Annotated in this window: 203 protein-coding genes, 2 tRNA genes and 1 pseudogene; 71 read left to right on the forward strand and 135 right to left on the reverse strand. The window is 36.1% G+C overall.

Features of this window, described 5'->3' with window-relative positions; genetic code table 11:
- Positions 1-191: 191 nt before the first annotated feature.
- Together Q8S25_RS04375 and Q8S25_RS04380 are read left to right on the forward strand one after the other, a co-directional pair.
- Entirely contained in the window at positions 192-617 is a 426-nt protein-coding gene (locus Q8S25_RS04375) for a hypothetical protein (protein WP_305535218.1), read from the forward strand.
- A gap of 395 nt (positions 618-1,012) precedes the next feature.
- Positions 1,013-1,585 (forward strand): AraC family transcriptional regulator, encoded by a 573-nt coding sequence (locus Q8S25_RS04380; protein ID WP_305535220.1) that lies wholly within the window; start codon positions 1,013-1,015, stop codon positions 1,583-1,585.
- 23 nt (positions 1,586-1,608) lie between these two features.
- Here Q8S25_RS04380 and Q8S25_RS04385 read toward each other — a convergent pair whose 3' ends face one another.
- Entirely contained in the window at positions 1,609-1,968 is a 360-nt protein-coding gene (locus Q8S25_RS04385) for a helix-turn-helix domain-containing protein (RefSeq protein ID WP_305535222.1), read from the reverse strand.
- A gap of 358 nt (positions 1,969-2,326) precedes the next feature.
- Here Q8S25_RS04385 and Q8S25_RS04390 point away from each other — a divergent pair, with 358 nt between their 5' ends.
- The 3 genes from Q8S25_RS04390 to Q8S25_RS04400 all read left to right on the forward strand — a co-directional run bounded on the left by Q8S25_RS04390 (position 2,327) and on the right by Q8S25_RS04400 (position 8,003).
- Positions 2,327-5,548 carry a SusC/RagA family TonB-linked outer membrane protein gene (locus Q8S25_RS04390; RefSeq protein WP_305535224.1) on the forward strand — a complete coding sequence of 1,074 codons (3,222 nt, stop codon included), beginning with the start codon at positions 2,327-2,329 and terminating at the stop codon, positions 5,546-5,548.
- A 98-nt stretch (positions 5,549-5,646) separates the two neighbouring features.
- Positions 5,647-6,951 carry a RagB/SusD family nutrient uptake outer membrane protein gene (locus Q8S25_RS04395; protein WP_305535226.1) on the forward strand — a complete coding sequence of 435 codons (1,305 nt, stop codon included), beginning with the start codon at positions 5,647-5,649 and terminating at the stop codon, positions 6,949-6,951.
- Complete coding sequence (locus Q8S25_RS04400; RefSeq protein WP_305535228.1) at positions 6,948-8,003, forward strand: TlpA disulfide reductase family protein; 1,056 nt, start codon at positions 6,948-6,950, stop codon at positions 8,001-8,003. The genes Q8S25_RS04395 and Q8S25_RS04400 overlap by 4 nt, the downstream gene beginning before the upstream one ends.
- Before the next feature lie 34 nt (positions 8,004-8,037).
- On the opposite strand, the gene Q8S25_RS04405 is transcribed toward Q8S25_RS04400, so the two are convergent.
- The 13 genes from Q8S25_RS04405 to Q8S25_RS04465 form a co-directional block, all read right to left on the reverse strand.
- On the reverse strand, positions 8,038-8,301 hold the full coding sequence (locus tag Q8S25_RS04405) for a hypothetical protein (protein WP_305535230.1): 264 nt from the start codon (positions 8,299-8,301) through the stop codon (positions 8,038-8,040).
- An 80-nt stretch (positions 8,302-8,381) separates the two neighbouring features.
- Positions 8,382-8,792, reverse strand: a complete 411-nt coding sequence (locus tag Q8S25_RS04410; RefSeq protein ID WP_305535232.1) for a MauE/DoxX family redox-associated membrane protein — start codon at positions 8,790-8,792, stop codon at positions 8,382-8,384.
- A 362-nt stretch (positions 8,793-9,154) separates the two neighbouring features.
- A complete protein-coding gene (locus Q8S25_RS04415) occupies positions 9,155-9,727 on the reverse strand; it encodes a hypothetical protein (protein WP_305535234.1) in 573 nt (190 codons plus the stop codon).
- Between the two features lie 175 nt (positions 9,728-9,902).
- A complete protein-coding gene (locus Q8S25_RS04420) occupies positions 9,903-10,475 on the reverse strand; it encodes a Crp/Fnr family transcriptional regulator (RefSeq protein ID WP_305535236.1) in 573 nt (190 codons plus the stop codon).
- 39 nt (positions 10,476-10,514) lie between these two features.
- Positions 10,515-11,405 (reverse strand): S9 family peptidase, encoded by an 891-nt coding sequence (locus Q8S25_RS04425; RefSeq protein ID WP_305535238.1) that lies wholly within the window; start codon positions 11,403-11,405, stop codon positions 10,515-10,517.
- Between the two features lie 231 nt (positions 11,406-11,636).
- A complete protein-coding gene (locus Q8S25_RS04430; RefSeq protein ID WP_305535240.1) occupies positions 11,637-12,002 on the reverse strand; it encodes a VOC family protein in 366 nt (121 codons plus the stop codon).
- 273 nt (positions 12,003-12,275) lie between these two features.
- Positions 12,276-13,799: a glycosyltransferase family 39 protein gene (locus tag Q8S25_RS04435; RefSeq protein WP_305535242.1), complete on the reverse strand. Its 1,524-nt coding sequence runs from the start codon at positions 13,797-13,799 to the stop codon at positions 12,276-12,278.
- 129 nt (positions 13,800-13,928) lie between these two features.
- The gene (locus tag Q8S25_RS04440; protein ID WP_305535244.1) at positions 13,929-14,474 is read right to left on the reverse strand and encodes a GrpB family protein; all 546 of its coding nucleotides are present in this window, start codon (positions 14,472-14,474) and stop codon (positions 13,929-13,931) included.
- A gap of 211 nt (positions 14,475-14,685) precedes the next feature.
- Positions 14,686-14,970 (reverse strand): hypothetical protein, encoded by a 285-nt coding sequence (locus tag Q8S25_RS04445; protein WP_305535246.1) that lies wholly within the window; start codon positions 14,968-14,970, stop codon positions 14,686-14,688.
- A gap of 118 nt (positions 14,971-15,088) precedes the next feature.
- A complete protein-coding gene (nudK, locus tag Q8S25_RS04450) occupies positions 15,089-15,667 on the reverse strand; it encodes a GDP-mannose pyrophosphatase NudK (RefSeq protein ID WP_305535248.1) in 579 nt (192 codons plus the stop codon).
- A 60-nt stretch (positions 15,668-15,727) separates the two neighbouring features.
- On the reverse strand, positions 15,728-16,948 hold the full coding sequence (locus tag Q8S25_RS04455; protein ID WP_305535250.1) for an erythromycin esterase family protein: 1,221 nt from the start codon (positions 16,946-16,948) through the stop codon (positions 15,728-15,730).
- A gap of 140 nt (positions 16,949-17,088) precedes the next feature.
- Entirely contained in the window at positions 17,089-17,553 is a 465-nt protein-coding gene (locus Q8S25_RS04460; protein WP_305535252.1) for a hypothetical protein, read from the reverse strand.
- Between the two features lie 116 nt (positions 17,554-17,669).
- Entirely contained in the window at positions 17,670-18,242 is a 573-nt protein-coding gene (locus tag Q8S25_RS04465) for a DUF1572 family protein (protein WP_305535254.1), read from the reverse strand.
- A gap of 1,000 nt (positions 18,243-19,242) precedes the next feature.
- Between Q8S25_RS04465 and Q8S25_RS04470 the strand changes: the two genes are divergently transcribed.
- On the forward strand, positions 19,243-20,604 hold the full coding sequence (locus tag Q8S25_RS04470; protein WP_305535256.1) for an ATP-binding protein: 1,362 nt from the start codon (positions 19,243-19,245) through the stop codon (positions 20,602-20,604).
- A 617-nt stretch (positions 20,605-21,221) separates the two neighbouring features.
- On the opposite strand, the gene Q8S25_RS04475 is transcribed toward Q8S25_RS04470, so the two are convergent.
- From Q8S25_RS04475 to Q8S25_RS04580, 23 genes are all read right to left on the reverse strand, one after another.
- The gene (locus tag Q8S25_RS04475) at positions 21,222-21,566 is read right to left on the reverse strand and encodes a hypothetical protein (protein WP_305535258.1); all 345 of its coding nucleotides are present in this window, start codon (positions 21,564-21,566) and stop codon (positions 21,222-21,224) included.
- Positions 21,567-21,853: 287 nt separating this feature from the next.
- Positions 21,854-22,246, reverse strand: coding sequence for a DUF1801 domain-containing protein (locus tag Q8S25_RS04480; protein ID WP_305535260.1), 393 nt, complete (start codon positions 22,244-22,246; stop codon positions 21,854-21,856).
- A 204-nt stretch (positions 22,247-22,450) separates the two neighbouring features.
- Positions 22,451-22,750: a type II toxin-antitoxin system RelE/ParE family toxin gene (locus Q8S25_RS04485; RefSeq protein WP_305535262.1), complete on the reverse strand. Its 300-nt coding sequence runs from the start codon at positions 22,748-22,750 to the stop codon at positions 22,451-22,453.
- Entirely contained in the window at positions 22,743-22,994 is a 252-nt protein-coding gene (locus tag Q8S25_RS04490; protein WP_305535264.1) for a type II toxin-antitoxin system ParD family antitoxin, read from the reverse strand. The genes Q8S25_RS04485 and Q8S25_RS04490 overlap by 8 nt, the downstream gene beginning before the upstream one ends.
- A 244-nt stretch (positions 22,995-23,238) precedes the next feature.
- The gene (locus Q8S25_RS04495; protein ID WP_305535266.1) at positions 23,239-23,922 is read right to left on the reverse strand and encodes a nuclease-related domain-containing protein; all 684 of its coding nucleotides are present in this window, start codon (positions 23,920-23,922) and stop codon (positions 23,239-23,241) included.
- 229 nt (positions 23,923-24,151) lie between these two features.
- Entirely contained in the window at positions 24,152-25,096 is a 945-nt protein-coding gene (locus Q8S25_RS04500; protein ID WP_305535268.1) for a hypothetical protein, read from the reverse strand.
- 192 nt (positions 25,097-25,288) lie between these two features.
- A complete protein-coding gene (locus Q8S25_RS04505; RefSeq protein ID WP_305535270.1) occupies positions 25,289-25,588 on the reverse strand; it encodes a HigA family addiction module antitoxin in 300 nt (99 codons plus the stop codon).
- A gap of 10 nt (positions 25,589-25,598) precedes the next feature.
- A complete protein-coding gene (locus tag Q8S25_RS14705) occupies positions 25,599-25,880 on the reverse strand; it encodes a type II toxin-antitoxin system RelE/ParE family toxin (RefSeq protein WP_305548770.1) in 282 nt (93 codons plus the stop codon).
- A 211-nt stretch (positions 25,881-26,091) separates the two neighbouring features.
- A complete protein-coding gene (locus Q8S25_RS04510; RefSeq protein WP_305535272.1) occupies positions 26,092-26,598 on the reverse strand; it encodes a VOC family protein in 507 nt (168 codons plus the stop codon).
- A 165-nt stretch (positions 26,599-26,763) separates the two neighbouring features.
- The gene (locus Q8S25_RS04515; protein ID WP_305535274.1) at positions 26,764-27,306 is read right to left on the reverse strand and encodes a hypothetical protein; all 543 of its coding nucleotides are present in this window, start codon (positions 27,304-27,306) and stop codon (positions 26,764-26,766) included.
- A gap of 148 nt (positions 27,307-27,454) precedes the next feature.
- Positions 27,455-28,180 (reverse strand): hypothetical protein, encoded by a 726-nt coding sequence (locus Q8S25_RS04520; RefSeq protein ID WP_305535276.1) that lies wholly within the window; start codon positions 28,178-28,180, stop codon positions 27,455-27,457.
- A gap of 380 nt (positions 28,181-28,560) precedes the next feature.
- Positions 28,561-29,676, reverse strand: coding sequence for a porin (locus Q8S25_RS04525; protein WP_305535278.1), 1,116 nt, complete (start codon positions 29,674-29,676; stop codon positions 28,561-28,563).
- Between the two features lies 1 nt (position 29,677).
- The gene (locus Q8S25_RS04530; protein WP_305535282.1) at positions 29,678-29,971 is read right to left on the reverse strand and encodes a hypothetical protein; all 294 of its coding nucleotides are present in this window, start codon (positions 29,969-29,971) and stop codon (positions 29,678-29,680) included.
- Positions 29,972-29,974: 3 nt separating this feature from the next.
- Positions 29,975-31,945 (reverse strand): KUP/HAK/KT family potassium transporter, encoded by a 1,971-nt coding sequence (locus tag Q8S25_RS04535; protein ID WP_305535284.1) that lies wholly within the window; start codon positions 31,943-31,945, stop codon positions 29,975-29,977.
- Positions 31,946-32,047: 102 nt separating this feature from the next.
- Positions 32,048-32,725 (reverse strand): response regulator, encoded by a 678-nt coding sequence (locus Q8S25_RS04540; protein ID WP_305535286.1) that lies wholly within the window; start codon positions 32,723-32,725, stop codon positions 32,048-32,050.
- Complete coding sequence (locus tag Q8S25_RS04545) at positions 32,718-33,947, reverse strand: ATP-binding protein (RefSeq protein WP_371131581.1); 1,230 nt, start codon at positions 33,945-33,947, stop codon at positions 32,718-32,720. Before Q8S25_RS04545 ends, Q8S25_RS04540 begins: the two co-directional genes overlap by 8 nt.
- A gap of 328 nt (positions 33,948-34,275) precedes the next feature.
- Complete coding sequence (locus Q8S25_RS04550; protein ID WP_295187946.1) at positions 34,276-34,611, reverse strand: type II toxin-antitoxin system PemK/MazF family toxin; 336 nt, start codon at positions 34,609-34,611, stop codon at positions 34,276-34,278.
- Positions 34,601-34,831, reverse strand: a complete 231-nt coding sequence (locus Q8S25_RS04555; protein ID WP_295187944.1) for a hypothetical protein — start codon at positions 34,829-34,831, stop codon at positions 34,601-34,603. The genes Q8S25_RS04550 and Q8S25_RS04555 overlap by 11 nt, the downstream gene beginning before the upstream one ends.
- Before the next feature lie 228 nt (positions 34,832-35,059).
- Positions 35,060-36,118 (reverse strand): two-component regulator propeller domain-containing protein, encoded by a 1,059-nt coding sequence (locus tag Q8S25_RS04560; protein WP_305535292.1) that lies wholly within the window; start codon positions 36,116-36,118, stop codon positions 35,060-35,062.
- Between the two features lie 214 nt (positions 36,119-36,332).
- Positions 36,333-36,953, reverse strand: a complete 621-nt coding sequence (locus Q8S25_RS04565; RefSeq protein WP_305535294.1) for a hypothetical protein — start codon at positions 36,951-36,953, stop codon at positions 36,333-36,335.
- 933 nt (positions 36,954-37,886) lie between these two features.
- The gene (locus Q8S25_RS04570) at positions 37,887-38,648 is read right to left on the reverse strand and encodes a hypothetical protein (protein WP_305535296.1); all 762 of its coding nucleotides are present in this window, start codon (positions 38,646-38,648) and stop codon (positions 37,887-37,889) included.
- Positions 38,649-38,786: 138 nt separating this feature from the next.
- Positions 38,787-39,368 carry a hypothetical protein gene (locus tag Q8S25_RS04575; protein ID WP_305535298.1) on the reverse strand — a complete coding sequence of 194 codons (582 nt, stop codon included), beginning with the start codon at positions 39,366-39,368 and terminating at the stop codon, positions 38,787-38,789.
- Positions 39,369-39,560: 192 nt separating this feature from the next.
- A complete protein-coding gene (locus Q8S25_RS04580) occupies positions 39,561-40,523 on the reverse strand; it encodes a tyrosine-type recombinase/integrase (protein ID WP_305536118.1) in 963 nt (320 codons plus the stop codon).
- A 422-nt stretch (positions 40,524-40,945) separates the two neighbouring features.
- On the opposite strand from Q8S25_RS04580, the gene Q8S25_RS04585 reads away from it, so the two are divergent.
- The gene (locus tag Q8S25_RS04585) at positions 40,946-41,404 is read left to right on the forward strand and encodes a mobile mystery protein A (RefSeq protein ID WP_305535300.1); all 459 of its coding nucleotides are present in this window, start codon (positions 40,946-40,948) and stop codon (positions 41,402-41,404) included.
- Positions 41,395-41,991, forward strand: a complete 597-nt coding sequence (locus tag Q8S25_RS04590; RefSeq protein WP_305535302.1) for a mobile mystery protein B — start codon at positions 41,395-41,397, stop codon at positions 41,989-41,991. The genes Q8S25_RS04585 and Q8S25_RS04590 overlap by 10 nt, the downstream gene beginning before the upstream one ends.
- On the opposite strand, the gene Q8S25_RS04595 is transcribed toward Q8S25_RS04590, so the two are convergent.
- From Q8S25_RS04595 to pth, 42 genes are all read right to left on the reverse strand, one after another.
- Entirely contained in the window at positions 41,988-42,236 is a 249-nt protein-coding gene (locus tag Q8S25_RS04595; RefSeq protein ID WP_305535304.1) for a DUF2442 domain-containing protein, read from the reverse strand. The genes Q8S25_RS04590 and Q8S25_RS04595 overlap by 4 nt on opposite strands.
- A gap of 5 nt (positions 42,237-42,241) precedes the next feature.
- Positions 42,242-42,490: a DUF4160 domain-containing protein gene (locus Q8S25_RS04600; protein WP_305535306.1), complete on the reverse strand. Its 249-nt coding sequence runs from the start codon at positions 42,488-42,490 to the stop codon at positions 42,242-42,244.
- Positions 42,491-42,829: 339 nt separating this feature from the next.
- A complete protein-coding gene (locus Q8S25_RS04605; protein WP_305535308.1) occupies positions 42,830-46,921 on the reverse strand; it encodes a polysaccharide lyase family 8 super-sandwich domain-containing protein in 4,092 nt (1,363 codons plus the stop codon).
- A 276-nt stretch (positions 46,922-47,197) separates the two neighbouring features.
- Positions 47,198-47,875, reverse strand: coding sequence for a WG repeat-containing protein (locus tag Q8S25_RS04610; protein WP_305535310.1), 678 nt, complete (start codon positions 47,873-47,875; stop codon positions 47,198-47,200).
- The gene (locus Q8S25_RS04615) at positions 47,829-48,161 is read right to left on the reverse strand and encodes a PH domain-containing protein (RefSeq protein WP_305535312.1); all 333 of its coding nucleotides are present in this window, start codon (positions 48,159-48,161) and stop codon (positions 47,829-47,831) included. The genes Q8S25_RS04610 and Q8S25_RS04615 overlap by 47 nt, the downstream gene beginning before the upstream one ends.
- Before the next feature lie 232 nt (positions 48,162-48,393).
- Complete coding sequence (locus tag Q8S25_RS04620; protein WP_305535314.1) at positions 48,394-48,699, reverse strand: helix-turn-helix domain-containing protein; 306 nt, start codon at positions 48,697-48,699, stop codon at positions 48,394-48,396.
- Positions 48,686-49,033, reverse strand: a complete 348-nt coding sequence (locus tag Q8S25_RS04625) for a type II toxin-antitoxin system RelE/ParE family toxin (protein WP_305535316.1) — start codon at positions 49,031-49,033, stop codon at positions 48,686-48,688. The genes Q8S25_RS04620 and Q8S25_RS04625 overlap by 14 nt, the downstream gene beginning before the upstream one ends.
- Positions 49,034-49,469: 436 nt before the next feature.
- Positions 49,470-50,177: a hypothetical protein gene (locus Q8S25_RS04630; protein ID WP_305535318.1), complete on the reverse strand. Its 708-nt coding sequence runs from the start codon at positions 50,175-50,177 to the stop codon at positions 49,470-49,472.
- 84 nt (positions 50,178-50,261) lie between these two features.
- Complete coding sequence (locus Q8S25_RS04635) at positions 50,262-50,651, reverse strand: DUF2809 domain-containing protein (protein ID WP_305535320.1); 390 nt, start codon at positions 50,649-50,651, stop codon at positions 50,262-50,264.
- A 21-nt stretch (positions 50,652-50,672) separates the two neighbouring features.
- Positions 50,673-51,179: a VOC family protein gene (locus Q8S25_RS04640; protein WP_305535322.1), complete on the reverse strand. Its 507-nt coding sequence runs from the start codon at positions 51,177-51,179 to the stop codon at positions 50,673-50,675.
- A gap of 463 nt (positions 51,180-51,642) precedes the next feature.
- The gene (locus Q8S25_RS04645; protein WP_305535324.1) at positions 51,643-52,419 is read right to left on the reverse strand and encodes a GLPGLI family protein; all 777 of its coding nucleotides are present in this window, start codon (positions 52,417-52,419) and stop codon (positions 51,643-51,645) included.
- Positions 52,420-52,425: 6 nt separating this feature from the next.
- The gene (locus Q8S25_RS04650) at positions 52,426-55,077 is read right to left on the reverse strand and encodes an outer membrane beta-barrel protein (RefSeq protein WP_305535326.1); all 2,652 of its coding nucleotides are present in this window, start codon (positions 55,075-55,077) and stop codon (positions 52,426-52,428) included.
- A gap of 222 nt (positions 55,078-55,299) precedes the next feature.
- Positions 55,300-56,121 (reverse strand): hypothetical protein, encoded by an 822-nt coding sequence (locus Q8S25_RS04655; protein ID WP_305535328.1) that lies wholly within the window; start codon positions 56,119-56,121, stop codon positions 55,300-55,302.
- 3 nt (positions 56,122-56,124) lie between these two features.
- On the reverse strand, positions 56,125-57,009 hold the full coding sequence (locus Q8S25_RS04660; RefSeq protein ID WP_305535330.1) for a DUF488 family protein: 885 nt from the start codon (positions 57,007-57,009) through the stop codon (positions 56,125-56,127).
- Between the two features lie 272 nt (positions 57,010-57,281).
- On the reverse strand, positions 57,282-57,791 hold the full coding sequence (locus Q8S25_RS04665) for a hypothetical protein (protein ID WP_305535332.1): 510 nt from the start codon (positions 57,789-57,791) through the stop codon (positions 57,282-57,284).
- Positions 57,773-58,216: a hypothetical protein gene (locus Q8S25_RS04670; protein ID WP_305535334.1), complete on the reverse strand. Its 444-nt coding sequence runs from the start codon at positions 58,214-58,216 to the stop codon at positions 57,773-57,775. Before Q8S25_RS04670 ends, Q8S25_RS04665 begins: the two co-directional genes overlap by 19 nt.
- Complete coding sequence (locus tag Q8S25_RS04675) at positions 58,197-60,599, reverse strand: hypothetical protein (RefSeq protein ID WP_305535336.1); 2,403 nt, start codon at positions 60,597-60,599, stop codon at positions 58,197-58,199. Before Q8S25_RS04675 ends, Q8S25_RS04670 begins: the two co-directional genes overlap by 20 nt.
- Before the next feature lie 12 nt (positions 60,600-60,611).
- A complete protein-coding gene (locus Q8S25_RS04680) occupies positions 60,612-62,927 on the reverse strand; it encodes a dynamin family protein (RefSeq protein WP_305535338.1) in 2,316 nt (771 codons plus the stop codon).
- A 16-nt stretch (positions 62,928-62,943) separates the two neighbouring features.
- Positions 62,944-64,848, reverse strand: coding sequence for a UvrD-helicase domain-containing protein (locus tag Q8S25_RS04685; protein WP_305535340.1), 1,905 nt, complete (start codon positions 64,846-64,848; stop codon positions 62,944-62,946).
- Positions 64,841-66,727 (reverse strand): ATP-dependent endonuclease, encoded by a 1,887-nt coding sequence (locus Q8S25_RS04690; protein ID WP_305535342.1) that lies wholly within the window; start codon positions 66,725-66,727, stop codon positions 64,841-64,843. Before Q8S25_RS04690 ends, Q8S25_RS04685 begins: the two co-directional genes overlap by 8 nt.
- A gap of 500 nt (positions 66,728-67,227) precedes the next feature.
- On the reverse strand, positions 67,228-67,692 hold the full coding sequence (locus Q8S25_RS04695; protein ID WP_305535344.1) for a DUF4265 domain-containing protein: 465 nt from the start codon (positions 67,690-67,692) through the stop codon (positions 67,228-67,230).
- A gap of 2 nt (positions 67,693-67,694) precedes the next feature.
- Complete coding sequence (locus Q8S25_RS04700; protein ID WP_305535346.1) at positions 67,695-67,859, reverse strand: hypothetical protein; 165 nt, start codon at positions 67,857-67,859, stop codon at positions 67,695-67,697.
- A gap of 199 nt (positions 67,860-68,058) precedes the next feature.
- Entirely contained in the window at positions 68,059-68,610 is a 552-nt protein-coding gene (locus Q8S25_RS04705; RefSeq protein WP_305535348.1) for a DUF6438 domain-containing protein, read from the reverse strand.
- Between the two features lie 186 nt (positions 68,611-68,796).
- Entirely contained in the window at positions 68,797-69,261 is a 465-nt protein-coding gene (locus Q8S25_RS04710; protein ID WP_305535350.1) for a hypothetical protein, read from the reverse strand.
- A gap of 202 nt (positions 69,262-69,463) precedes the next feature.
- Entirely contained in the window at positions 69,464-70,090 is a 627-nt protein-coding gene (locus Q8S25_RS04715; protein ID WP_305535352.1) for a hypothetical protein, read from the reverse strand.
- A gap of 195 nt (positions 70,091-70,285) precedes the next feature.
- Complete coding sequence (locus Q8S25_RS04720; protein WP_305535354.1) at positions 70,286-70,900, reverse strand: DUF4304 domain-containing protein; 615 nt, start codon at positions 70,898-70,900, stop codon at positions 70,286-70,288.
- Positions 70,901-71,102: 202 nt separating this feature from the next.
- Positions 71,103-71,543 (reverse strand): hypothetical protein, encoded by a 441-nt coding sequence (locus tag Q8S25_RS04725; RefSeq protein ID WP_305535356.1) that lies wholly within the window; start codon positions 71,541-71,543, stop codon positions 71,103-71,105.
- A gap of 171 nt (positions 71,544-71,714) precedes the next feature.
- Entirely contained in the window at positions 71,715-72,101 is a 387-nt protein-coding gene (locus Q8S25_RS04730) for a hypothetical protein (protein WP_305535358.1), read from the reverse strand.
- 208 nt (positions 72,102-72,309) lie between these two features.
- Complete coding sequence (locus Q8S25_RS04735; protein ID WP_305535360.1) at positions 72,310-72,993, reverse strand: nuclease-related domain-containing protein; 684 nt, start codon at positions 72,991-72,993, stop codon at positions 72,310-72,312.
- Between the two features lie 186 nt (positions 72,994-73,179).
- Complete coding sequence (locus Q8S25_RS04740) at positions 73,180-73,881, reverse strand: hypothetical protein (protein ID WP_305535362.1); 702 nt, start codon at positions 73,879-73,881, stop codon at positions 73,180-73,182.
- Positions 73,882-73,903: 22 nt separating this feature from the next.
- Positions 73,904-74,080 (reverse strand): hypothetical protein, encoded by a 177-nt coding sequence (locus tag Q8S25_RS04745; protein ID WP_305535364.1) that lies wholly within the window; start codon positions 74,078-74,080, stop codon positions 73,904-73,906.
- A 309-nt stretch (positions 74,081-74,389) separates the two neighbouring features.
- Positions 74,390-75,070: a hypothetical protein gene (locus tag Q8S25_RS04750; protein ID WP_305535366.1), complete on the reverse strand. Its 681-nt coding sequence runs from the start codon at positions 75,068-75,070 to the stop codon at positions 74,390-74,392.
- Between the two features lie 247 nt (positions 75,071-75,317).
- Positions 75,318-76,367 carry a DUF4238 domain-containing protein gene (locus tag Q8S25_RS04755; RefSeq protein ID WP_305535368.1) on the reverse strand — a complete coding sequence of 350 codons (1,050 nt, stop codon included), beginning with the start codon at positions 76,365-76,367 and terminating at the stop codon, positions 75,318-75,320.
- A gap of 161 nt (positions 76,368-76,528) precedes the next feature.
- The gene (locus Q8S25_RS04760) at positions 76,529-77,428 is read right to left on the reverse strand and encodes a hypothetical protein (protein WP_305535370.1); all 900 of its coding nucleotides are present in this window, start codon (positions 77,426-77,428) and stop codon (positions 76,529-76,531) included.
- A 247-nt stretch (positions 77,429-77,675) separates the two neighbouring features.
- The gene (locus tag Q8S25_RS04765) at positions 77,676-78,833 is read right to left on the reverse strand and encodes a hypothetical protein (protein ID WP_305535372.1); all 1,158 of its coding nucleotides are present in this window, start codon (positions 78,831-78,833) and stop codon (positions 77,676-77,678) included.
- A gap of 223 nt (positions 78,834-79,056) precedes the next feature.
- A complete protein-coding gene (locus Q8S25_RS04770; protein ID WP_305535374.1) occupies positions 79,057-80,076 on the reverse strand; it encodes a hypothetical protein in 1,020 nt (339 codons plus the stop codon).
- A gap of 194 nt (positions 80,077-80,270) precedes the next feature.
- Positions 80,271-80,732 carry a hypothetical protein gene (locus tag Q8S25_RS04775; protein ID WP_305535376.1) on the reverse strand — a complete coding sequence of 154 codons (462 nt, stop codon included), beginning with the start codon at positions 80,730-80,732 and terminating at the stop codon, positions 80,271-80,273.
- A gap of 154 nt (positions 80,733-80,886) precedes the next feature.
- Complete coding sequence (locus Q8S25_RS04780; RefSeq protein WP_305535378.1) at positions 80,887-81,960, reverse strand: type I restriction endonuclease; 1,074 nt, start codon at positions 81,958-81,960, stop codon at positions 80,887-80,889.
- Between the two features lie 372 nt (positions 81,961-82,332).
- A tRNA-Met gene (locus tag Q8S25_RS04785) sits at positions 82,333-82,406 on the reverse strand.
- 52 nt (positions 82,407-82,458) lie between these two features.
- On the reverse strand, positions 82,459-84,525 hold the full coding sequence (locus Q8S25_RS04790) for a thiamine pyrophosphate-dependent enzyme (protein ID WP_305535380.1): 2,067 nt from the start codon (positions 84,523-84,525) through the stop codon (positions 82,459-82,461).
- The gene (locus tag Q8S25_RS04795) at positions 84,525-85,136 is read right to left on the reverse strand and encodes a fumarylacetoacetate hydrolase family protein (RefSeq protein WP_305535382.1); all 612 of its coding nucleotides are present in this window, start codon (positions 85,134-85,136) and stop codon (positions 84,525-84,527) included. The genes Q8S25_RS04790 and Q8S25_RS04795 overlap by 1 nt, the downstream gene beginning before the upstream one ends.
- 51 nt (positions 85,137-85,187) lie before the next feature.
- The gene (pth, locus tag Q8S25_RS04800) at positions 85,188-85,763 is read right to left on the reverse strand and encodes an aminoacyl-tRNA hydrolase (protein WP_305535384.1); all 576 of its coding nucleotides are present in this window, start codon (positions 85,761-85,763) and stop codon (positions 85,188-85,190) included.
- 97 nt (positions 85,764-85,860) lie between these two features.
- On the opposite strand from pth, the gene Q8S25_RS04805 reads away from it, so the two are divergent.
- On the forward strand, positions 85,861-87,138 hold the full coding sequence (locus Q8S25_RS04805) for a sensor histidine kinase KdpD (RefSeq protein WP_305535386.1): 1,278 nt from the start codon (positions 85,861-85,863) through the stop codon (positions 87,136-87,138).
- Positions 87,139-87,222: 84 nt separating this feature from the next.
- Here the strand turns inward: Q8S25_RS04805 and Q8S25_RS04810 are convergent, their stop codons facing one another.
- Entirely contained in the window at positions 87,223-87,813 is a 591-nt protein-coding gene (locus Q8S25_RS04810; protein ID WP_305535388.1) for a 50S ribosomal protein L25, read from the reverse strand.
- Positions 87,814-87,850: 37 nt separating this feature from the next.
- Positions 87,851-88,807, reverse strand: a complete 957-nt coding sequence (locus tag Q8S25_RS04815) for a ribose-phosphate pyrophosphokinase (RefSeq protein ID WP_295185059.1) — start codon at positions 88,805-88,807, stop codon at positions 87,851-87,853.
- A gap of 74 nt (positions 88,808-88,881) precedes the next feature.
- Here Q8S25_RS04815 and radC point away from each other — a divergent pair, with 74 nt between their 5' ends.
- Together radC and Q8S25_RS04825 are read left to right on the forward strand one after the other, a co-directional pair.
- Entirely contained in the window at positions 88,882-89,571 is a 690-nt protein-coding gene (gene radC, locus Q8S25_RS04820) for a DNA repair protein RadC (protein ID WP_305535392.1), read from the forward strand.
- Between the two features lie 440 nt (positions 89,572-90,011).
- Positions 90,012-90,767, forward strand: a complete 756-nt coding sequence (locus tag Q8S25_RS04825) for a hypothetical protein (protein ID WP_305535394.1) — start codon at positions 90,012-90,014, stop codon at positions 90,765-90,767.
- A gap of 313 nt (positions 90,768-91,080) precedes the next feature.
- Here the strand turns inward: Q8S25_RS04825 and Q8S25_RS04830 are convergent, their stop codons facing one another.
- From Q8S25_RS04830 to Q8S25_RS04840, 3 genes are all read right to left on the reverse strand, one after another.
- On the reverse strand, positions 91,081-91,389 hold the full coding sequence (locus Q8S25_RS04830) for a DUF3467 domain-containing protein (protein WP_295185054.1): 309 nt from the start codon (positions 91,387-91,389) through the stop codon (positions 91,081-91,083).
- A gap of 118 nt (positions 91,390-91,507) precedes the next feature.
- Entirely contained in the window at positions 91,508-92,950 is a 1,443-nt protein-coding gene (locus Q8S25_RS04835) for a SusD/RagB family nutrient-binding outer membrane lipoprotein (protein WP_305535397.1), read from the reverse strand.
- Positions 92,951-92,968: 18 nt separating this feature from the next.
- Entirely contained in the window at positions 92,969-96,190 is a 3,222-nt protein-coding gene (locus Q8S25_RS04840) for a SusC/RagA family TonB-linked outer membrane protein (protein WP_305535399.1), read from the reverse strand.
- A gap of 171 nt (positions 96,191-96,361) precedes the next feature.
- Here Q8S25_RS04840 and Q8S25_RS04845 point away from each other — a divergent pair, with 171 nt between their 5' ends.
- From Q8S25_RS04845 to dprA, 6 genes are all read left to right on the forward strand, one after another.
- A complete protein-coding gene (locus tag Q8S25_RS04845) occupies positions 96,362-97,240 on the forward strand; it encodes a bifunctional 5,10-methylenetetrahydrofolate dehydrogenase/5,10-methenyltetrahydrofolate cyclohydrolase (protein ID WP_305535401.1) in 879 nt (292 codons plus the stop codon).
- Entirely contained in the window at positions 97,240-97,860 is a 621-nt protein-coding gene (locus Q8S25_RS04850; RefSeq protein ID WP_305535403.1) for a 7-carboxy-7-deazaguanine synthase QueE, read from the forward strand. Before Q8S25_RS04845 ends, Q8S25_RS04850 begins: the two co-directional genes overlap by 1 nt.
- 116 nt (positions 97,861-97,976) lie before the next feature.
- Positions 97,977-100,061, forward strand: a complete 2,085-nt coding sequence (locus Q8S25_RS04855) for a TonB-dependent siderophore receptor (protein WP_305535405.1) — start codon at positions 97,977-97,979, stop codon at positions 100,059-100,061.
- A complete protein-coding gene (locus Q8S25_RS04860) occupies positions 100,061-100,720 on the forward strand; it encodes an HmuY family protein (RefSeq protein ID WP_305535407.1) in 660 nt (219 codons plus the stop codon). Before Q8S25_RS04855 ends, Q8S25_RS04860 begins: the two co-directional genes overlap by 1 nt.
- 104 nt (positions 100,721-100,824) lie before the next feature.
- Complete coding sequence (locus tag Q8S25_RS04865; RefSeq protein ID WP_305535409.1) at positions 100,825-102,741, forward strand: OmpA family protein; 1,917 nt, start codon at positions 100,825-100,827, stop codon at positions 102,739-102,741.
- A gap of 56 nt (positions 102,742-102,797) precedes the next feature.
- Complete coding sequence (gene dprA / locus Q8S25_RS04870; protein ID WP_305535411.1) at positions 102,798-103,880, forward strand: DNA-processing protein DprA; 1,083 nt, start codon at positions 102,798-102,800, stop codon at positions 103,878-103,880.
- Here dprA and Q8S25_RS04875 read toward each other — a convergent pair.
- Entirely contained in the window at positions 103,849-105,033 is a 1,185-nt protein-coding gene (locus tag Q8S25_RS04875; RefSeq protein WP_305535413.1) for an MFS transporter, read from the reverse strand. The genes dprA and Q8S25_RS04875 overlap by 32 nt on opposite strands.
- 80 nt (positions 105,034-105,113) lie before the next feature.
- Here Q8S25_RS04875 and guaB point away from each other — a divergent pair, with 80 nt between their 5' ends.
- From guaB to Q8S25_RS04910, 7 genes are all read left to right on the forward strand, one after another.
- A complete protein-coding gene (gene guaB, locus Q8S25_RS04880) occupies positions 105,114-106,613 on the forward strand; it encodes an IMP dehydrogenase (RefSeq protein WP_305535415.1) in 1,500 nt (499 codons plus the stop codon).
- 9 nt (positions 106,614-106,622) lie between these two features.
- Positions 106,623-108,215, forward strand: a complete 1,593-nt coding sequence (gene lnt / locus Q8S25_RS04885; RefSeq protein ID WP_305535417.1) for an apolipoprotein N-acyltransferase — start codon at positions 106,623-106,625, stop codon at positions 108,213-108,215.
- Positions 108,196-109,017 (forward strand): alpha/beta fold hydrolase, encoded by an 822-nt coding sequence (locus Q8S25_RS04890; protein WP_305535419.1) that lies wholly within the window; start codon positions 108,196-108,198, stop codon positions 109,015-109,017. The genes lnt and Q8S25_RS04890 overlap by 20 nt, the downstream gene beginning before the upstream one ends.
- 1 nt (position 109,018) lies before the next feature.
- A complete protein-coding gene (locus Q8S25_RS04895) occupies positions 109,019-111,616 on the forward strand; it encodes a PKD domain-containing protein (protein WP_305535421.1) in 2,598 nt (865 codons plus the stop codon).
- Positions 111,617-111,698: 82 nt separating this feature from the next.
- Positions 111,699-114,338 carry a PKD domain-containing protein gene (locus Q8S25_RS04900; protein WP_305535423.1) on the forward strand — a complete coding sequence of 880 codons (2,640 nt, stop codon included), beginning with the start codon at positions 111,699-111,701 and terminating at the stop codon, positions 114,336-114,338.
- Positions 114,339-114,353: 15 nt separating this feature from the next.
- Positions 114,354-115,109 (forward strand): SDR family NAD(P)-dependent oxidoreductase, encoded by a 756-nt coding sequence (locus tag Q8S25_RS04905; RefSeq protein ID WP_305535425.1) that lies wholly within the window; start codon positions 114,354-114,356, stop codon positions 115,107-115,109.
- 5 nt (positions 115,110-115,114) lie between these two features.
- Entirely contained in the window at positions 115,115-116,071 is a 957-nt protein-coding gene (locus Q8S25_RS04910) for a nitronate monooxygenase family protein (RefSeq protein ID WP_305535427.1), read from the forward strand.
- On the opposite strand, the gene Q8S25_RS04915 is transcribed toward Q8S25_RS04910, so the two are convergent.
- Positions 116,068-117,060, reverse strand: a complete 993-nt coding sequence (locus Q8S25_RS04915) for a sugar phosphate nucleotidyltransferase (RefSeq protein WP_305535429.1) — start codon at positions 117,058-117,060, stop codon at positions 116,068-116,070. The two genes, Q8S25_RS04910 and Q8S25_RS04915, sit on opposite strands and share 4 nt — an antisense overlap.
- 106 nt (positions 117,061-117,166) lie before the next feature.
- Between Q8S25_RS04915 and glyA the strand changes: the two genes are divergently transcribed.
- The 3 genes from glyA (at position 117,167) to Q8S25_RS04930 (ending at position 119,844) form a co-directional block, all read left to right on the forward strand.
- On the forward strand, positions 117,167-118,447 hold the full coding sequence (glyA, locus tag Q8S25_RS04920) for a serine hydroxymethyltransferase (RefSeq protein ID WP_305535431.1): 1,281 nt from the start codon (positions 117,167-117,169) through the stop codon (positions 118,445-118,447).
- A 15-nt stretch (positions 118,448-118,462) separates the two neighbouring features.
- Complete coding sequence (locus Q8S25_RS04925) at positions 118,463-118,885, forward strand: DUF4293 domain-containing protein (protein ID WP_305535433.1); 423 nt, start codon at positions 118,463-118,465, stop codon at positions 118,883-118,885.
- 218 nt (positions 118,886-119,103) lie between these two features.
- A complete protein-coding gene (locus tag Q8S25_RS04930) occupies positions 119,104-119,844 on the forward strand; it encodes a LytTR family DNA-binding domain-containing protein (protein ID WP_305535435.1) in 741 nt (246 codons plus the stop codon).
- On the opposite strand, the gene Q8S25_RS04935 is transcribed toward Q8S25_RS04930, so the two are convergent.
- Both Q8S25_RS04935 and uvrA read right to left on the reverse strand, forming a co-directional pair.
- Entirely contained in the window at positions 119,841-121,805 is a 1,965-nt protein-coding gene (locus Q8S25_RS04935) for an ATP-binding protein (protein WP_305535437.1), read from the reverse strand. The genes Q8S25_RS04930 and Q8S25_RS04935 overlap by 4 nt on opposite strands.
- A gap of 166 nt (positions 121,806-121,971) precedes the next feature.
- Complete coding sequence (gene uvrA, locus Q8S25_RS04940; RefSeq protein WP_305535439.1) at positions 121,972-124,785, reverse strand: excinuclease ABC subunit UvrA; 2,814 nt, start codon at positions 124,783-124,785, stop codon at positions 121,972-121,974.
- A 214-nt stretch (positions 124,786-124,999) separates the two neighbouring features.
- On the opposite strand from uvrA, the gene Q8S25_RS04945 reads away from it, so the two are divergent.
- Positions 125,000-125,581 (forward strand): RNA polymerase sigma factor, encoded by a 582-nt coding sequence (locus Q8S25_RS04945; protein WP_295184995.1) that lies wholly within the window; start codon positions 125,000-125,002, stop codon positions 125,579-125,581.
- Positions 125,582-125,608: 27 nt separating this feature from the next.
- On the opposite strand, the gene Q8S25_RS04950 is transcribed toward Q8S25_RS04945, so the two are convergent.
- The 8 genes and pseudogenes from Q8S25_RS04950 to Q8S25_RS04985 form a co-directional block, all read right to left on the reverse strand.
- The gene (locus Q8S25_RS04950; protein WP_305535441.1) at positions 125,609-126,268 is read right to left on the reverse strand and encodes an SCO family protein; all 660 of its coding nucleotides are present in this window, start codon (positions 126,266-126,268) and stop codon (positions 125,609-125,611) included.
- Positions 126,240-126,848, reverse strand: coding sequence for a toxin-antitoxin system YwqK family antitoxin (locus tag Q8S25_RS04955; RefSeq protein ID WP_305535443.1), 609 nt, complete (start codon positions 126,846-126,848; stop codon positions 126,240-126,242). The genes Q8S25_RS04950 and Q8S25_RS04955 overlap by 29 nt, the downstream gene beginning before the upstream one ends.
- Positions 126,820-127,578, reverse strand: a pseudogene (locus tag Q8S25_RS04960) (YHYH protein). Before Q8S25_RS04960 ends, Q8S25_RS04955 begins: the two are co-directional and overlap by 29 nt.
- 158 nt (positions 127,579-127,736) lie before the next feature.
- Complete coding sequence (locus Q8S25_RS04965; protein WP_305535445.1) at positions 127,737-129,686, reverse strand: protein-disulfide reductase DsbD; 1,950 nt, start codon at positions 129,684-129,686, stop codon at positions 127,737-127,739.
- A 1-nt stretch (position 129,687) separates the two neighbouring features.
- On the reverse strand, positions 129,688-130,140 hold the full coding sequence (locus Q8S25_RS04970; RefSeq protein WP_305535447.1) for a protein-disulfide reductase DsbD domain-containing protein: 453 nt from the start codon (positions 130,138-130,140) through the stop codon (positions 129,688-129,690).
- Positions 130,141-130,157: 17 nt separating this feature from the next.
- Positions 130,158-130,817: a phosphoribosylformylglycinamidine synthase subunit PurQ gene (gene purQ / locus Q8S25_RS04975; protein WP_305535449.1), complete on the reverse strand. Its 660-nt coding sequence runs from the start codon at positions 130,815-130,817 to the stop codon at positions 130,158-130,160.
- 51 nt (positions 130,818-130,868) lie between these two features.
- Entirely contained in the window at positions 130,869-131,852 is a 984-nt protein-coding gene (locus Q8S25_RS04980; RefSeq protein ID WP_305535451.1) for a DUF6427 family protein, read from the reverse strand.
- 11 nt (positions 131,853-131,863) lie between these two features.
- Positions 131,864-133,435, reverse strand: a complete 1,572-nt coding sequence (locus Q8S25_RS04985) for a hypothetical protein (RefSeq protein ID WP_305535453.1) — start codon at positions 133,433-133,435, stop codon at positions 131,864-131,866.
- 113 nt (positions 133,436-133,548) lie between these two features.
- Between Q8S25_RS04985 and Q8S25_RS04990 the strand changes: the two genes are divergently transcribed.
- Genes Q8S25_RS04990 through Q8S25_RS05000 form a run of 3 tightly spaced genes read left to right on the forward strand, consistent with a single transcriptional unit; the run spans position 133,549 to position 137,219 of the window.
- A complete protein-coding gene (locus tag Q8S25_RS04990; protein WP_305535455.1) occupies positions 133,549-135,537 on the forward strand; it encodes a KUP/HAK/KT family potassium transporter in 1,989 nt (662 codons plus the stop codon).
- 60 nt (positions 135,538-135,597) lie between these two features.
- Positions 135,598-136,386: an alpha/beta hydrolase gene (locus Q8S25_RS04995; RefSeq protein WP_305535457.1), complete on the forward strand. Its 789-nt coding sequence runs from the start codon at positions 135,598-135,600 to the stop codon at positions 136,384-136,386.
- Positions 136,387-136,412: 26 nt separating this feature from the next.
- On the forward strand, positions 136,413-137,219 hold the full coding sequence (locus tag Q8S25_RS05000; protein WP_305535459.1) for an alpha/beta hydrolase: 807 nt from the start codon (positions 136,413-136,415) through the stop codon (positions 137,217-137,219).
- 7 nt (positions 137,220-137,226) lie between these two features.
- On the opposite strand, the gene Q8S25_RS05005 is transcribed toward Q8S25_RS05000, so the two are convergent.
- Genes Q8S25_RS05005 through Q8S25_RS05020 form a run of 4 tightly spaced genes read right to left on the reverse strand, consistent with a single transcriptional unit; the run spans position 137,227 to position 140,239 of the window.
- On the reverse strand, positions 137,227-138,141 hold the full coding sequence (locus Q8S25_RS05005) for an LD-carboxypeptidase (protein WP_305535461.1): 915 nt from the start codon (positions 138,139-138,141) through the stop codon (positions 137,227-137,229).
- A gap of 2 nt (positions 138,142-138,143) precedes the next feature.
- A complete protein-coding gene (locus Q8S25_RS05010) occupies positions 138,144-139,160 on the reverse strand; it encodes an LD-carboxypeptidase (RefSeq protein WP_305535463.1) in 1,017 nt (338 codons plus the stop codon).
- The gene (locus Q8S25_RS05015) at positions 139,161-139,346 is read right to left on the reverse strand and encodes an Arc family DNA binding domain-containing protein (RefSeq protein WP_305535465.1); all 186 of its coding nucleotides are present in this window, start codon (positions 139,344-139,346) and stop codon (positions 139,161-139,163) included.
- A 14-nt stretch (positions 139,347-139,360) separates the two neighbouring features.
- Positions 139,361-140,239 carry an SPFH domain-containing protein gene (locus Q8S25_RS05020; RefSeq protein ID WP_305535467.1) on the reverse strand — a complete coding sequence of 293 codons (879 nt, stop codon included), beginning with the start codon at positions 140,237-140,239 and terminating at the stop codon, positions 139,361-139,363.
- A gap of 122 nt (positions 140,240-140,361) precedes the next feature.
- Here Q8S25_RS05020 and metG point away from each other — a divergent pair, with 122 nt between their 5' ends.
- Entirely contained in the window at positions 140,362-142,527 is a 2,166-nt protein-coding gene (gene metG / locus Q8S25_RS05025; RefSeq protein WP_305535469.1) for a methionine--tRNA ligase, read from the forward strand.
- Positions 142,528-142,530: 3 nt separating this feature from the next.
- On the opposite strand, the gene Q8S25_RS05030 is transcribed toward metG, so the two are convergent.
- From Q8S25_RS05030 to Q8S25_RS05055, 6 genes are all read right to left on the reverse strand, one after another.
- A complete protein-coding gene (locus tag Q8S25_RS05030) occupies positions 142,531-143,193 on the reverse strand; it encodes a hypothetical protein (protein ID WP_305535471.1) in 663 nt (220 codons plus the stop codon).
- 2 nt (positions 143,194-143,195) lie between these two features.
- Positions 143,196-145,334, reverse strand: a complete 2,139-nt coding sequence (locus Q8S25_RS05035) for an AHH domain-containing protein (protein WP_305535473.1) — start codon at positions 145,332-145,334, stop codon at positions 143,196-143,198.
- A gap of 116 nt (positions 145,335-145,450) precedes the next feature.
- Positions 145,451-146,113, reverse strand: a complete 663-nt coding sequence (locus Q8S25_RS05040; protein WP_305535475.1) for a gluconate 2-dehydrogenase subunit 3 family protein — start codon at positions 146,111-146,113, stop codon at positions 145,451-145,453.
- Position 146,114: 1 nt separating this feature from the next.
- Complete coding sequence (locus Q8S25_RS05045; protein ID WP_305535477.1) at positions 146,115-147,857, reverse strand: GMC oxidoreductase; 1,743 nt, start codon at positions 147,855-147,857, stop codon at positions 146,115-146,117.
- Positions 147,858-147,943: 86 nt separating this feature from the next.
- Complete coding sequence (locus Q8S25_RS05050) at positions 147,944-148,666, reverse strand: hypothetical protein (RefSeq protein ID WP_305535480.1); 723 nt, start codon at positions 148,664-148,666, stop codon at positions 147,944-147,946.
- A gap of 113 nt (positions 148,667-148,779) precedes the next feature.
- Complete coding sequence (locus Q8S25_RS05055; protein WP_305535482.1) at positions 148,780-152,154, reverse strand: vitamin B12-dependent ribonucleotide reductase; 3,375 nt, start codon at positions 152,152-152,154, stop codon at positions 148,780-148,782.
- A 346-nt stretch (positions 152,155-152,500) separates the two neighbouring features.
- Here Q8S25_RS05055 and Q8S25_RS05060 point away from each other — a divergent pair, with 346 nt between their 5' ends.
- From Q8S25_RS05060 to Q8S25_RS05095, 8 genes are read left to right on the forward strand one after another with little or no spacing between them, the layout of a single operon-like run.
- Complete coding sequence (locus Q8S25_RS05060; RefSeq protein ID WP_305535484.1) at positions 152,501-153,262, forward strand: geranylgeranylglyceryl/heptaprenylglyceryl phosphate synthase; 762 nt, start codon at positions 152,501-152,503, stop codon at positions 153,260-153,262.
- Positions 153,263-153,270: 8 nt separating this feature from the next.
- The gene (locus tag Q8S25_RS05065) at positions 153,271-153,879 is read left to right on the forward strand and encodes an alpha-ketoglutarate-dependent dioxygenase AlkB (protein WP_305535486.1); all 609 of its coding nucleotides are present in this window, start codon (positions 153,271-153,273) and stop codon (positions 153,877-153,879) included.
- Positions 153,876-155,132 carry an NRAMP family divalent metal transporter gene (locus Q8S25_RS05070; protein ID WP_305535488.1) on the forward strand — a complete coding sequence of 419 codons (1,257 nt, stop codon included), beginning with the start codon at positions 153,876-153,878 and terminating at the stop codon, positions 155,130-155,132. The genes Q8S25_RS05065 and Q8S25_RS05070 overlap by 4 nt, the downstream gene beginning before the upstream one ends.
- A 47-nt stretch (positions 155,133-155,179) precedes the next feature.
- The gene (locus Q8S25_RS05075) at positions 155,180-156,124 is read left to right on the forward strand and encodes a proline iminopeptidase-family hydrolase (protein WP_305535490.1); all 945 of its coding nucleotides are present in this window, start codon (positions 155,180-155,182) and stop codon (positions 156,122-156,124) included.
- Positions 156,125-156,132: 8 nt separating this feature from the next.
- Entirely contained in the window at positions 156,133-156,966 is an 834-nt protein-coding gene (locus Q8S25_RS05080; protein ID WP_305535492.1) for a universal stress protein, read from the forward strand.
- A gap of 8 nt (positions 156,967-156,974) precedes the next feature.
- Positions 156,975-158,111: a P1 family peptidase gene (locus tag Q8S25_RS05085; protein WP_305535493.1), complete on the forward strand. Its 1,137-nt coding sequence runs from the start codon at positions 156,975-156,977 to the stop codon at positions 158,109-158,111.
- Positions 158,108-158,932 (forward strand): aminotransferase class IV, encoded by an 825-nt coding sequence (locus tag Q8S25_RS05090; protein ID WP_305535495.1) that lies wholly within the window; start codon positions 158,108-158,110, stop codon positions 158,930-158,932. Before Q8S25_RS05085 ends, Q8S25_RS05090 begins: the two co-directional genes overlap by 4 nt.
- Before the next feature lie 30 nt (positions 158,933-158,962).
- A complete protein-coding gene (locus Q8S25_RS05095) occupies positions 158,963-160,012 on the forward strand; it encodes a proline iminopeptidase-family hydrolase (RefSeq protein WP_305535497.1) in 1,050 nt (349 codons plus the stop codon).
- Positions 160,013-160,018: 6 nt separating this feature from the next.
- On the opposite strand, the gene Q8S25_RS05100 is transcribed toward Q8S25_RS05095, so the two are convergent.
- From Q8S25_RS05100 to Q8S25_RS05120, 5 genes are read right to left on the reverse strand one after another with little or no spacing between them, the layout of a single operon-like run.
- Positions 160,019-160,594 (reverse strand): methyltransferase domain-containing protein, encoded by a 576-nt coding sequence (locus Q8S25_RS05100; protein WP_305535499.1) that lies wholly within the window; start codon positions 160,592-160,594, stop codon positions 160,019-160,021.
- 15 nt (positions 160,595-160,609) lie between these two features.
- Entirely contained in the window at positions 160,610-161,269 is a 660-nt protein-coding gene (locus Q8S25_RS05105) for a hypothetical protein (RefSeq protein ID WP_305535501.1), read from the reverse strand.
- Positions 161,269-162,099: an ABC transporter permease gene (locus Q8S25_RS05110; RefSeq protein ID WP_305535503.1), complete on the reverse strand. Its 831-nt coding sequence runs from the start codon at positions 162,097-162,099 to the stop codon at positions 161,269-161,271. Before Q8S25_RS05110 ends, Q8S25_RS05105 begins: the two co-directional genes overlap by 1 nt.
- A complete protein-coding gene (locus Q8S25_RS05115; protein ID WP_305535505.1) occupies positions 162,099-162,953 on the reverse strand; it encodes an ABC transporter ATP-binding protein in 855 nt (284 codons plus the stop codon). Before Q8S25_RS05115 ends, Q8S25_RS05110 begins: the two co-directional genes overlap by 1 nt.
- Complete coding sequence (locus Q8S25_RS05120) at positions 162,950-163,495, reverse strand: hypothetical protein (protein ID WP_305535507.1); 546 nt, start codon at positions 163,493-163,495, stop codon at positions 162,950-162,952. Before Q8S25_RS05120 ends, Q8S25_RS05115 begins: the two co-directional genes overlap by 4 nt.
- A gap of 218 nt (positions 163,496-163,713) precedes the next feature.
- On the opposite strand from Q8S25_RS05120, the gene Q8S25_RS05125 reads away from it, so the two are divergent.
- From Q8S25_RS05125 to Q8S25_RS05150, 6 genes are all read left to right on the forward strand, one after another.
- Positions 163,714-164,253, forward strand: coding sequence for an AraC family transcriptional regulator (locus tag Q8S25_RS05125; RefSeq protein WP_305535509.1), 540 nt, complete (start codon positions 163,714-163,716; stop codon positions 164,251-164,253).
- Between the two features lie 73 nt (positions 164,254-164,326).
- Positions 164,327-164,692, forward strand: a complete 366-nt coding sequence (locus Q8S25_RS05130) for a cupin domain-containing protein (RefSeq protein WP_305535511.1) — start codon at positions 164,327-164,329, stop codon at positions 164,690-164,692.
- Complete coding sequence (locus Q8S25_RS05135) at positions 164,689-165,720, forward strand: hypothetical protein (protein ID WP_305535513.1); 1,032 nt, start codon at positions 164,689-164,691, stop codon at positions 165,718-165,720. Before Q8S25_RS05130 ends, Q8S25_RS05135 begins: the two co-directional genes overlap by 4 nt.
- 1 nt (position 165,721) lies before the next feature.
- Positions 165,722-168,016 (forward strand): glycosyltransferase, encoded by a 2,295-nt coding sequence (locus Q8S25_RS05140; protein WP_305535515.1) that lies wholly within the window; start codon positions 165,722-165,724, stop codon positions 168,014-168,016.
- A gap of 10 nt (positions 168,017-168,026) precedes the next feature.
- The gene (locus Q8S25_RS05145) at positions 168,027-168,182 is read left to right on the forward strand and encodes a lmo0937 family membrane protein (RefSeq protein ID WP_305535517.1); all 156 of its coding nucleotides are present in this window, start codon (positions 168,027-168,029) and stop codon (positions 168,180-168,182) included.
- Positions 168,183-168,248: 66 nt separating this feature from the next.
- On the forward strand, positions 168,249-170,747 hold the full coding sequence (locus Q8S25_RS05150) for a cation-translocating P-type ATPase (RefSeq protein WP_305535519.1): 2,499 nt from the start codon (positions 168,249-168,251) through the stop codon (positions 170,745-170,747).
- Positions 170,748-170,810: 63 nt separating this feature from the next.
- Here the strand turns inward: Q8S25_RS05150 and Q8S25_RS05155 are convergent, their stop codons facing one another.
- Positions 170,811-172,796 carry an OmpA family protein gene (locus tag Q8S25_RS05155; protein ID WP_305535521.1) on the reverse strand — a complete coding sequence of 662 codons (1,986 nt, stop codon included), beginning with the start codon at positions 172,794-172,796 and terminating at the stop codon, positions 170,811-170,813.
- Between the two features lie 31 nt (positions 172,797-172,827).
- Positions 172,828-175,572: an Ig-like domain-containing protein gene (locus tag Q8S25_RS05160; RefSeq protein ID WP_305535523.1), complete on the reverse strand. Its 2,745-nt coding sequence runs from the start codon at positions 175,570-175,572 to the stop codon at positions 172,828-172,830.
- 175 nt (positions 175,573-175,747) lie between these two features.
- Here Q8S25_RS05160 and Q8S25_RS05165 point away from each other — a divergent pair, with 175 nt between their 5' ends.
- On the forward strand, positions 175,748-176,236 hold the full coding sequence (locus Q8S25_RS05165; RefSeq protein WP_305535525.1) for a hypothetical protein: 489 nt from the start codon (positions 175,748-175,750) through the stop codon (positions 176,234-176,236).
- A gap of 10 nt (positions 176,237-176,246) precedes the next feature.
- On the opposite strand, the gene Q8S25_RS05170 is transcribed toward Q8S25_RS05165, so the two are convergent.
- The 3 genes from Q8S25_RS05170 to Q8S25_RS05180 are packed head-to-tail and all read right to left on the reverse strand — an operon-like array spanning position 176,247 to position 179,367.
- Positions 176,247-177,539 carry a M28 family metallopeptidase gene (locus tag Q8S25_RS05170; RefSeq protein ID WP_305535527.1) on the reverse strand — a complete coding sequence of 431 codons (1,293 nt, stop codon included), beginning with the start codon at positions 177,537-177,539 and terminating at the stop codon, positions 176,247-176,249.
- 14 nt (positions 177,540-177,553) lie between these two features.
- A complete protein-coding gene (locus Q8S25_RS05175) occupies positions 177,554-178,285 on the reverse strand; it encodes a LytTR family DNA-binding domain-containing protein (RefSeq protein ID WP_295184894.1) in 732 nt (243 codons plus the stop codon).
- 23 nt (positions 178,286-178,308) lie between these two features.
- The gene (locus tag Q8S25_RS05180) at positions 178,309-179,367 is read right to left on the reverse strand and encodes a sensor histidine kinase (protein ID WP_305535529.1); all 1,059 of its coding nucleotides are present in this window, start codon (positions 179,365-179,367) and stop codon (positions 178,309-178,311) included.
- Positions 179,368-179,522: 155 nt separating this feature from the next.
- Here Q8S25_RS05180 and dxs point away from each other — a divergent pair, with 155 nt between their 5' ends.
- Positions 179,523-181,457: a 1-deoxy-D-xylulose-5-phosphate synthase gene (dxs, locus tag Q8S25_RS05185; protein WP_305535531.1), complete on the forward strand. Its 1,935-nt coding sequence runs from the start codon at positions 179,523-179,525 to the stop codon at positions 181,455-181,457.
- Positions 181,458-181,492: 35 nt separating this feature from the next.
- On the opposite strand, the gene Q8S25_RS05190 is transcribed toward dxs, so the two are convergent.
- From Q8S25_RS05190 to Q8S25_RS05200, 3 genes are all read right to left on the reverse strand, one after another.
- A complete protein-coding gene (locus Q8S25_RS05190) occupies positions 181,493-182,308 on the reverse strand; it encodes a ScpA family protein (RefSeq protein ID WP_305535533.1) in 816 nt (271 codons plus the stop codon).
- Between the two features lie 77 nt (positions 182,309-182,385).
- Positions 182,386-182,829, reverse strand: coding sequence for a large-conductance mechanosensitive channel protein MscL (gene mscL, locus Q8S25_RS05195; protein WP_305535535.1), 444 nt, complete (start codon positions 182,827-182,829; stop codon positions 182,386-182,388).
- A gap of 28 nt (positions 182,830-182,857) precedes the next feature.
- The gene (locus Q8S25_RS05200) at positions 182,858-183,604 is read right to left on the reverse strand and encodes a PPK2 family polyphosphate kinase (RefSeq protein ID WP_305535537.1); all 747 of its coding nucleotides are present in this window, start codon (positions 183,602-183,604) and stop codon (positions 182,858-182,860) included.
- A gap of 67 nt (positions 183,605-183,671) precedes the next feature.
- Between Q8S25_RS05200 and Q8S25_RS05205 the strand changes: the two genes are divergently transcribed.
- Positions 183,672-184,538, forward strand: coding sequence for a DMT family transporter (locus Q8S25_RS05205; RefSeq protein WP_305535539.1), 867 nt, complete (start codon positions 183,672-183,674; stop codon positions 184,536-184,538).
- On the opposite strand, the gene frr is transcribed toward Q8S25_RS05205, so the two are convergent.
- A complete protein-coding gene (gene frr / locus Q8S25_RS05210) occupies positions 184,539-185,102 on the reverse strand; it encodes a ribosome recycling factor (RefSeq protein WP_305535541.1) in 564 nt (187 codons plus the stop codon).
- Between the two features lie 90 nt (positions 185,103-185,192).
- Here frr and Q8S25_RS05215 point away from each other — a divergent pair, with 90 nt between their 5' ends.
- Positions 185,193-186,035, forward strand: coding sequence for a transketolase (locus tag Q8S25_RS05215; RefSeq protein ID WP_305535543.1), 843 nt, complete (start codon positions 185,193-185,195; stop codon positions 186,033-186,035).
- Between the two features lie 37 nt (positions 186,036-186,072).
- Here Q8S25_RS05215 and Q8S25_RS05220 read toward each other — a convergent pair whose 3' ends face one another.
- Positions 186,073-187,278, reverse strand: a complete 1,206-nt coding sequence (locus tag Q8S25_RS05220; RefSeq protein ID WP_305535545.1) for an FtsX-like permease family protein — start codon at positions 187,276-187,278, stop codon at positions 186,073-186,075.
- Positions 187,275-187,634, reverse strand: coding sequence for a 30S ribosome-binding factor RbfA (gene rbfA, locus Q8S25_RS05225; protein WP_305535547.1), 360 nt, complete (start codon positions 187,632-187,634; stop codon positions 187,275-187,277). Before rbfA ends, Q8S25_RS05220 begins: the two co-directional genes overlap by 4 nt.
- 13 nt (positions 187,635-187,647) lie before the next feature.
- Here rbfA and Q8S25_RS05230 point away from each other — a divergent pair, with 13 nt between their 5' ends.
- Entirely contained in the window at positions 187,648-189,525 is a 1,878-nt protein-coding gene (locus tag Q8S25_RS05230; protein ID WP_305535549.1) for an ABC transporter ATP-binding protein, read from the forward strand.
- Between the two features lie 54 nt (positions 189,526-189,579).
- Here Q8S25_RS05230 and Q8S25_RS05235 read toward each other — a convergent pair whose 3' ends face one another.
- Positions 189,580-190,662, reverse strand: coding sequence for a TraR/DksA C4-type zinc finger protein (locus tag Q8S25_RS05235; protein ID WP_305535551.1), 1,083 nt, complete (start codon positions 190,660-190,662; stop codon positions 189,580-189,582).
- 5 nt (positions 190,663-190,667) lie between these two features.
- Entirely contained in the window at positions 190,668-194,039 is a 3,372-nt protein-coding gene (gene ileS / locus Q8S25_RS05240; RefSeq protein WP_305535553.1) for an isoleucine--tRNA ligase, read from the reverse strand.
- 112 nt (positions 194,040-194,151) lie between these two features.
- On the opposite strand from ileS, the gene Q8S25_RS05245 reads away from it, so the two are divergent.
- Together Q8S25_RS05245 and Q8S25_RS05250 are read left to right on the forward strand one after the other, a co-directional pair.
- Complete coding sequence (locus tag Q8S25_RS05245) at positions 194,152-195,144, forward strand: 2-hydroxyacid dehydrogenase (RefSeq protein ID WP_305535555.1); 993 nt, start codon at positions 194,152-194,154, stop codon at positions 195,142-195,144.
- Between the two features lie 17 nt (positions 195,145-195,161).
- A complete protein-coding gene (locus tag Q8S25_RS05250; RefSeq protein WP_305535557.1) occupies positions 195,162-196,244 on the forward strand; it encodes a hypothetical protein in 1,083 nt (360 codons plus the stop codon).
- 7 nt (positions 196,245-196,251) lie between these two features.
- Here Q8S25_RS05250 and Q8S25_RS05255 read toward each other — a convergent pair whose 3' ends face one another.
- Positions 196,252-197,175 carry an AraC family transcriptional regulator gene (locus Q8S25_RS05255; RefSeq protein WP_305535559.1) on the reverse strand — a complete coding sequence of 308 codons (924 nt, stop codon included), beginning with the start codon at positions 197,173-197,175 and terminating at the stop codon, positions 196,252-196,254.
- 153 nt (positions 197,176-197,328) lie between these two features.
- On the opposite strand from Q8S25_RS05255, the gene gyrB reads away from it, so the two are divergent.
- Together gyrB and Q8S25_RS05265 are read left to right on the forward strand one after the other, a co-directional pair.
- Entirely contained in the window at positions 197,329-199,308 is a 1,980-nt protein-coding gene (gyrB, locus tag Q8S25_RS05260) for a DNA topoisomerase (ATP-hydrolyzing) subunit B (protein ID WP_305535561.1), read from the forward strand.
- 68 nt (positions 199,309-199,376) lie between these two features.
- Positions 199,377-199,583, forward strand: a complete 207-nt coding sequence (locus tag Q8S25_RS05265) for a hypothetical protein (protein ID WP_295184856.1) — start codon at positions 199,377-199,379, stop codon at positions 199,581-199,583.
- Positions 199,584-199,612: 29 nt separating this feature from the next.
- On the opposite strand, the gene mfd is transcribed toward Q8S25_RS05265, so the two are convergent.
- Both mfd and Q8S25_RS05275 read right to left on the reverse strand, forming a co-directional pair.
- Positions 199,613-203,035: a transcription-repair coupling factor gene (gene mfd / locus Q8S25_RS05270; protein ID WP_305535563.1), complete on the reverse strand. Its 3,423-nt coding sequence runs from the start codon at positions 203,033-203,035 to the stop codon at positions 199,613-199,615.
- Between the two features lie 41 nt (positions 203,036-203,076).
- A complete protein-coding gene (locus Q8S25_RS05275) occupies positions 203,077-203,541 on the reverse strand; it encodes a carboxypeptidase-like regulatory domain-containing protein (protein ID WP_305535565.1) in 465 nt (154 codons plus the stop codon).
- A gap of 82 nt (positions 203,542-203,623) precedes the next feature.
- Between Q8S25_RS05275 and Q8S25_RS05280 the strand changes: the two genes are divergently transcribed.
- Entirely contained in the window at positions 203,624-207,433 is a 3,810-nt protein-coding gene (locus tag Q8S25_RS05280) for a S8 family serine peptidase (RefSeq protein ID WP_305535567.1), read from the forward strand.
- An 86-nt stretch (positions 207,434-207,519) separates the two neighbouring features.
- Positions 207,520-208,266, forward strand: a complete 747-nt coding sequence (locus tag Q8S25_RS05285) for a ferredoxin--NADP reductase (protein WP_305535569.1) — start codon at positions 207,520-207,522, stop codon at positions 208,264-208,266.
- 19 nt (positions 208,267-208,285) lie between these two features.
- Here the strand turns inward: Q8S25_RS05285 and Q8S25_RS05290 are convergent, their stop codons facing one another.
- Positions 208,286-209,752: a glycine--tRNA ligase gene (locus tag Q8S25_RS05290; RefSeq protein ID WP_305535571.1), complete on the reverse strand. Its 1,467-nt coding sequence runs from the start codon at positions 209,750-209,752 to the stop codon at positions 208,286-208,288.
- Between the two features lie 96 nt (positions 209,753-209,848).
- On the opposite strand from Q8S25_RS05290, the gene Q8S25_RS05295 reads away from it, so the two are divergent.
- A complete protein-coding gene (locus tag Q8S25_RS05295; RefSeq protein WP_305535573.1) occupies positions 209,849-211,255 on the forward strand; it encodes an aminopeptidase P family protein in 1,407 nt (468 codons plus the stop codon).
- Between the two features lie 11 nt (positions 211,256-211,266).
- On the opposite strand, the gene Q8S25_RS05300 is transcribed toward Q8S25_RS05295, so the two are convergent.
- Positions 211,267-211,590, reverse strand: a complete 324-nt coding sequence (locus Q8S25_RS05300; protein WP_305535575.1) for a nucleotide pyrophosphohydrolase — start codon at positions 211,588-211,590, stop codon at positions 211,267-211,269.
- On the reverse strand, positions 211,590-212,042 hold the full coding sequence (gene dtd, locus Q8S25_RS05305) for a D-aminoacyl-tRNA deacylase (RefSeq protein ID WP_305535577.1): 453 nt from the start codon (positions 212,040-212,042) through the stop codon (positions 211,590-211,592). Before dtd ends, Q8S25_RS05300 begins: the two co-directional genes overlap by 1 nt.
- Before the next feature lie 80 nt (positions 212,043-212,122).
- Here dtd and Q8S25_RS05310 point away from each other — a divergent pair, with 80 nt between their 5' ends.
- The 9 genes from Q8S25_RS05310 (at position 212,123) to Q8S25_RS05350 (ending at position 221,021) form a co-directional block, all read left to right on the forward strand.
- A complete protein-coding gene (locus Q8S25_RS05310) occupies positions 212,123-212,815 on the forward strand; it encodes an MbnP family protein (RefSeq protein WP_305535579.1) in 693 nt (230 codons plus the stop codon).
- Positions 212,815-213,888 carry a cytochrome-c peroxidase gene (locus tag Q8S25_RS05315; protein ID WP_305535581.1) on the forward strand — a complete coding sequence of 358 codons (1,074 nt, stop codon included), beginning with the start codon at positions 212,815-212,817 and terminating at the stop codon, positions 213,886-213,888. Before Q8S25_RS05310 ends, Q8S25_RS05315 begins: the two co-directional genes overlap by 1 nt.
- Before the next feature lie 36 nt (positions 213,889-213,924).
- On the forward strand, positions 213,925-215,424 hold the full coding sequence (locus Q8S25_RS05320) for a lipopolysaccharide biosynthesis protein (protein WP_305535583.1): 1,500 nt from the start codon (positions 213,925-213,927) through the stop codon (positions 215,422-215,424).
- Between the two features lie 23 nt (positions 215,425-215,447).
- A complete protein-coding gene (locus Q8S25_RS05325; protein ID WP_305535585.1) occupies positions 215,448-215,921 on the forward strand; it encodes a GAF domain-containing protein in 474 nt (157 codons plus the stop codon).
- Positions 215,922-216,103: 182 nt separating this feature from the next.
- Complete coding sequence (locus Q8S25_RS05330) at positions 216,104-217,348, forward strand: DEAD/DEAH box helicase (protein ID WP_305535587.1); 1,245 nt, start codon at positions 216,104-216,106, stop codon at positions 217,346-217,348.
- Between the two features lie 37 nt (positions 217,349-217,385).
- Entirely contained in the window at positions 217,386-218,618 is a 1,233-nt protein-coding gene (locus Q8S25_RS05335) for a serine hydrolase (protein WP_305535589.1), read from the forward strand.
- 102 nt (positions 218,619-218,720) lie between these two features.
- On the forward strand, positions 218,721-219,464 hold the full coding sequence (locus tag Q8S25_RS05340; RefSeq protein WP_305535591.1) for an ATP-binding protein: 744 nt from the start codon (positions 218,721-218,723) through the stop codon (positions 219,462-219,464).
- A 30-nt stretch (positions 219,465-219,494) separates the two neighbouring features.
- Positions 219,495-219,576 (forward strand) — tRNA-Leu (locus Q8S25_RS05345).
- 80 nt (positions 219,577-219,656) lie between these two features.
- Positions 219,657-221,021, forward strand: coding sequence for a trigger factor (locus tag Q8S25_RS05350; protein WP_305535593.1), 1,365 nt, complete (start codon positions 219,657-219,659; stop codon positions 221,019-221,021).
- Between the two features lie 46 nt (positions 221,022-221,067).
- On the opposite strand, the gene Q8S25_RS05355 is transcribed toward Q8S25_RS05350, so the two are convergent.
- Positions 221,068-222,648, reverse strand: a complete 1,581-nt coding sequence (locus Q8S25_RS05355) for a patatin-like phospholipase family protein (RefSeq protein WP_305535594.1) — start codon at positions 222,646-222,648, stop codon at positions 221,068-221,070.
- 174 nt (positions 222,649-222,822) lie between these two features.
- On the opposite strand from Q8S25_RS05355, the gene Q8S25_RS05360 reads away from it, so the two are divergent.
- Genes Q8S25_RS05360 through Q8S25_RS05375 form a run of 4 tightly spaced genes read left to right on the forward strand, consistent with a single transcriptional unit; the run spans position 222,823 to position 225,615 of the window.
- Entirely contained in the window at positions 222,823-223,518 is a 696-nt protein-coding gene (locus tag Q8S25_RS05360) for a ClpP family protease (RefSeq protein ID WP_305535596.1), read from the forward strand.
- Between the two features lie 26 nt (positions 223,519-223,544).
- Positions 223,545-224,186 (forward strand): ClpP family protease, encoded by a 642-nt coding sequence (locus Q8S25_RS05365; protein ID WP_305535598.1) that lies wholly within the window; start codon positions 223,545-223,547, stop codon positions 224,184-224,186.
- Positions 224,187-224,190: 4 nt separating this feature from the next.
- The gene (gene clpX, locus Q8S25_RS05370; protein WP_305535600.1) at positions 224,191-225,432 is read left to right on the forward strand and encodes an ATP-dependent Clp protease ATP-binding subunit ClpX; all 1,242 of its coding nucleotides are present in this window, start codon (positions 224,191-224,193) and stop codon (positions 225,430-225,432) included.
- Between the two features lie 21 nt (positions 225,433-225,453).
- Positions 225,454-225,615 (forward strand): hypothetical protein, encoded by a 162-nt coding sequence (locus Q8S25_RS05375; protein WP_295236258.1) that lies wholly within the window; start codon positions 225,454-225,456, stop codon positions 225,613-225,615.
- Between the two features lie 2 nt (positions 225,616-225,617).
- On the opposite strand, the gene Q8S25_RS05380 is transcribed toward Q8S25_RS05375, so the two are convergent.
- The 4 genes from Q8S25_RS05380 to Q8S25_RS05395 form a co-directional block, all read right to left on the reverse strand.
- Positions 225,618-227,513, reverse strand: coding sequence for an ATP-binding protein (locus Q8S25_RS05380; RefSeq protein ID WP_305535602.1), 1,896 nt, complete (start codon positions 227,511-227,513; stop codon positions 225,618-225,620).
- Between the two features lie 129 nt (positions 227,514-227,642).
- A complete protein-coding gene (locus Q8S25_RS05385) occupies positions 227,643-228,782 on the reverse strand; it encodes an acyl-CoA dehydrogenase family protein (protein WP_305535604.1) in 1,140 nt (379 codons plus the stop codon).
- A gap of 168 nt (positions 228,783-228,950) precedes the next feature.
- The gene (locus Q8S25_RS05390) at positions 228,951-229,841 is read right to left on the reverse strand and encodes a helix-hairpin-helix domain-containing protein (protein WP_305535606.1); all 891 of its coding nucleotides are present in this window, start codon (positions 229,839-229,841) and stop codon (positions 228,951-228,953) included.
- Between the two features lie 20 nt (positions 229,842-229,861).
- Entirely contained in the window at positions 229,862-230,638 is a 777-nt protein-coding gene (locus Q8S25_RS05395) for an MBL fold metallo-hydrolase (RefSeq protein WP_305535608.1), read from the reverse strand.
- Between the last annotated feature and the right edge of the window lie 48 nt (positions 230,639-230,686).

Below are 230,686 nucleotides of genomic sequence, written 5' to 3' on the forward strand. Positions count from 1 at the left end.
TAAAGTGGTTAATTGAGTCTGTATTCGCAATTACTTTTTTTGAAAGTATAAATAGCAAAAGAAAGGGTACAATTTTATTCATAATAGTCTTACTACAGAATTAAAGCAGAATTCACAGTAATACTCCTCGAATTCACAATAAAGAATTTAAAGAAGAACTACTTCTAGGATTTTACAAGAAATAGTAAACCATGAACCAGAAAATAGTCTATCTGATAGTGATCAGTATGTTACTTGCATGTAACAAAAATGAATCTTCAAAACAAACTGATTCATTTTCTAATGCCGAGTTCTTTTTGAATAAATTAGACGCAAAACAGCAACTCACTAAAATTCTGAATAAAAGGAATCCAACAGAAAAAATAAGAGACATTCAAACTATATCCTATATAAAGTCTGATTCATCTACCCTTGCAATTATATTCTATACTACGAATACTGGCAACCACAATATACTGCTTGAAAAAAAACCTTCAACACAGCTTATAGATCAATATAGTATTACATTTTGCGAGGGGTATGAATGTACCTGTAAAGTGACTGTTTTAATAGATAATCAAGGAAAAGTTACCACCAATTGTAGTTGTGTTTATTGTGCATTAGTTACCACTCAATAATTCAAATGCTACTTATTACGAGTTCCAAATTTTCTGAAAACCTAATAGAAAACACTAAGTTTTCTAGAAAAAGGCCCGATTTTATTATAACAGGGTTTAAGAATGAAACAAAAAATTACAACACGCATACCCAACTTTGCCAGTATTACAACAGTCCAATTTTCGATATATATTATTATCAGCTCATTGTAAATAAGCAGGTAGACCTTTTCCTGAAATCCGTTTCATGTAAGTGGCTTCTTTTTTATTTAAGAAGCGGTAAAATAGATCAGGTACTAATAAGAGAAAAATTAATTGAACTGCCTGAAAAGTCGGCCCTATTTAGCAATAACCAAATAGGTAAAACCATAAATATTACGCTCAATAAAGATAAATATGCTTTTGTATGTTGCAATTTGAAAGAAGCAGCTGACACTATTTTGCTTAGCTACTTTTTACCGCTTTTTGAAAAAAGTACTATTTATCCAATAATAGTTAATTCAATAGACTTCAAAACCCAGGTTGAGTGGGATAAATTATTTGCGCCTTGCGAATTTTCAGATTTATTGTCTAGTCATTTGATGTCGCAACTTCAGGTTATTCTTTCGCGGTTTTGCTTTGACTATACCTCTCGAATTAATGAGCATACTATCCAAAGCCAATCGGAAAGAAAAATATTTGTGGTTAAAAATATTATAGACTGTTATCCTTTTAAGCAACATACTTTAATGAGCTTATCAATTCAAGCTAATTTAAATAGGCAATTTATAAAACTGAAATTTCAAGCAATATTCCAAAAAACAACTCACCAATATATTATTGAAAAACGAATGGAGTATAGCAGGTTACTAATGGAAACTCATTTAGATTATAGTGTGAAGCAAGTTTCAATTATTTGTGGCTTTAAAAAACCGCAACATTTTATTAGACAGTTTAAGAAGTTTCACCAGCTTACACCTGGACAGTTTAAAAAAAATCTAATAAAATAACAGTTTACCAGAAATTGGTCAATTTAAAGTGGTTTTTCGGGCAAGAAGTCTCTTGGAGAGCATTTAAAGATTTTTGCAATTTCGTTCAACTGTACCATGCTATATTTTGATACAAATTGAGGGCTTTCAATATGACCAATAAAGCCACGGCTTATACCTAGATTTACAGCGAGTTCTTCTTGGCTCATCCCTTGCTTAATTCGCAAATCTTTAACCTTGCTGATGATATACCAATCAATGGTATTTTTCTTTAAGGTTTTTGCCATAAATAAAAAACGAAAAATATTTTTTAATTTGCCTATATATTGTAGGCGTTTTCTTATATTTGGGAAAACAGTATTATTAAAAGGTAATTTTGCGATACTTCTAAAACATTGAAGCATTCGCTTTGAGTCTCGATTCTGAAACCTAGGAAATTTCAAGTGCACGAGACGATAAGTAGAATGCCCACGTTAAGGCGTGGGCTCTCTTATTCGTGCACAGGTTCTCCTAGGTACCTTGAATCGATAAGTTGAGTTCACGCTATTTTTTTGCCAAACTCAATTTATCCGACTCCGATTTACCCATAAATACGGAGTATGAAAAAAGGATTTAACCAATGTACGAACTGTCTTTCCCCCAAGTGGGCATTGCATCTATTGCTTACGCAGTTCGCTAAAAAACCTAAGAATCCGATATAACAGGAAGAATAAAACAAATGGTTCTTACCCCCATTATTTTTTTATTCTTAAACCCATTACTATGCGTAATCTTATACGTGTTTTAACTATTTTCTGTTTATGCAAACCAGTAGAAAATATAAAAGCACAGAATCAATATTTCAATGGCCAAATAATTAATGCACAAACAAAAGCACCTATTGGCTTTGTTTCTATTCAAATTAAATTGAGTAAAAATGGAACAACAAGCGACTCAACAGGAAGATTTAGCTTGAAGCAGATTAAAGCAACTGACACTTTATTATTTAGAGCAGAAGGATACCTTAATTTGTCTGTTCCGTATAATCCAAGAATTACTGTTTTTGAACTACTCCCAGCATACGGAGAATCGAATGTAACCGTTCAAACTGGCTTTCAATCTATTCCAAGAGAAAGAGCCACTGGTTCTTTTGCTGTACTAAATAATGAACTAATGAATAGAAGAGTATCTAGTAATATTCTAGACCGACTAGAAGGAGTAACGCCAGGTGTTCTCTTTGGTAAAAACTCCGGAGAAGATAAAATTAATATCCGAGGTAGAAGTACCCTTGAAGCATTGAACAACCAAGCTGCCCCACTAATTGTATTAGACAACTTTCCATATGAAGGAGATTTAAACAGCATTAATCCAAATGATGTAGAAACCATTACAGTTCTAAAAGACGCCGCAGCAGCTTCTATTTGGGGTTCTAGATCGGCAAACGGTGTAATAGTTATCACTACTAAAAAAGGAAAGTTTAATCAGCCGCTTCAAATAGAGTTCAATCAAAACTTTACTATTACGGATGCCCCCAATTTAAAGTACTCTAGAAACTATGTTTCATCTAAGGATTACATTGAAACAGAACAGTTCTTATTTAATAAAGGATACTATAATACCACTTTAAACAACAATACCACAAGAACAGCTGTAACTCCCGTAGTGGAACTGCTGAACCTACGTAGACTTAACCGTATCAACCAAGATGAATTAGACCAACAATTAGCAACCCTTAGTAGAAACGACTTAAGAGACGAATTCAGTAAACATATTTATCGAAAAGAGCAAAGACAACAATATTCATTACAGTTGAGAGGCGGTTCCGAAAAACATAGTTATATTTTTTCATTAGGCTATGATAAGAATATTGAACGCTTAATTGCGAATCAAAACAACCGATTCACTTTACAAACCCAACAAGTAATAAAAATTGCCCCTAAACTAGAGTTGAACACTTCAATTTATTTCCTTAATTCAATTAATGAACAACCTAATACCAGCATCTATCGGTCAACTACTTTAAACTACTTTGGATCGAACTTTCTTTACCCATATGCCAAATTAGCTGATGAATTTGGGAATCCATTGAATGTAGTGAAGGATTATAGGTCCTCCTACCTAGATAGTGTTGAAGCGATGGGATTTCAGCCCTGGAGATTTAATATTCTAAATGAAATAGCAAACACAGAACAAAAAACAGATATCAGAAACCTGATAGCCAGAATTGGACTAAAGTATAAAATAAATAACCAATTTAATCTCGATCTACAATATCAACAGGAATACCAAACCACACAAACTAGGCTTTTAAGAAATAGTCAAACCTATGCCGCAAGAAATTTAATCAATCGTTTTTCAGTTAGAAACAGCAACGGTTCATTTACTTATCCAGTCCCAATTGGCGGAATTCTTGACCAATCTCAGACTACTATGAATAGTCAGAATTTACGTGGACAAATCAACTACCAAGAAACCATCAACACAGATCATTCAATTAATGCTATAGCAGGTTTTGAAATTAGACAGAGAAAAACCGATGGCTTTTCAAGAACAGTACTGGGATATGATGAACTCTATGGAATTGGCAGAAGCAACTTGAACTACCAGAATTCTTTACCCATTCATCCTATTGGCAATTTTCTAATTCCTTCAAGCTCGAACTTAGAAACAGGACTGATCAATCGTTTTGTTTCATTTTATACCAATGCAGGTTATCAATACAAGAAGAAATATACATTTACCATTAGCGCTCGTACAGATGGTGCCAATTTATTCGGAGTAAGAACCAATGAAAAAATTGTACCGCTTTGGTCAACGGGTATTGGCTGGGATATTAGTAAAGAATCTTTCTATGAGGTTAACTGGATGCCATTTTTGAAACTAAGAGCAACTTATGGTTTTAATGGCAATGCAGTAAATGCAAATTCATTATTAACAGCAACCTATTTTACAAGCGGAACAACTGGACTTCCAACCGCCATTATATCTTCTCCCCCCAATCCATTTCTAAGATGGGAAAAAGTAAAAACCATCAATTTAGCCATTGACTTTTCAACTCATAACAATAGAATCAGCGGAACCATTGAATGGTATAATAAGCAAGGTCAAGATTTACTTCAAAACCAAGAATTGGCAACTTATACTGGATTTAGAACGCTACGTGCAAACGGTGCTGAAACAATTACCAAAGGAATTGAAGCACAAATAAATCTGAAAGTATTAACAAGAAAACTAAAGTGGAATATCAACTTTCTTGTAAATACCCTTCATGACAGAGTTGTAAAATTTGACAATAAGTTTTTACCAACACAATTGGTTATGGCAGGTGGTGGCAACTTAGTTGCACAACTTGGAAAGCCGTTATTTAGTGTTTGGAGCTATCGATTTGCAGGCATTGATCCATCTAATGGTGACCCAATGGGGATACTCAATGGCGAACCAAGTAAAAACTATACAGCTATCCTAGCAAATACCAATCCTGACAGCCTTCATTTTCATGGATCTGGCAGACCCACATTCTACGGAGCAATTCGGCAAGACTTTTCTTATAAAAACTTCAGCCTTTCTCTTAATATGACCTATAAAACGGGATACTTCTTCAGAACCAATTCCATCGGCCTCAATTACACGGATTTAATTACTAATAGACATCATGTTGATTTTCCCAATAGATGGCAGAAACCAGGTGATGAGAAAATATCCAACATACCTTCTGTAGTTTATCCTGTAAATGTACCAAGAGCAAACTTCTACAATGCCTCTTCGGAACTGGTAGAAAGAGGCGACCATATAAGATTACAAGATATTAGGGTTGCTTATAGACTTGATACCAGAAACAATAGAATAGCTCAACTTGAATTCTATGGATATATCAATAATGTTGGAATTCTATGGAAAGCCAATAAAAAAGGATTAGATCCAGATGCCAATGACAATTCTTTTGGATCCGACAATATACCACCTATGCGCTCCTATACAATTGGATTAAAACTTCATTTAAAATAAACTATATGAAACGAGCATATAAAAAAATATCAATTATAATTACCCAAACGATACTGGTTTGCACATTATTTATCAGTTGCAAAAAACAACAAGAATGGTTGGAAATTAAAGCCAACTTAAACAGTGTAACTCCAGAAAGGATTAATGAGTTCCAAGCCTTATTAGACTATGATGTAAACTTTATGGGAAAAGGCTTACTAACTGTTATAAGTGCCGCCCCCTACTATCTTACCAATGATCAATTCAATGCAATAACTGTGGGTATAGAAAGAAATACTTACACCTGGAACAAACAAATTTATGAAGGAAGATTTGCATCAGATTGGGAAGTTAATTACAAAACAATAGCAATAGCAAATATAACTTTAGAAGGAATATTGAAAACTGCGATTACACCATCCAATAAAAGTGCATACAACCAAGTTAAAGGCACTTCACATTATTTTAGGGCTGCTGGCTATTTGAATCTCATTCAAGCCTTTTCCAAACATTATGATGCCAATACCTATAATACAGATCTTGGTGTCATCTTACAACTAACCCCTGAATTTAACAAGCAGCCGAAAAGAGCAACAGTTAAACAATGCTATGACCAAATCATTGAGGACTTAACCATTGCAGCAACAATCCTACCAAATACAACGGATAACCAAATAAGACCATCGAGTACTGCCGCAAAAGCGCTTTTGGCAAACGTTTACTTACTAATGGAACGTTGGGACTTGGCAGAAAAATTTGCTTCTGAAGCCTTGAACAACTATGCTGTATTAATGGATTTTAATATTATACCCATAACTGCCAATATACCATTTGCTACTTTACAAAATAAGAATCCAGAAGTTATCTATTATGCAGAAATGAGTGGCAGTTCAAATTTTGTATCAAACGGCTCATTTATCGATTCTACCTTATATCAATCTTATCACAATAATGATCTTAGAAAATCGGCTTTATTCAGACTTTTTAATAACCGTCCAATTTTTAAAGGCTTTTATACCGGAAAGACAGCCACTCCATTTGGAGGCATTGCAACTAACGAAATTTACTTAATAAAAGCAGAATCACTAGCCAGATTAGGCGACCACTCAAGTGCAATGAATGTATTGAATAGCCTGCTGCAAAAAAGATGGAGAAATGGAACTTTTACACCTCTAACAGCAAGTAATGCAAACGAAGCTTTATCAAAAATCATAGAAGAACGGAGAAAAGAACTTCCTTTCACAGGCAACATTGCTTGGTGTGATTTAAGAAGACTAAACAAAGATGTTCGTTTTGCTAGGACACTCAAACGAGTCGTTCTGAATACTGTCTATGAATTGGCACCTAACAGCTCTAAATATATCTTACCCATCCCCGATGAAGAAATTAGATTAACAGGAATCCCTCAAAATATAAGAGAATGAAACTAATAACAATATTACTATTTAGTGCAGTTTGCTTAAATAATGTAGATGCACAAGAAAAGAAATTCAATATAACTGGCCAAGTAACTGATACAACATACTGGAATGGAAAAATCATTTTACAATACAAAGATCAAACTCAAAAGAATAGAAGAGATACCTCTGTTATGCAAAAAGGAAATTTTCAATTTGTAGGAACTGTACCCATTGTATCGAGAGCTATTCTTTACATCCAAACCAATACAGAAAAAGAATCAAGTATTTCTAATAGAGCATTTAGCTGTTATTTTATATTAGAGAATGAAAATATATCTCTAAAAATTAATGCTTCTAGAAAATTGATTGTTAGTGATTCAAAAATAAACGATGTGCATTTAGAATTTTTAACTGGTAATCGTGCAAAGGTTAAAGAATATAATGGCTTAGAACTCACACAACAGCTGAAAGCATTTACAGACTCTTTCATTCGGATAAACCCTCAATCAGCATATAGTCTTCTTTTATTTGGCGAAAAAGTAGGACAAGCCAAACAAGTAGAAAGTCTAAGAGAAGAATTTGATGTATTCTCAGCTGAATTCAAAAACAGCCCAATTGGCATTGAAATACAAAATAAATTAGAAAAAATAAGCAATGTTACTATAGGAAAACAAGCACCCCAATTTTCCTTACCCAACCTTACTGGCAAAACTATTCAACTATCCGATTACAAAGGGAAATACTTATTTCTTCACTTCTGGGCTAGTTGGTGTAGTCCGTGCAGAGAAGAGAATAGCTATTTGGTAAATGCTTATCAAAGTAAAAACAATGAAAATCTAATCTTTCTGGGTATCTCAGTAGACAATGTTAAAAAAGATTTAGAAAACGCAATACTAAAAGATAAAATCACTTGGCAGCAATTAGCTACTTTTATAGGATTTGATCAACCGATTATGCATGATTTTGGAATAAGGGGTGTTCCCAGAAACTTCTTATTGGATCCAGATGGAAAAATCATTGCAATGGATCTTAGAGGGCCAAATCTTTTAGAAAAACTAAAAGGGTTAGTACAATAAGTAAAGTGCCGGTAAAACCGGCACTTTTTAATTACTACTGGGCTGATGGAACAAAAACACTTTCAGATAGTCCCGTAGCTTGATAATTGCCTTCTTCTTGTGGGTCATTTGGATCTACTGCACCTGTCCATATATACTCACAATTATATTGGTTTGGATCGCAATTACCTGGCGTTGTTTTTTCTATAAACACACCAGAGGCGTTTCTATAATACACAGTAGTTGGCTGCTTTGTAGTAAAAGCACTGAATACTGCAGTCATAATAACTGCAGCAAATAAAAATTGAATCTTTTTCATTTTTGTAAAATTTAAGTTTTTGCTTACTTGTATTATGGAGGCATCAGCATTCCCCCAGCTTCCGTGGCCAGGAAATATTGTTACCATTTTTTATAATAGAAGTAAGTGAAAAAAGAAAGTACAGTTAATGCACTGTTTACATATAAATGTTGAATCCAATTTAAATTAGAAAATAGCCCACCACAAGGACAAGTTGTGGAATATAATCCACTTATATTAATATAAGCTACATAACCAGTAAAGGCAAACAACAGAAAGGTGGTTCCTAATAAACCAATGCTTCTTAAATCTTTATTATAAATACAGTATGCTAAAACTACTTCAGCAACTGGAATCAAATATGTTAAGGTAGTACTAACCCATTTTGAAATAGGTTGTGACTGCATCGAATTTACATAATGAGAAAAATTAAACAGCTTTGAAGAGGCGGTATAAATTAAAACAAAAATGAAAAGACTGCACAGAAAGAATAAAACCCACTGATTTTTCATTGATATAATTTTGAACTGTTAAGTTCTACATCAATATTTCAAAAAACAATAGGATTAATAACCAAAAAGGAAATAACGATAACCAAAAGAGAAATACCAGGGCTACTCTATCACAATTAAAAGAGAATCAATCTTAAGCTTTAAGGACAGAGATTTAGAGAAATCGCTTATTAATTATAAAACCATAAAAGCAATGCCACCTGACTCCCATGCATAGGTTTATAGGGTCAGTAATAAATTACAAACGAAACAATTGGGAAGGAATAAATTGGGGTAACTAAATTTATGAATAAAGTTTAATATAGAAAAAATATTCTTTTAATAACTATTGAAACCTTTTTGACAACATGGCGAACTTTTTTTCACCTCTGTTTTAGTAATCGCCTAATTGTAGCCAAGTGTGAAAGTAGAACCAAGGGAACTAAACAAGATGGCAACCAGTTAAAAGGAAAATATAATACTGCAATATTAGGTTGGTCAAAAGCAAACTGTTGAAATGGAATTGGGGCAGAAAGCATAGCATTAACAACAATGTTAAATAGTAGAATTAAACAAATAAAATTCCAGATTAAGATATATTTTCTGCTCATTTTTTTCTTTATATAGCCAAAGTAATATATAATTGGCGCTGTTAAGCCAGACAGGATATCATAGTTCCGACCTTCAAAAGTCATGAGTTCTGGAACAGACTTATTAACGAACAACCAATAAAGCGTTATTTCAACTGAAATTCTGACTGTATGCAAAATAGTCAAGTATTTTGCATCTAAACTGTCGAGGTATTGTCTACCTTTTGTAGTAATAAACAGTCCTGTTATGAAAATAAAGGGAGGTAAAATTAAAAGTAAGAATCTTGGCGGAATCGTGTCTGTTACGGTATAAAAGCCAGAAACCCCAATGATGGCTTGTACTGCTAGCCATGTTAATAAAATCAATATTGTTGTTTTGGAATAATTAGCGGATCTGTAGAATAGTCCAACCGCTAAAAATGTTGTTAGACCGAAAATTATGCTAATCTGTGCTGGTAAATTTTCCATAATTGTATTTATATGCAAAGATGGAAAACTAATAATTTAGTACACTTGACAAAAGGCAAGAAATTAACTTCAACTATAATTTGGCTCTAATACGACTTAAGGTACTATCTGTAATGCCTAAATAGGAAGCAATATGTTTTAAAGGCGCATATTTTAAAATTAGTGGTTTATTAACAAGTAAATTTTCATATCGCTCTTCTGCAGTTTGATTTATCATTGAATAGTTTCTTTTTTTTGTAGCAATAAATTCCCGCACTAGTATAGATCTTCCAAATTCACGAAAAGAAGGCTTATTATGAAACAACTGATTAAGTTGAGTGAAGTTTATTTTATAACCCATACAATCTGTTACTGCAAGCATAGTTGTTTCAGAAGGGTTACGATTAAAAAAAGAAGTTATTTCAAATGCAACATTGTTTTCAATAAAGAAATCGGTAGTAACTTCATTGCCTTCCAAATCATTCAGGTAAGAGCGTATCAACCCTTTCTCTAAAAAAAGGTAATCATCGCTTACTTTTCCTTTTTTTAGAATAATATCCCCTTTCTTAAATTCAAAATGTTGAAAATGGGTTGAAATAAATTCAGCATCTTCAAGTGGAATCTGAATGATGCTTAAAATGAAATTTATAAGTGTACGATTCTTCATTTGAAAGTTATTTGAGTCAGTTATAATCACAGCCATGTCTTACTCTTTCATTAAGAATTTGTTACTCTTTAACGTTTTCTCTTTTATCCATCGAATAGAAATGTCAAAAGGAGCTGTATCACTATCATCAGATGCAGTATTGTGACCTAGTGTTCGAAACAGCCTGTACTCGTAAGGCTTACCTTGAACTTTAAGTGCATTTAATTCCGCTATACACAACTTAACAGGAATTTGTATATCCTTCTCACCAAAAAGCCAAAGTCCAGGAATTGAAAGAGCATTCAAAGATTGTTTAGGGTCAGTTGCTACGAAATGATACTTGTCTGGGTCATTTTTAGTGTGTTCAAACGCATCAGCGTCAGTATGATTTTCCCAAAATGAATTGTTCCCATTAGTATAAAACTGAAATCGAAGTTGTTCTAAAGTTGTTATTGTGGGGCAACTAAATAAAACCATAAATTCACAAGTTGAATTTATGGTTGCTGTAATTGGAATGATCCATCCCGCTTGACTAAACCCAACTAATCCAATTGGTGTTTTTTTGTCGCTCAAATAAGTCCGAAATGTTTTTATAGCCTCATTTGCGTCATTAGCTAAAAGATTAATATTCGTTGTGTCAATATTATTAGTGCCAACCGTTGGTCCAACATATACACCACCAGATGCTCCAACCCCACGTTTGTCGTACGTAAATACCGAAATACCTTCTTTAGCAAGACGTTTTGCGAACTCCATTTCTCTTTTAACTGGGTCAGACCCGTGTACAATTATAACTGCTGCAAATGGATTTTTAGGTTGTATAATTGAACCAGCAAGTGTTACGCCCTTACTTTCAAACTTTACATCTTGAATGGTAAAGTTAGTCGATTGAGCTAATGTAATTACTGGTAAGGTTATCAATAATAACCAAAGTGATAAGTTAATATTCATTTTAATTTGTTAAGGAAATTATGAGCTCATTAATCATTGCTTTGATTATTGGGATTCTTGGGTTTAACGATTTGTTTTAATTCATTCCAATCAAAAGGAATTGTCATAAAGAAAGACATCCAAGTTGCATGGAAAACAAAATAGAGTCCACTTCTTCAAAGGGGGCAAGTTGCTATGCCATTCAGTATATTTATTAATCATCGAGCTACAAATTTTATTTCAGCTACTTAGTTAGTCTTTTAGTTGAAAGTGAGGATTGTAAATCAAGCCTATAACATTTCCAAATGGGTCTTTAACAGTCGCTGTCATTAAATCTCCACCAACGCTATATGGTTTTTCATTTTCAGTTGCTCCTAATTCAATTAGTCGGTCAAAAGTTGATTGAATGTTCTCAACTCCCCAATAAGAAACTACACTTTCAACTTTATCAAAAGTTGGGTTATCTTCTGGTTGAAGTCCAAGTTCGTAACCTTTAATGTTGAAACCAACATAATAAGGTTCGTTGTAATAAGGATTCGTTTCAAATGCGTTTGCATACCATTCAGTCGCTTTTTGAATGTCTGAAACTTTGTAAATTGTTGTTCTAAGTCCTAACATACTATTTTTTTTAATTGGATATTTTTTTGATTTGAGGAGAAATATTGCTGGGTAAGTTTTTAAATGGCTACTAAAGCTTAAATATACACAACTCCTAAAACAACTTTGGGGAATTACATAAGGTTGTTGTAATTAAGAGGGGTTTGGGAGGATTGGGAGAGAAATAGCAAATTCAATCAGATTATAACTATTCACAACTCTGATTTTTCCTTAAACTAATAAATTTTTTTTGAGCCATAATTGTATAACTGCTAACGTTTTGGCAAAACCTAGTTAGTGGTGGCTTTTCTTCTCTGCAATCTCATCTTTAATTCTTTTGTTAATTTCAATTTTTGAACCAATAAAGGCAAAAATTAAAGTTCCAAATTCTCTTGAATATTTGTTTGTAATAGAATCTGCAATTGATGAAGTTTCAAAAAAAGGTGAGGTTTCATTAAGTTCAACATATGATTCATTTGACTCCTTAATTCTTATTAAGTTCTCATAGTTTTTAGTGAGATCAAACCAATCTATATAATCAGCATTGAATGAAACTGCCTTTATATTTAGTTGTGTATAATAATTAATTGCTCCTGCTTGTCCGTAATTGTCGCAGAGAATAAGTGTCTTTTCTTTATTCGGCATTATAGAATAAATGCTATCAACTTTTAAAGCCAACTCTTTCCAACCTAACATATCAGCAAAATCTTGGGGCAATAAATGATCTTTACCATCTTCCCAACGAAGTAAACCAAAGTCTTTATAGGGCTTCGAATGTTGAATAATGTACTCGGGTGATTTGTTTGGAAACGCAACTTTGTAAATTGGTATAAATAATAATATAGGGATTGCAATCATTACTGGTTGCAAATATTTTTTCCAATTTTCTTTTAAAATATCTGCAAGATAAACAGAGCCAAAAGCAATATAAATAGGGTAAATTCCAATAGCATAATAGTCTTTTGCCTTAAAATAAATAAACGTTATTAAAGTCAAGAAGATAGAAAAAATGAAAAGTCTATATTTTTGGAATGGCTTATAAAATAGCAAAGCATAAAAGGATGAAAAGATTACTATTAGAGAGCCCATAAAAAAGAGCAATTGATTCTTCAAAAAGTTTAATCTATTTACATTTACTAATTGAGTTTCTGCCAATTCCTTTAAGTGGTGAAAGACCGGAAAATTGTTATTGTATTGCCAAATAAGATTTGGAAATACAATTGAAAGCCCAAGTAAAAGAGAAAAATAAAGTTCTTTTTTTACAAATATTATACGTTGTTCAGTTAATAAGATAGAAGGAAGTAATCCAATTAAAAGAAATACAATATTATACTTATTTAAAAAGGCAAAAGCAAAAACAATAGCACCAATGAAAAGCCATCTTATATTTTCTGTTTTAATATATTTGAGTACAATAAAATAAAAAGTCGTCCAACTCAACACGTCAAATGAGTTTGGCTGAAATAAGGTATTTAATCTTAACAGGGCCGAAAATAAAACACATGTTGATCCTAAGATTAGAGCAAATAAATTTCCATTCAATTCTTCTATTGCTTTCCAAACTATAAAAATTGTCATAGCTCCAAATAGTGCAGGAAAAAACTTAACCCAAAAAACGGATTTCCCAAGCAACAGAATTAAATAACCAATCCAAGAAGTAAATGGCGGAACAGACTGAAAACCCCAAGCCAAGTGTTGCCCTTGGTCAATGTGCAAATATTCATCTCGCTGTAAGTGGTAATCTGAACTTATCAAAAAGTATTGCAGCAAAAATTTAATTATAATAAATCCTACTAAAATTATTGTCTTCTTTATCATTTGATGAGGTATGTTGAAATTACCGCTGACTCTTAAATATACGCAACTCTTAAAACACATATATACACTGTGAAATCAAACCGGGATTGATCATAAGTCAGATTAATGCATAAATTTATTTTATAGTTTTTATTCACATTTCATTCTGTGTGTTCGTTTTTCTACTTCTATAATTGAGTCGATAAAATCATTAATATTAAGTTCTTTTAATTCAGCATATACTTTTTTATCTTGATTGGCTTGTTCAGCTAATTCGTATTTCATTTGCTGATATTTTATTCTTGCCCACTCATTTTTTCTTAAAAAGTTTCGAGTTAAAATATGTCTTTCTAATGCTAGGCTATCAATTGGGCAAACATAAAGGTGATGCTTTACTATGTCTAAAATTTTATTTGTCAATTTCCCATTCCTTTTGAACACGTCTCTGTCTTTAATACCTTGATTTCCATTATGATAATATCCTATTTTTTCCAGTCCTGATTTTATCTTTACAAAGTCCGTTTTCTTTGAATAGATAATGTCAATGTCTATAATTGGTTTTGAATGCAAATTTGGGACGGCAGTACTTCCAACATGTTCAATAATATAATCAAACCCATGAAGTCCATTTTCGATTTCACTTTTTATGTCCGTAAAATCTTTAATCCAATTTGATGTATATGTTTCTATTAGCATTCTGTTTTACAATATTATCAGTGAGGTTTGGATCGTCTTAAAATAACGTAAACTATTGGCGATATCAATTTTAGGGGCTGTCCTTCGTCACCGGGTTTTCAATGTACATTGTTGAGTTTCACATTTCTTAGTCTGTCTAAGCTACCGCTTTTTGAATTGAATTCGCCAATCCCTTATATGTTTTATCGTCTATATTTATTACAATTCCGACTTAGTTTGATTGCTCGTAAAACATATACGTAGCATTTTTATTTTTAAAGTTAACTGCTAAATTGGTTGTAGTACTGCCAAATTGAAAGTCTAGACTTTGATAAATTTCTTTTATAGGATATGACAATTCAACAGTACTATCTTTTTGTATAAGTGCATAATAAAGCATCCTGTTATTGATATTGTAGAAAATTATTTGTTTACCGTTTTTGGAAACTTTAAAAGAAAGAATTACTTCAATTCCTTCTTGGTCGGCATCTATTGTACGGACTGATTTTTTGTCCATTGACTTAATGTTTGCAAGTGCTTTGCCTTCATTAAGTGTCAAGGTTAATTAGTCTGATATTACTCTGATTTTGAGCCTGCCAAGTGCATTAAAGGTAAAAATAAGAATCATCATAGTTTTAAAGTATGTTGTTAAGTTTTATATATTGAAGTAACATTATTGTTTTACCGTCTTTTATTTCTCCACTTTCAATCATTCTCATTGCTTGCATAATATCAAGTTCCAAAACTTCAATATTTTCTTCTTCGTGTTCAACTCCACCACCATCGTTAATTTTCATTTCTTTGTTATACTCAGCAATAAAGAAATACAAAATTTCTGTCACAGATCCAGGCGACATATATGCTTCAAATATTTTTCGTACTTCAGTAATTTTATATCCTGTTTCTTCTTCAGTTTCGCGTCTTATACATTCTTCAGCATTGTCTTTGTCCAATAAACCTGCACAAGCTTCTATTAACATTCCTGTTTCATTTCCATTTATAAATGTTGGAAGTCGAAATTGTCTTGTAAGAATAACAGATTTTTGTTCTTTGTTGTAAAGCAATATTGTTGCACCATTACCCCTGTCATAAGCTTCCCTGCTTTGGGTCAATTTTGTTCCGTCCCTTTTTGAATATTCGTAAGTAATTTTTCTAAGTACATACCAATTATCGGAAAGAACTTTGGTGTCTAATATTTTTATGTTGTCTATCATTTATAGAATGTATGTTTAAATTGCCACTATGTATATGCTTGGCGATGTTAGCAAATCGTTTTATTTATCTTTTATTAGTTGAGGTATATTGCTATATTTTACGAATAGTATTCCATCAAATCGTTCTTTCGCAATAAACCTCGCAGTATTTCCTCCACTTTCCATTCCCAATAAAGATTCATTAATAAAATCATTTTGCTTATAATTCCTTAAGTTCAAAATAAATGCTTCTCTATTGAATCGATTTAAGTGATAAGCTAAGTAATTCTTATCATTATGTTCAAAGTCAAAACTTCTATTATAATCAAGATTCTTACCACTGTATACATCAACTCCCAATGAATAATATTTGTTAACGTAGGTTTCTTTTAAGCTGTGTCCCATCCAATTAACGCTGTTGTTTGGTTTGGGTTTATTCTCGATATGACTATTTTGTGCCCAAATTATGATTTTTGCTTCGGGATTATTTTCTTTGAACCATTTAATTGTTTCAAATAAAGATTTATCCCGAATATTGGCAGAAATAGGCCAGCCCATCATACTTCCAAATTCAATTTTTGAATAGGTCTCTTTAAAAATTTGATTAGATTTTTTAAGGGCTTCTATTTCATTTTGAGTTGTTCCTGATTTCAACAGCTTTTTTTCATTTTCTTTCATTATTTTAGTATACGTATCTAGAAATGAGACGAATTCATCTCTTTGCTTGTAAAAACGTATTGTGTCTTTGTCATTTTCATATTGATACAGTTTATTGAAATTTCTAAACTCTACTTTTACCGACTTTGCAAATACAGAATCAATTGGCATTACTATTTGAAACATTCGATTTATTAAAAAATTTTGTTGAGGCTGGCAATCAAAACCTTGAATCTTTAATTTTTTATCTTGAGATTTAACATACTCCATTAATTCTAAAATCTCCTTAGAATGATAGTAAAAGTTTGAAGTGAATGATAATGTTAAATCTTTAGTTGATAAAGAATCAAATTGTTCCCAAGCTAAAGCACCGTCACCAAAACCCGATTCGAAAAGAATTAAATTAAACCCTAATTCTTTATGCAAGAACTTGACCAAGTCTGATTTAACCCTGAAAACTTCTCCAAGCCCGTGAGTATTTTCACCTAGTGCAATTATCTCAACATCTTTTAATATTTCACGAAGTGCCGGTAAATTATTAAAATCTCTTAAATCTGATGTAAACTCTATTTTGTGGTTAATTAAAGTTTGTGCTTTACAAGTAGTAGAAAGAAATAGTAAAATTATTATCAAAATTTTGTTCATATAGATTCATTAAAATGTTTGCTAACGTTCCAGGTTTTGGGCAGTTTGGATAATCTGTGTTCCTACTGCTGGCTTGGCCACTACTGACGCGATTAGTTAAAGCCTAACTTGCGTAAGGCATTTTGTTGCCTGCTGCCTTCTTATTCTCCTGCTATCTTAGCTTTCTTAATTGTTCTGATAAAACTAATCATCAGTAAGACTTGTGCAAGAAAAAACATTACAAAGACTATAGGAATAAACTTTATCCTCAATTCAATTGAGTTAATCAAATCATTTTGATTCGAAGACGTAATTTCTAAAAAGATGTATGGTAATTTTAAATAAGTAACAGTTGACAAAGTCAAAAAGGCGTGAAAAGAAAATAAAATCCAGTTTATTTTGTCGGCCCTGTTAGAGAATAACCAATTCCCAATTATCATAAAACATATCAGTGTCAGTACAAATAACTTCCATGCAAATTGTGGTGGATTTAAAGTTGTATGCCAAGCCTGAATATCAGAAGTTACAAAGTCGATTATTAAAGGTAAAGTCAAAAATAAGAGACTTAGAAAAGCAAGAAAAGGAACATATGGTTTTTTCATAGCATAATAGGCTGCTTTAATCATTTATTAGATCAAAACTTATTACATTGTTTACTGGCAACGCTTTGCCGCATTTCGATGGCGGGGATTTTCAGCACTAAACTTCCACTTTTGCAAAACGGCTGTTAGTGGTTCGGTTTTTATTCTTTTTTGTCATTTAAAAATTCGTCTGTAAAGTGTCCTCTTTGTTTTGGTTTTGAAAATTTGTCATTGTTAAATAATTGAGAATTTCCTTTTGGAATTGAGAGCGAAGTCCATCCGTTTTCCGCAAGCATTTTTCCCAAAAATACAATTTGACCAATGTGATATGGATAATGTGCAAGTTGTCGGTTAATTGCTTCGGTTACAGTGTGTCCTTGATTGCGTATGTAAATAATTTTGTCAAGGTCGTTCGTTGTCAAAGAGTTGATTGATTTGAAAAGACAATTCCAACATTCGTTCCATTTGTCAAAAAGTTCTTCCCTGTTTTTAATGTCGTTTTCAAATTCAGCGTCCCTGTCACGAAATTCTTTTTCTCCGTCCGTAGTCAAAAAGTCTGTCCAACGTGAAAGCATATTTCCCCAAAGATGTTTTACAATTGTTGCAATACTGTTGCTGTCGTCATTGTATTTCCAAAATAACTTGTCGTCTTTCAATTGTGAAAATGTTTTGTCGCCAAGCATTTTGTAATACTCGAACTGTTTTTTTACGCTTTCTAAATAGTCGTTTGGCATAATTTCTTGTCTTATTGTGTGTCGTACTAAACGGACCGCTAATGTTCAGGCTTTACACAGGGTTGGGATTGGTTGTTCCTACTGCTGGCTTGGCCACTACTGACGCGATTAGTTAAAGCCCAACTTGCGTAAGGCATTTTGTTGTGCAACGTTTTGCTTCCGTTCCAAACGATTTCTATAAAATTTACAGTTTCGACTCCTTTCAATTAAAGTGCCTTCCAAAAATATCTTCATTTCAATCCATATTCCTTCATCTCTTTTATTGTCTGGAACATACATCTAACCTGCCAAAATAATTTAATGCAGGGCTAACTTATTAATTTCTCCCAGGAGTAAGAAGCAATTTTTGATTTTTTAAATATTGTGATATAGACATGTTCGATTGATACGTACTATCTGGAGTAATACATGGCATATTATCAATATTCATTGAATATAATTCTAACCCATTACCGAGGTTTCCTTTATAGATTGACCTGTTATCTGTAATCAAAACAGGCATCTTATTTTTATATAATGCATAGGGGTTATTAGTAAACGGATAAACACTTTTCAAAGTGTCAGTCAATGACTTTTTCTTCAACATTTGAAAATATTTGGGAACTTTAGGGCTAGGTAGTTGAGCAAAAATATAATTAGTTGCGAAAAACAGAAATATGGTTAGGAGAAACCGTCTCATAAAAGTATTTTATATGTTGTAAGTTAAATTATTTTCTTAATACTGTATGCTTCAGCTATAATTATTACAGTCTTCGGTCAAATTATAAAAATTATGTTGCACAACACATTAATATGCGATACTCAAATATTGAAAATAATAGTGTTAGCATTGTAAATGTGTAATATATTATTACAAACGAAACAATTTGAGGAAGAATAAATTGGGGTAATTCAATTTATGAATATTTAGTGATATTATATGCCACTTTGCTACAAAATACCTAAAATATTACCATAACTTTTATACATATATTTGTAATTTTTACCCTAACTTTATAACATGTTTAAAAGACAACTTTTACTGGAGCTTGAAAAATGGAGGCATAATAAGCCCCGCAAACCGCTTGTAATTAGAGGTGCAAGGCAAGTTGGGAAAACAACCCTTGTGAATCAATTTGCTGCACAATATGAACAATACATCTATTTAAATCTTGAGCTATCAGAGGATAAGGAACCCTTTGAAAATTTCACATCAATAGAGAACTTAATCAATACATTATTCTTTCTTAAAAGTAAAATACTAGCTAAAAAAAGTACCACACTGATATTTATTGATGAAATTCAAGCAGTGCCAAAGGCATTAAATACGCTAAGATATTTTTATGAACTAGCGCCTGAAATTTCAGTTATTGCTGCTGGAAGTATGCTTGAAACTTTGTTTGACAAGAATATAAGTTTCCCCATTGGTCGCGTAGAATATAAAGTGATCAGACCAGTTTCGTTTCCCGAATTCCTATCGGCAATTGGTGAGAACGCAGTATTAGAACAGTTAACACAAGTTCCAGTGGCTGCATTTGCTCAAACAAAATTATTACGCTTGTTTCATACTTATGCTTTAATAGGAGGCATGCCAGAAATTATTCAACATTACGCAACATATAAGGACCTCGTAGCATTAAGCCCTATTTATGATTCCTTAATAAGTGGATATATGGATGATGTTGAAAAATATGCAAAAAGCAATGCGCAAATTTTACACATCAGACATTGTATTCAAAGTTCATTTGCTCAAGCTGGAAAAAGAATAAAGTTTGAAGGTTTTGGAAATGCAGCATATAAGTCACGCGAAATGGGAGAATCGTTACGCACATTAGAAAAGGCATTACTATTACAACTGATTTATCCTTGCACAACTGCCACTGTACCAATGGTACCTAATATAAAAAAATCACCTAGACTTCAAATTTTGGATTCAGGACTATTAAATTACTATGTAGGGATTCAGAAAGAAATTATAGGCACGAATGATTTAAATAGTATTTATCAAGGAACTCTAATTGAACATCTTATTGGACAAGAATTATTAGCATTTCAATATAATGCATTAAGTGCACTTCAATTTTGGGTAAGAGAAAAAAAAGAGTCAACAGCTGAAGTTGATTATCTATTTCAATACGATGGATTAATCATACCCATTGAAGTTAAGTCTGGTAAAGAAGGCACCCTAAAATCATTACATAGTTACATGGACATAGCTCCACACAATATGGCTATTCGATTTTATGCAGGTGCATTAAATATTACAGATGCCATTACCCAAAAAGGAAAGCAATACAAAATACTCAACCTACCTTACTATCTAGGTTCTCAAATTGAGAACTATATTGCTTGGTTTATTGAAACAAAAAAGCCAGCACTTTAGAGATGACTTTCTGAATTTGTATCGCATGCCACCTTTATGAGTAGTGCATCGTAAATTTATGGTTTGGGGGGATTGGAATCGCAGTGTTACTTTTTACTCTCCGTGTATTTGGTCATGACATGACTTGCAGACGTATACAAGCCAATCGATTGAATCTGATCCGATATTATTTTTAATATATTAATCTTCAGGATGCTTCCACCCTAAATCGTTCATGATTTTTTCGAATGCAAAATATCCGTACGTATCTTGAGTAAAGCAGATGTAGTATTTAGATGTGTCAAGTTGTTTTATCATTATACTTTTTTCATCTACTAAACGATAGCTATCAACTAATGTATTTTCTTCATTATATACTACTTTAAATTTTTTCTGGGCACTAATGTTATATGCAAAAAAAAGAGAAATTAAAGTCAATATAATGTTTCGGATTGGAATAATAATGCTAATGCTAGAGGCTTTTAGAATGGTAGATGATCTTTGATATTCTACTAGTTTTGCCTTAGTAAAATCAATTAGTTAAAGCCAATTTACTAAAGTTGATTTGAAGCACCAAAGTTGATAGGCCATTGCTGAAAGCCCAACTTGCATAAAGCCTTTTGTTCTAGGCATGGATATCAGTCACTCCAACTATCAGATACGCCACTTATTTTCAATCTGCGTTTCGCTAAACTGTCCAGCCACTTACTAGTCAGTTTTTTCATGATAAATCCTAGTGGTCTTTTTCCATTGGCTCCTTCCGCCCTTTGGATGCCTTGAGTAGAGTCCACCTTTAGGTATTCATTATCGATTGTCGTTAGACTGTCAATTATGTGAAGGTCATTCGCTGTAAGAAATGGCTCAGTAAAACCACTATTGTCAATAACAATTATTTCTTGAACAGCATTTGAATTATTGTAGCTCTTTCTAAGCAGTTGCCTTAAGTAAGTTAATTTGAATTGATCCAAATAAATCTCTTTCAATTGTTTTTTTTGGGATGTAATTCTCCGTGTACTATCACATGAGGATGCGAACAATATCATCAAAAAAATTATAGAGCTTAATATTTGATTTTTATTCAACATAAATATTGTCTTACTAATTTTGATAATTCAGACTGATTGTTGAGCTTGCCTAGAACGGCCGAGGCTTTACGCAGTGGGGGATTTAGGAAAACTAAATTGTCAACCAGCACGAATATATAATAGAAGCAAAAAATTGCAATGAACGATGTCAGCCCCCATTGAGCCAAACGGGTGTTATTTGCATATTATTTAAGCCTTTCTAATTTTCCTTTTCTCTTAACTAAGTTTTTATAGTCCCATTGTATTTCTCTTGACTTTTTAAGCCAACGAATTAAATCATTTGTTTTTATTTCTATCTTGTTGTTATAAAAAGTAGAAGCGTCTTTAAACTTCTGTCCTTTAATGTTTAAATTTTCTTCGTTAAAGTCTGCACCGCTCCAAAACATTAGTCTTATTCCATTTTTCTGTTTAGAATATCCAACTGTCGGGTTGTTGTCTAAAAACCAAACCGGGTGAGCGTGCCAAATTTTACTTTCTGCTTCTGTCAATTCACTCCCAATTGTCGTTGCAAGTAAGTCGCAGATTTCTTTGTCTGTTTCCGTCTGTTGGTTGTTATATGATTTAATTTCTTTATTCATACTGATTTTCGTTGTGGTCGTCTAACATATAGCCCATAACGAGCAGGGCTTTGTGCAGGTTGGGAATGCTTGCTCCTGCTGCTGGCTTGGACACTAAAAACTCGATTAGCTAAAGCCAAATTACTGAAGTTGATTTTAAACTCCAAAGCTGATGGACCATTGCTGAAAACCCAACTTGCGTAAAGCCTTTTGTTACCTGTGGTTTTACTCTTGTATTTTGTTTTTCAAATCCATTTTTGCATGCAAGATCCTAGCTATTTCAACTTTACCCAGGCTCAGCTTTCTATAGAAAAGTATGTGCTGCCCAGCTTTAAATCCTAAAATTTCTACACTTATTTCGGGATAATTTTTGCCTATAACCTTACCAACTGCTATCTCTTGACAAGAATCTAAAAGCATGAAGTAGTATTTGTCAGCTTGTCTCTCTGACCAGGTATCAACTGTATATTCCCAAATCGATGATAAATCTTGAACTGCCTTATTTGTTAGAGAGTAACTACCCATTTATTCTTCTAGTAGCTTTTAACTTTTCAAGATGCTTTTTAGGGTCGAAACTTCTAGCCACACCACTTTCAATACCATCTGTAATGGCTTTCTTGAGTGCTTGAATTTTTGACTCCTCCTCTTCTAAAAGCCGAAGACCTGCCCTTATTACTTCGCTAGCATTCTTAAATCTTCCTGTTGAAACTTTGTCGTCAACGAAATCTTCAAAGTGATCCCCTAATGAAATGGAGGTATTGCGTCCCATTAATTAATATTTTAAGTAAATGTACCAAAAATTGGTAACTTTTCAAATTTCTGAGGTGTTAATAAATCACAAGTAACGTCTGGGGCTTTACGCAGGTTGGAAATAGTTGTTCCTGCTGCTGACTTGGCCACTAAAAAACCCGATTAGTTGAAAGCCAAATTACTGAAGTTGATTAGCACTACCAAAGCTGATGGGCCTTTACTGAAGCCCAAATTGCGCAAAGCCTTTTGTTAGAGGTATGCATTTAAAAATCTTGAGGATTCCACTTACTTCGAATATTCTCAACATGTTGAATTCTAACATCTCTATCCTCGCCATAATTAACAGATTCAAATAATATGGCCTCAATGTCAGCCAAATTAGTATATGTTGATTCCCTACTTGTTTGAATAAGATTGGTAATAGCTTCTAATGCTTCAGTAGATTTTACAATACTTATTTCGCTTGGGATTTGTGATAAATTCTTCAAAACACAGTCACCATAAAAGACGATTAAGGAATAAAATGGAATATCATCTAAGTTGGATAACCTACTCTTTAGAAACTTTATATGACTTTTATTTTGAAAAATTGGATTGTAAAAGGAATACTTCTTTTTACCATAAGCTAAAACTTGAACCCATTTTGTTTGATTTCCAGTCCCAAATATCCAACCTCTTAAATGCTTTACTTCTACTACAATAATCCCAACCTCTGTTATAATTACAACATCAACTTGAGAGAAACTCCCATCTGATTTTTGTACATATAAATCATGAAATATCCTTTCAGGAGAAAATCCGCTTTTAAGAAGTCGTAGTATTAAGTCCCTTTCTGACCATGTACCCCTTCCCTTATGAGTTACAGTTCTAAGTAATTTATCATTTTGAACATCTCGATAAATGAGAACAAGAACAATAGAAACCAAGATTAGAATGATAATCCACATAGTAAAATAAATAATTATGCACTTATTTTGTTTTGCTACTTACCGCTATCGTCCGAGGCTTAACGCAGGTTGGATGATTTGTGTTTCTACCGCTGGCTTGGACACTACTGACGCGATTAGCTAAAGCCAAATTACAGAAGTTGATTTGAAACTCCAAAGCTGATGGGCCATTGCTGAAAGTCCAACTTGCGCAAAGCCTTTTGTTGGCTGCTGCTTTTGTATCTTTATATTATAAAACGCCGAACTTGCTATTCTTGTAATCAATAATTACTATTTTGTCTGCAAACAAAACAGGACCAATTAAACCAATGATTTTTTCTTCCTTATTAAACTGAACATCACTGTCTTGGTCGGAAAATTGTACTTTTTTAATATTAAGTCTTTTGTTATTTAGGTAAACTTCTTTTTTCAAGTTTTTATTATAGTAAGTAACAGATTGTCCCCAAGTATTGCCATTTAAAAATTCTTGTGGGGCTTCATTCAAGTCTGTAAACTGCTTGATAGTTTCTTTATCAAATAGTAAATCTCCTAAACAATTTCCTGTGTCAAACATTACATATTGTATGCTATCGCCAATTAATATTGGAATTTTTATTCTTCCCTTTCTAATTACAACATTAACGAAGTTAGCTTTTGAATACTGTTTTGGTAATTCGTCAAATGTTTTTAGTCTGTTATTTACAAAGTCAATAACAAGAATTTTGCCTTGAAACAAATCTGGTGCAATTGTTCCGATTAATTTTTGAGTTTTAGTATTTATTGAGTCAATTAGTATTTCGTCGCCAAAGTCGGGAATAAGTGCGATGTTTCTATTTCGATAAGTTGTTTTGTCTAATTTCATATTTAGACCTTTTAGAAAATAGCTCTTTCGCCCGTTGAGATAATAGGGGTTAATTGTAGTGTCTAATTTTTGAATTACCAAAGGGTATTGTTGAGAGAATGGCTTAAAAGAATTCTCATAAATCATCGTTGTTGTTGCTCCAAGGTCTAATTGTCCACAAAGATTATAAGGAAGATTTTCAATTTTTACAGGAATTGATATAGCTACTTTTGGATAATATTTTCCAAAAATTGTTTCACCGTGCCAATCAAATTTTATCCATTTGTTTTGGGCTTGTCCCAATAATGTATTAGTGCAAATAAATAGTAAAAACAAAAGGTTTCTGTATTTCATATTTCTGTCTAAATATAAGGTTATTAAAGTTGCAGCCAACGTTCGGGACTTAACGCAGGTTGGGGAAGGTTAGTTCCTGCTGCTGGGTTGGCCACTAAAAACTCGATTAGCTAAAGCCAAATTACTGAAGTTGATTGAAACTCCAAAGCTGATGGGCCATTGCTGAAAGCCCAACTTGCGTAAAGCCTTTTGTTATGCGGCTGTATTACTGTATCTCGATATAGAAGCTAACTCGGATTTAAGCAAAAAATTCTCTTCTTCAATATCAAAATCATCCTGTAGTCCTAACCAGAATTTAGCTGATGTCCCGAAGTATTTTGAGAATCTCAGAGCGGTATCTGCTGTAATTCTACGATTACCTTTAATGATTGCAGAAATCCTTGTCTGTGGAATTCCTGTGTCCTTACAAAGCCTATATGCAGAAATTCTAAGTGGGATTAGAAATTCTTCTTGCAAAATCTCTCCAGGATGGACATTTTTTATACGTTTCATTTTTCCACTTTTAGTGATAATCTATGATTTCAACATCGGAAGAATTACCAGAATCCCATTTAAATATTATTCGCCACTGGTCATTTATCCGAATTGAGTAAAAGTCCTTTAGGTTACCCTTTAATTTCTCCAACTTATTAGATGGTGGTATCTGTAAATCCGTGAGATCTTGAGAGTTATTAAGCATTCTTAACTTACGCCTAGAAACCTCTTGAATCGTATTAGGTATTTTCTTAACCCTTTCCCCGTCCCAAATTTTTTGTGTGTCCTTAGAACCAAAAGAAAGAATCATACCAATGATTTTAGATACTTACGCCAAAGGTAAGTAAATTTATGAAGTCATGAAATTAATTTTATGCCGCATAACGGCCGAGGCTTTACGCAGGGTGGGGAATTAGTATTACGTCCAGCCCGGAACTGCCGCTTAGCTTTTAACTAAAGTTAAATGATTAGAACTAATGCTTGGATCTATTCGTCCAGCCCGACTATTGGCAATACCAATGTTAGCGGTTCGTGCTATTGTTTGCGGGCATTGCTTCAATAACGTGTATTTCGTTTCCATCAGGGTCTTTAATCTCAATAGTTTTTGCGCCGTAGGGCATTCTTTCAATAATAGGGTGCTTGTATTTGCCTGATTTGTAATCGCTGCTCACTTGCATAAGCCTCTTCAGAAAAGCATCCATAGAATTTACCATAAAACCTAAGTGTACAAAACCTACATGTCCTGGTACTGAGGGTATTTCACTGATAACCTTTGTGGTGTCGTTGAGCCACTGTGATAAATGGAGTTCAATGCCCTCACCAACTCTCAACCATTTTACAATGTATTGAGTGCTTGGAGGAAAGGGATACGGTATAGTGTCAACCTGAAAGACTTTGGTGTAAAAATCTACACTACTTTCCAAATTCTTTACATCCAATAAAGTATGGTTATACCAGGCAGTACTTTTTTGGGCAATCGCAAAGGATGCGTTAAAGAAAAGGAGTAGAAGGAGGAAAGACTTTATCATTAGTTTATATTTTTCTTACAAAGTGAAGACGATGCATGACCGCTAACGTTCGAGGCTTGTCGATGTGGCGGATTTGTAGCACTAAAGTTCAATAGAATTCCTGCTGTTGAGACTTGCACAACTGTTTCATAGAAGCACTTCGGCCGCCATATTGCCAAACCGATGTTAGTGGCTGGCTTTTCTTATCTCTTCTATTAATCTACTCATATTTTGCTTGTTTCGTCCCATTGAAACAACTGAGCTTCTTTTATCTGGGTCACAAATACTGTTCACTAAAATCCTATTTTTGTCAAACAATATTGTTATTTGTTCGCCCCAACTGCCTGAAAAGAAACTTGGATGTGTTTTAGCTATTATAACATTTTTGTTCATTACATGTGGAGTCCATTCAAGTTCTTTAGCAACTTTCTCAATTATTGGGTCGAACTCTTCTCTTGTCAAATGTGTGTCTATGGTTTGAAATTTCAGTCTGCTTCTTTGAAGTCTATAAAATAGCAGTCCAAGAATAAATGGGATAATCACAAACCAAATTTCGCTTTCTCGAAAAGGTTTAGGTATTCCTTGGAAATAGTCCTTTAAATGAAGAAAGATCAACACTGAAGGAATAAAGAATAGAAATCCTACTATTCCGTAATGGGTGAACTTGTCCCAATTTCCAAGTTTCATTTCTCCGGTTTCAATCGAATATTTTATTTGTTCTTTCGTCATTTTAGCTTGCCACTAACGTAAAAGCATTTGTGAAGGCACGGAATTCAGGGCTTGTCCGCCCAGAATCTGCACAAGTGCTAAATTTTTAACTTCTGCACAGCCGAGTTCCGTCTGCCGTGCTTGCACAAATGCAATGTTGGGCGCATTTTCATTTGACAACTCCTTTGAAAATTCCATAGTCTGAAAAGCTTTTTGAATTGAGCTTGGTTTTCGGTGTCAGGTGATAGGTAATATTGGATATTATTTCATTAGAAAGTCGGTCAATAATCAAATCTTCAATTACAATCTTATCTATGTTAGAGTTTTTGTCCTGACTGATTGCAATCACTGATTTCTTAAATTTCAAACTGTCAACATGTTTGTTATTTCCATGTTCAAATTCATTCAAATTGTAAAACCACAAGCTGTCTCGTGTTTCCTTAAATTTTTCAAATTGAAAACTTTCAAATCCACCATCTCTTTCAGCAAATCCTTTATACTGATAAACCAATTTTGTTATATTGAAATCCAGGCTTTTAATGTTTTCTTGTTTAATCGGGGTAAAAATTGGTGTTGCATTTTTGTAATCGTCGCCGCAGCTATTGGCACACTCTGTACTGACACCTTTCACAAATGCTTTATTTGGTATTTCTAACAAATAAGTAAATGGCAAGTTATTATTTATACTCACTTGAAATGTCTCGGTTGAGTCTAGGATTATGAAACCAGAAGTATGAGAATCTCTCCCCCCCCAAGCATCATATTTATACAAGAGTTTGGACGTCCCTTCAATTTTTTGAGCATAGAGTTCGTCTACTTCCCAGTCACCAAATCCACAGCCTGTTACGATGAGAACAAGTGCGCTCAAAAAAATTATGGAGATTAAACCTTTCATTATGTCATTGCGGGTTGTCTTCGAAAAATTGCAGCTAACGGTTTGCGGCTTGGCGAAGGTGGCGATTTTAACCACAAAACTTCCTACGAAGAACCGCACTACAATTATACGAAAAACTGTCCTACGAAGCACTGCACCGCCACTTTTGCCAAACCGCTGTTACCAGCTGACGTCCTGTCTTTTGTGTCGTGGAAGTCAAGCTTGATAAGGGTTTCGCTGTCTTTTTTGTGTCTGGTTGAGCGTTGGAGGTTTTAAAAATTTTAGAAGGGAAGGAAATTTAAAATAGTTTTTTTGTCGGGTAAGGTGGAAGCTCTTTTGCAAACTTTGGTCTGCGTATCGGCTTGTAGCGGTTTGCAAATGTGCTTACACCTGTGTGTCGGCTATTTCTTTACTGTCTCCGAAAATTTAATTGCTATTGATGTCCCAATGATAAAGTTATTGTTTGTTGGTGTGGTCTTAGTTTCAAAAATGTTGTCCTTACTATTTAACCAACGTCCTTCCAGTCGGCAAATGATGTTTTGTGTTGGTGAGTAGTCCAGATTTAGTGAAAGTCCTGTTGTGCGGAAACCGTTTATTGTTCCTGTCGGAATAATAATTCCAGTTTCATCTTGGTAATACTCTGCTCTAATTGCTGTTTCCCAGTTTTTGTTAATGGCAAATTGTCCAATGATTACTGGGCTAAACCAGAAGTCATAAGTTGAACCATTTTTCACTCTTTGTTGTGTTCCAATGTCAAAACCTGCTATTAAGCCAAACTTTTCTGTGAATTGAAATTGTCCGTAAAAATTATTGAAATATCGCATTCGTCTTGTTGTGTCGGGGTCGTCTGTGCCAACAAATGTGCTCCAGTTAAAAGTGATTTTTTCAGTCGGCATTACTTTGAGTTGCGTTCCAAATGATGGCAATGAATTTCCCTTTATTTTTTGAATGTGTTGCCAGCCGTTACAAACAAGGGCAATAAGTTCAATTTTTTTGTTTGGTGTATAAGTGAGTTTAGCCCCTGAAAGATAATATGGTGAGTTTTCAGCTAAAATTGAACGTGTTAGCGTCCAGTTGTCAAGTGAAATGGCACTTTCAAAACCAATATGAGAAGCGAAAATACCTGCATCTAGCCATATATTATTTTTTTTGTTCAGTGATATTCCTGCGTTGGCTTCAAAGATATTTTTTAAAAGCCCCGGCTCATAAGCGTAGTTGTCATTAGCATAAGTTCCAGTTTGCAATGCAATGTTTGCTCTGTATTTCTGATGTTGTGCTGAAATTTTAATAAAACCGAGATTGAGGTTAAACTCGTTATGTCGGTTATAGTTGTAAAGGAATGTTTGTCGGTAATCTGTTTTGGGTTGGTTAAAATCATAAACATAAAAAACATCAATAAAACCACTTAACTCAATTTTTGGTGATAAAGTTTTAGTTGTGTCCGATTGAGCTTTTGTTTCATATATTGAAAGAAACATGAAGATATAAATAAAGATTATGGCAATTGCTGTTCTCATACTATTCGAATTGCATTTGTAAATTGTCGTCTAAAAATTTAATGCTTATGATGTCTTTCTGATTGATTAGTTCTCCTATGCGAAAACCGAAACCATCAATACCTAGCGTCATTTTATATTTTTCTTCCACAATGTGCCATCTTCTGATATAAGGTTCGTTGGCATCTTGGTCGCCAAGAAAAAATGAAATGAATACTCCGTTTATTTTCCTTCCGTTTTTTAAAGTCACCTCAATTAATCTGTTACTTCGGCTAAAGTATTTTTCATAAAGCATCTTTGAAAAATCAGTTTCCATTTCCTAAGCTTTGGCTTCTTCATTTCCTTCACGCTTTAATTCAATCTTGCTTGCTGCTTGATACACTAATGGCACCTGCTCAACTATGACATCATTTTTTTCAAGACCAAAAGCTCTTTCATCGCTAAGACCCATGCGTTTGAGAAGGAAATATGAATTAAGTAGCACTCCTTCTTTTAATGCAAATTCATTTTCAACAGAAAGAAATTTTTCAAGCACCACAAATTTAAAATCAGGTTCGCTGTTGTATTTGGTTGAGCCGTCAGGTCTTGTATGAAGATTGAGTTCTTTATTAGCGACCAACTCTTGCATAATTTTTTTGAAATACAACTCGGTTCTTGGTTGAATGCGAAAACCAACATTCACGTTTATTTTAATTACTTTATCATCCACCAATTCCGAAACATTGTAATTGAGTGTGTAGGGTTCTTCTGTTCTGTGGATATGAACAAACCAATACACATCAGCCCGCTTAGGTTTACGAGCAAAGATTGACTTAATAATTTTTTCTTCTACCTCATGTCGGTTGTTTGCCTTTGTGAGATAAATAAGATGCGTTGAAAATTTAGGTATGGTTTCGTCCTGACTGAGTTCTTTTATTTCAGAAACATATTTTCCTAGGTCAACGAATTTGGTAAATCGGTTGTTGATTTTTCTTGCATAAAACCAAACATACATCACAAGAAAAATAAACAATTCAAAAAATAAAAACATCCAACGTTCTTTAATCTTGGCAACGTTGGCAATGAAAAATGATGTTTCAATTGTTCCGAAGAAAAGCACTAAAGCAATAACTAACCAACCATTCCAGCGTAGTTTGTAATACAGATAATGAGCCAACAAAATGGTAGTCATTAACATGGTAATGGTAATACTAAAGCCATAAGCCGCTTCCATGTGAGTTGAATTCTGGAAATACAAAATCATGAGTATGCAGCCAACCCAAAGTATGTTGTTGACACTTGGAATGTATATCTGACCTTTTAATTCTGTTGGTTGTCTTACTGCTACTCTTGGCCAAAAGTTTAAGTTCATTGCTTCGCTAATAAGCGTGTAGCTTCCGCTAATCATCGCTTGTGATGCGATAATTGCAGCTAAAGTTGCAATTGCAATTCCAAATGGTAAAAACCAATTAGGCATAATTTCATAGAACGGATTTTGTCCGTTCAATAAATTTCCTTCGCCTAAGTTCATTATCCATGCAGCTTGTCCCATGTAGTTAAGTAAAAGGCAAACTTTTACTGCCGCCCATGTAATACGGATATTTTTTCTACCGCAATGCCCAAGGTCTGAATACAATGCTTCTGCTCCTGTGGTAGCCAAAAAAACTGCACCCAAAAACCAAAATCCATGAGGATATTCTGTTAGAAATCGAATGGCATAAACAGGGTTAAGGGCTTTAAAAATAGCAGGGTGATAGAAAATTTGTATCAGACCTAAAGTTGAAAGCATAGTGAACCATACCAACATAGCTGGTCCGAAAGTGCTACCCACTTTATGTGTCCCAAATCGCTGAAAGAAAAAGAGTGCAGAAAGGATTAAAACAACAATAGGAACTGTTGGGATATTTTCAAGCCCTTTGAAATTAGTAATACCCTCAACGGCTGATGCAACTGAAATTGGTGGTGTTAAAATTCCATCAGCTAAAAGCGTTGTAGCTCCAATTATGGTGGGAATGGCTAACCAATTTCTGTATCTGCGAACAAGTGCATAAAGTGAAAAAATGCCTCCTTCACCGTGATTGTCGGCTTTGAGTGTAAGCCAAATGTATTTAATAGTAGTTTGAAAAGTGAGTGTCCAAAACACACAGGAAATGCCGCCATAAACAAGAATTTCAGTAATTGGTCTTTCACCAATAATTGCTTTTAATACATAAAGTGGACTTGTTCCTATGTCGCCATAAATAATTCCAAGTGCTACTAATAATGTGGCGGCTGTTACTTTACCGTTGATGCCATTTTTTACCTTTTCCATTCATCATAATTTAATGATGCAAAGGTGGCTTGAATGTTATCGGTAAAATGTAAAAGTGAATAGGCAATGTATAAAGATTTTATAAAGATGCCGTCTGGAAAATCAGTTGAAACGATAACCAACTCCGCTTTCGGTGATGATATGTTTAGGTTGGTTAGGGTTGTCTTCAATTTTTTTTCGAAGCGTTCCTACAAATACTCTTAGGTATTGGGTTTCGGCTTGATAACCAACACCCCAAATTTCTTTTAGTATGTATTGATGTGTCAAAACTCTGCCTTCATTTTTTGCGAATAGAGAAAGTAAATTATATTCTGTTGAAGTGAGTTTTAAAAGTTCGTTGTTTCGTTTTGCAGTCCTTGCAATTAAATCAATTTGCAAATTACCGCAAGTGAGTAAATTGTTTTTTTCGTCTGTATTGTTTCTCCGAATACAGGAACGAATACGAGCCAAGAGTTCACCTGTGCGAAATGGTTTTGTGAGATAGTCCGTTGCTCCATGGTCAAGTGCAATTACAATATCTGTTTCGCTACTTTGCACAGAAAGAATAATTATTACTTTATTGAACCATGTTCTCAATTCTTTCAAAACTTCGTGTCCGCTTTTGTCGGGCAAACCGATGTCCAGCAAAATCAATTCGGGCGGATGGTTGGCTGCCATAATTATTCCTTCTTTTCCTGTTGCAGCTTGTAACACTTTGTATCCATTGCTCTCCAAATTTATTTCAAGCAACTTTCGTATTTGCGGTTCATCGTCAATGATTAAAATTTCAGCTTTAGACATTTTTCAAATTGTTTATGAATGAAGTTTCAGCAGGAATTGTAATCGTAAACTTTGCACCACCTTCTTTGTTGTTTTCCAATTTTATTTTTCCGTTGTGTGCTTCTATAAAACCTTTTGAAATGCTTAACCCTAAACCACTTCCACCTGCAAAACTTTGAGGTAAACGGTAAAACTTATCAAAGACATTTTGCATTTCATTTACGGGAAAACCGTTTCCGTTGTCTGATATAGAGATAACACAATTATCGGATTGGTGCGAAGCACCAATCACTATTATTGAGTTTTCGGGTGTGTATTGAATTGCATTGTAAATGATATTGTGAAAAACTTGTTCTATTAACCCTCTGTCCAACTTCAACAGGGGTAAATTTTCATTAGCGTTGAAAACAATTTTGTGATTTCCGTTAGTTGGCGATAGCTTTTGCACCACCGAAAAAATAAGTTCGTTCAAATCGCACCAGTCCAAATTGAGTTTTAATATTCCGCTTTCAAGTCGGCTCATATTGAGCAGGTTTTCTACTTGTCTGTTTAGGCGAATGCTTGCAATGTCAATTTGTGAAAGCAGTTCAGTTTGGTTTGTCAGTGAAAGTTTATCCTTGCTTTCTTTAAGCGTGTCCACCGCTCCGATGATGGTTGAAACGGGTGTCCGCAGTTCGTGAGAAAGTGAATTTAGTAATGTATTGTAGAGTTTAATTGTTTTCAATTTTTCTTCTTCATCTCTTTCTTTTCTCTCTACTTCCCTGATTTTATATGTCAATACAGCATTGATTGAAGCGATTACAAAATACATTAAAAACATTAGTCCATCTTCGGGAGTGCCAATGTGAAAAGTCAGAATTGGAGGAATAAAAAAGAAATTCCAAATTATAGCACTCAATAATGCCGAAAGTAATACTGGGAAAATATCAAATAAAATAGCGTTGACCGATACCACCAATAAAAGTATCAGTGCAACCGCTCTGTAACCAATAAAATCAACCGAGAAAAAGCATAAAACAGCAGACAACACAATAAGGATTATGCTTATTAGGTATTGATTTTTCTTGCTGTATTTTCTTGTTCTAAGTAAGTCCAATTTTTTTATTACAAAGTTAGTAATTGAGATATAAAGAATTTGTAAAGATGTAAGTCCTTTTGAGCGTTGGCAAGATTGGCTCTTTTGGTTTTGCGAAGAGTCGGTTTGTGTGTCGGGCAAAACCAAATGTGCCAATGTGGGTGGCAAAAACTATTTTAAATGTGCGGTGGCAAAATTTTTAAAACCATTTGGGGTCGGCTTGCGTGTCGCCAAAAAGTCGGGTCAGAATGTGTCAAGGAACAGCGAAATTGCCTGTCGTTTTCAGGTCGTGTTTTGGTGGTCGTGTCGTTCTTTACGCTTGCTGGTAACGTTCGGGGCTTTACGCAGGATGGGGAAGCATAATTCCTGCTGCTGGCTTGGCCACTAAAAACTCGATTAGCTAAAGCCAAATTACTGAAGCTCATTTGAAATACCAAAGCTGATGGGCCATTGCTGAAAGCCCATCTTGGGTAAAGCCTTTTGTTAGCTGTAGCGCTTATAAATCTAAAACAATTGATATGTTTTTTCTTAGTTTGTTAATTTGCTCTTCGCTTAGCTTACCGAGTTTTTGAATAAGTCTTTTATTATCTATAGCTCTAATTTGATCTACAAGAATATCGCTTGGTTTGTCAAGTTGATTTTTCCTGAGTTGTACTCTTAGAATTTCAATTTCAGGTTGAACATTAGAAGTAATAGGGCAAATCAAGGTTGATAAATGATGAGAATTGAGTAAGTCTGTCTGAATAATTACAACTGGCCTTGTTTTGCCAGGCTCTGTCCCCTTACTTGGGTTTAAATCGGCAAGCCAGATGTCATACTGTTTAATTTTCATCAACGAACTTTTCAAATTCATGAAGAACCTTTAAGGAATCTTTCATTGTCAATTTGGATTCTTTCAAAAGTTTGTTTTTAAGAATTTTCCTTTTATTAAATTGATTGTAGAGACTTACAGCTTCATTTATATATCTGTTTCTTGCTTGGTTAAGCTGTGTAGTTATTTCTTCAGCTTCATCAAATGTTGTGTCATCAAGTTTTAATGAAAGCGTTTTCATATAAATATTAATTTATACAAAAGTATATACTAATTGTATATACTACAAAATCTTTTTTGAAATCAAGCTTAATCGCGTTACAGCTAACGGTTTCGGGCTTGGCGAAGGTGGCGATTTTCACCACAAGTGTTGATGCGGAGAACCAAACTTTGATTAACCACAAATGTGTCTGCGGAGCACTGAACCGCCACTTTTGCCAAACCCGTGTTATCGGCTGTTCTTCTTTCGTCAATATGGTTTAAACTTTTCAAATGTCTTTCCGTTAAATTTATACGCACCATTTTCGTGTGTCCCAAGCCATAGGTCGCCATTGTTGTCTTTGTAAATACTGAATAGCGTAATGTCTTTAGACTTTGCTTGAACTGTATAGTGTGTAATTTTTGTTCCATCATATTTCCAAACGCCATCTCGATAGGTTACGAACCACAAATTATTTTTATTATCTCTTACTGTTGATAAATATTCTTTTAAACCACTGGTGTTTTTCCCATCTAAACTACCTATACTTTCGTGTCTTGTATAAAACTTATTGCTTTTTAATGTTATGCTGTCGTAAACACTATATCGGTTTTCTGTATTAAACCAAAAGTCCCCATTTTTGTCTTCCGTAATTGAACGCACTCCATTTGCCCCTTCATTGCGAAATTCTGTCACATCTTCTTCGGTAATCCAGTCAAACGATTTTCCATCGTAACGACATACTCCAACAGGATTTGTGCCAAACCAAATGTTTCCTTTTACGTCTCTATAAATGCTATAAACTTCAAATGGATTGTTAAGTTTAGGTGGCTTTGGAAGTGTCAATTCATAAAAGGTATTTCCATCAAACCGGTAAACTTTTTGTTTGGCTTGATAAGCATCTATTAGCCACAAATCATTCGCTTCAAGTTTCCATTCATTACTTGGGGTTGCTATAATTTTAGTAAATGATTTTCCGTCAAACTTTGTTATTGTAGAATTTGGGTTCATACCTGCGAAATATATGTTGCCCGATTCATCTTCTTTTATATCATCAACTCTATTGTTATACAAACCGTGTTTTGTTGTGTAATTTATCAAAGTCTTACCGTCATATCTATACACTCCTGTTTCCCAACTACCAAACCAATATGTATTTTTCTTGTCTTGATAAATCACCATAATGCTGCTTCCAAGTTCTTTTACGGTGTCTCCCTTTACACATATTTCTTTTAAGAAGTCAGTATGGTTCTCTGAATTATAAGTCTGCCCATTGCACGAAGTCAAAATGGATAGTATGCTAAAAAATAAGAGAGTTGTTAACTTCATTTCTGTCTGTTTATTGTTTAGTACTGTCTGTCATAGAATAGCCGATAACGTCCCAGGCTTTGCGCAGTTTGGATAATCCGTGATCCTGCTGCTGGCTTGGCCACTAAAGACTCGATTAGCTAAAGCCAAATTACTGAAGCTGATTAGCACCACCAAAGCTGATGGGCCATTGCTGAAAGCACAACTTGCGTAAAGCCTTTTGTTGTACACTGCCTTAGTAACCCATTTCTTTTAATGCTTTTCGTATTGATGCAACGTCTTTATATTTAAACTTAAACTGTTTATTACCACTGTAACCTTCATATCCAGAAAATTTAGCACTAAGTTTTTCAAATTTTGTCAATCTATTTGGTGGTATTACTAAATTAGGATTGTCATAAAAGTAAGTGTTGTAGAAGTCACCATAAATATCAGCACCTCTATGCATTTGTGGTATCCTAACAAAAATTGCAATTTCTCTTTCTTTATCTTTATCTGTGTTTTCAAAAAATAAAGTCTCAATTCTTGGTTCTCCACCATCTTCATGGAAAGTGTCAATTAAAGCCCTATGATAGTTATTAGGGTTTATCTTAAAAAAGCAATACCCTAAAATAATTGATTCCTTGTTTTGGTCATATTGTCCATTTGATTGTGAATTTTCGGCTACAAAAGCAAAAATTACCCTTTTGGTACTATCCCATTCTTTGGTCTCAATTACAGGATGAGCTAGTTCGTCAACCTTGAATACTCGTTTTATAAATGAATCAGCACTTTCGTTTGGCAGTCTTGAAAATATCTGTCCAAAAGAAAACGAAGCAAAAAACATTAGTCCAAATATCAATGAGAGTTTTTTCATAAAGGTTGTGTACAACGTTCGGGCTTTACGCAGGGTGGGGAAGGATGCTTCCTGCTGCTGGCTTGGCCACTACTGACGCGATTAGCTAAAGCCAAATTACTGAAGTTGATTGAAACTCCAATGCTGATGGGCCATTGCTGAAAGCCCAACTTGCGTAAAGCCTTTTGTTGGCAGAAGTATTGGTCATTTAGCCATTAGTTCAGTTTAATTAAATATTAGGATTATAACTAGTCTTTTGATTTATTGAGTCGCTTTCCAAATATTAGATAAATGAAAAATAAGCATAGAGTTAGATAAATTATCACTATGTAGATATTCCCCCAAGTTTGTCGTGGGAAAATCATAAAAATAAAAATTGTTGGAAGGAAGAAGAATAGTCCCACCTTTCGTGCTATACTCTTGTTCATCATGTTGGGTGTTTTTCGTTTTCAAATTTCTTGTCGTGTGACTTACTTTTAAAAATCTGCTTCAATTCTTTCCAATTAAAAGGTATAGTCATAAAGAATGCCATCCAAGTTGCATGAAAGACATGGTATTTCAATGAACGTTTCTCGTCAAAAACAAACTGTTCAGCAATTAACCAAGCGATAAGCCAATAAAACCAATTTAAAATGAACGAAATAATTAACTTCTTCAAAGGTGTCAAGCTGTTATACCATTCGTTGTACTTCTTTATCATTTTTTTCGTAACTCGGTCTAATAAATGTTTTGGTCAATCTTGAATATTTTTCGAAAATAAAGCAGTATCAGCATATTTCTGCCAACGGCCGAGGCTTTACGCAGGGTGGTGAAGAATACTTCCTGCTGCTAGCTTGGCCACTAAAAACTCGATTAGCTAAAGCCAAATTACTGAAGTTGATTAGCACTACCAGAGCTGATGGGCTATTGCTGAAAACCCAACTTGCGTAAAGCCTATTGTTGTGTGTAGCCCTTTTAGTGTGTTTTAAGTAACTTAATAAAATCAGGTTCGACAAAGTCAAATTCCATTTGCTTTTGGTCTTTACAATAGTTCACAATAATTGGCTGCCGCCTTATTTTCGCAGCGTCTATCATAAGATAATACTGCCTGCCATTGTTATCGTACCATTCTTCAAATATTGCTATACCATTTGCTTTATCAACAATATGAATAGTTAGATATCTTTTGGGCCGCTCAACACCAGTCAAGGAAAACGAGAATTTGTTATCACTAATTTTTTTATATGACAATATTTTGTTAACCACAGGCCCTTCGCCACCATAGTCAATAAATGCGTTGTCTGTGATTGAAACTTTAAAATGATGATAAAAATCACATGGATAATAAAGATAGAATCTGTCCTTAAAATACTTTAGAATTATCCATTTTTTAGGCAAATCCTTAATTCTATATTTAGTCAACTTAATCCCACTATCCTTTAAATACTGTAAGGAATAATCATAGTTATCCTTATCAAACTTACCAAATCGAAAATCAGAAATACGATCGTAAAATTTGGCTGTCGGCGAATTGTCGATAAAAATTGAATGATTCGCTTTCTTAAACAAAAAAGCCGTGTCCTTGTGCAATTGTTGTCCACTCAACTTGTGAAAAATCGAAATATACAAAAGGACAATTAAAGAAGCAAAGTATCTTTTCATAAGGTTACACACAACGAGCAGGGCTTGCTGCTGTGCCGGTATTTGAAAAACGGTCAGCCTGGCAACTGAAGCCAATTAGAATTGTGATGATTAAATTTAGTACAAAATCCCATTATTAAACGGTCAAGCCGAAGCTGAAGATGATAGATAGTTGAAGCCGAAGTTTCTTACGTCAAGCCGGAATAGCAGCAAACCGCATGTTGTATGTCGTACTTATTCTTTATGGTCTGACCAACCTGCATAACTTAATATATTTCGATTAATATTATAAACCATAATTGTAAGTACGTCAGCAAAAGTTTCTCCAGCAATTGTATAGTGTCTTATTTTATGAGGGTCAAACCTGATAAGAATAAGTTTTTCATTGTCTGCGTTACGGTAGCCCCAAAAATAACGGTCGAAAGTTTGAATTTTATTTTTCTGATCTTTATGTTTTCGACGAATAATTTTTGGTCGCCTTTCTTGATAAATTTTAAAAGCTTTTTCCCATTCGGCTGTGTCAGCAAAAGTTGGGATATTATTATTTTGCTTATCCAATTGTCGTAGTGCCGCATTGGCATATTGTGTTTGAATTGCATTGTCAGCTGCAATGGCATCGGATTTTTCGGGAGTAAAACGGTCGTTTTGAGAGATTTGTTTTCCAATAAAATTTATATCAAAATCTTTTGAAACAATGAATCCTTTATACTTTTTAAATTCTATTGTATCTAAAAATGAAGTGTCAACACGAAACGTTTTTTGAGCAAAGCAGAATACTGAAATTAAGAATGTCAAAAAGGTTAGTAGAATTTTCATGGTTGGTAGTATGGCATACAACACATAAATATACGCTACTCAATCTTTGAAAGCAAAAATTAGTAGCATTATAAATGAGTGTTTTATTAATATAGTTTTGGAATTGTTGTTGCATAAATGCACTTATACATATTGAATTGTCGAGTGAGTAAACTTGATTTTGAAAAACTTATTACTACTAATTTTATAGTATTACCAATCAATTTGCCGTTTCTTAAATAAGTCATCCAATGGGCTTCCAATATTTACCAATTGTTTTTTACTTACATGCAAATATCGCTCTGTAGTCCTTATATCAAAGTGTCCAAGTAAATCTTTAATGTATCGAATATCAATGCCTTTATCTAAAAGATGTGTGGCGAAACTATGTCTTAAACTATGAATACCCACATCTTTCTGTATACCCGCTAAGCGTTTTGCATTACTAAATATTTGCTGTACTGTTCTAGTAGGATAAGCATTTCCCGTTTGTTCAGATTCAAATAGAAATACTTTAGGTCTTGGTGTATATTGCTTAAAATATTCTCTAAGAATATCAAGTAATACTGGACTTAAATTTACATATCGATCTTTCTTTCCTTTTGCATTTTCAATTAATATCTGCATTCTCTCACTATCTATATTTTTCATTTTTAATTGAACAATTTCGCTTACTCTCAAACCAGCACTATAAGCAGTAAATAACATGGCTTTGTGCTTTTTATTTGTGAGCGAATTGAACAATCTGCATAACTCTTCCTCATTTAACAACTTGGGAAGTTGTAATGGCTTTTTGGGTCTTGGTATTTCCCAGAAAAATCGATCCCTTCGTAAAACCTGCTCATAATAAAACTTCAAAGCATTGATTCTGCTATGTAAAGTATTCTCTGATAGATTCAGTTTTTCAAAACAATAAACTAAATACTTTTTTAGGTGTACTGGCTGTAAATCATCCGCAGGAATATTACCTAACCGATATAAAAATTGGTGCATCTCGTTTAGGTAAGTCTTCATAGTACTTTTACTATAAGCCTTTAGTATTAAATGATCTCTCATTAATTCAATTACATGTAAATTAATAGAGTCTACCCTTTGGTTACATTCAATACCATTTTTGAATTGCCCTATTTGATTATAGGGCTTTGAATTTATTTTTGCATAACAACAGTTGGTCATCTTCACGACCATTGATTTGTAGGGGTTACTATTGTATTTTAAATATAGCAATGCTACCTGACTCCCATGCATAAGTTTGCAGGGTCAGTAATGAATTACAAACAAAATACTTGGGGGAGGAATAAATTGGGGTAATTCAATTTATGAATAAAGTTTAATGTGACGAAAAATTGAAATGAATTTTTTCGTGCGCATCTAGAAGAGATTAGGAATTGCCGGCTTCGCTGGCGAGGAATTGTCGTCGCAACAAAGTTGCTCCGACTTTCTGGTGGGGGGCTTTAAGGGGGTTCTCCAAATTGAATAAAGTCATGTCTATGATTCTAAAGCATAATAAAGTCAAGTAATACTTTTACTATTTATTTGTTTATGTAAAGTAATAACTTTACTTTTACACAAGATTAGTCAAGTTAAAGATTTACTTTATGAAAAATGATACACTTCAATTCCAGCAATTGAATGAGAAATTGGAGAAATTAACTGGTTTACAGCATCTTATTGTACCACCCATTGGATGGATAAAAGCAATACGTAAAGGCATAGGTATGTCGATGGAACAATTAGGTAAAAAACTTTCCATCACCAAGCAAGCTGTGATGGATATGGAGAAACGTGAAAAGGAAGGCGCTATCACTATTAAGTCAATGCAAGAAATTGCAAAAGCCATGGATATGAGGTTTGTTTATGGCTTTGTACCTAACGCAGGTAGCTTGGAACAAATGATTGAAACGCGTGCTTTAGAAATTGCTACAAAAATTGTTCATCGTACTTCCACTACAATGAAATTAGAAAATCAGGCAAATTCAAATAAGCGCATTGAAAATGCCATAAAAGAAAGGGCTGCAGAAATTATAAACAAAACACCTAAAATTTTATGGGACTAAATTTAATATACAATGATGGCCAAACACCTCTTGACGAAGACGAGAAAGAAGGCCTATTAATTAAATCTATTTCTACAAGAGGCGAATTGGATGAATTTGAACAACAGAATATAGAAGATGCAATACAGTGGAGTTTAACAAGGAAATTTAAACAGGAGCAAATCCTATCCGAAACTTTTATACAAGATCTACATAAAAAAATGTATGGTAGGGTTTGGAGCTGGGCTGGCGAATACCGAAAAACTAATAAGAATATTGGGGTTGACAAATTAGAAATACCCACTGCGTTAAGGTCATTAATAGATGATGCTAAATATTGGCTTGAACATAATGTATATGAACCAGATGAATTTGCAATTCGATTTAAACACAGATTAGTTAGTATGCATTGTTTCCCAAATGGAAACGGAAGACATAGTAGAATGATGGCTGATATGATCATAGAAAAAATCTATCAGCAATCTGTTTTTTCATGGGGAGGTGCTAGTATTTCTGAAGACACGGATATAAGAGCCCAATACCTTAAAGCAATCAGAAAAGCAGACAAGGGTGACTTTGATTTACTATTGAAATTTGCAAGATCCTAAGAATTCTTCTTATAGGATAATGATTTATTGATGAATGCATCTACAGAAATATCCTCATCAATTAAAGGCCAATGGATGCCATATCCAGTAGGTGAAATTTTAAAACAAGACCTTTCAATATCGGTTGCCAAAGCTAATTTGGTAGAAATCTTTTCAATTGGATATTCAAATAAATGACCATCTATTATTACACGAATTACATTACTGTCAAAGATTACTGTTTCTATGTGATGTGTGATGAGCATATTATTTATTTATTAAAATGTTTATCCCAAGATTCTATAATCAAATCAAAATGAGAGTAGATAATCTTTTTAATTTCTCTACGTTCCGAAGGTGTCAAATTAAATGAAAATGTTTCTTTAATTTCTAAAGTTTCATTTATAATCCAATATTTACATTGCATATTTGCCTTTATAGCATGAATATGAATTGGTTCTAAACCTTCGTTTGAATAAAAAAATAATCTCCACCCATCAACAAATAATATTGTTGGCATAAAGTCTCGACTTTATAAAGTTAAGTAAATTATTAAATTGATTATCCATTGGATTATAATATTGATAATTGAAAATAGACTTCTTGACTATGTTGATAGCAAGTATAAATACTTGATTGCCTAGATATTAAACAATTACATTCCCAATGCAAACATATATCCTGACCGGATTAGGGTTGTTTAATATTGAATGCTGGGGTATCGAAGGAGGATTAGAGCCACAGTGAAATATAGATTTTAGTTGTTCCGCATTTTTATTTAAGAACCCCAATCAGCAAAAAAAAATCGGTTGGCTTTTACACCAACCGATAAGAAAAAAACATAGGTAAAAACCTGTTGCTATTGCTTGATGATTGTTTTTTTGAATACTTCAGTTCCGTTTTTGACTAACATAATGTAAGTGCCCTTTGACAATCCAGTGAGTGAAATTCTTTGTCTGTTCTGATTAATGCGGATCGTTTTAATAACCTGGCCAGATATGGAGTACAATGTTGCTTCGGCCCCTAGCTTATCCTTAGCAAGCTGAATGTAAACAAATTCAGCTGCAGGGTTGGGGAATACTTCCAACTCATTCGGCTGCTCTAAATTCACCACCTGGTTCCATGCAGAATTCATGTTGGTAACTGCATTACAATTTCCAATAACATCGCCATGAGCTAAATGTGCGGCTACAGACGACAGCGCAACACAAATGGACTTCCCACTATGGCAAACCACTACTTTATCGCCGTTGTTTCCGCATGATACATCTAGCTTTGAAATTTTAATGAACGACTGCGCCTGGCAACCCTGAGCGTCCGTAACATTTACCGAATAAGTGCCAGATTCCGATACTGCAATAGTTGAACTTTGTGCTCCGGTATTCCAAAGGTATTGATAGCCCTCTGTTCCGCCGCTTACTTTAGCCAACAACGAAAGCGTTGAAGGACCATAACCAATGTAAATCGTATTCTTAAAATCAACTGCAGGATTCAACGCATATACATCGGGGATTAGCACATTGATGGGCGCATTTACCAATACAGAGAAACTAATAGTGGATATGTTTCCATGAATATCTTTTACTGTCCAAGTAACAATTGATTCTCCAACATTAAAATTACCATTTGCATCCATTCCCGTTCCGCTTCGTTGCGTTGCTCCGGATACAACATATTCAATGGTTGCAATACCACAATTATCTATTGCGCTTAGCTGCGGTACTGCATATTGCTGGTTGGTTTCATAACAGCGCACCTGGTTGGCTATCTGTTGCAATACTGGTTTCTCCGTATCATTTACTGTTACCGTTTGCAATACAGTAGTTGTATTGCCTGAAGCATCCGTGGCGGTCCACAAAACTTCAGTAATACCGGTAGGGAATGTTGCAGGTGCATTATGACTAACAAGAACCGAACCTCCGTTGTCAGTGGCGTTTGCGGGCGTCAAGTTGATTACAGCACTGCATAGACCGGCAGAAGTGCTAGTGATAATATTTTCAGGAGCAGAAATAACAGGTGGCTCCACATCTTTCACAGTTACCTTTTGAATAGCCATGGCCACATTACCAAAATTATCAACAGCAGTCCACTCCACATTGGTCACACCAATCGGATATACAGCTGGTGCATTATTAGAAACCAACTTCACTCCGTACTTATCTGTCACTAAGGGCTGGCCAAGCGTTACGCCGCTTGCAATAGCTGCTCCTGCATCAGTATTCACTTCTACATCGGACTGCATTACAATAGTAGGGCTTGTATTGTCTGTTGTTCCATAAATCAGCAACGCAGGTCTAAATGCAACTGTTCCTTCTCTTGAAGAAAATGTGGCATCGGTGGTACTACCTAGCGTTGTGGAAGTGATCCTTATCGACAGTTTCTTATTACCCAATAACGCCTGCCTTACAGTTTCAGTAACAGGAACATAAATGAATGTTCCTGCTGCTTTACCTTGTACCCTCGCAAGCAGGTTACTACCTGCTGGTGGCTGGTTGTTCCAGGTGATGCCTGTTTCAGTCCAACTGTTATCGGGTACCGCAAAAAATTCCCATGTTGTGCTGGCAATCGTTGCACCTGCAGAAACAACCCTCACTCTTAAGCTTGCGCTGTCGAATCCACGGTTATAGCCACTCAGGTCAAATTGCAGAAAGCTTCTTCTAGCAAAACCAACAGCGTCATTTTTCACTACAAGACCTCCAGTTGCAAAATTAGTGTTGGCAAAACTGCCATCACGTACATAAGCATCACCAACGGCTTCGTATACATCAGGAATAGCTGCAACGGTTGTATTGTTATTAATAATGGCATTCACCGAGCTGCCTGCCATCAATGCAGTAGGCATAGCAACCGTAAGTGTGCGTAACTGAACGAGTGACTGATTCTGGAAACCAATCACTAAAGAAGAGGAGGCCTGATTTGGATCGGCAATTGCAACTGCAACGCTTGCACTTGAAATATTTTTCAGCAACATTGTACAAGGGTTGCTGGCACTTACAGTAATACCATTGCTGGTTAAACTACTCGATTGGTAAAAAATTATTTGTAGCATATCGAGGCCACGGTGATAAACAGCTTGTACAGTAGCATCATTAGCCCATATTTCTATCTGAGATGCATCGTAGGTTTCCATGTCTGAAAGCGTTTTACCAGGTGTCACTATGTAAGCATAATTGCTACCACTTGGTTTAACACCATGCTGAAACCATAATTTGAAAACATCTTTCGTGATAAGATCAGATGAATAGGAAGTGTTGATACTTTTTTGTGTACCTGTTTGTGCCTGGTTACTGAGCCTTACAGTACCGCCCTGAGGGAAAAAATAACCTACATTGTCATGATGTGCCCATTGAAGATTGCCTGCATATTGGCGGTTACCGTTGGCCAGCGTTTGTGTGCCGGTATTCGTTTTCACATTCACAGCACCATCTAGCAAACATTGATTTAGGGTAGTATTGATTGCTTCTGCAGCAGTTGAAGTAATGCCTGCACCTAAACAAACAACTTCATCATCAAAAAAGAACCATCCTTTTTTTGCGGTAGTGTTGTAATCATTCATGGCATATGCACTTGCGCCGAATTGCCCGTCAGATACACCACCTGCAAATGCGGATGTTCCGAAGTTAACACCCCACTGTGCACGAAGCGGATAATTAGTGATTTCTGGAACAGTAGTGCCAGGTATCTTATTCCATTCCCACACCGGATAAATATTGTAATACTCATCGCCATTTACAGCAATATAATTTGCCCCTTCTGTCATATAATAACCTTTCAGGTTTTCCCCGTTTCCATTTTCAGATTTTGCAGTACGGGTTGAAACGCTTCTCAAACCAAACATATAAGCCGGACGATGATGCACCGTATAATCTGTTCGCCAGAAGTGCAGGTGCTCTGGATTAACTAGGTAAGATGCCGGTCTTGAGCCATTGATACGGCTAATAGCTGCATCGTATTCCGAAGCATATTGTGAAAGGTCAACGCCTTTTGCATTCCGAACAATGAATTGATTGGGCCTTCCGTCATTCGGTCTGCTGATCTGTCGGTTGAATGCATTAAAGTCGTGGTACATTCCACGGGTAGCTTTTAAATAGCTGCCACGAACAAAGTTGGATAACAAGGAAATTTTTTCGGCCGCAAACGCATACGTGGTTCCGGTTACATAGTTTGCAATATTGCTGATGCCTGATACTAGATCAGTTCCGTATCCGTACAGATATAATTGAGGACCATGAGCTGTAAACGTATTGTCGGCCTGTAAGCCTTCCCCAATATCCCCTCCATTGTTACCGGTAATCACTAACGAATTGGAAACAAGTGAAATAGTTTGTTGGAGTAAAGTTTGATTTTGTGTAAGACATGCCCTTGCAACATAATGCTGGGCAACATCAGTAAGATTGGAACCATCTTTCGCGGGCGATTGTGTAATAGGTGTACCCTTCACCATCCATGCAATTAAAGCCGTTTCCATTTGGCTGCTGAGGGGCTCACTGCCATAGCGCATGGCAACCAGCGCATTCCCAATGTTTTCAGGCAAAGAAATACTGAGCATATACCAATTGGTACTGGTTGGGGCAGGCGATAAAGAAAGCCAGTAGTTCATGCCATTGATAATAGCCTGGCGTAATACGGTGCTTCCATTATAACTGCTTCCCACGCGGCTGTAAGCGCGTGCAAACAAACTGATGCGATCCCAATGAATTCCTGGTTGCCAGTTGGTTTGCGATTTGTCGGCATAATTAATATCGGGCCATGAGCCATTGGTTGCCTGTGTGCTGAGCATTGTGGTAACCGAATTATCATGGCTGGCAACAGTTCCAGTTGTGAATCCTGTTCGAATCCTGTCCATAATGAGCGAGAAATCAGTTTGTGCATGTAGGGGACTCCATGCTGCAGTACTAACGTAGAAGAACAAGAGTACGGCAAAATTTTGCATTACTTTTTTAAATGACATAGCAATCTTTTTAAAGTATGCTAAATCTCTACATTCTTACTATTAGCTATGGGTCAACATTATCTCTAATTCAGGGTAAAATTGTCTTTTGTTGCGAAGTTTTTTATTAAATACAATGTGTTGTTGAGGGAAGGGTGTTTATGGAAAGAGTGAGAAGGTTTGGGGGGATTGGGATCGCGGTTTTTCTTTTTATTCACTGTGTATTTGGTCATGATATGGCGTGCAGACGGAAACAAGCCAATCGATTGGCTCTGAACCTATATCATTCTTGATACATTAATCTTCAGGATGCTTCCACCCTATATCTTTCATGATTTTTTCGAATGTAAAATTTCCGAATTTTATCACAACACCTTTTGAGTTTATATAACCATGCTTACTACAGATAATTGAATAATGGTTGCAGCCACTATCCTTCTCATGTTCATCCCAAGGAACTTCTTTGCAACTCTTCCCTATTATAGCTTTACCCTTATAAAATGTTGAAACACTTTCGAATTGTGGCTTTATAACAACTTGACCTTTTGAATTAGCAAATCCAATCAGGTTATCGCTATTCACAATTCTAACTTTTCCTTCAACCAAGATGTCTGGATTTGGTTCTCCATTGCTAGCATTATATACGTTAAAGAGCACTTTCTCGTTTACGTCGATTGCAGCCCACCCTTTGAAGTTTTTCATTCCAAATACTGCAAAATATCCGTAAGTATCCTGAGTAAAGCAGATGTAGTATTTAGATGTGTCAAGTTGTTTTATAATTATACCTTTTTCATCTACTAAACGATAGCTAACAACTAATGTATTTTCTTCATTATATACTACTTTAAATTTTTTCTGGGCACTAATGGTGTATGCAAAAAAGAGAGAAATTAAAGTCAATAAAACGTTTCGGATTGGAATCATAATGCTAATGTTGCCTGCCAGATTTAGCTTCAAGGCTTTTGATGAATTCATCTTGATTATCTGGAGTTAAAATAATTATGGTATGGTCATTTTTTGTTAACATCACCATTTTGTCTCTACGTGTTGCATAGAATCTTATATTTCCTAAATCTGTTTCAGATTTTCCAAAATAACCAAATGCTCCCCCTGTTGTCGTCTTTTTTAAAAGGTCATGATATACTCTGTCTACACGAATAATTTCAGAAAAATTAATTTCAACATTTCCAATAGGTCGGCAAACAATTACACTGTCTGTTCCAACCTGATATTGAGTTGGCCTATGTAAGTATGTCAACAAAAGAAGGAATATAAAAAAGAGAAAAAATCCTAGATACCAAATCCATTGGTCACTGGTATGAAAAAGATTAAACAATGGTACCACTGTAAAAAGAAGAAATACACCTGCAGTCTTCTTACGTACAATTTGATCTGACGATACCGAAAATTTCATCTTTGGTTTTTATATTGGAAATTTTATTTAGTACAGGTATTGCTTTACTAAGAAAATTAATCCTGATAATGGTTTAGTACTAATAATCAACTGATACTCTTAGCTGGCCACCAAGACCATCGCGAATGATTCTCATGAGGGTTGATAATCTTATATCACTTGCATCATTTTCTATACGTGAAATATAGGTTTTAGTTGTTCCGCATTTTTCAGCAAGTTGCTCTTGAGTTAGTCCTTGTTCCTTTCTAAGCTCTTGAAGCATCACTCCTAGTTTGAATGCTTCAAACTCTTCTTCATACTTATTGCGTTTATTTGTCCCTTTCTTGCCATATTGCGCATCTAAATGATCTGTAAAAGACGTTAAGTTACTATTAGCTTTTTTCATCGAAATATTGTTTTTTTAGTCTTTCAGCTAAATCTATTTCACTTTTAGGAGTTTTCTGCGCTTTTTTCTGAAAACCATTTACAATAATTACAAGGTTCTCTTTATCAAAGAAACTAAAAACTCTAAAAATATCAGACCCAACTTCAACTCTTACTTCATATAGTCCTGTAGTGCCGGTAATATGTTTGAAAAATTTTTCAGGCACTCGATTCAATGTGACAATTAGCTGCAAAGTCCAGTTAAATTTCTTTTTAACATCAGGTTTTAATTGATTAAAGAAATCTAAATAATAGTCTTTGTAGTAATAGATCTTCCTATTAAAGTTTGCTGTCAAAATACAAAGTTATCTAATTAGGTAACATTTTCAAAAAGAATATTTAAGGCTTTATGAAACTAAATTAAGTATAGGGTATTCAAAAGTATTAGGTATTTACACCTATTCTACTAGCTTTTACACCATAACATTCCCAATGCGTACATATATCCTATCCGGATTAGGGTTGCTTGTCATTGCCTTGTATACATGTGGGGGAAACCATACCAATAAATCCCTATCCTTTTTCATTAGGGATACGCATTTGTATCGCACTCCTTCCTTTAAAAGTAGTGCATCGTATGGATGTATGGGTTGGTAATGGAATTCGAAGGTTAGGGAAGGAAAGGTGTTATCAGGTGAGTTAGAAGGGGTTGGGTGGATTAGGTTTGTTGTGAGATTAGGAAGGCTGAGGTGGAGATAGATTGCTCAAAGCCTTTTGTTAAGTGCAACTTTTTTATTCTTCCTTTTGACTATTTGTAATCGTTGGCTTTGAAAATCTTATACTTGGCCCATTCCATTTTATTGAATTACCAGAACTGTCCATAAAAGTAAAACTAACTTCATAATACTCACTCTCATCATAGTCAAATGCACCTGAACACATATCATGACCTACTTTTATTTGATCATCTTGAGGTATTAAGTAATACATTACTGTATGCCCAGTAAGCAAATTTTTCACAGTTGTTTTAACTAAAAGGGGTGATTGATCTTTTGCTGGATTACTAAATACAACGTGCATTGATGGGCCACAACCATATTGAGCGAATATCTTCTTAATTTCAAAAGGATTACCATTTAATCTTGGGTTCTGTGTATCTACATCATTCTTCACCGTAAAAGATATGGGTTCGTACTTCTTTGTTAAAGTATTTATTCGATGTAACCGCTCAAATTTAGGCAAGCTGTCAATATGAAGAGTGTAACTTTCACTCAATTCAAGTATTCTCTCAGGCTTTAGAATAGCTTGTGTCAAATTAAATTGTCCAATACATAGTTCGGTTACAATGAGTTTTATTTGTTTATTACCACTCTTAAGATAAATACTATACTTATCATTTAATCCTAAAACTGTTTTTTGACTCAATGCATAGCCTTCAATTACAAAAATTTGATTTTTTGAAATAGAACTACTATTTGGGAAAATAGAAAGCCCAGACATAGTGCATTCGGCATTTACTGCAATCGAGCAGAGAAGTCCGATGATTATATGAAAAAATTTATTCATAAAGTTATAAATAAGGTTCTACTTCGAATTTGATTTGGCTAATTTGTACTCCACGTAAATTACAAAAACAATACCTAAAGTGTAAGCAATCAAATCAATCCATTCAAATGATGTCCCTATAACTGTTCTTGCAATTACTGAATGTCCTAATCCAAGCAGGTTCACAATATTGAAGTATTGCAAAATCTCTAGTGTAAAAGAAAAAATCAAAACACCTATTGCTGTTTTTAGATAAGCAGTGTCAAAGAATGACTTAATAGAACAATATATAAATATGACGAATAAGGTATCTCCTAAATAAGGTCTAATGATTTGATCGTGTGCATATTTGACAATTAGTAATTCAATAACAAATAATACAAGTGCTATGATAAAATAAGGCAAGTTGAATTTTAGTATTCTGCTCATAGGAAGGGTTCAAACCAAATGTTAGCGGTTCATGCTTTTTTTTGCAGGCATTGTTTCTATAACGTGTATTTCGTTTCCATCTGGGTCTTTAATCTCAATAGTTTTTGCGCCGTTTGGCATTTTGTCAATAATCGGTTGCTTGTATTTGCCTGATTTGTAATCGCTCCTCACTTCCATAAGCCTTTTCAGAAAATCATCTATAGAATTCACCATAAAACCTAAGTGTACAAAACCTATATGCCCTGGTACTGAGGGTGTTTCACTGATAACTGTAGTAGTGTCATTGAGCCACTGAGACAAATGCAGCTCAATACCATCACCCAATCTTACCCATTTTACAATGTATTGATGACTTGGAGGAAAGGGATAGGGTATAGTGTCTGCCTGAAATACTTTGGTGTAAAAAGCTACACTCCTTTCCAAGTTCTTCACATCTAATAGCGTATGGTTATACCAAGTTGTACTTTTTTGTGCAATGCCAAAGGATGCGATAAATAAAAGGAGTAGAACGAGGAAAGACTTTATCATTGGTACATATTTTTCATGTAAAGTGAAGCGAAACAGCGAAAGTATGATTGCTAACATTTTGGCGCTTAGCACAGGTTGGGAATGTTTGTTCCAACTGCAGGCTTGTCCACTAAAGACTCAATTAGCTAAAAGTCGAAATTCGTTTTAATAAATCTTCTGAAGTGACATCCTTTTTGGGGACTCTTTTTTATCGGGATCCTTTATTTCTCGAATGTAATGACTTTGTTGCTTTTTGGTCTTAGGTATCGCATTAACCCCTTGGTAAATTTGAACCCATTTATATATGTTCGTTCTGCTTATTCCATACTTTGATTGTAGTATCATATATCCAGAGCCTTATGTTAAACACTCTTGAATAATCTGATCCTTTAAGTCCATATTGGTTGTTTTTTAATCAACCAATTTAAGGACGAAAAAAAAAACGCTTTTCAACAAAAGTAAGCTTTGAAATAGAAACTTTTATTTACAGTCTTATAAATACCTTCATCCAAGGACTATCTAGATTCTTTTCTTGAAGATAAGAAAGCATCCCATTGAAATAGTCTATTTGCCTAATTTTACTCTTCTGATATAAAAAATTGGGAGCAGCTATTTTTTCAGCTTTAGGTAAAGCTTCAAAACGGGTAGCGAAATAACTGATATGATAATGAGGAATAGCTACACCTAATATCATTCCAGGTAATCCGTTAAAAAGTTCAGGCCCTCCTTTGGTCTTTATAGCATCGGTATAAAAAGCTACTACATATATTGAATCGTTGATTAAAGCATTTGCTCTCCTGCATTCAAAACCTGCAATTTCACGAATCTCATCTGTTAGTTTCCAGCGGATTTTAATTAATGAATCTATTATGACCTTTTGTTCATTGTATGCATTTTTTTCTGCAACAAATTGAAAGGATGATAAATCAGTAAGCACTTGATTCTTATCTGCCATAGGCACTCCAGTACCATGTAAAAAAGGAGAAATAGACCCAGATGGCTTATACAAAGTAGAATCGCGATCAAAAATCAATTGAAAACTATCTATCCAAAATTGCGGATTATCAACTTTATATTTCTGAAAGAAAGTCAGAAATTCTTCTTTAGGAACTATTCCAGATTCACCAATTACTTCAGGCAAAATTGCGTGGGTATTAATTTTTCTTTCAAATATAATACGTCCCCGTTCAACAATATGATTCTGTGAAAAAGCTGACTCATACGGCAATAAAAAAACAACAATAAAAAAAAGCCGAATCATTTACTATTACTTTATTTGTTTATACTTTGTAAAATTCCAAATAGCGCTTAACATAAAGTATCTCCTAATAGCTAAATATCGATTTTCCGAAAACATGGCGGAAGTAGCAACTCGTGAGAATCCAGCATTAGAATTTAGTATATCATTTGCAGTTAATTTAACTGTAAATAGATTATTCTTTAGAAAGCTTTTACTTATCCATGCATTCCAAACCATTCTATCAAAGTTATCAGTGAAAATATTATTCTTACCTTGTCTGAAAAACTCCGCATCACTATGTATTTGCAATGAAGAAGATAAGTATACATCTATTGCAGATTTGAGTTTATACGAAAAGAAATTATTTCGGGTAATCTTTGTACGCTCATTCAAAGAATTTACATCATAATAAATCGTACTCCCCAATTGAATCGCATATTTACCAGACTTATTTTTAGATAACAAGATGCCTGCAGAAGCAATATTGTAAATAAGTTTATTAAGTGCCCCGTTTATGAAACTAAAGTTTTTTCCAGATTTACCACTCAGATCAATTGTTGCTTGAATTTTTAAAGACGGTATTGATTTTGAATAAAAACCTGTTAGCTCAAATTCTTCATCTGTATAACCAGCCATGTTCACATACTGTAAAAAATATGCTCCACTTGTGTTAATATTCGAAAGCAATTTAATTGGGTTCTTTGTGCTATTATGACTTACAACTAATCCAGTGAAGGCTTTAGTAAGGCTTTTAAATGACTCATAGGTTAGCGATACTTTGTTAGAAAATGCATTATTAATGGACAAATTATCAGAAAAAGTAACTAGCTGATCGTTATTAAACGCATAGGGGGATAGCTCTTGAAAACCAGGCGCAACTGTTGTACCACGATAACTGATTCCGAAGTTGGTATTATCACTAATGGAATATTGAACACGAGCAAATGGTTTCCAAACCGCAAAACTTCTTTCAAATTCTTTTCTTTGGATTAGATTATTTAAAAAGAGTCTATTAGTTCCTCCACCACTACCTAGGGATGCACTAACTTTATTCTTTACGAAATTGAAGCTTAGATTACCTATAAATATTGTACGAGAATCATTTCGAATTGTTGAAAAAAGAGAATCAATTGATCCGTTAGGATTAAAAATCCTATTGGATAAATTATTATCGTTAACAGCATCATATACAGAATTTGCAGAGAGAATAAAAGAAAATGAATTATTTATTTTATTTGAAAAACTAAGGCCGATTTTCAAATTTTGTAAATTCTGATCCTTTCCTTTGAAAAGGTCTAAACTTCTAGTACTATCAAGTGATGGTTTACCATTAAAAAATTCAGTAGCCGTTAAACTTGTTTGTTGTTCATTTGAGCTTGTTGATTGTTGTTCTATGGAAAAAGAAATTGTTCTTCCTGGTTGCTTAAATTTTTGCTGAAATAAAAAAGAAGTTTGTATTCTACGACCTTCACTATTAACATTAGTTTGATTATTTGTCCGATTTAAAAATTGTTCATTGCTATTTAGGTCCGAAGAAGCGCTTTGCTGACTAGAAGCTCCTTTATTATAAGATGCTGTATGACTAAATGTAATTGTTCCCCTTTCCCCTACTTCTTGTTTATATGTAAAATTCATCTTATGGCTAAACCCTTCTTTTTGAAAATCAGTATTAGCAAATCTTTTGATTGCACCTACTGGTAAAATTGTATTAGAAAATGTTGAATCGAATCCAGCAACATTGGAAATAGAATAATAATAATCGCCATTAAATGAATTACGGTCCTTATTCCATTTATTATCAAAATGTAATCCTACCATTGAAAATTGAGGCAGGCCCTTTCCATCATATTGTTCTAAATCATTTTTGACGCCCAATTGATTCTTTTCTGTCGCCCCTAGTTCAGATTGGCCTATATTATTAGATGCCGTATAACCAGAGGTCTTCCGTTTTCCTTTAAAACTATTTATCATCGCTTGAGCACTATTGGGAGTAAACTGATCACCTAGTCCTATTCCTGCTTCAACCTTTCCAAATACCCCATTACTTTTATCTTGTTTTAATTGAAGGTTGATGACTTTGTCTTTTATCCCATCATCAATCCCTGTAAATATGGCTGCATCCGATTTTTTATCATAAACCTGAACTTTAGCTACCATTTCTGAACGTAAATTTCGTGTAACAAAAACTGGATCATCACTAAAAAACTCCTCCCCATCAACCAATACTCTTTTAACTTTTTTTCCTTGCGCTGAAATTTTCCCATTAGGGTCTACCTGAAGGCCTGGCAAAATCTTTAATAAATCTTCTACAGATGCATTCGGAGGTAGTTGAATTTCAGCAGTATTATATTGCAAAGTATCACCTCGTAATTGAATTGATCGAATACTTGATTTAACTACAACTTCTTTTAATAACACTTCTTTTGAGGTTAAAATAATTGAACCCAAATCAATACTTTTAATTTGACCAATATTAATTTCTTTAGAAATGCTCAGATATCCAGGATAACTTATAAATAAAATATAGTTTCGATTATTATATAATTCGGAAAAAACAAAAGATCCATTTGATGAGGTTCTAACATCAGATAGTATAATAGAATCTTTAGCATTTAAAAGCACCACAGATGCATTATTAATGTTCATTTTCAATGCACTATCTTTTATAACGCCTCTCATGGTTACATCTTGAGAAATAGCGTTAAGACAATTAAAGAGAAGAAGTAGAAGTAGATATTTTTTCATTTATTCAACACAAATAGAAATCATGGTAAAGAGGCTGTGAAAAAAGTAAAATCAGATTGAGGGGGTTGAAGAACAGCTATTATAAATAGGTTCACAAAAAATCCAAGGATCCGTTTTGTTATCCAATGTGAATTGCCAAATTGTTTTTATTCCTCTTTAAAATAATGATGGCTGTAGAATTTTCTTTGGATGGAATGTACCAATTATCACAAAAGGGTTTGGAGCAATTAAATGAAACTCTCTTGTTGTTCCCAAAAACAAATACAAATCTTTAGTTTTAGCAAAGTCATCAAAATATTTTTTTCGAACATCTTCGCAAGCCCTAGCTTCATCGCCTTCATGTCTTTTTAAACAATTCCAATATAATTGACCTATTTCCCAATCCTCTATCATCATGGTTCTTTCTATACCATCGTCGCTAGTGAATTTGTACGAAAATTTGTACGGTAGCTTTTTTACAACTTCAAAAGGGTTCTCTGAGTTTTGGAAAAGGTTTAATTGTAGTGCTTTGGCTTTTAAAAGGTCAAGTTTCTTTTTATCCCATTCTCTATCAACGCTTTCGATTTTGAAGTCTAAAATTTCTTTCGGCTTAAAAACAGCAAGTGAGGTATACTTTGAATTGTCTTTTGCTTGTGCAATAAGTTCGGTCATGTTGGTATAAACATTGTTAAGAACAATTTCCTTCCTAAGTTTCCAAATCTCTTCCGTACCTAAATGGTCAACAATTTTAAAAGCTGTTTCAATTGATCTAGGTTTATGGCTTTCTAAACGGAAGTCTGAATTATTTTTTTCTAGATCAACTTCAATCCAATCGTATTTGCTGTACTGTTTATCGTATTCAAGTTTACGAAAGGGAATTGGGTAAATTCTTATCCAACTTCCATTTTCTAGAAATCCTGCGGTACATACAAGTTCATCATACTTGCTTGAAAGAGTAGGGTATGTTTTAACAGCAATCAGAACTTTAGTTAATGCCATAAATTAAATATGTTTTAATTCATATTCCCATTCAGGTAAACTGACAATTGCTTCAGCAAGATGCTTTCTGTGGCATTGGCAAATATTGGCTTCAAAGCATGTCAATGCAATTCTTTTTCTATCTTTTAGCAAGTTCAGGATTTGTAGTTGCTGACTTGTAGTTTTCTTTAAATTTTGCTTCTTATAGATTTCAAAAAGTTTATCGTAATCCGTCTGTGTTTTTAATTCCTGTCTTTGGCTAGATTGAATACCCACTTCTGGTATGTGTATGTATTCAATTTTTAAGCTGGCACAAAAAGTTTTTAGTTGCGTTTTTGAAAAACCAAATTTCATGCTCAAAGGATTATTTCTAACATCAACTAAAACTTTCACATCATTTTTAATAAGTCTATTTAAATATTCCTCTAAAGAAATCCCTTCATAACCAATTGTATAAAGGATTATATTATTATTTCTTGGTTTGGCATTTAGAACCATAACATATTGCTCATCATTTAAAATTTCTTTTGCCTTTACACTATTTATTGCATAATACTGATAGTTCAAATATGTCAACTTCATCAAGGAATTTGTTGTTAGCTTACCGTAAGTATTTTTAATATCAATTAATATTTTTTTATCCTTTACATCTAGTGCTTTTACATAGTCGGTCGCATCAATTTTTGTGAAACTAGCTTTGTCTTCAGAAAGTTGTCCATGTCTAACCATAGCGGTAAGGTCAGCATTTGCTGAAAAGGAATAGCAACCATACAAATGTGGCACAAAGTCGTAGTCTGGCTTATTTTGTCTGCTTGCAAACAAAAACAAAAGCTTTTGCAATGATATTTTGGGTAAATGACTGTCAAAAGTCTGTAGCAGCGCTAATATAATCTTTCGTCTGTAAAACATATTGCGAAAGTACTAAAATAGTCTTTAGGGCTAGTCCTAAAGACTATTTTAGCAGGTTAAAAAGAGTTCAATCCTTTTATTTTTACAGGATTTCACCGCATAGTATTCAACGTCCGGGGCTTTACGCTGGTTGGATAATTCGTGATCCTAATGCCAGCTTGGCCACTACTGACGCAATTAGTTAAAGCCAAATTACTGAAGTTGATTTAAAACTCCAAAGCTGATGGGCCATTGCTGAAGCCCAAATTGGGTAAAGCCTATTGTTGTACGCATCAAACTGTTAATTCTGGTAAGCCTCCCTTAAAAACTTTTGCAGCTTTTTCTCGAATTTCAATCAACGATTTATGAGAAATCTTATACTCAAATTTTCGTCTGCAATAGCAATTACCATTTGATAAATCAAGCTTAATATTACTATCCAGTAAATGAGCATGTGGATTTGAGGGAAATGGATCCTTATCATAAAGATGAATAATCCAATTAAGTCCGCCTGACTTAATTCGAGCTTTACGTTGTATTCGAAGATGCTCAGGTATCACATCGATATCTGTTTCTATAAGCCTATTTAGAGTCAAAAAATCAAATTCAGATAAAAGATTGAAAGCTTGTTCTTCAGAAATTTCAATATCCCAGAGTGAACCCCGCCATTTAAACCCCATTTCGTCAGACAACAAAATAAAAAGTGCGTCTTCAATATCAGAAACTTTAATTTCATCTTCCTTAAAAGCAGAAATACGGAAAGATAAAGACTCAAACAAGTGAATTAACTCCTCAATCTCCAAAATAAATAAATTTTATTGCGTATAACGTTTTCGGGCTTGGCGAAGGTGGCGATTTTCACCACAAATGTTGATGCGGAGAACCAATTTTGATTAACCACAAATGTGTCTGCGGAGCACTTAACCGCCACTTTTGCCAAGCCCGTGTTACAAGCTGGCCTTCTGTCCACCGAGTAGTTGAAACGCATACCAGTCAACGGTTCTGGTGTCTGCATTGCAACTGATTTTTGTCTGTCGTTGGGTTGTGCGGTTGCGTATTTTTTATTTTCAGAAGGGGAGGAGATTTTTTTTAATTCAATTTTGTCTGCGTGGGAAAGGTGTAAGCTCTTTTGTAAGCGTTGGTCTGTGCTTGGGCTTGTGCGGCTTGCAAATGTGCTTACACCTATGTGTGTGAAGTTTTTTGTATTGTTAATTTTCATCTTCTTCATTTGCTTTCATTTCTATTAATCTTTTTCTTAACTCTTCTTTCTCTTTTGGGTCTTGAACATCTTTTGAAAGAAAATCTGCCATAAAAACGTTGAAGTATTTATTGAATCGTATTACAAATTCCTTTGCCTTTTTTGCTAATTCTAAATCTGTATAACCCATCATTGTCCGCAACGCTAAATAGATTCTATAAAGTAGGTTGAAATTATTTTCTTCAAAAGCTCTTTCGTAAAGTTTTTCTATTTCATCAGGAATAATAAAAAAACACTTTTGAATTGACTGAACAATTGGTTCAATAATTCCTTCATGACCACTAACTATGTAGCCAACTCCATCCCAGTCAAAGCCTTCATGGTGTTTCATGTTGCTTAATGACCTTACATCTGCTCTGCGAAGAAAATTTTTATTAGAGCCAACTTCGTTTAATAAATAAAGATGAAAGGCATAAACTGAATATTCTGCATTGCCAACTAATCCCAAAGGATAACCTGCCAACTGCGACAAAATTGCATAGGGTAAAAAATCGGAAACAAAACCTCCTTCATCCATATCATCTTCAAAATTAACTTGAATGTGTCCGACACCTTCTGAATACATTAATACTTTAGTTCCCTTCCCAATTTTTTCTAAATGAGGTGGAATTTTCAGTAACTCCTGAACTAAATCAGAGAATAATTCCACTTCATTCTTATGTGCTATTTTCATTAAAACACCAGTTGCTACAATATCGCAATAAGGTATTGGAGTTACAGTTTCAATAAACGTTTTGCAAATTTCTTCAATTGGTTTTTCTTCCTTGCTTTCTCTTAAAATTATTTCTGTAACCAATTCAATTGAATGTTTTGCAACAAGCTCTTGAATTTTGGGATAGATTACTGTCATACCATTTCGTAGTTCCCTTATGACAACTACCGATGATTTTATAAGTGTTTCTAAATCGTCAGGGAAATTCTTCTTGAAAGTCTCCTTTGAAATTGCACCACTACCAGACGCTACAATACTTAAATCTGCATTTGTATTTCTCAATTCAAGTTCAGCAAAAAAGCAAAATGCAATTTTGATATACAAGTCATGGACTTGTCTCGTATAAGTTTTGTTTTCCGAAATTGCATTTAAGAGATTGAGGTCAGGAACAGCATTTATTTTAGTGAATTGTCCTGCTTCAATATCTCTAGTGAGAAGAGAAGCTAAATGTCTTACAATTCTTGGCTCGCGATATTCGGGTGTATAATGTCCGCCATGTTCAATTAAAACTTGAAATTTGGTTAGCAACAAATCGTTTGTAGCGCTGTATTCATCGTCATCAAGTTCATCTAACTTGACTATTTTACTTTGCTCACCAATGAGTGTCTTGTATTGTCTGTTTGCAACAAAAGCTATTTCCTTGAAATTGAATTCATCTATGCTGTAAAGAATATGATGATTAACCCCTTTAAAGATGTCAATGAGTTCAATAATTTCTGCCTTAATTGCTTCGGGTGTTGCATTGTTGAAATTGTCTAAGAGCAAATAGAATTTACTATCAGGTAAATTGCTTAGCGAGTTAATGAGCCACTCTCTAATTTTATCCTTGTTAATTGAAATTTTAGAACTCTCAGAAAAGTGATTTGCTAATTGCTGCAAAATAGAATAGTTGTTATCGCTGCAATCTAAATAGAGAAGAAATTTTTTGGCAGATTTGGTTTTTGTAAAAAACTCAAACAGCAAATTTGTTTTGCCACTAAAAGCAGAACCTATCAAACCAACTAATGCAGCACCTTGAGAAAAATGAGATTGAATTTCAGCGACTACTTTTCTATCAATTCTAAAATCAATGCAAATGGGTTTTGTGAAGTCGTCAATTGTTCCAAAGAATCTTTCAAATCTTTTTTCGCTGATTTGATTTATTACCTGTGAGAATAATTCAGGTTCTTTATTCAGTAATAGATTGACTGCATCTTTGAAATCATTTGTCGCAAGTTGAAAGGAGTTGTTGGTTAGTTTTTGAATAAATTCAAGGTCTACATTGTTTGCTTCAATTTTTTCTTTCGTGTATGTATTGTAAAACTGATTGTCTATGCCATTTGAAATTAATGTAAGCGGTGGCATTGGATGCAACAATCTTGCATAGGAAATGCCTTGCAATACATCTTCTGTTGTAAGTTGTAATCCTTCTTTCTTCAGTTCTAATAGAATGATATTTTTCTGTTCAATTATTAAGAGAATATCAAAAATTGCTCTTGAAGGATAGTTAGATGGTTCCTTTGAATCAACCTCAACATTATGATGTCCAAATTTAATGCTAAATGATTTCTGATGTTCAACTTTAACTTCCTTAAAAGTCGGGAAAGCAGAAGTTAATACTCTGTCTATTCTTGCCTCTAATGTTGCTTCATTTTTTGCCATAATTTTATTTTATTAAACAGAGGCATAACAACCGTTTATTTCTTTGTCAAGATTGTTTATTGATGTTCGTAGTTTTTCAATTTTACTAAATGCTTCGTTGTATTGAGTTTCTTCTTCGGCAGAAATTTTACTACTCAATTTTTTCATTTGTTTTTGAAGGTCGGTGAAAAAGAAATTGACTTTGTTGTTTGCGTAATCAATAATCAATTTTGAATGTTCTTTTACCAAATCCATATATGCAGAATCTATTTTTTTGAATTGTTCATTGTAACATTTCCTCGCACCTTCCATTATTTTGCTGATTCGTTTTGCTCTGCGTTCTGCGGCTGAAAGAACAAGGTTGCCAAAGAATCCAACTATGCCTGCTAAGATTGCAGCAGGCGGATTGATGATAAAACCAATGATTCCCGTAAACAAACCAACACCAAAAGAAGTTGAGAGGTCAACTGTTGGAGTTTCAAATTTTTCAACTTCTGAAAAGTCAACGAGTTTTTGTTTTGAATTTCCTGCAATAATTTCTCTCACTTGTTTTAAGTTGTCCTCAATCCAATTATCAATCATCTCTTTCAACAAGTTTACTTGGTGAGCATACTCAATATTTGTTTGCTGCAAAGTTTTATGTCCGCCTTGTGTAAGATAATTTTGCAAAGATTTTTTATCAGGCAAATCAGTATTTACTGCAAATGAGTTCAAATATGTTTCAAGTTCTAAAAGCAAATTGTGCTTTCGGTTTTCAAGCGAACTTGAAATGCCTTTTCTAATTTCTCTTTCTCTTCCACAATACAATTTTGAAAGGTCTGGAATTTTTCCTTTTACTTTTTCAATTGCATCAATGAGTTTTTTTCGTTTCTCATTATCAAACAACCTTGCATTCAAAATTCCTTCAAAATCTTTTGTTGAACCAATTATTTCTCTATTTACAAAATTCAAATTGACTAAACCAACTTTATTTTCTTTTAGCAAATAAGCCCAAATATCATCTTGCAATTTTAGAACTGTGTCTGTGCCTTTCTTCTGCTTCAATCTAACATCTATACTTTCCTCTGCACTGATAAAATAAATTTTGCCTGAAACCTTATCGTAAAGATTATGCTTCTTTAGGTCTTGTATAACTCTGTCTTGAAGTTGCTGCAACTTGTTTCCTGTGAGTGCATTTATTTTGGTGAACACCAAAAATATTTTATCAAGTGATTGCCCTAATTCAAGAATGTGTTTCTTGTATTCGCTTTTAAAAATGTAACCGCCATTTTCAAAAGGAGAGGAATCAATCAAATAAAGTATTGCGTTAGATTTAGTAACCGTGCTCCATGTGTAGTTGTAAATATTTTCATCAGGGTCGTCAAGTCCAGGAATATCAAAAAAGGAAACACCTTGTTCAAGTTGCCTGTTAGCCAAATGAATTGCTATGAGTGCTACTTCCTTTTTGTTGTCTTCGTTTTCGGTTTGCGAAGCAAAACTTTTGATAACCTCTTTAGAGAACTTATGAGATGCAGCTTTGCCGCTTCTAAAAGTTACTTTTACTAAATCTTCTTTTCCAGGGAGTATTTGAATTGGAACTCCTGTTGTTTGGAAAATACCAGTTGGAGAAATATCTTTTCTCCTTAGCAAAGCATTTATCAAAGAACTTTTGCCCACTCTTGAAGGTCCTGTTATTGCAATTCTATAAATGGCTTGTTCAATTTGATTGTTCAATGCTTTCAAAGAATTGTTGACGGAATCAAAATTGAAAGGTTTGCATATTTCACTGTAGGCAGCAAGGTTTGAATTGCACTTGTTTTTTAATTCAAAATAAGTTCCTGCTTCAATAATTTTTCTTGATGGAACTTTCCAACTCAAAACATAGTCTCTGATTGAATCTAAAGTATAATTGCTAAAAGTGTCATCAAGAGAAATCTTGATAGTAATGTCTTCTTGGTTTACCCAATTTGGATTTGTGTTCTCCAAATGGTTAATCAACTTTTCATCTATCCATTGTGAGTAGAATTTTTTTGTCGGCAAGTCATTTAGCACAAACATTACAGGAAGATTTGCACTATACCATTGAACTACTTTCTTAACTGGAACTGAAAAGGAAATATGTTTTTTGAGAACCTTTAGTTTCTCAATGGATTTTAGTTGCAGTAAGAAATATTTGCTTTCGGGTCTAAAACTGTCGCTATCTTTTATTGGTCTTGTGATTTCAACTTGCCCGTCAATACCGTAGTCGCGAATAGCCCACCCAAAAGGCATATACATTCCCAAATCTTCAATAAGGTCTTCAAAGTTTCGTTTTGATTTCCATTCGTTACGATGTGATTTAGGTATTTCAACAGGTGTATTTGAACTCATAAGTATTTTTATATATTTATAAAATAATCACATTCCATTCACTGCTTTTATCAAAATATGTCTTATGATTTTCAGTATATCTGTCCTTGTGAACGGCTAAGCATATAAAATGTGTTGCCCTTGTCATTGCAACATAGCCAAGGGGTAATCTTTTCCTGAAAGCATCATTAGCTCGTTGCCTTGTCCGTTGTCTTTCCGTGCTAATAATAAATTCCAAAATCTTACTGCCTATGTCGTAAACTCTGTTAAAGGTTTCAAGGTAAAGGGTCGCTGTATGTGTTTCGCCTTTTACTCCATGAATAGTATCAAAATGAATTTGCACTTCCTGTCCATTTGTTGCAAAACTGTAAATTCTGTTTTCCACCTTTTCACTTGTTGCTTCAAGTTCAGGGTTGGTAAAAAATTGTTTTAGGTCATCATTTACTTGTCCACCTAAAGTTTCAAGCAAATCTGAAACATAGGTTTCAATTTCTCTTTTCAAAATTTCAGTTTGGGAAATTGATGTAATCCATTTTGTAATGTTATCATTGATCTTTTTGGAGAAACTTAAATCATCCAACGAATTTAGATATTGATACAATGCAAATGGCGTAAAGTAAAATCCTGTAACGGGATGCTTGACTTTGCAAAGGCGTAAGCTTTTGCAAATAATACTTAGCAAGGATTTTCTTACCTCTTTTACATTTTTACTTTGTAGAGATAAATTCTTGGCGTTTTCAAGAAACGAATTAATGTTTGAGAAATCTCTTTTGTTGTAACCACGATTAAACTCATGCCAATAGGAATTAATATTTAATCGGGAATCACTCAATCTTGCTCCAACTGCTTTGCAAGGTTTCCCTTTATGAAGATTATTCTGAATTACCAATTCTCCAAATTTATCTTTTACATCCAGTATTGAGTTGTCATCAAACAAAATGATTGTTGGGTTAAAAGGTGTTGGGTTAATCCAACCAGTCATTACTTGAGGAGCAATGCAAATATCTTTTACTACTTGAACAATGTTCTCTGAAATTCTTGTAGTTTCAGTTAATTGTAAATCCAAATTTATTTTTGGTCGCCACTCATTTTGTTTATCCGAGGAAGAATAATTGAAAATTGATTGATTGATGTCGCCAATTTTTTGAACGATTGTTGAAGTGCCATCACACAAATAGCTAATTAGTTCTGATTGGTGAGTTTCCATGTCTTGCATTTCATCAATGAAAACCAAAGGGAATCTTTTACTGAACAGTTCTTTTAATTGTGGGTTCTCTCTTAAATATTTGAAAGCAATTGAATACGCTTCCTCGTATTTGATGTAGCCTTTCTTTAGAATTTCATTCTTTAATTCAAGCAAAGTATTGTATGAATTAGTGTGTTTACCTACGATTGGTTCCGTCTCATTCACATCATCTGAGACATCAAAATTTGCTTTGTTAAAGGATAAGACACCAAGAAATTCAATGTTTTTACTACGGCTCAAATAGGATTTTGCAGCTTCAATCTCTCGGCTTTTTGCTCGTTCAATCATGTCGTAGTATGAATCATTATCAATCGTAGGTGAACTCTTAAACTCATTTTTGTAAGCAGGAATAGTAAAGAACTTATCTACTACAGATTGAATTGTTCCGAAATGATTTGGATAGTTGAAGTAAAAATTAGAATAGGAATCCAGTTTGCTTTTAATTTCTGCTACTGCAACATTTGTATGTGTGATAACACAAACACCTTGCTTAAATGATTTCGGAATTTTGTTAGCTAAAATAATAAGCTTCGCTGCAAGAGTTGTTGTTTTATCACTGCCAGGACAAGCTTGAATGTCGGTGCTATCCCAATATCGAATATTCTTTTTTTGACCTTCATTGAACTCAAAACCAAAATGGTTTTCAACGAAAGCAATATCTTCATCAGTGATATTTAATGTTTTGAAATCAAACATTGGTTACATATTTAATCGCATCAGCTAAATATTTTAAGTGTGGGTCTTTCAAAATCTCTGCTACATCAACTTTGGAGTTAGAAAGAATTCGTGAAAAGATTTGTGCAACTACCGCCTTTGATGCTTGCTTGCGTTCTAATGGAGCATAAATTTCAACTGCAATTTCAATATCACTCTTAGCTTCCGTTTTCCACCTTTCGATATCTTTGTCCAATCGCTCGGAAATCTGTTTGAAAATTTCTTTGCTTATTTCCTCTTGAAGGTCATTAGTAGCCAACGCAAAAAGAATTGACTTATGAATTGCATTGCGAAGGCAACTTCTTGCAATTTCATATTCAAGTGTCCATGTATTCGGAAGAAATACTTGAACATCACCACCACCGTATTTGGCTTTTTTCTTTGAAACTATAGCAGCAATTTCTTGTGTAGAATATTCGTCTTCTGTTTTACGGTTATCACTAAGCAAGCTAACTTGCTCAACCACACCTGTAACACGCCTTTTGACTTCGTAGGTAAATTCTTTTGCTTCTTGTGGTGGAATATCTCTGTCTGTAATGCAGGAAACTTTTATTCCAATTCCATTACCATCTTTTCTCTGAAATATTTTTGCATATCGCAATAGTGCAGTGCTTCCCACATTTACAACTGAAACCCCAAGCTTGTGTAATGGGAATCCGATGTATTCAGCAAGTGTTGGAATAATTAAATTCTCTGCATCGCCTTCAACTATAATTACACCATTTGCAAAAAACAAGTTTGCCTTTGTGTTATCTAAAAATCGTCTCAGAAATTCATAATCTCCATTTGATAACTCGGTTTCTCCTTTTCTCAAAGAATAGGCATTACCGGCCTTGCAGAGAATTAAATTATTGAGGTCAACTTTTGATGCTAATGAATTGCTGTGTGAAGAAATGATACTTTGAAAACCTAAGTTTGTTGATTGTTTATTCAGAAAGTCAATGAGATTAAGTTGGGATTGGGGATGCAAATGGGCTTCTATTTCTTCAATTAAGGAAAGTTTAAGACCAACATAACCGCTATCTTTTTTCAGAAGCAACATTTCTGCTGCTATGAATAATAGATTATTTGAACCTAAACCTAAGTTTGATTCGTTTGTCTTTGAGAAAGCTTGCAATTCAAGTTTTTCAAGTATTCTGCCTAAATCATTTCGAGCAATTCCAAACTTTGATAAAAGTGGATTATTTAATAATGAAAACTCTTTTAGATAGCTTAAATTAATTGTGTCTGACACTTGCTTTCCTTCTTTGTTTTCAAAGTAGTCAGTTACTTCAAGGTTTGCTTTATCCATTGTTTCTTCCAATGGATGCCTTGTGCTGTCTTGCTTTTGAAAAATTTCGTAAGCAGCAAGAATTTGAGAAAGTCGTGAACCTTTTCTTGGTGCTAATTCAAACTCTGCATCTCTTAATGGTTTTAAGTAAGTTACCTTTAGTTTGTTTTTTGCTTCACCGCTTATCATTCCACTTTCTTCGTCCTCGCCAGCTTTCACATCATAATATACTTCTGAAAGTGAATTGCTTTTTTCCTTCCGTCTGCCAGTTAAAGTAAGTTTCAAATAATACTTTTGATCGCTTATGGATAACCATTCTAAGAATGCAGCCGCTTCATCTGGGTTAAGGGCATAAAATGTGCAAACTATTTTGAGTTCGGTTGCTCTTGTTGTCCCGTCTGTGTAGAAATCGTCTTTGTCAAGTCTTAGCCAATCGTTGCTGTGAGTGCCAGTAACAAATTTTATTGCGTCAATGATTGAAGATTTACCAGAATCATTTTCTCCGACAAGCAGATTTAAGCCACTTTGGAATTCCAAGTTAACTGATTTGAATTGTCTAAAGTTTTCAATATGGATTTTTCCTAAATACATTTAGCAGTGTTTTGTTATTTTAACTTCATAATCCTTGAAATAAGCGTTGGCAAAAAATGGCTCTTTTGGTTTTGCGAAGGGTTGGCCTGTGTGTCGGGCAAAACTAAATGTGCCATTTGTGCTGCTGGCTAAAATTGAATTAAGAAAAATGTGCGGTGGGGAAAATAAAAAATACAGAAGGGTCGGCAATGAGTGTCGGCTCAGTTGCTGTCCAGTTGCAATATGGTCTGTATGTCGTTGGTCACCTGTCAAAATTAGCGTTTCATTTTATGTTTAAAGTCGTCCGTTTGGTTGTTGTTGTGTCGTTTGTTAGGCTTGCTTGTAACGTCCGAGGCTTTACGCAGGGTGGGGAAGGATATTTCCTACTGCTGGCTTGGCCACTAAAAACTCGATTAGCTAAAGCCAAATTACTGAAGTTGATTGAAATGCCAAAGCTGATGGGCCATTGCTGGAAGCCCAACTTGCGTAAAGCCTATTGTTATAGCCAGTTGTTTTTATCATTACCTGTGTCCATCCGCCAAACAAGGTTCTGCATAACCAATGGTTTCTTGTGCTTCTAATTCGTCTAACTTATTCTTTATCTTTTTATAGTCAACAATTGCAGGGATTTTCATTGAAAAATATCCTTCATTAACTTTTTCGGAAACACAACCAAGTTCTTTAAAAAGGTCACGTATTTGATTTATATCTTTTGATTTGTCCATTAAAACAATTTGAACTGTCGAGTTACCCGAATACTCAACTGTCTTGCGATAAGTCAACATTTGTTCTTGTACATCAAATTCAGCAAATACAATGTCGTCTGAAGCAACAAGCGGTGCATAAAATGGAATGCTATCTAGTTTATAAAGTCCTTTGTCACTGTCAACAACTGTCGCCCACATTGTCTCGACCGTTTCCTCGTCCAAAACTTGATTATAAAATCGGAATAAAATTTTGACGTAATTGTCCTCTTGTGTCATCATTATTACTCTGCTATTTTCTGTTTTCTTCCATTCAATACTTTCTTCTTTAAAGAAGATTTTTTGGCTAATGCTGCCAAGTCTGAATTTGGGTCTTTGAACTGTTCATCAATTTCTCTTTTTGTAAGTCCTTTAAGGTCTTTGTATTTTGTATGAATGATTCTTGACATAGTTGTGTTGTGTCATTTTACAATTGGCTATAACATCCGAGGCTTTATGCAGGGTGGGGAAGGTAAATTCCCGCTGCTGGCTTGGCCACTACTGACGCGATTAGCTAAAGCCAAATTACTGAAGTTGATTGAAACTCCAAAGCTGATGGGCCATTACTGAAAGCCCAACTTGCGTAAAGCCTTCTGTTGTGCGTAGCTTTTATTCTACGATTTCAGGTGGCGTAAATTTTATAATTTTGGGTGGCGGAATTGGACCTTGTCCAAATTGAATTTTTGTTTCAAATAGTAAAGTGTCCACCTTAGTTAATTGTAGTTTTTTGTAGCTGTCCATTAGCCAATAGAAAACACTTCTTATATTGTCAGGTAGATCCATTTCTTGTCCATAGAGTGGCTTTCTAATTTGTCCGTAAGTAAAGTAACTCTCAATAGACATATCGTCCACCGATGCATTATATAAAGTGTCCAACTGTTTAAATTTAGCTTGTTCCATCTTAATATTTAAACTATCCCAGAAACCCTGTGTGACCTTTGCTGTGAAAAATCCTTGTTTTTCTGTGTAACGTCCTCCATAAAATTTGTAGGTTAAACTACTGTCAATTTGAATTGCTAAAAAAGGACATTTTCCATAGCAACCTCCTGTTGCAAAACTTATCGTTTTAAATTGATCTTGTCGCTTAATTGCTTCGTTCTTCTTGTCAACACAAGCTAATAAAGTCAAGATAATTATTACTGATATGTATTTACGTTTCATTTAATAGTTACGCACAACGTCCGGGGATTTACGCAGTTTGGGAAATATTGTTCCAACTGCTGGCTTGGCCACTAAAGACGCGATTAGCTAAAGCCAAATTACTGAAGTTGATTAGCAATACCAAAAGATGATAGGCCTTTGATGGAAGCCCAAATTGGGTAAAGCCAATTGTTGCCTGTAGCCAACTTATGTTACTGCTATCTTAGCTTTCTTAATTGTTCTGATAAAACTTATCATCAGTAAGACTTGTGCAAGAAAAAACACTATAATGACTACAGGAATAAACTTTATCCGCAATTCCATTGAGTTGATCAAATCATTTTGATTCGAAGACGTAATTTCTAAAAAGATGTATGGTAATTTTAAATAAGTAACAGTTGACAAAGTAAAAAAGGCATGAAAAGAAAATAAAATCCAGTTTACTTTTTCAGCCCTGTTAGAGAATAACCAATTTCCAATTATCATAAAACATATCAGTATCAGTACAAAAAACTTCCATGTAAATTGAGGCGGATTTAAAGTTGTATGCCAGCCCTGTACATCAGAAGTTACAAAGTCGATTATTAAAGGTAAAGTCAAAAATAAGAGACTTAGAAAAGCAAGAAAAGGAACATATGATTTTTTCATAGAATAATTAGCTTCTTTAGGCATTTATTAGATTAAGACTTCTTGCATCGGTTACAGGCAACGTAGACGGCTTTGCGAAGGGCGGGGAAAGATGTTCCTTCTGCTGGCTTGGCCACTAATGCCTCGATTAGTTAAAGCCAAATTATAGAAGGTTGTTCAGAATTCCTAGTGCTGATGGGCTAAGTACAAAAGCCCGCCTTTGGCAAAGCCACTTGTTGTATGCTGTTTATATTTTTTGTAAAATTTTGTTTTCTGTCAAATCATTATCTATTGCTGGATCCATAATTAATTCCTTAAAGTCACCTAAAGCTTTACCAAACTTTATACATAAGTTTTTGTCCAGTGTGTCAATATAATTGGGTTCTATAAGAATCTGAAATTCAAAGTTTTCATCATTACTATCAAGTGTCAAAGGAGGGGCGTCAAAAGTCTTTAAGAACTCTTTGTTGTGAAGTATGCGATTTCTCAGAGTTATTAGTTCGCAAAGCGTTTTGTAAGGCTCTGAAACCTCATTGAATTTTAATTCTCCATTTGAAATTATAGAAGGAGTCATTAATAACTTCTTTTTAAATGACATATTGATGAATTCTTCAGCGTAGCTCTTATAGGATTCATGTCCATAGTGTTTTAAACAGTAATCCGTTAATACGAAATTAATGGAGTATTCTAAAGTCGCTGCACATAAGGTAAAAAAGCCAAAGTATAAGTAGTCAGACTTTTTATCTTTTAGAATGTCTTTGTAAGCTGATCTTAATTTTTCGTAATAGGTTTCAGTACCATTCCATAGTACAAAGCCTTTAGTCTCACCGCTAAGATTTAGAATAAGCTTTGCTGCCAATTTGTCTCTTGCCATATTAGGGTGTTATGTAATAGCATACAACGTCCAGGGCTTTGCGCAGGGTGGGGAAGGATAGTTCCTACTGCTGGCTTGGCCACTAAAAACTCGATTAGCTAAAGCCAAATTACTGAAGTTGATTTGAAACTCAAAGCTGATGGGCCATTGCTGAAAGCCCAACTTGCGTAAAGCCTTATGTTAGCTGTAGTTTCTTTAGTTATCAAGTCCATATTTTTGTCCATACTCTTTTACTGTCATTAAGAAATGTGGATTTGTCTTTTTGTTTAGAAGTCTTTCATATTCTCGTTTAGCTTTGTCGAATTGTTTTAGTTCTCCATAAATTATTAGCTTACCCAAAGGTGTCATCATCATATCTGCTTTGTCTAACTCTTGAAGCATTTTTTCTGTGCTATTTAGTCTGTCAAAATATGGCAAAATGAAACTTGTCAAATTTTTTTTCATTTCGTCAATAAGCAGTTGTTCGTCAGTTCGCTCTTTAATGTCATACCAAGTGTCGTGTTGGTTTCGCAGATCTCCAATTCTTTTTCTAATCAAACATTCTGGTTCAGTCGGATAGTACGGAAGTCCTTTGTCACTGTAATTGTAAAAAGCAAGCCAATATTCAGGGACAAAAATTCCTGTGTTTATAGTAAAGCTGATACTGTCCTTGTTTCCAAACGCACTTTTCTGAACATTAATGATTTGTCCGATAGTGTTAAGTTTTAAGTAAAAGTTATTCGACTTTTTCTTAAAGCCCAACGGTTTCAAGATTTCGTAAAATCCGTCTTTAATTATTTTGTCAAATTTTAACTCCGATATTGTCTTCATTTCGTTTTTCGGTGTGTCGTTCCAGAATCACAGCTAACGTCCAGGGCTTTACGCAGTTTGGATAATCTTTGATCCAACTGCTGGCTTGGCCACTAAAAATTCGATTAGCTAAAGCCAAATTACTGAAGTTGATTTGAAACTCCAAAGCTGATGGGCCATTGCTGAAAGCCCAACTTGCGTAAAGCCTTATGTTAGCTGAAGATTATTGTGAGCTTAAGTCCTTGGGAGTAATAATGATTTGGCATATATACTTTCCAGTCTTATCAGTATACCTGTAAATAATATCAATTTTGTTAGTGAAGAAATATGATCCTTTGGGGTCAGTTTTAAGCATATTAATAACTCGCTCTTTTGAAGTGGTTACAAGAATTGTTGTGTCAACATTTGCTTTATCGGCATTAATTGAGATATTATACTGCAACTTGTTGCCGTATAAGGCCTGAGTATTGTTTAAAGTAGTTAAACTGTCGATTTGAATTGGAGTATGTTTATTTGTCATGTTTGATATTTCTTGGAGCTCTTGGTCAAGCGTTAATTCTGGCTCTTTAAACAGAATTTTTAAAAGCGCAGACAATAGAATAAGCCCTATAATACCATATGCAATTTTTGTAGTGATACTTTTATTCTTAGTGATCTCGTACATGATTTTTGAATATAATTAATGTCAAGTATTTGCTGCAAACGTCTAGGGCTTGGCTAAGGTTTGGAAATATATTCTGTCTCTTGCTTGGCTACTTAAGACTCGATTAGTTGAAGCCAAATTACTGAAGCTGGGTCAGAATTCCTACTGTTGATGGGCGATATTCGTCTGCTTTTATTTTTTCTTTCGAAAAGTTATTGTTGGTCTTCCTTCAACATACAGGGTTAAATAATTTTCATCAAGTCTTTCAATCTTACTAGTTTCTGTACCAATTGTCAAATATTTATTATCCTTTGAGACTTTATAGCTTGTTTTCGTGTTATTCTCTTTCATTCCTTCGTGTTGAATGGAACTGAATTTATCATCCTGCATGAATGTAATAGTGAGGCCTTTATTTGCGCGATTCGCTTCCTTCGCTTCTTTGCTATCTGGAGAGACGTAATTGGGGTAATCGAAATTTTCAAAAACCCAAGTTCCAATTAATTTGTCTTTGACTGTTAAACGATTCTGAAATGAAGAAAATACAAATAGTAGAAAAGATAAAATAATGGCTTTAGGCATAAAATTGTAATTACGGATTTAGCACTTTGGTTGCAGCTAACGTTCGAGGCTTTACGCAGGTTGGGAATAGTTGTTCCTACTGCTGGCTTGGCCACTAAAAAACTCGATTAGTTGAAAGCCAAATTACTGAAGTTGATTAGCACTACCAAGGCTGATGGGCCTTTACTGAAGCCCAAATTGCGCAAAGCCTTTTGTTAGCGGGAGGCTTTTAAAAGTTTTTTGGATTCCACTTATTTTGAATACTCTCAGCATGTTGAAGTCTTATATCACGATCTTCACCATGATTAACTGATTCATATAATATCGCTTCGATTTCAGCAAAATTAGAATAAGTTGATTCCCGGCCAGTTTGAATAAGTTTCTTAATAGTCTCTATAACATCAGCAGATTTTACAATATTAGTCTCACTTGGGATTAGTGATAAATCCTTTAAAACACAGTCACCATAAAAAACAATTAAGGAATAAAAGGGAATATCGTCTAAGTTAGATAACCTACTCTTAAGAAACTTTATATGGCTGTTGTTTTGAAAAATTGGATTGTAAAATGGATACTTCTGTTTTCCATAAGCTAAAACTTGAACCCATTTTGATTGATTCCCAGTCCCAAATATCCAACCACTAAAATGTTTTACCTCAACTACAAAAATACCAACTTCTGTTACTATCACAACATCAATTTGAGAGAAACTTCCATCAGATTTTTGAACATATAAATCATGAAAAATTGTTTCAGATGAAAATCCATTCTTAAGGAGTTTCAGTATTAAGTCCCTTTCTGACCAAGTACCTCTTCCCTTATGAGTTACGGTTCTAAGTAACTTATCATTTTGAACCTCTTGATAAATGAGAACAAGAGCTATGGAAATCAAGATTAGTATAAGAAACCACATGATTAAATAAATAATTATACTCTTGTTATTATTTAATGCTTACCGTTAACGAACAGGTATTGCTGCAGGTGGGGCATTCCGAATTCAGTCGCCCTTGAACTGCAGATAAATTAAGATATGTTGCCAAATTATAATTACAAAAGCTGATTTGTGAACGTCCAGCCGAAGCTGTCGTTGAGCAATGAACTAAAAGCTGATGACTTGTTCTTCGCCCCCCGCTTGCAGCAATACTCCTGTTGTGCGTTCGTTCAGTTCGTCAAGTAGTTTGTCAAAGTCAGGAAGAACTTCAATACTAATCTTTGCAGCTTCGGTGTTTTGACTATTGGGATGCGCTTTGTCAGTCAAGAAATAAAATTGTGCATTGCAAATATAACTGCTTTGAAGTTTTTCGATTTCGCTGTTGAGAAATGCTTGGTTTATATTCTGTCTGCTGAAGACAACAATAAAATATTTGACATTTCCAGTAACAGTAGCATGGAAAAGCTGTTTTGTTATTCCATCACGATACCAAACTTGCTTTCCTCTCATCTCTCTGACTATGTTTTGTGCTCCTTTAAACAAGTTTACAACTTCACTTCTCTTTCTACCTAAATCCATTTTGATATCAAGAATAGTATTGATAGTCCCGTTTTGAATTAAAGCAAGGTCTGGATAAATAGTCCGTGCTTTTTCAGTGGAACGAAAGGAGATTGGTTGGTCTATAACAATTTTGTCAACCTGTGGAAATTTGTTGATCAGAAAATACGCAAACAAATCTTCAGTCAAACTTGCAATTGTATGGCTTCGTCCTCTTCTAATTTTTTCGTTGTCGTAAGTAAAAGACAGCTTGATTTCTCTTGCAGCCTTATACAAATCAATAACACTTTCAATTAAAGCCTTTTTATCCATTGTTATCATAAAAGGTTTACAGTTACATTCTAAGTCGAGCAATGTCAGCCCTGCACTTTGCAATCAAGAGTCTATAATGAGCTATTTGTTGTTTCCCCCCGTCCTGATAATGTCTCGGAGCATTTGATGCTCTGTAACGAGCCATATTCATTTTGATATTTTCAATGCTCATTTTGTGTTGTTCAATAGTCGCTCTCAAATGCTGAATTTTCGACTTTTTATCTTCTTTACTTTCGGAGAATAAAGATGAAAAGAAACCCATAGTAGATAAATTTATATGGTTGATTATTTAAAAGCTTTGTTGGGATGTCGGATTTGAATGACGCACAACGGCCGAGGCTTTACGCAGGTTGGGGAATCTGTGTTCCTACTGCTGGCTTGGCCACTACAGACTCGATTAATTAAAGCCAAATTACTGAAGCTCATTTGAAATACCAAAGCTGATGGGCCATTGCTGAAAGACCAACTTGCGCAAAGCCTATTATTGGCTGTAGGCACAACCACACTTTTATTGAGACCATTTAAAAAGCTCTTGTAATTGATCAAGCGTGTCTTTCCAATCTTCTTTGAAGATAAGGCGTTCTCCTTTTAGCATATCATTCGAATAAACCGTTTTTAAATAAACTATTTTGCTATTATAGTCACGATAACCATAAGCCTGCCCATCCTTAAATTGAAATTCAATTTCTTCAACTCCATCAGCAATAGAATCTGTAATTCTTACGGGTCCTTGTTTATCAGAAAACATAATTCCTTCAGAGCCGATTTCAAATGTTTTAGTTTCAGATTTCATGATTCGCTCAGCAAATCTTTCACAATAATGTCCTGTATAAATCCTAACCCATTTTTGCCAAACTGTATTGTTATGAAAACTATTAGGAGGAATTCCTCCATTGGAAGTGTCGACAGTGACTAAGATTAGACCTTTAGATGTTCTATGAGTCATTCCTATGCTTACAATTGGGCTAGGCACTTCAGATAATATTTGGCAATAAAAATTAAGCTTTGCTCCTTTAAACTCTTCGTATGTCTTTACCCATTTATGATTTTTGATTTTTGCTTTTCTTATCTTCTTTTCATGATAAACAATTGCGTTCTTGAATTTAGGAAAAGCGATATCAATTGATTTTTGAAATAAATCAGAAACCTCACTTAAGGTCAAAGTTTCAACCGCAATTCGTTGGGTCATTTGTTGTTATTTTAATATTAACAAGAGATCTCTTAGTGCTTGCAGCCAACGAAAATGGCTTGGCGTTGTTGGGGAATTAGAATTCCGTCTGCCCATAACCAAAGCCAAATAATTGCAATATTGCTGATGTTTTATTCATAAGCCAAATTTATAACGTCCAGCCCAAACTGAAGCACAATAAAGAACAAATGCTAAGGCTATATTCGTCAAGCCCCAATAATGCCAAGCCTAATGTTGGCTGCTGTTATTATCTTCGTTTTTGTCGTAAACTTTCGTCTCTAAGTTGTACTGCAAAGTCACTTAATATATGTCTTTTTGCTCTCTTAGTTTGTGTAATAAATGAGAGAGAAAGATTTACTTCTAAGTTATAATTGTATGAGTGATAAAAAATATGTTCCTGTCCTTCTTCGTCAACATAAGAATGTGTTTTTTGCAAATTAGAATATTCTGTTTGCAACTTTGACTTTGCTTTTTTAAAAAGTGTTCTTAAATAATATTCTGTTATAGTGTCGTCAAAATACAAATGGTCATAGCAATTTAATACTTGTAAATAATTTAGTTTTTCAATATCGTCTATGTTATCAATTGTAATAATATCATTCGATTTGTCTCCAATTTTATATACCCATTCGTCGTAAAAGCAAAGCATATGATTTGGTGAAATTGGGAAGAAAAGTTGCAGACCTTTTGTAGCTAAACCAACATTTCCACCTTGATGCTTTCGTTGCTCTAAAAATTGATTATACTTAATTACTGGATTGTCGGACGTGATAAACTTTAAGTTTGTTTTGTTAACTACTAGTTTGAGTTTTAAATCAAAACAAATTGGTATTTGTTCGCTAATTGTCGCCAAAGCCATTGCTGCTGGTTCAGTTGGATAAATTCCTATATTTTCAATTTTGTCTTTCAAATTCTCATCGTAGCTCATTAATTCTTTTGCCATTTTATTTGTTGTCTCCTTTATTTTTTCTGCTGTGTCTTTCGTTCTGTTAGACATAACAATTGTAAAAACTAAAGTACTTAAGTAGGCAGAGCTTTGTCTTTTAGGAATAATATTAGCAGTAATTATTGTCTTGAAATGTGGTGCACAAATAGATTCCAATTTTGAAAGTTCTTCTTCAAAATAGCCGTCAGCACCATAAAAATAGTCTTCTTTAGCTTGAGATTTTAACGGAACACTTTGTTTGAAAAATTCTTTTGTCAAATAGAATAATCCAATTTGACTTTCTTGTTCATTGACTGAAAAAAGTCGTAGATAAAATTGAGGAACGTAATGTTGATTTTTTTTTACTGTCATTTCGGGTAGCGTCAAATATTATAGCAGCCAACGTTCAAGGCTTGCCGAAGTGCCGGTATTCCTTATTCTGTCGTTTAATTAAAGATATAAAGTCGAATAGAATTTCAAAGCTTGGATCTTATTCAAAAGCCGGCATTTTGGCAAACCTATGTTAGGCGAATTCAAAAGTCCGCTAAAAGCCTTTCCGAATTATCTCGCAATTCCATTAGTGAACTGTAAATAATCTTGAAGTCACCAATCAAGTCATTCTTTACAATATCATTTTCTGATTTTACCTGATTGAATGATTGCTTACCATCCCTTGTAAAAATGCCAAGTTCAAGAATTTCTGGTATTATTCTTCTATTATCGGCCATGTAAGTTGTGCAAAAGTCATTGAAAGGAACGAAAAAGAAGTCGTTATAAAATTGCAAGTCATAATTGTCGCCTTGGTGATTTTGCATAAAGTTTTGGTACAATTGAAGGAATTCGCTGTATGATTGCGGGTCGTTTCTTTGAAAGTATAACATTAGCCTTCCAGACAGGTTCCAGCCATTTTCATAAATTTCTTGTAGCTTTTTCTTTCTTTGATAGTCATACATCTGTGAGTCTTTCAACTGAATTATTATGTGTTGAAAAACATCATACAAATAATCAATAGCAGCGATGGTGTTTTTAAACTCCTTGACGGATGCAGTTCTATCCTGGCTGTAAATGTTCGTGTATGCAAGAAGGTAATCTTCTAAATTTAATTCCTCACTTATGCGCTTCAAATCGTAAAGTGGAACTTGCGTCATCAATTGGAACTCAACATTGTTTTGCCTTATAGCTTTGATTTGGTTTTTTAAGTTGTTCTTCTGTTGAATCGAAGTTCTAAGTGCACTTTCAACAAGCGCAGAAAAGTATTTTAGTTTATCGGAACGCTCCTCTGCTTTTTTGGCTTCATCATTAACTCTATCTCTTTTAGTCTCTTTTACAAAAATGTAGTAAGCCATATAACCTGCAAAGACTCCTAAAACAAGAGGAAGCAAAAAGTCTTTAGCCAAGTCCCACCAAAAACCGTTTCTACCAGAAGAGTTCATTGTCTCGACGGTCTGATGGAAAATAATTTGTAGAAGTGACTGCATAATTGATTTCGCCTAACGAACAGGTATTGCCGATGGTGGGGAATTTTATATTCGTCCGCCGGAACCGCTGCCTGGCTTTTTGATAAAATTAAATATTAAGAACTAAAGTTGGGCTTTATTCGTCGAGCCCCGAAGCGCAGTACAGCAGAATTACCGCTGCTGATTGTTCCAATGTCAAGCCTCACTATTGGCAATACCAATGTTAGCGGCTGGCATTTTCCAAGCCATTCAATTCTGTGTCCACCAAATGAAATGAACAATAGTATTCTAAAGTATTGTCTAAGTTCATTTCCATATTTTCAATTTCTGCTAAAACAAGTTCTTTGTCCTTGCACTTACTTTTTAATAATGAGCTGAAAAATCTAAACTTAGTAAAGTCGCTTCTTTCCACCAATTTGCCTAACTCATAATGATATGAAACAGGAATTTTACTTGTGTCAACTTTATCATTGCTTTCAACAAATATTATTTCGGGAAATATGACTTCTTCATCTGTTTGTTTAAAGCTAAATCTGTCTGTTTCATTTACTAAATCATCTATGTCTTGCTTTTTGTCAATTAGAAATTGGTTTAAGTCCCGTTGAAACATTTCAATTGCATTGCTATAACGGCGATTAGTGTTTTTCAATTTGTAAACCTCTAACAAAATGTCTGGCTTATAAAGGTAATCCGTCCTAAAAATGTACTCAAAACTGTCGGATACAATCTTTACAACATTTTCAAAAGGGGCATTAGCTAAGGCTTTTTCAATTTCTTCAATTTTTGTTTTGAATTGTGATAGTATGCCTTTTAATTTTTCTATAATTATATCAAAGTAAAATTCAACGAAAGCACTATGCCTTTTCAAAATATCTTCTTTGTTGTGTGTTACTTCTTCAAATTTATAATTGTTGTCCAAATGGTATCGCAAATAAGAAATTTGGTCTGCGTTTGTTGAGTTACTGAATATTGTTGAAGAAAGTAATTGCCTTGTGCCATTTATATCACTTTTTCTGATTGGATGCCCGACCAATTCGTTTCTAAGTTCTCTATTAATTGTGTAGTTGTCATCTTTTTTCAAATCTCCTTTGCCAATGTCACATTTGAATATGTGCAATAGTTCTTCAATGAAATCTTGTTGAATATAAATTGCTTGCAAAAAACTAATGGAAGTTTCTAAATTTTCTGAAAAAGTGTCCGCCTTTTTAGAATTGTATATGAGATTAAAGGTGTCTGAAAAGTAGCTTAAAATGTCGCCGAAGTAATTTGATTTAACATCAGGAGTGAACTTTATTTTTGAATTACAAAATTTATATTCCCAAATGTAGTTATTCCAAATGTTAGAAATTTTGTCAAGCTTTTTATCTAAAACGTCTCTCATTGTAATGGTGGTCTTTATGCTTGCCGCTAACGAACAGGGCTTTATGCAGGTTGGGAATTAGTATTCTGTCTGCCCGGGCCGCTGCTGAATGAAAATGTGATGATGAAGTTAAGAACTAATGATGGGCAATGTTTGTTCAGCCCGAACCGATGCCCGGCTTTGCAATTGGCTGATGTTAAGTTTGTCAAGCCCAACTTGCATAAAACCCTATGTTAGCGACAGTTTATAGTGTCAAGTTGTTGATTACATATTCCTTTGTCAGACCATTTCGCTTAGGGTCAAATACAAATTTGTCTGTACGAGAACTTGCATTTGGTTCGACTTTAGGAACATAAAATGTTTCTTTACAGTCAATAGCTATTTGTCCTGAAAAGTGCTGTTTAATTACAGCTGAAAAATGATTGTCACTGTCAAACATTGTAAATGGACCAAACTTAACACAGTGCAATATCAAACAGCCAACTATAGCATTAATTGTGTTCCATAGACTAGCTTTTGCAAAATTGTTAGTTCTGTCATGTTTTGTTTTATTGTAAGCGTCATACCAAAAAAGTGATTGAGTCGGGCTAGCCGAATCCCAATTTTCAAAAGGTCTAATTGAACCAAGTTCAGGATAAGAAATAAGATTAAATTCAAAGTCCCCTAAAAAGAGTTTGTCTTTGAGTTTGACATAGTCATTTGTCGTAAAACCATTTCTATTTGGAAATTGCCCGCATTGGATTAAATATGAGTTCCAAAAATTTTCAATTTCTGTGCAGGTTAAAATTAGAAGTTCTCTTATTTTATGGCTGAATGTGTCTTTTGTCGAAATGTGTGGTTCAATAAAAAAAAATATTTCATCAAGTTTTTGAATAAGCACCCTAATTGCTTGTTCCGATAAAAACCTTTCGTGTTCGGTTGTTCCAATTGCTTGTATAACTTCTGTGTTAAAGTACAATCCTGGTCTCCAAACTCCTTTAATCGAATGACCTATGTCTGTTGTAGTTTGTTTTAGATCTGTCGCACCGAAAGTATCTTTAACCCAATCTTCTAGTGATTTTCCATTTGTATTTCCATTTTCTTTTCCTTCAACAACCGTCAAACCAATTGATATCCCCTTGAATCCTTTATCCCAACCATAAAGATGAATAAAGTGGTTTGTATCCTCGTACGCAAACCCTAAAGGTTGACTTAAATGCACTTTGTCATTCGGATTCCAATTTGGAAGATTGGTCAAAGTGTTTCTATAACAGAGTGCTTTCATTTTAAATTGTGGCTAACATCCAGGGCTTTACGCAGTTTGGATAATCTGTGATTCTTCTGCTGGCTTGGCCACTAAAGACTCAATTAGTAAAAGCCAAAATACTGAAGCTCATTTGAAATACCAAAGCTGATGGGCTATTGCTGAAAGACCAACTTGCGTAAAGCCTTTTGTTGGCTGTAGTTATGGACAAAGTTCTACCAAGATTCATTAATGTTCAAAGTCTCAATTTTTGAAACTATTTCAGGAAGTTTTTTATCAATAATACCAATCCATTTCCTCTTAAACGAGCCCAACCCTTCTAATGGATTACTGCCATTTTTGTCAGTTAGAATAAAATTGGTTACAGTCAATTTATATTTGTCTGATTTAAAAAAGAGCTTTATAACATACCTGATTTCAACTGTCGCAAACCCCATGACAAGATGATTAGTAAAACCTTTACAAGTGATTGAACTATCTAATATTTCAATGTCCTTATAGTTTAAACTTTCAAGTCGTTTTTTGAATTTAACAACCAAGCCATTTGTAGTAGTATCTTTTATTTTTGAATACTCGTAAAAACTTGTTGTTTCATTTAAGGACAATGATTGTCCATGTGCTTTTAAATAGAAAAAAGAGACAAAAAATAAAACAACTAAATTCCTGATTTGTTTCATTAGATAAAAAGTTAGTGTCTTTTATAATTTTATTGAAAGCAATAATTTTAAAATATAAACCCAAAGTCTGTGGCTATATTTGGTTGGAAATCTAATGAACTTATCCATTTAAGTTAAAATTAAATTTACGTATAACCTGACTAGTTCATATTCACTAATCCCTTCCTTTATCGAGGTTCTCAACCACATTGAATAAATCTTGTGAATAGCTAAAAATATCATCAACAGAAAAAATTTCTTTCTTTACTTCCTTTTTACTATCATCAAGAATTACAAAATATTTCTTTTGCCCATTTAAGTAGAGCCTACAAATAGTTTTACGATTATTATCATCCAATAAAATTGCAAAATAAGACTGGGCATCTCTGTGAGTTACTCTTTTTACTGATATTTTTTCCCTTAGTATTGACTTTACAATCATGAACCCTTCTAATTCTTCTTGAGTAGTTTCAACCTTACTATCCTCCAATTTTACTGTTTCAGCTTCAACTGCTTGCTGTTCTTTAGTTACCTCATCTTCTTTGGTTAAAGCTGTTTTTAGTCTTTCAGTAATAAGGTCACTGATATGTTGTTGAATTGACTTCTTAGTAAGATTAGTGAATAATTCTAGAACTTTAGCAGTAACGACACTAGGATAAACTTGCTTTGCAAAATGCCTAACAAAATCAGCACTTGGATTAGTTAGCTCTTGATGAAGTAAAGCTTTCAATTCATTTGTATACTTAAGCTCACTAGCAGTGTTAACTATACTTTCTGAGTCAAATACTGTCTTATGGAATTTCTTTAACTCTTCAATTTGATTATCCTTAATATCTGTAATATTAAAATCTAAAAATGGCTTTTCATCCATTTTATTGGGTTCTACTAGGTCTGAATAGAATCTGTATATGATACCATTCGTTAGTAATCCAAACTTTGCTTTAGAGACATGAAAATATCTAAGTAATTGCCCATCATGTATATTTAAGTTTTGTGCCCAATGTTTGCATTCAATAAGTATTGTAGGCATTCCATCTTTAAATATTGCATAATCAATTTTTTCTCCCTTTTTAATACCAATATCACTTATAAACTCTGGAACTACTTCTGTAGGATTAAATACATCATAGCCTAGTATTTGCATAAATGGCATAATAAAAGCATTTTTGGTTGCTTCTTCAGTGTTGATTTGGTCTTTAAGCTTTATAACTCTTTCACCTAGCTGTTTAATTTGGTCTTTAAAATCCATATTGTTTTTGTTTTGATTGTACAGCAAAGCCTCCTGAGTCCCAGACATAGCTGTCACAGGTCAGTAAGCGATTACAAACGAAACAATTGGGGGAGGAATAAATTGGGGTAGTTCAATTTAAGAATAAAGTTTAATATGACGAAAAATTGGAATGATTTTTTTCTTTCGCATCTTGATGAGATGAGGAATTGCCGGCTTCGCTAGCGAGGAATTGTCGTCGCAACAAAGTTGCTCCGACTTTCTTGTTGGGGGGCTTAACACAAAACCTTCAATGGCGTTGCCATTGTGGTTTTTTCGTGTCACAGCTTTTTCGAGCAAGCTCGAAACGCTGCTCCACAAAAAAACCCCTCAACTGCGTTGAGAGGTTTTGTGTAGCGAGGATGGGAATTGAACCCATCACCTCAGGGTTATGAATCCTGCGCTCTAACCAACTGAGCTACCTCGCCGGAATATCTTATTCGGGGTGCAAATATAGGGGGTTTAGCTAAAAAGAAAAAGCTAGTAGTTCAACAATTTGCCGATTCTTTCGGCTACTTTGTTGGCCGTGGGTAACATGGCCGACTCTAATGCAACGTTTATAGGTACTGCAGGCAAATTCTTGGCGCCCATTACTTCTACTTTGGCGTCTAAAAAATGGTAGCAATCGTTAGAAATTCGCAGTGATAGTGCTTCTGCAAATGAATTATTCTGTTGTTCCTCACTTAACACCAATACTTTTCCGTGTCTTTTAACTGCGTTAAAAATGGTGTCCTCGTCTAGTGGGAATAATGTTCTTAAATCTACAATCTCTACTTGCCCTGGATAGCGCTGTGCGGCTGCTTTGGCCCAATACACGCCCATGCCATATGTGATTACACAAATGGTCTCTCCTCTTCTTACGCTCTCTATATTGGCTGGGACAATAATATTGGCTTTGCCCAATGGCAGTATATAATCTTTGGATGGTTCAGTAGTGCGCGCATCGTCTGTTCCGGGTACTTTGCTCCAATAGAGTCCCTTGTGCTCCAGCATAATGACTGGGTTGGGGTCTAAGAAGGCGGCTTTCATTAATCCCTTCATATCCGCCGCATTAGATGGATACACTACTTTAATTCCTTTGATGCTTAACAACGTGCTTTCTATGCTTCCGCTATGATAAGGTCCTCCGCCGCCGTATGCGCCTACTGGCACGCGTAGCAACATTTGTACGGGATATTTTCCGTTCGATAAATAGCAGGACTTCGATACTTCGGTTACCAACTGGTTAAAGCCTGGATAAATATAATCGCCAAACTGTATTTCTACAATCGGTTTCATGCCCATGGCCGATAAGCCCACCGTTGATCCAATGATATATGCTTCTTGTATGGCTGTGTTGAATACGCGGTTCTCTCCGTATTTTTCTGCAAGCGTTGCGGCTTCTCTAAATACGCCTCCCAATCTTCCACCCACGTCTTGGCCATATAAAATGGCTTCTTCGTGTTCTTCCATTAGTTCGTCTATGGCGTGCAAAGCCGCGTCTACCATGAGTATGCGCTCTGCTCCCTTCGGCATTCTTTCTCCCTTCTCTTCCCTAACTGGTGTGGGTACAAATACATGTTCTTCTACCGATCTAATATCTGGTTCTGCTGCGGCTTGGGCTCTTTTAAAATCTTCCAATACCAGGTCTAATGCCTCTGCCTCTATCTGATTAATTTCTGAATCGGTAAAGCCCACCCCTGTTAAGAGTAATCTTAATTTAGGGAGTGGATCGTATAAGCCGTGTTTTAATAAGTCTTCGCGGCTGCGGTAAAATTCTTTTCTTACCCCACTAGTATGGTGTCCTAACAAGGGCACTTTTGCGTGTACCAATACGGGTTTGCGCTCGTTCCTTGCGTAGTTAACCGCCTGCTCCATGGTTTCAAAACATCGCATGAAATCGCTGCCGTCTACTTGCATGCGCTTTAATCCCTTAAAACCACATGCATATTCATACGCATTCATGGTTCTTATTTCATCTGCTGTGGCACTAATGCTCCACTGGTTGTCTTGTACTAAATATACAATGGGCAATTGCTTTAATACCGCAAACTGCAATGCCTCACTCACTTCTCCTTCACTCATACAACCATCGCCCAATGAACATACTACAACGGGTGATCTACCGTCTTCCGATTTTCTTAATCGACCCGGTAAATTCTTTTCTAAATGTTGCACCCCTTGCGCCAATCCCGTGGTGGGTATGGCTTGCATGCCTGTGGCACTACTCTGGTGTATAATGGATGGTCGGGTTTCGTCTTTGCTACTGGGGTGGCAATAGTACGATCGTCCTCCGGAGAATGGATCGTCTTGCTTCGCCAATAATTGCAGCATTAATTCGTAGGGAGTAAAGCCTACTGCCAGCATTAAGCTGTCGTCTCTATAGTATGGGCTCACCCAATCGCAGGGCTCCAATTGCAGGCCCGTTGCCAATTGTATGGCTTCGTGTCCTCTTGAAGTGGAATGCACATATTTACAAACCGCACGATTGGCATCGTAGGTCTCATTCATAGACTTTGCAGTCATCATGAGTTTATAAGCCTGTAATAATATGCTGGGTGTTAACATTATTTAATTTCGAGTTCAAACATTTTTTGCGTTTCCAAGTATCCTTCCAAAACATCTCCTGATACACATTCTCCCACTCCTGCTGGTGTTCCAGTATATATCATGTCTCCTATATTCAATGAGAAATACTGTGATATATGTGAAACAATATGGTCAAAAGAAAATATCATGTCTTGTGTATTGCCCAACTGCACTTGTTCTCCATTCTTGTTCAAAGAGAAATGAATAGGATTAGCCAGCATTTCATTCGATAGCATGAGCCAATTGCCTGCTACCGCTGAGTTGTCCCAGGCTTTGGCTTTCTCCCATGGAAGTCCTTTCTTTTTTAAATTGGCTTGTACGTCTCTTGCCGTGAAATCGATGCCCACCGAAATGGCGTCATAGTATTTACTGGCTTGATTCTCGGGTATGTATTTACCGTTTTTTGCTATGCGCAAAATCAGTTCTACTTCGTAATGTAATTCGTTCGAAAACTGGGGGTAATAAAATGGCGTATTGGGCTGCAATAACGCAGTCTTGGGTTTCATGAAAATCACCGGCTCCTCCGGTACGGCGTTGCCAAGTTCTTTTGCATGATCGGCATAATTTCGGCCAACGCAAAATATTTTCATAGTACAGCTCATTATGTTCCAACACTAATAACTATGAAAGAGGGCCCTTTATTATGTAAAGCTTAAATTATTTGCCATATTCATGGTTTTTTCTAACCCAATGGCTGCAAATGATTCAATAATGTCTCCGCAAGCGACTATTTTTTGGTTCACCATGTATTGTTCTTCGGCCAGCCATTTGCCCAAAACAAAGTCTACCTGTCTGCCCTTGGGGTAGTTATTGCCAATTCCAAATCTGAGTTTGGGGTATTGATCGGTGCCGAGTATCAGTTGAATGTCTTTTAGGCCATTGTGCCCTGCATCGCTTCCCGATCCCCTTAAACGCAATTTATTTAATGGCAATGCCAAGTCGTCTACAATGGTTAATGTTTGTGGAATATCTATTTTTTCTTTGTCTAACCAGTATTTAAATGCCCGACCACTCAAGTTCATATAGGTAGTAGGCTTTATGCAAATAAAAGTTTTACCCTTCCATTTTACTTCGGCTATATCGGCTAAGCGATCGTTCTTAAAAAATCCATTGTGCTTGCGAACAAATGCATCCAATACATCAAAACCAATATTGTGGCGAGTATGCTTGTACTCCTCCCCTATATTTCCTAAGCCTATGATTAAAAATTTGTTCATGCTTTGCAAAAGTAATGGCTGTTAACAAGCAAGCCAATTCCAAATTGTAAATATTAGCGGTTAATGGTATATTTGACCTTTAACAATACCCCTTATTGTGATCAGCTTCATTATTAAACTCTGGAATACCATTGCTAATATTGGTGTTACAGACGACCTAGCATTTTTAGAAAAGAAAAAAACACAGGTCACCAACCTGGTAGTTTCATTGGGGCTCCCTTTGTTTCTTTATTTCTCTATCGTTAATTTTTTAGAAGCACGGTATTTATTGGCTGGGCTTAATTTCACTCTCTTTGCTGGTGGCGTTTTAATTTTGATTACGCAGTTTAGACAGAAATACCAGTTGGCTCGCTTTTTAGTTATCATTGTTACTACGGCCATTTTTACTGCGCAGTGTATTTTGTTTAGAAATGGCAACGAACTACTCCTGCTGGTGAATATTATTGTAGCCATCATTTATTATACCGAAACAAAATTCATCGTTTTTATTACAGCAGTGAATGCCCTTTGTTTCTTCTGGATCAGGTACGACGCGGCTTTCAACCCAGCCATGTATGATTCTGTATCTAATGGCAGAGTTCTTTTTAATGTAGTTTGTGCCCTAATATCGTTTATTGTTGCTTTGCAATATTTTAAGTTTGAACAGATGGCTGCACAAAAAGCCATTGAACAAAAAAATGCTGAATTAGAAGCCCTCAATAAAACCAAGGAGAAACTATTCTCTATTATTGCACACGACCTTCGCTCTCCTATTGCACAACTTAAAAGCACACTAGATTTAGTAAATAGAGACTATATTTCTAAAGAGGAATTTCACGACCTCTCTCATCATTTCACCAAACAGATAGACCAGTTGCAAGACAATATGAACAACTTGCTTACCTGGAGTCAAAGCCAATTAAATGGCATCATTACTAAGCCACAGGCGGTGAGTGCTTCCATAGTTATACAAGAAGTAATTGATTTATTAAAGCAACAATGGCAGGCCAAAGAATTACAAATTCAATTTCAGCCTTTTGATGAAACCGTTTGGATGGACCCCGATCATTTAAAATTAATTGTTCGAAATTTATTATCTAATGCCATTAAGTTCAGCAATAAAAAACACGCTATCGTTTTCAATCATTCTACCAACAACAAAGAATTAACCATCTCTATTAGAGACACGGGTATGGGAATGCCACAAGAACAATTAGAAATGCTGTTTACTTCAGACGCTATTCAATCTACCCACGGTACCGATAAAGAAAGAGGCACAGGCTTAGGTTTAAAACTGTGTAAAGAATTCCTCGATAAAAACAACGGCGAAATTTGGGCCATTAGTGAGTTGGGTATTGGCAGTACCTTCTTTTTTACTGTTCCCTTGTTTAAATAATGTTGGCTTAAGACTGCTGCATTAGGGTCATAAAAAAAGTCCCGACTGCAAGCAATCGGGACCAAACTATCAATGGTTGGATAATTATTTCTTCTTCTCGTCTTTTGCAGCTGTTGCTTCTTCCTGCTTTAACTGACGAGTCATTACTACTGAAGCAATTGGAATTCGTGGTGAGTTCAAGATTTCCATATTTGGAGTCTTAACATCTTCAACACGAATATTTCCGTTTAATTCTAAGCTAGTAATATCTACTTCAATAGTAGAAGTTAGGTCCTTAGGAAGTGCTTTAATTTTTAAAGACTTCATTTTAGTTACCAACTTGCCACCACCTTTAACACCTACAGATACACCAGTAAACTTCAATGGTAATGTTGCAATTACTTTTTTGTTGTCTACTAGCTCTAATAAGTCTACGTGGATTAAGCTGTCTGAAACTTTATCAAACTGTAGGTCTTTCAAAATACACTTGTATTTTTTTCCACCTACTGAAACTTCTGCCAATTGGAATTCACCAGTGTATACTAATGGCTTAAATGCCTTAGCTGGAGCATAGAAATTAATCTCCTCCGCACCCCCGTAAATTACACCTGGCACGTTTTCTTGAGAGCGAATCTGGCGGGCGGCTTTTTTGCCATGTTCGGTCCTCAGAACACCTTCGATTGTAATTGTATTCATTGTATTTATTTTTTGGACGGCAAAAGTAAGGAAAATCTTACTTATTACGCCCTTTTAACTGAGAATGAATGAAAAGACTGGTAATACTCTTGTTTTCATAGGCATTCCGAATAGCTATGGCAAACAAATCGGCCACCGAAATGGCTTTAATTTTAGCCGATTCCTTCCTTAACGGGATGGTATCGCATACTACTAGCTCTTCTAACACACTGTTTTCAATGTTTTCATAGGCGTTTCCGCTTAAAACAGGGTGTGTAATTAATGCTCGTACGCTTCTGGCTCCTTTTTCTTTGAGCAAGCCTGCAGCCTTTGCAAGGGTTCCGCCTGTGTCGCAAATATCATCTACCAACACAATGTCTTTACCCGCTACATCTCCAATTACCACCATACTAGCAATTTCATTGGCTCTTTTGCGGTGTTTATCGCAAATAACCATTTCGGCGTTAAAATAGCTGGCTATTTCACGAACACGGTTGGTGCTGCCTACGTCTGGTGCGGCAAAAGCCAGGTTCTCTAGCTTTAATTGTTCTATATAAGGGATAAAAATAGCTGAACTATCTAAGTGATCCACTGGTACATCAAAGAAGCCTTGAATTTGAGCTGCGTGTAGATCCATCGTAATGATTCTGTCTGCGCCTGCTGCTTCTAATAATGTGGCAATTAATTTTGCGCCAATGGCCACCCTTGGTTTGTCTTTGCGGTCTTGACGGGCAAATCCATAATAAGGTATTACTGCAATTACTTTGTAAGCACTTGCCCTTTTGGCTGCATCAATCATCAACAACAATTCCATTAAGTTATCGGTGGGAGCATACGTGCTTTGCACTAAAAAAACATAATCTCCACGGATACTCTCTAAAAAAACGGGCTGAAACTCGCCGTCACTGAATTTTTGGATATTGATTTTACCGATGGTTGCTCCAAAGCGTTGTGCTATTTTCTCGGCCAATTTTTGCGAACCTGTACCAGAAAAAATTTTAACAGAAGGATTCATATAATTGTGGGTAAGGCGCAAAGGTATTTAATTCAAAATGGTTTTTGTATTTTGATTTAACTAATGTTTATAATATGAGGAAATTTTCTATTAAGGATTGGGCGATGGATGATCAACCTCGCAAGAAGCTGATGCAAAAGGGTTCTGCAGCTTTATCTAATGCAGAACTATTGACCATTTTAATTAATTCAGGGAATGCGTTTTTAAGCGCCAACGATATTGCCAAACATTTATTAAATGCTACCGAAAACAACTTACACAAGTTGGCCACTTTAAGTGTGAAAGAACTGGTGAACCTCAAAATTAAAGGACTCGGCGAGGCCAAAGCCATTGCCATTGCCGCTTCCCTTGAATTGGGCCTAAGAAGGCAGTCGGACACTATTCAGAAAAAACAAGTCAGCAGCAGCAAAGACGTGGCTTCTTATTTGCAAGCCAGTATGCAATATTTACTAAGGGAAGTGTTTGCTATTGTGCTTTTGAATAGGGCCAACCGAATCATCCACTTCGAAATTATTAGCGAAGGCGGTATCACCGGTACCGTGGCCGACCCTCGCATCATTTTAAAACGAGCACTAGAGCACAATGCCACAGGCATTATTCTATGTCATAACCACCCCAGCGGCAACCTAAAACCCAGCCAAGCAGACGAAATGTTGACCCGTAAAATAAAAAATGCTGCTGCTTTTTTAGACATCATCGTAACCGATCATATTATTGTGAGTAATGAAGGGTATTTTAGTTTTGCGGATGAGGGGATGCTTTAAAAGATGCTCTATAACTTAAAAAGTTGCTTCGCTCGCGGCCCAAAAATGCATGTACTAAAATCCAGACTTTCTTCATTCAGCATTTTTGAAATGCTCGCTTTCGCAACTTTTTAAATTATATATACACTTTTTTAAATCTTATTATGCTTTGCAATCCTGAAATGCTCGTTTTCGCAAGTTTATGAAAGATGCATCACCAATATTTAAATTACTAAAGCATCCCCTCATACATCTGTCTATGCTTAGCATTACATTTCCTTGCAAGTTTTGAAAGAAGATGAACTTATTTTTTCTTATTTGGCCATTTCATTAAAGTTCTTTTTTTCGGGGTGAATGAAATTGGATCTAACTACAAAGTTGAAAAATAAATTATTGATTATTGTTGTTGTGTGATGTAAATTCAACTATTAAATACAATTCAAAAAGTTCAACATATATTTTTGAAATTTATCACAATCATAAGTCTTTTGATGCTTTGTCAATTCAGTTTGGCACAAGCCCCCAACTTAACGAATTGGAAAATTGACACCCTGCCAATGGGTGACCTGATATATAAAGCTAATCAATCAAAAAACAATTGGGTATTTGTTCAATCAGGAGGAATATGGGATATCATTCAGAATCCTTACAGCAAACATAAGGGTGACAGCTTACCTTTTTCTAAGAAATTCATCAATAAAAAATTTAAACATTTTGAGGGGAGAAAGTTTGTTAAGAAAACAACAGATGGATTCTTAATAGGCTTTAACAATGGAGAATTTAGTGGTGGCTTGCATTTCATGGATCTGAAAGGACATGGTGTTTATGAAATTGAAAAAGGAATAACTATTAATAATTTTTTTGAATTCCAATCAAAAATATATGCAATTGAAGGAATGTATTTTGGAAAAATAATTGAAATATTTAAAGTCAATGGTTTTTGGAAAACCCAATCAGTTTCCAATTTATATGATATTCCCAAACTGATTGCCGATCATAACAACGAAAAGTTAATCGTAGGAAGTCAATATATTTTTAAGTTTGGAAAAGATTTAAAACCAATAGAAATTTTAAAGTCCCCTTTCTATTGGGGTATATTGTATCCATCGTCCATCTTGATTGACAATGAAGTCCTTTATCTTTCAATGAGACAAGGTGTATTAAAAATTAAAAAGTTTGACACTCACCCAACATACGAATGGTTCACACCAAAATAACATTGAACGGCGTAAGCAATATGCAAAACCAAGCAATAGTTGATTTCAGCAACATAAAATGATATGGTAAGGGGAAGTTTGAAAAAAATACCGAGAGAACATTTTATAAATACCGTGAAGTAATTTTTGAGCGAGGCGTAAGCATTATCAAAAATTGAATTGAGAAATAGAAAGGATTTCAAAAAAAGTTGTGTAGTGAGCATTTCAGGATTGCTGAACGATAAATATCAAAATTGATGGGATTATAATTCAAGCAATACTGGGTAGCGAACGAAACAACTTTTTTGAAAAAGTTACTTTTTAAAAAAAGATACTATGCTTGCGCAGTAGGGCCTCCAAAATGCATCGGAATTTCAATTTGCTCCAAATCTTGAATAGCCCCATTGGCTTCTTCAAAACGAGCAATATTTTCTTCTAGTGCTTTCATAAAACGCTTGGCATGCATGGGCGTAAAAATAATACGAGACTTTACTTTGCTTTTAGGCGTGCCGGGCATCACGTTTACAAAGTCGATTACAAACTCTGCATTACTATGGGTAATAATAGCGAGGTTGGCATAAGCACCTTCTGCTACTTCTTCTGAAATTTCTATATTCAACTGGTTGTTGGGTTGCTGTTCCATACATGAATTTTGAGTGCCAAAAGTAGGGCTTAAAAACCTGATTTCCATATTCAAAAAGAAAGGGGCCCGTAAGAATACAGGCCCCCCATGAGAATTAAAACTGAGAATGAAAAACTAACTATTTATCCCACCACATTTTAGCATCCTGAGAGTTGGTGTTATACAACGCTGCAGCTGCGGCATAATTGGTTGGGTTATATAAAGGTTCGTTTGGTCCGTAAGGAATTCTTCTAGGAATTGCTTTTCCAGCACCTGGTGCAGGAGTTAAAGCAGGGAACCCAGTTCTTCTCCACTCAGACCATCCTTGTAAACCGTCTGGATAATGTGCTAACCAGCGCTGCTCACCAATTTTAGCGTTGTCTGCTGCAGTTCCTGTTAAAGCAACTGAAGGTTGTGCTAAATAAGTAGCAATAGCGCCTGCATTGGTAATACCCCATCTGTTCATTTCTGCAGTTACTCCACTATTGTATACAGTGGTTGCATTTTCAGTGGTCCATCCCAATTTAGCTCCTTCTGCTCTTGCCAAAAACATTTGGCCAGCAGAAATCAAGCTTAACGGCATAGTTTGAGGAGTAGCAGTGTAAGCAAACAAGAATCCAAAACTTGGATTGGTGGTTTGCCATGCCAATGCATCTGCTCTAGTTAAACCGTATGGAAATCCTTTAGGATTATTACCAAACTTGTCAATACGAGGATCGCCTAGTGCAGTTAATTTATCTGCAACTGTTGAACTTACCGCATAGTCAAAACGCTGGGTAATTACATAGTAAGCATATACTGGGTTATTGTAGTTTCCTCCAGGATAAGTGATGGTAGCGTTATCTGCATTCGCATCAATTACACCACCAGCAACAGCTGCGGCAAATTCTGCTTTACCCAAAGTTGGGTTTGCTTTAGAAATACGCAATGCCAAAGTAGCAATTAAAGAGTTTGCAAACTTTTTCCATTTAGTTGTATTTCCGGCATACATGATATCGCCCTGAACTGCAGCACCAGTAGTAAACTGTGCATTAGCTGCTTTTAACTCAGCTATCAAAGCTGGGTAAATGGTCTCTTGCTTATCGTAAGGAATGGTACCATTACCTTTCAATGCTTGAGAATAAGGAATATCACCGTACGCATCTGTTAAAACAGAAAAGTAATAAGCCTTTAAAATTCTAGCTATAGCAATCTGATTGGCATTTGCACCAAACTCACCAGCAGCTGCCGCAGTAGCAGGATCACTATTGGTGTTAATGATATTTTGTAAATCGTACAAAGCTCCTGCATAAAAACCATCCCAGTTTAAGGTAGTGGTAGCATAGCGAGAGATATCGGTGTACTGGGTTTCAGACATATACTGCGCATATAATCCTGCAGTTGTGTTGATACCATTTCCCCAAACGTTACCGCCAATACCGGCTAGTACGTTGGTTAATAAGGCTGAAGTAATAGGAATGGTTGTTGCATTAGGATTTCGGTTTATATCACCGAATTCATTAATGCCCTTGCTACAACCTACCATTAGTGTGGCACAAACCCCTAACGACAGCACAGCTTTTTTTATATTCATACTTTTCATGATAATTGTTTTAGGGTTTTAGAATGATACCTTAACGTTAAATCCAATTGTTCTTGCACCTGGCATTTGACCATCTTCCCCTTGTACTCCACTGATTTCAGATGGATCAAAGTTCTTAGAGTCTCTGAAGATGAAGAATAAGTTACGACCAGTTAAAGCAATTGAAGCACCTTGAATAGATTTACCAAACTTCCCTAGTTTTTGAGTTGGGATAGAATAACCTATGCTTAACTCACGCAATTTGGCATAAGACAATTTGTGAACGAATGGTTCAGCAATTTGCTGGTAGTAAAACTGGTGGAAATAATCATAAGCATCTACATAAATATCAACAGGGGTTCTTCCGTCTCTAGCATCAACGCCAGTTACACGAACACCACCGCCTGCAGATACTGGATCACGCTTCGGATTGCCCTTTTCGTTTAATCCAGCAGTTTGATCTAACAATCCAGAGAAAGTTCCCCACTGCTCAGATAGAGAGAAGAAACGTCCACCAAACTGATAGTCAAATGTTAAACCAACATTGAAGTTTTTATAGCTAAAGAAGTTTTGTAAACCTCCGGTTAACTTAGGTACAACTGAACCCCAATCTTTAGATGCATCTCTTTGATACCAACCTAAACCACCGCTAAATCCATTGGTAGTAATCAATGGTTGGCCATCAGCATTACGTGCAATACCACCACCTCTTAACATACCCCACTGCTCACCCACGAAGTGGAAAGCACGTGCAAAACGAGTTCCGAAAGAACCGCCTGCTAAAGTATAGCTGGTTAAACCTGGAGCCAATGCTCTTACTTTATTGTCTAATAAGTAAGCAACAGTGGTATTCACAGTCCAGTTAAAGTCTTTCTTCTTCATTAGGTCTACACCCAATTCTAATTCAAGACCTGAACGGCTAACCCATGCAGCATTGATGGTTTGAGAAGTAAATCCAGAAACACCAGATACTGTTACGCCCAAAGGCTCGTCTCTGTTGTTCTCGTTATAATAAGTAAGATTCATGCGAACCTTGTTCTTAGCAAAACGCAAGTCTAACCCTGCTTCCCATGTGGTAGTTAATGCACCACGTAAGTTAGCATCAGGTGATCCATCAGGAGTTCCCATCAAGAAGTTAGTACCCCATAATAATGGGTTAACTGAATAGTTCAAGTTTAATGCATAAGGGTTCAAAGTCTTAGGCTTCTTACCCCATGATGCAAACGCTTTACCAAAGTTTAACCAAGGCAATGCAGTCTTAGTAAACTCAGAAAATACAAATGCACCACCTATTGAAGGAGACAACAATGAATTATTTGAAGAAGGTAAAGTAGAGAACCAGTCGTTACGTACAGCCCATGTTAAGCTTAGGTACTTTCTGAATTCTACATCTCCAAATGCAAACAATGAATTTGCTTGTTGATCAGATCTTGCATTAGAAATAGAAGGAACCGCTTTTGAGTTGGCAATGGCATATAAACCTGGAACGTTTAATCCTTGGTTGGTATTCATAGACACCGCTCTGTTGCGAATATTCAATCTATTAGCTCCCACATTTGCAGCTACTACGAAGTCTCCGAAAGTATTGTTGTAACTTAAGATACCTTCAAAGTTCCACTCATTGTTAACTGTATTGCTGGTTGCATATGATGCCAATACTCCTGTTTGTCCACCAGAAGATTGAAGAATATTAGGATCAATATTCTCTACGTTTCCGTTGAACTGATCTTTACGGATGCTACCCTTGAACTTTAAGTTTTTAGAAAACTTAACAGTCAAGTTTACGTCTCCGTATAAACGATCACGACGTTGGTTACGTTGAATGTTTTCAAAATAAGAATAAGGATTGTACCAGTAGTTACCTGCCCAAACACTGTTCTGTGGTGCAGCTGCACTCCAAGAACCTGGGTTTCTGCGGAAGTTCCAAGAAGGAATGGTTCCTATTGGCGTTCTAATACCAGATAATTCTTTTAAGATATTAATATCTAGATCTCTGTGGAACCACTGGCTAAAGTTACCAGATGAGTTGTTGGCATATCCATCAGAGAAATCACCACTGATTAACTGATTGGTATAAGTTAAGTTGGCTCCAATAGTGAAAATGCTACCCAAATCCATTGAGAAATTTGCATTCAAATTATGTCTTAAAGACTTGGTGTTAGGTAACATACCCTTGATGTTCTGGTTGGTATAAGAAACCCTTAAGCTTTGACCAGCGCCATTGCTTTGAGAGAAACTTACGTTGGTATTAGCAGTAACACCGGTATTCCAGAAATCTCTTGCATTGTTAGGTTGAGGAGTAAAGCTGGCAGTTTTTCCTGATCTTGAATGACCTGGAATAAATGCATACCAAGGAATATACTCAGAACCATCAATTTTTGGACCCCATGATGCATCATCGGTAAAATCGCGGTAACGCTTACCGTTTAATGCTTGCCATTCTGCTGGCATAGTAGGGTTATAAGTAAAAGTTAACCAACCACCATCACCACCACCATATTCATTTTGGTAGTTAGGCATGAAAGCAGCTTTGTCAAAAGTTGTAGACTGGTTTACTTCTACACCAATGCCTTTTCCTGCTCTACCTTTTTTGGTAGTAATAACAATGGCACCGTTACCAGCGCGGCTACCAAATAAAGCGGTAGCGTTCGCACCTTTTAATACCGTAATATCTTCAACATCGTCTGGGTTAATATCAAAAGAGTTGGTGATAGTTCCATCAACAATATAGATAGCACCCTGGTCTCCCAAAGATCCACCACCTCTAATACGAAGGAAACCCTGATCGTTCAATTTAGCAGAAGATTGACCTCTGAATTGAACCCCAGCTACTTTACCCGCTAAAGCGTTGTTTAAGTTTGGCTGACGAATTACATTCAATTTTTCGTCGTTAATTACTTGAGAACTGAAAGGAGTTGTTCTCTGTGATTTTTTAACGCCAAATGCGCTTGTTACAAAAACCTCTTCTAGCTCTCCAGCTAAAGTGGCTATTTTAACGTTTTGGTATCCAGTTGTTGCTGCAAACTCAAAAGGCGCATGGCCTACTGCAGTTACCACAACTAGAGATCCTTGCTTCACTTTAAAGCTGAATTTACCCAGCTCATCGGCACGTGTGATGTTTTTTGTGCCTTTTTCCTGCACGGTTGCGTTAGGCACTGGACCGCGATCATCGGTCACCTGCCCCTGCACGAGGACTGTTTGAGCGAAGGTTGTTATGGTACACAACAACGCAAACGCCAACAGTGTCAGACTTTTTCTCATGTGTTAAGTTTTAGTTTTACAAAAATTGTTAAAGATTTTAACAATAGTGCTAATGTAGGATTTTTTCTATTACTACCGTCTATAAAAATTATCTTTTAATTAATATCTAATATTTTGCCTCCACAAAGCTAATTTTTGACCATTCAGCCTTATTTGTGGTAATTTTACCGAATGTTAGTATTAGATGGCAAGCTGGCTGCGGCAGCTGTAAAAGAAGTATTAAAGGCAGAAACTGCGGAATTAGTTAAAAAAGGGAAGCCTACCCCGCATTTAGCCGCTATTTTGGTGGGAAATAATGGAGCCAGTGAAACCTATGTGGCCAGTAAAGTGAAAAATTGCGAAGAGACTGGTTTTCAGTCTACTTTAATAAGACTCGATGCACAAACGGACGAAGCTACCCTTTTAGGAACCATCCAATCCCTCAATAACAACCCTGATATAGACGGCATTTTGGTACAATTGCCTTTGCCCAAGCATATAAGTGAAGAAAAAGTGATTGAAGCCATTGATCCTAGAAAAGATGTAGATGGATTTCATCCCAGCAATATTGGCCGATTGGTTCAAGGTTTACCTACTTTTATTCCAGCTACCCCTTATGGCATTTTATTGCTTTTGGCACACTATAATATAAATACTAAAGGAAAACATGCGGTGGTGATTGGCAGAAGTAATATTGTAGGCCGCCCTATGAGTATACTTTTAAGTAGTAATATTCCACAAGGAAACGCTACTGTTACCCTTTGCCACTCTCATACACCTAATTTGAAAGAACTTTGTTTACAGGCTGATATAGTGGTAGCGGCTTTGGGTAAGCCAGAATTTGTTACTGCTGATATGGTTAAAGAAGGGGCTGTAATTATAGACGTGGGTATTACCCGTGTAGATGATGCCACTGCAAAAAAAGGTTTTAGAATAAAGGGAGATGTGCTGTACCATGATGTAGCACCCAAAGCGAGTGCCATCACACCTGTTCCTGGAGGAGTTGGGTTGATGACTATTGCTGGGTTACTCAAAAACACTTTACAAGCTTACCAAAACAATAGAGGATAATGAGTATAGCCTTAGATACTACTTTACAATTACCCGTAATGGAAGCTTTTTATACGCTTCAGGGTGAAGGTGCACACCAAGGTAGGGCTGCTTATTTTATTCGGTTGGGGGGTTGCGATGTTGGCTGTGTTTGGTGCGATGTAAAAGACAGTTGGGATGCATCTAAACATCCAATGGTATCCATTGAAGAAATAGTTGCAAAAGCAAGTTCGCACCCTGGAACATTGGCTGTTGTTACTGGTGGCGAACCTTTGATGCACCAACTAGATGCATTAACCAATGAGTTACATGCTGCTGGTTTTGAAACCAATATTGAAACATCGGGATCTTCGCCCTTAAGTGGCCATTGGGATTGGATATGTTTATCGCCTAAAAAATTTAAAGCTCCATTGGATGAAGTGATTGTTAAAGCACATGAATTAAAAGTGGTGGTTTTTAATAAACACGATTTTGCATGGGCCGAAAAATATGCTGCTTTAGTGAATCCTTCTTGCAAATTATACCTTCAACCAGAATGGGATAAAGCAGCTGAAATGACTCCACTTATTTTAGACTATATTCAAGCAAACCCGCAATGGAGGCTGAGTTTACAGGTACACAAGTATTTAAATATTCCTTAGTAATTATTGATGCTTTGTCATTCTATTGTAAAAAAGATTTTGTTGAAAGCGGTTCTACAGTTTGATGACAATTAACCCTTTATGATCAAGCAACTTTGCACTCACAATAAGTGGGTATGATGAAGTGGATGTTTCTTTCGGCTATTTCAAGTTGTTTTTTTACTACCGTTTTTGCTCAACAACAAGATACATTATCGGGCAATGGTGCCATCACTGTTTTTACTGCTACCAAAACAGAAAGAGCGCTGAGTAATATTGCCGTACCGGTTCAAATTATTTCTCAAAAAACCATTCAACAAGCGGGGTCTTTGCGTTTATCTGATATTCTTTCAGAGCAAACGGGTTTATTCATGACCAATGGCTTTGGCACAGGGGTTAGCATGCAAGGGCTTAATCCAGATTATACCCTTATATTAATTGATGGTGAGCCCCTAATTGGAAGAACCAGCGGAGTACTAGACTTAAAGCGTATTACCGTAGGAAATATTAAGCAGATTGAAATTGTAAGAGGCCCATCATCTAGCTTATACGGCAGTGAAGCAATGGCTGGTGTAATTAATATCATTACCGACAAGTCTAGAAAAAATACTTTAGGTGTTAGTGCTAGATATGGCACTTATAATACAGCCGATTTTAGTTTGAGAGGTTCTATAAGAACCAACAAAATCAACTACCAAGGGTTTGGTAATTTCTACAGAACAGATGGATTCAGTATTAGACCCAATAGTAGAGAAAGAAGTGTAGCTCCCATTGAAAGATTTACCCAACAACATAATTTGGGTTATCGCTTTAACGATCGCACCAACTTAAGTTTCAATATTAGACACAACAGTGAAACCATTAAGAATAATATCACGGTAATAAACAATGGCAATTCAATTAATTCTATTGGCGTAGAAAAAAATAAGGACCTCAATGCTACTTTACAATTATCGCATAAAATAAATGATCAAGTAAAAAATACCACTCGTTTATATGGCACGCAATTTCAGTCTTCTCAGGAACTGATTTCAGATAATGGTGTTCCCTATTTAGATGTTTTTAAACAACAGTTTGCCAGAATTGAGAATCAAACGGATGTTCATGTAAACAAACAATTAGAATTCAATTTAGGAGGTGGATATATTCACGAAACAGCCAACAGTACTAGATACGATAATAGTACCAGCATTAAAACCAATAGAATCGGATATATTTATCTTCAGTCGGAATGGAGGGCATTGAACAAACTAACATTTATTGGCGGTGCCCGTTATGACCACAACGAATTATTTGCAGCCGCATTTAGTCCTAAGCTGGCTTTACAATACAAAGTCAATTCAACTCTTTCATTGAAAGCCAGTGTTGGTAGAGGTTTCAAAGCCCCCGATTTTAGACAGCTCTATTTAAATTTCACCAATACTGCTGCGGGTAGTTACAGTGTATTTGGTTCTGTAGAAGCACAAAAAATAATTAATGAGCTCAACAGAATAGGTCAAATCAGTAGCTTAGAACCATCCTTTTATCAACTCAGTAATTTGCAACCCGAATTTTCTACCGGATTTAATTTGGGCGGCAGTTATCAAAATGAACAATGGCATATTACCGCCAATATCTTTAGAAACAATATTGAAAACTTAATCGACAGCAGATTAGTAGCATACAAAACAGGAGGTGCACAAATTTTTAGTTACCTCAATGTAAAAAATGCATTTACCCAAGGTGTTGAAACCGATATCAAATACCGTTACAACAAACAATGGTCATTGTCTGCAGGCTATCAATTTCTACTTACTGGAGATCAAGCTGAAATTAATGCCATTAACGATGGTAAAGTTTTTACCAGAGATCAAAATGGGTTCAGTAGAAAGATGGACAGAAGTGAATACGTTGGCTTGCCTAATAGAAGCAAGCATATGGCCAATTTAAAATTACAATACGACTACCAAAACTTTTTTGCCAATACCCGTGCCTTGTATAGAAGTCGTTGGGCTACCACTGATACAGATGGCAATGGCATTTTCAATACGAATGATGCTTTTGCTAAAGGATATATTCAATTGAATATGGCAGCAGGCCAAAGTTTTAACAATGGCCTATCGGTTCAAGCGGGCATAGACAATGTATTGAACTATACCGATGTATTGAATTTACCCAATTTACCTGGCAGAACATTTTACCTAAGCATATCCTATAATTTTTTAAATAAAAACCCTAAATAATGAGCAAGATGAAACAGATGATTTTAGTGTTAGGCATTGTAGTTAGTTTGGTTGCCTGTTCAAAAGACGACAACAGTGGAACAAGTACAGTAGTTGAAACCATTACAGTAAACAACCTACCTGCGGATACCATTATTGGTATTACTCCAGGTGCACCTCCAACCGGTGGATTTCCTTATGGTGCTGGTCGTTATACTTTTTACAGTTTAGAAACCAATAAAATTGTTCCTGCTTCTGATAGCGCAAGCAACAAATGGGACCTTGCATTTAAAGGAACTACCATTGCTACCAATAGCGGAAACAGTGGACCTGGCGGAGCTGGTGCATTTGTATTTGTAGGTTTATTTAATGACCTCAAAACCATTCCAACAGACTCTAGCTTTAGAGTAGACAATGCCCCTTCAGCATTTGCAATTACTACAGGAAGCAATAGAGGTTGGTATGTATACGATGGAATTAACCAATTGGTAACACCTATTCCAGGACGTGTATTAGTAGTAAGAACAGCATCTGGTAAATATGCCAAAGTAGAAATTTTAAACTACTATAAAGGTGGCACAACCCCAGCAACTACTGCTTCAGATGCAATTAAATTAACTACTCAACGTTACTATACTTTCCGTTTTAGTTTTCAACCAAATGGAACCAAAACATTCTAAAACCAAACCATTTTAAAATCCTTTATCTAGCCCGGCCCTGTGCCGGGTTTTTTGTAGGATATTTTTAACAACAATGGGTTGGTATTTTTACGAACTTGTTGCCAATGAAAAAGGCCTTGTTATTTTTATTTGCATTAATTGGTTTGTCCAACTTATATGCGCAACAATATGATCCAGAAAAAATAAATAAAAAGGCATTGGTGCTTTACGATAGAGCCATAGATTTACTAAAAGAAGATGATTTTAAAAATGCAGTTCCAATTCTCTTAGATTGTATTAACACTGATACCAATTTTGTAGACGCTTATCTTTCTTTAGCCGGTGTATTGGGCCAATTAAAACAATACAAACGTTCGGTTCAAATGTATGAACGCGGCAAAGCAAAAGACCCTATTTATTTTAAACCTTACTATCTACCGTATTCAATTAATCTTGCGGGTAATGGAAACTTTGAAGCTGCACTATCTGCGGTAAATCAGTTTTTAGAAAATCCTAAACTAAACACCAATAGTATAAGGAGTGCTTCGTACCGAAAAAAGACTTATCAATTTGCTTTAGACTATGCAGAAAAAAATAAAGAGTTGTCTACTTATTATTTTGCGCCAGAAAATTTAGGCGATAGTGTAAATTCTGCTTTTTCTGAATACTACCCTTCTGTTACCGTAACCGATAGTTTATTGGTATTTACCAGAAGAGGGAAATATATGCGCGAAGATTTTTATTCAAGCACTTTTATTGCTAAACAGTTTTCCAAAGCAGTTCCCATTGGTGGAGACATTAATGAAGAACCACAAAAAGGCGCTATCACTGTTTCGCAAGATGGAGAATGGATGTTGTTTGCGGGCAGATTTGCAGAAAGGGGTTATGACAACTTTGATTTATATATTGCGTATTCCACTCCACAGGGATGGAGTGACCCAGAGAATTTAGGACCAGCCATTAATACCGAATTTTGGGAAAGTGCCCCTACTTTAAGTCCTGATAAAAGAACCCTTTATTTTAGCAGTAGTAGGCCGGGTGGTTATGGTGGAAGAGACTTGTATTTTAGTGAACGTTTACCCAATGGAAAATGGACAACTGCTAAAAATATGGGGGCACAAATTAATACGCCAGGAGACGACCAAGCACCATTTATACACGCAGATAATCAAACCTTGTATTTTACTTCTGATGGTCATCCTGGCTATGGTGGTTCCGATTTATTTATCTTAAGAAAAAACAATAATGGGGAATGGGGTATCCCTGAAAATTTAGGTTACCCCATCAATACCATTGAGAACGAGGGGAGCTTAGCTGTTTCTGCAGATGGGCTTACTGCTTATTATGCCAGTGACCGCGCAGAAGGAAAGGGTGAATTAGACTTATATCGCTTTGCCTTACGCAATAATATCAGGCCTATTAGAACCTTGTATTTAAAAGGAGTAGTTACCGATAAAAGCAATGGCAAAAAATTACCCTCTTCAGTTGAACTCATTAATAACCAAGATCAATCGGTGTTGATGAAAATTCAAACAGATGAAACAGGTATGTATTTTATTACTTTACCTGTTGGCACTGACTATACTTTTTCAGTCAACAGAAAGGGTTATTTACCCTACACAGAATTATACTCATTGGCCAACAAAGAAGCAGACAGTGTATACGTTAAAAATATTGCCTTACAGCCTATCACCATGAACGCTTCATTTACTTTCAAGAATATTGAGTTTACTTCCAACTCATCGGTATTGCCTCAATCGGCATCCATAGAATTAAATAGATTGGTTGCCTTGTTAAAAGATAACAATACCATCCAAGTTCAAATAAGCGGTCATACCGACAATACCGGTAAAGAAGAGGAGAATAAAAAATTGTCTGCCAATAGAGCATTGGCCATTGTAAATTATTTAATAGAACAAGGAGTTGAAAACACCAGATTAAGTTACCAAGGCTTTGGTAGCAACAAACCCATTGCATCAAATGACAACCCAGAAGGCAGGGCCAAAAATAGAAGAACTTCCGTGGAAATAACGGGGCTCTAAGTATTTATACGGCAGTAATCGCCCCAGCAAAAAACTAGCTTTACCTAAAGCTTTTTATGCATAGTGATTGCTGGTACAATATTGCCTTTACATTCATTCCTTCTATTGGTCCCATTACTAGAAGAGCATTGTTGGCCGAATTTGAATTGTCAAAAAATATTTTTAGCGCTTCTAAAAAAGAATTGCTTGCAGTAAAAGGAATTGGCGAAAAAATGGTCAATGAAATTCTTCAATGGAATAATCCGTCGTTGGTAGATGCCGAATATGCATTTATTCAAAAGCACCAAATAACTCCATTGTTTATTACCGATGAAAACTACCCGAAAAAATTATTGGAATGCCCCGATGCACCTACCCTCTTATACTATAAAGGAACTGCCAATTTAAACGCACTAAAAATTCTCAGTATTGTGGGTACCAGAATGCCTACCCCTTATGGTCATTATGTAATTGAAAATTGCTTACAAGCATTGCCAAAAGATGTATTAATTGTGAGTGGCCTTGCGTTGGGTATTGATACTATTGCACACCATACTGCACTGCTAAATGGTTTCAATACCATAGGGGTATTGGCGCATGGGTTAGACGAAATATATCCACCGCCCAATAAACCATTGGCCAAAAAAATGTTGAAACAAGGCGGGCTACTTACCGAATTTAATTGCAAAACCATTGCAGAAAAATACAATTTTCCTAAACGCAACAGAGTGGTTGCTGGCTTAGCAGACGCAACCCTTATTGTTGAAACTGCATTAAAAGGGGGCAGCATGATTACTGCAGATTTTGCTTCACAGTACCATCGTGAAGTAATTGCAGTGCCAGGCAAAATAACCGATCAAAGAAGCAGGGGATGTTTAAAATTAATTCAAGAAAATAATGCCGCTATTTATACCAACCCCAATGAACTCATGCAGCAATTAAATTGGGTAGCATTGGCTCCTGAATTATCTCCAGAAGAAAAAGCATTCATTACTTTAATGAAACAACAAGAAATTTTTTCGATGGATGAATTGTTGCAATTGACTGGGCTCGGCATTGGCAGTTTATCTAGTTTACTTTTACAGTTAGAATTACAACAAGTTATTCAAGTACTTCCAGGTAGATCCTTTACGCTAATGCCCGCTTTCTATTCCACCTAATCAATAAAGCGAAAGCAATAAAAGCCAAAATGCCCGGTGTTAAAAAAGCATATACAAATTGCGTGGCTTGGTTATGATAAATCCAACCTGAAAAAAGGGCGCCCGTTCCAATACCTACTTCTAATGCAATGTACATAGAAGCAATGGCTTTGCCTCGGTTAATAGGTTCACATAAATCTACCGTCCAAGCCGTAATAACTGGGCTATTAATGCCCCAACTTAATCCATATAAAACAGCACCAACCAACATCATGCTTACTGAATGTGACAACGCCAAAATAATCATTGCTACTACCAATACTGCAGTAGATCCTATTAATACCCGTACCCTTCCATATTTGTCTGATATTTTACCTGCAACAAAACGAATAAACAAAGATGCTACGGTAAAGAAGGCAAAAAATATGCCTTTGTTGTGCAATCCTAAATGCTCACTAAAATCGGGCGCTACAGTTAAAATGGTTCCGATAGAAAAACACAGTAATAAGGTAATTAAAGCGGGTCGTATGGCCGATGCATCAAATATTTCTGTTCTATTAATTTTTAAATGCGCTGCTTTAAAACGCGTGGCATTGGGTAGGGTTTCTTTTACATTGTATAAGATAATAACCGAACCCAATGCTAAAAAAGCCGATACATAAAACATGCTATCGTAGCCGAAATAATTAACCAAATAGCTACCCAACATAGGACCTGCTGACGCACCAATGGTATATCCAATGGCCAATGCGCCCATGGCTTCTCCCCTTCTAGATTCATGAACTACGTCTGCTCCATATGCAGCTGTTGCAGTGGGTTTAAACCCAGTTGAAAATCCATGTACAAATCGCAACAACAAAAAACCAGCAACAGATGTTAGCACCGGATACAATAAACTACATACTACACATACCAAAGAGCCAAATACCATTACAGGAACCCTACCAATGGTATCGGTTAATTTTCCACTAAATGGCCTAGAAATGCCCGCCATTAAAGTAAATAAAGCAATGATTAATCCCTTGTACTCCGCTCCCCCAATCTTGGTTAAATAACCAGGTAATTCGGGAATCATCATATTAAAACTGGCCGAAAAAAGGAAATTGCTTACGCAGAGTAACCCAAATTGAAAAGTAAAAAAACGGTGATTGGGATTCATTATTTGGGGTTCCATGCTAACTGCTTACAATAATAGCTGACGAAGTTAACAGAAATATTTTTGGAAGGAATTTAGCCCTTCTACTATCTTTGCACATGGCAACAAATCTCAAAAGCGCTACCAACGGTAGTAACTCCCCTAGATTATTTGGCGAAGGCCTAACATTTGACGATGTACTTTTAATGCCCGCATACAGCGATATTTTACCCAGAGACGTAAATATCAGCACGCATTTAACCAAGGATATCATCATCAATGTTCCCATCCTTTCTGCTGCAATGGACACTGTTACTGAAGCCAACTTGGCTATTGCATTGGCAAGAGAAGGTGGCTTAGGCATTTTGCACAAGAATATGAGCATTGAGAGACAAGCCGAGCAAGTAAGAAAAGTAAAGCGCAGCGAAAGTGGAATGATCATAGACCCCATTACATTATTAATTGATGCCACTATTGGAGATGCTTTGAAGTTGATGCGAGAAAATAAAATCGGGGGCATACCGGTGGTAGACAATGGTGGAAAACTGGTAGGCATATTAACCAATAGAGATTTACGTTTTGAAACCGATTACAAGAAAAAAGTAAAAGAGGTAATGACCAAGGAAAACTTGGTAACTGCTCCTGAAGGTACCGATATGAAAAAAGCGGAGAATATTCTTCGTCGATATAAAATTGAAAAATTACCTGTTGTTAACAAGCAAGGAAAATTGATTGGTTTAATTACGTACCGTGATATTTTACAAATTCGCAATTTCCCACATGCAGTAAAAGATAGTATTGGCCGATTGCGCGTTGGTGCTGCTTTAGGCATTACCAAAGACTTAATGGATCGTGCAGCTGCGTTACAACAAGTGGGTGTAGATATTGTAACATTAGACTCTGCACATGGACACAGCAAGGGGGTAATTGAAGCATTAAAAGCCCTTAGAAAAAATTTTAAAAAACTACCCATCATTGCGGGCAATGTAGGTACAGGTGCTGGTGCAAAAGCATTGGCCGAAGCTGGTGCCGATTGTGTTAAAGTAGGAATTGGTCCTGGTTCTATTTGCACTACTAGAATTGTTGCTGGTGCTGGTGTTCCGCAATTAACTGCCATTATGGAAGCTACTAAAGCGTTGAAAGCCAAAGGCATTCCAGTGATTGCCGATGGTGGTATTCGCTATACCGGTGATATGGTTAAAGCTTTAGCTGCAGGTGCCAATATGGTGATGATGGGAAGTGTATTTGCTGGTGTAGAAGAAAGCCCTGGCGATACCATTATTTACGAAGGCAGAAAGTTCAAAGAATACAGAGGCATGGGTAGCTTAGGTGCCATGAGTCAAGGAAGTGGCGATCGTTATTTTCAAGACGTAGAAGCAGATATTAAAAAATATGTTCCTGAAGGAATTGAAGGTCGTGTTGCTTACAAAGGAAATTTGAGTGAAATTATTTATCAATATGTGGGTGGATTAAGATCGGGTATGGGATACTGTGGTGCAAAAGATATTCCTACTTTACAAAAAGCCAGTTTTGTAAAAATCACCAACGCGGGTATGAAAGAAAGCCATGCACACGATGTAGATATTACCAAGGAAGCGCCTAATTACAGCAGAAAATAATTCATCGCCATGGCACTGAACAAGTGGACTTATTTACATCCGCTTACCTTAAGCCTTTTATCTGGATTATTGTTAACCAGTGCTTGGCCCAATACGGCATTAACCATTGGTTTGTTATTTGCTTGGGTGCCCTTATTATTATTGGCCCATCAAAAAGATAAATCCTTTCCATTATTAAGGTATGTGGCGTTGAGTTTATTGATTTGGAATACTGGTACTACTTGGTGGCTTTGGAATTCAACTGGGTTTGGTGCAGTAGCCGCAATTCTAATAAACACTACTTTAATGTGCATTCCTTGGTGGGGCTTTATCAAAATGCGTCAGCATTTTTCTGAATCTTTCAGTCAATGGGCATTGGTTGTTTTTTGGTTAACTTTTGAATGGGTCCATTTAAACTGGAGCATCAGCTGGCCCTGGCTTACCTTAGGAAATGGTTTAAGCGCATTCACCCAATACATTCAATGGTACGAATACACTGGTGTTGGGGGTGGATCGTTGCTGATATGGACTATTAACCTCCTCGTTTTTCGCAGCATGGTTTCATTAAAAGAAGCCGATAAAAAATCAGTCCTTTATTTTAGTAGCATAGCAGTATTGCTCATTGCTGTATTGGCAATCATTAGTCTACAATTATTGCCCACCAAAAGCATTGTAACCGAAAAAACAAATGTGGTGGTGGTTCAACCCAATATTGATCCCTATCAAAAATTTGAAAGTTTAACTACCGCCGATCAAGTAAACCGATTGGTGCAACTCTCTGCAAATGCCATAGACAGCAATACAACCATGCTTATTTGGCCCGAAACCGCCATGAGTGCTGCAGATTGGCAAGACAATATAAAGGGGAATCAATATTATCAACCCATTTTTCAGTTTTTAGCTGCGCATCCTTCTATTCAATTGATTTCAGGAATTGAAACCTTTAAACAATATGGAACAACAGCTGCAACTAAAACGGCCAGAAAAACAAATGATGGAATTTATTACGATGCTTTTAATGCAGCCGTTAGTTTAAGGGCCAACAAAGAGCCAGTGTACTATAACAAAAGTAAACTGGTGCCAGGTGTTGAATCACTGCCTTCTTTTTTACGTTTTATGGCGCCCGTTTTTGAACAGTTCGGTGGCTCAACCGGTGGCTATGGCACTTCTGATACTGCCGTTGTTTTTAGAGACCATATTGCGCAACTTTATGCAGCGCCCATCATTTGTTATGAAAGTATTTATGGTGAATATATTACCAACTATGTTAAAAGCGGGGCAACCATGCTGGCCATTATGACCAACGATGGATGGTGGGGTAATACACCTGGGCACCAACAACATTTGTATTATGCAAAACTAAGGGCCATCGAAAACAGAAGATGGATTGCTCGATCTGCTAACACGGGAATCTCTGCATTTATTAATCCTCGCGGTGAAATAGTACAATCTTTAGCATGGGATAAAAGGGGCGCTATCAAAATGGCTATTCCAGCTGAACACAGCAGTACGTTTTATATGCGTTACGGAGACCTGATCTTCAAAATTGCTGCTGCCCTTGCTGCTTTTTTTGTTGTAGTTTACTTGTACAAAAAAAGTACCCTTGCAAGAAAAACAAATTAATCATACCCATTACTTACTGAGTTATACAGTTTATGGAAAGGGAACGCCCGTTGTATTATTGCATGGCTATGGAGAAGATAGTAAAATTTGGGATAACCAAATTGCAGTCTTATCGGCTCATTGCTTACTTATTGTTCCAGACCTGCCTGGCTCGGGTAAATCAACCATTACGCCAAAAGGTTTAGAACAATGGTTGCCCAATATGAGCATGGAATTGTTGGCCCAAAGTATAAATGAATTGTTGATAGCTGAAAATTTAACTACTTGCATGCTGTTGGGGCATAGCATGGGAGGATATATTAGTTTGGCATTTGCAAAACTATTTCCTTCTAAATTACTTGGCCTTGGACTAGTGCATAGTACTGCATATGCAGATAGCGATGAAAAAAAATTAGTACGTCAAAAAAGTATTCAGTTTCTAGAAGAAAACGGTGGCTATACTTTTTTCAAAGCCAGCATGCCCAATTTATTTGGTAAAAAATTTAAAGCAACCCAAGCCACAGTTATTAATCAATTAGTTGAAAAAAGTAAAGCATTTGAAACAAGGGTATTGGTAGCATATACCAACGCCATGATGGAAAGAACCAATAAAACAGCAGTGCTAGAATTGGCCCAATACCCTGTTTTGTTTGTTGCCGGGCCCGAAGATATAGCTGCTCCTTTAACAGATATTCAAGAGCAAGCAACAGTTCCTATTAAATCGTATCTTGAAGTTATAGAAGGTGTTGGCCATATGGGCATGCTTGAAGCGCCCAAAGAAATGAACCAACACTTATCAGGATTCATCCAACTGTTTATTTGAAATGAAAGTTTTCCAAATCTTGTTTTTTTTAATACTGTTTTGTAACAATAGCCAAGCAAATCATATTACCGGAGGTGAGCTGTTTTACAATTATGTAGGTCCTGATTCAAGCAACGCCAATAATAGTATTTATGTTATCACTTTGCGATTGTTCAGGGCATGTATTTCTAATGGTCCTACCCTAGAGGTAGAACGGCCAACCTTGGGTATTTATGAAGGAGATACTTTATTCAGAAGTTTACCCTTACCTAGAACAACGGATGTTTCTACCCTTTCGCTGAATACAGCTGCCTTCCCTTGTCTCGTAGGAAATGGGGCTTGTTATCAGGTTGCCCTTTACTCTGCAACCATTTCTTTACCCAACAGTCCCATGGGCTATACATTATCCCGACTCGGCTGCTGCCGTGTTGATTACATCACCAATTTGGCTGTGCCTTTAGGTGTTGGAAGCAACTATGTAACTAAGATTCCTGGCAGAATTGCTTTGGCAGGAGGCGTCAACAGTAGTCCGCAATTCAATGTAAAAGACACGGCCCTGATTTGCACCCAAAAAAAATTTACACTCGATTTTGGAGCCATCGATCCAGATGGAGACTCCTTAACCTACAGCTTCTGTGATGCATTTATTGCACCTTCTAACTTTCGGGATGTTCCCCCCAATATACTTTCCCAATTCCCATTGCCGTATAAAGCTCCTTTCAGCGGAGCCCTCCCCTTAGGAGATCAAGTAAGCATAGATCCTGTAACAGGTGTTATCAGTGGAATTGCTCCTGCACCGGGAAACTATGTAGTAAATGTTTGCATTACCGAATGGAGAAATGGTAAAGCTTTTAATGAACATAGAAAGGACTTTATCATGGCGGTTCAAGGTTGTGATTTCATTGAAGCTAATTTACCCGATAAAATTATTCAATGCGACAATTTTACGGTGCTGTTCGAAAATGAATCCACTTCTTCTAGCATCACCAATTATGTTTGGAATTTCGGGGACTCAATCAACAATACCTACCCACAATCAGGTTCAGTAAAACATACATATAAAGACACCGGAGTATATAAAGCAAAACTAACTGTTACAGGATCAAATGGTTGCGTTGGCATTGACAGTGTGGAAGTAAGGGTCTTCCCAGGATTTAAATCGGCTATGAATATTAATGGAAGTTGTTTTTTAAACCCATATACTTTTTCAGACTTAAGCAGTTCTGTTTATGGCAGTATTAATTTTTGGAAATGGAATTTTGGAGATGAAGCTGTTTTAAATGATACGTCGAGATTAAAAAATGCCAATTACAAATACGCCATTCCTTCCCTTAAAACAGTGCAATTGATTGTTGGTGATTCTAAGGGTTGTATTGATACAATAACACGTGCATTGTCGGTTTCTGAAAAACCTTTATTACAAGTGCCCTTTAAAGACACATTAATTTGTAGTATTGATAGTTTGCCAATCAACATAAATAGTGCAGGTATTTTTAATTGGGAGCCCAATCTCCATATCAGTAATACCAATACGTCTAATGTAATTGTATATCCAAAAGACACCACCCAATATATTGTGAGCATTAACAACAATGGCTGCATTAGTAAAGATACCATCACTGTAAACGTTTTGCCATTTATAACAGTAACTGCTGGAATAGACAGTACCATTTGCTTATCAGATACGATTCAATTGCGCGTTAAAAGTGATGCGCTTCAATACCAATGGACCAATCATTTAAACGAAACCATTGCTGCTGTTAAAAATCCTTTTGTGAAACCCAATAGCAATACTACCTATTTTGTTACTGCCAACTTAGGCAAGTGTCAAGACAAAGACAGCATTGATATTAAAACAATACCCTATCCTATTGCTAATACAAGCAACGACACGCTTATTTGTTTTGGAAATAGTGTTCAATTGAATGCAACCATTACTGGGTCCAGCTTCCAATGGTTTCCTTCGCTCAATATGTTTAATTCCAATTCTTTGCAACCATTGGTTGCCCCTGCAAAAACAACCCGTTATTTTTTACGCGTTTCCGACACATTGGGTTGCCCTAAAACGGTTGTAGACAGCATCTTGGTTTCGGTTGCCCCCAAGCCTATTATTTTCGCGGGCAATGATACTGTAGTCAGCATCAATCAACCCTTACAACTAAATGCAACAGGTGCAGCAAATTTTCAATGGTTTCCTATTATCGGATTGTCTGACCCAACCATTGCCAATCCTGTTGCACAGTTGGGTAGCAATATCGATTCAATTGTTTACAGAGTAAGGGCTCATAATGGCAACAATTGCTTTGGCGAAGATTTCATTAAAGTGTTGGTTTATAAAGGCGGCCCTGATATTTATATTCCCTCTGGCTTTACTCCCAATGGGGATGGTAAAAATGATTTACTAAGACCCATTCCTATTGGTATAGCTCAGCTAAATTATTTCAAAATCTATAATCGCTGGGGGCAACTCATTTTTAGTACCACCGAAATGGGCAAAGGCTGGAATGGGATTTTTAATGGTGAACAACAAACTACTGGAACCTATATATTTCAAGCAGAAGGAAAAGACTTTACGGGAAAAATTATTTACAAAAAAGGGACCGCTGTTTTAATAAGATAATGATTGCTTTAACGGTTTTTTAGGAGTTCAGGCAACCCACAATCCTATTTTTGGTTCTTATTGCTTTAACTTGCTTTACAGTATGTTTAGGAAATTTTTTTTACTCATTTTTTGTAGTGTATTACTCATCCAACTCAATGCGGCGCATTTAAAAGGGGGTTGGATTCAATATGAATATTTGGGCGATGGCAATACGGCTAATAGTTCAAGGTATAGAATTACCGTAAGGCAATATTTAGATTGTAATTCAACCGCTGCTCAACGAGACGCACAAGTGCATGTGGGTATTTTTAATTCGGTCAGTACCCAACTATTACAAACCGTTTCTATTTCTTTAAGTGGAACAGATAATCCAGATAAAACCACTTACGATCCTTGTTTAAGCTCTAGACCTCGAGTTTGTTATATTATTGATCGGTATACTATAGAAATTGATTTGCCCAATACCACTGAAGGATATACTTTGTCTGTTCAGCGTTGTTGTAGAATTGCCAATATTGCCAATGTAGGCGCTTTTTCAAGCACTATTGGAATCAGTTACACCAATACCATTCCAGGCATTATCAATGGCACTAGCTATGCCAAAAATAGCAGCCCTGTTTTTGCGCAAAAAGACACCGCCATTGTTTGTTTCAATGCCCCTTTTACTTTCGATTTTAGTGCTACTGATAGCGACGGAGATAGTTTGTCTTATTCTTTTTGTAATGGCCTTGTTGGCGGAAGTGGCAATACGCCCAACGGAGCTCAGCCCAATCCTCCTACAAACCCTCCTTATGCTGCAGTTCCCTATCAACCACCCTATACTGGCGGCAATCCATTATCTGTCAGCGTTACCATTGACCCTATTACTGGTTTAATTAATGGCATTGCGCCAGGTATACCTGGTCAATATATTGTTGCGGTATGTGCGAGTGAATATAGAAACGGCGTAAAAATTGGGGAGACCAAAAAAGAAATACATATTCAAGTGGCAGACTGTTCTTTATCTGCTGCAGACCTTAAACCAACTTATATCACTTGCAACGGTTTTACATTGAGTTTTCAAAATGAATCATCCGGTTCGGTGTCTAATTATCTCTGGGATTTTGGCGTAACCAACAGCACTACAGATATTTCAACTGATCCTACCCCTACTTATACTTATGCAGACACTGGAACTTATCAATTAAAATTAAAAGTGACCAATACGGGGGGATGTCAAGACTCTGCTTTTGCAGAAGTGCGTATTTACCCTGGGTTTGCTCCAGATTTTACAGTAACTGGAACCTGCTATTTAAATGAATACAGTTTTAAAGATGCCACAGTTAGCCAATACGGAACAGTAAATAGTTGGAGATGGAATTTTGGAGACAATACTACCCTTGCTGATACTACTATTGCAAAAGACAGTACTTGGAAATATCCTGCACCTGTTAATACCAATGTAACATTGGTGGTTACTAATAGTAAAGGTTGCATAGACAGCATCACTAAACCATTTGTTGTTTTAGACAAGCCCTTACTAAACTTAGCATTTAAAGACACCCTTATTTGCAGTATAGACACCCTTCCCTTATTTGCCAATATTGGTGCGGGAACCATTAACTGGACCACAGATATACCTGGAAGTTTATCAAGAATTTCAAATAGAAATATTGCGAACCCATTGGTTTATCCAGTTGATACAACCCGGTACATTATTACTCTCAACAACAATGGATGTATTAATCAGGATACGGTAACGGTGAATGTGTTAGATTTTATTTCGGTAGATGCAGGTCCTTCCGCAACCATTTGCCGAACAGATACCATTCAATTGCAAACGGTAAGCTATGCCCTAAGTTATCAATGGACTTCGGCATCGGGTGCTCCTGTTGATCCAGTTAAATTTCCGAGATTGGCTCCACTGCAAAATGAAACTTATTATGTTACGGCCAATTTGGGGTATTGTCAGGCAAGAGATTCTGTACGAATTAATGTATCACCTTATCCTCAAGTGTCGGTAGGAGCAGATACGGTCATTTGTTTTGGTAATAGACTTAACCTGCCTGCAACTATTATTGGTAGTAGTTTTCAATGGTCTCCTACCAATTCAATGATTAATTCAACCACTTTGAATCCATTAGCAGGACCTTCAAGAACAACTGCTTACACCTTAACTGTTTCAGATACTTTGGGCTGCAATAAATCGGTTACAGATACCATCATCGTAAGAGTGGTTCCACCCATTGTAGTAAATGCAGGGCCAGATACAGTAGCTTTACCAGACCAACCTGTTCAGTTAAACGCATCAGGCTTGGGGCAATTTAATTGGTCTCCTACAACTGGGCTTACCGATCCTACCATTGCCAATCCCATTGTTACTTTACCTGCAGGTACCGACTCTATTACTTATACTGTTAGGGTAACGGGTGATGGAGGATGTTTTGGTGAAGACCAAATGAAAGTAAAAGTATTTGTGGGTGGGCCTGAAATATTTATTCCATCTGGATTTACACCCAATGGAGATGGTAAAAACGATGTATTAAGACCCGTTACTGTAGGCATTACAAAATTGAATTATTTTACCATTTTCAATAGATGGGGTCAGCGCATTTATACATCCACCGAATTAAACAAAGGATGGGATGGCACTTATAAAGGGGAGCCACAACCTTCTGGAACTTATGTGTTTCAAGCAGAGGGAATAGACTATTTAGGTAAGCGTGTTTATAAAAAAGGTACGGCTGTACTTATTAGATAGTTTATTTTTGCACCTATGACAAAAACAATTTTAATTACTGGCGCTACCGCTGGTTTTGGCAAAGCAACTGCTGAACATTTTGCTGCTGCTGGTTGGAACTGTATTATTACAGGAAGAAGACAAGACAGACTAACCGAACTTGCTGGTACTTTACAAAATAAGTACCCAGTTCAAATTCATACGCTTTGCTTTGACGTACAAAATAGAGAAGCGGTTTTTGCTGCAATTAATAGTTTGCCTACTGAATGGCAATCGATTGATGTGTTATTAAATAATGCAGGGTTAGCATTGGGAAGAGACTCTTTTGAGTTGGCCAATTTAGACGATTGGGATACCATGATTGATACCAATGTTAAAGGGCTTATGTATGTAACAAAAGCTGTACTGCCTTTCATGATTGCAAAAAAGAATGGTCATATCATTAATATAGGTTCTACTGCAGGCAAAGAAGTGTACAAAGACGGGAACGGATATTGTGCATCAAAGCATGCAGTTGATGCCATTAGCAAAGCCATGCGCATCGATTTATTACCACATCAAATTAAAGTAACTGCCATTCACCCTGGCGCCGCAGAAACGGAGTTTTCTTTAGTAAGATTTAAAGGAGACGATCAAAAAGCGAATGCAGTTTATGATGGATATAAAGCATTGGAAGCAAAAGATATTGCAGCAATAATTTATTATGTTTCTACATTACCTACCCATGTTTGCATCAACGATTTAGTGGTTACTTGTTTGTCTCAGGCTAACTCCTTTTACTTACATAAATAATACCTATGCATTTAACTGGCAACCCTTCATCTATTACACAGTTATTTGGAATTAAATATCCAATTATTCAGGCCGGAATGATTTGGGCTAGTGGTTGGAAATTAGCCAGTGCAGTTAGCAATGCAGGTGGATTAGGAATTATTGGAGCAGGCTCTATGTATCCTGAAGTTTTGAGGGAACATATTCAACAATGCAAATTGGCAACCAATTTACCATTTGCAGTAAATATCCCTTTATTGTATCCAGATCTTGGAGCAATTGTGCAGATAATTATTGATGAAAAAGTTCCTATTGTTTTTACGAGTGCGGGTAATCCTAAAACCTATACCCCATTATTTAAACAACATGGAATTAAAGTAGTACATGTGGTAAGTAGTTCCAAATTTGCATTGAAAGCACAAGATGCGGGTTGTGATGCAGTAGTTGCGGAAGGTTTTGAAGCGGGAGGGCATAATGGTAGAGAAGAAACCACTACCCTTGTTTTGATACCCGCAGTAAAAAAACAAATTCAGATTCCATTAATTGCTGCTGGTGGAATTGCAACAGGACAGCAAATGTATGCAGCAATAGCATTAGGCGCAGATGGGGTTCAAGTAGGTAGTCGTTTTGTATGCAGCCACGAAGCTTCTTCTCATATGCAATTTAAAGAAGCAGTTATAAAAGCCGGTGAAGGAGACACTCAATTGAGTATGAAAAAATTGGTGCCAGTTCGATTATTAAAAAACGATTTTTTTAATCAAGTTGCAGCTGCAGAACAGAGAGGAGCAGACGAAGCGGAATTGACCCATTTATTAGGTAGAGCCCGTGCCAAAAAAGGCATGTTCGAAGGTGACCTTTCGGAAGGTGAATTAGAAATAGGTCAAGTAGCTGCTTTAATTAATGAAATAAAAACCGCTGGAGAAATTGTAGCAGAAATGGTAGCTGAATTTAATGCCTGTGTTGGTTCTATTAAATTGATTTAACCAAAATCAATCTCCGTATTGTCTCCAATATTTAAACTTCTGCTTAAGCCTTTTACAGAAGCATCACTTCCAATTAATGAATTGTCTAAAACCACTTCGAATAAATTGGTATAAGAACCAATGATGCTATCGCGTATGATAGAATGTTTTACTGTAGTATTGGCTCCTATAGCAACATGCGGCCCAATGATGGAATGTGAAATATCACAACCAGGCGCAATGCTAACTGGGGGTATAATAATCGTGTCTTTAAAATCATGTATATATTGAATATTCCCACCAAATTTTTTTAACAGTGTAGCATTGCTTTCTAAGAGGCTTTCTTTTTTGCCGCAATCGAACCAACTCTTCACTTTAAATGATTGAAATTTGGCTCCCCTTTTAATCATGCAATCCAACGCATCTGTTAAGTTATACTCTCCTTGTGTTTTAATGTCTTGCATAAATAAATGATGCAGGCATTCAAACAAAAAATGCGTCTCTTTAATTTTATACAATCCAACCAACGCCATATTGCTTTTAGGAATAGAAGGTTTTTCTACTACTTGCTCAATAAATCCTTCGTCATCAATAGAAGCCACGCCAAAATTTCGTGGATCATCTACTTTTTTTACCCCCAACATACTATAAGGACTATCCACCACTTCTTTTACATCGTATTCGCAAATGGTATCGCCTAAAACAACAAATACTTCATCTTCACCTACAATGTTCTTGGTTAACTCAATGGCATGTCCTGTTCCCTGTCTTTCATTTTGAAAAACAAAATGCGTGGTTAAATCTGGATAGGTTTGTTTAACGTAATCTTGAATTTTTTCACCCAAGTATCCAACAATAAAAATAAACTCTGTAATGCCCGCATCTCTTAACTGATCTACAATAAAACTCAAGATGGTCTTTCCTGCAATAGGAATGAGGGCTTTAGGTTGTGTATATGTATGCGGTCTTAGTTTAGTTCCTGCACCCGCAACTGGTATAATAGCTTTCATTGGGAGGTAATTTATCCATGTCCGATTCTCACTTATTCCTATCTATATCGGCCAAATGGGGCTGTAAAATAGTAAATAACGCGTAAATTTGGCAAAAATACACTTCATGCAGAGAGATACATTGGTTTTTGACCTAATTAGACAAGAGTTAGAAAGACAGCGCCACGGAATTGAGCTAATTGCTTCTGAAAATTTCACCAGCCTTCAAGTAATGCAGGCAATGGGTAATGTAATGACCAATAAATACGCAGAAGGGTATCCTGGCAGAAGGTATTATGCAGGTTGTGAAATTGTAGACCAAACTGAACAATTGGCCATTGATCGTTTAAAAGAAATTTTTGGTGTAGAATATGCCAACGTACAGCCCCATAGTGGTGCACAGGCAAACGCTGCGGTTGCATTAGCCGTTTTACAACCAGGTGATGCAACTTTAGGCTTAGACCTCAGCATGGGTGGTCACTTAACACACGGTAGTGCCGTTAATTATTCTGGTAAATTATACCAGCCCCATTTTTATGGTGTTACCAGAGAAGAAGGATTAGTAGATTATGAAATGTTAGAAGCAAAAGCCCGTGAGGTAAAACCTAAACTAATCTATTGTGGTGCCAGCGCTTACAGCAGAGATTGGGATTATGCTCGAATTAGAAAAGTAGCAGACGAAGTAGGTGCTTTAGTAATGGCCGATATAGCACACCCAGCGGGTTTGATTGCAAAAAAATTATTGAACTCTCCTTTTGAACACTGTCATTTTGTAACTTCTACTACGCACAAAACTTTGCGTGGACCAAGAGGAGGCATCATTATGATGAACAAAGATTTTGAAAATCCTTGGGGATTAAAAGATGTAAAAGGCAATATCAGAATGATGAGTAACTTATTGGATATGGCTGTGTTTCCTGGAATTCAAGGAGGTCCATTGCAACATGTCATTGCGGCAAAAGCAGTGGCTTTTGGTGAAATTTTATCAGATGAGTTTTTAGTTTACCAACAGCAGGTTCAAAAAAATGCACAAGCCATGGCAAAGGCATTTGTAGATAAAGGGTACCATATTATAAGTGGCGGTACCGACAACCATTTAATGTTGATAGACTTAAGAAATAAAAATATCAGTGGTAAAAAAGCAGAACAAGCATTGGTACAAGCTGATATTACTGCCAATAAAAATATGGTACCTTATGATGACAAGTCTGCCTTTGTAACTTCAGGTATCCGTTTTGGGGTTGCTGCAGTTACTACTCGTGGTATGACTGAAACACATATGCCTTTTATTGTAGACTCAATTGATCGGGTATTAATGAATGCAGAAGACGCTCAAATTATTGGCGCAGTTCGCAATCAAGTAAACGAATTCATGGAACAATTCATCCTTTACCCAGAAATGGGCTAATCTAATTCACTAGCTATGCTACAAAGAATACAAAGTATTTGGTTATTGTTGGCTTCCACAATGAGTGCGCTTAGTTTAAAATTCTCTTTCTTCAGTGGCAATAAGCTAAACGCTGAAACCAATGTAAAAGAATGGGTTGAATATACAGCAGCTCAAGGCAGTTTAAACGCCATTTTAACCATTGCAATTTGCGTGGCTACATTGGTATGTATTTTTATGTATAAAGACAGAAAAAGACAATTGTTGATTAGCTTGATTGTACTAGCTGTTTCATTATTGAATATTTTTTTATACTACAATTCAAGCAAAACATTTACAGAATCCAATACCGATTTAACTGCTTTAATTAGCTTGTCCATTCCTGTATTTTTGGTATTGGCTGCATTAGGTATTTATAAAGATGAGCAATTGGTAAAAAACGCAGATAGATTAAGATAAGTACTACAAAAAAAAAGAAGCGCAGTATCCCCTCAGTTACTGCGCTTTGTTGTTAAATCCATTTACTGAATTAAACTGTGTTAAAACTAACCCTAAATGGTAGTCGGAAAATGGGAAAGTAGACCATGTATAGCAATTAGTAGATAAGTCGCCTGTTTTAGTAGACAAATGAGGCTACAACAAACAAAAAGAATACATTCGTAAAGTAATACCGCCTTATGTACCAATGCATTATAGCAGATGACCACTTAGTGGAAAGAGCATTATTAACATCCTATATCAAAAAAATACCTTCCTTAGAGCTGGTTGCTGAATGCAAAACAGGGTTAGAAGTTTTGTCTATTTTAAAAGACCAACCAATCGATATTGTTTTTTCCGATGTAGACATGCCCGATCTTACTGGAATAGAATTGGTAAAAACTTTAAAGAATCCACCAGTATTTGTATTCATTTCTTCATTTCCAGAATATGCAGCCGAAGGGTTTAATTTAGATATTATTGATTTTGCAGTTAAGCCTATTTCGTTCGACAGATTTGTAAAAGCAGTAAATAAATCTATTGAATACATTGAATTGAAAAAAACGTCTTCTACTGCAACTGCTTCTATTCAACATGAAAGCACCGAAGAATACTTCTTTATTAAAGACAATAAAGGAATAACAAGGGTAAACAACAACAATGTTTTATACATTGAAAGTATGGGAGACTTTTCTAAAATTTACACCCAAGATCAAAAAACATTGGTGATGTTGGTAGGTTTAAAAAATGCTGAGACACAATTGCAATCAAAAAAATTTATTAGAGTGCACAAACAATATTTGGTGAATACTGAACATATTATTCAGGTATTAGCCAATGAAATTATTCTTACCAATAAGGCGTCCATTCCTTTAAGCAATGCTTATAAACAAACTTTGAATGATTCTGTAATAGACAAACTCCTTTTAAAAAGATTCTAGCAATTTATTTTGGGGAAATGTATTGCCATAATACAGCCTTGAGGCTGATTACTTTTTGCAGAAAGCTTTCCAGACATCATCGAAAGAAAACTTTTACAAAGCATTAAGCCCAATCCAGTTCCCTTTTCCTTATTTGTACCATATGTGCTAGTCATGGTATTGATTGTAGTTTTATTGATCTGCTCCATTGCTTCTGCAGACATTCCCATTCCCTCATCGACTATACAAACCATCACTTCTGTTTCGTTGTTTTCAACCCTTAACCAAATAGCTTTGCCCGTATAACTAAACTTTAAAGCGTTACTAATTAAATTCCTAATTACCAGTGCCAATAAATTTTTGTCGGCTAATACCCAATCATTTTCGCTGATTGAATTGTTAAACTGGATATTTTTTTGTTTTAATGTAGCACTGAAAGAAGTTACTACATCTTCTACAATAGTTTTTACAGATACATTTTCTATACTAGTTTCAAAGCCCTGCAATTGCGTACCTGCCCAGTTTAATAGGTTCTCCATTAATGCAGATGTTCCTCTAAGTGTATTACCTAACTCTTTTGCATATTGTGCCAATTGATCTTTGTCTATTTCATCATTCTCTAACAAGTAAACAAAGGAGATTAAGCTATTAACTGGGCTTCGCATATCGTGAGTTAGAATACTGAAGATTTGGTCTTTAACTTGAACCAATTCAGACAATGATTGACGCTGGGCCTCAATAGTTGCATTTAATTCCTGTGTTTTCTTTTTACTCTTGTAAAAAAACCATGCTGCAGTAATTACCACAATGGTTAATATTCCCATTAACCACGCTAACTTATTTTTAAAACTTATTTCTAACTTCTTTTCGGCCAATTGTTGGTTTACCTTTTCTTGTTCAACTGCATATTCTTTCTCTTTTATACTAAAATCGAGCTTAAGTTTTTTACGGGTGAATTCGTTTTCCTTCTCCTTATTAAAAATTTGGTTCTCTACATTTGAAAATCTTTTATAGTAGTAGAACGCGCTATCCATTTGCTTTTGGTGCTCATAATAATTGCTTAAACTCTCTGCTGTTTCCCTTTCCACTTCTAACAAACCAGATTGGGTAGCCATAGCTAATGCAAGGTGCAAATAATTTATCCCTTTTCTATTGTTTTGTTGTCGATGAAAAAAACGACCAACTGTGGCATAAGTTCCTGCTAAAATATTTAAGTCTGGCCCTTCCAATGCAACAGCAACTGCCATCTCATAGACTCTTGTTGCATCTGATAGTTGATTCAACTTTTCAAATGAAGTTGCCTTTGCAATTAGCATTTCCGATTTCAATCCCAAATCTTTCTCTAACTCCGCTATTGGAATAGACTCTTTCATCAATTTGATTACACGCAGGTATCTGTTTTTCCCTGCATTCCCTATTTTTTGTAACGATACTTCATCGGCATTCAATAAAATATTGGCAATAACTAATTTAATGCTTCCTACTCCTCTTGATTGAAGTCCGTCAGCTTCAAACATGGGCAAAGCTTTAGTAGCATACTTATAAGCAGTAGTAAAATCTTTTAACTGAATATAAGTGCTGCTTAAATTATTATAAATACTGGCTTGACCACTTTGATCATTTATTTCAGAAAACAGCTTTATGGCTTTTTCGCTTACATCAATTGCATTAGTATAATCAGTGATTTTATTATAGATATCACTCATACTCATATAGAATCCTGCTTGCAAATTTTTGTCGCCTTCTCTTGCAACCAAAGCAATGCCTTCCTTATATATTTCAAGTGCTTCAGCAAACTCACCCTTACCATGATGAATAACTCCTAGCCTAAAATAAAATTTTCTAATATTATCTCTATTAGGCAATTTTAGTGCAATTGCTTTAGCAGAATCTGCGTATCGTTTTAATTCGGCTATTGGTCTTTTATTATAAACCAATTCTCCATATACTCTTAACAGCATTCGCATTTTAAGCGAATCCATTGTTTTGTATTCATTAGAAATTTTAATTAGGCTATCGAGTTTTTGTTTGTCCTGAGCTAGAGCTGTTGACAAAAGAGAAGACAAAAAAAAGATACAAGCAAGTAGTAGTTTAATCACTAGGGGGGAGTTCGTTGATTATTTAAGTTTAAATATAAAGCCCATTTATTTAAATAAATGGGGCTGTGATGCTTTTTTTATTGTTTTTTAATTCCGAGGGAATTCCGGCATAAACCAATTCTCCTCCTGCATTGCCAGCTTCTGGTCCTAATTCAATTAACCAATCTGCCGATTTTAATACATCCGTATTATGTTCAATTACAATCAATGAATGGCCTTGCTCAATTAGTGCATTAAAGGAATTTAACAGTTTTTGAATATCGTGGAAATGCAAGCCCGTGGTAGGTTCATCAAAAATAAAGAGCACATGCCCAATTCCCTTTCCTTTTCCTAAGAAACTAGCGAGTTTTACACGCTGAGCTTCGCCCCCACTTAAAGTATTGCTGCTTTGACCCAATTTAATGTAGCCCAAGCCTACATCCTGCAAGGTTTTGATGGCTTTTTGAATTTGTTTCTCTTCTTTAAAAAAGTCAAAAGCATCGTCTACACTCATTTCTAAAATATCATGAATAGAAGCATTATTGTATTTCACTTCTAACACTTCTTCTTTAAATCGTTTTCCTCCACATGATTCACAAGTAAGATGCACGTCGGCCAAAAATTGCATTTCTACTATGGTTTCTCCTTCACCCTTACAAGTATCACATCTGCCACCGTCTACATTAAAAGAAAAATGCTTTGGTTGAAATCCGCGCATTTTAGCCAATCCCTGTTTAGAATATAAATCTCTAATGGCATCATAGGCTTTAATATAAGTAATTGGATTACTTCTTGAAGATTTACCAATGGGCTGCTGGTCTATCATTTCAATCTGTGAAATAGATTCAATATCGCCTGTGATGGCTTTATGCAAGCCTACTTTTTCTGCTGCTTCTCCTTTTATTTTTTGCAGACCTGGATAAAGTATTTGTTTAATCAAAGTAGTTTTACCGCTTCCACTAACCCCAGCCACTACACAAAAACAATGCAATGGAAATTTGACTGTGATGTCTTTTAAGTTGTGTTGTCTAGCACCTTCTACTTGAATATAACTATTCCATTTGCGAATTTTTTGCGGAGGGGTAATTGCATATTCCCCCGTTAAATACTTACCTGTAAGGCTTTTTTTATCTTTTATAATTTGATCATAATTGCCTGCTGCAACTACCTCGCCCCCTAAATGAGACGCTAAGGGCCCCATATCAATAATATGATCTGCCTCTCGCATCATCATTTCGTCGTGCTCTACCACCACCACTGTATTACCTAAGTCTCTCAGAGATTTTAAAACACCTATTAATCGTTGGGTATCTCTAGAATGTAATCCAATAGATGGCTCATCTAGAATATACAAGGAGTTGGTTAAATTACTCCCTAGGTTTCGAGTTAATTGAATACGTTGGCTTTCCCCACCACTGAGTGTATTGGCCAACCTTTCTAGTGTTAGGTACCCTAATCCAACATCTAATAAGGTTTTGATTCGTTGATGTATCTCTAGCAAAATTCGCTTCCCAATTACTTGTTCTTGTTCAGACCATTTAATTGCATCAAACCAATCTTTTAAATGGCTTACTTGCATATTACAAAGTTCCCCAATATGCTTCCCATGTATTTTAACGTACAGCGCTTCATTTCGTAATCTATAGCCATCACATGCATTACAGCTGGTTCTACCTCTATATCTACTTAATAAAACGCGGTATTGAACTTTATATAGATTTTGTTCTACCTCTTTAAAAAAATCATCAATTCCCAATGCCGCTCCTACCCCAGACCATAATTGTTGGTACTGCTCTCGGGGTAAATCCATGATGGGTTTATGAATAGGAAATCCAGATTTACTAGCTCCTTTTATAAATTGATCTTTCCACCAGCTCAATTTTTCTCCTTTCCATGGCGCAATGGCATTTTCGAACAAAGACAACCGCTTATCGGGTATGACCAAATCTTTGTCGATTCCTAAAACTTGTCCAAAGCCTTCACATACAGTACAGGCACCATATGGATTATTAAAAGAAAATAAATTAGGTGAGGGTTCTTCAAACTGCATTCCATCTGCTTCAAATTTATTACTGAAATGAAGCACCTGTTTGCTGTTCACTTCAATAAACATTTCGCCATGCCCTTCAAAAAAAGCGGTGCCAATAGAATCAGCTAATCTATGTAAGTCTTCCTCTTCAAATGTTTTAACCACCATTCGGTCTATCAGTACATAATAATTAGACTGATTGGCCTTCCAGTTTTTTGCCAATGCTGCATCAGTTAATGCCAACATATCTTCAATTCTTTCGGGTACTCCTGCAGCATCTTTCTTCATCAAATACATTCTTGAAAACCCTTTCTGCATCAATATGCCTAACTCTTCTCTTATTGCTCTATTTGCATGCTGCTTAAACGCAACCAACATTACCATTTTAGTTCCTTCAGAAAAAGTTGCAATGGCATTCATAACATCGGCAACTTCATCTTTTTTAACTTCCTTACCACTTATAGGCGAAATGGTTTTACCCACACGTGCAAATAATAGCCGGAGATAATCATAAATTTCGGTCATACTACCCACGGTACTTCGGGGAGTACGAGTAATCACTTTCTGCTCTATAGCAATAGCTGGGCAAAGTCCTTTAATATAATCAACATCTGGCTTTACCATCCTAGACATGAATTGACGGGCATAGGCACTTAAACTTTCGGCATAACGTCTTTGCCCTTCAGCAAATAAAGTATCAATGGTCAAAGAAGATTTTCCACTACCAGACACGCCAGTTACCACTATTAGCTTATTTCTAGGAAATGTAACAGTTACATTTTTTAAATTATGCGTTCTGGCACCATGCACCAATATATCGTTTGCAGCTTTTGCCGACTTTTTACTCGTTGCCATAAGGTTCACAAATTAAACAGATTATTACAGCTTTGGTTGAGTAAACCTTAAATAACCTTCAAAAAATCAGCGAGTTAGAATGTGAATAACCTTGAAGCCCTTTAACATGATTTCCACAAAAGATTTATGTATACAAAAGAATTCTATTTTGTTCAAGATTTAAAAAATCGTTGTCCAATATCCTGATTTTAATCCTGACTCAAAAACCTAAACTATGAGAACATTAGACCATGCGTCTGATACAGAACTGATAAGGGCATTTCAAGACGGCGACACCGATGCTTTTGAAACACTTATCTACCGTTATAAAGACAAAATCTTTTCATCTATTTTGTTTTTTGTTAAAGACACGTATTTAGCTGAAGACCTTTTTCAAGATGTGTTCATTAAAATCATTGACACGTTAAAAAATAAGCGATATACCGAAGAGGGCAAGTTTTTGCCATGGGCATTAAGAATTGCTCACAACCTTTGCGTAGACTATTTCAGAAAAGTGAAGCGTACCCCTGCAATCAAAACCAGTGACAACAAAGATATTTTTGATGTACTTCAAATTTCTGAAGAAGGTCCTGATGGCAAAATCATGCAAGGTCAAAGTCATGATCGTGTAAGAAAAATGCTGGATCTTTTACCAGAAGAGCAACGTGAAATTATTGTATTGAGGCATTATGCCAATATGAGCTTTAAAGAAATAGCCGAAATTACCAATTGCAGCATCAATACGGCTTTAGGTAGAATGCGTTATGGCTTAATCAATCTCAGAAAAATGATGATTGAGAAGCAAATTGCACTTTAAATATCCTCCTTACCTATCAAAGACATACTATTGTTTTTTAAGCAATTGAATGTCTTTGATTATTTGTTCTATTTCTAATTGAAGGGTTCCATTGTATATTCCCCTTATCCTGCTTTGTTGATCTACTAAGAGTACATGTTCCGTATGTAAGAATTCAGTACTGTCTTTCGTAAACCCCAAATCTTCCTCGGCAAAGTATCCCTTTCTTGCAAGTGTGTAAATACTGGCTTTATCTCCGGTTAAAAAATGCCAGTTGTAGGAACGACCAATTTTGTTTTCTTCAGTAAAAAACTTTAACCGAGGCACTGAGTCAATCCAAGGAGTAACACTATAAGACAGTAAAACCATTGAAGTATCTTTTTCATAGGCCTGTGCTACTTGTTTTAAGTTATGAATCATCTTAGGGCAGATGCTTCCACATCTTGTAAATATAAAACTGGCTATATGAATTTTCCCTTGAACAGATTGATGGGTAATGCGTTCACCATACTGATTGGTAAAATCAAAATCAGGAACATAGTGTGTTTCAGACGATTTAATTTCCGATTGATTGGCTAAAAAAACCGGCGTAAAGTCAGGCGTATTGTAATAGGGTAATGGCTGCACTTTTTCTTGATTATTGGCACAAGACCAACTAATCAAAACCATACAATAGGCACTAATTTTTAAAAATACTGTCCGTAACATTGATGCAATTTTTTGTTCCTAATAATCCAAACCTTCTTCCATCCTGTATAATATAGTTCGCTTTTATTTTCCCATTGTCGTACCACCATTTTTGTGACCCAACTTCATGCCCTTGCTGGTAGTTCATTTGCTTTACCATTAATCCTTTCTCGTTCCATTCTAAGCAAGTGCCTTGGTATTCATCATTCTCTAATTGATACTGCATAAATGGCTTCCCGTTAGGCCACCACACCAAGTATTTTCCTGTCTTTTTACCATTACTAAAAAAGCGCCATTCTTTCATTTGACCGTTTTCATAGAAGCTTCTCCATTCGCCTTCTTCTTTGCCTGAGAAGTAACTCCGAATAAAAGCGGTATCGCGATTGTTTGAATACAAAGCATATAATTTTCCTGAATAAGGTTTTGATTGATAATAAATAACCCCATTCAAATTGTTGAGTGCACTATCTGTATAAAGCACCCAACTATTGGGCACTTGGGGATTATTCTTTATTGTCATAGTGGGCTCTGTTGCATTACAAGCAATGAAGCCAACTAGAACAATCCATATTCTATTGAGTAACTGTACCTGCTGTGCCATAAAAACCGCTTCCGTTTATATAAGGATCTGTTGCATTAATATGATAGTGGTAAATTCCATTGGGATAATCTGCAGTGGCATGTGTATGTCCATGATAGGCATCTAACATAGCATTGGTTACCAATGCCCCATTTTATTCAGGACCATATACTGGAAATCCATCTAACAAAAAGCCCATTAGTGCAGATTTACTTGCTTTAACCGTGGTTAAATACAAGGGCTCAACATGATAATGATATCTTCCTCCTGGTGCAGGATGCCCCCAATATTGATCAAAGCTCATGATTTCATTCGTTAATGGAGTATTTGGTCCTGCATATTGGTTGTAAAATGGAACACCATTCAACGCAACACCAATGGCGCCTAAAGGAGTTGCCGCATGATTGGAAGCCACTTGTGGGTTTACGGGTATTTTAAATGTATAATTTAAGGTTGATATAGCATTTGGATTCTTACTAAAACTAACTCCTCCAAATGTAGTACCAGTAAAGTTTTCATATAAGGCATTGCCTACTGCATAATAAGGACTTTTATGATCTGGCGCACCGGTTGTTTTGATGGTGATATAAGTACCATCTGAAGTAACACTTGTTGCTCCATATATTTTTTGATAAACTGCTGGAACCGTTGCCGTTCCTGAAGTGGTAGTGGTAGTAGTAGTTTCACTGGTCTTTTTACAAGAAAAAGAAAGCAACAATAGCATCGCAAATAAAAATGGAACTTTACGCATAAAGAGGTTTTTTTTGAGTGATTCGAGTGTATCCACTTTGTAGCTTTTACACCGTATTTTATATAGACCTGCTTTCAGTTAAATGGTTTAATGAAAAGTATAATAAATAAAAAAGCTCCGAATCAATCGGAGCTTTACTGTATTCAATGCTGCTACTATTATTTATTCTGTTCAAACGCGGCTTTGGCTGCATCTAAATGAGCAATGAATTTGGCAATATTAGGGTCGTATCCATATTTAATACTACTCAAAGGCTTCCCATTCAAATCGAGAAACATATACAAAGGTTGGGCATTAAAGCCAAACTGGGTAATTTCATAATCCAAATTCTTGTCTCCTTCTGTAATTACTTTATCACCATCCTTTTTTACGTACTGTTCTTTAACCGGTAAATCGGTAGATTCATCTACATAAAGACTAACCAATACAAAATTATCTTTCATCCGCTGCAATACTCCTGGATCCTTCCAAACTTCTTTTTCCATTTTACGACAGTTGGCACAACTATGTCCGGTAAAATCTAACATGATGGGCTTATTCAAAGCCTTGGCTGCAGCCATTCCCTCTTCTAAGGTAAAATACGCTACCAAACCATAAGGCACATGTAATTTGTCGGCTAATCGTTTGGGAGGTTCTGCAAGATTAACAGTAGTTGAAGATGGTGCTGGGGAACTTCCTATTTGATATTTTAGTGCATCTAAATTAAATTCTTGTGTTCCATCAGGAGGAATAAAACCACTTAAATGCCTTAGTGGTGCACCCCATAATCCTGGTAAAATATACAAGGCAAAAGAAAAAGAAGCAATAGCAAAAAATAATCTTGGAACAGATACAAAAGGCAAATCACTATCGTGTGAAAATTTCAGTTTTCCCAACAAATAAATACCTAATAAAACAAATATCACTATCCATAAAACCAAAAACACATCTCGGTCTAGTAATCTCCAATGATAAATCAAATCTACATTCGACAAGAATTTCAATGCTAAGGCTAATTCAATAAATCCAAAACTCACTTTTACTGAATTTAACCAGCCGCCACTTTTGGGCAATGATTGCAGCATGGAAGGAAAAAAAGCAAACAACGAAAAAGGCAATGCCAATCCTACCCCAAAGCCCAACATACCAATGATGGGCGCAGTACTTACACCACCGGTGCTGGTTTGTCCCAACAAAGTACCTACAATGGGGCCTGTACAAGAAAAAGAAACAATTACCAAAGTAAGAGCCATGAAAAAAATGCCGCCTAATCCACCTTTGCCTGCTTTTTGATCCGCCTTATTAGCCCAACTATTGGGTAGTTGTAATTCGAATGCGCCAAAAAAAGAAATGGCAAATACTAAGAATATAGCAAAGAATAATAAATTAGAAATAGCACTAGTGGAAATTTGGTAGAGTATATCATCTCCAAAAAGAAGCACTAATAATATGGTTGGCACTGTGTATATACCAATGATAGATAAAGAATACCATAACGCATTTTTTATACCAGCAGCTCTTGTTTTACTTCTTTTCAAAAAGAAACTAACTGTTACTGGAATAAGTGGAAATACACAAGGTGTAATTACTGCCAATAATCCAGTTAGAAAAGTCAATAAGAAAATTTGCCATAAAGTTTGATTGGCAATATCAGTATTGTCACCCTCACCAGCGTTGTTGGAAGGTAAAACTTCCACAGAAAAAGATTCGCTTCCAGTGGGAAATTCATCAGCACGTTTGCCCAACCAATTAAATGTTCCTTTTAATAAAGCGCTATCACTACTATTTACTTTTAAAAAATAAGTAAAGTTTGCACTGTCTTCGTAAACCCGATAAGCGGGTGCAGCCCCATTTTCAGAAGGAATTTGTAACAGCTTCCCTGTTTCTATTATTGAATCAGATTCGGTTGTATTGTCTAATTGCAAACTGGATACAAATTCATCTTCAACTGATTGTTTTTTTACACCAAATAATTGAAAACCCTTTTCAAATTTGGCACTAATAGTAAATTGTACCAAACTATCATTGGTTCGTTGGGTTGAAAAAACAAATTGCACAGGTGATTTATCCTGTGCAATGGTAGCTTTTGCTAATAATACAATTACCAGCAGGAATAATATTTTTTTCATACTACAATAGCTTAATATCAAATTGTTTTTTGGTAGGAGGCAAACACTGTTCATCGTCACATACCATATAATTCACATAGCCGGCAATATTGGTTTTGATGCCTGGTTTTACTTTCACCATTTGCGTATAAACCACTTTGCCACTATAAAACAGTACTTCCATTCCAAAAATCTTGTCATTAATTTTTTCCAGCTTTCCTGTTTCTTTTGTGTTGCCCATTTTTTTAGCCAATGGATTCGAATTGAAAACCACTTTAGTAGGAACTGGGCCCCCTGCAGGCATATTTTGAGAGTACATATGCCATGGCTTAGGCACATTGGCAGTAATGGTTACTTCATATGAATCTGCTGTTTTTTTCTTTGCCTCAAAAGTCCAAGCAACAGGGTCTTTAATTTGAGCAAAACCTAATTGCAATAGGCCAAGCGCAACAACAAATAAGAATATTTTTTTCATAGTATGATATTGACACTTTATTGGATAGATAACAACTTAAATACTTCTAAACCGTCTAGGTTTTGTAAAGCAGCATTCGTTGCTCGTTCAGGATGGGGCATCATTCCAAACACATTGTTTTGCTTGTTTCTGATACCTGCAATATTTCTTGCTGCACCATTAGGATTTGCATGATCTACAATATTTCCCAATTCATCTGAATACCTAAATAAAACTTGATCATTTTTTTCCAAATCGTTTAAAGTAGCTTCATCAGCATGAAACCTTCCCTCTCCGTGCGCAATAGGGATTTTTAGTGCCCCAGTAGCTGGATTGGTAATAAACACGTTTTTGCAAATAAATTGTTGATTCGCATTCTGTAATAACACACCTGGCAACAATCCACTTTCACAAAGAATTTGAAATCCATTACATACACCCAATACTTTTCCACCTTTATTGGCAAACTCTATTACAGACTGCATCATTGGGCTAAATCGGGCAATTGCTCCACAACGCAAATAATCGCCATATGAAAAACCACCTGGCAAAACAATACAATCATCGGTTGAAAAAGAAGATAAGTCTTTGTCTTTATGCCAAAGCATAATAACTTCTTTATTCAAATCTTGCTGCAAAGCATCTTGCATGTCTCTGTCGCAATTGGAACCTGGGAAAACGACCACACCTAACTTCATGTGTTTGTTAATTTAAGCTACAAAGGTACAATCCAGAAAGAGAAAGAATGCCTAAAATTTGACCAAATACCAATTATTATACATAATCACCCCAATAAGTACAAAAAATAGAAAATTCGGGAATAAAAGTCGTTTAGGGTAAGAAAAGGATGCAGATACAAATGCAGTAAATGGAACTAAACACAAAACAGCCGCATTTAAGCCAGCGTTATTAAAAATAAACGGTGCTGCAGTTAAAATAAAGCACATCACTAACAGTGCAGCCCAATTTTTTCGCATCTGAATAACCAATCTACTATTGAACTGTTGCCAACTAAAGAATCCAGCCAATAAGACCAATACTATTACCGACAACCCAGCAATTTCAGGATTACTTAACTGCTGAACAGGAACTGTCAACTCCATTTTTGGCAAAAATTGTCCAATCCTGTTTAATTCATCGGTTAAGTAAAGCCAAGATGCTAGAAAGTAAAACGGCAATGCGATGCCCATTAATAATGTAAACCACTCCTGTAGTTTAAAAGGACGCATAATACCTAATGCAAACAACACAACAACAATAAGAATTGCGGTAGGATGATAGCATAAAATAGTAAGACTAACCAATAATCCAATATTGAACAATAAAGTTTTAGGGGCAGGATGGTTGTATAACCTAGTTATTTTAATATAAATCCAAATCAATAAAAAATTAGCAATTAATGCAGGGCTAATAGCTGCCCATTGGGGTAATAAGCCAGTTAACAGCACATAACTCATTGCAACTGTATAACCCGAATTGGGAAACATTTTTTGTTCGGCCAGCAAGAAATTAAGTCGAATAGATTGCAATAGCACCACCGATATGTATATAAAAAAACCTGCTGTATAGACGCCTTCTTTTAAATATTGATTCAGCAGATATGCAAACCAACCGTCTTGATTATTCGCAACAACAGTTATAGGTGCAGTAAAGCCATGCAGGTGCACCAAGAGGCTCAATAGCACTAAAAAAACAATATTTATAATCGATTTATCTCTAAATAAAAATACCACAGTACTGCAAATTAATAATCTATTTTGGCAAAACAGGTATACCCTCTATACATGCAAGGTACAATGGCTTGTCGAGCCCCGGTTTGTTTGGAATGTCTGGGCATAAAATCATATCCTCTTTCCAAGTTTTTGATTGTAGGGTTTCGGTCAATTTGCCCCTGCGGAGAAAGGGATTGATCGGTTAAGATATTGTTTCGCTTGTCTTGAATATTAAACATGAATCTAATTTGATCGCCCGAATTAATGATTCCATATCCAATATAATTATCGGTATTATCGTCATATTGTGTTTTACGAATGATATTGCTCCATTCCATTTTACCATTGGGCTCAAAAGAGATAATGGCAATATTATCCGAGAAATATCGGGTAACACTATTAGGACCCATATTATTCATGCCCCATGGAGAACCCCATGGGTATGCATTTAAGCCAGAACCATAAGGATAATACCCACCTAATCCAATTCCTAACCCATTTCCAACATACGGATTAAAGAATGGAGAGCGATTCATCATATCCCAACGATTAAATGTATTCCCCCTTGCGCTCATATAGGCAGATTCTGCAATCATCATAAATCCACCATCTCTTCTTAAAATAAGGTTCTTTAAATAAAAATCATTGAAAGCGGTTTTAGCAGAACCTTCCCCCCTTACATCGGCTCTAAATTCTTCTGAAAAAACGGTAACCGCATTGAGGGTTTCGGTATTGGTTTGTTTATCCCACAACGAATAATACAATCCGTCTATATTGCCTCTTTTTTGTTTACTAAAAAAAGAAGTGATTAATATTTTCTTATTTAGGTTATCTATTTTAATTCGGGTATCATCTAAAAAGATGCTTTTTACTTTTAACTCGCTAATGGTAGAATTAATGCTGCCCAATGGTTTAATCACCAAGCTGACTTTGTTTATACTTTCATTGGTTGCAACACTCGATTCTCTCAAACAAACCAAATTACCATCGTTGTCTATACCAAATTCACCCAAATAATCATTTCGATCGGGCATGGCAATGGCAATTCTTACTTTCTCCAATTGTTTGAGCTCTTTATCGAAAACGCAAGAAGTAACCACATGCTCTTTTTCGTTGCGGGTGCTCACTTTAAAAGCAGCCATTTTTTGTTTGTCTTCGCTATTCACTACGGTATAAATTCTATTATTGGCCGTGTAACTCATTCCTGCAGTGGTATCCAACATTAAAGCCTCCCCCATTTTTTTACCATCGGATCCAATTTTGGCAGCCATGATATAGTAAATGTTTTTGAGCTGGTATTGATAAATAAAATAAGTAAAGTCGGGATAAGTAATAAAGTCGGTACCCAACACTTTTGCTCTATCTGGCAAAAAGTCTAGTTTCACTTTGTTACTCAATTTCATTTCTGCATCGTAAACAGAAAAAAAATGGTCGTCTCGCGCATTCTTATAAATTAGGTATTTGCCGCTGATTTTGCCTATTACTTCAAAATTGAGGGTTCTAGGGTCGTCCCGATCTGGTTCAGAATACGCTATACTTTGCGCAGAAACAGAAAAAATGCCCCCTAAAATCAACACCAAACAAAGCAGAAATGACCTTTTCATAAAAGCAATCTTTATATTATCAAATGTACGCTATGTACAGTTTATCTAGTTTATACAATTTACCCATACATTTGTTAAAGATCTAATTGCTTTAATGCTTCAAAGCCTGTTTTGTGAGTAAAAATATCAACAAAGTTTCCGCTGCCGGTCTCTTAATTGCCTTGGGAATTATATACGGCGACATTGGAACATCCCCTCTCTATGTTTTCAACGCAATCATTACCAATAGAGTCATTTCGGAAGAATTGATTATTGGAGCATTGTCTTGTATTATTTGGACAATTACTTTGCAAACTACAGTTAAATATGTTTTGCTTGTTTTAAATGCAGACAATAAAGGAGAGGGAGGAACATTTGCCTTGTATGCTTTAGTAAGGCGAAGAAAAAAATGGCTGGTAATACCTGCAATGATTGGCGGTGCAGCACTTTTAGCTGATGGAATTATTACCCCTCCCATCTCGGTTACATCGGCTATTGAAGGGTTAAAGGAGTTACCCGCTATGCGAAATATTGCTTCTAATACCATAGTTATTATTGTAATTGCCATATTAGCTGCTATCTTTTTCATGCAGCAATTTGGTACCGCCAGCATTGGAAAATTGTTTGGACCCATCATGTTTATTTGGTTTACGATGTTGGCTGTTTTAGGCATTTGGCAAATGGGTAATGATTTAAGTGTATTGAAAGCCTTAAATCCATACTATGCAATTAAATTATTGACACTTTATCCGAATGGATTTTGGCTACTAGGTGCAGTGTTTTTGTGTACAACAGGGGCAGAAGCTTTATATTCTGATTTGGGACATTGTGGTAGAAAAAACATAAGACTCTCTTGGATTTATGTAAAAGCATGTTTGTTATTGAATTATTTTGGACAGGGTGCGTTGTTATTGAGCAGCCATAAAGGATTGTTGGTAAATGCGGCCAATAAAGCGCAGTTCGGCATCAACGCCTTCTACGATTTAATGCCCCAATGGTTTATCATAGTGGGGGTAATTATTGCTACATCAGCCGCCATTATTGCTAGCCAAGCCATGATATCAGGATCATTTACCCTAATAAGTGAAGCCCTCCGATTAAATTTATGGCCAAAAATGAAAGTACGCTACCCTTCAGAAGAAAGGGGTCAATTATTTGTACCTGGTATAAACCTATTATTATTTGTTGGTTGCTTAGGAATTGTGCTTTACTTCAGAGAGTCTTCTAAAATGGAAGCTGCATATGGATTGGCTATTGTGGTGACCATGCTGAGTACAACAATTTTATACTCTAATTTTCTGGTACTCAAAAGAACTGCTTCTGTTTGGATTTATATTTTCTTATTTGGCTATTTAGCTTATGAGTCTGCATTCTTAATTGCATTGATGGAAAAATTTGTGCACGGAGGTTATGTTACTTTATTAGTGGGTGGTGCATTATTTGCAGTCATGTATGTTTGGTACAGAAGTAGAAAAATTAAAAACCGTTATGTTGAGTTTGTTCGCTTAGAGAATTATATTCCCATGATTCAAGAACTAAGCAACGATAAAAGTATTCCTAAATATGCCACCCACTTGGTTTATATGACCAGTGCCAATAACCATAATGAAATTGAGCACAAAATCATTTATTCTATTTTGAATAAAAAGCCTAAGAGAGCCGATATCTATTGGTTTGTACACGTAGACGTATTAGACGATCCTTATACCTGTGAATACAATGTTGAGCATATTATTCCCAATGATATCATCAGAATTGAATTCAGGTTGGGCTTTAGGGTAGAGCATAGAATCAACCTAATGTTCCGCAAAGTGGTAGAGGAATTGGTAAAGAACAAAGAAGTGAATATTACCAGCCGATACGAAAGCTTAGAAAAAAACAATATTGTAGGAGACTTTCAATTTATTGTTTTAGAGAAGTACTTGAGCCAAGACAATGAATTGCCTTTCTTAGAACGAATTGTAATGAAACTTTATTTCTGGCTAAAAGAAATCAGCTTAAGCGAAGAAAGAGGTTTTGGATTAGACCCCAGCAATGTGACTATTGAAAAGTTCCCTTTAATTGTTGCTCCAGTGGCCAACATGAAATTGAATAGGGTATTTCCAGAAGGAGAAGAAGCTTAAAAAACCATTTGTTCAAACAACCGAAAAAACAGAACTTACCGAAACATTCAACATTTCGGTTTGGGCACCATTCTACTTTACATTGTCATTGGCTATTTACTAATTGTATTGGTGGGCTATTTAATTCAAGAAAAGCTCATATTCAAGCCTGAAAAATTAGCTCAAGATTTTGAGTACAAATACGATGCTCCTTTTGATGAATTGTTTTTTGACATTACCGAAGGAGTTCGAATTAATGGGCTACATTTTTATGTAGACCAACCCAAGGGTCTGATTCTCTATTTTCATGGAAACTCAAGGAGCATTAAAGGATGGGCAAAATATGCCCGAGATTTTTATAGATACCAATATGATGTTGTACTAGTAGATTACAGGGGATTTGGTAAGAGTACAGGCAAAAGAAGTGAGCGTGAAATGTTGGCCGATATGCAATTTGTTTATGAAACGCTTAAGCAAAAATATCCTGAACACCATATTTTGGTTTATGGAAGAAGCTTAGGCAGCGGATTTGCCACCAAAATTGCAGCAGACAATTCTCCTCGCTATTTAATATTAGATGCCCCCTATTATAGTTTTATTAAAGTTGCAGAAAGATTTACGCCTTTTATTCCACATAAGCTAACCCTTCGATTTAAATTACAAACCGATCAATGGATTAAAAAAGTAAACTGCCATACTTATATTATTCATGGAACCAAAGACTGGTTGATTCCTATTAAACAGAGTAAAAAATTGCAAAAAATTAATCCACATAAGATTACCTTAATTAGTATTCATGGTGGTGGTCATAATAACCTGCCTTCCTTTAATGAGTACCACAATTTTATTAGAGATATTCTAAAATATTAAGTGAGCATTTGGCTTAACTTTGACTCGTGAAAAAAGTTGTCATTGTCTTTTATATCAAAATAGCCCTATTGCTCTATGCATTAGTTGGATCCCTCTTATTTATTTTTCAAGACCGATTATTGTTTCACCCTGAAGCGGTAGGTCAAAACAGCAGCTATCAGTTTAATCAACCCTACCAAGAGTCGGTAATTCCTTTAGATGCAAATACCCAATTTCATGTTGTCCATTTTACTGTGCCAGATTCTATTAGAAAAGGTTTGGTCTTATATTTTCATGGTAACAGAAAAAATATTGGCCATTACGCCCAGTTTGCTTCCAATTTTACCAAAAATAATTATGAAGTATGGATGATTGATTATCCTGGATTTGGCAAATCAATTGGGGAACTTACCGAAGAAAATTTATATGAGGGAGCATTGCAATTATACATGTTGGCCAAATTAAGATTCAAGCCTGCTGAAATAATTATTTACGGAAAGTCAATAGGAACAGGTATTGCCACACAGTTGGCTTCTGTTAGAGATTGTAAACACCTGATTTTAGAAACACCTTATTACAGCATGGAATCTTTATTGGGAAGGTATTTGTTTATGTACCCATTGAATAAACTCATGCACTTTAAATTTCCTAGCAACGAGTATATTCAGAAAGTAACTGCCCCAGTTACCATATTTCATGGCACCGATGATGGGGTGATTGCATATAGCAATGCGGAACTTTTTACCCAACACTTAAAGCAAGTAGATGAGTTTGTTACTATCGCCAACGGAACGCATGTGAACCTGAATAGCTTTAAGCTCATGCAAGACAAATTAAATTCTATTCTTCGCTAATGATTAGTTAAGCGGTTTCTTTTAGCTTAACTGTTTTTGCAGTAATACTTAATTCAAATTTTGCGCCTACTTTTAACGCATAATTTTCGGTATCATGGCTTACTGGGAATCCAAAACAAACTGGATAATTATATTCAGCAATATGTTCTTTTAATATGTCTTCAATGGTTTTTCCAAAAGGACGGGTAGTATCTTTTCGATCGGTAAATCCACCCAATATTAATCCATTGAGTTGGCCTAATATCCCGGATCTTTTTAGTTGAATGAACATTCGATCAATATTGTATGCATACTCTCCTACATCTTCTAAAAATAAAATGGCGCCCTTGGTTTTATACATCATATTAGAGCCTACCAAATGAGCAATCAATGCCAGGTTACCTCCCATCAATACACCGGTTGCCTTCCCCAATTGATTCATTGAATGCGCTGCACAACTGTATGATGCTTTAGTGCCTTTCAATGCTTTATGTAAAGACTGTACATAAGGCAGCTTTGCTCCCCCCTGATTAAATGCATTGGCCATGGGAGCATGCAATGAAGCAGTATTGCACCTAGTTAATAAATGCGCATGCAAAACGGTGATATCACTGAACCCAATAATCCATTTTGGATTTTTTTTGAAAGCAGCAAAATTAAGTTGATCAATAATTCTAGTAACGCCATAACCACCTCTTCCACAAAGAATCGCTTTAATAGATGGCTCGTTTAATAAGGCCTGCAATTCATCCCTACGCTCCTCATCTGTACCACTAAAATAATTGGCAGACTTGCTTCCTACCGTTTTACCAATCATCACCTGAAAGCCCCATTCTTGCAAGGTTTTAACACAGATTGCATTTTTTTTCTTTTCCATATAACCCGCAGGACAAGTGATGGCAATGGTGTCTCCTTTCTTTAAATAAGGTGGAATCTTGATCATGGCTATACTTCTGTTAATTGTACTAAGTTATTTTCAACCACTAATTGATGTGGCAAGCCGCACTTCAATGCAAAGTTGTTTTTGATATGACCTACCGGAAAATCAAAGCAAACCGGATAATTAAATGCCGCTACTTTTTCTTTAACAATGGTATATATATCTCTTCCAAAAGGTACAGCAGGATTGTCTACTTTAATATTACTAAAGCCCCCTACAATCAATCCTTTTAATTTAGCCAATTTTCCCGAGCGCAATAAATTGCAAAACATCCGATCAATATTGTACAAAGGTTCACCTACATCTTCTACAAATAAAATTTTTCCATCGGTATTAATCATGGAAGCCGAACCATTCAAGTTCTCAAGAATTTTTAAATTACCCCCTATTAAAATTCCTTTTGCAGTTCCAAGCCGATTATGCTCAACTGGAATGGAAGGATAGTTGATTTTTCTTCCCTCCAATGCATCTTTAATAGACAGTATACTTGCTTGCTGTACTTCATCTGCTGTAGCCCAATCCTTAGGGAAACTGCCACACATTTTAGAATGCAAACTAGCCACATGCAATACTTGATGCAAATGGCTATGCAACACAGTGATATCACTAAAACCAATGACCCATTTAGGGGATTGTTTAAACTCATTAAAATTCAATAAGTCTACCATTCTTACAGCACCATATCCACCTGTTGCACATAGAATTGCTTTGACTTGTGGATCATCTAACATTTGCTGAAAATCCGCAGCACGCTCAGCATCAGTGCCTCCAAAAGTATGATCCATCTTTCCAATGGTATTTCCTACTTTAATTGTATATCCCCAGCTTTGTATTAAATCAATAGAAGGCTGAATGGTTTCTAATAAGGAAAAACCTGCAGGGCAAGTAATACCAATGGTGTTCCCCGGCTGTAAATAAGGAGGGACTTTTATTTTTCTACTTTTATTTCCTGCAGCTGAAGCTAATGCAGGCAGGGCCATCAATCCCATTCCTGCCATATGCAAAAAGGACTGTCTTTTCATTTAATTATTTTTCTTGGGTTTAGGTTTGATCAAAACGCTATCTTTTTTTCTACCTGCATTGCGCAAAGATTGATCAATCAACATTTCAATTTGACCATTCACACTCCTAAACTCGTCTGCCGCCCATCTTTCGAGGGCGGCATACGTTTGTTGATCTATTCTTAAAACAAAAGATTTCTTACTCAAAACAATTCATTTAATTATTGATGCAGTGTTCCTGTATTCACTACTGGAGATACCGACCTATCGCCACAAAGCACCACCAATAAATTACTTACCATAACCGCTTTACGCTCTTCGTCTAATTCTACTACTTGTTTTTTAGACAACATATCTAATGCCATTTCAACCATGCCCACTGCACCTTCAACAATTTTACTGCGGGCTGAAACAATGGCCGTTGCTTGTTGACGCTGTAACATTGCTTGCGCAATTTCTGGCGCATAGGCCAAGTGGCTAATACGTGCTTCTTTAATTACAATGCCAGCCTTCAACATTCTTTCATTTAATTCAGACTCCAACATCGCAATCACTTTATCTCCACCATCTCGTAGTGTTACTGCAGCATGTTCATCATCAATACTATCGTAAGGACAAGTAGAAGCCATATGACGCAACGCCGCTTCACTTTGATTGGTCATATAACTAGAAAAGTTAACCACATCAAAACAAACTTTATAAGTGTCTTCAATTTGCCAAAGTATTACCGCAGCAATTTCAATGGGGTTACCCAATTTGTCGTTCACTTTTAACTTGGTACTTTCTAAGCTTTGCAAACGCAAAGAAACTTTTTGTTTGGTGTACAATGGATTTACAAAAAAGAGTCCATTGTCTTTTACCGTACCTACATACTTACCAAAAAAAGTAAGCACCACACTGGTGTTTGGTTGAACAACTACCAAACCCAATAGCAAAAAGAAGATTACTATAAAATCAATGATAGAGCCCCAAATAAGCACATATTTTAACCCATCCTCTGCTCCCTTTATTTGTGTGAGGGCATAAATACCTATCACCAATAAAATAGTAACCAATAACAAAACCAAAAACCCTTGCGCTGCTTTAATGGTCTTTTCCATAATTTTCATTTTAATATTAATATGATATCAAAATTATAGCATTTCTCGGAATTTCCAAATAAATCTGCTTTTAGTACCTTTGCCGCCTGCAACAAGCAGTTTAGACCATCAAGCAACCGAATATGAAGCAACCGAAGAGATATTTGATTACCGCAGCCCTACCCTATGCCAATGGATTGAAACATATAGGCCACTTGGCCGGAGCATACCTTCCTGCAGACATTTATGTGCGCTATTTAAGGGCCCAAAAAAGAGACGTGGTATTTGTATGCGGTAGCGATGAACACGGCACAGCCATTCCAATTCAGGCTACCAAAGAAGGCACCACTGCACAAGCCATTATAGATAAGTACCATCCTATTATAGAGCAAAATTTTAACGATTTAGGTATCTCTTTTGATATTTATCATAGAACCAGCTCTCCTATTCATCATGAAACTGCTAGTGAATTTTTTACTGCGTTGAATAATAAAGGCGATTTAATTACCAAAGAGTCAGAACAGTATTATGATGAACAGGCACAAAGCTTTTTAGCAGACCGATACATTAAAGGAACCTGCCCCAACTGCGGGTTTCAAGCCGCATACGGAGATCAGTGCGAAAGCTGTGGAAAGAGTTTAAGCCCAGATGAATTGATTAATCCGGTAAGCACTTTAAGTGGCAATACACCAGTTAAAAAATTAACCAAGCACTGGTACCTACCTCTAGACAGGCACGAAGATTTTTTACGTAAATGGATCATTGAAGAGCATGGCAATGATTGGCGTTCAACGGTTGTAGGTCAATGTAAGAGTTGGATTGATGGAGGCTTGCAACCCAGGGCAGTTACCCGCGACTTAGATTGGGGTGTTGCATTGCCTGATGATGTAGAAGGCGGCAAAGGCAAAGTGTTGTACGTGTGGTTTGATGCACCCATTGGCTATATCAGTGCCACCAAACAATGGGCATTGAATACCGGAAAAGATTGGAGACCTTATTGGGAAGACCAAGACACCAAGCTGATTCATTTTATAGGAAAAGACAATATCGTTTTCCATTGCATTATTTTCCCCGTGATGTTGCAATTACACGGAAATATTTTACCCACCAATGTCCCTGCCAACGAATTCATGAATTTGGAAGGAGACAAAATGAGTACCAGTAGAAACTGGAAACTCGAAATGGAAGACTATATTAACGATTTTATTAAGCCAGCAAATGGGGGATCACAGCTGGCGGATACTTTGAGGTATTACTTAACTGCCATTGCACCCGAAAGCAAAGACAGTGAATTTACATGGAAGGGGTTTCAAGATGCCAACAACAGCGAGTTGGTAAGCATATTCGGCAACTTCATTAACCGAGCATTGGTATTGATGCACAAACTATGCAATGGAAAAGTACCACCATTGCACAATGAATTGTTAGATGAATTAGATCATGCAACCATTGAAGCCATTCAACAGTCGAAAGAAAAAATTGAACAATTATTAGAAGACTATAAATTCAGGGATGCCCAATTTGAAGTGATTAATTTGGCTAGAATTGGCAATCAATACATGCAGAAAAAAGAGCCCTGGATTTTGGCTAAGCAATTAGCTGAAAACCCAGCTGCACAACAATTAATCAACAACTGTTTGCATATCTGTTTACAGTTAACGGCCAACCTAGCTATACTGTCTAATCCTTTCTTGCCCTTTACTGCAAAGAAAATTTGTTACTTGTTAAAAGTAGTAGACAAGATATTGGATTGGGAAAATGCAGGCAGCATGAAATTATTAAGTGTAGGCTATAGTTTACGTGCTCCAGAATTATTGTTCCGCAAAATAGAAGACGAAGAAATCACCATACAAATTGAAAAATTAAAAGCCGCTGCTGTGAATAAAGAAAGCATTACTACTACTAGCAACACCAATAATAACCAGAGCGTTGACACCGCAACAGCAATCACTGGCGAATCTGCAGATAAATCACCTGTTAAACCCGAAATCGTTTTTGATGATTTTGCGAAGATTGATTTAAAAGTAGGAACTATTGTTACTGCTGAAAAAGTAGAGAAAGCCGATAAGCTATTGAAATTACAAGTAGACCTTGGCTTCGAAACCCGTACCATTGTTTCAGGTATAGCCATGCACTTTGCACCAGAAGCGATTGTGGGCAAACAAGTAACCGTAGTTTGCAACTTGGCGCCACGCAAAATGCGCGGCATCGAAAGCAACGGCATGATTTTAATGGCCGAAGATGCCAATGGCAAACTGCATTTTATAAATCCAGAAGACCCAATTAATCCAGGAAGCGGAGTAAGCTAAATGTTAAGCTTGTTCGATTAGTTCAAAGTCAATACCAGTGCAACCTAAAGATTGAATTTCATCTTTAACATTTTGGGAAATGTAATAACCAACACCACCTCCTTTAATAGAAGATAAAATGATTAAATCATCTTGAGCCGTTTGCTTAAGAACTAATTTATAAATAAATAATGATGAATCTCCTTCAACTAATTTTTCTTTTGCAGTTAGAAACTCATGATAATTGTTAACCATTATTTCTTGGTCGTTTTTAACCATCCAATACTTAATTTGGCATTCTGAAAAATTGATGACATCAGGATTTGTACACTCAATTATATTCGTAATCCAATAACCTTCTATTTCTTTCTGCTTTTGAATCATTTTTATAGGTATAAATTCGATATTTTTTTTGGAATATTTTTCCAAAATAGTTTTAAGTTTAGTACTTATTGTTAGTCTAAAAGCTGAGCCAAAATAATTAGCTGAAATCAAATCTGTAAGTTTAGCTTTTGATCTTAACTTTGGAATAGCAGTTACTACATTTTGAGGGACTTTTTTAAAATTCCATTGATTAATAAATAATGGATCCCAAATATCAATAGGATAAATAGCGCCATTTGTGTGTTCCAAAGTTTTCGTTCCTATGACAGATTCAGAAAGGTTATATGTAATCTTAAAATACATTTTTAAAAATTTAGATAATCCACGTGCACACCTGGACTATTTTCTATTGCATTAACAATACGTGTCGTAAGTTCCATTAATTTTTGTTTTGCTTGAGTAGGAGTTAAATTTGGATTGGCAATTAATATATCATTCATTGCGGTTTCAATTTTATTAGCATAAAGGTTGTGATTTCCACTATTTAACTCTTTTGCAATAGCCTTACCATTTTGCACTGCATCATTTGGATCAAAACCAGCTCGAAATGCTAGCTGCATTAGTGGATTCTCCTGAACTCTAGAATGAAAAGGGATTAAATGATGAGCTATCTGACCTACATTTACATTTAGTGCCCTATTAAAAGCAGTTTGGCTCTTCCGATGAATTCGAAAAAGTCCATTTGCATTTTTTACAGCTATAATTTTATTAAAGTTTTTAATTAGTTTTACTGTACTAGAAGCATATCCAGCTACAGGAACAGCAGCAAGAGTACTAAGTAAAGCATTTGTATTATCGCCCTCCAATTTATATAAAACGCCATTCGCTATATCAAATATTTCGCCTCCAAAAGGAACAAGTCCTATCAAATCAAAGGCGGTATGAAATATTTCACTATATACTTTTAAACCTAGTCTCCAATTCGGCAACCTAGAAGAGATTGGCAATAGATCATTTTGTTGCTTTAATAACGAAAATTGAACTGCTTTCTCTAAGTAAAACTTAAGAAAAGTAAGTGGTAAGGGTTGGGTTAATTCATTAGGTAATCGCGGTTGTATTTTTAAATTAAAAAAATCTTCACTTATAAATTCATCATTAGCTACGCCATCTTGAATTGCTTCGATCATTATATCTAAAGCAACTAAATCTTCAAAATCACCTGAGCTTTGTAAAAATTCTTCCAACAAACCAGAAACATAGGATCCACTAATTTTATTTTGCTCTAGGGCTACTAAAACCTTATTAGCTGCACTGATAATTGTCTCGGAAAATCCTCCCCGATGTAAAGCATTTTCAATTGTAGTCATTAATAAATCATCGCTGGACAAATATGCAATTGAACTTGGCGAATTTCCCAAAAAAATCATTCTTGCCAAAAATTCAGCTTTTCGAATATTTTCAGGGATTTGTGTATTTCCCCAAAATGGTTGACTTGGGTCTTCTAGGTATGCACCACCACCTGTATAAGTGCCTCCATTAGTATTACCTGTATTAGTCTGAACCCAATTTACTCCACTAAATAAATTTCCATATCCATTAGGCAAAAGGCTCCCAAAATCAAGTGATGTGCCTCCACCACCATTATTATTTGTACTTGAATGCACAATAACTTCAGGTAATACATTTTGTGTGCTACAGGGTTGATAATAATTGTACGTAACATTAAAGGTACTTCCATCATTTCTTGTAAATGCAACCACAATTGATCCAATGAATTCTAAACAAATTGTAGGGAAAGGAATTACCTTAACTTGAATTGAATTTGATACTATACCCCCTATAGATTCATTTTCCTTTTTACCAAAACTTAAATTCACGTCTTTGTAGCCATACCCTTTAGTACTTGGGGATATCGCACTTATACTTTTACCATTTATTATCTTTTCAAAAAATAAGTGTATACCAAGTATGACATTGTCTGCCGACTTTTGAATAGCATTTCCAGTCTTTTGGCTTTCAATAATTGAAGACTTATTATAAGTATTATAAGCATAACTACTGTCACTTCTTTTTAAACAAAAAACGTATGACTTTACTTCATTTGTAAGAGTGTCTAGTAATGGGATATAAGCAATTCCAGAATTTAGATTAAAATCGTTTACAGCATTGTCATATTTACTGATCAGATTATTTGATTTTTTATTAATTCCTACCCCTGAAAAACTTCCAACCGCTTTCTCCCAATTAGGAAATCCATTTTTTATTGCAGTTGCAACAATAAAAGGATTTTGCTTTTCCCTTTTTCTTAAATCAGATACAATGGCTTTTATAAATTCAGGGGCATCGTCTCGAACTGATAAAAATTTATTAATGATTTTTTCATCATTTTGAAAATTACTTTTTAGAACAAAATCATTACTTTTTTTGCATCCGCAAAAAAATGATACAAAAAGAGAAGAAAATATTAATGTTCTAAGTAAACTAAGGAAATTAATCACTTTCATTACAGAAAATTTTGTAATTCAAAAGTAATCCTCAATTAGGATGAACAATTAAATCTATATTAAGGTTTTATTAAGTAAATGAATTCACTTAATACCCCTATGAGTAAATTTAAACACTACACTTTATCAAAACTCAAACACTCTTTTAATTCTTTCTCTGTGTAAGCCAATTTGTATTGCTTCAACACTTCATCTGGCACCCCATTCCATTGATTGGGCGCATTACCTACATAGCCTAAATCTTTGATACCAATTTCAGTAGTATAGAAACCAGTGGTTACTAAATCGCGCATTAAGTTAAAGAAGGAAACCCCTTGTGCCAATTCCTTTGCTGCTTTTTCTGGATAAGCAATACTATCAACTACCGATATTTGTTGGGCTGCGGTCAAGTTCACAAATGCTTTTTCGTAAAGCTTATAACAATGCAAGTCTAGCCAGCGCAATCCACCACGCAATGGGGTTTGATGCGAAGGCATATCTTTTACTATGAACTCTATAAACTCTGGCACTTTAGCATCACTGGCACTTCCACTTACTTCGTCTTTGGGCATAATAATATCGCCCAGTACAGTAATAGTAGCCATTTCATGTTCGTTGAAGAAGTTGGCTTCCTTGGCCATTTTGGCTAAGTAAGCTTTCTCTTCTTGCATGCGATCATCTAATGATGCATCAGCTGAGCCAGCTATATTTTTTTTATCGGCACTGGTGCAGGCTTCTACCAAAACACCGGCACCAACGGTGCCAATCATCAGTGCCTTAATCGATTTTCTCCTGTCCATCTTATAAGTTTTGTTTTTTCATTTCGTCAATAATGTATTCGCTTGCACGCATGCTTAAAGCAAGGATGGTCCAAGTGATATTTTTATCTGCCTGAGAAACAAACTGTGATCCATCTACACAAAACAAGGTTTTGCAATCGTGTGCCTGACTAAACTTGTTTAAGGCAGATGTTTTTTTGTCGTTACCCATTCTTACTGTACCTGCTTCGTGAATAATATTTCCTGGATTAGACAAGCCATAATTATTAGAAGCATCATCGTCTGCACCCCAAGTAATGATTGCTCCCATATTGTGCATGATCTCTTTGAATGTTTCCTTCATATGCTTAGCCTGATTAATTTCATACTCCGAATGACGGGTATTGAATCTTAAAACAGGTATACCATATTTATCTACCACGGTTGGATCTATTTCACAATAATTTTTGATATCTGGTACAGACTCTCCTCTACCTGCCATACCCACACCTGCTCCGTAAAAAAAGCGGACGTCTTCTTTTAAAGAAGATCCATATCCCCCCGCATCCTTGGTTTTACCATTCACTTGGTATTTGCCATTCAATCCTTGCATACCCATTCCAAATCCATAAGCTGGTTGGCTCATGCCTCCCCAATACTCAATATGGTAGCCTCTTGGGAAATCCAATTTTTTATTGTCTAACCACCATGGCGTATAAATATGCATACCGCCAACTCCATCTTCGTTGTAACGCTTTCTACCAAAGAGTTCTGGCAATACACCACCCAATGCTGCACCAGTAGAATCATGCAAATATTTTCCTACTACATTGCTGTCGTTGGCCAATCCATTTGGATGTCTTTTAGACTTAGAGTTTAATAATAAACGGGCGGTTTCACAAGTACTCGCGGCTAAAATCACCACGCGACCATTTACTTGGTATTCTAAATTGTCTACTTTATTTACATAAGAAATACCTGTTGCTAAGCCTTCCGAATTCGTGATTACTTCACGCGCCATGGCTTGTGTAATTACGTCTACATTCCCTGTTTTTACTGCAGGCTTTACCAATACAGATCCAGATGAAAAATCTCCGTACACTTTACAACTTCTATTACACTGGGCACAGAAAAAACAGGCCCCTCGCTCTTCATTAATTTTTTTCGTTAAGATAGATAAGCGAGAAGGGATCACAGGAACACCCACACCTGTTGCTGCTTTTTTAATCATCAACTCATGTAAGCGGGGTTTGGGTGGCGGTAGAAAAATACCATCTGGATCATTTTCTAATCCCTCATTGCTACCAAATACCCCAATCAATTTATCTACTTTATCGTAGTAAGGTTTTACGTCTTCATAACCAATTGGCCAATCTTCGCCTAAACCATCAATGCTCTTTCTTTTAAAATCTTTGGGGCCAAAACGGAGGGATATACGCCCCCAGTGATTGGTACGTCCACCCATCATACGGGCACGCCACCACTCAAATTTCTGACTGCCTGGTGCTTGGGTATAAGGTTCTCCATCAATCTCCCATCCCCAGTAACAGCCATCAAAATCACCAAAGGGACGGTACTTGGTGCTCGCACCTCTTCGGGGTGATTCCCATGGATTTTTTAATTGAGATGAATTTACTGCGGGATCATAGTCTTCTCCTGCTTCCAGCAAACAAACTTTTAATCCAGCTTTAGACAAAGTGTATGCCGCCATACCGCCACCAGCTCCTGAACCCACAATAACTACATCGTATTGCTTAGGTTGTTTTTTAATTTGAAAATCTCCCATATCGCTTTTTTAGTCTTGGTCGTTAGAACTATGAATGTACCAATTTTAATGGTATTGCCGATTAGTTTTTGATGAATGTATGCTGCTTATTTTACGAAGTACTCATTAGGAAATGATCGCATTGTTGTCATTCGAATATCCAAGGGAATATCTTTCGCTATTACTTTATTGGTCTTATTATCTACAACGGTCCACAATGGATAGTCATAATCTTTAGACACTAGTTTTAAACTGCCGTTTACCCAATTGTATAGGTTGAAAACCCAATAGTTCTGACCATTGTAATTGGTACTGGCACAGCCAATAATTTCAGGAAGGCCATCTCCGTTTAAATCGTATTCTTTCTCAGTTGAAAAATCTACAAAACTCAATACACGGTATTTGCTTTGTTGGCTTATTAAGAACACTTTGTAATTCAATAGTGCTGTAGTACCCTTTTCAATTGTCCGTATTCTGAATTTAATATCAGGCATGCCATCCTTGTTAAAGTCTGCAAACTCAGCAATAGGAATCAAATTTTTTATCCAAAAAGGCACCAAGATTTTTTGAATCACTTTATTGTCTTTATAAAAAAACATCATCGACTCTTCTAATTTGGCTTTTTGTTCCACTACTACTACAGAATCAATATTGAACCCTTTTTGTGCTTTCAAATCAATCTTGACTACTTTCAATTTCACTAATGTGTCTTTAATGGTTGGTATAGTTGTTTTGGTATAAACAATCGGTTTCGATTTACTAAAAAGGGTTTGAGAAAAAATAGTGGTCCCCATTAATAAGGCACAAAGAAGAAAGAAAAATTTACGCATAAACTGGTTTGATTCCCCAATTTAAAAAAAGCATTGGGATAGTCCCAAAAAAAATCTCCCCTAGATGAATCCAGAGGAGATGTTTTTTAGGGCAGGGATTAACTGCTATCGAATTAACTGCAACCCATGCTGGTACCGCAGTTTAAACACTTATAACATGTGCCACTTCTGATGGTTAAATGTCCGCAAGTGCTACAAGCAGGCGCATCGCTTTGCATACTTTTAGCTGCTGCATTTACCGCATCCATTCCACTATTTCCCGCGGCAGCTGAAGTTGCTGCTGCACGCTGTAACTTGGGTGAAGCAGGACCTTCTGCAGGAGTAGTATTGGCAGATGGAGCGGTTACTCTAATACTACTGAGTTCGGGCTTTCCCAAAAAAGTAGCATCTCCCTCCTCTTCTCCTGTATTGCCTACAGTAGGTCTGTCTAATACATGAACCAAATCGGTTCTGTTTAGGTATTCATATCCTAGTGCACGGAAAACAAAATCTACCAATGAAGTAGTTGTTTTGATATTTGGATGATCTACCATTCCAGCTGGCTCAAAACGAGTAAACACAAATTTGTCTACGAACTCTTCTAATGGAACACCATATTGCAAACCAACTGAGATAGATATTGCAAAGCAGTTCATTAAACTACGTAAAGTAGATCCTTCTTTAGCCAGGTCAATAAAGATTTCTCCCAATGTACCATCGTTGTATTCTCCTGTTCTTAAGAATACCACTTGGCCACCAATTTTTGCTTTCTGGGTAAATCCTCTGCGCTTAGCTGGCAAGGATTTTCTTTCAACAATTCTAGACAAAGCACGCTTTAATTCTGTATCAGTTGATGCAGTCATTCGCTTGGTCACTTCTTCTAGCAACTCATCTACGGTCAATTTGCCTAAATCTACTATAGTTGATTCTTCAGTTAGAACGGCTTGTGTTGAAGCTGTTTCTTCTGTTTCTTCTTCTGTTTTCTTTTTCTTCTCGCTCTTGTTGCTCAAAGGTTGGCTTAATTTAGACCCATCGCGGTATAAAGCATTTGCTTTAAGACCCAACTGCCAACTCATTAAATAACAATCAGCAATTTCTTCTACTGTTGCTTCATGTGGAAGGTTAATGGTTTTAGAAATGGCACCACTTAAGAATGGTTGACATGCAGCCATCATTCTAATATGGCCATATGCATGAATATATCTTTCTCCTTTTTTACCGCACTTATTAGCGCAATCAAATACAGTAAGGTGTTCATCTTTTAAGAAAGGCGCACCTTCTATTGTCATTGTTCCACATACAAAATCGTTGGCTGCATCAATTTGCTCTTCTGTAAACCCAATTGCTTCTAATAAATTGAAGTTCCAGTCTTCGTATTGTGCAGGAGTAAAGCCCAATCTTTGCATACACTCATCACCTAAAGTAAAGCGATTAAAGATAAACGCAATTTCAAATGCTGAACGAGCAGCTCCATTTAGTTTGTCAATCTCCGCTGCAGTAAATCCTTTTGCAGCTAAACTTGCATTGTTTATATAAGGCGAGTTCTCAAAATTGGCAGAACCAACAGCGTATTGTTCAATGGCTTTTGCTTGTTCAGGATTGTATCCTAAATTCTTTAAAGCCTGAGGTACAGATTGGTTAATAATTTTGAAATATCCACCACCACTTAATTTCTTAAACTTCACTAAAGCGAAATCTGGCTCAACACCTGTGGTATCACAATCCATTACCAAACCAATGGTACCAGTTGGTGCAATAACAGTAGTTTGTGCATTTCTATAACCATATTTCTCGCCTAATTGAACTGCATCATCCCATGCACGGGTTGCTGCTTTAAGCATATAATCGGGGCAGTATTGCGCTTTAATACCTTGAGGCTTAATTTCAATACCTACATAAGCATCAGTAGCATCATAAGCAGCTGCACGATGGTTGCGCATTACACGCAACATGTCTTCTTTGTTTTCTTCGTACTTGTCAAAAGTGCCTAAGAAAGAAGCCATTTCCGCTGAGGTTTTGTATGCTACTCCAGTCATGATAGCAGAAATTGCACCAGCAATTCCACGAGCTTCTTCACTGTCATATGCAATACCACTTACCATTAGCATAGAACCTAAGTTGGCAAAGCCCAAACCTAATGTTCTGTAATCGTAAGACAATTGTGCCACTTCTTTAGAAGGGAACTGCGCCATCAAAACAGAAATTTCTAGCACAGTGGTCCACAAGCGAGTGGTGTATTCAAATCCTTCTACATCAAAAATATTATTGTCGTCGTTGTGAAACTTGCGCAAGTTAATAGAAGCCAAGTTACAAGCAGTATTGTCTAAGAACATATACTCTGAACAAGGGTTAGACGCATTAATGCGACCACCTTTAGGACAGGTATGCCATTCGTTGATAGTAGTGTCATATTGAGTTCCAGGATCTGCACAACGCCATGCTGCATAGGAAATTTTATCCCATACTTCTCTTGCAGGAATTTTCTTCATAACCCTGCCATCTGTTCTTGCTTTTAATTCCCAATCACCGTTTGCTTCTAAAGTATGGAAAAACTCATTGGGGATTCTTACAGAGTTATTAGAGTTTTGTCCTGATACTGTTGCATAAGCTTCTCCCTCATAACCATTATCGTATCCAGCAGCTACTAAAGCAGCTACTTTCTTTTCCTCTTCCACTTTCCAGTTAATGAATTCCATTATTTCTGGATGATCTAAGTCTAGGCAAACCATTTTAGCCGCTCTTCTTGTTGTACCACCACTTTTAATTGCCCCTGCTGCACGATCCCCAATTTTTAAGAAGCTCATCAATCCACTTGATGTACCGCCGCCACTTAATTTTTCGCCACCGCCACGAATTTGAGAGAAATTGGTTCCTACACCAGAACCATATTTAAAAATTCTTGCTTCACGAGTCCACAAATCCATGATACCACCTTCATTCACTAAATCGTCGCTAACGCTCAAGATAAAGCAAGCATGTGGCTGAGGACGCTCATAAGCATTGGTAGACTTTTTTAGTTTACTGTCTTTAGGATCTACAAAATAATGCCCTTGTGGTTTTCCGGTAATACCATAAACTTCATGTAACCCAGTATTGAACCACTGAGGTGAATTGGGAACACAAGCTTGATTTAAAATACTGTATGCCAACTCATCATAAAATACTTGGGCATCTTTTTCTGATGCAAAATAGCCATAACGCTCACCCCAAACTCTCCAACAATGTGCCATACGGTGCGCTACTTGCTTCACACTGGTTTCTCTACCCAAAGAACCATCGGGTTGAGGAACACCTGCTTTTCTAAAATATTTTTGAGCAAGAATATCTGTAGCAATTTGGCTCCATTGTTTTGGAACCTCTACATTATTCATTTCAAAAACCTTTTCACCGTTCGGGTTTTTGATTACGCTGTCGCGGTAATCGTATTCGAACATATCGTAGGGGCTAACACCATCATTGGTGAAGCGGCGGCTGAATTGCAAGCCTTTGGGAGCGCGTGGATTAGGCATATCGCAGTTAATGTTTAAAATGTAATTAATGGGTCCCTGCCAAACGGTACTTTGTAGAGGCGGTTGACGAAAATATCTTTCCATTTTCAAAATCCAATAGCGTAAATATGCACAGCTTGTGGATAAGGAAGGTGGATAATTTGCTAGCTCAAATCCACGTTGGTTTTGACCAATTATGCACAGGTGTCAATAAGATTATTAGGTAATTGTGGCTGTATGAACTGTTTATACTTTTAGCCAAAATAGTTAAACAAAATGAATCAATTTTAACAGATGGTAAGATCCCAACTAATAAATGCTTTAAACGAAAACTTTTCTGCATTTTTGCAAGACTATCTATATTGGCATGAAGCACGCGATCTACCAACAAATTACACAACGAAAAAAACACGGGAAGAAATCTTTTGCTGTTCTAATTGACCCAGATAAAGTAAACGCTGGTAATATTCAGGAATTGGTAAAATTATCTGTAGAAGCCCATGTAGACTACTTTTTTGTTGGTGGCAGCTTGGTAATTTCTAGTCATTTAGACGAATGCATTCAACAAATTAAAGCAGCTTGCAATATACCTGTAATACTCTTTCCTGGCTCTCCCTCTCAAGTAAGCAAATATGCCGATGCCTTATTGTACTTGTCGTTAATTTCAGGCCGAAACCCAGAATTACTAATTGGGCAACATGTTATTTCAGCTCCTTTTGTTAAAAAATCTGGTTTGGAAATCATGCCAACAGGTTATATGGTAATTGATGGTGGTGCACCCACTACAGTGAGTTATATCTCTAATGCTTCACCTATACCTGCAGACAAAAGTGAAATTGCCATGTGCACTGCCATGGCAGGTGAAATGCTGGGTATGCAATTGATTTACATGGATGCTGGTAGTGGTGCTAAAAGACCTATCACCGAACAAATGATAGAAAAAGTTGCCAAACATATTGAAGTGCCATTAATTATAGGCGGTGGAATAACAGAGCCAGAAAAAGCATACTTGAATTGCAAAGCAGGGGCAGATATCATAGTAATAGGCAATGCAATAGAAAAAGATCCTTCTCTTATTAAAGAAGTGAGTGCTGCTATTCATTCTGTTGCTATTGTAAATGCTGGTTAAATCTTTGCATGTCTCAGTTCAATTTATTTAATCAAACAGAAGACAATATACTCCCCAAAGATGGTATAGTGCAATACTATGGCACAGTTTTTAACCAAGAGGAAGCCAATAATTATTTATTGTTACTACTCAAATATATTGAGTGGAAAAATGATGAAGTGAAAATTTTTGGCAAACAAATTATCACCAAACGAAAAGTGGCATGGTATGGCTCCAAACCATTTTTATACCGCTATTCAAATACATCAAAAACTGCACTTCCATTTACCACTGAATTATTTGCAATAAAAGCTATTGTTGAAAAAGTTTCGAATGAAACCTACAATTCCTGCTTATTAAATTTATACCACCATGGCGAAGAAGGTATGGGTTGGCATAGCGATGCAGAGCCAGAGCTAAAACCCAATGGTGCTATTGCTTCCATCAGTTTTGGAGCCGAAAGAAAATTTAATTTCAAGCATAAAATTACACAAGAGAAAAAACAAATTATATTACAGCACGGTAGTTTATTGGTCATGAAAGGAACTACACAAAGTTTTTGGCAACATCAACTTCCTCCTTCAAAATTGATTAAAGATGTAAGAATTAATCTCACATTCAGAACCATTCAGGAATGAAAAAGAAACCATTTTTCCTAACGAAGTTTTGGAAAAACTTAGGCCCAGGATTGGTTACTGGATCTAGTGATGATGACCCTTCTGGCATTGCAACTTATTCGCAAGCAGGAGCCCAGTTTGGACTAACTACTTTATGGACCGCATTTATCACTTTTCCATTAATGGCTGCTATACAAGAAATGTGTGGAAGAATTGGATTGGTTTCTGGGCAAGGACTTTCAGGCACTTTAAAAACCCATTACCCAAAACCTGTTCTATATTTAATGATACTATTCAGCTTTCCTGCGATTGTATTAAATATAGGTGCCAATATTGCTGGCATGGGCGCCGTTGGAAACTTATTATTTCCTACAATTGATGCCAACTATTTTAGTGTTTGCTTTACGGTTATTTTGTTGGTTTTAATTATTTACTTGCCCTATGAAAAAATTGCTGCTGTTCTGAAATACCTCTGTTTGGTATTATTGGTTTACCTTATTGTTCCTTTTTTGTACAAACAGGATGTTAAAGCAATTTTATTGAACACTTTCTTGCCTAAAATTCATTTTAGCAAAGAATACTTGGCAACCTTGGTAGCCATTTTAGGAACCACCATTTCACCTTATCTTTTTTTCTGGCAGGCAACCATGTCGGTTGAAGATCTAAAGCATAGAAAGAAGAAACTAGTAGTTAATAAAAAAATTATCGCAGAAATGCGACAAGATATAGATACTGGTATGTTGTTTTCAAATATTGTGATGTATTTTATCATTTTAACAACTGGTACTGTCTTATTTAATGCCGGAATTCATCAAATCACTACAGTTGAAGAAGCAGCACAAGCATTAAAACCATTAGCTGGTGAAGCTGCCTACATGCTGTTTGCCGTTGGAATTATTGGAACAGGATTTTTAGCCATCCCCGTTTTAAGTGGAGCATTATCTTACATGATTACAGAAATATTTTCTTGGGAAAACGGGCTAGATAAAAAATTTCAGGAAGCAAAAGCATTTTATACCATTATCATTATTTCCCTTTTACTAGGACTTACCATCAATTATATTGGTATTTCTCCTATTAACGCCTTAATATACGCTGCCATATTGTACGGCTTAACGGCCCCAGTTTTAATTGCGATTATTTTGCATATTGCTAATAATAAAAAAGTGATGAAGACCTATACAAACAGCGCTTGGTCTAATATATTGGGAGGAACTGCATTTGTATTAATGCTGGCTGCTACAATTGGATTACTCCTGATGTATATTTTTTAATTTGGTGTACCTTTAAAGGGAACAGCTTATAGACTAAATTAAACCCAATGACTAGGAAAATACTATTGTCGTTTATAATACTCATCCAATTTTCAATTACTGCTTTTGCTCAATTAAAGGAGGGCGAAGGAAAAGTAAGTGTACAAGGTGGTAAAATATGGTATAGAATTATTGGCAAAGGCAAGGGCATTCCAATTCTTATGTTGCACGGAGGTCCAGGAGGAACAAGCCGATCTTTTTATCAATTTGAATCAATTGGTAACGATCGGCCAATAATTATATTTGACCAATTAGGAAGTGGAAGATCAGATTATCATACTGATACTTCATTATTAAAAGTTCCGTTATTTGTAGAACAGGTAAGCGCGTTGGTGAGCAGCCTTCAGCTCAATTCATTCTACTTGCATGGCCATTCATGGGGAACTGCATTGGCATTGGAGTACTATTTACAATATCCAAAAGGAGTTAAAGCCATTATTTTCAATAGTCCTTATTTTAGTACAAAACTTTGGAAAAAAGATGCAGACGTTTTAATTAAAACCTTACCTGATAGTATTCAAATTGCAATAGCTGAAGCAGAAAAAACGGGTAACTTTAACAGTGCAGCATATACAAATGCAAATACGGTTTACGCGAAAAATTTTGGTGTTCGAAATACTAGACTTTCTAGTGACCTAGATACAATTATGGCGGCAGGAAATGGTTTTATTTACAACTACATGTGGGGCCCTACCGAATTTACTGCCACAGGAACGTTAATCAACTATGATCGAATTAGTAGTTTACCTAAAATTAAAGTGCCTGCTCTTTTTATTACAGGCGAGTTTGATGAAGCAAGGCCACAAACAGTTCGCTATTTTAGTAGTTTAGTTAAGAATAGCCAATTTGGAATAATTGAAGGGGCAGGTCATGGAACCATGCACGACAATAAAGCCAAAAATATTCAATTGATTAAAGATTTTATTGCAACAGTAGAGCAAACAAAAAAATAAACCACAACATGAAAATTTTAGTTACTACCGACTTTTCGTTAAACTCTAAAGCAGCTATCCAATTTGCTGCAAACTTTTCTAATCAAATTAAAGGGGCTGAACTTATTTTTTATTCAGCAGTTGAAATGATGCAACCTGCTTCTTGGAATTTATCCTTTTACAAAAAATATGTTACTGAAGAAAAGAACAGACTAACCAAAGACTTAGAAAAATTTGTAAAATCTGCTTTAGGTGCAAATAAAAAAGCATTGCTCGGCTGTAAATACATGATTGATTTTACTCAAAGTACGGAACAAGCTATCATTGAATATGCTGCTAAAAGTAAATGTCAATTCATTTGTATTGCTACCAATGGTGCGGGTGTTTTAAGAAAATTAATGGGAACGCATACTTCTTATTTGGTTAACCACTCTACTGTTCCGGTAATGGCAATTCCATCTAAATATAAAACCGTAGCAATCAAGAAAATCACCTATGTATCCGACTTTGAAAACATGGTTCAAGAACTCAATAAGGTTGCCAAATTGGGTGGTTTGCTTAAGGCTCAAACAGAGGCTTTACACTATGCACGCATGGGTGCTAATTATCCTGAAACCATTAAAAAAACCAAGGTGTTTGCTAAACCTGCCTATACTGGAGTTAAGTTCAATATACTAGAAACAAATATTGAATATTCATTAGTAGAGCGGCTAACTAAATACATTGGAAAGCAACACCCAGATTTAATTATTTTATTTACCAGGCAGAAAAAAGGATTCTTTGAGCAATTATTTTTACCCAGTAAAGCTGCAGAGCTCACATTCTCTACTAAAATTCCCACTTTGATATATCCAAAAAAATAATACCTAATATGACTTTGGTAAAAATTGCTTCAACAATAGTTATTACTGGCTTCTTACATTTAACTATACAAGCTCAAAGCCAACAAAGAGCTCGTGATTATGGCATCCATATTGGCGTATTAAAAACAGGGAAATTAAATAGTATTACCGATGTTAATGGAATAACAGTAGGCCATAGTACAGTCAAAAAAGGGGATTCTGTAAATACTGGTGTAACAGTAATTCTTCCACATCAGGGAAATATTTTTCAACAAAAAGTTCCTGCTGCAGTTTACACAGGAAATGGGTTTGGAAAACTTGCTGGTAGTACTCAAATTAATGAATTAGGAAATATAGAAACGCCTATTGCACTCACTAATACCTTGAGTGTTTCTGCAGCCATGAATGGCTTGATAACGCATACACTTGCCCAAGTAGGCAATGAAAAAATAAGTTCTGTTAATGCGGTTGTAGGCGAAACAAATGATGGTTATTTAAATGATATCAGAGGCCGGCATGTAAGCGAACAAAATGTATTAGAAGCAATTAAAAATGCTACTTCAGCGCAAGTAATGGAAGGTGCTGTAGGAGCTGGCACGGGTACGGTTTGCTTTGGTTTTAAAGGCGGTATTGGAACTGCTTCTAGAAAACTGCCTAATAGCTTAGGTGGATATACCATTGGCGTATTGGTTCAATCAAATTTTGGAGGTGTATTAACCATTGATGGCATTGGCGTTGGAGAATATTTACAAAAATTCAGTTTTAGCAATGAGCTATTGAATAATGTAGATGGATCATGTATGATTGTTGTAGCAACTGATGCTCCTTTAGACCACCGTAACCTCATGAGAATGGCTAAAAGAGCCATGTTGGGTTTAGGAAGAACGGGGGGCATTGCTTCCAATGGTAGTGGTGATTATGTAATTGCTTTTTCAACATTTGAACAAAACAGGATATTACACCAAACTAATAATGAGCCGAAAGAAATACGCAATTTGCATAACGATGCAATCTCCCCATTATTTATGGCTACCATTGAAGCAACGGAAGAAGCAATTATTAATTCGCTGTTTGCTGCTACAGAAACACTGGGTATCAAAGGAAAAAAAGTTGCTGCCCTACCCATACAACAATTATTGCCATTATTTATAAAAGAGAAAAAATGAGTGAAAGGTATATTAGTGTGAACGGAGAAATAATACAAGCAAATAGTTTGTGCATTCCTGCATCAGATTTAGCTATTCAAAGAGGGTATGGCATTTTTGATTTTTTGGTTACCGTTAATGGCAAACCCATTTTTTTTGAAGACCATATCAATCGATTTTATCTTTCTGCTGAAGCAATGCACCTTCCAGTTTTGTTGAACAAATTGTCTCTTATTGAAGCAATTGAACAGTTAATGCAAGAAAATAGCTTACCCAATTCAGGTATTCGCATAACCCTTACGGGAGGAGATTCACCAGATGGTTATTCTATAGGGAATCCAAATTTAATCATTAGCCAATCTCCCTTTAATTACCCAAAACAAGTACTTGAGAATGGCTTACAATTGATTACCCACGAACACCAACGACAGTTACCAACTATTAAAACCATTGACTACTTAAAAGCCATTTATTTGCAACCAACTATCAAAGCTGCTGGAGCGGATGATGTATTGTATTTTTTTAACGGAAAGGTAACCGAATGCCCAAGGGCCAACTTTTTTATAGTTACTGAGCTAAACGAAGTGCTTACCCCAAAAGATAATATTCTGCATGGTGTAACTCGAAAACACGTACTAAATCTAAAAGGTTATACAATCAAAGAAGCCAATATCTCTTTAGAAATGCTGGCTTCAGCTAAAGAAGCTTTTATTAGTAGTTCTACTAAAAATATCCTTCCAGTAACGGCAATCAATGGAAATGGTATAGGTGATGGTAAGCCAGGCCCTATTACCCGAAATTTATATAATCAATTAGTTCAACTAAAAGGTATTTCATTTTAAATTTAAATAGCGTAATTAAAATATCATCCAATGAAAACACTTACTTCACTAATAGCGGTCATTTGTGTTACTACTTTTTTGAGTTGTAAAACAGTTAACAATGAACCAACTGTAACAAACGATTATTTTAAGCAAACTGATGAGGGTATACAAAATGGTGGTGTACAAATGATTCCGATTACAACAGCGAGTGGAACATTTACTATTTGGACTAAAAGGATTGGAAATAATCCCACCATGAAGTTACTACTGTTGAATGGAGGCCCCGGAGCTACGCATGAATATTTTGAGTGCTTTGAGAATTTCATGCCTGCAGAAGGGATTGAAATCATTTACTATGATCAATTGGCTTGCGGCAATTCTCAAGACCCAAAAGATACCAGCTTGTTCAATTTAGCTAGGTATGTAGATGAAGTAGAACAGGTGAGAAAAGCACTCAATTTAAACCAAGACAATTTTTATTTATTAGGACATTCATGGGGTGGAATTTTGGCCATGGAATATGCATTAAAATACCAGCAAAATTTAAAAGGGGTAATCATTTCTAATATGATGAGCGATGCCATAGAATATGGAAAATATGCGGACGATGTTTTAGCAAAACAAATGGATCCAAAAATTTTAGACACTATTAGAGGGTTAGAAGCAAAGAAAGATTTTGGAAATCCTAAGTATATGGACTTGCTGTACAATCATTTTTACACCAAGCATATTTTAAGAATGCCTTTGAGCGAATGGCCTGAACCGGTAAATCGATCTTTTGCCAAAATGAACCAGTCTTTATATATTACTATGCAAGGTCCAAGCGAATTTGGCATATCTGGAAAACTAACTACCTGGTCTGTAAAAAATCAACTTAACCAAATAAAAGTTCCCACTTTAGTAGTGGGTGCAGAACACGATACTATGGACCCTGCTCATATGAAGTGGATGGCAGGGGCTGTAGAAAATGGCACTTATTTATATTGTGCCAACGGAGGACATATGAGTATGTACGATGATCAAGCAACCTATTTTAAAGGTTTAATTCATTTCATGAAAGGAGTTAATAAAGGAGAGAAAAAAAATATTGTACCTTAAAATCTTTTATAACTTAATCCAAAACTTTAAATCTTCATTGCTACCAATTCCTACCACTTGGTAAGTACTGGGCATTTCATTTTCTGAACTGTGGAATGTGGCAATCCTGGTTCCTGACGGAAGTTGTTTGAGTTGCTTATATAATTTTCGATTATACAAATTGAATAGCTCATGACTTTGAACAACATTTTGATCAATAGCATCATTGTCTATCAGATTTTCATAAAAGGCATTATAAAAATAAAAATGTTGGTATTGAGTAAAATTGATTTCTGTAAAATTACCAGTCAAAAATTCGGTATTAGATAGTGATAATTCTAGTGCTACCGATTGTGCAATTTGAGTAAGCGATTTCCGCTGTTCAATACCCGCAAATACAGTATTGGGATAAAGTTTAGCCCCTATTAAACAAAACTTACCTACACCACTGCCAATATCTAAAATACGAGTGTTTGAACCAACAGCTAAGAAGGCAGCCGCTTCTTTAGCAACACTTAATGGTGTCCAATGTCGGCTGGCCAATGCCGAAATTTCTTTGGGGTAAAGCTGATTAAATTTTTCGTCAGAACTAAAGCATTCCATTTACAAATATCTATATTATAAAACAGATTTTATTTGATAATTACTCATTGTTAAATAAATAGCACCTGTTTTGGGGCCTGCTTCTTTCATTTTCTTTCGATCTAGTTCAGTATCTTTTCCCATGAAGTTAATTGGGATACGAATTTTTTCAATCTCAAAATTCACGGTAACTTTATCTGGCAAAACTTTTGAGTCGGTATTGTATTGAAAAATTAACAGGTAAGATCCGTCTTTCTTAGTATTAATTTCAGACTCCATCACTCTTTTTAATTTAGTATCAATTAAAATGGTTGCAATAGAGAAATCGGCCCTTTTATCTGTTGGAATTATATTAATTGCTTTGTACAACTTGGAACCTCGCTGTTCTAATCCTCTATCTACGGTTATAAATGAATACTCCAGTAAACTATTCAATGAAAAATCCATCCCTCTTTTTGGCAACATAACAAAATCATCAGACGAGAATTTCACTTTCTTTCCTTTAACATAATACATCTGGGCCTTTTTAACTGGCATGTTGATAAAAGAAATATCAACTTCTAATTTTAATTGAGTACTAAAAGACAATATAGAATCAAGTCTACTTTTAGCTTTCAATAAATCGGCATCTATCTCTTGTGCAAATAGCCCTATGCATAAAAAATGTAATAAAAATAAAACTGCAATTTTTTTCATTACCCAATGTCTTTTTTGTGAAACCAATAGATACCTGCCCCCATAAATAATATGCAATAAGCAAAGCTTAGAACACTATTAAAAATGATTTGTTGCCAATTAATAGTATAATAAAAGAAGTACTGCCAAGTATCATTCAATTTGGCGAAAAATAATTGATTAAACCAATTATCTCCAAAATCAACTTTCAATAATATATTTGAAAGGATTAAGAAAAAGGCCGATACAATCCAAGTCTTGGTAGCTTCTTTAAAAAGAATTGCAATGGTTAAACTAGCAACCGAAAAAAATACCATCGACAAAGCACCAGAAACGAAAGACCACTGTAATCTTTTTATAGCATCATTTGCATCAAAAAAATTCAAACCATTTAAGTACACCACTAAGTCTCCCTTTCCAAAAAAAGCATAAGACAACCCAAATGAACTAGCAGCCAATAATCCCACAACCAATAAAGTAAACCCAATTGCAACCAGGTATTTACTTAAAATATATTTCCATTTGCTTACTGGTTGAAGCATAATAGTCTGTAAGGTTCTGTCTTTATATTCTGATGTTAAAGTTCCCGAAACCACTATCATAAGTATTAAGGGTAAATGAAACCAAAGGGTATTGAGAATTAAATAAATTAATAAGTTGCCATTCAATAAAGTTCCTTCAAAATAAAATTTCTGCTTTAAATTTTCTAAAAGCAAATCAATGATGGTAGTCCCTTGATAATAAGCACTGAATAAAATCAGGAGCTCAATAGAAAAGAGTGCTCCCAAAGCATAATAAGTTTTACTTTGCTTAAAGAGCTTATATATTTCTGCTTTTAATAGGTATTGCATTAACAATTGGTTTCAAATAGTTTTTCCATACTCAATTCAGGAGTACAAGAAGTGATATAAATTTGTTCTGCAGCTAATAACTGTATTAAAGACGGCACTTCTGCAGCAGCAATCGTTACCATAGCACAATTCCCTTTAAATTCAACAGGATAGTTTTTTAAACATACTGACTGCTTAATATTGTCTGCACAAATATTATATACATAAGTATTCTCGGCAATCAATTGCTGGGCTGGACCAGCATTTACCAATTTACCTTCTTTTAATACATATAATGTATGGCAAAGCTTACTCAACTCTTCTATAATATGCGATGACAATAAGATGGCCAACTGTTCTTTTTCTGCTAAATCGGCAATCAACCTTCTTAAAGAACTAACCCCTAACGGATCTAAACCAGTAAAAGGTTCATCTAATACTAAACATGCAGGATTATTCAAGAGTGCAATGGCTATTCCTAATCTTTGCTTCATCCCCATTGAAAAGTTTGCTACTTTATCGGTTCTATTGGTAGGCAATCCTACCTTAACTAAGTGTGTAGCTATTTCTTGTTTTGTTAATTGAAGCCCTTGTATGCTGGCAAATAAATGAATATTATCATAGGCATTCAGGTATTCATACAATGCCGGCTTTTCAATGATTCCTCCAATAGGTTTAACAGATTGGTTGGGTAATACAACCTGACCAGAATCAGGCGTAATTAAGCCAAATAAAATTTTGAATAAAGTAGTTTTACCTGCACCGTTGGCCCCTAATATGCCACAAATTTCTCCGGCAGCACAACCGATACTCACATTATCAAGAACTTTTCTTTTCCCGTATACCTTGCTGAGATTGGTTCCTGAAATAATCATGCTTGTAAAACTAGTTGTTGATAATCGGAATAATTGAATTTAGGTTTGTAATTACCCTCAAGGAAGGTACGAGACCAAAAATGCTTTTTGAAACCAAACCAAGGATCTTTAATCATAAAATAAGGTACATAGTGATACCATTTAACTCCTTTTGCTATGTAATAGGCTTTTACTTCTTCGCCAATCCCCAATTCTTTAGCCGCTTCTAATGCGGCCATCCGTTGACATTTAGATCCAATATATGTATCTACAATTCTTCTATTAAAGCCATGCATGAAAAACTGGTCTTTTGCCCGCTTATAATTTTGGTACCTACTCCATCCGTCTGCTAATACTAGAAAAATATGAATAAACGAAAACATAAAACTCCATGCCCAGAAAAAAATGATCCAATTTGAATAATATGTATATGCTTCATTCAACTTTACCCAATAAAACCAAGATTCAAGAATAAAAATTACCAAAGAGTAATACAATAGCCTTCCCACTCTTAAATAAGATAGCAATGGGTGGGGCTGCTTGGGTAATACACTGAAATACATATGGCTAAAGTTAACAATAGAAACAAATCAAATCAAAAAAATGTAATACCAGTTTAATAGACTACCTTACACATATCCAACTCCACCGGATTCTATCCTTTACCTCGTTCTACTAAGAACCCCAGGATTCTACCCATTTCGTAGCAACATCATTTTTAACCAAATTAAACCAGGCAACAATATCGTTATGCCAAGCTATGAAAGTTTACATAAAATATATGGTCAGCTTACGATGTAAGCTATTAGTAAAAGAAATTTTGCAAGACTTAGACATCCCATACCAAAGAATTGACTTAGGAGAAGTATTAATGACCAAGCCAATTGATCAAGAAAAAGTAGAGAATTTCAGGAAAGTTTTATTAAAATATGGACTTGAATTAATAGACGACAAAAAAGCGGTGCTTATTAGTCAAATTAAGGGAGTCATCATAGAAATGATCCACTATAGTGAAGACGAACCAGTAGTAAACTTTTCTACATTTTTAAGCGATAAACTTTCATACAACTATACTTACTTATCTAACTTGTTTTCAGAAATACAGGGTAGTACCATTGAACAATTTATCATTTTACACAAGATTGAACGAGTAAAAGAATTAATCATCTACAACGAATTAAATCTTACTGAAATAGCTTGGAAACTACACTATAGTAGTGTTGCACATCTTTCTAACCAGTTTAAAAAAATTACAGGATTAACCCCCTCATATTTTAAAGCAATGGCCAACAAGAAAAGAGAAGTACTTGAGAATCTGTAAAAATTATAAATATTAATCTCAATACTGTAATAAAAATAATTTATATAATCTGAACCTTTACTAAAACTACCCTATGCTACCGTTACAAAGTGAAAAAGAAACAAGTGATATTGAAAAATCAAAAGTGTATATAACAGTGGAAATCATTGAATATATCCCCAACTCAATTGTGATCAAAACGATATTAAGAAAATCCACGGGGAATATAAGTGTAATGTCATTTGATAGTGGGGAGGGATTAACTGAGAAAAAGACCCCCTTCGATACATTCATACAATTAATAGATGGCCAGGCAGAAATTATTATAGATGGGAAAACCCAAATTCTTAAAACTGGCGATGCTGTTGTAATTCCCGCTCATTCAGCCAATACAATAAAACCAAATGGTCGATTCAAGCTTATTCAAACAATTATCAAAAGCGGATATGACCAAGTATGATAACAATATATAAACACGGGATTATTATTGAAAAAAGAGAAAACAACTTTGAATGTGAAGGGGTATTAAATCCTGCTGTAATAAAGCACAATGGAGAAATTCATATGTTTTATAGAGCTGTTAGCAAAGGCAATTACTCAACCCTAGGATATTGCATACTTAGCCATCCAACAGAGGTAAGCTATAGAATGGATACACCTATTTTAGTTCCAGAACATCCCTACGAAAAAAATGGCATAGAAGACCCAAGAATTGTATTGATAAACAATGAATTCATGATTACCTACACCGCTTTCGATGGTGTTAATGCATTGGGTGCATTAATAGTAACAAAAGATTTAAAAACATTTACTAAAAAAGGCATAATTGTTCCTAAACTAACCTACCCGAATTTTAGTAAACTAGCAGAATCTAAGAAGGACATCAATGAAAAATACCTTAGATACAATGAACACTGGAAAAGTCATGGACAATTAGATACTAATTTTTTACTTTGGGATAAAAATTTAATCTTTTTTCCAGAGAAAATTAATGGCTATTTCTATTTTATGCATAGAATAAAGCCAGATATATTAATTACGAGAGTAAAAGAATTAACTGAACTAACTACTACATTCTGGATTGACTATTTCATGCATTTCGAAGATTGCATCATGATTAGTCCAAAACATACGCACGAGATTAGTTATGTTGGTGGTGGTTGCCCACCAATTAAAACAGCAAAAGGATGGCTCATTATTTATCATGGAGTACATGATGAAGTAGAGGGATATATTTATTCGTCTTGCGCTGCACTATTTGAACTAGACAATCCACATATTGAAATAGCTAGATTACCCTACCCCTTATTTCAGCCAAAAGAATTATGGGAAATTAAAGGAATTGTAAACAATGTATGCTTCCCATCAGGAGCCATAGTAGAAGACAGTACACTATACATCTATTATGGGGCTGCAGATGAAAGAATTGGATGTGCTTCTACCAATATAAATGAACTAATAGAAGAACTACTTCTTTATAAAATATAATATGGAAGCACTATTAGATCATATTATACCATTAGAAATTAAAAGAGACCGCCTTTTTATTGCAACAAAAAGAATTGAATTACCTATTTTAGTAATGGTCACATCTTATCCGCCAAGAGAATGTGGAATAGCTACCTATGCAAATGACTTATACAACTCTTTATATAACAAATTTGATCAATCATTCTCTATACATATTTGTGCACTAGAACAGGAACATTCCAACTATACTTATGCTAGTGAGGTTAAATATAGATTAGATACCAGTAATGCGGAAAAATACACTCAACTGGCCCACCAATTAAATGCAAACGAGCAAATTCAACTCATCGTTTTTCAACACGAATTTGGCTTTTACCATGGCAACGATATAGTATTCCAAAGCTTTCTTAAATTATTATCAAAGCCATTCATCTTTGCGTTGCATACTGTATTGGGCAAACCAAACAATGAATTAAAAGAATACATGCAATTGATGTTAAACAAATCGGTTAAAACAATTGTAATGACCAAAAATGCTGCCAACATACTAAAGAATGACTATGGAATTGATTCAGCTAGCATTCATATAATAAGTCATGGCACCCATTTAGTTAGGCATACAGATAAAATACAACTGAAGAAAAAACATGGCTTATTAGGGAGAAAAATACTTTCTACATTTGGACTACTAAATTCAGGAAAAAGCATTGAAACAACATTAGATGCACTTTCAGCAATAATAGTAAAGGAACCTACAGTACTTTTTTTAATTATTGGAATTACTCATCCTGGTGTTGTAAAAATTGACGGAGAGTCATATCGTGAATCATTGCTATTTAAAATAAAACAATTACACTTAGAAGAACATGTTTTATTTATTAATCATTTTTTAGAATTACCTGAACTATTAGAATATTTACAATTAACAGATATCTATTTATTTACTTCGAATAATCCAAACCAAGCAGTGAGCGGCACTTTCTCTTATGCCATTAGTAGTGGATGCCCCATCATTGCAACTGCTATTCCACATGCGTTAGAAGTACTTGCCAACAATACAGGCATAATTGTAGACTTTAATAATAGTCAGCAATTATCGACTGCCATTATATCTTTATTATCAAATGATGCAAAAAGAGAAGAATTTAGTTTAAATGGAATTCATAAACTAGCTTCAACTGCATGGGAGAATAGTGCGTTAAAACATGCAAATATTTTTAGAGAAACGATTAAATCTGCACTCAGTTTAAATTTTAGTATCCCTGCTTTAAATTTGCACCACTTAAAAAAGTTAACTACCAAATTTGGTATCATTCAATTTGCTGTCTTAAACAAACCAGATTTAACATCGGGATACACATTAGACGATAATGCAAGAGCATTACTTGCCGTTGGAATGCATTTTGAAAATACCCGTCATTTTGAAAACCTTTATTTAATTGAAATCTATTTAGATTTTATTTCATTCTGTCAACAAGAAAAAGGTGATTTTTTAAACTATGTAAGTCAATTACAAGCATTCACAAACGAGAATGAACAATGTAATTTAGATGATGCAAATGGTAGAGCAATTTGGGCTTTAGGGTATATTATTGGATTAGAAGAAATACTGCCTAAAAATATAATTTCTAAAGCAAGTGGAATACTGAATAAATCAATTTCGCACTTAAATACAATTCACTCTACTAGGGCAATGGCTTTTATTATTAAAGGTCTAAGCTACAGCATCAAAAATATTTTTAACCAAAAAGCATATGACACTATCAATACGCTTGCGAATAGAGTGTATCAAATGTATTTACACGAATCATCCCAAAAATGGGCCTGGTATGAGGGCTATTTAACTTACGCTAATAGTCTACTACCCGAAGCCATGTTGTATGCATGGAAAGCTACAGGAAATTTGAAATTTAAAAAAACCGCAAAAGATAGTTTTCAGTTTTTATTAAGTCAAATTTTTACCGCAACAGGCATACATGTTATCTCAAATAAAAATTGGCACAATAAGGAAATAACCGGTTCATGTAATTTAGTTGGCGGAGAACAACCCATTGATGTTGCATACACCATACTTTCATTAAATAGTTTCTATATAGAGTTTGACGATGCATATTATAAAGAAAAAATGAAAATTGCTTTTGATTGGTTTCAAGGAAGAAATCATTTAAATGAAATCATCTACAATCCATGTACCGGAGGCTGCTATGATGGTTTAGAAGATAGTTATGTAAACCTAAACCAAGGTGCAGAGTCTACTTTAAGCTATTTAATGGCAAGGCTTGCCATTGACAAATATAATTTTTCGAACACTTAAAAAAAATACCATGAGTAATCTGTTATACACCATTGCTGTTATATTAATTATCCTTTGGGCAATTGGCTATTTTGGATATCATTCAGGTGGCATCATACATATCTTATTAGTGATTGCCATCATTGCCATTTTATTAAGAGTAATAAGAGGCAAAAGCCCACTATAAAAGTCGTGATTCTTCCTTGTAAGGATAATCATTCAAGATGAATTATATTTGAATGAATACCCATTTATGCCTACAGCTCCATTCAATATAAAAGGGCTTTCTGATCAGGAAGTGTTAGCAGCAAGAAATCAGTTTGGCAACAATCAATTAACTTTTAAAAAAAACAGTGGGTTTATAGAAGCGCTAAAAAGCGTTTTTAAAGAACCAATGGTAATTTTATTATTAATTGCAGCTGCAATCTATTTTATTACAGGCAATTCAGGGGATGGACTATTTTTAGCTGCTGCAATTTTATTAGTTGCAACCATTTCATTATACCAAGATGCCAGAAGTAAACAAGCACTGGAAAAACTAGAAGATTTTACGCAGCCTTTTTGCAAAGTTGTTCGAAATAATTTAATACAATCTTTACATGTAGACGAACTTGTAATAGGAGACTTTCTCTTAGTTGAAGAAGGAAATGCAGTTTCGGCAGATGGCATTATTGTTCAAGCCAATGATTTCTCTGTAAACGAATCAATTTTAACAGGAGAAACATTTGCAGTTAGCAAAACTGTAAACAGCACCGATAATCAAGTGTACAGAGGTACTTATGTTGTAGCAGGGTTAGCTATTGTACAAATTACAGCCATAGGAAATGAATCTAAACTAGGGAAAATTGGGAAAAGTTTAGAATCTATTAAAGAAGAAAAAACACCCTTAGAAAAACAAATCAATCGATTTGTTCGCAACATGGCCATTATTGGAACCATTGTGTTTTTGGTGGTTTGGTTCATCAATTTTAAACAGTCGAACAATGTTCTCAATAGTTTACTTCAGGCACTTACACTTGCAATGAGTATTCTACCAGAAGAAATACCTGTGGCATTTACTACGTTTATGGCTCTAGGTGCCTGGCGGTTAATGAAAATGGGCATTGTTGTTAAACAAATGAAGACTGTTGAAACACTTGGAAGTGCTACAGTAATTTGTACTGATAAAACAGGCACCCTAACCGAAAACAAAATGAGCATTGCAGCAATATATAATGCTACAATGCAGCAAAATTTTAGTACTGATCAAATTGGTTCAAATCAAAAGGAAAACCAGGCATTGATTGATTATGCCATGTGGGCAAGTGAACCTATCCCCTTTGATCCAATGGAACTGGCTTTGCATCAATTGTATAAAGAGAATATTGTATTAGATGAACGCCCCAACTATAAAATGATTCATGAATACCCTTTAGAAGGTAGGCCACCAATGATGACACATATTTTTGAAAATGAAATAGGTAAGCGAATTATAGCAGCAAAGGGTGCGCCAGAAGCTATTCTTGCTTGTTCCAATGCCAATAGTGAAACAAGAATAGCCACTCAAAATGCCATTAACGAATTTACAGCCGCAGGTTACAGAGTTTTGGCTGTTGGAGAAGCGTTGTTTTCAGGAACCAATTTCCCAGAAAAACAGCAAGATTTCCTATTCAACTTAATGGGGGTGATTGCATTTTATGACCCACCGAAAGAAAATATGAGTGAAGTGTTAAATCAGTTTTACCAAGCTGGCATACAGGTTAAAATTATTACTGGCGACAATGCCGCCACTACTACTACTGTAGCTAAAAAAATTGGCTTTAAAGGTTCAGACAAACAAATTAGTGGTGAAGAATTAATGCAATTGTCTGATACAGACCTAAAAACAAAAGTGGCTGAAATCAATATTTTTACCCGAATGTTTCCTGAAGCAAAATTAAAAATCATTAATGCACTAAAAAGTAATAATGAAATTGTTGCCATGACTGGTGATGGCGTAAACGATGGCCCAGCTTTAAAAGCTGCACATATTGGGATAGCAATGGGCAAAAAAGGAACAGAGATTGCCAAACAAGCAGCATCCCTGATATTAATTGAAGACGACTTAGCTAAAATGGTAGATGCTGTGGCAATGGGAAGAAAAATTTATACTAACTTAAAAAAAGCGATTCAATATATTATTTCAATCCATATCCCTATTGTACTAACTGTATTTATACCACTTGCAATAGGTTGGATGTATCCAAATATATTCACCCCTGTGCATGTGATATTTCTTGAATTAATTATGGGTCCTACTTGTTCTATCATTTATGAGAATGAACCAATAGAAAAAAATTCGATGACGCAAGCTCCAAGACCATTCACAAGTACTTTTTTTAGTTGGAAAGAATTAACAACAAGTGTTATACAAGGCCTGGCAATTACACTGGGCACATTATATATTTATCAATATGCTGTACATAATGGATACGATTTAAATACAACCAGAACAATGGTATTTAGCTGTTTAGTATTTGCAAATATATTCTTGACTTTAGTTAATAGATCTTTCTATTATTCCATTTTCACTACTATCCTATACAAAAATTGGCTTGTAATTTGGATGATATTGATTACCCTAGTGTTATTGCTTTCACTAATTTATATTGATCCTTTTGCTCGTTTTTTTGATTTTTCAAAAATTGGGTTTACACAAATAGCAGTATGCTTTGGGGTTGGAAGTATATCGGCAATATGGTACGAGTTGGTGAAACTGATTAGGAGGAGCTAAAAAAACCCTTGCTACAACGTGTAACAAGGGTGCCCTCAATCAACAAACTGTGCTAAACAATCTTTAATTACCTGGGATAATATCTATGATAACTGTTCTATTGTAGAATCGTTCTTCTGGATACTTATTTTCAAAGGGCGCATTGGCCACTTCTGCACCAAAGCCATACGCTTCAAATTTTACTTGGCGTTTACCCAATCTATTAGTGGCACGCTCCAAAATAATCTTAGTAGTTTCTGCTCTATTATGAGACAACTGGTGATTGTATTTTTCATCGCCAATTATATCTGTGTGCCCATGAATAATGGCTGTTCCGTTGTCAGGAATTAAGGGAGCTACTACTTCAGTTAGAAATTTTTCATAAGCGGCAATTGCATCCGCTTTATCAAAATCAAATAGTATACTATAACGTAATCCTTCTTGTTTTAAACTTTCAGACTTTGCAACACTAACAGAGCTTTCTCTTTTGATAATTTCGCCTGACTTGGCAGTACCAAACATGGTTACCTGATAATTTTTAGACGCGTTATTTCCAAGAATTGTTTTTCCAGGAATTGAACCCTGATCTAAATAATAAGGACCATAGTTTTGAACTACACCAGCTTCATCCTTTAATTCTACCCTCCAAGAATTCAATAACTCTGTTGCACCCTTATTGGTAAAAATTACATAGGTATCTAATGGATCTTCCTGATAAGACTTGATTTGTACTGGTTTTAGGAAAGGGGATGTAGCACCACCCACTTCAAGCAACATTGCCGAAGAATTACTGGTAATATCTACTCTTCTATCACCCTCTCTTAATAAATCTAATTCTTTGGTTCCACCAGGTTGCTCAGAAGGGATAACAGGCTTATCTCTTCCCTCAGTTGTTATTCTTGACGAAGCAATATCATAGTTGTTTACTAAATATTGCTTAATATTCTCAGCCATTAACCTACCCTCTGCTGGATTTTTATCTGCAGCACCTGTTAACAAAATAGACGTATTGGGATTACTTCTCATTCTATCGCCCATAATGTTTAAAATATTATAATAAACATTCAATTGGCGAGCAGACCTTCCTTTATTTAAATTAGCTGGTTGTTGATCTTGTAATTCAGCTTCTTTGAAATCAATTGACTCATTCTTTCCTAGTTGCACATACCTACTTGGTATATCGCTTGAACCCATATTAAAAAAGACTGAATTACGTAATGGAAACATTTCTTTTACTTGTCTTTCTGCAGGCACAATCTTAGGTGCCCTTACAGAGAATTGCAGGTTAGGTTCTTTTACTGTAACTACCCTCACCACTTCTACGGGCGCCAATGGTGTTTGCTTTAAAGGTGCTGGTGCTGCAGTTTTACCAAACTTAAGTGCAAGACCGGCTCTAATGGTATACATATCCCATGTTTCAACTGTTCTAGGCGCTTGAAATAAATTCGTTTGAAATGAAGCAAAAGGTGAAAGAGTTACTTGACTTGGATTGGTTTTTTTAGACAATGGTATATCTATACCTGCACCTGCTTGTGCAGAGAACATTGTTTTTCTAATATCACTAAAGTCTCCTCTTTGGTCTATTTGCTTGTCTTGTACATATACAAAGTCTTTATTAATATTGATACCAATAGTAGGACCTGCAAATAAATAAAATGCCGAAGAAAATGGTGCCAATCTTAAACTTGGTTCAATAGAGAAATAACTCAAATTAGTAGATAAATCAGCAGGGCAATTACAAGGTGCCATTACTTGATTAAAGCGGGCACTTCTATTATCATATGCAAGATTCAACATAAAGCCAATTACCCTATTCGGACGATACTCCAATAAAAATGAAGCATAAGGCCGTACGCTTTTACCTTTATGAAATGCTGCAGGTACGGTGGTGGCAGCATTCAGCATTTGGGTTGTTCCATTGTACTGATTAATATTAGCTGCTACAGAATATCCAAACCACCACTTTGGTTGTACTCTTTTTTCTGTTTGTGCAAGTAATACTGTGTAACTGATGAGTAATCCAAATAACAAGAAGACTGTTTTTGAATGATTATTTTTGAAGTGTCTCATAAAATATATTTAAAATAAATAGTTAGTTAGGTTATTGAACATTAATAGTAGTATTAACCATAGTTACAGAAGCATTTAAAGAAAGTGCTCGTCCATTTAATATGGTTTGTGTTGTATTTCCCGGAGTAGAAAATGTAACTCCAGCATAAGCAATGATAGTTCCTACCATTGTTCCACCACCTGCACCATTGATGGTTGCAGCGCTTCCTACATGCCAAAACACATTCTTTGGTAGACCACCATTTATCATGATTACTGATTTTGCTCCAGTTGGTCCAGCAATACCCACTGTTAAGCCTGCTGCTGTTTGGAATACCCATACCGCATTCGGATCTCCTTTTGCATCCAAGGTTAAATTGCCATTACTGATATTAAATGTTCCACTAGCAGATTTGTATACACCTGGTGCAAGTGTTAATCCACCTAATTCTCCAGCACCTGGATCTGTTCCTCCTGGTTTAGAAGCAGGTGAAATACTTAAGTATAAAGCATTGGCATCAGCCAATCCCTGTGTAGCAATAATTGCTGAAGCAGCAGAACCTGGAGCAGGGGGAGCGGTATGAATTCTACCATTGACCAACCCTACATTCAATGGGGTTTCAGTGTAGACATCTCCAGTTATTCCATCGTGAAAACCCGTTATTAAAGTAGAAGCCGCAGTAGTACCAATACCTCCATTATTAATGACGGTATTTATACCTTGATTCGTTATACCTGCATTTCCACCAAATACACCAAACACAATTAATGAAGGAGGCACTACAACAGGTAGTATTGTTGTAAATGTCCAAATGTAATCACTAGCTAGTGTGTTTCCAGCAAGGTCTTTAGCCCCAGTGGTAATTGTACCAGTATAAACTGTATTCTCTGCAAGACTACTTGTAGGTACAAAGGTTGCTACAAGACCTGAATAAGAAACTGAACCTGGAATATTTGTAGAACCATTCTTTACTAAGAAGCTAGTATTACTAATAGAACTAGGGTCCATATTTTCACTAAAAGTTGCAGTAATCACCTTGTTTAAAGGCACGCTTGTTGCGCCATTTGAAGGGTCTGTAGAGAGCACTGTTGGTTTAATTATATCTGCTAATGCAAGAGTAGTAAAAGTCCAACTGTAATCAGTTGCCAACGTATTACCAGCTACATCCTTAGCTGCAGTTGTAATTGTTCCTGTATACAAAGTACTATTAGCAAGATTACTAGTAGGAACAAAAGTTGCTACACGACCTGAGTATGTAACTGTGCCAGGAACAGTTGTAGAACCATTCTTTACTAAGAAACTGGTATTACTAATAGAACTAGGATCCATGTCTTCGCTAAACGTTGCAGTAATCACCTTATTTAGCGGCACATTGGTTGCACCATTGATAGGGTCCGTAGAAAGTACTGTTGGTTTAATTATATCTATAGTAGTAAAAGTCCAATTGTAATCTACTGCTAATGTATTGCCTACCACGTCTCTAGCACCAATGGTAATCGTTCCCGTATATAAAGTACCACTAGCAAGATTACTAGTAGGAACAAAAGTTGCTACTACACCTGAGTAAGTAACAGTACCGGGAATAGTTGCGGAACCATTTTTTACCAAGAAAGTGGTATTATTTATAGAAGTGGAATCCATATTCTCACTAAATGTTGCAGTAAGCACTTTGTTTACTGGCACACTCAATGTTCCATTGGTAGGATCAGTAGCTATTACTGTTGGTCTTATTGCATCCAACAAAACACCCGTTCTAAATGTCCAGGTATAATTACTCGCAGTTGCATTTCCAGAAGAATCTCTGACCCCTGTAGTAATGGTAGCGGTATATAAGGTATTCGGGAGCAATAAAACTGAAGGTTTAAATGCAGCAGTATTACCTGAATAAGTAATAGTTCCTGTTATGGGTGTTGTACCATCACTTAACAAGAAAGTAGATGAATTCATAGTTGCAGGATTCATTACTTTACTAAAGCTTGCCGTAATTACTTTATTCAACATCACATCAGTAGCTCCATCAACCGGACTTGTTGATACAACAATAGGAATTGTGCCTGTTGCAAAACTCCAAGTATAATCGGCAATCATTGCATTACCCGCTAAGTCTTTAGAAGTTTTAACAATAGTAGCAGTATACACGGTGTTCTCTAAAAAAGGAGCAACAGGAGTAAACGTAGCAGTTGTTCCACTATAAGTAACACCACCCGCAATTACTGTAACACCTTGCTTTAAAGTAAAACTACTAGAGGTAATTGTTGCAGGATTCATGGCTGTACTAAATGTTGCGGAAACATTTTTAGTTAGCCCAACATTGGCTGCATCATTAGTTGGATCAGTTGAAATAACAATAGGCACAGCTCCTGTATTAAATGACCAAACATAGTTTTGAATCATTGAACTTTTTAAATTGTCCTTAGCACCCGTAGTAATAGTTGCAGTATATACTGTATTACTTTTAAGGGGTACGGACGGAGTAAAGCTGGCTGTAGAGCCAGTATAACTTACTGCACCAGAAACCAAAACAGTTCCTTCTTGCAATAAGAAAGTACTGTTGTTGATAGTTGTAGGATTCATTGGCTCATTAAAAGTTGCCGTAATCACTTTTGTAGTAGGCACATTAATGGCACCTGCAGTAGGGTCGGTAGAAATTACTTCAGGACAAATTGCAATAGTGCCTGTTTCTTCCACGCCTTTTTTGCAACCCATGCTAAATAATAAAACGATCAATAAAAGTTTTATAGTAGGACTAAAGAGCGCTTTTAGTCTTTTCGGTAAAAATGTAGAAATGCTTTTCATAGTTTGAAAATTAATTACCCAAATATTCAAATATTAAAAAGCGAACTAATTACACAATTGATTCTGTTAATTGTAAAAATCACAGATATGTGAAAGATGTAATTAAAATGATAAATAGTATAATGCTCATGCAACAGAAAATTGCAATCTTGCATACAGTATCAGAAAAAAAATTATGAAAAAAAACATTTTTATTGTAGCTATTATTTTATGCGCACTTAGCATATATACTACTACCAATGCGCAATCTTACAAAAACGGTTTAGGTTTAAGATTTGGCGGACTAACCAGTGGATTAACATTGAAGCACTTCACCAATCAATCAACCGCCCTTGAAGGAATAGTTAGTTTAGGCAGACAGAGTGTAATTGTAACAGGCCTTTATGAAAAACATGCACCACTAGGTGGCGCAGGCAGCGCAAAAATATTTTATGGTTTTGGTGGCCACCTTGGATTTTTCCAAGATGGTGGCAGGTACTATTATAATGACAATAGAATCTATACCTCTTCTACAGTAGTTGGTATTGACGGAATACTTGGATTAGATTTTAAATTAAATAAAGCGCCCATCAATATCAGTATGGATATAAAACCATTTGTTGACTTCTTCGGAGGCAACTATTTTTATATGGATGGAGGACTTAGTTTAAGATATACATTCTAGAAAAACCATATTATCTTAAACTGCTGGCATCAACTCTTGTGGGAGTCTCTTTTCCACTGATGATTCCTCTAGCACTTAAAGCAATAGATCGGATGATCTGGGTCATATTCGGAATATCGATGGTACTTAGTTCATCCGATGCTTTATGATAATATGGATCAACATCAATTTTGGTAGTTGAAATAGTATGCGCAGGTACGCCTAATCTAGCTAATGTAGCATTGTCTGAACGGTAAAAAAGATTTTGACTTGTATATGGATCTGGATAGAAAGTAAAGTTCGTTCCCGCTAAATTACCTTGTAATATTTTACCCATATCGGTTTTTTCGTACCCTGTAATAAAAGCACTGTTTTTACCCCACTTACTTTCACTACCAATCATTTCAATATTAAACATGGCTTTTACATCCAAGGGATTGAATTGCTTGGAAAAATATTGAGATCCAAATCCACCCACTTCTTCTGCTGTAAAAGCAACAAAAATTAAACTGCGTTCATTGTTCTTTGCAGCAGCATAATATTTGGCTAACAACATCATAGCAGTAGTTCCTGCAGCATCATCATTGGCACCATTAAAAATTGAATCATTGTTTACCATATTTCTACTATTGATTCCTAAATGATCGTAGTGACCAGAAAAAATCACATATTCATTCGGCAACGATTTCCCAGGAATCATACCTACCACATTGGCTAATGGCATTTCTTGAATATCATGTTTAGCATCAACTGTAATATTTTTTACAGCTGTTTCCGTAGTTAATATAAACACTACAGACTTGTCAGAATAAAACATATTGCCTTTTAATTGAGCCAGTCTGCTAAATGTATTGGTAAAAGAAGTATCAACTAAAACAATGGTGTTCTTAGATAGTCCGCTGTACTTGCGGGCCTCCCCAAATAAATTAGCGCCTTTGGCAATTACTGCCACTTCATATCCTGAATTTTCAGTGACTTGCAAATCTTTACTGCAGGTTACTGCAATGATTTGTTTGGTATCTAGTGCAGATTCGTTTAGCATACCAGATGCACTTATAAACTTAGGTCTAATCATTGCGAAAGATTGCAAATATTGATTGATGCCTTTCAATGGCTGAATACCATACGATTTAAATTCACCAGCAATGAATGCAGCTGCCTTATCTATCCCTTTAGTAAAAGTTCTTCGTCCCTCCATTTCATCAGAAGCCAATGTACCCACAACTCTTTGTACTTCGGCATCTGTAATAATCGTTTGTAGGTCTTGCGCTTTAGCAGCTACCATCCATCCCAACAAACAAAAGGAAACAAAAAACTTTTTCATATTATTCTATTAAATTATAAACTCATCATTTCTTTAAACTTCACCGTTTGTCTACGGCTAACTTCAATCTTTTCTCCCCCTTTTAAATCGAGAATTAATCCTCCGTTAAAATAAGGCTCAATTTTTTCAATCCATCTTAGGTTTATGATATGTTTTCTATTGGCTCTAAAAAACATTCTATCATCCAAACGTTCTTCTAAAGCATTCAACGATTTTAATATCAATGGCTTATTGGTTCCGAAAAATACTTTGGCATAATTGCCTACACTTTCAAATAACCTGATTTCTCCCAACTTTACAAACCAACAACGTTCACCGTCTTTTACAAAAACCTGATCTTGTTCTGTAAGTGGACCTCTATTGTTGCCACTCAACCCTATTTTTTCTTTGAACAACTCTGCTTGTAATTTTTGAATAGCATCAGATAACCGCTTTGGCTCAATGGGTTTTAATAAATAATCTAGTGCGTTTACTTCAAAAGCCTTAATGGCATATTCATCGTATGCAGTGGTAAATATTACTTTGGGCGCTTTTTCTACTTCGGCCAATAAGTCGAACCCAGTTTTACCTGGCATTTGAATGTCTAGAAAAATTAAGTCGGGATTCAGGGTTTCAATTTTCTCTATACCCTCATCAACATTGGCTGCTTCATCTATCACTTCTATATCACCATGGTCTTGCAACAACTTCTTTAGTTCGTTTCTAGCCAATCTTTCATCATCAATAATAATTGCCTTAATTGCCATAATTGCTGATTGTATTATTGTGGTTAAGCCGGTACACCTTGTACTGGCATAATAATTTTTGCTTCAACTGTATTATTCTTAGTTGCTTCAATGGTAAAGCTTGCTTTGTCTCCAAATAACAACTTCAATCTACTTCTGGTACTTTGCAATCCAAACCCTTCAGAGTCAGCAATTTCGGAAATAGTTCCCGAATTTTGTACAATCAATTCATGGTGAGACTGCCTAAAATCTGAAATAATTTTGATAGTCCCCCCTTCTTTGGCTTTGCTAATACCATGCTTTATGGCATTTTCTACTAAAGTTTGCAACATCATTGGAGGTATGGGCTGATCTAAAGTGTCTTCATCAATATCATACTCTACCATTAATCGGTCTTCAAAACGAATATGTTCTAAAGCTAAATAGTCTTTTACAATATTTAACTCTCTTTCAAAAGGAACCGTCTCTTGTTTTTCGGCCTGCATACTACTTCTGAGCAGATTACTCAATTCGGTAATAGCAGTTCTGGCTCTTTCCGGATTTTCATCTACTAAAGCCCTAATGCTATTGAGTGCATTAAAAATAAAATGAGGATTAATATGACTTTTAATGGTTTTTAGCTCCATTTCTTTCACCAAACTCTCCAATTTAATTTTTTGAAACTCTGTTTTAGTACCCAATTCAATATAATGCCAGAGATAATAAATGGATACCCAAACCAGTATCAAAGGGGAATCAGACACCAGATTCACTAAAAATCGCTTGTCTACAGAAACCTTTGTTTTGGGGTTATATAAATGCAGCCATTCCGCAATGGCCGAGTTGGTTAGGTTAAAAAGTACTAAAATCAACATTAAAACCCCAGTAAACTGCACCCATTTTTTAGACAACTCAGGAGGCAATAAATGAAATAATTTGATTAATTCCCTTAAAATATGGGTAAAGAATAAGCCTGAAACAATTATTACCAATAGCTTGGGATAGAAAATGCTATTAATTTTACTGTCAAAAACAAAGGCAAAAAACACCATTGTTAAGCCATAAAGCAGCCAACCACCCATTTGACACCACCAATATAGTATTGCTTTGTTTTTTGTTCTCATGACTTACAAAGCTAAATATAGCTAAGCCCTTGAAAAGGAACAAATTGGATTAAAGGCAAATTCAGCGGCTGGTTGGCTTAAAATAATGTAACAGAAGGCTGAACCTTCTTTTTTATCGGATGTTATTGTATTTTTACCACTAAATTAAGCAGTACATGGAGTTTGTTCCTGGTCCTTTACTCAACAATATCAATAGCCCTGAAGACCTTAAAAAACTCAGCAGAGCTCAGTTACACCAAATTTGCAACGAATTAAGACAATATATCATAGATGTAGTAAGTGTGCATGGCGGGCATTTTGCTGCTAGCTTAGGCGTAGTAGAATTGTCGGTGGCATTGCATTATATCTATAATACCCCATACGACCAATTGGTTTGGGATGTAGGCCATCAGGCATATGGACACAAAATATTAACTGGAAGAAGAGACAATTTTCCCACCAACCGTAAATACAAAGGATTAAGTGGTTTCCCTAAACGTTCTGAAAGTGAATACGACACTTTTGGCGTTGGGCATTCTTCTACTTCTATTTCTGCTGCATTAGGTATGGCCATTGCAGCAAAGCACAAAGGCGAAAACAGAAAATCAGTGGCCATTATTGGGGATGGTTCTATGACAGCGGGTATGGCATTTGAAGCCATGAACCATGCAGGTGTTGCCGACAGTGATGTATTGATTATTTTGAACGACAACTGCATGAGCATTGACCCTAACGTGGGTGCTTTAAAAGAATATTTAACTGATATCAGTACCTCTCCTACTTATAATAAAGTAAGAGATGAAATTTGGAACTTAATGGGCAAACTACCTGTTGGAAAAAATTTCAGCAGAGAAATGGCTTCAAAAATGGAAGCCAGTATTAAGGGGGTGGTGAACAAGAGCAGCAATTTATTTGAAGCATTGAAGCTGCGTTATTTTGGTCCAATTGACGGCCATAATATTACCAAATTAGTAGACACATTAAAAGACCTAAGAGAAATACCTGGTCCAAAATTATTGCATATCATAACCACTAAGGGGAAGGGATACGAACTAGCAGAAAAAGACCAAACCAAGTGGCATGCACCCGGCTTATTTGATAAAACAACAGGAGAGATTTTCAAAAAGAAAATTGATATACCACAACCTCCTAAGTACCAAGATGTATTTGGACATACCATGATTGAATTAGCAGAAGCCAACCCCAAAGTAATGGGTGTTACGCCAGCTATGCCTAGCGGGTCATCGCTTAAATTCATGATGGATAAAATGCCTGATCGCGCATTTGATGTAGGCATTTGTGAGCAACATGCAGTTACCGTAAGTGCGGGTATGGCTACGCAGGGATTAAGGGTGTTCTGTAATATTTATTCTTCGTTTATGCAACGTGCTTACGACCAAGTGGTACACGATGTTGCATTGCAAAAATTACCTGTTGTATTTTGTTTAGACCGTGCTGGTTTAGTAGGTGAAGATGGACCTACCCACCATGGTTGTTATGATATTTCTTTCATGCGTTGCATACCCAATTTAGTTATTGCTGCACCCATGAATGAAAAGGAATTGCGCAACTTAATGTACACTGCACAATTGGATGAAACAAAGTATCCTATGGTAATTCGTTATCCAAGAGGAGAAGGCGTTATGCCAGAATGGAGAACGCCTTTTGAAGCCATTGAAATTGGAACAGGTCGTAAGTTAAAAGATGGAAAAGAAGTGGCCATCTTAAGCTTTGGACATCCAGGAAATTTTGCACAAGCTGCCATTCGTAATTTAAGAACAGAAGGCATTGATCCGGCTCATTATGATATCCGTTTTGTAAAACCCATTGATGAAGCTTTACTACACGAAGTGTTTAGTAACTATTCAAAAATTGTAACAGTAGAAGATGGAACGGTTGTAGGTGGATTTGGATCGGCTGTGTTAGAATTCATGAACGCGAATAGTTACAAAGCCGATGTAAAAATCTTAGGTATCCCTGATAGATTGGTAGAACACGGAACACCTAAAGAACTACACAGAGAATGCGCTTACGATGCAGAAGGAATTGCAGACGCAGTGCGTGAACTGATGAAATCAACAGTGAACGTATCTAATAATATATTACAATAAACCAAAAAGGGCAATGTTAAAACACTGCCCTTTTTTTATTCAAAACTTCCTTCTTGTTCTGTTCTTTCTTCTTCGGTTAAGCCCTCATCAGCAATATCCGCTTCTCTATTTTCATTCCACTCAACAATGAAATTATTCATTCCTTGACCTACCAATAATTTCATGTATTTCTGTTGAGACAATTCTAAAATAGATAAGAATAAGAAAATGGCATGAATGCGGTCTTCACAAATTTCAAATACTTTTTCAAAAGCAACGGTCTTTTCTCTACCCACAAAATCGAGCATATAGTCTCTACTGCCTTCCATGGTATAATTGTAACGCACAACTGTATGAACAGGTTTGTTTTGTCTATCATGTACGCGCTGCATTACTTTTTCAAAAGCCTTCATTAGCTTGAATAAAGTAATATTCTGTATTTCAGTTCCTTCAGATGCTTCCTCCCCAATAGAAGAGATTTCTTTTTGTAAATTTCCTCTTTTCACCATCAACATACGCATGGCTTCCATCTCGGCCATTTGCACTGCAGCTTCTTTGAATTTTTTGTACTCGAGAATTTTGTCAATCAATTCTTGACGTGGATCTATTTCATTTCCTGATGCATCAATTTCTTTTCTTGGCAACAATAATCTTGCTTTGATGCGCATTAAAGTAGACACAAATAAAATGAACTCAGAACTCAATTCAATATTCAGCTTTTCTGATCCATGAATGAAATCTAAAAAGTCGTTAATGATTTTAGTGATGGGAATATTATAGATATCTAGTTCATCTCTTTCTATAAAGAACAACAAAAGGTCAAAAGGGCCTTCAAACTGATCTAGTTTAATTTGATAGTTTACAGTACTCACGTTCCGGTTTTTTACAAAGAAAAGAAAACAGGGCCTATTTTAGCCCTGTTTCAAGAATAGTTATCCACCAAAATACCTTAATTCACTTTTTTGAGTGAATCCCTTATTTCAGCAAGTAGTTTTTCTGCATCTGTTGGTCCTGGAGGAGGCGCAGGTTGGGCAGGCGCTTCTGCTTTCTTCAACTTATTCAATGCCTTTATTACCATAAATACGGCAAATGCCACTATTACAAAGTCGATTAAATTAGTTATAAACTCCCCATATTTTATAGAGACTTCGGTAACGGCAGGGGTAACCACCGTGCCTGCAGCATCTTTAACGGCATCAACAGCTTGCTGTAACACCCATTTTTTATCATTAAAATCAACTCCACCAGTTAGCATACCAACCAATGGCATAATGATTCCATCCACAAAAGAAGTAACAATTTTTCCAAAGGATACCCCCATTACAAATGCTACAGCGGTATCTACTAAATTGCCTCTTACGGCAAACTCTTTGAATTCTTTAATCATTCCCATAATAAAAAAATTTATACCTGAAATATAGTTATTTCTTCAAACCTGGAAAACGCATTTTTAAATTTTTTAATGTAGTTAGAATCGTTTCGGCTACTAAATATTCTTTGTACCAGTTTTGATCGGAAGGAATAATATGCCAGGGAACTTTGTTGCATTTATTAAAGCAATCTTGATATACCCGCATATATTGGTCCCATAATTTGGCTTCCACTAAATCTTGCTCATTGTATTTCCATTGCTTTGTTTTGTCTTCTAATCTTTCTAATAATCGTTGGTTCTGTTCTTCTGGGCTAATATGTAAATAAAATTTTAAAATATGTGTATGATTATGCACTTCCAGTATTTCTTCAAAATCGTTGATGGCTTTCATTCTTTTAATGGCCAAAGCATCATCGCACCATTTATGTACCCTGGTAATTAATATGTCTTCATAATGAGAGCGATTAAATACTTGAATCATGCCTTTAGATGGGGCATGCATATGTATTCTCCATAAAAAATCGTGCGACAGTTCTTTTGTAGAGGGGGCTTTAAAAGATTCTACCTGAACGCCTTGTGGATTCATTACGCCAAATACATCTCTGATTAGCCCATCTTTTCCACTTGCATCCATTCCTTGTATAACAATCAGTAAAGAATACTTTGATTCTGCATATAATAAATTTTGCAACTCGGTAAGCTCTTTCAAAATCAAAGCAGTTTTTGCCTTTGTTTTTTCTTTGTTGAATTGCTTGGGGGCTTTCGTACTAATTTTACTTAAGCGAACTGTTTGCATAATTCATTGTTTACTTAAATGTATTGATTTAGAACCGTAAAAACGGCATCTTTGATAAAATTTGACTGTGCAAAAGCAATTACTGAATTGGTTCATTTTTAGTTTACTCTGTCTTATTTGGGGCAGTTCTTTCATATTAATGAAAGGCGGCATGAATGTATTAAGCCCCTATCAGGTTGCTTCCATTCGTATTATTAGTGCGGGGCTGGTGTTGTTGCCATTTGCATTAAAAGCTTTACGCAATATTCCTAAGGAAAAAAGAGGCGTAGTGGTATTATCTGGTTTATTGGGAAGTTTTTTTCCTGCTTATTTATTTTGCATTGCAGAAACAAAAATTGACAGTGCGTTGGCAGGCATCATGAATGCTTTAACCCCACTATTTGTAATACTAACAGGCATTTCCTTCTTTCAACTACAAGTAAAAAAAATGCAATTAATAGGAATTATTGTAGGTTTTATTGGATTGTCTTTACTAGTAGCGGCAGGGTCCAATATAAGCTTAGAATACTTCTCTTATTCTTTGCTGGTATTATTGGCCACATTGTTTTATGGCATTAATGTAAATATGGTTGGTAAACATATGCAAGGTATTGGCTCTATAGAAATTGCATCAATGGCATTTGTATTCTTGTTGATTCCATGTTCCATCATTTTATATTTCACGGGTTATTTTGCATTACCCTTAACCGAAGACGCTTATTTGCTCTCTACAGGTGCATCTGCAGTTTTAGGAATCTTTGGTACTGCAGTGGCTTCCGTTTTATTTTATATGTTGGTAAAGAGAGCCGGCGCATTATTTGCTTCCATGGTAACATATGGAATACCCTTTGTAGCAATTGGTTGGGGCATTTGGGGTGGCGAACAGGTAAACCTTGTTCAGGTTACCTGCTGCGGAATTATTTTAGTGGGGGTTTATTTAGCTAATAAGAAATAATTAAACGGTCATCATTTCTTTTTCTTTGTTAGCCAAATGTTTTTCTACCAAAGCAATATGCTTATCTGTTAATTCTTGAATCTCTTTTTCTGCATCTTTAGCTGCGTCTTCACTTAAGCCATCTTTCTGTAATTTCTTCACGTCTTCAATAGCGTCTCTGCGGATATTTCTAATGGCCACTTTTGCCTGCTCTCCTTCTCCACCAGCTTTCTTCACCAATTCCTTTCTTCTTTCTTCGGTTAATGGTGGCATAAACAACCTAATTTGAACCCCATCATTCTGAGGTGTTATGCCAATATTAGCTGCCATAATAGAACGCTCTATTAATGCCAACATATTCTTTTCCCATGGTTGTATACTGATGGTTCTGGCATCTAAAACAGTAATATTAGCTACTTGTGCAATAGGGGTGGGTGATCCATAATAGTCTACATTAATCCCATCTAACATATTTGGGTTGGCTTTTCCTGCTCTAATTTTAACTAGCTCCACTTCTAAGTGCGCAATGGCTTTTTTCATGGTATCCGTAGCATCATCTATGATCATTCCTAATTCTTCAGACATAATTAAAATTTAAGTGGGGCAAATTTAATAAATGAATCCATACTTTATGCATTAAATGCTTTTATCTTCGCCGTAAATTACCGAATTTGTATGGCAAGTATAGCTGATTTAAAAAGCACTGCAACCCAAGTTAGAAGAGACATCGTGCGCATGGTGCACGGGGTTCAAAGCGGTCATCCAGGTGGATCATTGGGATGTACCGATGTAGTAACTGCACTCTATTTCCATAGTATGAAGCACGATGTTCATTTTAACATGGATGGAAAACAAGAAGACCTGTTCTTTTTGTCGAATGGACATATTTCTCCTTTGTATTATTCTGTGTTGGCGCGTGCCGGCTATTTTGAAGTAAAAGAATTGGCCAGTTTTAGAAAAATTAATACGCGTTTACAAGGACATCCTACTACCCACGAACATTTACCTGGGGTTCGTATTGCCAGTGGTTCATTGGGTCAAGGGATGAGCGTGGCTGTAGGCGCAGCACTCACCAAGAAATTAAACCAAGACCCGCATTTGGTTTTTTCATTACATGGCGACGGCGAATTACAGGAAGGACAAATTTGGGAAGCAGTAATGTTTGCTTCTCACAATAAAGTAGACAACCTGATCAGTATAGTAGATTTGAATGGCCAACAAATTGACGGACCTACCAGCAAAGTATTGTCTTTGGGCAATTTGCGCAGTAAGTTTGAAGCCTTTGATTGGACGGTGCTAGACATGGATGGAAACGATATGGATAGCGTGGTGTCTGTGTTAGACAAAGCCAAGTCAATAACTGGAAATGGTAAACCCATCTGCATTTTAATGAAAACAGAAATGGGTAAAGGGGTTGATTTTATGGAAGGTAGCCACGAATGGCATGGAATTGCACCAAGCGACGAGCAGTTGGCTAAAGCATTGGCTCAATTACCAGAAACTTTAGGTGACTATTAAAACAACAGTTATTTCAGGGGGTTAACCTCTATTATACTTAAGTGCGCAGCTCAAAAGGTTGCGCACTTGTTTTTTGCGCAGTTACCCAAGCTGCAGTAAAGGAAATAGCAGTAACGGTTAACAATACGAGTATAAAGTCTAGCGGCAATGTTTTAACTGGATAATAATCAATGATAAATGTGGAGCCACCCAATTTTATTAAGTGGAATTGTTCTTGTACCCAGCATATTCCTCCTCCCAGCACAATGCCGGCTCCTGCCCCAATAGTTGCAAGCAATAATCCTTCTAACAAAAAAATATTCCTAATTCTATTGCTAGAAGCACCAAGCGCCCTCAATACAGCAATGTCTTTTTGTTTTTCTAAAACCAACATACTCAATGCACCAATCATATTAAATGCAGCCACTACCAGAATTAAAGAAAGTATGCCATAGATCACCCATTTTTCTAGTTGCATAACTGAATACAAAGCCGCATTTTGTTGGTACCGGGTTTGAATTTGAACTTGATTACCTAATACCGTTTGTAATTGCTTTACTAGGTTGCTATTGTTCTCTTTCGCATTGATTTCGATGGCACTGTATTCATTGGGTTTTAGCCCCAACATATACTGTACAAAAGCCAAATTGGTGAACGCATATTTATTGTCAAATTCTTGTTGCACAATAAATGCACCTGAAGGTATCACTGAAAAAGAATTCAATCCATCTCCAGTTAATAAATTCCCACTCCGATTAGGAAAATATAAAGTAGCTGCTTCAAAAACTTTCTCGGTATTTATTCCAGCAGCGTTTTCAATTCCGCCACCCATAACAATTCCAGGGATATTGGCATTACCTAATTCAAAACTTCCTCTTCTAATATATTGCTGAATAGGGTTTACTTGAGTATAATTATTCTCCACCCCTTTTATGGTAACTATTGTTTGATAGGCACCTGTTAACAGTGCTTTTTCTTCAGCTACAAAACTGTACGCTTTTATATCTTTTATACCCTTTAATTGACTTGCTTGTACAGAACTTAATTCAAACGTTTTTCCTTTAACAGGAACTACTTTATAGGCAGGATAAAAATCTCCATACAACCCTTTCACTAAGTCTTCAAATCCATTGAATACACTTAGAATAATAATTAAAGAGGCAGTACCAACCGCTATTGCTGTGATGGCTATCCATGCAATAATATTGATTGCATTGGTGGTTTTTTTAGAGCGAAAATAGCGCCAGGCAAAGAGCAGGTTCATTCGCCTTTCTCATTTATTTTCTTAAATACTTCTTCCATTTTAAATACATAATCTAAGGTATCGTCATTATAAAAATGAATAACCGGAATTCTTCTAAGCTGGTGTTTCATTTTATCGGCCAACTCTTTCTTAATTTCCCAAGCTTTAGATTCAATTTTCTTCATTACCGCCGCCGCGTCCTTTACTTGAAACAAACTCAAATAAACCCTTGCTTCAAGCAAGTCTGGTGTTACTTTAACACTGGCTATTGAGACCATTCCCCCATCTATCATAGATAGGTTTAATCTTCTGAATATATCATTGAATTGTTCTTGTAATGCTCCGGCTACCTGCCGCTGTCTTTTTCCTTCCTCCATAATATCAAGGTTTATGGGTGTAAAATTAGTTACTTTGCCTTGTTTCACCATTTATTCCTGTATGAAGCGTTTTGAGCGAATCTTATATTACCTGCGTAGTCAAAAGAAAAACATTGTATTATACGTTGTTTTCAACCTACTTTCTATCATTTTTTCATTGATTTCATTGGTGATGCTGGCCCCTTTCTTAGGCTTATTATTTGCCAAAGAAAAATTAATAACCAGCAAGCCTACGCTAAGTTTTACTTCCGACGGGGCAGATGCAATACTGGCGCACTTAAAATATTATTTAAGTATGCTCATTCAAGAAAAGGGGGAAGTATATGCATTGGGGGCTATTTGTATTATCATTATAGTTTCCATATTTTTCAAAAACGCATTTACTTATTTGTCTTTTAGGGTGTTGGCTCCTATGCGTAACTACGTGATGACCAAATTAAGGTCTGACTTATATGCAAAAATTTTACAGCTCCCTATTGGCTTCTTTACCGAACAGAAAAAAGGAGACATCATCAGTAGAATGAGTAATGATGCCAACGAAGTAGAATGGAGTGTTATGAGCACGTTAGAAGGATTAATTAGAGACCCTTTAAATATCTTAATTATTCTAGGCGTATTGGTATACATTAGCCCAGTACTATCCGTATTCTTATTGGTACTCTTGCCATTAACGGGTTTTTTAATTGGTAGAATTAGCAGATCACTAAAAAAACAATCCACTGCATCTGCAGAAGAACTGGGAACACTCATGAGTATTCTAGATGAAACATTGGGTGGACTTAGGGTTATCAAAGCATTTAATGCAGAGAAAATTTTACGCAATCGTTTTTTCAGTACCAATAATAACCTGAACCATATTCGCAATAAAATGAATTTTAGAAAAGACTTGGCTTCTCCCATGTCTGAATTCATGGGGGTGATGGTGCTGAGTTGCATTCTTTGGTTTGGGGGAAGATTGGTATTAAACAACGAAGCTGGTTTAGAAGCCACTGGCTTTATTAACTATATTGTCATTTTTACCCAAATCATCAATCCTGCCAAATCCTTATCCACTGCGTTTTACAACGCACAAAGAGGTAGTGCAGCCATTCAGCGTATAGAGGAAATTTTACAAGCACCTATTACCGTTACAGACTTGCCGAATGCCAAAACTTTAACGCAATTTGAGCATTCCATAGAATTTAAAAATGTTGGATTCTCTTACAACGACACGCCTATTTTAAAAAATATCAACCTTACAATTCAAAAGGGAAAGACCATTGCATTAGTGGGTTCATCTGGAGCAGGAAAAAGCAGCTTAGCCGATTTAGTTCCAAGATTTCATGACGTAAGCAGCGGTGAAATTTTAATTGATGGCATTAATATTAAAGAGTACACCTTACACAGCATTAGATCTATGATGGGAATTGTAACCCAAGAACCTATATTATTTAATGATACTATTGCTGGTAATATTGCGTTAGGAATTGACAATGTAAACGACCAAGATATAGAACATGCGGCTAAAGTGGCCAATGCTTCCGATTTTATTCATAAAAAAGAAGCCGGCTTTTATACTAATATTGGCGACCGTGGTGGCAAATTGAGTGGAGGTGAAAGACAAAGAGTTACAATTGCAAGAGCAGTGTTAAAAAACCCACCCATCCTTATTTTAGATGAAGCTACTTCCTCATTAGATACAGAAAGTGAAAGATTGGTGCAAGACGCTATTAATAATATGATGCAGAACAGAACTTCTATTGTAATTGCACATAGGCTAAGTACCATTAGGCATGCCGACGAAATTATCGTATTGCAAAAAGGAGAAATTGCAGAACGTGGCACCCACGATAACTTATTGGCCCAAGGAGGTATCTACAGAAAGTTAGTAGATATGCAAGAAGTAAAATAAAAAACCCCGAAATAATTCGGGGCTCTATATACCAGTTAGTTTGGTTGAACTAAATTAATCTTGATTGGGCTTTACCAGTCCTAATTTAGCTTCTAAGCTTAATGTAGCATGTGGTACAGCACGCAACCTTGCCTTGTCAATTAAACGGCCGGTAACTCTGCAGATACCATAGGTTTTACTTTCAATACGCATAATTGCTTTCTCTAAGTGGTCAATATAGGTAATTTGACGACTAGCCATTTGGCTTAATTGTTCTTTTTCCATGCTCATAGTACCATCTTCCATGGTCATATAACGAGCATCGTCATTGTCTCCGCCCATTTCATCTTTACGAGTAATTAACCCCTGTAAATACGCTAATTCTTTTTTAGCGGCTTCCAGTTTTTTGTTAATCAGCTCTCTAAACTCTGCTAAGTCTGTGTCATTGTATTTAACCAATGGACCCTGCGGTTTAGGTGCTTCTACTCTTTTTTCTAATGGGGTATAGCCTGGGCTATAGGTAACACTCGACTTGGTATTGATCTTAGGTACTTTCACGTCTTTTATAGGACCTGGCACTTTTTTTACTGGTTTTACAGGAGGTGCAGGTGGGGCTTTAACCACTGGTTTTGCAGGTGCGGCTGGTTTTGCAGGCGCAGGTGCTGGTGCAGCAGGTTTTGCTGGAGCAGGAGCTGCTTTAACTGCAGGCTTTGCAACTGGAGCAGCTTTCACTGGTGCTTTTGCAACAGGTTTAGCAGGCGCTACTGTTTTAGCAGGTGCTTTGGCCGCTGGTTTAGCAGCTGGCTTTACTGGCGCTTTTGCAACAGGTTTTACAGGTGCTTTGGCCGCTGGTTTAGCAGCTGGCTTTACTGGCGCTTTTGCAACAGGTTTAGCAGGTGCTTTGGCCGCTGGTTTAGCAGCTGGCTTTGCTGGTGCTTTTGCAACTGGTTTTGCAGGCGCTTTGGCTGCTGGTTTAGCAGGCGCTTTAGGAGCAGGTTTAGCTGGTGCTTTTGCAACAGGTTTTGCAGGCGCTTTGGCCGCTGGTTTAGCAGCAGGCTTAGCTGGTGCCTTTGCAGCAGGTTTTGCTGCAGCTTTGGCTGGAGCCGCCTTTACAGCTTTTTTGGGAGTTGCTTTGGGGGCTGGTTTCTTTGTAGCCATAGGTCTTATCCTTTTTTGTTTACAACCACGGTTAATGCAATGTCATTTACTTCTATTGGTGTGCCAGACGCAAGATCTAACACCCATTCAATGCCATCTGCCAATATTTCGCGGCAAATATAGTCGTTAAATTTAATAATAGAAGGCTTTAGGGGGGTGCCTTCGGGTAACTGTACGAATATACGGTCTGTTAGTTCAAAACCCGATTCTTTTCTAATATTTTGTACACGATTTACGAATTCTCTTGCCTCACCTTCTTGTTTTAACTCCTCGGAAAGGGTAATATCTAAGGCAACGGTCAATTTTCCCTTAGAAGCTACACTCCAACCCGGTATATCTTCGGCGGTAATTTCTACATCGAGCATATCAATGGTGAATGATCCGGCAGAAAGGGTAAGCTCAATAGACCCAGCACTTTCCAATGCAGCAATTTGGTCTTGGGTAAACCCAGCAATAGCTGCAGCAGCTTCTTTCATTGAAGCACCTAATTTGGCACCTAGGGTTTTAAAATTGGCTTTAATTTTTTTGCTAATCACTCCTTGAGTTGCAGTGATGTATTCCATTTCTTTCACATTCACTTCTGCTTTTATTAAAGCTTCCATTTTTTCTAGTTGCTCTTTCATTTGAACATCTAGTACCGGAATCATTACTTTTTGTAATGGCTGACGAACTTTAATATTCACTTTCTTACGCAACGACAAAACCAATGAACAGGTTTCTTGTGCCAATTGCATACGCTCTTCTAATAATGGATCTACCATTGATTCATCGTAAACGGGATAATCAGCATGGTGAACAGAAGCTACATTAAATCGATTGGTTACCGCATTCAAATTGGCAAAAACCGCATCACTAAAGAAGGGTGAAATAGGTGCAATTAAACGAACTACTGTTTCTAAACATTCGTACAAGGTTTGGTAAGCACTAATTTTATCTGTTTCGTATTCGCCTTTCCAAAAACGTCTTCTGCATAAACGAACATACCAATTACTTAATTGAGCATCTACAAATGACTCAACTGCTCGACCTGCCAAAGTTGGCTCAAAGTCGTTCATGTAATTGGTTACTTGTTTTATTAAAGTATTTAAAGAAGATAAAATCCAACGATCAATTTCAGGTCTTTGGTCTAGAGGGATTGGAGCCTCCTTGTAAGCAAAGCCGTCTACATTTGCATAAAGTGTAAAGAATTGGTAAGTATTATATAAGGTACCAAAAAATTTACGCTGCACTTCTTGAATACCAGCCATGTCAAACTTTAGGTTATCCCAAGGAGAAGCATTGGTGATTAAGTACCATCTGGTTGCATCTGCACCATATTGTTCTATGGTTTCAAATGGGTTCACCACATTACCAAGGCGCTTACTCATTTTATTTCCATTCTTGTCTAATACCAATCCATTGCTCACCACCGCTTTATATGCCACACTATCAAATAGCATAACGCCTAAAGCATGCAGGGTATAAAACCAACCGCGGGTTTGATCTACCCCTTCCGCAATAAAATCTGCAGGAAAAGCTTCTCCTTTATCAATCAATTCTTTGTTCTCAAATGGATAATGCCATTGAGCATAAGGCATGGCTCCACTATCAAACCAAACGTCAATTAAATCGGGTACACGGGTCATTGGTTTACCAGTAGGGCTCACCAAAATAATTTCATCTACAAATGGTTTATGCAAATCTAAAATACCGCCGTGTAAATAATTTTTATTGATCTCTCCACCCAAAACTTCACTGGCTTTGCGAATACCTTCATTCAATTCGGCAATAGAGCCAATACAAATTTCTTCAGACCCATCTTCTGTTCTCCAAACTGGCAAAGGCGTTCCCCAATAACGGCTCCTACTTAAATTCCAGTCTACCATATTTTCTAACCAATTGCCAAATCTGCCTTCCCCAGTAGATTTGGGTTTCCAGTTGATGGTTTTATTGAGTTCTACCATTCTATCTTTTACTGCAGTGGTTTTAATAAACCAAGCATCTAATGGATAGTATAAAATGGGCTTATCGGTTCTCCAACAATGCGGATAACTGTGTTCGTATTTTTCTACTTTAAAAGCACGATTGGCTTTCTTCAAATGCACACAGATATCTACGTTTACATCTTCATAATTAGGATCGTCTTTGTAATTTTTTACAAATCGATTGCTGAAAGGACCTAAACCATCCACAAATTTTCCTTCGCGATCTACCATAGTAAGAATACCAATATTGAACTTCTTACCTACTTTATAATCATCTGCGCCAAAAGCAGGTGCTGTATGCACAATACCCGTACCATCTTCGGTGGTTACAAAATCACCACTGATTACACGAAAAGGTTGGGCGTCTGGCGTGATGGCTAAAACAGCTTCTAGAGAATTGGATTCATAGGGCAACAATTGTTCGTACTCCATGCCCTCTATTTCAGCCCCTTTAAAATTGGCCAGTATGGTCCAAGGCAACAGTTTGGTTTTCTCATTGAACTCCTCAAAAGAAGCATTCTCCCCTTCAGGCTTGAAATACTTACCCAATAAAGCTTTCGCTAAAATTACATTCACTGGTAAAAACGTGTACGGGTTAAATGTTTTAACCAATACATAGTCAATATTAGGGCCTACAGTTAACCCTAAGTTAGAAGGCAGGGTCCATGGCGTGGTAGTCCAAGCCATAAAGAAAACTTCTTTGCTAATAAGTAAATTTTGATCAACCGCTGCAAACCATTTACTATTATTTAAAGATGCTTGAGTTGCCTTAAACATGGCAACTGCAGAAGTATCTTTCACGTCTTTGTAAGTACCTGGCTGATTTAATTCATGAGAACTTAATCCTGTTCCAGCAGCAGGCGAATAGGGTTGAATGCTAACACTCTCGTATAAGTATCCCTTTTTGTAAAGGGTACTTAAAATCCACCAAAGCGTTTCAATATAATTATTTTCAAAAGTTACATAAGGCTTTTCTAAATCTACCCAATACCCCATTTTAGTAGTGATATCGTCCCACTCTTTTTTGTAGCGCAATACCGCTTCGCGACATTTCTGATTGTAGTCTTCAATAGATATTTTTTTACCGATGTCTTCTTTGGTAATACCCAATTCTTTCTCTACCCCTAATTCTACTGGCAAACCATGGGTATCCCATCCCCCCTTTCTTTTTACTTGAAAACCTTGCATGGTTTTGTAACGGCATACCATGTCTTTCAATGTTCTCGAAATAACGTGGTGAATACCAGGCATACCATTGGCACTTGGAGGACCTTCAAAAAATACAAAAGGCTTTTTTCCTTCTCGTAAATCAATACTTTTTTCAAAAGCAGATTCGGCCTTCCACTTGGCCAATATTTCTTGCTCTATAGCTGGTAAGTTTAACCCCGAAAACTCTGCATACTTTGCGCTCATGATATTCTGCGGATAGCTTGTTAAAAAAATTCGTGCAAAGGTACGGATACTACCACGAATAAAAATCCAAAGCCTGAGCTTTAGCAATGGGCATCATGCGGTATATTTGGGTATGAAAATAGTGTTTTTTAGTGCGCAGCCTTATGACAAGGCTTTTTTTACCCAATTTAACCAAGATAAACACGAATTAGTATTTATTGATATATCATTGAATGAGCAAACAGCCGATTTAGCAGCAGGCGCAGCAGCTGTTTGTGTTTTTGTAAACGATAAAGTAACTGCGGGGGTTATTCAAAAATTAGCCGCTGGTAAAACCAAGATTATTGCACTTCGATGCGCTGGATTTAATAATGTAGACCTTGAAGCGGCAAAAGCTGCTGGAATTAAGGTATGTAGAGTGCCAGCTTATTCCCCGGAAGCGGTGGCAGAACACGCGGTGGCCATGCTCCTCACTTTGAATAGAAAAACCCATAAAGCCTACAATAGAGTTCGGGAACAAAATTTTTCTTTACAAGGTCTATTGGGCTATAATCTCCATGGCAAAACAGTTGGGGTAATAGGCACCGGAAACATTGGGAAAGCGTTTTGCAAAATCATGTTGGGCTTTGGGTGCAAAGTGGTTGCCTTTGATTTAATTGCAAATAAAGAAGTGGAGGAAACTGGCGTACTATATCAGCCACTAATGGAAGTGTTAAAAGCAGATATCATCTCTTTGCATTGCCCATTGAATGAGCAAACCAAGCACTTGATTAATAAAGACACAATGGCCTATATGAAACCAGGTGTAGTATTGATTAATACGAGCAGAGGTGGCTTAATCAATACTCGTGACGCCATAAAAGCACTCAAATCGGGGCAAATTAGCGCCTTGGGAATAGATGTTTACGAACAAGAGGAAAAATTGTTTTTTAGAAACTTATCAGAAGACATTATTCAAGACGACGAAATTCAACGTTTAATGAGTTTCCCCAATGTTTTGATTACCGCACATCAGGCATTTTTTACCCAGGAAGCCATGGAACAAATTGCTACAACAACGTTAAATAATATTCAGCTCTTATTTGAAAATGCTAAATTGGATTCTCAGGCTGCATTATTAGTGTAACTCATATCTTTATTGGAATGAAAAGGACTGTACATATTTTATACTTCTTTGTTTTGGTGGCTTCGGTTTTGATGGCTTGTTCAAAAGAATTGAGTACAGAAGGACCAGGGTTTGGCGGAATTGCAACAGGAAGTTTACTTGATAGCTCAAGTATTTGCAAAGCAGCAACCATTAAGGGTCAGTATAAAGAACTAGAAACACTAACAGACAGCAATTATGTATTGGTCTCTGTCAATTTTAATACCCAAGGCAAGTATACCATTTTTACAGATACAGTAAATGGAATGTGGTTCAGAGATTCTAGTTTTGCATTTGTACAAGGTGCCAATACCATCAAATTAAAGGGAAATGGCAGCCCTATATTACCAGGCACATTTACTTTTCAGGTTAATTTTGGAAACAGTACCTGCTTTTTTGATATTACCACAATTGGGGCTGTAAACAATGGTTCAAGTAGCAACGACTATTTACCCATTACTGCTAATGGTTACATTAATTATGAACTAACTCCTGCTTTTCCTGCGGTAGGTGGTGGATTAATACCTGAGTTCAGGTCTACCATTTCTACAGGATTATACCCACAAACTTATGCTGGGGCAACACAAAATTATACCCGCTACACAACCAATATTGGCGACCAGGTTTTTCTAAGAAAAGATGGAGCAGGTAAGTATTTTCAATATGGCACCCCTGAATTTGACTACCTCTATATTTACGATACCATCGTGAATAATTTAAAAATGGATTTTGCATATTTAGACGAAAGTAAAAACCCCGGACAATTTTATGATACAGATAGCTTGTATGTGGGCGCTAATATTAATGGGACCCTGCAATTTGGTTGGGCTAAATTAAGAATTACCACCATTTACAAAGGCCGACAAATGTCTTTATTGGGTACACTTTATACCGATATCATAACAGTAAAAAGAGAATTATTACTAAAATTAGATGGAGCTACTACCTATGCTCCATTAAATTTACAAGCAGAGCTTTCTTATGCAAAAGGAATTGGCTTAGTAGATCAAAGAGTTTATGAATCTACTGCATCAGGCACAACTGTACAATCTATCACCATCAAGGGTTGGAACGGATTATAACCTACACTTATTTAAGTAATTCACAAGGTTTTAGACCAGTATGCTTTTTGAACGCTGCAGAAAAATGAGAGATAGAAGAGTATCCTAATAATGCAGAAACGTCTGTAACACTTAAGCTTTTTTCGTACAACAAATACTTAGCATGTTCCATTCGTTGTTGTTGATAGAAATCAAAAATGGTGGTACCAAAAACTTCTTTAAAGCCTTTCTTTAAGTAACACTCATTCATGGCTACTTTTCTGCTTAACTCTTTAATGGTAATGGGGTCGCCAATATGCTGCAACAAAATATCACGCGCTTGATAAATTCTTTCCTTTCCGCCATCGTCTGCTAAAAATTTACAAGCAAAACCTTCTTCTTTTTCGTGCACCAAACAATCCATGCTATACAACAGCAGTTCATGAACTTTGGCATTCACAAAAATATTTTCCATTGAACCTGCATAACTATGGTTCAATAATGCGTCTAACACATTTCTATTTCTAACACAAAGCGGAAATAACTTAGTAAATGCATTAGGGTGTTTAAACGCCAATACTTCATCTTTTCTATTGGCCAATTTAACATTATGTACAAATTGCTTTAAAAAGGTTGAAGTAAAATGGAAAGTAAAAACGTCTAAGGTTTGTGTTTTGCCACTACAGTTCATGGTAGGTAATTCATTACACATTCCACAACTGCGTTCGGCACAGTACCGATTACCCGTTATACAAAAACGCAGTTCAAGGTAGTTTTCTTTGGGCTTTTTTTCATTGTAATGGTAAACCATCATGCCACTATCGTCTGCCACCCATGGATGTTGGGCATAATAACGGCGAATAGTGTATTGAATTGAACCTGGAATATGTTGTTCTTTCTTATACAACAAATCCATACTGGCATCAATTCCACCCTTTTGAGCCTGTTTCAATATGTCCATTACTGCGTTCATGCACCTGCAAAATTAATGTATAAACATCTATTTGGCAAATAAGCCTTTGATTTTGGGGAAAACTAGGGTATTAAACCAGCCTAAATCCCCCTTAAATTAAGTACATTTGTCAGCTTGCAAAATTGAACTAAAACGCAAGATAGACAAGACTTTATGAGCGAAGAACTAGATAAACAACATGCTGCTGAAAATAAGAATTACGGAGCAGATAGTATTCAGGTACTCGAAGGATTAGAAGCGGTTAGAAAAAGACCCGCCATGTATATTGGAGATGTGGGGGTAAAAGGGTTGCATCACTTGGTTTATGAAGTGGTAGACAACTCCATTGATGAGGCTTTGGCTGGTTGGTGTAAAAATATTTTCGTAACTATCCACGAAGACAATTCTATTAGTGTGCAAGATGATGGTAGAGGTATCCCAACTGCCATGCATACTAAGGAAAAAAGGAGTGCACTGGAAGTGGTAATGACGGTATTGCACGCAGGGGGTAAGTTCGATAAAAACACCTACAAAGTGTCTGGAGGATTACATGGAGTTGGGGTAAGTTGCGTAAACGCCTTAAGTACCAAACTATTGGTGACCGTTCAAAGAGAAGGAAAAATATTTGAACAAGAGTATGGCATTGGTATACCTAAATATCCAGTAAGAGAAATCGGCACTAGTAGTATCACCGGAACTAAAGTGCATTTCTGGCCCGATCTTTCCATTTTTCAAGAATCTGTTTATCGCAGAGAAATATTAGAAGGTAGATTAAGAGAGCTGGCTTTCTTAAACCGCAAAATCAATATCACACTTACCGATTTAAGAGAATTGGACGACGCTGGAAATGCCTATACCAGTCACTTCTACAGTGAAGGTGGTATTATTGAGTTTGTACAAATGCTCGATAAAAATGCCAACAGAAACCCAATATTAAATGCTCCTTTATTTGTAGAAGGCCACGATGAAACTACCAATGTTGCGGTTGAAGTTGCGCTAACTTATAATGACGATTTTAAAGAAAATATTTTCTCTTACGTTAACAATATCAATACCATTGAAGGTGGCACACACGTAACTGGTTTCCGCCAGGCACTAACCAGGGTATTCAAAAGTTATGGAGATAAAGAAGGTTTATTTGAAAGAGCCAAAGTAACGGTAGAGGGTGACGATTTTAGAGAAGGCTTAAGCGCTATTATCTCTGTTAAAGTTCCCGAGCCTCAGTTTGAAGGTCAAACCAAAACTAAATTAGGAAACAGTGAAGTAAGTGGCGTGGTTCAAACCACTGTTGCGCGCGCTTTAGAAGCCTATTTAGAGGAGAACCCTAGAGAAAGCAAACAAGTTATCTCAAAAATTATATTAGCGGCCCAAGCCCGTGTTGCAGCAAAAAAAGCCCGCGACATGGTACAACGTAAAACCGTTTTAACAGGAGGCGGTCTTCCAGGTAAATTGGCAGATTGTAGCGAAAAGGATCCTGTTAAATGCGAATTGTACCTGGTCGAAGGAGATTCGGCTGGTGGTACTGCCAAGCAAGGTAGAGATAGAAGTTACCAAGCTATTTTACCATTAAGGGGTAAAATATTGAACGTAGAAAAAGCCATGGAGCATAAAATCTACGAAAACGAAGAAATTCGCAATATGTACACTGCATTGGGTGTAACAGTAGGTACGCCGGACGATCCTAAAGCACTGAATACGGCTAAACTCCGCTACCACAAGCTGATTATTATGACCGATGCCGACGTAGATGGCTCTCATATTGCCACTTTGATTCTTACTTTTATTTTCAGGTATATGAAGGAATTGGTTGAACAGGGCTGTGTATATATAGCCCAACCCCCTTTGTATTTGGTTAAAAGAGGCAAGGAACAAGAATATGCGTATAGCGAGGAGCAACGTAAGGCCTTAATTGAAAGGCTGGGTGCAGGTAAAGAAGACAGTGTTACCATCCAACGTTATAAGGGATTAGGTGAAATGAATGCCGAACAATTATGGGAAACTACCATGGACCCTGCCCGTAGAACCCTAAAACGTGTTACTATTGAAAGTGCTGCGGAAGCTGACAGAATCTTTAGTATGTTGATGGGAGACGATGTTGCCCCAAGAAGGGAATTCATCGAAAGTCATGCTAAATACGCTAGAATAGACGTATAATAGAAAAAAACATTAACTTGTATTACTAACCCGGTACCCTATTACTAAAAAATTAAATTCAACAAACAATGGACACTTCAAAAATGATTAAAGCATACTGCCTTAAAACAAAGGAAAAAAATGTTCCAATGCAAGATGCAGTAGTAACAAGAACTGCGAAAGGTGGTTACATGGCCGGTGGTCATGATGGCAAAGGAAATAAAATGGCTGCTATCTTAAGTGAAGCAAAAGCTTTACAAGCAATTGCTGATGGCGTTGCTAAAAAAGGATTCTAGTTCAACCTGATTTTTTTAGAAAGCCCCGACTAGTTCGGGGTTTTTTTATACTTATCCATTACCGTTTGCTGCATTCGCTGTAAAAACAAATGCATTTCCTCCATGCCCTTTATTGGCTCTACCACCATTAAGAACATTTTACCTGTTTGTTTTAATCTTCCTTTATTGGTACCTGTTTGCAAATAAGCCAAAACTTCCTTAAACAATTCAGATTCAAAATAAGGCGAATCGGGTCTATTAATAAAATAACAACGAAGGGTGTCTTCTTTTAAAGTCATTTTTTCAAAGCCCAAGTCTACAGCCAATTTACGGCATCTAACTGTAGTGAATAAATCTTCCACTGAAGCAGGCATTGGGCCAAAACGATCTAACATTTCTGCATGAAACAATTGCAACTCGGCTTCGTCTTCACAACTGTCTAAACGAGTATACAACGAAAGCCTTTCGGTGATGCTTTCCACATAATTATCTGGAATCAAAATTTCTAAATCGGTATCAATAGTGCAATCACTTACAAAATCATCTTGCTTACTAATCTCTTCTTTAAAAAGGTCTTTAAAAGAAGTGCGCTTTAATTCTCTAATGGCTTCTTCTAAAATTTTCTGGTACATTTCAAAACCAATCTCGGCCATGAATCCACTTTGCTCTCCGCCTAACATATTACCCGCGCCTCTAATATCGAGGTCTCGCATTGCAATTTGGAAGCCGCTTCCTAAATCGCTAAACTGTTCTAAAGTTTGTAATCGTTTTCTAGAATCAACTGGCAAAGTACTCATAGGCGGAGCTAATAAATAACAAAAAGCTTTTTTATTGCTTCTGCCTACCCTGCCCCTTAATTGATGTAAATCACTTAAGCCAAACTGATGGGCATTATTAACAATAATAGTATTTACATTAGGAATGTCTACCCCGCTTTCCACAATATTGGTACAAACCAATACATCGTATTTGCGCTCAATAAAGTCGAATATTCGTTCTTCTAATTCGTGGCCTTCCAATTGACCATGGGCAAACCCAATACTTAAATCGGGGCAAAGACCTTGAATAAGTGCACTCATTTCTGCTAATCCATGCACCCGATTATGAATAAAGAATACCTGCCCACCTCTTTCTGTTTCAAAATAAATGGTATCTCTTATAAAGTCTTGGTTAAATACCTGAACTTCTGTTTGTATAGGTTGTCTATTGGGGGGAGGTGTATTAATGATACTCAAGTCTCTCGCTCCCATTAAACTAAACTGTAAGGTTCTTGGAATGGGTGTAGCAGTTAATGTAAGGCAATCTACATTTGTTTTCAAGGTCTTCAATTTTTCCTTGTGGCCTACACCAAATTTTTGCTCTTCATCAATAATCATGATGCCCAAATCTTTAAATGCCACTTCCTTTCCAAGCAATCCATGGGTACCTACAATAATATCTACTTTGCCTTCTTTTACTCTTTGCAAGGTTTCCTTTTTTTCTTTAGCAGATTTAAATCGATTGATATAATCTACCGTAACAGGAAAATCCTTTAATCGATCCTTGAATGTTTTATAATGCTGAAAAGCCAAAATGGTAGTAGGCACTAAAACGGCAGCCTGCTTTCCATCTACTACCGATTTAAAAGCTGCTCTAATAGCAATTTCAGTTTTTCCAAACCCTACATCACCACAAACCAATCTATCCATTGGCGCTTCTTGCTCCATATCTCTTTTTACATCTGCAGTTGCTTTACTTTGATCGGGAGTGTCTTCGTAAATAAAAGAAGCTTCTAACTCGGTTTGCATATAATTATCTGGCGCATGCGCAAACCCTTTCTGGGCCTTTCTTTGCGCATAAAGCTTAATTAAATCAAAAGCAATTTCTTTTACTTTGGCTTTTGTTTTTTCTTTTAACCTATTCCAAACATCACTTCCCAATTTATTTACTTTTGGAACAGTCCCTTCTTTACCAGTGTATTTAGAAATCTTGTGCAGCGAATTAATATTTACATATAAAATATCGCTGTCCTTATAAATGATTCTTACCGCTTCTTGAATTTTCCCGTTCACTTCTAGTTTTTGTAAACCACTATAGGTTCCTACACCATGATCAATATGGGTTACATAATCACCTGGTTGTAAATCACGCAAAGTTTTTAAAGTGAGGGCTTTGTTTTTATTATATGCTTGTTTAACCTTGTACTTGTGGTATCGTTGAAATATTTGGTGATCGGTATAACAAACCAACTTTAATTGATGATCTATAAAACCTTCGTGAATACTTGTTCCAATTGGAGTGAACTGAATTTCGGTGTTTAAATCGGTAAAAATGGTATTGAGTCTTTCCAATTGTTTTACCTGTTCAGCAAAAATATAAATACTGTATTGAGCACCTTCTAGTGCTTTTAGGTCTTTAATTAGCAAATCAAATTGGCGATTAAATGCAGGTTGAGGCTTTACCAAAAACTCCAGCTCAAATTGAGCAAAATGAGGTTTATATCCAAATTCAATTAATCGCTTTTTTTCTAAAATGGCTTTTATTTCACTGCCTTTAATAAAGTCGGTCCAATGAACTTCTTTAAGTATAAGGTGGTCTTCTTCTTCTTGCTGCTTAGCAAAGTAGCCTTGTTCCTGTAATAACAAATACCCTTCAAAATCTTCTTCTTGAACCCTTATTTTTTCTTCAATTACATCCCAGTCTCTTAGCCAAACAATGGTGTTCTCAGGAACGAATTCTAAAAGAGATATTTTTTGAACTGAATCGGAACCAACTGTTTCAGGCAATGTATCTACATTAGGGATAATATTTACCTGCAGTAATTTCCTTTCACTTAATTGCGTTTCAGGATCAAAAATTCGAATACTGTCTACTTCATTACCAAACAATTCTACTCTGTATGGTTTCTCATTTCCAAAAGAATAAATATCTAATATTCCACCTCTCAATGCAAACTGACCAGGCTCGTAAACAAAATCAGTGCGCTCAAAACCGTACATTACAAACAAATCCATCAAACTCTCTGGATTAATAGTATCATTCGTTTTGATGGTAATAATATTACTACTGATTGTTTCAGGCTGTATTACTTTTTCAAAAATGGCTTCTGGATAAGTGACTATAATTTTTTTGTTTCCGCCGCGAGATAATTTGGTAAGGGCTTCGGTTCTCAACATCACATGCGAACTATTCAGTAGCCTAAAATTCTTTCTATTCTTAAAACTTGCAGGAAAATAAAATAAGTCTAATGCACTGGTTAAATTTTCGATGGTATTGTGAAAATAAGCCGCTTCTTCCGCGTCATTTAAAATGACAAGGTGATTCATGCCCTGTGCATCAGGATGCATAAAGACCGTGCTTACAATAAACTCTGCACTGCTTCCTTGTAAATTTTTGAGATAGGTTTTTTGTGCATCTGCATAGGTTTGCCTATTCACCAAAGTTTGAACCAGGGGTGATTGCAGGTATTGATCCATTAAGTGCTGCAAATTCATATACACATACCTTAAAAAAGGGATGCAAAGATAAGGGAAGCCTAATTGGTACTCGTATAATTTACTTCAATATTCATTTCTGTCAATTTGCCCTTATCTACTGTAACCAAATTGATATTATTTCTGATGTCGAAACTATTGGCGTAGAATTGTTGACCTGCTTGAACAAATACAGAATAAGTTCCAACAGGCAGTTTTGCTATAAATGCCCCCGTACTGTCTGTATTAACCGTTGCAATTAATTTGGTATAAATATTCGTGAATAACGGACCCTGATTCCATTGATGGGTCCTTGTTATATCGGTTGGCTCATAAAAAAACACCGTAGTTGGATAAGGTTGAGGAACAGAGGGTGGTGCCCCAATTCTTGGCATTTGATTGCCCGTAAGCGCTGTAACCAAGCCTTTTACACCCTGAATTATTGGGTCAACTTTTTTCTTTTGTGGAGGTTTACATCCCAAAAAAGGCAAAAAAATTGCAACGAATAAAAAAAGAAAAAAACGCATACTACAATTTGAACCCTGAAAGTATCTAATTTAGAGCATAATAAAATAAGAACGGCCTAACAAAGCTGAAAAAACATCATTTATGATTAAACGCCTGGGGATATTTATTTTACTATCGGCAACTATTGCAACCAGTTCATTGGCTCAAATTGCAACCAATGAAAAAGTGCTTAAGCTCTCTTCTCAAAAGTTGAGATTAGAGCAAGAATTGAATTATGCAAAAGCACTGTCTTTGGCTAAAACCAATAAATGGGATCTAAGCATCAATTTTGAAGGTGGAATTGCCAAACTTACTGGAGTAGACGATTTTGGTTTTCCTGTATATACAAAATCATTCAATAATACAATTGCTGCAGCTACTACCAAAGCCAGTCAATTATGGCCAGGAGGGGCCAGTGGCTTAAACTTAACTGGAAGTACCGCAGCCATGCGAAACAAGTTGGGCGTATGGGAATTTGATGGTGCTCCATTAGCCAGCCACGTAGAGTTTACTGGAAGGCTAGTGCAGAAAGACATGCCTACCGGAAGTAGTGGAAACGACCACGCCACACACGTAGCAGGCACCATGGTAGCGGCTGGAATCAATCCAATTGCAAAAGGTATGGCGTACGGGATTCCTAATTTAATTTCTTATGACCACAACAGTGATATTTCTGAAATGACCGCAGAAGCTGCTGCAGGTTTGCTCATATCCAATCACTCTTATGGCTTTATTGCGGGCTGGAATTACAATACTGCTCAAAGTAGATGGGAGTTTTATGGTCGTCCCGATGAAAATGAAGACTACCGATACGGGTATTATGGAACAGATGCACAAAGAGTTGATTCTATTGCTTTTAATGCACCATTTTATTTAAAAGTGTCTGTTGCAGGAAACGATAGAAACAATAATGGACCAGAAATTGGTCAACCATTTTTTAGAAGAAATGCACAGGGCACTATGGTTGCTGCCGGTAATAGACCAGCAGGAATTAACAGCAATGATGGATTTGATATTATTTTGGGATATGGAATTGCAAAAAACAATTTAACTATTGGTGCTGTCAATGGTATACCTGGCGGCTATAACAAACCTGCAGATGTAGTGATGAGTGCTTTTAGCGGATGGGGACCAACAGATGATGGACGAATTAAGCCTGATTTGGTTGCGAATGGAGTAAATGTTACTTCGGCCAGCACCAATGGCAATACCAGTTATAGTACAAAAAGTGGAACATCTATGGCAGGTCCAAACGCAGCGGGTTCCTTACTGTTGTTACAAGAACACTATACTAAACTGAAACCTGGTTCTTTTATGCGTGCTGCTACACTAAAGGGCTTGGCAATTCATACAGCAGATGAAGCTGGAAATACCCCTGGACCTGATTATACTTTTGGATGGGGCTTAATGAATATGCAAAGGGCAGCTGCAGTATTAACTAGTGCAATACCTAGTAATAACTCAAATAGCAGTGAACATTTGGTATATGAAAACACTTTAACCTCTGGCCAAACTTTTACTAAAACAGTAGTAGCTTCAGGTAAAGTGCCTTTGTCTGCAACCATCACTTGGACCGATCCTCCAGCATCCATTAACACAGATGCGGCAACTAATTTAAATGACAGAACCAAAAAACTAGTACACGATCTCGATATTAAAATTACCCGCGGTACAACACAAACATTTTTGCCATGGGCACTAGATGTATCAAGCCCATCATCTGCAGCAAGTAAAACTGACAATAGCATAGATAATGTGGAAAGAGTAGATGTAGACAGCACTATCCCTGGAGAAACCTATACCATTACCATTACCAATAAAGGTAGTTTGGTAAGGGGCTCACAAGCTTATTCACTAATTGTAAGCGGAACTGGTGGCGTTGGTTACTCCAACTCTGCTTCTTTAACAGGTGGCGCAAAAGTGGATAGTTTATCTTTCACTAATATTCGATTTAAAAATTCAACCGGTTGTAAAACCTTTACAGACAATACTCGCCTTACTGGTAATATTCAGGCAAGACAAGTACTTCCCATATTTATTAGAACAGCAGCATGCGATGCAACTGTTAACCCAAGAATTATTAAAGTATACATTGATTACAATAATGATGGAGACTTTGCCGACCCCAATGAGCAAGCATTAGTAAGTTCTGTTCAAAGCGGAGCCAGCAGCGATTTCACCGGCAGTATCACCATTCCAGATAATGTAACCATTGGTACCATTCATAAAATGAGGGTAATAACGCAGGAAACATCTACTGCATCGGATATTGTTCCAACTGGAACTTATGCAAGAGGTGAAACCCAAGACTATTTGTTGAAAATTCAGACCCCTTCGAATGATGTTTCAGTTAGTAATATTATTTCACCTGCAGCAGGTAGTTGCGACAATAGTAAACAATACGTAACTATCGCTATTGCCAATAATGGTTCAAACCCTCAATCGAATGTACCTGTTACGGTAACCATCAAAAATGGTACAAATACTGTTGCTACACTAAATGCCACTTATACTGGAACAATTGCTTCCTTATCTGAAGTTGAATACACCATTCAAACTCCATTTGATGCTCAGGCGGGAATCAATTACACCATTAATGCAGAAAGTAAATTAGCATCTGACCAAAATAGCACCAATAATATTATTGAAGTTGCTGTACCAATTGCTGCAAGACCCGATGTGCCTGTAGCACAAGGTGTGATTTGTGACAATACCGCTATTCTAAAAGTAACCAACCCCGGAACAGCTAATTATTTTTGGTATTCCGATGCCACTACTACTACTCCATTTGCAACAGGCAGTTCAGTTACAACAAGTAATTTGCCTGCAGATAGAACCTATTATGTAGCTAGAGAAGCAAGAGGTACAGTTGGTGCTGCATCTAAACTTACATTCACAAGTGGTGGATACAATGCTTTTGCTGGCAACTACATGAAGTTTAATCATACTACTCCATTTAAGTTAGAGTCTGTAAGAATGTATACTGCAAATCCAGGAAAAATTAAAATTACAGTAGGCGACAACCTAACTGCAGGTAGTACTGCAGGCAGCTACTCCTATAGACCACTCTTGAGTAAAACATATACTGTTTTCAATTCTAGGCCAACTGCAACAGCTGGTTCATTATCTGAAAATAATCCAACCGATTCTGGCTTTGTTTACAATTTAGATTTGGACATTCCAGGAAATGGAGACAAGATTATGATTGTAGAATGTACAGAAGATGCCAATGTGTATAGAAACAACGGCATCACTGGTACTATTTATCCTTTTGGAATTAACGGCGTAATGAGCTTTACTGGAAACAGTGTTTCATTGGCACCTCAAGCCGGACAAGACGAAAATCAATTCTGGTATTTCTTTTATGATACCAAAATTTCAACTGGTTGTGCAAGCAATCGTGTTCCTATTGTAGCAGCACCTAATACTGCTTTAACACTTTCGCAAGTAGGAGATTCTTTGGTATCAAATCTTAAAACAGGTATTTTCCAATGGGTATACAACGATACAGCTTCCGTAGCTGGAGCCATTGGCTCTTCAATTAAACCTACCCGTTCGGGAAATTATAAAGTAATTGTAATTGATGGACTGGGTTGCACCAAAACTTCTGCCAATGTAAATTATACTGTTACTGCCATTAATACGGTTGACCCACAAGAAATTAAGTTGTCGGTTTCACCTAATCCAAACAATGGTATTTTCCAATTGTCTTTTGAAGTGACAAAACGAAGCGATTTGTCTATTGAGATTTTGAATGCATCTGGTCAGCGTGTGTTTTTAAATACCCAATCTGGATTCTTGGGCAAATACAGCAAGCAGTTGAATTTAAAACAATTCAGTAGCGAGTTTTATTTGCTTAAAATTCAACACGATAAAAAAACCTATTTACAAAAAATTCTTATTCAACGGTAAATAGTAATTGATAAATAACGTGCCTCTGTTTTAAACAGGGGCATTGTTATTTATGGTTAATTCGGTACTTTGTGTAAAACAATGCTATGCTTCAACCTTGGTTAAAATGCGTGGTAATTAAAACCGAAGACATTACCCATAGCACCCGTAGATTTTGGATTCAAATTCCTGAATTAACTCAATTTGATTTTGAGCCAGGTCAATTTGTGACTTTTGATTTGCCCATACATGAACAAAGAAACAAAAGATGGAGGTCTTATTCCATCGCATCTGCGCCAGATGGCACCAATGTTTTTGAGTTAGTGATTGTTTTAATGGAAGATGGATTAGGCACCCCACATTTATTTAATGATGTAAAAGTGGGTTCAGAATTAATTGTTCGAGGGCCACAGGGAAAATTTACTATGCCCGAAACATTAGACAAAGATTTGTATTTGATATGCACAGGTACGGGCATTGCCCCATTTAGATCAATGGCACACTTTATTCACCAGAAACAAATACCCCATAAGAATATTCACTTAATTTTTGGCTGTAGAGAATTTAAAGACAGCTTATACGAGCAAGAATTAAAGCAGTTAGAAAAAGTATTGCCTGGCTTTTATCACCACCCCTGTTTTTCAAGAGAACTGGTGGTTGGCCCTGCACAATATTCTGGATACGTTCATGCTTGCTATACCAAACTAATAGAGACGCATAAAGGAATGAATGGCAGTATTCCTTCTGCTTATTTTTATTTATGTGGATGGAAGAATATGGTAGATGATGCTAAGCAAAAGCTATTAAAACTTGGGTATGATAAACATGCCATTCATTTAGAATTGTACGGCTAATTCATCATACCCAACCAATCTAATTAATATGTGAAAGCACCAATTTCCTGACGTTGCTAATTGGGATTCGTTCTTGTAACATACTGTCTCTGTAACGGATCGTAACCATTTGATCCTCCTTGGTTTGATGGTCTATGGTTACACAGAATGGGGTACCAATAGCATCTTGTCTGCGATATCTTTTGCCAATTGCATCTTTTTCTTCGTAGAAACATTTAAAAGAGCCCTTGCATTCATCCATCAACTCGCGCGCAATTTCAGGTAATCCATCTTTTTTCACGAGTGGCAAAATGGCTAATTTATTGGGTGCAATTTTAGCGGGGATTTTTAATACCACCCTACTATCAGTTGATCCATCTTCTTTACTGATGGTTTCTTCTGTATAGGCATTACTTAATATTAACAAGAACATTCTATCTAAGCCAATAGAAGTTTCTACCACATATGGAATGTAATTCCCAAATGGTTTACCTGTGGCCTCATCAATATCATTGTCAAAATATTGCTGCTTTTTCTTACTGTATTCTTGGTGGCTTTTTAAATCGAAATCTGTTCTGCTATGAATACCTTCTACTTCTTTAAAACCAAACGGGAACTCATATTCAATATCTAAAGCAGCATCTGCATAGTGGGCTAATTTAACGTGATTGTGGTAACGGTATTTTTCTGCAGGCAACCCTAAACTCAAGTGCCAATTCAAGCGTTCTTCTTTCCAATAATTATACCATTCCATTTGAGTACCAGGTCTCACAAAAAATTGCATTTCCATTTGCTCAAATTCACGCATGCGGAATATAAACTGACGGGCTACAATTTCATTTCTAAATGCTTTTCCGGTTTGTGCTATTCCAAAAGGAATTTTCATTCGAGCCGTTTTTTGCACGTTCAAGAAATTCACAAAAATACCCTGCGCCGTTTCTGGTCTTAAATAAATGGTATCGGAATCTTCTGCAACAGAACCCAATTGTGTAGAGAACATTAAATTAAACTGACGAATCTCGGTCCAATTTCCAGTGCCGCTAACCGAACATACGATTTGGTTATCGCTGAGTAGTTGCTTTAATCCTACAAAATCTTCAGCAGCCAATAATTGTTCCATTGATGCAATTAACGCATTGGCTTCCTCTAGTTTTCCTGCTTCGGTTAATTGATCTGCTTTTGCTTCAATTAAATGATCAACTCGGTATCTTTTCTGACTGTCTTTATTATCAATCATTGGGTCACTAAAATTATCTACGTGACCACTTGCTTTCCAAGTTGTTGGGTGCATAAATATGGCTGCATCTATGCCCACAATATTCTGGTGCATTTGCGTCATACTTTTCCACCAATAATCTTTGATATTCTTTTTTAATTCACTTCCATAAGGGCCATAATCATAAACGGCACTTAAGCCATCGTAAATTTCACTACTCTGAAAAACAAAGCCATATTCTTTGGCATGCGAAATAATTGCTTGAAAGGTATTTTCTGTTGCTGTGCTCATACGGCGGCAAAAATAGGTGATTACCCGTTTATCCAGTAAAATGGGCAATGTTGATTAAAAAAATTAGCTTAGAGATTCAAAATTCAACCGAATAGCATGAAAAAATTATGGCTTTTATTGCTGGTTCTGCCCCATTTGGCTTCTGCTCAGCAAACCAATATTCAAACCACTGAATACCCCAACGACTACCTAAGTCCTGAATTCCATGCTGGAAGAAGGGCTGCATTTAAAGAAAAAATGCCCGCTAAATCGGTAGGAATTTTCTTTGCGAGTCAAGTAAGATTAAGAAACAACGACGTAGACTACCAATATGCCCAAAGCAAAAATTTCTACTATTTCACTGGCCTAGAAGAACCCAATTCGCTCTTATTACTCTTTAAAGAGCCTACTACCATCATGGGTAAAACAGGAACGGAATTCATTTTTGTTCAAAACAGGGATCCACAACGTGAAATGTGGAATGGTAAAATTTTAGGTATTGAAGGGGTAACCAGTAGATACAAATTCAGTAATGTTTTTTTAAACAGAGACTTTACAGCAAATACTTTTAATATTAACGACTATGATTCGGTATTAACTGCATTTAGGTCTGAAGATATTTTTCAAACCTATGCTAGAAGCAGAGACGAATTAAGTAGAATGGCAGGCGTAGTAGATAGCCTGATAAAACAATACAAGAAACCAATTGCAGCTAGAACAACTGCACAAATTTTAACTGCCTTAAGAGGAATTAAACAGCCCGAAGAAATTGCCATACTAGAAAAAGCAGCTGCCATTAGTGTAGAAGGACACAATGAAGTAATGAAAGCAGTGAAGCCTGGCATGACCGAATACCAAGCTCAAGCCATTATGGAATATTCTTTTAAGAAAAACGGATCAGAATATCCAGGCTATCCCAGTATTAACGGTGCAGCCGAAAACGCATGTGTATTGCATTATGTAACGAATTTAAAACTCATGAAAAATGGAGATTTATTATTGAGTGATTGTGCAGCAGAATACCATGGCTATACAGCCGATGTTACTAGAACTGTTCCTGTGAATGGAAAGTTTTCGCCAGAACAGAAAATTATTTATGAGTTGGTTTTGGCAGCACAAGATTCTGCAATTGCTGTTTGCAAACCAGGTATGCCATACAGTGGTTCCGATGCTACTGCAAGAAGGGTGATTAACAGAGGACTGATTGCATTAGGAATTGCAGCCAATGATGCAGAAGCTAGAAAGTATTTCCCACACGGAACTTCTCACCATTTGGGTTTAGATGTACACGATTTAGGTATCAGAGGAAATCAACCATTTGAGCCTGGCATGTATTTAACCGTTGAACCTGGCATTTATATTCCACCAGGCAGCAAATGTGATCCTAAATGGTGGAGTATTGGAGTTAGAATTGAAGACGATATTTTAATTACCAAAGAGGGTAATCGCAATTTATCTGCTGGATCTCCTAGAACGGTTACAGAAATAGAAAAATTAGCAAAAGCCAAAACGATTTTCAACTAATCAAATAGCCACTATAACTTGGGGTTATTCTTATGTCTGTCTTTGTCGCGTAGGGTTTTCTTCTCTATGTTTTTTTGCAAAGCTTCCGTAAGATTAACCCCAGTTTGGTTGGCTAAACATATTAAGACCCAAAGCACATCGGCCATTTCATCGGCTAAAGCCTGATCCTTTTCCTCCCCTTTAAATGATTGCTCTCCGTATTTACGAACCATTATTCTACTGAGCTCTCCTACTTCTTCCATTAAAATTCCCAAATTGGTTAACTCGTTAAAATAACGAACACCAATTGTTTTGATCCACTGATCTACTTGTGTTTGTGCATCTTGAATGGTCATTATTCTTTGTTTTTTGAATCAATTAAAATAGTAACTGGTCCATCGTTTAATAAAGCCACTTTCATATCGGCCCCAAAAACGCCTGTTTGTATGGGCTTACCCAACTCTGCTGCTAATACGCTTTTGAAATTTTCATAGAGCGGTATAGCTATATCGGGTTTAGACGCTTTTATATAAGATGGACGATTCCCCTTTTTTGTACTAGCATGCAAGGTAAATTGACTAACAACAAGTAACTCTCCATTGATGTCTTTAATAGAACAATTCATCACTCCATTCGCATCGTCAAAAATGCGCAGGTTCACAATTTTGTTACTTAACCACTGAATATCTTCTGCTGTGTCGGCATCTTCAATTCCTACTAAAACCAATAACCCCCTCTTTATTTGACCATGTACTAGATGGTCAATGGTAACAGAAGCTTCCGAAACTCTTTGAATTACTACTCGCATGCAATGATATTTATCCGAAATTTGAGCCAACTAAGATAAACATTCATTAAACAAATTAACTCATGCAGCAAAAATGGAAAATGGCGTTTCTTTTAATAGCGCTGCTGGGCTTAACTAATATTGCCATTTGCCAATCAACTGTTCAATTTAAAATGATGTTTAACAACCAGGTCTTTCACAAAGACAGCAGCTATCAAAACAAAGCTGGTGAAACAATACAGATTCATCGTTTTATGTTTTATACCACAAAATGGAAATTGATTACAGCAACCAACGATACCATTCCTCTATCTAAGGAACACTTCTTAATAAATATTGAAAAAGAGGCTTCCATGATATTGCCCTTTATTAAAGGGGCCAATGCTAAAAAAATTATGTTCGATATTGGGGTAGATAGTATCTTAAATACAACAGGTATACAAACAGGTATTTTAGACCCTGCAATAGGTATGTTTTGGACTTGGCGTACCGGGTATATTATGGCTAAAATGCACGGTGTTTCTCCGCAAGCCAAAACCGCGGGCAACCGTTTTAGTTATGAAGTGGGGGGATTTCAATCGCCGTATAACTCGGTCAGAACAATTGTATTGGAACTTCCTATTCCAGCAGAAAAAAATAAATCAATTACCATCAAAACCAATTTAGCAAATTGGTTTAGTGGAAAGCATAACATTCAAATTAGCACTTTCCCCAATTGTCACAATGCCGGCAAATTAGCCATGCAATTGGCCGATAACTATGCAAGCATGTTTAGCATACATTCCAATAATTAATGCAAATAAAAAGAACCATATTATTCATTGTTGTACTAGTTACGCTTTGTGCAGGATTTATTGGAATTAATAAAAACCAATCAATTCCTAAAAGAGTTCCTTTTATAGTACCAAAAGGATGGCCTAAACCAGTATACGATTTTAATAAAAACCCACTTACCGAAGCGGGTATTGCTTTAGGGAAGCAATTATTTTACGATGGTCAATTAAGTAAGGATGGCACCATCTCTTGTGGCAGTTGTCACCAGCAATTTGGTGCTTTCAATAGCTATGACCATCCTTTGAGTCATGGAATAGAAAATGCCTTAACTACTCGAAATGCTCCAGCTTTGTTTAACCTTGCCTGGCAAAAAGAGTTTATGTGGGATGGTGGCATTAATCACCTGGACCTTCAACCTTTGGCACCCATTACTGCGCACAATGAAATGGGAGAAGAGTTAGAAAACCTGATGACCAAACTCAAGAAAACCAAACAATATCCTAAGTTATTTAAAGCCGCATTTGGAGATGAAACCATTAACACCCAAAGACTAGGGAAAGCTTTGAGCCAGTTTTTATTAACCATGGTAAGTAGTAATAGCAAATACGACAGAGTGATGCGTGGAGAAGACAGTTTCCTTCTGCCAGAAAAATTAGGATACGCTATTTTTAAAACAAAATGTGCACAATGCCATACAGAACCAATGTTTACCGATTATAGTTATAGAAATATAGGCATACCCCTAGAACCCTATTTAAAAGACCTAGGAAGAATGACCATCACAAATGAGGCTGCCGATTCCTTAAAATTTCGAGTGCCAAGTTTACGCAATGTAATGGTCAGTTTCCCTTATGGACACGATGGAAGATTTTTTTCGCTCATGAATGTTTTTGAACACTATAGAAACAATATGCAAATTGGACCAACCACCGATACCTTATTAAAAAATAAACTCCCTCTAAGTAATTATGAGATTGGTCAACTAAGGGCATTTTTTCAAACCCTTACCGATTCGGTATTTTTAAAAGATCCTCGTTTTGCAGAGCCAAGTATTGGCATTAAAAGCAATCCGCCATTAGACCAACACAACTGATTACAATACCTTATTTTTGAAACCTAGATTATTAATTTGAGCGAGATAAAAAAACTGGCAAATCAAACATTATGGTATGGTGTACCCACTATTACCAGTAGATTCTTGGGCTACCTGATGAATCTTTCATTGCCATTGTTTTTTGCACAACCTGCTACTACTGCTGATCTTACCCAAATTTATGCTATCATCCCCTTCTTAAATGTATTGTTTACTTATGGGTTAGAAACAGCCTATTTTAGATTTAGCAAAGAAGAAGACCCGAATAAATTATACAGCACTTTATCTATTGCATTACTCGGCTCCACTTTTTTATTTACGGGTCTCTTATGGTTTTTCAGTAAATCAATCATGCAATGGGCCAACTTAGAAGCACATCCAGAATTTATTAATTGGATGATTGGGATTTTATTTTTCGACACCCTAAGTACGCTGGCTTTTGCAAAATTGAGGCAAGAAAACAGGCCTAAAAAATATGCCGCGGTTCGTTTATCGAGCGTTTTGGTCAACTTAGTTACTGTCTTACTGTTTATAGGATGGATTCCTTATCAAGTGCAACAAAATCCAAGCACTTGGCTAACCATTTTCACCAACAATAATATTGGAATTGGCTATTATTTAATTGGCAATTTAGCAGGTAGTATACTCACTTTTTTATTACTCTTTACTGAGTTTAAAAAAATTAGTCGCCAGTTTAGCGTTCCGCTTTTTAAAAAAGTAATGGAATACAGTTACCCATTAATTATTGTAGGAATGGGTGGAATGGTGAACGATATGTTGAGTAGATTAATTTACCAGCACGCCGTTAATTTACCTGTGGAAGAAGCCAAGCATGAATTGGGCATATTTGGAAATATATATAGACTAGCTGTGTTGATTACTATTTTGATTCAAGCGTTTAGAATGGCCGCTGAACCTTTTTTCTTTAAACAAAAAGGAGAAGAAAATGCACAAAAAGTTTACGCACGTGTGATGAAATTTTTTGTAATTGCTTGTTGCTTTATGTTTTTATTCATCAGCTTATTCATTGAAGTTTTTGGTTGGTTTTTTATGGCCATCAATAAACCGCTTTGGGTTCAAGGATTACAAGTAGTACCCCTTTTGGCATTGGGTAATATTTTCTTGGGGGTTTATTATAATTTGAGCATCTGGTACAAACTGACCGATAAAAATAATTATGGTGCAATGATTACTGTTGCAGGGGCATTAATTACTATTGGATTAAATATTTTACTTATTCCGTCCTTACATTATTTGGGTGCGGCACTGGCTACTTTTTTATGCTATCTATTTATGATGTTGGTGAGTTACTATATGGGCCAGCAACATTACCCAGTGCCATATGCTACAAAAAAACTAAGTGCTTACTTAACCGTTGTTTTAGTTATGTATGGATTGCAAAAGTCTATCCTCTATTTTTTCCCGTATTTGTGGTTAGGTATTATAATTGGATTCATTTGTATAGGATTGTTTAGTTGGTTGGTAATTTGGGCTGAACAAAAAGAATTGGCCAAACTTTTACGCAAAGCCAATTAATTGCACATGATTATCTTTGCTGTATGGCAGAAGATTTACACATCATTCAAGGTTCTAAAGAAGAACAGTATCAAGCGCTGATTCCACAAATTAAAGGGCTATTAACGGGCGAAAATAATTTAGTAGCCAACCTAGCCAATATGGCTGCAGCATTAAAAGAACAATTTGGTTGGTTTTGGGTTGGCTTTTATTTAGTAGACCAAAACGAACTGGTATTAGGACCATTTCAGGGTCCGGTTGCTTGTACCAGAATTCAAAAAGGAAGGGGTGTTTGTGGAACAAGCTGGGCGCAAGAAAAAACATTGATTGTTCCCGATGTAGAAAAATTTCCCGGTCATATTGCATGCAGTAGTTTATCTAAATCTGAAATTGTAGTTCCCCTTATAAATGAAGGACAAATATGGGGCGTATTAGATGTAGACAGCAGCGAATACAACCAGTTTAATGAAACAGACCAACTTTATTTGGAACAAATCGTGGCATTGTTAAATGATTAATAATCAGCTTATTATTGGTTAAGAATAGCCCCTGTTTGGGCTTTTGGCCAAAATTGATTAACTTTGTCTCATTCATATACTCTCTCGGTTAGACTGGCATCTACTTCAGTGACAAGGTAATCCCATCAATAGTTAGGCTATATAGCACTTGAAATTTCAGGTGTTCACTTAAATCACATAATGTGTTATTCAAAGAATTAGAACTCATTGAGCCCATCTTGAATGCGCTCGAAACAGAAGGGTACGTAAATCCTACCCCTATTCAGCAACAAGCTATTCCATTGGCATTGGCTGGAAGAGATTTATTGGGTTGCGCCCAAACCGGCACAGGCAAAACAGCTGCATTTGCTATTCCAATTTTACAATTGGTTTGCAAAACACAAATTGGCGGAAATTACAGCAAAGGAATTAAAGCCCTTGTTTTAACGCCAACCAGAGAATTGGCTATTCAGATTGATGAAAGTTTTGCAGCATATGGCAAGAACTTAAGAATGAAACACCAAGTAATTTTTGGTGGAGTTTCGCAGGTTCATCAGGTAAATGCTTTACGCAGTGGCGTAGATATTTTGGTTGCAACACCAGGTAGATTACTAGATTTAATGCAACAAGGTCATGTGCGCTTACACGACATCCAATTTTTTGTATTAGACGAAGCAGATCGCATGCTAGACATGGGATTCATCAACGATGTAAAAAAGATTGTTGCCAAATTACCTGCAAAAAAACAAACCCTGTTTTTTTCTGCAACAATGCCTCCTGAAATTGAAAAACTGTCTGCCACACTTTTACATAACCCAGCAAAAGTAGAAGTTACTCCAGTTTCTTCAACCGTTGAAAAAATTGAACAGGCAGTATATTTTGTTGAGAAAGAAAACAAAAAACATTTGTTGAATGAGTTATTAAAAGACCAACAAATACAAACTGCATTGGTGTTTACGAGAACCAAACATGGCGCAGATAAAGTAGTAAAAGACCTTACTAAACAAGGAATAACTGCAGAAGCCATTCACGGTAATAAATCGCAGAACGCAAGACAACGTGCACTCACCAACTTTAAAGCAGGATCAACGCGTATTTTGGTAGCAACTGATATTGCTGCAAGAGGTATTGATATTGATTTACTGTCGCACGTTTTTAATTATGAACTTCCTAATGTTCCTGAAACCTATGTTCACCGAATTGGCAGAACGGGTAGAGCAGGCGCAAGTGGTATGGCCGTATCGTTTTGTGATGCAGAAGAAAGGGCTTATTTAAAAGATATTCAGAAACTAATCAAGATTCAATTACCGGTTGTTACCGATCATGCTTATCATTCAGAAGCCCCTGTTGTAGGTAGTTTTAAACTTCCTGAACGCAATAGAAGACCCCAACAACAAAATAGAACAAGAAAATTTAGTTACCATAAGTCTGCTCAAAATCGCGGGTAAATTGCTTTACATAAACGATAATGCTTAATTTGAATGCATGATTAAGCATTATCGTTTTTTATTGGTTGCCCTTATTGTATCCATTAACTGCTTTAGCCAATCTAAAAAAGCAGTAGCCCCTTCATTGTATTATCCTTCTTTGCATTCTTGGGAAAAAAGAAGTCCGGAAAGTGTAGGACTTTCTGCATCGGCTATTCAAGAAGCCATTAAAATTGCCCAACAAGCGGAGTCTCCCAATCCACGTAGTATGGAGGAGAACCATTATAAAACATTTGGGAAAGAACCATTTGGAGATGGTATTGGACCTTTTGAAGATAGGGGCGATCAAACTGGTATTATTGTTTACAAAGGATATAAAATTGCAGAATGGGGCAATCCTTTAAAATGCGATATGACCCATAGTGTGGCAAAAAGCTTTTTGTCTACCGTTGTAGGACTTGCAATAGATCAACAACTGATTGCTTCAGTGAATGATTTGGTTGCGCCTTATATTCCTTCAATTGAATTATTTGTTACCAATCCTGTTACAAAACCTGCAGAACAGTTTAAACAAACAGAACTTTTGCAGCCTTTTAATACTCCCCATAATAAAACCATCACATGGGAATCAATGTTAAGGCAAACCAGCGATTGGGAAGGTACTTTGTGGGGTAAACCCGATTGGGCAGATCGCCCAGATGTAGATCCCAAAAAATGGCTAAATAGATCTAGAAATATTCCTGGAACAGTTTATGAATACAACGATGTTAGGGTAAATGCTTTGGCATTAGCCGTAACCAGTGTATTTAGAAAACCATTACCGCAAGTATTAAAGCAATCAATTATGGATCCTATAGGCGCTTCTTCTACTTGGCGATGGACAGGGTATAGAAATTCATGGATTGTTTTAGATGGCCAACCAGTACAATCGGTAAGTGGAGGTGGCCATTGGGGAGGTGGTATGTTCATTCATGCCGAAGATATGGCCCGATTTGGATTGCTTCATTTGCGAAATGGAAAATGGAATAATCAACAGCTTATTTCGGAGAACTGGATTAAACAATCCAAAACTCCTGGGCCAGCCAACCCAGCATATGGCTACATGAATTTTTTCTTAAACACCAACCGAAAATTTTTACCCGCTGCACCTGAATCGGCTTTTGTTCATATTGGCAATGGTAATAATGCCATTTATGTAGATCAGGAAAATGATTTGGTAGTGGTCTTGAGGTGGATTACCCAATCTGGCATGAATCAAACAATTGGAGCCATACTTGCTGCAATGAAATAATATCATTTATTCGTCAATTGACGAATAGTTAATAATAAGCTAAATCATTTAAAGAAATACCTAATTTTAGGTAACGGCGTTCCCCCTAGCCGATTATGCGCCATGATCAATCCTACCCAAGAAGCAATAGAAAGCTTAGAAGAGCAAAATAAAAAGTTGCTCAAAATTCAACATGCATTAGAAAAAAAAGTTAGTCAGCTTAAAGATTTTGCTGGCATTATCACTCATGATGTTAGAGGCCCAGCGCACAATATTTCGAAGATGCTCGAAATGTATGAGAGCACTACCGATCCTGAGTTGAAGAAAGCATCTATGGATTATTTAAAGAAGGTCAGCAACGACTTAACAAATAACCTCAATGAATTAATTCAAATTCTACAAATTCACTTAGAAAAAGACATTCCTGCATCGGATTGTGTTTTTGAAGATGTGATCAATAGTGCTGCTTTACAACTACAAGATATCATTCAGCAAAAAAATGCTATCATCACCATGGACCTTGCTGTTGCCAATATTGTTTATCCAAAAGTCTATTTACAAAGTATTTTATACAATTTATTGAGTAATAGCTTAAAATACACCAAACCAACACTCCCTCCTTCCATTCATATAAGCACTTATGACAACGAGGGCAGTAGTTATTTAAGCGTAAGCGACAATGGTTTGGGCATCGATTTAAACAAGTTTGGCCACTTATTATTCAAGTTTCAAAAAAGCTTTCACAGTGGTTATGACAGTAAGGGAATAGGACTTTACTTAATCAAAAACCAAATTGAAGAACAAGGTGGCAGTATTAATTGCAGCAGTGAACCTGGCATTGGAACCAAGTTTACTGTTCGTTTTTAAAAAAATCCCCTTATTTTTGCCGTCCAAAATGCGGATGTGGCGAAATTGGCAGACGCACTAGACTTAGGATCTAGCGCCGCGAGGCATGTAGGTTCGACCCCTATCATCCGCACTTAACCACCTTTTTAAGGTGGTTTTTTTGTGCGAAACCCCTACCTTTGCAGCCCGATTTTAAGTTTATAAAACACCTATATGGCTACAATTACTAGAGAAAACATTGGCTTATTAAATGATAAGCTTACCGTTACCCTTACAAAGGATGATTATTTAAAAGGCTTTGAAACCAGCCTGAAGAAATACGCCCAAACAGCCAATATCCCAGGTTTTAGAAAAGGTATGGTACCTACTGGATTGGTTAAGAAAATGTACGGCCAGGGTGTATTTTCCGACGAAGTACTCCGTAAGGTAGAACAAGAAATGAATGCCTATATGGCCAAAGAGCAAATAGATATTTTTGCTCAACCATTGCCATTAGAGAATGATGCGCGTGTTTTAGATATGAATAATCCAATTGATTATGCATTCTCTTTCGAAATTGGATTGAAGCCCAATTTTGATGTAGACTTATCAAAATTTACTGCTACTAAATATGTAGTTACCGTAACCAACGAAATGATCAACGACGAAGTTGCCAGATTACAAACTCGTTTTGGTAAAATGACCGAGCCTGAAACAGTTACAAACGAAGACAATGTGTTGAATGTAACTTTCACTGAAACCGACGCTAAAGGGAACCCAATTGAAAACGGTATTACCAAAGACAATTCTGTTTTGGTTAAATATTTTGCAGAGAAATTCCGCAAGAATTTGATGGATAAGAAAAAGGACGATGTGGTTTTATTGCAAATTAAAAAAGCTTTTGAAGACAAAGAAGCAGAAACAATTTTAGCAGACCTTGGTTTAACCAAAGACGATGCGGATAAATATTTCAACCTATTAATCACCAAAGTTGGTTTAGTAGAAAAAGCAGAATTGAACGAAGAACTATTTATTCAAATTTATCCCGGAAACGACCAAATCAAAACAGAAGCCGACTTAAGAAACGAAATTAAAGCGGAGATTGAAAAGTATTATGCTCAGTCTGCTCGTAACCAAATACAAGATCAGATTTATCATTTCTTGGTAGACCATATTAATATGGATTTTCCTGAAAGTTTCTTAAAACGTTGGTTACAAAATGGAGGAGAAAAACCTAAAACTGCAGAAGAAGCAGAAGCTGAATTCCCTTCATTTGTAAAACAATTAAAGTGGACATTAATTAGCAGTAAACTTACTCAAGACAATAAAATTGAAGTTTTACCTGAAGACATTCGCAATTTTGCAAAAATGCAATTGTTCAGCTATATGGGCAATCAGTTAGGTGCTTTGGGCGATAACCAACAATGGGTAGACGACTATGCCAACCGCATGATGCAAGACAAGAAATTTGTAGAAGACAGCTATCATAGAATTAATGCAGAGAAATTATTTGATGCATTAGAATCTCAAGTTAAAGCAATGGATGAGTCAATTAGCGCAGATGATTTTGCTAAAAAGTTAGAACACCATCACCATTAATTTAGTTTTTTGAATGATTTTAAAACCAACCCTAGGGTTGGTTTTTTTATTCTACTAATCCATGTTCTTTTAATTGCTTCAGCATGAATTGATGGGTTTGTTGCGTAATCAATCGATTCAAAAACAATTGTCCACTTATATAAAGCAAATGTTTACTAAATCCATGTAACGGTATGTTATTGGAAAGCGCAGCAACCCGCTTGCGAATTGCCTTCTTCTGTGAAAGGATTGGATCATGGTTAAGAACAGGCCAGATTTTGGGATATTGTTGGGCGCCAATGACTGGAATAATTTGAACCGATTGGGAACGAGTTGAAGTATAAGGTGTAATATCTATTCCATCATATCCTTTAGAAAAAATAGGGTGTGCAGCTAAATGCTCAATGGGTATAGTAAAATGGTTACGAAGAAACTGCTCGCAATTGTACTGCCCTAAAGCATAATCATGTTCCCTAAATGCTTGGCTTATAAAACCGCTGAAACCATTGATGGCTCCACAAGCTATGGCTTTAGCACCTTCAATTCTTGTATTCAATTCGTCTGCAGCATATCTAACAGGAGCAATTAAATATTGGCCTGCTTTATTTTTACTTAATACATCTGCAATAGGGGCTGGTTTGGCTTTCACTTGTTGCATCATAGCATACAGCGTATGTTTTGCAATAGCTACTGCCGAATGCTGATGAGGAAAGGGCGCTGCTATATTCCCAGGAAAAGGATCTACCATTAATACCGTACTCTTAAACTGTTCAAAGTTATTGAACGCATTTACTTGCTTTGTTTCTTCTAAAACCAATGCATTTAATATTTCCCTTACTTTTTCGAATGGTTCATTATTCATTAGGCCCCCATCTACATGTACCGATTCATAATAGGACTGTTGTTCATTCAACACTAAACCTATCTGGTTAATCCATTTGTTTTCCTCAATAGCATACCTTGGACGTTTTAAGGTTCTTGCTGGTAGCACAAGGGGGAATGCACCTGTTGCCATTGCCGCCTCTCTAAAAATATTCGCATTCAACCCCGTTCTTAAATTAATGGGCATCCAGCCATTGCTATATTTGTTGTAGGTGGCTAACTGAAAGCAGGCATAGTCATAGTGCACCGACATGGTATGGTCCTTGTTTTTCAAATCGGTGTTAAATGAAATAGGATACCCAAAACCTTCTAAATTGGTTAGCGTGGCAAATACTTTTAGTTGCGGATGTATATAAGCTGGGGTATTGTTCCAATGATTGGAACTGTAACCAAAAGCTTCCGATGCCAAATCATTGGCAAAATGGCCATTTAAGAATGACTTAAATAAGCCAGCTTCTTGTAAATCTGAACAATTTAAAAGCGGACCCAGCATATTGTTGCCATGCATAGCTACCCAACTTTTATAAAATAAATTTTTACTTCGCTGATTAATTGCTGCTGCCGTCAAAAATCCAGTCATTCCTCCCGCAGAAGCCCCCCCAATTACAGACAGTTTTACCCGATGTGTTGGAACCCCTGCTTGGCCGCGGCACTGCTCCCACCGGTCCAATGCAGTCAGTAAATAATTGACCACCCCTGCTGTATACGCTCCTGCTGAAACGGCTCCTGCCATACAAAGTCCTATATGAAAAGGGTTTTCTGTCATATATTAACAAATAGCTGCCTTGAACTTATCTAAAATGAACGACCTTTGCAACCGTTTTTTAACGGTATTGAAGGCTATTATGTCAAATTGCCATAAACAGAGCTTTGCACAGTATTTGAACAGTCTATATACCTATTTAACAAAACACTTAACTTCAAAGCGAAAAATAATTGTATGAATATTGGAAAAGAGTTTGAACAGTACGCAGTTAAGCATCATGGCATTAGCAGCGGTGTATTACATAACTACAAAAATTATGGTCAGGTAACTAACCTTACTCCCTATATCATTGAAGAAAGACCCCTCAATGTTGCGAGTATGGATGTGTTCAGCCGTTTAATGATGGATCGCATTATTTTTTTAGGCGAAGGCATTAACGATTATGTTGCCAATATTGTTACTGCTCAATTATTGTTCTTAGAAAGTACCGATCGCTCTAGAGATATTCAAATGTATATTAACAGCCCAGGTGGCAGCGTTTATGCTGGCTTAGGCATCTATGATACAATGCAGTTTATAGGACCCGATGTGGCTACTATTTGTACAGGTATTGCAGCAAGCATGGGTCAAATTTTATTGTGTGCAGGAGTGGAGGGCAAAAGAACCGCACTGAAACACAGTAGAATTATGATGCACCAGCCAAGTGGTGGTATTGGTGGTCAAGCAACTGATATTGAAATTACTGCTCGTGAAATTAAAAAATTGAAACAGGAGCTATACGCAATCACTGCAAATCATACAGGTAAACCAATTGAGACCATTGCTAAAGACAGTGATCGTGATTTCTGGATGACTGCTACTGAAGCAAAAGAATATGGTTTGGTAGACGAAGTATTGTTAACCAACCCTCGTAAAGAAAAGAAAGGATAATTGTATAAAACCCAAACCTATTAATAATGATACAGTCTAAATATATCGTGAATCCATTTCTGAATAATGATCAGGATGAACCAGAAGAAAATAAAGAAGAGAAGCAAGACGCCATGGGTACTTTCATGACTAAAAAAATGGAAAAACTGTTCTTCGAAAAAAGAGCAGTGTATTTATGGGGAGTGGTAGACGATAAATCTGCAAAAGAAGTTGTAACTAAATTGCTTTTATTGGATGCCGACAAGCCTGGTGCAGAAATTAAATTATACATCAATAGCCCAGGTGGTGTAGTTACCAGTGGAATGGTAATGTACGATACCATTAAAATGATTGAAAGTCCGGTAAGTACTATTTGCATGGGTTTAGCTGCTAGTATGGGGTCTATACTTTTAAGTGCAGGCGCTAAAGGGCATCGTTATATTTACCCACATGGCGAAGTAATGATACACCAGCCAAGTTTAGGGGGTTATTATCAAGCTACAAGTGCTGATATAGAAATTCAAGCAAATCAAATTTTAAAGACCAAACAATTAGGGGCTAAAATTTTAGCAGAAAACTGCGGAAAAACAGTGGAACAAATCTTAGCAGATTTTGACCGCGATTACTGGATGGATGCTACTGAAGCGGTAGCTTATGGCATTGCAGACAGTATCTTAAATAAGATATAAGGTTATGGCAAAACAAAACAATTTACATTGCTCTTTCTGTGGAAGAAGCCGTGATGAGGTAAAGATTCTGATAGCCGGACAAGAGGGGCATATTTGTGAAAATTGTGTAGAACATGCAGAAGAAATTATTGCTCAAGAATTAACTGCAAAAAACAATCCTGCAGGTACAGGCGGATCAGGAACTGTTCAAGTAAGAAAGCCTAAAGAAATTAAACAGTTTTTAGACGAATACGTAATTGGTCAAGACGAAGCAAAGAAAATACTTTGCGTAGCGGTTTACAATCACTACAAGCGTGTAAATAATAAACAAATTGTGGATGATGTTGAAATAGAAAAAAGCAATATCATCATGGTGGGTGAAACAGGAACAGGTAAAACCTTACTAGCTAAATCAATTGCTCGTTTATTGAATGTTCCTTTTGCTATAGTAGATGCAACGGTATTTACAGAGGCAGGTTATGTAGGAGAAGACGTGGAAAGTATGCTTACTCGTTTGTTACAAAACTGTAATTATGATGTAACCGCAGCAGAAAAGGGCATTGTGTATGTAGATGAAATTGATAAAATTGCTCGCAAGGGCGATAACCCATCTATCACCAGAGACGTGAGCGGAGAAGGTGTTCAACAAGGATTATTGAAGATGTTAGAAGGTACTGAAGTATTGGTTCCACCTCAAGGAGGTAGAAAGCATCCTGAGCAAAAAATGATTAAGGTAGACACTAAAAATATCTTATTTATTTGCGGTGGTGCTTTTGATGGTATAGACAAAGTAATTGCTAGAAGAATCAATACCAATGCTATTGGTTTTAGTGTAAACAAAGACGAGCAAGAACACCAAAGAAGCAATTTATTAGAGTTCATTAACGCTCAAGACTTAAAAAGTTTTGGATTGATTCCTGAATTACTGGGCCGTTTACCTGTTGTAACACATTTAAATCCTTTAGATGCCGAAACATTAAGAAGTATTTTAACCGAACCAAAGAATTCTTTAATTAAGCAGTTCACTCGTTTGTTTGAAATGGAAGGCATTGCATTAACCATTGAGCCTGCAGTATTAGACTTTATGGTAGCAAAAGCAATGGAATATAAACTAGGTGCAAGAGGTTTGAGAAGTATTTGCGAAAGTATTTTAACCGAAGCCATGTTTGAATTACCAGGAACAAATGCGACTACCTTGAATGTTACTTTAGATTATGCAGAAAAAATGTTTAGCAAAAGTAAATTGAGTGCACTTAAAGTTGCTTAACCCTTTAATCAATATTTATACATGAATGAGTTAATAGAAAAATTAGTGAAAGAAGCTGGTCTTACAGAGCAGCAAGCACAACAAGCCATTACTACCATTGCTGGTTTTGTGAAAGATAAATTTCCCATGTTAGGTGGAGCAGTTGACCAAATTTTTGCTGCTGGAAATAAAAACGAAGAATAATATTAAGTTTTGGTAATGGGCAGTTTGATGATGAATCTACTGCCCTTTCCAGGTATGCTTTCTATAGTTAAGCTACCATCGTGTCTATTAATTAGATCGCTACACAACATTAATCCAAAGCCACTTCCTTTTTCCATTGAGGTTCCTGCAGTTGTATAATACTGCTTTGCATTTACCCTATCAATTGTTTCCTTAGACATTCCTATACCGGTATCTTCTACATAAATTAATGCTTCAGTTTCCAATTGCTCAGCACGTATATCTATACTACCATATTCTGGGGTAAACTTTATGGCATTGCTGATTAAGTTTCTCAATACTATTCTAATCATCTCTTTATCGGCGTAAACAAACATTTGTGGGTGCAAAGCATTGTTGAATGCAATGTTTTTTCTAACCAACAACATTTTATGCTCGTCTTCTAACCCTTTTACTAGTTGAAAAATTACCACATTTGATCGATCCAGATTTTTACCCGCCATTTGTCCCTTAAGCCAAAACAACAAATTGTCTAATAATGAAGTAGTACCCATGTATTGGGTTTCTAATTGAAGTAACAACTGTTTTGCTTGGTCTTCAGGAACCATTCCCTGATTCACTAAATTCAAGATTCCTTTCGTATTCACAAGTGGGTTACGTAAGTCGTGTGATATAATTGAGAGCAATTTATCTTTGGTTTTATTATCTGCTTCAAGCATTCTATTTTGAAAAGAAATTTCTTTGTTGAGTGCACCCATCTCTTCTATTTGCGCCTCAATTAAAATATTTTTTGCTCTTAGCTCTCTACTAAAATGTTTTTGTTTTTGGTAATTAATAAAAACCATAATCACCAATACTGCAAGTATGATTAAAATGAAAGTTCCAACTGTTAGTATGAAAACCTGCTCATCGGATGCACGTTGCGCACGAATGATGGCATTTTCTCTATCTAATCTTAGGTTCTGCTGATTCTTTATAATATCAATAAAGTTAGTAGCGTATTCATTTTCTTTTATTCGGTGCTGATTAATGATTTGTATTGAAGTGTCTTGCCAAGCAATAGCTTTTTCCAGATTATTCGTTCTACGGTAGTAGGTAATAATTTGTGCTATACTTTGATCTAATATATCGTAAGCATTAACAGATTTTGCAAAATCATAAGCTGTTTTAGACATTGCAAAAGCCGCATCTAATTGACCGCGTTTGTACGCAACATTGGCCAACTCTACATTATTTAGTGCAAGCCCATAGCGATCATTTATTTTCTGGTCAATGGCAATAGAAGCATTAAAAAAAGATACTGCTAACTCTAAATTTTTCCCTTCCAATGCTAGCTTACCTAAATGATACAATGCTTTCTTTTCGCCGTATACATAGTTGATTTGCTTACTAGTAACCAATGCTTGATTAAAAAGAATTACAGCCGAATCTGGTTTATTTCGATACAGTTGAATAAGCCCTAAACTATTTTTTACATTAACAACTTCTTCTTGTTTATTAAATCGAATGTAAACTTGCAATGATTCATTAAAAACAGTAACAGCAGTGTCGTATTTTCCTTCAACTAATAAAGAACCTGCAATTTGCTGACTTACTTTTGCAATATTGAAAGTGTCTTTTATTCTTTTAAATATATCCAAAGAAAGATAAAAATCGGTTAACGCTCGTTTTGTAAATCCTTGTTGATGGTAAATGCCCCCTTCGTATAAATACGCAATGGCAAGTCCTTTTTTATAGTCAATTTGCGTTGCAGTATTTTGGGCAATAATTAAAAGATTCAAAGCCTTAGAAATATCTGATCGCTTAGAACTAAAAGCGGCTTTATTTAATGAATCAACAATGTAAGCCGACCCGGTATTTTTTTGTGCAAATAACGGTGATATAAAACAAGATAAAATAAACAAAAACAGTATCCGCATGATGCTAAATGTAGATATGGATTTTAATGGACTTTCGATATTCAAGATACAAAGATTTGCGTTATACTTTCAACATAAAAAAAGGACCCCAAAGGGGTCCCGTATTATGAGCAAGCAATCGAAAAACAATTAATGAAGTACTTCTCTTGCAATCACCAGTTTCTGAATTTCTGAAGTTCCTTCCCCAATAGTACATAATTTTGCGTCACGATAGTACTTTTCAACAGGAAAATCTTTTGTATATCCATATCCCCCGAAAATTTGGACCGCTTCTGTTGCTGTTTTAACGGCCACTTCACTGGCATAATACTTGGCCATTGCCCCCTCTTTAGTCACTTTCTCACCCCTGTTTTTAAGATCGCAGGCCTGCCAAATCAATAAATCAGCAGCCATAATTTCAGTAGCCATATCTGCTAGTTTAAAGCTAATTCCTTGAAATGAAGCAATGGGTTGATCAAATTGATGCCTTTCCTGTGCATATTGTAAAGCCGCTTCGTAAGCACCTTTTGCAATTCCGGCTGATAAAGCCGCAATTGAAATTCTGCCCCCATCTAAAATTTTCATGGCTTGTCTAAAACCGTCTCCCACCGCACCGAGTCTATTACTGTCGGGTATAATGCAATTGTCAAAAATCATTTCAGCTGTTTCGCTGGCTCTCATTCCCAATTTATTTTCTTTTTTGCCAGCACTAAATCCTGCAGTACCCCTCTCAACCACAAATGCAGTGGAATTTCCGCTGGTTCTAGGCTCACCTGTTCTACAAATCACTACCGCAATTTCCCCTGTTTTACCATGGGTAATCCAACTTTTAGTACCATTCAATACCCAATGATCACCTTGTTTTGTGGCAGTGGTTTTCATATTGCCAGCATCGCTACCCGTATTTGGTTCAGTTAAACCCCATGCACCTATCCATTCTGCCGAGGCCAACTTGGGCAACCAACGTTTCTTTTGTTCATCGTTACCAAACGAAAGAATATGGTTGGTACAAAGTGAATTATGGGCGGCTACGCTTAACCCAATACTACCGCATACTTTAGCTATTTCTTGAATAATGGCATTGTATTCAAAATACCCCAAACCAGCACCACCATATTCCGCTGGAACAAGAACCCCCATTAAGCCTAATTTTCCCATTTCTCTAAACAAGGCTTCTGGAAAAATTTGTGCTTCATCCCATTCCATCACATGTGGTCGAATGTATTGTTCTGCAAAATCTTTAGCTGTTGCTGCAACTTGTTGTGTTAACTCTGTTTCTTGAAAATGCATTTGACTTTAATTTAAATAGACGGGGGTCGGAGCAGAGCAAGCATGTTCTTTCCGACCCCCTAAAACAAACAACCGTTAGTTAGTTTGTAGCGCAAATCTAGGGGATTTTACTGGTAAGTCCACTTAAAAAAAAGCGTTAAAAAAATGATCAGCAAAAGGGAAAAACATTCACAGTTTTACCAAGGTTAATAGCTCCTCTAATTGTGCGGGTTGAATAAAAACAATTTTCTTTAAATCGGCTAAGGAAGTAAATAATCCATATTGCTTTCTATATTCTACAATGGCTATTGCAATTGCAGAAGAAACCCCTGCTTTTTGCAATAAAGCTACACCAGCAGTATTAATAGAAGGCTTTCCAGTGCTGTTCAGTTGTAAAAATGGTTTAATTTGACTATACAATGAATCGGAAATACCATAGGTTTTTTGAACTTCATTTATTTCGGCAAAACCGCCCAACTTATCTCTGAATTTAACTATTCTGGTTGCCAAAACAGGGCCTATTCCGGGCAAAGCTTCCCATTCTATTACTGAAGCCGAGTTAACCTCAATTATTGGGATTTTTTTGGGGGTATATGTGGGATTATAGCCGCCGCTGCTATTAACAGCTGGGTATTTGCTGGGGCTGTTGGCTAGAACAATACGGATATAAGGAATTAATGCTTTAGCCACAGCGGGATCAATCCCCCAAATCTTTAAAAAATCTTTAGGCTCCCTAAATTTTCCACCTTTATTTCTATAACGTAAAATGGTTTGTGCATTTTTTTGAGTCAATCCCAATAAAATAAATTGATCTTCTGTAGCAGTATTTGGATCAAAATGAAAATAGGTTGGCTTTACTGGGGCTGGCTTTGCATAGTCCTTTTTAAAGGTTTCTGTTTTCCTCTTCTCTACATAGTCTACCCCATTCAGCCATGCTGTATCTGAATGCTGTAGGGGTTGTATAGTTGGTTTTATTAAACTAGGCAAATAAAGAAATAAGCCCAATAAGAACAATACAATGGCTAACCCAATTCTTTCTTTCTTAGAGAATTGTAAGTAAGATAAAATTATTTTTTTCAAAGCCGCAAAAAATGGCGGAATTACAAACGAACACAAAGCCCATCGTAAGCTAGTTGAACATGACTAGGCAATTCTGCATTAATTGCGTCATGCATTCCTAGCTGGTGACTAATATGGGTAAAATATACTTCTGGAACACCTGTTAAATGAGCAATATCTAATGCTTCTTGTAAAGTGAAATGAGATAAATGCTTTTCCTTTCTAAGTGCATTTAACACCAAAATTTTGGATCCTTTAATTTTATCCAATTCCGATTGCTCAATATAATTGGCGTCGGTGATATAGGTGAAATCTCCCAATCTATATCCAAGAACAGGCATCCGATGGTGCATTACTTTAATAGGCTGAATGTCAATATCACCTATGAAAAATTTATCTTCTACAATAGTATGCATTTGCAATTCAGGTGTACCAGGATACCTATTATCGGAAAAAGCATAATAAAAATCTCGACGGATGGCTTCTTCTGTGGAAGCATTGGCGTAAATATTCATTGCATTTCCAGAAAAAAAATTGAAAGCCCTAATATCGTCTAACCCTGCAATATGATCTTTATGGGAATGGGTAAATAAGACCGCATCTAAATGTGTGGTTTTACTTCTTAGCATTTGATACCTAAAATCGGGAGTAGTATCTATGACCAAACTGGTATGTGCACTTTCAACTAATACGCTTGTTCTTAACCGCTGGTCTTTGGCATTGCTAGACAAACATACTTTACAACTACATCCAATCATTGGAATTCCCGTACTGGTTCCTGTTCCTAAAAACTGAATGTTTAATGTGGACTGTTTCACCTACTAAAACTAAGGTAATTTTGTTTGGGCACTACCGTAAATGACGCA

Origin of the sequence: Sediminibacterium sp. (assembly GCF_030695065.1) — a bacterium.
Classification (GTDB): domain Bacteria; phylum Bacteroidota; class Bacteroidia; order Chitinophagales; family Chitinophagaceae; genus Sediminibacterium.

Excerpts from the sequence above, each read along its gene's own strand:
- Q8S25_RS05315 (WP_305535581.1), top strand. The coding sequence starts at position 212,815 with ATGCAAATAAAAAGAACCATATTATTCATTGTTGTACTAGTTACGCTT.
- Q8S25_RS04525 (WP_305535278.1), bottom strand. The coding sequence starts at position 29,676 with ATGAGAACAGCAATTGCCATAATCTTTATTTATATCTTCATGTTTCTT.
- Q8S25_RS04435 (WP_305535242.1), bottom strand. The coding sequence starts at position 13,799 with ATGATAAAGAAGACAATAATTTTAGTAGGATTTATTATAATTAAATTT.
- Q8S25_RS04810 (WP_305535388.1), bottom strand. The coding sequence starts at position 87,813 with ATGAATACAATTACAATCGAAGGTGTTCTGAGGACCGAACATGGCAAA.
- Q8S25_RS04530 (WP_305535282.1), bottom strand. The coding sequence starts at position 29,971 with ATGGAAACTGATTTTTCAAAGATGCTTTATGAAAAATACTTTAGCCGA.
- guaB (WP_305535415.1), top strand. The coding sequence starts at position 105,114 with ATGGCAACAAATCTCAAAAGCGCTACCAACGGTAGTAACTCCCCTAGA.
- Q8S25_RS04585 (WP_305535300.1), top strand. The coding sequence starts at position 40,946 with ATGAAAAATGATACACTTCAATTCCAGCAATTGAATGAGAAATTGGAG.
- Q8S25_RS05215 (WP_305535543.1), top strand. The coding sequence starts at position 185,193 with ATGGCAAGTATAGCTGATTTAAAAAGCACTGCAACCCAAGTTAGAAGA.
- Q8S25_RS05135 (WP_305535513.1), top strand. The coding sequence starts at position 164,689 with ATGATAACAATATATAAACACGGGATTATTATTGAAAAAAGAGAAAAC.
- Q8S25_RS05060 (WP_305535484.1), top strand. The coding sequence starts at position 152,501 with ATGAAGCACGCGATCTACCAACAAATTACACAACGAAAAAAACACGGG.
- Q8S25_RS05230 (WP_305535549.1), top strand. The coding sequence starts at position 187,648 with ATGGGTGTAAAATTAGTTACTTTGCCTTGTTTCACCATTTATTCCTGT.
- mscL (WP_305535535.1), bottom strand. The coding sequence starts at position 182,829 with ATGGGAATGATTAAAGAATTCAAAGAGTTTGCCGTAAGAGGCAATTTA.
- ileS (WP_305535553.1), bottom strand. The coding sequence starts at position 194,039 with ATGAGCGCAAAGTATGCAGAGTTTTCGGGGTTAAACTTACCAGCTATA.
- Q8S25_RS04815 (WP_295185059.1), bottom strand. The coding sequence starts at position 88,807 with ATGAATCCTTCTGTTAAAATTTTTTCTGGTACAGGTTCGCAAAAATTG.
- Q8S25_RS04690 (WP_305535342.1), bottom strand. The coding sequence starts at position 66,727 with ATGTATTTAGGAAAAATCCATATTGAAAACTTTAGACAATTCAAATCA.
- radC (WP_305535392.1), top strand. The coding sequence starts at position 88,882 with ATGAGGAAATTTTCTATTAAGGATTGGGCGATGGATGATCAACCTCGC.
- Q8S25_RS05160 (WP_305535523.1), bottom strand. The coding sequence starts at position 175,572 with ATGAAAAGCATTTCTACATTTTTACCGAAAAGACTAAAAGCGCTCTTT.
- Q8S25_RS05055 (WP_305535482.1), bottom strand. The coding sequence starts at position 152,154 with ATGCCTAATCCACGCGCTCCCAAAGGCTTGCAATTCAGCCGCCGCTTC.
- Q8S25_RS04855 (WP_305535405.1), top strand. The coding sequence starts at position 97,977 with ATGATGAAGTGGATGTTTCTTTCGGCTATTTCAAGTTGTTTTTTTACT.
- Q8S25_RS04790 (WP_305535380.1), bottom strand. The coding sequence starts at position 84,525 with ATGTTAACACCCAGCATATTATTACAGGCTTATAAACTCATGATGACT.
- Q8S25_RS04590 (WP_305535302.1), top strand. The coding sequence starts at position 41,395 with ATGGGACTAAATTTAATATACAATGATGGCCAAACACCTCTTGACGAA.
- Q8S25_RS04835 (WP_305535397.1), bottom strand. The coding sequence starts at position 92,950 with ATGAAAAGTATGAATATAAAAAAAGCTGTGCTGTCGTTAGGGGTTTGT.
- Q8S25_RS05295 (WP_305535573.1), top strand. The coding sequence starts at position 209,849 with ATGAAAAAATTATGGCTTTTATTGCTGGTTCTGCCCCATTTGGCTTCT.
- Q8S25_RS04510 (WP_305535272.1), bottom strand. The coding sequence starts at position 26,598 with ATGATAAAGTCTTTCCTCCTTCTACTCCTTTTCTTTAACGCATCCTTT.
- Q8S25_RS04660 (WP_305535330.1), bottom strand. The coding sequence starts at position 57,009 with ATGTTTTACAGACGAAAGATTATATTAGCGCTGCTACAGACTTTTGAC.
- Q8S25_RS04845 (WP_305535401.1), top strand. The coding sequence starts at position 96,362 with ATGTTAGTATTAGATGGCAAGCTGGCTGCGGCAGCTGTAAAAGAAGTA.
- Q8S25_RS05145 (WP_305535517.1), top strand. The coding sequence starts at position 168,027 with ATGAGTAATCTGTTATACACCATTGCTGTTATATTAATTATCCTTTGG.
- Q8S25_RS04560 (WP_305535292.1), bottom strand. The coding sequence starts at position 36,118 with ATGAAGTTAACAACTCTCTTATTTTTTAGCATACTATCCATTTTGACT.
- Q8S25_RS04715 (WP_305535352.1), bottom strand. The coding sequence starts at position 70,090 with ATGGCAAGAGACAAATTGGCAGCAAAGCTTATTCTAAATCTTAGCGGT.
- Q8S25_RS04640 (WP_305535322.1), bottom strand. The coding sequence starts at position 51,179 with ATGATAAAGTCTTTCCTCGTTCTACTCCTTTTATTTATCGCATCCTTT.
- Q8S25_RS05040 (WP_305535475.1), bottom strand. The coding sequence starts at position 146,113 with ATGGACAGGAGAAAATCGATTAAGGCACTGATGATTGGCACCGTTGGT.
- Q8S25_RS04925 (WP_305535433.1), top strand. The coding sequence starts at position 118,463 with ATGCTACAAAGAATACAAAGTATTTGGTTATTGTTGGCTTCCACAATG.
- lnt (WP_305535417.1), top strand. The coding sequence starts at position 106,623 with ATGGCACTGAACAAGTGGACTTATTTACATCCGCTTACCTTAAGCCTT.
- Q8S25_RS04695 (WP_305535344.1), bottom strand. The coding sequence starts at position 67,692 with ATGATGACACAAGAGGACAATTACGTCAAAATTTTATTCCGATTTTAT.
- Q8S25_RS04515 (WP_305535274.1), bottom strand. The coding sequence starts at position 27,306 with ATGACGAAAGAACAAATAAAATATTCGATTGAAACCGGAGAAATGAAA.
- Q8S25_RS04735 (WP_305535360.1), bottom strand. The coding sequence starts at position 72,993 with ATGTGGTTTCTTATACTAATCTTGATTTCCATAGCTCTTGTTCTCATT.
- Q8S25_RS04720 (WP_305535354.1), bottom strand. The coding sequence starts at position 70,900 with ATGAAGACAATATCGGAGTTAAAATTTGACAAAATAATTAAAGACGGA.
- Q8S25_RS04930 (WP_305535435.1), top strand. The coding sequence starts at position 119,104 with ATGTACCAATGCATTATAGCAGATGACCACTTAGTGGAAAGAGCATTA.
- Q8S25_RS05355 (WP_305535594.1), bottom strand. The coding sequence starts at position 222,648 with ATGACAGAAAACCCTTTTCATATAGGACTTTGTATGGCAGGAGCCGTT.
- Q8S25_RS05020 (WP_305535467.1), bottom strand. The coding sequence starts at position 140,239 with ATGGAAAAGACCATTAAAGCAGCGCAAGGGTTTTTGGTTTTGTTATTG.
- Q8S25_RS05250 (WP_305535557.1), top strand. The coding sequence starts at position 195,162 with ATGAAAAGGACTGTACATATTTTATACTTCTTTGTTTTGGTGGCTTCG.
- Q8S25_RS05275 (WP_305535565.1), bottom strand. The coding sequence starts at position 203,541 with ATGCGTTTTTTTCTTTTTTTATTCGTTGCAATTTTTTTGCCTTTTTTG.
- Q8S25_RS05385 (WP_305535604.1), bottom strand. The coding sequence starts at position 228,782 with ATGCATTTTCAAGAAACAGAGTTAACACAACAAGTTGCAGCAACAGCT.
- Q8S25_RS05265 (WP_295184856.1), top strand. The coding sequence starts at position 199,377 with ATGGACACTTCAAAAATGATTAAAGCATACTGCCTTAAAACAAAGGAA.
- Q8S25_RS05155 (WP_305535521.1), bottom strand. The coding sequence starts at position 172,796 with ATGAGACACTTCAAAAATAATCATTCAAAAACAGTCTTCTTGTTATTT.
- Q8S25_RS05335 (WP_305535589.1), top strand. The coding sequence starts at position 217,386 with ATGATTAAGCATTATCGTTTTTTATTGGTTGCCCTTATTGTATCCATT.
- clpX (WP_305535600.1), top strand. The coding sequence starts at position 224,191 with ATGGCAAAACAAAACAATTTACATTGCTCTTTCTGTGGAAGAAGCCGT.
- Q8S25_RS05095 (WP_305535497.1), top strand. The coding sequence starts at position 158,963 with ATGAAAACACTTACTTCACTAATAGCGGTCATTTGTGTTACTACTTTT.
- Q8S25_RS04500 (WP_305535268.1), bottom strand. The coding sequence starts at position 25,096 with ATGAAATACAGAAACCTTTTGTTTTTACTATTTATTTGCACTAATACA.
- Q8S25_RS04375 (WP_305535218.1), top strand. The coding sequence starts at position 192 with ATGAACCAGAAAATAGTCTATCTGATAGTGATCAGTATGTTACTTGCA.
- Q8S25_RS04795 (WP_305535382.1), bottom strand. The coding sequence starts at position 85,136 with ATGAAAATATTTTGCGTTGGCCGAAATTATGCCGATCATGCAAAAGAA.
- Q8S25_RS05130 (WP_305535511.1), top strand. The coding sequence starts at position 164,327 with ATGCTACCGTTACAAAGTGAAAAAGAAACAAGTGATATTGAAAAATCA.
- Q8S25_RS04675 (WP_305535336.1), bottom strand. The coding sequence starts at position 60,599 with ATGGCAAAAAATGAAGCAACATTAGAGGCAAGAATAGACAGAGTATTA.
- Q8S25_RS04985 (WP_305535453.1), bottom strand. The coding sequence starts at position 133,435 with ATGAAAAGGTCATTTCTGCTTTGTTTGGTGTTGATTTTAGGGGGCATT.
- Q8S25_RS04605 (WP_305535308.1), bottom strand. The coding sequence starts at position 46,921 with ATGTCATTTAAAAAAGTAATGCAAAATTTTGCCGTACTCTTGTTCTTC.
- dxs (WP_305535531.1), top strand. The coding sequence starts at position 179,523 with ATGGAGTTTGTTCCTGGTCCTTTACTCAACAATATCAATAGCCCTGAA.
- Q8S25_RS04875 (WP_305535413.1), bottom strand. The coding sequence starts at position 105,033 with ATGGAACCCCAAATAATGAATCCCAATCACCGTTTTTTTACTTTTCAA.
- Q8S25_RS04405 (WP_305535230.1), bottom strand. The coding sequence starts at position 8,301 with ATGAAAAAGATTCAATTTTTATTTGCTGCAGTTATTATGACTGCAGTA.
- Q8S25_RS04935 (WP_305535437.1), bottom strand. The coding sequence starts at position 121,805 with ATGGATTCGCTTAAAATGCGAATGCTGTTAAGAGTATATGGAGAATTG.
- Q8S25_RS04595 (WP_305535304.1), bottom strand. The coding sequence starts at position 42,236 with ATGCTCATCACACATCACATAGAAACAGTAATCTTTGACAGTAATGTA.
- Q8S25_RS04465 (WP_305535254.1), bottom strand. The coding sequence starts at position 18,242 with ATGCCAAACGACTATTTAGAAAGCGTAAAAAAACAGTTCGAGTATTAC.
- Q8S25_RS04955 (WP_305535443.1), bottom strand. The coding sequence starts at position 126,848 with ATGGCACAGCAGGTACAGTTACTCAATAGAATATGGATTGTTCTAGTT.
- Q8S25_RS05010 (WP_305535463.1), bottom strand. The coding sequence starts at position 139,160 with ATGAAAAGACAGTCCTTTTTGCATATGGCAGGAATGGGATTGATGGCC.
- Q8S25_RS04760 (WP_305535370.1), bottom strand. The coding sequence starts at position 77,428 with ATGAACTCTTCTGGTAGAAACGGTTTTTGGTGGGACTTGGCTAAAGAC.
- Q8S25_RS05085 (WP_305535493.1), top strand. The coding sequence starts at position 156,975 with ATGACTTTGGTAAAAATTGCTTCAACAATAGTTATTACTGGCTTCTTA.
- Q8S25_RS04440 (WP_305535244.1), bottom strand. The coding sequence starts at position 14,474 with ATGCTAATAGAAACATATACATCAAATTGGATTAAAGATTTTACGGAC.
- Q8S25_RS05005 (WP_305535461.1), bottom strand. The coding sequence starts at position 138,141 with ATGATCAAGATTCCACCTTATTTAAAGAAAGGAGACACCATTGCCATC.
- Q8S25_RS05360 (WP_305535596.1), top strand. The coding sequence starts at position 222,823 with ATGAATATTGGAAAAGAGTTTGAACAGTACGCAGTTAAGCATCATGGC.
- Q8S25_RS04740 (WP_305535362.1), bottom strand. The coding sequence starts at position 73,881 with ATGGATAAAAAGGCTTTAATTGAAAGTGTTATTGATTTGTATAAGGCT.
- metG (WP_305535469.1), top strand. The coding sequence starts at position 140,362 with ATGAAGCAACCGAAGAGATATTTGATTACCGCAGCCCTACCCTATGCC.
- Q8S25_RS04455 (WP_305535250.1), bottom strand. The coding sequence starts at position 16,948 with ATGAACAAAATTTTGATAATAATTTTACTATTTCTTTCTACTACTTGT.
- Q8S25_RS04910 (WP_305535427.1), top strand. The coding sequence starts at position 115,115 with ATGCATTTAACTGGCAACCCTTCATCTATTACACAGTTATTTGGAATT.
- Q8S25_RS04580 (WP_305536118.1), bottom strand. The coding sequence starts at position 40,523 with ATGACCAACTGTTGTTATGCAAAAATAAATTCAAAGCCCTATAATCAA.
- Q8S25_RS04895 (WP_305535421.1), top strand. The coding sequence starts at position 109,019 with ATGAAAGTTTTCCAAATCTTGTTTTTTTTAATACTGTTTTGTAACAAT.
- purQ (WP_305535449.1), bottom strand. The coding sequence starts at position 130,817 with ATGAAGTTAGGTGTGGTCGTTTTCCCAGGTTCCAATTGCGACAGAGAC.
- Q8S25_RS04950 (WP_305535441.1), bottom strand. The coding sequence starts at position 126,268 with ATGTTACGGACAGTATTTTTAAAAATTAGTGCCTATTGTATGGTTTTG.
- Q8S25_RS04600 (WP_305535306.1), bottom strand. The coding sequence starts at position 42,490 with ATGCCAACAATATTATTTGTTGATGGGTGGAGATTATTTTTTTATTCA.
- Q8S25_RS04485 (WP_305535262.1), bottom strand. The coding sequence starts at position 22,750 with ATGGGTAGTTACTCTCTAACAAATAAGGCAGTTCAAGATTTATCATCG.
- Q8S25_RS04555 (WP_295187944.1), bottom strand. The coding sequence starts at position 34,831 with ATGAAAACGCTTTCATTAAAACTTGATGACACAACATTTGATGAAGCT.
- Q8S25_RS04725 (WP_305535356.1), bottom strand. The coding sequence starts at position 71,543 with ATGTACGAGATCACTAAGAATAAAAGTATCACTACAAAAATTGCATAT.
- Q8S25_RS04780 (WP_305535378.1), bottom strand. The coding sequence starts at position 81,960 with ATGGATTTTAAAGACCAAATTAAACAGCTAGGTGAAAGAGTTATAAAG.
- Q8S25_RS05035 (WP_305535473.1), bottom strand. The coding sequence starts at position 145,334 with ATGAAAGTGATTAATTTCCTTAGTTTACTTAGAACATTAATATTTTCT.
- Q8S25_RS04410 (WP_305535232.1), bottom strand. The coding sequence starts at position 8,792 with ATGAAAAATCAGTGGGTTTTATTCTTTCTGTGCAGTCTTTTCATTTTT.
- Q8S25_RS04385 (WP_305535222.1), bottom strand. The coding sequence starts at position 1,968 with ATGCTTCAATGTTTTAGAAGTATCGCAAAATTACCTTTTAATAATACT.
- Q8S25_RS05180 (WP_305535529.1), bottom strand. The coding sequence starts at position 179,367 with ATGAGAACAAAAAACAAAGCAATACTATATTGGTGGTGTCAAATGGGT.
- Q8S25_RS05050 (WP_305535480.1), bottom strand. The coding sequence starts at position 148,666 with ATGCGTAAATTTTTCTTTCTTCTTTGTGCCTTATTAATGGGGACCACT.
- Q8S25_RS04490 (WP_305535264.1), bottom strand. The coding sequence starts at position 22,994 with ATGGGACGCAATACCTCCATTTCATTAGGGGATCACTTTGAAGATTTC.
- Q8S25_RS05175 (WP_295184894.1), bottom strand. The coding sequence starts at position 178,285 with ATGGCAATTAAGGCAATTATTATTGATGATGAAAGATTGGCTAGAAAC.
- Q8S25_RS04830 (WP_295185054.1), bottom strand. The coding sequence starts at position 91,389 with ATGGAACAGCAACCCAACAACCAGTTGAATATAGAAATTTCAGAAGAA.
- glyA (WP_305535431.1), top strand. The coding sequence starts at position 117,167 with ATGCAGAGAGATACATTGGTTTTTGACCTAATTAGACAAGAGTTAGAA.
- Q8S25_RS05140 (WP_305535515.1), top strand. The coding sequence starts at position 165,722 with ATGGAAGCACTATTAGATCATATTATACCATTAGAAATTAAAAGAGAC.
- Q8S25_RS04540 (WP_305535286.1), bottom strand. The coding sequence starts at position 32,725 with ATGTCTAAAGCTGAAATTTTAATCATTGACGATGAACCGCAAATACGA.
- Q8S25_RS05100 (WP_305535499.1), bottom strand. The coding sequence starts at position 160,594 with ATGGAATGCTTTAGTTCTGACGAAAAATTTAATCAGCTTTACCCCAAA.
- Q8S25_RS05170 (WP_305535527.1), bottom strand. The coding sequence starts at position 177,539 with ATGAAAAAGTTTTTTGTTTCCTTTTGTTTGTTGGGATGGATGGTAGCT.
- Q8S25_RS05070 (WP_305535488.1), top strand. The coding sequence starts at position 153,876 with ATGAAAAAGAAACCATTTTTCCTAACGAAGTTTTGGAAAAACTTAGGC.
- Q8S25_RS04705 (WP_305535348.1), bottom strand. The coding sequence starts at position 68,610 with ATGAAACGTAAATACATATCAGTAATAATTATCTTGACTTTATTAGCT.
- Q8S25_RS04420 (WP_305535236.1), bottom strand. The coding sequence starts at position 10,475 with ATGAAGAATCGTACACTTATAAATTTCATTTTAAGCATCATTCAGATT.
- Q8S25_RS04650 (WP_305535326.1), bottom strand. The coding sequence starts at position 55,077 with ATGAGAGGCGTTATAAAAGATAGTGCATTGAAAATGAACATTAATAAT.
- Q8S25_RS04565 (WP_305535294.1), bottom strand. The coding sequence starts at position 36,953 with ATGAAAAAACTCTCATTGATATTTGGACTAATGTTTTTTGCTTCGTTT.
- Q8S25_RS04390 (WP_305535224.1), top strand. The coding sequence starts at position 2,327 with ATGCGTAATCTTATACGTGTTTTAACTATTTTCTGTTTATGCAAACCA.
- Q8S25_RS04850 (WP_305535403.1), top strand. The coding sequence starts at position 97,240 with ATGAGTATAGCCTTAGATACTACTTTACAATTACCCGTAATGGAAGCT.
- Q8S25_RS05285 (WP_305535569.1), top strand. The coding sequence starts at position 207,520 with ATGCTTCAACCTTGGTTAAAATGCGTGGTAATTAAAACCGAAGACATT.
- Q8S25_RS04680 (WP_305535338.1), bottom strand. The coding sequence starts at position 62,927 with ATGAGTTCAAATACACCTGTTGAAATACCTAAATCACATCGTAACGAA.
- Q8S25_RS04430 (WP_305535240.1), bottom strand. The coding sequence starts at position 12,002 with ATGTTAGGACTTAGAACAACAATTTACAAAGTTTCAGACATTCAAAAA.
- Q8S25_RS04900 (WP_305535423.1), top strand. The coding sequence starts at position 111,699 with ATGTTTAGGAAATTTTTTTTACTCATTTTTTGTAGTGTATTACTCATC.
- Q8S25_RS05120 (WP_305535507.1), bottom strand. The coding sequence starts at position 163,495 with ATGTATTTCAGTGTATTACCCAAGCAGCCCCACCCATTGCTATCTTAT.
- nudK (WP_305535248.1), bottom strand. The coding sequence starts at position 15,667 with ATGATAGACAACATAAAAATATTAGACACCAAAGTTCTTTCCGATAAT.
- Q8S25_RS05045 (WP_305535477.1), bottom strand. The coding sequence starts at position 147,857 with ATGGGAGATTTTCAAATTAAAAAACAACCTAAGCAATACGATGTAGTT.
- Q8S25_RS04505 (WP_305535270.1), bottom strand. The coding sequence starts at position 25,588 with ATGAAACGTATAAAAAATGTCCATCCTGGAGAGATTTTGCAAGAAGAA.
- Q8S25_RS05150 (WP_305535519.1), top strand. The coding sequence starts at position 168,249 with ATGCCTACAGCTCCATTCAATATAAAAGGGCTTTCTGATCAGGAAGTG.
- Q8S25_RS05380 (WP_305535602.1), bottom strand. The coding sequence starts at position 227,513 with ATGCGGATACTGTTTTTGTTTATTTTATCTTGTTTTATATCACCGTTA.
- Q8S25_RS05325 (WP_305535585.1), top strand. The coding sequence starts at position 215,448 with ATGGCAGAAGATTTACACATCATTCAAGGTTCTAAAGAAGAACAGTAT.
- Q8S25_RS05300 (WP_305535575.1), bottom strand. The coding sequence starts at position 211,590 with ATGACCATTCAAGATGCACAAACACAAGTAGATCAGTGGATCAAAACA.
- Q8S25_RS04480 (WP_305535260.1), bottom strand. The coding sequence starts at position 22,246 with ATGAATAAAGAAATTAAATCATATAACAACCAACAGACGGAAACAGAC.
- Q8S25_RS05075 (WP_305535490.1), top strand. The coding sequence starts at position 155,180 with ATGACTAGGAAAATACTATTGTCGTTTATAATACTCATCCAATTTTCA.
- Q8S25_RS05220 (WP_305535545.1), bottom strand. The coding sequence starts at position 187,278 with ATGAACCTGCTCTTTGCCTGGCGCTATTTTCGCTCTAAAAAAACCACC.
- Q8S25_RS04550 (WP_295187946.1), bottom strand. The coding sequence starts at position 34,611 with ATGAAAATTAAACAGTATGACATCTGGCTTGCCGATTTAAACCCAAGT.
- Q8S25_RS04575 (WP_305535298.1), bottom strand. The coding sequence starts at position 39,368 with ATGAAAATTCTACTAACCTTTTTGACATTCTTAATTTCAGTATTCTGC.
- Q8S25_RS05310 (WP_305535579.1), top strand. The coding sequence starts at position 212,123 with ATGGCGTTTCTTTTAATAGCGCTGCTGGGCTTAACTAATATTGCCATT.
- Q8S25_RS05245 (WP_305535555.1), top strand. The coding sequence starts at position 194,152 with ATGAAAATAGTGTTTTTTAGTGCGCAGCCTTATGACAAGGCTTTTTTT.
- Q8S25_RS05235 (WP_305535551.1), bottom strand. The coding sequence starts at position 190,662 with ATGGCTACAAAGAAACCAGCCCCCAAAGCAACTCCCAAAAAAGCTGTA.
- Q8S25_RS04685 (WP_305535340.1), bottom strand. The coding sequence starts at position 64,848 with ATGTTTGATTTCAAAACATTAAATATCACTGATGAAGATATTGCTTTC.
- Q8S25_RS04535 (WP_305535284.1), bottom strand. The coding sequence starts at position 31,945 with ATGGAAAAGGTAAAAAATGGCATCAACGGTAAAGTAACAGCCGCCACA.
- Q8S25_RS04905 (WP_305535425.1), top strand. The coding sequence starts at position 114,354 with ATGACAAAAACAATTTTAATTACTGGCGCTACCGCTGGTTTTGGCAAA.
- Q8S25_RS04460 (WP_305535252.1), bottom strand. The coding sequence starts at position 17,553 with ATGATTAAAGCAGCCTATTATGCTATGAAAAAACCATATGTTCCTTTT.
- Q8S25_RS04400 (WP_305535228.1), top strand. The coding sequence starts at position 6,948 with ATGAAACTAATAACAATATTACTATTTAGTGCAGTTTGCTTAAATAAT.
- Q8S25_RS04630 (WP_305535318.1), bottom strand. The coding sequence starts at position 50,177 with ATGTCTGGGCTTTCTATTTTCCCAAATAGTAGTTCTATTTCAAAAAAT.
- Q8S25_RS04425 (WP_305535238.1), bottom strand. The coding sequence starts at position 11,405 with ATGAATATTAACTTATCACTTTGGTTATTATTGATAACCTTACCAGTA.
- Q8S25_RS05115 (WP_305535505.1), bottom strand. The coding sequence starts at position 162,953 with ATGATTATTTCAGGAACCAATCTCAGCAAGGTATACGGGAAAAGAAAA.
- Q8S25_RS05125 (WP_305535509.1), top strand. The coding sequence starts at position 163,714 with ATGGTCAGCTTACGATGTAAGCTATTAGTAAAAGAAATTTTGCAAGAC.
- Q8S25_RS05065 (WP_305535486.1), top strand. The coding sequence starts at position 153,271 with ATGTCTCAGTTCAATTTATTTAATCAAACAGAAGACAATATACTCCCC.
- Q8S25_RS05350 (WP_305535593.1), top strand. The coding sequence starts at position 219,657 with ATGGCTACAATTACTAGAGAAAACATTGGCTTATTAAATGATAAGCTT.
- gyrB (WP_305535561.1), top strand. The coding sequence starts at position 197,329 with ATGAGCGAAGAACTAGATAAACAACATGCTGCTGAAAATAAGAATTAC.
- Q8S25_RS05375 (WP_295236258.1), top strand. The coding sequence starts at position 225,454 with ATGAATGAGTTAATAGAAAAATTAGTGAAAGAAGCTGGTCTTACAGAG.
- Q8S25_RS05110 (WP_305535503.1), bottom strand. The coding sequence starts at position 162,099 with ATGCAATACCTATTAAAAGCAGAAATATATAAGCTCTTTAAGCAAAGT.
- Q8S25_RS04520 (WP_305535276.1), bottom strand. The coding sequence starts at position 28,180 with ATGAAAGGTTTAATCTCCATAATTTTTTTGAGCGCACTTGTTCTCATC.
- pth (WP_305535384.1), bottom strand. The coding sequence starts at position 85,763 with ATGAACAAATTTTTAATCATAGGCTTAGGAAATATAGGGGAGGAGTAC.
- uvrA (WP_305535439.1), bottom strand. The coding sequence starts at position 124,785 with ATGGCAACGAGTAAAAAGTCGGCAAAAGCTGCAAACGATATATTGGTG.
- dprA (WP_305535411.1), top strand. The coding sequence starts at position 102,798 with ATGCATAGTGATTGCTGGTACAATATTGCCTTTACATTCATTCCTTCT.
- Q8S25_RS04945 (WP_295184995.1), top strand. The coding sequence starts at position 125,000 with ATGAGAACATTAGACCATGCGTCTGATACAGAACTGATAAGGGCATTT.
- Q8S25_RS04970 (WP_305535447.1), bottom strand. The coding sequence starts at position 130,140 with ATGAAAAAAATATTCTTATTTGTTGTTGCGCTTGGCCTATTGCAATTA.
- Q8S25_RS04635 (WP_305535320.1), bottom strand. The coding sequence starts at position 50,651 with ATGAGCAGAATACTAAAATTCAACTTGCCTTATTTTATCATAGCACTT.
- Q8S25_RS05030 (WP_305535471.1), bottom strand. The coding sequence starts at position 143,193 with ATGTATTTTAAGATTACATATAACCTTTCTGAATCTGTCATAGGAACG.
- Q8S25_RS05165 (WP_305535525.1), top strand. The coding sequence starts at position 175,748 with ATGAAAAAAAACATTTTTATTGTAGCTATTATTTTATGCGCACTTAGC.
- Q8S25_RS04750 (WP_305535366.1), bottom strand. The coding sequence starts at position 75,070 with ATGACCCAACGAATTGCGGTTGAAACTTTGACCTTAAGTGAGGTTTCT.
- Q8S25_RS04755 (WP_305535368.1), bottom strand. The coding sequence starts at position 76,367 with ATGACAGTAAAAAAAAATCAACATTACGTTCCTCAATTTTATCTACGA.
- Q8S25_RS05255 (WP_305535559.1), bottom strand. The coding sequence starts at position 197,175 with ATGAACGCAGTAATGGACATATTGAAACAGGCTCAAAAGGGTGGAATT.
- Q8S25_RS04700 (WP_305535346.1), bottom strand. The coding sequence starts at position 67,859 with ATGTCAAGAATCATTCATACAAAATACAAAGACCTTAAAGGACTTACA.
- Q8S25_RS04730 (WP_305535358.1), bottom strand. The coding sequence starts at position 72,101 with ATGCCTAAAGCCATTATTTTATCTTTTCTACTATTTGTATTTTCTTCA.
- Q8S25_RS04765 (WP_305535372.1), bottom strand. The coding sequence starts at position 78,833 with ATGAGAGACGTTTTAGATAAAAAGCTTGACAAAATTTCTAACATTTGG.
- Q8S25_RS04620 (WP_305535314.1), bottom strand. The coding sequence starts at position 48,699 with ATGAAAAAAGCTAATAGTAACTTAACGTCTTTTACAGATCATTTAGAT.
- Q8S25_RS04670 (WP_305535334.1), bottom strand. The coding sequence starts at position 58,216 with ATGAAGAAGATGAAAATTAACAATACAAAAAACTTCACACACATAGGT.
- Q8S25_RS04655 (WP_305535328.1), bottom strand. The coding sequence starts at position 56,121 with ATGGCATTAACTAAAGTTCTGATTGCTGTTAAAACATACCCTACTCTT.
- Q8S25_RS04915 (WP_305535429.1), bottom strand. The coding sequence starts at position 117,060 with ATGAAAGCTATTATACCAGTTGCGGGTGCAGGAACTAAACTAAGACCG.
- Q8S25_RS05200 (WP_305535537.1), bottom strand. The coding sequence starts at position 183,604 with ATGCAAACAGTTCGCTTAAGTAAAATTAGTACGAAAGCCCCCAAGCAA.
- Q8S25_RS05105 (WP_305535501.1), bottom strand. The coding sequence starts at position 161,269 with ATGAAAAAAATTGCAGTTTTATTTTTATTACATTTTTTATGCATAGGG.
- Q8S25_RS04965 (WP_305535445.1), bottom strand. The coding sequence starts at position 129,686 with ATGAAAAAAATATTATTCCTGCTGGTAATTGTATTATTAGCAAAAGCT.
- Q8S25_RS04770 (WP_305535374.1), bottom strand. The coding sequence starts at position 80,076 with ATGAAAGCACTCTGTTATAGAAACACTTTGACCAATCTTCCAAATTGG.
- frr (WP_305535541.1), bottom strand. The coding sequence starts at position 185,102 with ATGTCTGAAGAATTAGGAATGATCATAGATGATGCTACGGATACCATG.
- Q8S25_RS04865 (WP_305535409.1), top strand. The coding sequence starts at position 100,825 with ATGAAAAAGGCCTTGTTATTTTTATTTGCATTAATTGGTTTGTCCAAC.
- Q8S25_RS04710 (WP_305535350.1), bottom strand. The coding sequence starts at position 69,261 with ATGCCTAAAGAAGCTAATTATTCTATGAAAAAATCATATGTTCCTTTT.
- Q8S25_RS04610 (WP_305535310.1), bottom strand. The coding sequence starts at position 47,875 with ATGAATTCATCAAAAGCCTTGAAGCTAAATCTGGCAGGCAACATTAGC.
- Q8S25_RS04445 (WP_305535246.1), bottom strand. The coding sequence starts at position 14,970 with ATGGACAAAAAATCAGTCCGTACAATAGATGCCGACCAAGAAGGAATT.
- Q8S25_RS04840 (WP_305535399.1), bottom strand. The coding sequence starts at position 96,190 with ATGAGAAAAAGTCTGACACTGTTGGCGTTTGCGTTGTTGTGTACCATA.
- Q8S25_RS04775 (WP_305535376.1), bottom strand. The coding sequence starts at position 80,732 with ATGAAACAAATCAGGAATTTAGTTGTTTTATTTTTTGTCTCTTTTTTC.
- rbfA (WP_305535547.1), bottom strand. The coding sequence starts at position 187,634 with ATGGAGGAAGGAAAAAGACAGCGGCAGGTAGCCGGAGCATTACAAGAA.
- Q8S25_RS05365 (WP_305535598.1), top strand. The coding sequence starts at position 223,545 with ATGATACAGTCTAAATATATCGTGAATCCATTTCTGAATAATGATCAG.
- Q8S25_RS05340 (WP_305535591.1), top strand. The coding sequence starts at position 218,721 with ATGATCAATCCTACCCAAGAAGCAATAGAAAGCTTAGAAGAGCAAAAT.
- Q8S25_RS14705 (WP_305548770.1), bottom strand. The coding sequence starts at position 25,880 with ATGATTCTTTCTTTTGGTTCTAAGGACACACAAAAAATTTGGGACGGG.
- Q8S25_RS04495 (WP_305535266.1), bottom strand. The coding sequence starts at position 23,922 with ATGTGGATTATCATTCTAATCTTGGTTTCTATTGTTCTTGTTCTCATT.
- mfd (WP_305535563.1), bottom strand. The coding sequence starts at position 203,035 with ATGAATTTGCAGCACTTAATGGATCAATACCTGCAATCACCCCTGGTT.
- Q8S25_RS05290 (WP_305535571.1), bottom strand. The coding sequence starts at position 209,752 with ATGAGCACAGCAACAGAAAATACCTTTCAAGCAATTATTTCGCATGCC.
- Q8S25_RS04860 (WP_305535407.1), top strand. The coding sequence starts at position 100,061 with ATGAGCAAGATGAAACAGATGATTTTAGTGTTAGGCATTGTAGTTAGT.
- Q8S25_RS05080 (WP_305535492.1), top strand. The coding sequence starts at position 156,133 with ATGAAAATTTTAGTTACTACCGACTTTTCGTTAAACTCTAAAGCAGCT.
- Q8S25_RS04470 (WP_305535256.1), top strand. The coding sequence starts at position 19,243 with ATGTTTAAAAGACAACTTTTACTGGAGCTTGAAAAATGGAGGCATAAT.
- Q8S25_RS04645 (WP_305535324.1), bottom strand. The coding sequence starts at position 52,419 with ATGATTCGGCTTTTTTTTATTGTTGTTTTTTTATTGCCGTATGAGTCA.
- Q8S25_RS05280 (WP_305535567.1), top strand. The coding sequence starts at position 203,624 with ATGATTAAACGCCTGGGGATATTTATTTTACTATCGGCAACTATTGCA.
- dtd (WP_305535577.1), bottom strand. The coding sequence starts at position 212,042 with ATGCGAGTAGTAATTCAAAGAGTTTCGGAAGCTTCTGTTACCATTGAC.
- Q8S25_RS05090 (WP_305535495.1), top strand. The coding sequence starts at position 158,108 with ATGAGTGAAAGGTATATTAGTGTGAACGGAGAAATAATACAAGCAAAT.